This window comes from Lewinella sp. IMCC34183, assembly GCF_003390915.1.
Classification (GTDB): domain Bacteria; phylum Bacteroidota; class Bacteroidia; order Chitinophagales; family Saprospiraceae; genus Neolewinella.
In genome coordinates, this window is sequence record NZ_QMEM01000007.1 from 57672 (window position 1) to 288357 (window position 230686).

The 230686-nt window shown below is 62.8% G+C and carries 159 protein-coding genes and 1 pseudogene (1 of these 160 running past the window's edge); 84 read left to right on the top strand and 76 right to left on the bottom strand.

Annotation, left to right across the window (positions count from 1 at the left end; all coding sequences use genetic code 11):
• The 8 genes from DQG19_RS15270 to DQG19_RS15305 form a co-directional block, all read right to left on the bottom strand.
• Window positions 1-1021, bottom strand: the 5' end (the start) of a protein-coding gene (locus DQG19_RS15270) for a triple tyrosine motif-containing protein (protein WP_116127152.1). The gene continues 1673 nt to the left of window position 1, outside the view; 1021 of the gene's 2694 nt are visible here — the first part of the coding sequence; it begins with the start codon at window positions 1019-1021; its stop codon lies beyond the left edge, outside the window.
• 232 nt (window positions 1022-1253) lie between these two features.
• On the bottom strand, window positions 1254-2855 hold the full coding sequence (locus DQG19_RS15275; protein ID WP_116127153.1) for a RagB/SusD family nutrient uptake outer membrane protein: 1602 nt from the start codon (window positions 2853-2855) through the stop codon (window positions 1254-1256).
• A 6-nt stretch (window positions 2856-2861) separates the two neighbouring features.
• Complete coding sequence (locus DQG19_RS15280) at window positions 2862-5960, bottom strand: SusC/RagA family TonB-linked outer membrane protein (RefSeq protein ID WP_198661767.1); 3099 nt, start codon at window positions 5958-5960, stop codon at window positions 2862-2864.
• A gap of 365 nt (window positions 5961-6325) precedes the next feature.
• Window positions 6326-7894, bottom strand: a complete 1569-nt coding sequence (locus tag DQG19_RS15285) for a M20/M25/M40 family metallo-hydrolase (RefSeq protein WP_116127154.1) — start codon at window positions 7892-7894, stop codon at window positions 6326-6328.
• A 354-nt stretch (window positions 7895-8248) separates the two neighbouring features.
• Window positions 8249-8950 carry a DUF3823 domain-containing protein gene (locus DQG19_RS15290; RefSeq protein WP_116127155.1) on the bottom strand — a complete coding sequence of 234 codons (702 nt, stop codon included), beginning with the start codon at window positions 8948-8950 and terminating at the stop codon, window positions 8249-8251.
• Between the two features lie 22 nt (window positions 8951-8972).
• Entirely contained in the window at window positions 8973-10880 is a 1908-nt protein-coding gene (locus DQG19_RS15295; protein ID WP_116127156.1) for a RagB/SusD family nutrient uptake outer membrane protein, read from the bottom strand.
• A gap of 18 nt (window positions 10881-10898) precedes the next feature.
• Complete coding sequence (locus tag DQG19_RS15300; RefSeq protein WP_116127157.1) at window positions 10899-14081, bottom strand: SusC/RagA family TonB-linked outer membrane protein; 3183 nt, start codon at window positions 14079-14081, stop codon at window positions 10899-10901.
• 54 nt (window positions 14082-14135) lie between these two features.
• Entirely contained in the window at window positions 14136-16586 is a 2451-nt protein-coding gene (locus DQG19_RS15305; protein WP_116127158.1) for a glutaminase family protein, read from the bottom strand.
• Between the two features lie 676 nt (window positions 16587-17262).
• Between DQG19_RS15305 and DQG19_RS15310 the strand changes: the two genes are divergently transcribed.
• Complete coding sequence (locus DQG19_RS15310) at window positions 17263-18078, top strand: inositol oxygenase family protein (protein WP_116127159.1); 816 nt, start codon at window positions 17263-17265, stop codon at window positions 18076-18078.
• A gap of 16 nt (window positions 18079-18094) precedes the next feature.
• Here the strand turns inward: DQG19_RS15310 and DQG19_RS15315 are convergent, their stop codons facing one another.
• Together DQG19_RS15315 and DQG19_RS15320 are read right to left on the bottom strand one after the other, a co-directional pair.
• Window positions 18095-19324 (bottom strand): MFS transporter, encoded by a 1230-nt coding sequence (locus DQG19_RS15315; RefSeq protein ID WP_116127160.1) that lies wholly within the window; start codon window positions 19322-19324, stop codon window positions 18095-18097.
• An 84-nt stretch (window positions 19325-19408) separates the two neighbouring features.
• Entirely contained in the window at window positions 19409-22708 is a 3300-nt protein-coding gene (locus tag DQG19_RS15320) for a WD40/YVTN/BNR-like repeat-containing protein (protein ID WP_116127161.1), read from the bottom strand.
• Window positions 22709-22992: 284 nt separating this feature from the next.
• Between DQG19_RS15320 and DQG19_RS15325 the strand changes: the two genes are divergently transcribed.
• The gene (locus tag DQG19_RS15325) at window positions 22993-23544 is read left to right on the top strand and encodes a hypothetical protein (protein ID WP_116127162.1); all 552 of its coding nucleotides are present in this window, start codon (window positions 22993-22995) and stop codon (window positions 23542-23544) included.
• Between the two features lie 48 nt (window positions 23545-23592).
• Here DQG19_RS15325 and DQG19_RS15330 read toward each other — a convergent pair whose 3' ends face one another.
• A complete protein-coding gene (locus tag DQG19_RS15330) occupies window positions 23593-24207 on the bottom strand; it encodes a hypothetical protein (RefSeq protein ID WP_116127163.1) in 615 nt (204 codons plus the stop codon).
• A 553-nt stretch (window positions 24208-24760) separates the two neighbouring features.
• On the opposite strand from DQG19_RS15330, the gene DQG19_RS15335 reads away from it, so the two are divergent.
• The 7 genes from DQG19_RS15335 to DQG19_RS15365 all read left to right on the top strand — a co-directional run bounded on the left by DQG19_RS15335 (window position 24761) and on the right by DQG19_RS15365 (window position 31342).
• Window positions 24761-25951 (top strand): hypothetical protein, encoded by a 1191-nt coding sequence (locus DQG19_RS15335; RefSeq protein WP_116127164.1) that lies wholly within the window; start codon window positions 24761-24763, stop codon window positions 25949-25951.
• 76 nt (window positions 25952-26027) lie between these two features.
• A complete protein-coding gene (gene yidD, locus DQG19_RS15340) occupies window positions 26028-26258 on the top strand; it encodes a membrane protein insertion efficiency factor YidD (protein ID WP_116127165.1) in 231 nt (76 codons plus the stop codon).
• Between the two features lie 97 nt (window positions 26259-26355).
• Window positions 26356-27528, top strand: coding sequence for a thioredoxin family protein (locus DQG19_RS15345; RefSeq protein ID WP_157974538.1), 1173 nt, complete (start codon window positions 26356-26358; stop codon window positions 27526-27528).
• Between the two features lie 18 nt (window positions 27529-27546).
• Entirely contained in the window at window positions 27547-28719 is a 1173-nt protein-coding gene (locus DQG19_RS15350; RefSeq protein ID WP_116127167.1) for a prolipoprotein diacylglyceryl transferase, read from the top strand.
• A 62-nt stretch (window positions 28720-28781) separates the two neighbouring features.
• The gene (locus tag DQG19_RS15355; RefSeq protein WP_116127168.1) at window positions 28782-29786 is read left to right on the top strand and encodes a sugar kinase; all 1005 of its coding nucleotides are present in this window, start codon (window positions 28782-28784) and stop codon (window positions 29784-29786) included.
• Between the two features lie 229 nt (window positions 29787-30015).
• Window positions 30016-30723, top strand: a complete 708-nt coding sequence (gene purQ / locus DQG19_RS15360; RefSeq protein WP_116127169.1) for a phosphoribosylformylglycinamidine synthase subunit PurQ — start codon at window positions 30016-30018, stop codon at window positions 30721-30723.
• 7 nt (window positions 30724-30730) lie between these two features.
• On the top strand, window positions 30731-31342 hold the full coding sequence (locus tag DQG19_RS15365) for an HAD family hydrolase (protein ID WP_116127170.1): 612 nt from the start codon (window positions 30731-30733) through the stop codon (window positions 31340-31342).
• A gap of 1 nt (window position 31343) precedes the next feature.
• Here the strand turns inward: DQG19_RS15365 and lgt are convergent, their stop codons facing one another.
• Together lgt and lysS are read right to left on the bottom strand one after the other, a co-directional pair.
• Window positions 31344-32162 (bottom strand): prolipoprotein diacylglyceryl transferase, encoded by an 819-nt coding sequence (lgt, locus tag DQG19_RS15370; RefSeq protein WP_116127171.1) that lies wholly within the window; start codon window positions 32160-32162, stop codon window positions 31344-31346.
• A 182-nt stretch (window positions 32163-32344) separates the two neighbouring features.
• Window positions 32345-33868 (bottom strand): lysine--tRNA ligase, encoded by a 1524-nt coding sequence (gene lysS / locus DQG19_RS15375; RefSeq protein WP_116127172.1) that lies wholly within the window; start codon window positions 33866-33868, stop codon window positions 32345-32347.
• A gap of 107 nt (window positions 33869-33975) precedes the next feature.
• Between lysS and DQG19_RS15380 the strand changes: the two genes are divergently transcribed.
• Window positions 33976-35058: a serine hydrolase domain-containing protein gene (locus DQG19_RS15380; RefSeq protein ID WP_157974539.1), complete on the top strand. Its 1083-nt coding sequence runs from the start codon at window positions 33976-33978 to the stop codon at window positions 35056-35058.
• Between the two features lie 69 nt (window positions 35059-35127).
• Here the strand turns inward: DQG19_RS15380 and DQG19_RS15385 are convergent, their stop codons facing one another.
• Window positions 35128-35415: a twin-arginine translocase TatA/TatE family subunit gene (locus tag DQG19_RS15385; protein WP_116127174.1), complete on the bottom strand. Its 288-nt coding sequence runs from the start codon at window positions 35413-35415 to the stop codon at window positions 35128-35130.
• 425 nt (window positions 35416-35840) lie between these two features.
• Here DQG19_RS15385 and DQG19_RS21665 point away from each other — a divergent pair, with 425 nt between their 5' ends.
• The 5 genes from DQG19_RS21665 to DQG19_RS15410 all read left to right on the top strand — a co-directional run bounded on the left by DQG19_RS21665 (window position 35841) and on the right by DQG19_RS15410 (window position 48906).
• Window positions 35841-39281 carry a T9SS type A sorting domain-containing protein gene (locus DQG19_RS21665; RefSeq protein ID WP_116127175.1) on the top strand — a complete coding sequence of 1147 codons (3441 nt, stop codon included), beginning with the start codon at window positions 35841-35843 and terminating at the stop codon, window positions 39279-39281.
• Window positions 39282-39405: 124 nt separating this feature from the next.
• On the top strand, window positions 39406-40857 hold the full coding sequence (locus DQG19_RS15395; RefSeq protein WP_116127176.1) for a pyridoxal phosphate-dependent decarboxylase family protein: 1452 nt from the start codon (window positions 39406-39408) through the stop codon (window positions 40855-40857).
• A gap of 428 nt (window positions 40858-41285) precedes the next feature.
• On the top strand, window positions 41286-46631 hold the full coding sequence (locus tag DQG19_RS15400) for a LamG-like jellyroll fold domain-containing protein (protein ID WP_116127177.1): 5346 nt from the start codon (window positions 41286-41288) through the stop codon (window positions 46629-46631).
• Between the two features lie 189 nt (window positions 46632-46820).
• Window positions 46821-47507, top strand: a complete 687-nt coding sequence (locus DQG19_RS15405; RefSeq protein ID WP_116127178.1) for a hypothetical protein — start codon at window positions 46821-46823, stop codon at window positions 47505-47507.
• 55 nt (window positions 47508-47562) lie between these two features.
• Window positions 47563-48906: a Gfo/Idh/MocA family protein gene (locus DQG19_RS15410; protein ID WP_116127179.1), complete on the top strand. Its 1344-nt coding sequence runs from the start codon at window positions 47563-47565 to the stop codon at window positions 48904-48906.
• A 63-nt stretch (window positions 48907-48969) separates the two neighbouring features.
• Here the strand turns inward: DQG19_RS15410 and DQG19_RS15415 are convergent, their stop codons facing one another.
• On the bottom strand, window positions 48970-51330 hold the full coding sequence (locus DQG19_RS15415; protein WP_157974540.1) for a glycoside hydrolase family 127 protein: 2361 nt from the start codon (window positions 51328-51330) through the stop codon (window positions 48970-48972).
• A gap of 396 nt (window positions 51331-51726) precedes the next feature.
• On the opposite strand from DQG19_RS15415, the gene DQG19_RS15420 reads away from it, so the two are divergent.
• Entirely contained in the window at window positions 51727-52425 is a 699-nt protein-coding gene (locus tag DQG19_RS15420) for a hypothetical protein (protein WP_116127181.1), read from the top strand.
• Window positions 52426-52483: 58 nt separating this feature from the next.
• Window positions 52484-53170, top strand: a complete 687-nt coding sequence (locus DQG19_RS15425; protein WP_116127182.1) for a hypothetical protein — start codon at window positions 52484-52486, stop codon at window positions 53168-53170.
• 521 nt (window positions 53171-53691) lie between these two features.
• On the opposite strand, the gene DQG19_RS15435 is transcribed toward DQG19_RS15425, so the two are convergent.
• The gene (locus DQG19_RS15435) at window positions 53692-56091 is read right to left on the bottom strand and encodes a glycoside hydrolase family 127 protein (RefSeq protein ID WP_116127184.1); all 2400 of its coding nucleotides are present in this window, start codon (window positions 56089-56091) and stop codon (window positions 53692-53694) included.
• Window positions 56092-56384: 293 nt separating this feature from the next.
• On the opposite strand from DQG19_RS15435, the gene DQG19_RS15440 reads away from it, so the two are divergent.
• The 6 genes from DQG19_RS15440 (at window position 56385) to DQG19_RS15465 (ending at window position 66099) form a co-directional block, all read left to right on the top strand.
• A complete protein-coding gene (locus DQG19_RS15440; protein ID WP_232826535.1) occupies window positions 56385-59615 on the top strand; it encodes a S41 family peptidase in 3231 nt (1076 codons plus the stop codon).
• Between the two features lie 348 nt (window positions 59616-59963).
• Window positions 59964-61883, top strand: coding sequence for an endo-1,4-beta-xylanase (locus tag DQG19_RS15445; protein WP_116127186.1), 1920 nt, complete (start codon window positions 59964-59966; stop codon window positions 61881-61883).
• A 96-nt stretch (window positions 61884-61979) separates the two neighbouring features.
• Window positions 61980-62366: a hypothetical protein gene (locus DQG19_RS15450; protein ID WP_116127187.1), complete on the top strand. Its 387-nt coding sequence runs from the start codon at window positions 61980-61982 to the stop codon at window positions 62364-62366.
• Between the two features lie 72 nt (window positions 62367-62438).
• Complete coding sequence (locus tag DQG19_RS15455; RefSeq protein ID WP_116127188.1) at window positions 62439-63302, top strand: HAEPLYID family protein; 864 nt, start codon at window positions 62439-62441, stop codon at window positions 63300-63302.
• A gap of 70 nt (window positions 63303-63372) precedes the next feature.
• Entirely contained in the window at window positions 63373-64902 is a 1530-nt protein-coding gene (locus tag DQG19_RS15460; RefSeq protein ID WP_116127189.1) for a S10 family peptidase, read from the top strand.
• A 99-nt stretch (window positions 64903-65001) separates the two neighbouring features.
• A complete protein-coding gene (locus DQG19_RS15465; protein WP_116127190.1) occupies window positions 65002-66099 on the top strand; it encodes a tryptophan 2,3-dioxygenase family protein in 1098 nt (365 codons plus the stop codon).
• On the opposite strand, the gene DQG19_RS15470 is transcribed toward DQG19_RS15465, so the two are convergent.
• The 3 genes from DQG19_RS15470 to DQG19_RS15480 all read right to left on the bottom strand — a co-directional run bounded on the left by DQG19_RS15470 (window position 66100) and on the right by DQG19_RS15480 (window position 71661).
• Window positions 66100-69555: a ThuA domain-containing protein gene (locus tag DQG19_RS15470; protein WP_116127191.1), complete on the bottom strand. Its 3456-nt coding sequence runs from the start codon at window positions 69553-69555 to the stop codon at window positions 66100-66102.
• 81 nt (window positions 69556-69636) lie between these two features.
• The gene (locus DQG19_RS15475) at window positions 69637-70626 is read right to left on the bottom strand and encodes an aldo/keto reductase (RefSeq protein WP_116127192.1); all 990 of its coding nucleotides are present in this window, start codon (window positions 70624-70626) and stop codon (window positions 69637-69639) included.
• 129 nt (window positions 70627-70755) lie between these two features.
• Entirely contained in the window at window positions 70756-71661 is a 906-nt protein-coding gene (locus DQG19_RS15480) for a nucleoside hydrolase (RefSeq protein ID WP_157974541.1), read from the bottom strand.
• Window positions 71662-71779: 118 nt separating this feature from the next.
• On the opposite strand from DQG19_RS15480, the gene DQG19_RS15485 reads away from it, so the two are divergent.
• Window positions 71780-74206 (top strand): DUF5060 domain-containing protein, encoded by a 2427-nt coding sequence (locus DQG19_RS15485; RefSeq protein WP_198661768.1) that lies wholly within the window; start codon window positions 71780-71782, stop codon window positions 74204-74206.
• On the opposite strand, the gene DQG19_RS15490 is transcribed toward DQG19_RS15485, so the two are convergent.
• Window positions 74203-78480 carry a hybrid sensor histidine kinase/response regulator transcription factor gene (locus DQG19_RS15490; RefSeq protein ID WP_116127194.1) on the bottom strand — a complete coding sequence of 1426 codons (4278 nt, stop codon included), beginning with the start codon at window positions 78478-78480 and terminating at the stop codon, window positions 74203-74205. The two genes, DQG19_RS15485 and DQG19_RS15490, sit on opposite strands and share 4 nt — an antisense overlap.
• 513 nt (window positions 78481-78993) lie before the next feature.
• Here DQG19_RS15490 and DQG19_RS15495 point away from each other — a divergent pair.
• From DQG19_RS15495 to DQG19_RS15510, 4 genes are all read left to right on the top strand, one after another.
• Window positions 78994-82200, top strand: a complete 3207-nt coding sequence (locus DQG19_RS15495) for a SusC/RagA family TonB-linked outer membrane protein (protein ID WP_157974542.1) — start codon at window positions 78994-78996, stop codon at window positions 82198-82200.
• A 26-nt stretch (window positions 82201-82226) separates the two neighbouring features.
• Window positions 82227-83909, top strand: a complete 1683-nt coding sequence (locus DQG19_RS15500) for a RagB/SusD family nutrient uptake outer membrane protein (protein ID WP_116127196.1) — start codon at window positions 82227-82229, stop codon at window positions 83907-83909.
• Window positions 83910-83927: 18 nt separating this feature from the next.
• The gene (locus DQG19_RS15505; protein WP_116127197.1) at window positions 83928-85097 is read left to right on the top strand and encodes a glycan-binding surface protein; all 1170 of its coding nucleotides are present in this window, start codon (window positions 83928-83930) and stop codon (window positions 85095-85097) included.
• Between the two features lie 152 nt (window positions 85098-85249).
• Entirely contained in the window at window positions 85250-86812 is a 1563-nt protein-coding gene (locus tag DQG19_RS15510; RefSeq protein WP_116127198.1) for a hypothetical protein, read from the top strand.
• A 55-nt stretch (window positions 86813-86867) separates the two neighbouring features.
• Here DQG19_RS15510 and DQG19_RS15515 read toward each other — a convergent pair whose 3' ends face one another.
• On the bottom strand, window positions 86868-88166 hold the full coding sequence (locus DQG19_RS15515) for a cytochrome P450 (protein ID WP_116127199.1): 1299 nt from the start codon (window positions 88164-88166) through the stop codon (window positions 86868-86870).
• Between the two features lie 312 nt (window positions 88167-88478).
• Window positions 88479-89387, bottom strand: a complete 909-nt coding sequence (locus DQG19_RS15520; protein ID WP_116127200.1) for an NAD-dependent epimerase/dehydratase family protein — start codon at window positions 89385-89387, stop codon at window positions 88479-88481.
• Between the two features lie 156 nt (window positions 89388-89543).
• Here DQG19_RS15520 and DQG19_RS15525 point away from each other — a divergent pair, with 156 nt between their 5' ends.
• Window positions 89544-91979: a zinc-dependent metalloprotease gene (locus DQG19_RS15525; protein ID WP_116127201.1), complete on the top strand. Its 2436-nt coding sequence runs from the start codon at window positions 89544-89546 to the stop codon at window positions 91977-91979.
• Between the two features lie 43 nt (window positions 91980-92022).
• Here the strand turns inward: DQG19_RS15525 and DQG19_RS15530 are convergent, their stop codons facing one another.
• From DQG19_RS15530 to DQG19_RS15540, 3 genes are read right to left on the bottom strand one after another with little or no spacing between them, the layout of a single operon-like run.
• On the bottom strand, window positions 92023-93360 hold the full coding sequence (locus tag DQG19_RS15530) for a hypothetical protein (RefSeq protein ID WP_116127202.1): 1338 nt from the start codon (window positions 93358-93360) through the stop codon (window positions 92023-92025).
• Window positions 93308-93859 carry a hypothetical protein gene (locus DQG19_RS15535; RefSeq protein ID WP_116127203.1) on the bottom strand — a complete coding sequence of 184 codons (552 nt, stop codon included), beginning with the start codon at window positions 93857-93859 and terminating at the stop codon, window positions 93308-93310. The genes DQG19_RS15530 and DQG19_RS15535 overlap by 53 nt, the downstream gene beginning before the upstream one ends.
• A complete protein-coding gene (locus DQG19_RS15540) occupies window positions 93852-94400 on the bottom strand; it encodes an RNA polymerase sigma factor (protein ID WP_116127204.1) in 549 nt (182 codons plus the stop codon). Before DQG19_RS15540 ends, DQG19_RS15535 begins: the two co-directional genes overlap by 8 nt.
• A 220-nt stretch (window positions 94401-94620) precedes the next feature.
• Between DQG19_RS15540 and DQG19_RS15545 the strand changes: the two genes are divergently transcribed.
• Both DQG19_RS15545 and DQG19_RS20940 read left to right on the top strand, forming a co-directional pair.
• The gene (locus DQG19_RS15545; protein ID WP_116127205.1) at window positions 94621-97242 is read left to right on the top strand and encodes a DNA gyrase/topoisomerase IV subunit A; all 2622 of its coding nucleotides are present in this window, start codon (window positions 94621-94623) and stop codon (window positions 97240-97242) included.
• A gap of 24 nt (window positions 97243-97266) precedes the next feature.
• Window positions 97267-97434, top strand: coding sequence for a hypothetical protein (locus tag DQG19_RS20940; protein ID WP_157974543.1), 168 nt, complete (start codon window positions 97267-97269; stop codon window positions 97432-97434).
• A 670-nt stretch (window positions 97435-98104) separates the two neighbouring features.
• Here the strand turns inward: DQG19_RS20940 and DQG19_RS15550 are convergent.
• The gene (locus DQG19_RS15550) at window positions 98105-98698 is read right to left on the bottom strand and encodes a thymidine kinase (RefSeq protein ID WP_116127206.1); all 594 of its coding nucleotides are present in this window, start codon (window positions 98696-98698) and stop codon (window positions 98105-98107) included.
• Window positions 98699-98746: 48 nt separating this feature from the next.
• Between DQG19_RS15550 and DQG19_RS15555 the strand changes: the two genes are divergently transcribed.
• Window positions 98747-99508, top strand: a complete 762-nt coding sequence (locus tag DQG19_RS15555; RefSeq protein WP_116127207.1) for a hypothetical protein — start codon at window positions 98747-98749, stop codon at window positions 99506-99508.
• Window positions 99501-100961, top strand: a complete 1461-nt coding sequence (locus DQG19_RS15560; protein ID WP_116127208.1) for a DUF1499 domain-containing protein — start codon at window positions 99501-99503, stop codon at window positions 100959-100961. Before DQG19_RS15555 ends, DQG19_RS15560 begins: the two co-directional genes overlap by 8 nt.
• A gap of 176 nt (window positions 100962-101137) precedes the next feature.
• Here DQG19_RS15560 and DQG19_RS21390 read toward each other — a convergent pair whose 3' ends face one another.
• The 3 genes from DQG19_RS21390 to DQG19_RS15575 all read right to left on the bottom strand — a co-directional run bounded on the left by DQG19_RS21390 (window position 101138) and on the right by DQG19_RS15575 (window position 103632).
• Window positions 101138-101344: a GxxExxY protein gene (locus tag DQG19_RS21390; protein WP_317127878.1), complete on the bottom strand. Its 207-nt coding sequence runs from the start codon at window positions 101342-101344 to the stop codon at window positions 101138-101140.
• 362 nt (window positions 101345-101706) lie between these two features.
• Window positions 101707-102753, bottom strand: coding sequence for an AAA family ATPase (locus tag DQG19_RS15570; protein WP_198661769.1), 1047 nt, complete (start codon window positions 102751-102753; stop codon window positions 101707-101709).
• A gap of 51 nt (window positions 102754-102804) precedes the next feature.
• Window positions 102805-103632, bottom strand: coding sequence for a zinc-dependent peptidase (locus DQG19_RS15575; RefSeq protein ID WP_116127209.1), 828 nt, complete (start codon window positions 103630-103632; stop codon window positions 102805-102807).
• A gap of 138 nt (window positions 103633-103770) precedes the next feature.
• On the opposite strand from DQG19_RS15575, the gene DQG19_RS15580 reads away from it, so the two are divergent.
• The 3 genes from DQG19_RS15580 to DQG19_RS15590 all read left to right on the top strand — a co-directional run bounded on the left by DQG19_RS15580 (window position 103771) and on the right by DQG19_RS15590 (window position 108037).
• Complete coding sequence (locus DQG19_RS15580) at window positions 103771-104196, top strand: HPP family protein (protein ID WP_116127210.1); 426 nt, start codon at window positions 103771-103773, stop codon at window positions 104194-104196.
• 213 nt (window positions 104197-104409) lie between these two features.
• Entirely contained in the window at window positions 104410-106116 is a 1707-nt protein-coding gene (locus DQG19_RS15585; RefSeq protein ID WP_116127211.1) for an alpha/beta hydrolase-fold protein, read from the top strand.
• 172 nt (window positions 106117-106288) lie between these two features.
• Window positions 106289-108037, top strand: coding sequence for a phospho-sugar mutase (locus DQG19_RS15590; protein WP_116127212.1), 1749 nt, complete (start codon window positions 106289-106291; stop codon window positions 108035-108037).
• Between the two features lie 83 nt (window positions 108038-108120).
• On the opposite strand, the gene DQG19_RS15595 is transcribed toward DQG19_RS15590, so the two are convergent.
• Complete coding sequence (locus DQG19_RS15595; RefSeq protein WP_116127213.1) at window positions 108121-109386, bottom strand: aminotransferase class I/II-fold pyridoxal phosphate-dependent enzyme; 1266 nt, start codon at window positions 109384-109386, stop codon at window positions 108121-108123.
• A gap of 327 nt (window positions 109387-109713) precedes the next feature.
• On the opposite strand from DQG19_RS15595, the gene DQG19_RS15600 reads away from it, so the two are divergent.
• From DQG19_RS15600 to DQG19_RS15645, 9 genes are all read left to right on the top strand, one after another.
• The gene (locus tag DQG19_RS15600; protein ID WP_116127214.1) at window positions 109714-113724 is read left to right on the top strand and encodes an ATP-binding protein; all 4011 of its coding nucleotides are present in this window, start codon (window positions 109714-109716) and stop codon (window positions 113722-113724) included.
• A 551-nt stretch (window positions 113725-114275) separates the two neighbouring features.
• Entirely contained in the window at window positions 114276-117530 is a 3255-nt protein-coding gene (locus DQG19_RS15605) for a SusC/RagA family TonB-linked outer membrane protein (RefSeq protein WP_198661770.1), read from the top strand.
• Between the two features lie 19 nt (window positions 117531-117549).
• Window positions 117550-119508: a RagB/SusD family nutrient uptake outer membrane protein gene (locus DQG19_RS15610; protein WP_116127216.1), complete on the top strand. Its 1959-nt coding sequence runs from the start codon at window positions 117550-117552 to the stop codon at window positions 119506-119508.
• Window positions 119509-119520: 12 nt separating this feature from the next.
• A complete protein-coding gene (locus DQG19_RS15615; protein ID WP_116127217.1) occupies window positions 119521-120732 on the top strand; it encodes a DUF5000 domain-containing lipoprotein in 1212 nt (403 codons plus the stop codon).
• Between the two features lie 27 nt (window positions 120733-120759).
• Entirely contained in the window at window positions 120760-121968 is a 1209-nt protein-coding gene (locus tag DQG19_RS15620; RefSeq protein ID WP_116127218.1) for a DUF4998 domain-containing protein, read from the top strand.
• Between the two features lie 167 nt (window positions 121969-122135).
• A complete protein-coding gene (locus DQG19_RS15625; RefSeq protein ID WP_116127219.1) occupies window positions 122136-125612 on the top strand; it encodes a VCBS repeat-containing protein in 3477 nt (1158 codons plus the stop codon).
• Between the two features lie 59 nt (window positions 125613-125671).
• A complete protein-coding gene (locus DQG19_RS15630; protein WP_116127220.1) occupies window positions 125672-127255 on the top strand; it encodes a glycoside hydrolase family 30 protein in 1584 nt (527 codons plus the stop codon).
• 469 nt (window positions 127256-127724) lie between these two features.
• A complete protein-coding gene (locus DQG19_RS15640; protein WP_116127222.1) occupies window positions 127725-128084 on the top strand; it encodes a DUF805 domain-containing protein in 360 nt (119 codons plus the stop codon).
• 248 nt (window positions 128085-128332) lie between these two features.
• A complete protein-coding gene (locus DQG19_RS15645; RefSeq protein ID WP_116127223.1) occupies window positions 128333-131086 on the top strand; it encodes a MopE-related protein in 2754 nt (917 codons plus the stop codon).
• A gap of 19 nt (window positions 131087-131105) precedes the next feature.
• Here the strand turns inward: DQG19_RS15645 and DQG19_RS15650 are convergent, their stop codons facing one another.
• Window positions 131106-132986, bottom strand: coding sequence for a gliding motility-associated C-terminal domain-containing protein (locus DQG19_RS15650; protein ID WP_157974544.1), 1881 nt, complete (start codon window positions 132984-132986; stop codon window positions 131106-131108).
• A gap of 157 nt (window positions 132987-133143) precedes the next feature.
• Here DQG19_RS15650 and DQG19_RS15655 point away from each other — a divergent pair, with 157 nt between their 5' ends.
• The gene (locus DQG19_RS15655; RefSeq protein ID WP_116127225.1) at window positions 133144-133734 is read left to right on the top strand and encodes a DUF2911 domain-containing protein; all 591 of its coding nucleotides are present in this window, start codon (window positions 133144-133146) and stop codon (window positions 133732-133734) included.
• Here the strand turns inward: DQG19_RS15655 and DQG19_RS15660 are convergent.
• Together DQG19_RS15660 and DQG19_RS15665 are read right to left on the bottom strand one after the other, a co-directional pair.
• Window positions 133731-134579, bottom strand: a complete 849-nt coding sequence (locus DQG19_RS15660) for a S1/P1 nuclease (protein ID WP_116127226.1) — start codon at window positions 134577-134579, stop codon at window positions 133731-133733. The genes DQG19_RS15655 and DQG19_RS15660 overlap by 4 nt on opposite strands.
• A 133-nt stretch (window positions 134580-134712) precedes the next feature.
• Window positions 134713-135522, bottom strand: coding sequence for a hypothetical protein (locus tag DQG19_RS15665; RefSeq protein ID WP_116127227.1), 810 nt, complete (start codon window positions 135520-135522; stop codon window positions 134713-134715).
• A gap of 132 nt (window positions 135523-135654) precedes the next feature.
• Between DQG19_RS15665 and DQG19_RS15670 the strand changes: the two genes are divergently transcribed.
• Together DQG19_RS15670 and DQG19_RS15675 are read left to right on the top strand one after the other, a co-directional pair.
• Entirely contained in the window at window positions 135655-136815 is a 1161-nt protein-coding gene (locus DQG19_RS15670; protein ID WP_116127228.1) for a patatin-like phospholipase family protein, read from the top strand.
• Between the two features lie 246 nt (window positions 136816-137061).
• Window positions 137062-138525 (top strand): T9SS type A sorting domain-containing protein, encoded by a 1464-nt coding sequence (locus DQG19_RS15675; RefSeq protein ID WP_116127229.1) that lies wholly within the window; start codon window positions 137062-137064, stop codon window positions 138523-138525.
• Window positions 138526-138582: 57 nt separating this feature from the next.
• On the opposite strand, the gene DQG19_RS15680 is transcribed toward DQG19_RS15675, so the two are convergent.
• The gene (locus tag DQG19_RS15680; protein ID WP_116127230.1) at window positions 138583-138936 is read right to left on the bottom strand and encodes a hypothetical protein; all 354 of its coding nucleotides are present in this window, start codon (window positions 138934-138936) and stop codon (window positions 138583-138585) included.
• Window positions 138937-139048: 112 nt separating this feature from the next.
• Entirely contained in the window at window positions 139049-139267 is a 219-nt protein-coding gene (locus DQG19_RS15685) for a hypothetical protein (RefSeq protein WP_116127231.1), read from the bottom strand.
• 240 nt (window positions 139268-139507) lie between these two features.
• Here DQG19_RS15685 and DQG19_RS15690 point away from each other — a divergent pair, with 240 nt between their 5' ends.
• Window positions 139508-140059: a GNAT family N-acetyltransferase gene (locus DQG19_RS15690; protein ID WP_157974545.1), complete on the top strand. Its 552-nt coding sequence runs from the start codon at window positions 139508-139510 to the stop codon at window positions 140057-140059.
• Window positions 140060-140066: 7 nt separating this feature from the next.
• Here DQG19_RS15690 and DQG19_RS15695 read toward each other — a convergent pair whose 3' ends face one another.
• The 5 genes from DQG19_RS15695 to DQG19_RS20945 form a co-directional block, all read right to left on the bottom strand.
• Window positions 140067-141353, bottom strand: a complete 1287-nt coding sequence (locus tag DQG19_RS15695) for a serine hydrolase domain-containing protein (protein ID WP_116127233.1) — start codon at window positions 141351-141353, stop codon at window positions 140067-140069.
• 75 nt (window positions 141354-141428) lie between these two features.
• Window positions 141429-142634 (bottom strand): TlpA family protein disulfide reductase, encoded by a 1206-nt coding sequence (locus DQG19_RS15700; RefSeq protein WP_116127234.1) that lies wholly within the window; start codon window positions 142632-142634, stop codon window positions 141429-141431.
• 400 nt (window positions 142635-143034) lie between these two features.
• Window positions 143035-143403: a DMT family protein gene (locus tag DQG19_RS15705; protein ID WP_116127235.1), complete on the bottom strand. Its 369-nt coding sequence runs from the start codon at window positions 143401-143403 to the stop codon at window positions 143035-143037.
• 572 nt (window positions 143404-143975) lie between these two features.
• Window positions 143976-144587 carry a DUF4375 domain-containing protein gene (locus tag DQG19_RS15710; protein ID WP_116127236.1) on the bottom strand — a complete coding sequence of 204 codons (612 nt, stop codon included), beginning with the start codon at window positions 144585-144587 and terminating at the stop codon, window positions 143976-143978.
• A gap of 120 nt (window positions 144588-144707) precedes the next feature.
• The gene (locus DQG19_RS20945) at window positions 144708-145103 is read right to left on the bottom strand and encodes a hypothetical protein (protein ID WP_157974546.1); all 396 of its coding nucleotides are present in this window, start codon (window positions 145101-145103) and stop codon (window positions 144708-144710) included.
• Window positions 145104-145153: 50 nt separating this feature from the next.
• Here DQG19_RS20945 and DQG19_RS15715 point away from each other — a divergent pair, with 50 nt between their 5' ends.
• Entirely contained in the window at window positions 145154-145591 is a 438-nt protein-coding gene (locus DQG19_RS15715; protein ID WP_116127237.1) for a helix-turn-helix domain-containing protein, read from the top strand.
• Here DQG19_RS15715 and DQG19_RS15720 read toward each other — a convergent pair.
• On the bottom strand, window positions 145588-146427 hold the full coding sequence (locus DQG19_RS15720; RefSeq protein WP_116127238.1) for an IS3 family transposase: 840 nt from the start codon (window positions 146425-146427) through the stop codon (window positions 145588-145590). The genes DQG19_RS15715 and DQG19_RS15720 overlap by 4 nt on opposite strands.
• Entirely contained in the window at window positions 146424-146720 is a 297-nt protein-coding gene (gene tnpA / locus DQG19_RS15725; RefSeq protein WP_116127239.1) for an IS66 family insertion sequence element accessory protein TnpA, read from the bottom strand. The genes DQG19_RS15720 and tnpA overlap by 4 nt, the downstream gene beginning before the upstream one ends.
• A 650-nt stretch (window positions 146721-147370) precedes the next feature.
• Between tnpA and DQG19_RS15730 the strand changes: the two genes are divergently transcribed.
• The gene (locus tag DQG19_RS15730) at window positions 147371-148132 is read left to right on the top strand and encodes a creatininase family protein (RefSeq protein ID WP_116127329.1); all 762 of its coding nucleotides are present in this window, start codon (window positions 147371-147373) and stop codon (window positions 148130-148132) included.
• A gap of 91 nt (window positions 148133-148223) precedes the next feature.
• A complete protein-coding gene (locus tag DQG19_RS15735) occupies window positions 148224-148433 on the top strand; it encodes a hypothetical protein (RefSeq protein WP_116127240.1) in 210 nt (69 codons plus the stop codon).
• A 949-nt stretch (window positions 148434-149382) separates the two neighbouring features.
• Here the strand turns inward: DQG19_RS15735 and DQG19_RS15740 are convergent.
• Window positions 149383-150381: a family 43 glycosylhydrolase gene (locus DQG19_RS15740; protein WP_116127241.1), complete on the bottom strand. Its 999-nt coding sequence runs from the start codon at window positions 150379-150381 to the stop codon at window positions 149383-149385.
• Between the two features lie 54 nt (window positions 150382-150435).
• Window positions 150436-150930 carry a hypothetical protein gene (locus DQG19_RS15745; protein ID WP_116127242.1) on the bottom strand — a complete coding sequence of 165 codons (495 nt, stop codon included), beginning with the start codon at window positions 150928-150930 and terminating at the stop codon, window positions 150436-150438.
• 169 nt (window positions 150931-151099) lie between these two features.
• Between DQG19_RS15745 and DQG19_RS15750 the strand changes: the two genes are divergently transcribed.
• Window positions 151100-151561, top strand: coding sequence for a methyltransferase family protein (locus DQG19_RS15750; RefSeq protein ID WP_116127243.1), 462 nt, complete (start codon window positions 151100-151102; stop codon window positions 151559-151561).
• Here the strand turns inward: DQG19_RS15750 and DQG19_RS15755 are convergent.
• From DQG19_RS15755 to DQG19_RS15765, 3 genes are all read right to left on the bottom strand, one after another.
• The gene (locus DQG19_RS15755) at window positions 151548-152696 is read right to left on the bottom strand and encodes a M23 family metallopeptidase (RefSeq protein ID WP_116127244.1); all 1149 of its coding nucleotides are present in this window, start codon (window positions 152694-152696) and stop codon (window positions 151548-151550) included. The two genes, DQG19_RS15750 and DQG19_RS15755, sit on opposite strands and share 14 nt — an antisense overlap.
• Before the next feature lie 64 nt (window positions 152697-152760).
• Window positions 152761-155100 carry an alpha-L-rhamnosidase C-terminal domain-containing protein gene (locus tag DQG19_RS15760; RefSeq protein WP_116127245.1) on the bottom strand — a complete coding sequence of 780 codons (2340 nt, stop codon included), beginning with the start codon at window positions 155098-155100 and terminating at the stop codon, window positions 152761-152763.
• 69 nt (window positions 155101-155169) lie between these two features.
• Window positions 155170-155604: a DUF2141 domain-containing protein gene (locus DQG19_RS15765; RefSeq protein ID WP_157974547.1), complete on the bottom strand. Its 435-nt coding sequence runs from the start codon at window positions 155602-155604 to the stop codon at window positions 155170-155172.
• A gap of 180 nt (window positions 155605-155784) precedes the next feature.
• Between DQG19_RS15765 and DQG19_RS15770 the strand changes: the two genes are divergently transcribed.
• A complete protein-coding gene (locus tag DQG19_RS15770; protein ID WP_116127247.1) occupies window positions 155785-156750 on the top strand; it encodes an NAD(P)-dependent alcohol dehydrogenase in 966 nt (321 codons plus the stop codon).
• A 61-nt stretch (window positions 156751-156811) separates the two neighbouring features.
• On the opposite strand, the gene DQG19_RS15775 is transcribed toward DQG19_RS15770, so the two are convergent.
• Window positions 156812-157429 (bottom strand): protein-tyrosine-phosphatase, encoded by a 618-nt coding sequence (locus DQG19_RS15775; protein WP_116127248.1) that lies wholly within the window; start codon window positions 157427-157429, stop codon window positions 156812-156814.
• A gap of 135 nt (window positions 157430-157564) precedes the next feature.
• On the opposite strand from DQG19_RS15775, the gene DQG19_RS15780 reads away from it, so the two are divergent.
• The 5 genes from DQG19_RS15780 to DQG19_RS15800 all read left to right on the top strand — a co-directional run bounded on the left by DQG19_RS15780 (window position 157565) and on the right by DQG19_RS15800 (window position 161192).
• Window positions 157565-158080, top strand: a complete 516-nt coding sequence (locus tag DQG19_RS15780) for a hypothetical protein (RefSeq protein WP_116127249.1) — start codon at window positions 157565-157567, stop codon at window positions 158078-158080.
• 59 nt (window positions 158081-158139) lie between these two features.
• Window positions 158140-159141, top strand: a complete 1002-nt coding sequence (locus DQG19_RS15785) for an SRPBCC family protein (protein ID WP_116127250.1) — start codon at window positions 158140-158142, stop codon at window positions 159139-159141.
• 5 nt (window positions 159142-159146) lie between these two features.
• A complete protein-coding gene (locus DQG19_RS15790) occupies window positions 159147-159392 on the top strand; it encodes a Rho termination factor N-terminal domain-containing protein (protein ID WP_116127251.1) in 246 nt (81 codons plus the stop codon).
• A gap of 92 nt (window positions 159393-159484) precedes the next feature.
• Window positions 159485-159730 carry a 4a-hydroxytetrahydrobiopterin dehydratase gene (locus DQG19_RS15795; protein WP_116127252.1) on the top strand — a complete coding sequence of 82 codons (246 nt, stop codon included), beginning with the start codon at window positions 159485-159487 and terminating at the stop codon, window positions 159728-159730.
• Window positions 159723-161192 (top strand): tetratricopeptide repeat protein, encoded by a 1470-nt coding sequence (locus DQG19_RS15800; RefSeq protein WP_116127253.1) that lies wholly within the window; start codon window positions 159723-159725, stop codon window positions 161190-161192. The genes DQG19_RS15795 and DQG19_RS15800 overlap by 8 nt, the downstream gene beginning before the upstream one ends.
• Here the strand turns inward: DQG19_RS15800 and DQG19_RS15805 are convergent.
• The gene (locus DQG19_RS15805; protein ID WP_116127254.1) at window positions 161189-161860 is read right to left on the bottom strand and encodes a polysaccharide deacetylase family protein; all 672 of its coding nucleotides are present in this window, start codon (window positions 161858-161860) and stop codon (window positions 161189-161191) included. The genes DQG19_RS15800 and DQG19_RS15805 overlap by 4 nt on opposite strands.
• Window positions 161861-162108: 248 nt before the next feature.
• Here DQG19_RS15805 and gltX point away from each other — a divergent pair, with 248 nt between their 5' ends.
• On the top strand, window positions 162109-163638 hold the full coding sequence (gene gltX, locus DQG19_RS15810; protein WP_116127255.1) for a glutamate--tRNA ligase: 1530 nt from the start codon (window positions 162109-162111) through the stop codon (window positions 163636-163638).
• A 91-nt stretch (window positions 163639-163729) separates the two neighbouring features.
• On the opposite strand, the gene DQG19_RS15815 is transcribed toward gltX, so the two are convergent.
• Window positions 163730-164959: an HD domain-containing protein gene (locus DQG19_RS15815; protein WP_116127256.1), complete on the bottom strand. Its 1230-nt coding sequence runs from the start codon at window positions 164957-164959 to the stop codon at window positions 163730-163732.
• Between the two features lie 105 nt (window positions 164960-165064).
• On the opposite strand from DQG19_RS15815, the gene DQG19_RS15820 reads away from it, so the two are divergent.
• From DQG19_RS15820 to DQG19_RS15840, 5 genes are all read left to right on the top strand, one after another.
• On the top strand, window positions 165065-167446 hold the full coding sequence (locus tag DQG19_RS15820) for a TonB-dependent receptor (RefSeq protein ID WP_116127257.1): 2382 nt from the start codon (window positions 165065-165067) through the stop codon (window positions 167444-167446).
• Window positions 167447-167577: 131 nt separating this feature from the next.
• The gene (trkA, locus tag DQG19_RS15825; RefSeq protein ID WP_116127258.1) at window positions 167578-168918 is read left to right on the top strand and encodes a Trk system potassium transporter TrkA; all 1341 of its coding nucleotides are present in this window, start codon (window positions 167578-167580) and stop codon (window positions 168916-168918) included.
• A gap of 15 nt (window positions 168919-168933) precedes the next feature.
• The gene (locus tag DQG19_RS15830) at window positions 168934-170403 is read left to right on the top strand and encodes a TrkH family potassium uptake protein (protein WP_116127330.1); all 1470 of its coding nucleotides are present in this window, start codon (window positions 168934-168936) and stop codon (window positions 170401-170403) included.
• Between the two features lie 115 nt (window positions 170404-170518).
• Window positions 170519-171088, top strand: a complete 570-nt coding sequence (locus DQG19_RS15835) for a hypothetical protein (RefSeq protein ID WP_116127259.1) — start codon at window positions 170519-170521, stop codon at window positions 171086-171088.
• A gap of 57 nt (window positions 171089-171145) precedes the next feature.
• Window positions 171146-171724 carry a hypothetical protein gene (locus DQG19_RS15840; RefSeq protein ID WP_157974548.1) on the top strand — a complete coding sequence of 193 codons (579 nt, stop codon included), beginning with the start codon at window positions 171146-171148 and terminating at the stop codon, window positions 171722-171724.
• 6 nt (window positions 171725-171730) lie between these two features.
• Here the strand turns inward: DQG19_RS15840 and DQG19_RS15845 are convergent, their stop codons facing one another.
• Entirely contained in the window at window positions 171731-172174 is a 444-nt protein-coding gene (locus DQG19_RS15845; RefSeq protein ID WP_116127261.1) for a hypothetical protein, read from the bottom strand.
• A gap of 38 nt (window positions 172175-172212) precedes the next feature.
• Here DQG19_RS15845 and DQG19_RS15850 point away from each other — a divergent pair, with 38 nt between their 5' ends.
• The gene (locus DQG19_RS15850) at window positions 172213-173463 is read left to right on the top strand and encodes a M16 family metallopeptidase (protein ID WP_116127262.1); all 1251 of its coding nucleotides are present in this window, start codon (window positions 172213-172215) and stop codon (window positions 173461-173463) included.
• Here DQG19_RS15850 and DQG19_RS15855 read toward each other — a convergent pair.
• Window positions 173444-176041, bottom strand: a complete 2598-nt coding sequence (locus tag DQG19_RS15855; protein WP_157974549.1) for a choice-of-anchor L domain-containing protein — start codon at window positions 176039-176041, stop codon at window positions 173444-173446. The genes DQG19_RS15850 and DQG19_RS15855 overlap by 20 nt on opposite strands.
• A 220-nt stretch (window positions 176042-176261) precedes the next feature.
• Here DQG19_RS15855 and DQG19_RS15860 point away from each other — a divergent pair, with 220 nt between their 5' ends.
• Window positions 176262-176636, top strand: a complete 375-nt coding sequence (locus DQG19_RS15860; protein ID WP_232826538.1) for a hypothetical protein — start codon at window positions 176262-176264, stop codon at window positions 176634-176636.
• A gap of 166 nt (window positions 176637-176802) precedes the next feature.
• Here the strand turns inward: DQG19_RS15860 and DQG19_RS15865 are convergent, their stop codons facing one another.
• Genes DQG19_RS15865 through DQG19_RS15875 form a run of 3 tightly spaced genes read right to left on the bottom strand, consistent with a single transcriptional unit; the run spans window position 176803 to window position 179841 of the window.
• The gene (locus tag DQG19_RS15865) at window positions 176803-177510 is read right to left on the bottom strand and encodes a response regulator transcription factor (RefSeq protein WP_116127264.1); all 708 of its coding nucleotides are present in this window, start codon (window positions 177508-177510) and stop codon (window positions 176803-176805) included.
• A complete protein-coding gene (locus DQG19_RS15870) occupies window positions 177507-178808 on the bottom strand; it encodes a sensor histidine kinase (protein WP_116127265.1) in 1302 nt (433 codons plus the stop codon). The genes DQG19_RS15865 and DQG19_RS15870 overlap by 4 nt, the downstream gene beginning before the upstream one ends.
• Window positions 178809-178854: 46 nt before the next feature.
• Complete coding sequence (locus DQG19_RS15875; RefSeq protein ID WP_116127266.1) at window positions 178855-179841, bottom strand: PmoA family protein; 987 nt, start codon at window positions 179839-179841, stop codon at window positions 178855-178857.
• Window positions 179842-179879: 38 nt separating this feature from the next.
• On the opposite strand from DQG19_RS15875, the gene DQG19_RS15880 reads away from it, so the two are divergent.
• From DQG19_RS15880 to DQG19_RS15905, 6 genes are all read left to right on the top strand, one after another.
• Complete coding sequence (locus DQG19_RS15880; RefSeq protein ID WP_116127267.1) at window positions 179880-180233, top strand: rhodanese-like domain-containing protein; 354 nt, start codon at window positions 179880-179882, stop codon at window positions 180231-180233.
• On the top strand, window positions 180230-180652 hold the full coding sequence (locus tag DQG19_RS15885; protein WP_116127268.1) for a rhodanese-like domain-containing protein: 423 nt from the start codon (window positions 180230-180232) through the stop codon (window positions 180650-180652). Before DQG19_RS15880 ends, DQG19_RS15885 begins: the two co-directional genes overlap by 4 nt.
• Window positions 180653-180697: 45 nt before the next feature.
• The gene (locus DQG19_RS15890) at window positions 180698-181219 is read left to right on the top strand and encodes a DUF421 domain-containing protein (protein ID WP_116127269.1); all 522 of its coding nucleotides are present in this window, start codon (window positions 180698-180700) and stop codon (window positions 181217-181219) included.
• Between the two features lie 17 nt (window positions 181220-181236).
• Window positions 181237-182442 carry a hypothetical protein gene (locus DQG19_RS15895; protein ID WP_116127270.1) on the top strand — a complete coding sequence of 402 codons (1206 nt, stop codon included), beginning with the start codon at window positions 181237-181239 and terminating at the stop codon, window positions 182440-182442.
• Between the two features lie 165 nt (window positions 182443-182607).
• Window positions 182608-185478, top strand: a complete 2871-nt coding sequence (locus DQG19_RS15900; protein ID WP_116127271.1) for a replicative DNA helicase — start codon at window positions 182608-182610, stop codon at window positions 185476-185478.
• Window positions 185479-185646: 168 nt separating this feature from the next.
• A complete protein-coding gene (locus tag DQG19_RS15905; RefSeq protein WP_116127272.1) occupies window positions 185647-186756 on the top strand; it encodes a hypothetical protein in 1110 nt (369 codons plus the stop codon).
• A 7-nt stretch (window positions 186757-186763) separates the two neighbouring features.
• Here the strand turns inward: DQG19_RS15905 and DQG19_RS15910 are convergent, their stop codons facing one another.
• A complete protein-coding gene (locus DQG19_RS15910) occupies window positions 186764-191068 on the bottom strand; it encodes a gliding motility-associated C-terminal domain-containing protein (protein ID WP_198661771.1) in 4305 nt (1434 codons plus the stop codon).
• Between the two features lie 225 nt (window positions 191069-191293).
• The gene (locus DQG19_RS15915; protein WP_116127274.1) at window positions 191294-192046 is read right to left on the bottom strand and encodes a porin family protein; all 753 of its coding nucleotides are present in this window, start codon (window positions 192044-192046) and stop codon (window positions 191294-191296) included.
• A gap of 64 nt (window positions 192047-192110) precedes the next feature.
• Between DQG19_RS15915 and DQG19_RS15920 the strand changes: the two genes are divergently transcribed.
• A complete protein-coding gene (locus DQG19_RS15920; protein WP_116127275.1) occupies window positions 192111-193160 on the top strand; it encodes a hypothetical protein in 1050 nt (349 codons plus the stop codon).
• A 45-nt stretch (window positions 193161-193205) separates the two neighbouring features.
• Window positions 193206-194162, top strand: a complete 957-nt coding sequence (locus DQG19_RS15925) for an isopenicillin N synthase family dioxygenase (RefSeq protein ID WP_116127276.1) — start codon at window positions 193206-193208, stop codon at window positions 194160-194162.
• A gap of 229 nt (window positions 194163-194391) precedes the next feature.
• Here the strand turns inward: DQG19_RS15925 and DQG19_RS15930 are convergent, their stop codons facing one another.
• The 7 genes and pseudogenes from DQG19_RS15930 to DQG19_RS15960 all read right to left on the bottom strand — a co-directional run bounded on the left by DQG19_RS15930 (window position 194392) and on the right by DQG19_RS15960 (window position 203361).
• Window positions 194392-195921, bottom strand: coding sequence for an amidase (locus DQG19_RS15930; protein ID WP_116127277.1), 1530 nt, complete (start codon window positions 195919-195921; stop codon window positions 194392-194394).
• A 17-nt stretch (window positions 195922-195938) separates the two neighbouring features.
• The gene (locus DQG19_RS15935; RefSeq protein WP_116127278.1) at window positions 195939-197405 is read right to left on the bottom strand and encodes a deoxyribodipyrimidine photo-lyase; all 1467 of its coding nucleotides are present in this window, start codon (window positions 197403-197405) and stop codon (window positions 195939-195941) included.
• A gap of 34 nt (window positions 197406-197439) precedes the next feature.
• A complete protein-coding gene (locus tag DQG19_RS15940) occupies window positions 197440-198129 on the bottom strand; it encodes a hypothetical protein (protein ID WP_116127279.1) in 690 nt (229 codons plus the stop codon).
• Window positions 198130-198324: 195 nt separating this feature from the next.
• A complete protein-coding gene (locus tag DQG19_RS15945; protein WP_232826539.1) occupies window positions 198325-200940 on the bottom strand; it encodes an alpha-L-arabinofuranosidase C-terminal domain-containing protein in 2616 nt (871 codons plus the stop codon).
• Window positions 200941-201013: 73 nt separating this feature from the next.
• The gene (locus DQG19_RS15950) at window positions 201014-201397 is read right to left on the bottom strand and encodes a nuclear transport factor 2 family protein (RefSeq protein WP_116127281.1); all 384 of its coding nucleotides are present in this window, start codon (window positions 201395-201397) and stop codon (window positions 201014-201016) included.
• A 75-nt stretch (window positions 201398-201472) separates the two neighbouring features.
• Window positions 201473-201775, bottom strand: a pseudogene (locus DQG19_RS15955) (SRPBCC domain-containing protein); the annotation flags it as partial.
• 191 nt (window positions 201776-201966) lie between these two features.
• The gene (locus DQG19_RS15960) at window positions 201967-203361 is read right to left on the bottom strand and encodes a purple acid phosphatase family protein (protein ID WP_116127282.1); all 1395 of its coding nucleotides are present in this window, start codon (window positions 203359-203361) and stop codon (window positions 201967-201969) included.
• 156 nt (window positions 203362-203517) lie between these two features.
• Between DQG19_RS15960 and DQG19_RS15965 the strand changes: the two genes are divergently transcribed.
• The 6 genes from DQG19_RS15965 to DQG19_RS15990 are packed head-to-tail and all read left to right on the top strand — an operon-like array spanning window position 203518 to window position 214299.
• The gene (locus DQG19_RS15965) at window positions 203518-206622 is read left to right on the top strand and encodes a SusC/RagA family TonB-linked outer membrane protein (RefSeq protein ID WP_116127283.1); all 3105 of its coding nucleotides are present in this window, start codon (window positions 203518-203520) and stop codon (window positions 206620-206622) included.
• Between the two features lie 9 nt (window positions 206623-206631).
• Window positions 206632-208254, top strand: coding sequence for a RagB/SusD family nutrient uptake outer membrane protein (locus DQG19_RS15970; RefSeq protein WP_116127284.1), 1623 nt, complete (start codon window positions 206632-206634; stop codon window positions 208252-208254).
• Between the two features lie 38 nt (window positions 208255-208292).
• Window positions 208293-209417: a SusE domain-containing protein gene (locus DQG19_RS15975; protein WP_116127285.1), complete on the top strand. Its 1125-nt coding sequence runs from the start codon at window positions 208293-208295 to the stop codon at window positions 209415-209417.
• 23 nt (window positions 209418-209440) lie between these two features.
• Window positions 209441-210598, top strand: coding sequence for a glycoside hydrolase family 76 protein (locus DQG19_RS15980; RefSeq protein ID WP_116127286.1), 1158 nt, complete (start codon window positions 209441-209443; stop codon window positions 210596-210598).
• 51 nt (window positions 210599-210649) lie between these two features.
• Entirely contained in the window at window positions 210650-212074 is a 1425-nt protein-coding gene (locus tag DQG19_RS15985; protein ID WP_116127287.1) for a glycoside hydrolase family 125 protein, read from the top strand.
• 29 nt (window positions 212075-212103) lie between these two features.
• Complete coding sequence (locus DQG19_RS15990) at window positions 212104-214299, top strand: GH92 family glycosyl hydrolase (RefSeq protein ID WP_116127288.1); 2196 nt, start codon at window positions 212104-212106, stop codon at window positions 214297-214299.
• Window positions 214300-214302: 3 nt separating this feature from the next.
• On the opposite strand, the gene DQG19_RS15995 is transcribed toward DQG19_RS15990, so the two are convergent.
• From DQG19_RS15995 to DQG19_RS16015, 5 genes are all read right to left on the bottom strand, one after another.
• On the bottom strand, window positions 214303-216759 hold the full coding sequence (locus tag DQG19_RS15995; protein ID WP_116127289.1) for a glutaminase domain-containing protein: 2457 nt from the start codon (window positions 216757-216759) through the stop codon (window positions 214303-214305).
• Window positions 216760-216774: 15 nt separating this feature from the next.
• Complete coding sequence (locus tag DQG19_RS16000; RefSeq protein ID WP_116127290.1) at window positions 216775-217815, bottom strand: LacI family DNA-binding transcriptional regulator; 1041 nt, start codon at window positions 217813-217815, stop codon at window positions 216775-216777.
• 93 nt (window positions 217816-217908) lie between these two features.
• Window positions 217909-220209: a GH92 family glycosyl hydrolase gene (locus DQG19_RS16005; RefSeq protein WP_116127291.1), complete on the bottom strand. Its 2301-nt coding sequence runs from the start codon at window positions 220207-220209 to the stop codon at window positions 217909-217911.
• 50 nt (window positions 220210-220259) lie between these two features.
• A complete protein-coding gene (locus DQG19_RS16010; protein ID WP_157974550.1) occupies window positions 220260-220676 on the bottom strand; it encodes a hypothetical protein in 417 nt (138 codons plus the stop codon).
• Window positions 220677-220759: 83 nt separating this feature from the next.
• Complete coding sequence (locus DQG19_RS16015) at window positions 220760-221149, bottom strand: hypothetical protein (RefSeq protein WP_116127293.1); 390 nt, start codon at window positions 221147-221149, stop codon at window positions 220760-220762.
• Window positions 221150-221290: 141 nt separating this feature from the next.
• Here DQG19_RS16015 and DQG19_RS16020 point away from each other — a divergent pair, with 141 nt between their 5' ends.
• Both DQG19_RS16020 and DQG19_RS16025 read left to right on the top strand, forming a co-directional pair.
• Window positions 221291-222280 carry an endonuclease/exonuclease/phosphatase family protein gene (locus DQG19_RS16020; protein ID WP_116127294.1) on the top strand — a complete coding sequence of 330 codons (990 nt, stop codon included), beginning with the start codon at window positions 221291-221293 and terminating at the stop codon, window positions 222278-222280.
• 197 nt (window positions 222281-222477) lie between these two features.
• Complete coding sequence (locus DQG19_RS16025) at window positions 222478-224976, top strand: ATP-binding protein (RefSeq protein WP_116127295.1); 2499 nt, start codon at window positions 222478-222480, stop codon at window positions 224974-224976.
• Between the two features lie 6 nt (window positions 224977-224982).
• Here the strand turns inward: DQG19_RS16025 and DQG19_RS16030 are convergent, their stop codons facing one another.
• The 6 genes from DQG19_RS16030 to DQG19_RS16055 form a co-directional block, all read right to left on the bottom strand.
• A complete protein-coding gene (locus tag DQG19_RS16030; RefSeq protein ID WP_116127296.1) occupies window positions 224983-225528 on the bottom strand; it encodes a DUF421 domain-containing protein in 546 nt (181 codons plus the stop codon).
• A 121-nt stretch (window positions 225529-225649) separates the two neighbouring features.
• Window positions 225650-226237, bottom strand: coding sequence for a hypothetical protein (locus DQG19_RS16035; protein ID WP_116127297.1), 588 nt, complete (start codon window positions 226235-226237; stop codon window positions 225650-225652).
• Window positions 226238-226334: 97 nt separating this feature from the next.
• Complete coding sequence (locus tag DQG19_RS16040) at window positions 226335-226955, bottom strand: acyltransferase (RefSeq protein ID WP_157974551.1); 621 nt, start codon at window positions 226953-226955, stop codon at window positions 226335-226337.
• A gap of 952 nt (window positions 226956-227907) precedes the next feature.
• Complete coding sequence (locus DQG19_RS16045) at window positions 227908-228369, bottom strand: 3-oxoacyl-ACP synthase (RefSeq protein WP_116127299.1); 462 nt, start codon at window positions 228367-228369, stop codon at window positions 227908-227910.
• A 489-nt stretch (window positions 228370-228858) separates the two neighbouring features.
• Window positions 228859-229323, bottom strand: a complete 465-nt coding sequence (locus DQG19_RS16050; RefSeq protein WP_116127300.1) for a hypothetical protein — start codon at window positions 229321-229323, stop codon at window positions 228859-228861.
• A gap of 47 nt (window positions 229324-229370) precedes the next feature.
• Window positions 229371-230177: a helix-turn-helix domain-containing protein gene (locus tag DQG19_RS16055; RefSeq protein ID WP_116127301.1), complete on the bottom strand. Its 807-nt coding sequence runs from the start codon at window positions 230175-230177 to the stop codon at window positions 229371-229373.
• Between the two features lie 123 nt (window positions 230178-230300).
• On the opposite strand from DQG19_RS16055, the gene DQG19_RS16060 reads away from it, so the two are divergent.
• The gene (locus tag DQG19_RS16060) at window positions 230301-230477 is read left to right on the top strand and encodes a transposase (protein ID WP_157974552.1); all 177 of its coding nucleotides are present in this window, start codon (window positions 230301-230303) and stop codon (window positions 230475-230477) included.
• On the opposite strand, the gene DQG19_RS20950 is transcribed toward DQG19_RS16060, so the two are convergent.
• On the bottom strand, window positions 230474-230635 hold the full coding sequence (locus DQG19_RS20950; protein WP_157974553.1) for a hypothetical protein: 162 nt from the start codon (window positions 230633-230635) through the stop codon (window positions 230474-230476). The two genes, DQG19_RS16060 and DQG19_RS20950, sit on opposite strands and share 4 nt — an antisense overlap.
• Window positions 230636-230686 lie beyond the last annotated feature (51 nt).

The following is a 230686-nucleotide window of genomic DNA, read 5'->3' on the forward strand; positions in this document are numbered from 1 at the left end:
CCACCGCCGCGTAGGCGGCTCCTACGGGCCGGTCGCCGGACCGGTAAAAGCGTAAGGGTTCGCTGCGGACGATGAGGCCCAGGCCCCGGTCGAGGCCCGTCCACAGGTTGCCGCTCCGGTCTTCCAGCAGGGCCAGTACGGTATTGTTGCTCAGTCCGTTGCCAAACCCCACGCGGTAGCTGAGGGTGCCCGCCGCATCGAATACGTAGACGCCACTGACGATCGTTCCCACCGCCACGTCCCCGTTCCGCAGTACCGACAGGCGATTGATCTGCTGTCCGGCCAGCAGGCGGTCGGCAGCGGGCGACCAGCTCTCCAGCCCTTCGCCCCGGTAAACGTAGACCCGGTCCTCCGTAGCCACCAGCGGCCGGTCCGCGGGGCCGGCCACGCCAACGATCGCCCGCCCGCCGGGGTCGCTGTCGGGCAGCAGGACGGGTGCCGTATCCGCGGACTGCACCAGGATACCCTCGCCGGTCACCGGCAGCAACAGTTGCTTCCCCACGCCATGGGCGAACATGATCCTGCCGGGCTGTTCGGAGCGCAGGCTGTCGCCCACCAGCCAGTAGAGGCGGGCAAAGGACTGAAAGGCCACCGTACCGTCGGCCAGGGGTTCGATGTTCCAGATCTCCTCGCCGCGCTCGTCGGCGGGCAGGCGGGCGGAAAGGGACACGTAATCGCCCAGGCCACCCCCGCGTTGCCGGAAGTAGCCGAACTCCCCGTAGCCTCCGACGTAGAGCCGGTCGTCGGCCCAGGCTACCGCCCGCACGGTGGGCCGGGCGGGCAGCTGATGTACGCTCCAGCTGACACCGTCGAAGCGCAGCACGCCCCCGGAGTTGGCTACGTACAGTACCCCCTCGGGCGACTGCGTCAGGTCCCAGTTCTGGTTTTCGGCCCCGTAGTCGGCCTCGGTAAAGCTCCGGGTGCGGGGGTTGAGCTCCCCGTAGGCCCCCACTCCCGCCCGCTGCGCGCCTGCCGGAAGGCAGACGGCCAGGAGCGACAGTATGAGTACCCAGGGTTGCATCGACTAGAACGTGTGGCGGCCAAGGTAGCGCCTGACCGGCGTACCGCCGGGCGTGCTCAGGCACCCCGTCCGCCAGTTGTCACTTGCTTCCGCCGAGGTGGGCGCGGGCCGGGCCGGATACATAGTAGTTACACAATGCGCTTACCGGGGGTAGGTCCCCGAACGCAGCGTCCCGCCTACCTCCGGGGAGGTAGGCGGGACGCGCGCGGATTCGTACTGCGGGGTAGGTACCCTAGTAGTCCGGGTTCTGTACCAGCTCACCGTTACGCTGTAATTCCTGGTCGGGCAGCGGCAGCAGGAGGTGCTTCTCCTGGAAGGTGGAGCCCCAGGTGCTCTCGTGACCGATCAGGTCGGCGAAGTTGATCTCGCCGTTGCCCACGGCCTCGGGGTACTTGCGGGTGCGGATCATATCAAACCATATCTTGAAGTTAAGGGCCAGTTCGCGGTTGCGCTCGGCCCAGACCTCCTCGACAAACTCCTGAACCGAAAGTCCGGACAGGGAACCGCTGATCTCATCGGCGGTCTGCATCCAGTAGGCGCGGCTACGGACCTGGGTGAGGTAGCCCACGGCCTCGGCGGTTACGCCCTCCGATCGGGCGATGGCTTCGGCGGCGATGAGGAGTACCTCGGGGTAGGAGTAGGCCGCTACTTCGAGTTCGGAGTTGGCGGGGTTGGCGGTGCCGAAGAGCGCCCCATCGTCGTGCCACAGGTACGGCTGCCAGCGGAAGGTGGTCGTATCTCCGGTCTGGGGGTCGACAAAGGTCCGGTGCCAGAATTGCTTGTTCTGCATACGTAGGTCTTCCGACGCGTCGTACATGGCGATGAACTGGTCACGCGGCTCGTAGGCCTGGTTGGTGATGCTGTATTTGGTCTTGTTCGTAAGGGTTACCGGATAGGTGTAAGCCGCGTAACCCGAGCCGGCAATTGCGAGGGTAAACTCAATGGGGTAGACGAATTCCTGGGCAATGGCCTCCGGCGCCTGTTGACGGATCTTGTTGTAGGCACTGTTCGCCGGAATGAGCTGTCCGGTGGAAGTGACCGCGTTCTGGACCAGCGAATGCGCGTCGCTGTTGATCACTAGGCGCGCGGCCGTAGCCGCGGCGGCGTAGTTATCGTTCTGCTGCGGGAATCCGCTACGGGTCAGTTGCACGTCGGCCAGGAGGGCGGCGGCGGCGGGGCGCGAAACGCGGTAGCCATTGGTCACCATGTTCTGGTTGGCCAGGCCGGCCGAGTTAACGGCGAAGTCCAGGTCCTGCACGATCAGGGCGTAAATATCGTCGGCCGAGTTACGGGGCCGGTAGATGTCGGCGGTCGATTCGTAGGGCTCCGTGATCATTGGCACGTCGCCAAACATCCGCACGAGCACGAAGTAGGCCCAGGCACGGAAGAAGCGCGCTTCCCCGAGCAGCCGGTTGACCTGGGTGTCGCTAAGTCCTTCGGTCGTGGGAATGTACTTGATCGCGTTGTTCGCCCGGCTGATCTCGCGGTACATCTGCGACCAGTAGGTATTCAGGATCGAGTTGGAGTTGATGGCGTTGAGCTGCAACTGCTGGGCGAAGCCGATATAGGCATACTGTCCTTTATAGTTGTTTTCAAAGAAGCCCGAGAGGTAGGGGCCGTACATAATGTCACGGCCGTTGTACACGCCACCGTTTATCCACAGGCCGGGGGCCCCGTCACGGTAGAGCGCGTTCACGGCGTTCTCCGCGTGCGCGGGCTCGGTGAAAAACTGGTTCAGACTGGCTTCGCTACGGGGCTCTTCCTCGAGGAAGTCAGAGCAGGAGTAGCTCATACCGCCCAGTAGCAGGAGAGCTGCTAGTTTGATATAGTGCATGGTTGCTTAGAATTTGAGGTTTAGGCCGAAAGTGAAGGAACGGGGGCGGGGATACTGGAAGAAAAAGATGTTCTGGCCCCACTGGTTGCCGCCCCACGACGTAGCCTCGGGATCCATCCCCTGAAACTCGTCGGAGTTGACCACGAAGAGGTTCTGCGCGTTGACGTACAGCCGCAGGCTGCTCATGCCGATGCGGTCCAGGGCATTCCCGGCAACGTTGTAGCCGAGGGTGAAGGCGTTGCCGCGCAGGTAGGAGCCGTCCACGACCCAGTGGTCGTCCACCTCGCTGTTCTGACCGGCCCAGGCCTGGTGGCGGATCTGCTGCACCATGGTGTTCTGGTTTTCCGGCGTCCAGGCCTCGGTGAGAATGGTCCGCAGGCCGTTGGCGATACCGGAGCGGTCTTCGGTAGAGTGGTAGTACTGCTGCATGATGTCGGCACCGAGCGAGAATTGCAGGTCGACGGTCAGGTCGAAATTGCCCAGCGTGAAGTTGTTGATGAAGCTGCCGGTGACGTCGGGAAGCCCGTGGCCGATGATCTCCTTTTCGGTGGTCCGCTTGGCCTCTCCCGGGATCCGGCCGACCTCGGCGGCCGCGTCGGCCTCGCCGGTGTTCCAGGTGCCCAGGCGGCGGTAGCCCCAGAAGGAAGACAGCGGCTCACCCACGCGCAGGATGGTCTGGCTGCCCGATACCCAGAAGGGGCCGGACTCGATGTCCTCGTTGTTCTCGCCCAGCTTCTCGATGCGGTTCTTGTTGTAGTTGAAGTTCAGGTTAGTGCTCCAGGCAAACTGGGGCGTGGTGACGTTCTGGGTGGAGAGCAGCACCTCGATGCCGCGGTTGGAAACCGAGCCGATGTTGTCGAAGTACGAGCCGAAGCCGGTGGTCTGCGGCAGTGGACGTTCCAGTAGCAGGTCGGTGGTGAGCTTGTAGTAGTAGTCCATCTCCAGGTTCACCCGGTAATTGAACAGGGCCAGGTTGAAGCCCACGTCAAACTGCTGGGTCTTTTCCCACTGCAGGTCGGGGTTCGCCAGGCCATTGATCACGGTGCTGGTGACCCGCTGTGCGTTGATCAGGGTAGTACCCGAGACCACGGTAGCCAGCGACCGGTAGGAGCCGATCTCCGTATTACCCGTGATACCGAAGCTGGAGCGCAGTTTCAGCTGGCTGATGGTGGGGTTACCGGCGAGGAATTCCTCATTCGAAACTACCCAGCCCACGCCTACGGAGGGGAACCAGCCGTACTTGTTACCCGCACCGAAGCGGGAGGAGCCATCGACCCGGCCGGTCAGCGTCAGGAGGTAACGGTCGTCGTAGCTGTAACTGCCACGCAGGAAGTAGGAGTTCATCGTCCAGTCGCTGTAGCCGGAAGTGGGCGCCCCGGGCTGGCTGGCCGCGCCGAGGTTGTTGAAGCGGAAGAAGTCGTCGGCGAAGCCGCGGGCGGTGATGCCGTAGCTTTCGTCGGTACGCTTCTGGAAGCTGAAGCCGGCCACGCCGTTGATGCTGTGCTGGCCGAAGAGCTTGTTGTAGTTCAGGTAGTTCTCCTGCTGCCAGTAGACGACGTTCTGGGTGCTCTGACTGGCGGTACCCAGCGGATCGGAGATGTTGATCAGGTCGCGTGGGCTGTAAAACTGGAACAAGCGCTCGTGCTTGTCGAAACCGAACTGGGTGCGGAAGTTGAGCCCCTCGGCGATATTGAACACCAGGTAGGTGTTTCCGAAGAGCTGGGTGCGCTTGGCAAGGCGGTCCTGCGTTTCGAGCACGTGGACCGGGTTGGCCATGGCCTCGAGGTTGAAGTTGCCGACGAGGTCGCTGCTTTTGGAGTAGGTACCGTCGGGGTAGCGGACCGGGAAGATCGGGGGCATCTCGATCATGGTTCGGCGGGGCGACTGTCCGCCGCCGCCTTCCTCGAAGCTGTTTTCCTTCGTAACGTTGGTCAGGATGTTGAAGCCAAAGGTCAGCCAGTCCTTAGGGTTGCCCTCGTAGGCTACCTTACCGTACAGCCGGTTCAGGTAGTTGTTGAGCATGATCCCTTCCGTGCCGGTATAGTTGAGGAACACGCCGTAGGAGGAGTTGCCGGTGCGCTGTTGGACCGAGAGCTGATGGCTATGGCTGACCGCGGTACGGGTTGCCTCCTCCTGCCAGTCGGTGTCGTAGAGGGGATCACCGTTCTCGTCAAAGAACAGGGGGTTATCGAAGGCGATGCCGGGGTTTTTTCCGTTGGGGTACTTGGGAGCGTTCTCAATACCGCGTTGGACGACCTCCAACCACTCGTCGGCGTTGAGGACCTCCATTTTCTTGCGCAGGGTACCGGCCGAAACGTAACCGTCGTAGCCGACCACGATACCTTCCTGGTTGGGTCCGCGCTTGGTGGTCACCAGGATCACGCCGTTGGCGCCCCGGGAGCCGTAGATGGCGGTGGCCGAAGCGTCCTTCAGCACCTCCATGCTCTTGATGTCGTTGGGATTGAGGAACTGGATGTCCTCCATGACTACCCCGTCCACCACGTAGAGGGGGGAAGAGTTGGAGTTGATCGTTCCCAGGCCGCGAATAAGCACCCGCGGACTACCGGTGGGAGAACCGGAGTTCAGGAAGATATTTACGCCTGCTACCTTGCCCTGCAGGCCCTGCAGCGCGTTGGTTACCGGAGCCTTCAGCAGTTCTTCGGCGCTGACCACGCCGATGGCGCCGGTCACGTCCGATTTGCGCTGCGTACCGTAGCCGACCACGACCACCTCGGAGAGGGACTCGACGTCAGTGGACATGTTGATGACTACGTTGCTCTCGCTGGCGGGCACCGCAATCTCCTGTGTTGTGTAGCCGATCGAGGAAATAACCAGGGTGACTTCCCCGTCCGGAACGGTAATGGAGAAATTGCCATCGACGTCGGTGACCGTGCCGGAGGTGCCGTCCTTCACCCGAACGGTAGCTCCAATCAGGGTTTCCCCCGTACCGGCATCGACGATCTGCCCGGTGAGAACGCGTTCGACCGGAGGGTCGGCATAGAGCGGGGGGGAAGCGGACGGACCGCGGTCGGTAGGAGATATCGACGTACTCAGTTGCGTACCGTAAACCGGGCCACTGAGCAATATGATAACTAATCCCGCCAAACAGAAAGTAAATCTACTAGTGAGGTTGATCATACCTTGATAATTGGGAAAGGTGGGGAAATACAAAACATATACATGATATGTCTATCAAGGCAATATATAAGCGGTGTTCCCGCGCTGCAAATGTCAGGGCCCAAATCATCCGGAATTATTTATTACAACCGGTTTAAACACTAACCTAATTCGTTTTAGGAATGAATTTTGGATAAGATTCGCGTTGTAACGACCAGTTACACTATGCACACACTAGGTGATCGCAGGACGTTACAGTCATATCAATCGGCTCCCATTTTTCCGATATAAGATCCGACCCGCCCTGGAAATCAATTGTTAACCAATCTATGCTCATCCAGCACGGTGCAGTTCTACCATTCCTCCAGGGGTTCGGTAAGTACCGCCAGGCATTCCATGATGCCTTCCCGAAAATTGCCCAGCCGGATATTTTCGTCCGGCGCGTGAATACTATTGTCGGGGTTTGGGATACGGAGCGATACGGCGGGCAGGCCCAGCAGATTTACAAACGGCCCCATGGGCTGCGAACCCCCGGTGGTCCGCATCCGAATGGGCTCCCTGCCGGTCCCGCGCTGTACCGCCGCGGTGAGCCAGCGATCGATCGGCGTACCCAGGTCCGTACGGAAGGGAACCGAGCCGATACGGTACTCCATGGCGATCAGCTTGGGATAGGTATGGCGTTCCGCTTCGGTGGGCGCCCCGTCGACGAAGTGGTATCCTTGCTGCTCTACGAATTCACGCAACAGGCGGACCTGCCGCTCCCCGGGCGTTTCCGGGACGAGCCGCAGGTCCAGTTCGATCACCACCTCTTCGGGGATCAGGGTGCGTACTTCCGGGCCCGTCCAGCCGGCCTGCAACCCACGGACGTTGAGGCTGGGATACTGCAGGGCCTCCTGGTACGTATCTCCCAGCTTCTCCTCGGCGGCAATGCCCACCATCTCGCGGATGTCCGCGGAGTGCTCGGGTACGTTGCGCATGTCCTGCCGGTCCGCGTCCGACAGAACGACGCCGTCGTAGAAGCCGGGAATGAGTACCCGGCCATCCGCGTCCTTCATTGCCGCCAGCAGCCGGGCGGCACCGAAGACCGGATTGGGCGCGAAGTTGCCGTACTGTCCGCTGTGCAGCGGATACGCCGGTCCAAAGACCCGGAGGGTCACCGTCGCGATCCCTCGGGCGCCAAACGTCAGGGTGGGCAGGTTACTCACGTGGCGGGTACCGTCCATGATCACCAGGAAGTCGGCCGCGAACAACGCACGGTTTGCCTCTACGGCACCGGGCAGGTCGGGGCTACCCAGCTCCTCCTGAAAATCCATGATCACCTTGACGTTGTAGGCGGGCGCGTCCCCCTCCTGCTGCAGCACGTCCAGCGCGGTAAGGAAGGCTACGGCCGGCCCCTTCGAATCGGAGGCGGATCGGGCAAACAGATAAAGGTCGGGATCGTAGGGCGCGGACGCGGGTGCGGTGACCGTTACGAAATTCCCGTCCTCTCCCTTCCGTTTGTATACCGCCGCGTAGGGGTCGGGCTGCTGCCAGGCGGCGGCATCGACGGGCTGACCGTCAATCTGCAGGTAGAACAGGACAGTAGGTAGTGCAGCGTCGACCTTCCGTTCGGCGAAGAGGAGGGGCATACCCGGGGTTTCCACTCGCGTTACCTCGAATCCCAGGCCGGCAAACCGATCGTGGCACCATTGCAGGTTGGCCTCCACCTGCGCGGCGTCCTTCCCGTCGTTGGGCACGGCCAGGAAAGCGGTGAGCTCTTCGAGGGCGGCGGGAAGGCTTCGATCGGCTGCGGCGACGATGGCTTCACGTGAATGCTGGGCCACGACGCCGGCCGGCCAGCCGACCGCCCCGACCAGCAACACGACTATCGCACACTTTGAGTAGATCGATACCATTCTACTGATCTGCGCCGTCGCCTTCATGGTTGCTTGTTGAGTAGGTATTCCTTCAAAAATACGTGTAGGATCGCTCCATCCGAAGACTAAAACCACCGCTACCTGCTACCCATGCGTGTATGGTGGAAAATCGGAAGCGAGTCGGATTACTGCTAGTGGCCGGTCGACTAGTCGACCGGCCACTAGCAGTACGGACCAGTTCGCGATAATTAACCTACACTTAACCTCCGTCCACCCAGCGTAGACCCGCCGCTCCCCTACTCCATAGTTCCTCCGCGGGAAAGCTTTTTGTCCAGGACATCAATCACCAAATAAAGATGCTCGGTAGTAAGGTCTACTACCGGGCATATCATCCTTATCCGCTGGACCGCGCACCCGTGGCTAGAAGTCCAGCCGCTCGGTCGCCGAAAAGATCAGGTCGTCCACTCCAACGAATTTTACGCCTATGCTGGCAAAAACATAATTCTGGGTCGGCCGTATTTCGGGGATACCTACGCTCAGGCTGATGTTATTCATATCGGTGATATCACCGCCTGCTATACCGGCCGTCGCAATGTTGGTCTGAGTATTGGCAAAGGCGGTCTTGCTCACGTACAGGGTAGCACTTTCGACCTCCCGCGCCGAGTTGCCCGTGGCAATTTGTTCGAGTCCGAACGTACTGCTGACCCTCCCCTCTCCGGCATTTAACTGCGCGTCGCGGATGCGCCAGTACGGGGTGACCTCAATGTCGAGGTTTTGATTTCCCCGTAGGTCGATCATAATGGTGTCGGGCTGGTCGGAAGCGTTGCGCAGAGCGACGAACGGGCCCTGCCCCGGAGGGATGACCATCTTGTATTCCCCGTTGAACAGTTGATGGGAAAACTCGCCCTCAGGAGTGAAGGTGCTGCCGATCGGGCCGGTCTTGCCGAACCCGTCCTGGTACAGCTGGTAGCTCACGCGGTTATACTCGAGGTAGATAGGCTCTCCCTCGTACAGGAGACGCCCCGTCAGGTTGGCGCTGGGTGCATCGAAGTTGTCCTTTTCACAAGCCAGCAGTAGAGTTCCCGCCAGCAGGATCGTCAAAAATCTAAATGTGGTTTTCATGACCAATTTGCTTTAGGGTTAGTTACTGTAGCGGCTGGCGTAGCAGCGCGGGGTTATTTGCCAGGATGTCGTTGTTTATATTGCTGTAGTAGTTACCCAGCTGCCAGGTATCGGCCGCGGTGACGCGACTCGGCAGCACTTCGGTGTAGTACCACTTCCCGTCGTTGGGTGATCCCGGGTCGTATACCTTATACGGCCACAGCCCCCAGGGCTGGGTGCTCCGCTTGGTGGCACTGCCGAGGTTGGATTTCAGCCCCTCCAGGTCCATGGCCGCTCCGTCGAATACCTCGTGGGCAATGCGGAACCGCTTCAGGTCCATGTAGTACTGTCCCTCTAGGGCAAACTCTACCCGGCGCTCGTGGACGATACGGTCGAAGGTGATCTCGTCGGGGGTGAGGGGGATAGTGAAGCCGGCCCGTTCGCGTACCCGGTTCATGTAGTCCGCGGCAGTGGCGGGATCGCCCAGCTCGAAAGCGGCCTCGGCGGCAATGAGCAGGATCTCGCCGAAGCGATACTGAATACGCGAAACGTCGCTCTGGTTACCCCGCTGTCCGGAGCCCGGCGTCGGGTCCAGGTACTTGCGGACGTAGAAGCCCGTTACCGCGTTCTGCACCGTGCCCTCCAGCGGTCCGTCAAAGCCCACCACTTGCTGCGGGACGTTGCTGCCGGGCAACTCGCGCAACTGCCCCCGTTCGTTGCCGGTCACGATCTCACCGTCGGCGAGGCGCACGCCCGCCCAGATGTCTACCGGACGGCCCTTGAAGGTGCTGCCGGGCAAAATTATCGTTCCGCCCAGGCGTGCGTCGCGGTTGGCGAAAATGTCTTCCTGTTCGTCGTAGTAAATCGGGTTGCCGGCATCATCCACCGTGGGAAACGGCGCGAAGGTATTGTCGAGCAGTTCGAACGACTGTGCCAGGTTCAGCGAGGGGTTCATGGCCCCGCCCTCTTCCTCCTCGGCACCGAAGCGCGGCTGGTTCGAAACCGTGTAGCCGTGGGTCTTGAACTTGAGGAGGTACTCCTCCTGGTAAATGACCTCGGGGTTGGCATTCTTGTCGTAGAACAGCGCCGCGAAGTTCTCCGAAAGATTATTCGGATCCTTCAGGTACAGGCTGTAGTCACCTACCTCTCCGTCGATGATGCGTTGTGCCGCCTCCAGCGCCGTGGTGTAGTAACCCTCGGCCCGGCTTTCCGGGATGCCGATCACCCCGTCGCCGAGGGTGACGGAGGGAGTGGTGGCTCCATACCTGGCCAGGGAGCCGGCGTAGACGGCCGCCTGCGCCTTCATCGCCAGGGCGGCCCCGGCGGTTGCCCGGGATTTTCCGGAAGAATTGACGGGCAGCAGGGTAGCCAGCTCCGTGGCTTCCTGAATGACGAAGTCGTAGATCTCGGCCTCCGTAGACCGCGGTACCTGCAGGTAGGTAGGGTCGCCGCTGAAGTCGTAGGTGAGGGGCTCCAGGATGATGGGCACCCCGCCGAACAGTTTGGCCAGCTCGTAGTAGTACGCGGCGCGGAGGTACCGGGCCTCGGCGGTGTAGGTCCGGATCAGGTTTTCCGGTATGGTAGCCTGGGGCATCCGCTGGATGAACAGGTTCATTTCCCGGATGTACCCGTAATCCCAAGTTCCCCAGTAGCCGTTGGTACCGTTCCAGCCCCAGCTATTGTTGTTGTGCCAGTTATTCGTAGCCCCGTCGTTGGCCGCTACGTACACCTCGTTGAAGTCGGCAAAGGTTCCCCAGTCGTTCAACCGGACGATAGAAAACTGACGTGAGTAGAGGTTGGATAGAATCGACTCCACCTGCGCGGCGTCGCCCAGTGCCTGCTCGGTCGTCAGGGTCTGTGCCGGACTGCGGGTCAGGAAATCACTGTCTTTCTCACAGGCCCAACCACCACAGAACAGCAGCGCCAACAGGAGGTAATTAATCTTATTCATGGATTGTTGCTTGATCGGTTAGAAAGTGAGGTTGACCCCGGCGCTGACAACGCGCGACTGCGGGTAGTCCAATCCGTTGGAGGTGCTGACTTCCGGATCAATGTTGTAGCGCTTCACGTTATGGAGCGAGAATAAATTGAAGCCGTTGAGGTATACCCGCGCCCGCTGGATGTTGACCCGCGAGGTCAGAGAGGACGGCAGGCTGTAACCGAGCTGGAAGGTCCGGGCCCGAAAGGCGGTCACGTTTACGAGCCAGAAGTCAGACCGTTTATTGACCGAGCTCAGCCCCCCCTGGTCGAAACGGTTGGGCGGGAAATAGCCCGGGATCCACTCGCTGTTCACGTCGTAGGGGTCCTCCCGGTGCCAGGCGTCGCGCAGGTGGGTGGCAATGTTGCCCCCGTTGGCCCGGAAGGCCCGCCGCAGCTCATCGTTGGCGGTGAACGAATACCCGGAGGCCAGGGAAAAGTCGAGGGCCAGGTCAAAGCCCTTCCAGTTGGCGGTAATGCTCAATCCACCGTTGAGCAGCGGCAGGCTGCTGCCGTAGCCGATGGGGCGCTCGTCGTACCCGTCGATCTTCCCGTCGCCGTTGACGTCCTTATAAATCAGGTCGCCCGGGAGCAGCGTATTGTTACCCTGCCCGTCTACGTTTACTTCGTAATTATTGATCTGCTCCTGACTTTCGAACTGACCGATGACCTGGTAGCCCCACGTGATCCCGTTGTACCGGCCTTCTCCGGAATAGCGGTATTCATCCCAGGAGTTGAAGAATACGGGATTGTAGGAAGAGAGGAACTGGCTGCGCGCAAAGGACAGGTTCGTGGATACCGAGAACGTCAGGGTATTGATGCTGCCGTTGTAGGCGATCAGTCCTTCGGCGCCGAATACGCGGTCGCTGGATACGTTCTCGTCGGGCAGCCCGTAGCCCAGCTCACTGGGCAGCAATACGTCGTACTTGCGGCCCCGCAGTCCGTCCCGCTTCCGGTTGAATACGTCGATCTGGCCGGTGATCCTCCCGCCGAACAGGCTGTAGTCCGCGCCGATGTTGAGGATCTCACTCGTGAACCAGGTAATGTTGGTAATGGGTTGCCCGTTGTCCTGCGTACCCACGATCGGATTGCCGTTGAGTACGGCGATCCCCCGGTTGTAGGAGTAGCCTTCCAGGTACAGGAACGGATCGATGACGTTGTCATCCCCAACGACGGCGTAGGAAGCACGCAGCTTCAGGTTGGTCAGCACCTTGGATTCCCCCAGCAGGTTCTGCAGGAAGGGTTCTTCGGTTATGCGCCACCCGATCGACCCCCCGGGGAAGTAGCCGATGCGGCGGTCCGGTGCGAAGCGCCACGACCCGTCGCGGCGGCCCGACACCTCGACGTAGTAGCGGTTGGCAAAGTTGTAGTTGAGCCGCGCGACGTAGCCGAGGCGGGCCACTTCGCTCTGGCCGTCCGAAAACTGATCGATATCGTTGAAGTAGATCAGCGGCAGCACGTTCGTCTGCGGTTGCGCCCGCGTAAACGTGTTTTTGAATTTCTGCTCGTACCGTTCGGAAAGGAACAGCGCACCGACCTCGTGCCGCCCGAATATTTTCGCGTAGTTCAGACCGATCTGGGTATTCAGTACCTGTACGTGGTTGACCTGCCGCTCCCGGTAGGGGTTGGTACTTCCCCCCGTTCTGCGGTATTCCTCTTCGGATTCTTCCGTCGCCGGGAAGTAGGTGTACGTATCGTAGGTGTATTCGTGTACGTCAAGCTGCCGTTCTTCCGCGTGGTAGGAGGCCAGTCCCTGCACCGACAGGCCCGACAGGAAAGGCACCTTGTAATTCAGGGTACCGTTGACCTGGCCGAACTTGCGGTTGTCGCGGAGGTAGCCCCCGTTTTCGAAGTTGTTGTACGCCCAGTTCGTTTCGTTGTGCCCGATATCGTTGATATACTCCGGGTTGTCGTTGGCATAGGGGCGCTGCCAGGGCTTGTTGCGCAGGATGGCGTAGCGGGGCAGCCAGTAATCGTCGTAGCCCGGGATGCCCGGGTTCTCCGTGGTTTCGGAATACCCGTTAATACCGACACCCACCTTTAGCCGGTCGGTAATGTTGACGTCGACGTTGCTGATGATATTGGTCCGGCCGTAGTCGAATTCGTCGCCGAGCACCGAGTTGCTGTAGTTCCGGTTGATGGCGGCGTAATAGTTGATCCGCTCGGATCCCCCCGAGGTATTCAGGTTGATCTGGGATATGGGAGAATTCTTTTTGAGGATAAAATTCGCCCAGTCGAAGCTCTGGAAACCCCGCTCGGTCCCCACGCGGTAACGCTCCAGGTCCTCCGGCGTAATGTTGGTGGTTCCGAAGCCGTTGACGTCCGCCTGTATCTTCTCCAGCGCCCAGATGTAGGAGCTGTTGGTGACCGTGGGGAAGTTGACCCAGTTCTGTACCCCGTAGTTGGCATCGAAGTTGACGGAAGCCCGCTCGCCGCGATTACCCCGCTTGGTCGTTACCAGCACCACACCGTTAGCGGCGCGAAAACCATAAATGGCGGCGGCCCCGTCCTTCAGGATGGAGATGCTCTCGATGTCGGCCGGCGCCAGGCGGTTGAACTGGAACCCGTCCTGCTGAATACCGTCGATTACGTACAGGGGCTCTCCCATATTACGGATCTGCACGTTGGCGGAGGAGTTTGGGCGCCCGTCCGCCTGCCGAAAGGAAACGCCGGGGATCTTGCCGGCCAGGCCGGTACTCGCGGAGGTTCCGGAGTTCTTCACCCGGCCGATCTCGTCGCTGCCAATGGTCGCGATGGCACCGGTGATGGACTCCCGTTTCTGGGTACCGTAGCCCGTCACGACGATCTCCTCCAGCGACTGCACGTCTTCGGCCAGTGCCAGGTCGATCACGCTCCGGTTATTCACGGGAACCACCTGCGGCGTGTAGCCTATGTAGGAAAACACCAGGGTGTCGTTTGTCCCGGCCCGGATGGCGTACCGGCCATCCATATCGGTTGCCGTTCCGCCGGAGGCTTCTCCCCTGACCAGGACGCTGACCCCTATCAGGGCCTCATTCCCCTGTAGATCGGTGATCTGACCGGTGACTTCGATCGTCCCCGGGGGTTGGGCGGCGGTTTGCTGCGCGGTCGCGACAATCGAGCCTCCCAGCACGAGCAACAGCGGGTAAATGAAGCGCGTGAGGTGCGCCTGGTACGAAAAGGTAAAATCCGACATAACTAGTGATTTAAAAGATACGTGATGGGTGCCGACACGAAATTCTAGGCTTGCTTACCTGGCGGATGCCCACTTATCGGCCATTAACTTGATGAAGTAGCCCCCCACCACGCTACGGGCCTTGAAGCCGCGCTGGTCTCCGCTGCTGGTCCAGTGCCAGTCGCTCATGGGTACCCGGTCCTTGGTCTCCAGGGCGAACTTGTAGACGGGGTCGGCAAACTCCCTGAAGTCTTCCTGTGAATCGGTCAGCGTGGCCGTCCAGAGGATCCAGTCCGACTTGCTATAGTCGGAGCGGTTGTCCAGCGGCAGTCCGTAGGCATTATTCTTCGTCGCGTAGTAGGCCAGCTCGGTATCGTAGACCTGTTGTGGAAACAGGTCCAGGCCGATGAGCTTGTCCCATACAAGGTTGTACTTCTGGCTCCAGGTATCCGGGTTGTCAAAGGCCAGCACGTAATGGTCGCCCGCGTCGGCCAGTTCCATCCACTGCCGGGCCATGGTCCGCGCCCGTTCGGTGTAGGTACGGGCCACGTCATCCTTCCCGAGCTGGGCGGCCAGGTAGCCGTAGCCCCCTACCCCCACGATCGCCTTCACCGACAGGTTGGCGTTGCGGGCCAGGTGCCCCGAGAAGTCGTCGGTCGATAGCTGGTTGGCCGGGTCAAGCCCCTCCTCAGCGAGGTAGTCTGCCCACTGCGTCAGGCTTTCCCAGTGTTTGGCCGCGTAGTCGGCGTTCCCTTCCGCCTTCGCGATCGCCGCGGTGAGGACTACCATATTGCCGGCCTCCTCGATGGGCATATCCTCGCCGTAGGTCTGCCCCGTGGCGATCGGGTAGGTGCCCAGGTCGTGGGCGGGGAAGGGTTTTTTCCACTTGCCGCTTTCGCTGTAGTAAAAGATGCCGTTGAGCATCCCCTTCAGAAGATCGGGGTTGTAGGCCAGGAAGAGGGGAGCGGAAGGATACGTGACGTCCACCGTATTGATGGAGCCGTTGCTGTTGTTTTCCTTGGAAAGGAAGAGCAGTTCTCCGGCAGGGCTTTCCACCAGTTTGTGGGCGGCGATCGACTGCCGGTAGCCGATCTCCAGCAGTTCGGCGTAGGCGGCGCCCCCGGCTGCCTCTCCGTCCTGCCGAAGTTGCGCGTCAAAGGCCTCGCACCTTTCTACTACCGTAGCGTAATCCCGGTACGCCTGCTCCAGTTCCCCCGGCAGCGAGTTGTTGCCGTCCTTATTCCACCACGGCCGCAGCTGCTCCCCGAAAAAGTTGATGGAATAACGATCGTCGTATCCCAGGAGAATGAGGTATTCCTTTTCCTTCCGCACCCGTTCTTCCGGGAAGACCGTGGTCAGCATCAGCTGTTTGCCCGTCCGCTCGGAAGCACCGCGCTTCCCGACTATGAAGTTACCCACGACTTGTTCGCCGGATACCACCCGCTGTTTGGCCCCGGCCGCTTTGGGCGTAGCCACGTACAGGTAGCCCCAATCGATGCCCAGTATGTCGCCTTTCTTCTCCAGTACCGGCTGCTCCCGCGTACCGACTTTCAGGTAGCCCAACTCCCCGGCCGCACCCGCTTCCGCCACCATTTCCTGCCCGGCGTCGTGCGTCGCGATCTGCGACGAAGCTCCGAACCAAACCTGCACCCGGTGGTCCCGGTCGTCGTTGGCGGACGCCTTTACGGAAAGGTAGGATACGGGCCGGGAGAGCAGGTCCAGGTCGTCCAGCAACAGCGGGGACGTGAACGTGAGGGTTAGGTCTACCCCGCCACAGGTAAGGTCGTAGCTGGTTTGGGTAGCGGTAAGGTTCAAGGCGGTCTGCCGGGCCGGTTCGGGCGCGGCCGCAGGTTTGACGAGGTCCACGATACCGGCGTTCAGCCACTGGCCTCCCCGATTGTTCCTGACGTGGACCGCCAGTACGTTACCCCGCTTTTGTAGCGTTTTCAGGGCCTCCTCGGGAATGCGGAAGTACTTGAATTTGTCGGGATCGGTCCAGCACTCCTCGCATTCGTACAAGAGCTGCCCGTTTAGATAGGCCTTTACGTCATCGTCGTGGGAGAGTTTGAGATAGGGCTCCTCGAGGGCCCGCGCGGGCAGGTCAAAGGTTTTCCGAAACCATATATCGTCCGTAGTCCAGGTAGTCTTTGCTCTCCCCGCGTCACCGAAGGGGGCCGTAGCCGTCCGCCAACTGCCGTCGTCGAAGTCCGCAGCCTGCCAACCGTCGCCGGGGTTCGTCTCGCTGAACCGGCCGGTTTCCGAACTGGGAACTACATCACGGTAGGTGACGGCCTCCTTTCCCAGAAACCGGTAGGGAATTCCGTCTACCTTGATTAGCCCCAGCAGTCCGTGCGGCGCACCGGTCCAGTGAGCGGTGGACGACGCGGTAATATCATCGTCCATTGCCCAGATACTGAAGTACGGATCGTGTACGACCAACGGATAGGCAGGAGCCTGCCGGCGGTTCTGGGCCGCGCTATCCAGCAGTGTACAGGTGGCCAGGATCAGGAGTAAAAAGTATCTCATACAAATACCGAAGTTTATTGAGTAGAAGATTAAAAGATCCGCCCCAAGCATACCGCGCATGGTCCCGATATCTTATACGGGGTCAGCGGGCGGGCGATCGGGTCGCATCCAGGGTGCCGCCCCGTCGGTTGGGGATATAAAGCACAGGCCCGGCGAGTGGGATTCGCACGGTAAGTGGTTAAAGTGGGGTATAGCGAAGGCCGGGCAGCCGGGGTGGGCTACCTAGGAGAGGAGGGTAAAACCATACTGAGGATTGGTTTTAGGCTGATCGATTAGTTACGAAACATAGTGTCTTTCTGAAGTCAATACCAATATATACGTTTGCAACTAGCCTACCAAACCACCGTTAGTTTTTACCATTACGAATTTTAAGATATGATCGGCGGTAACTAAATGCATTTAGTTAAATTCTTTGCCAAACCCTTGTTCTGTCTGGATTTTGACCCCATTCCGGCGATTGACAAACCGGTAACAATCAGGAAAAAAATTTCTCAACTTTTTTAACGGACCTCCCCCTCCTCACCTGTCGTGTATTAAAAGCACACCCCGCGCGGGTAGTGGGAGGGGGGGTAAACGGGTATGGAATTCGGATTATCTCGGGATGGTCCTATCGCTTTTGCTTATCTTCCACGTGGCAACGTATATCCCGAACACCCCCGTCATTATCCCCCATACCATGGCCGATGCTAGCGTATTCAGAAATTACGACGCCCCCGACGTATCGGTGGCCGTGAAGGAGCATTACCGGAAAATGCGCCAAAACCAGACCGTTGCTTACGTGCGCCGCATGCAGGCGAACTACCTCACCTTCGACAAGCCCCTGGACCTCTGGGAGGCGATGCGCCACCTCAATCGCCTGATCGACGTCAGCGACCCCGATCTGGACCTGCCCAACGTGCAGCACCTCATCCAGAGCGCCGAAGCCATCCGCGCCGACGGCCGCCCCGACTGGATGCAGCTTACCGGACTGATCCACGACCTCGGCAAGGTTATGTTCCTGTGGGGAAGCGATGCGGACGGGACCAGCCAGGCCGAACAGTGGGGCATGGTGGGCGACGTCTTCGTGGTCGGTTGCGCCCTGCCCGCTTCTTGCGTGTACCCCGAATTCAACAAGCTGAATCCCGACATGCAGGACGACCGCTACAATACTCCCCTCGGTATCTACGAAATGAGTTGCGGGATAGACAACGTAGACCTGGCCTGGGGCCACGATGAGTACCTCTACCAGGTACTCCGGAATCATAAGACCAACACCCTACCGGAGGCGGCCATGATCATGATCCGCTACCACTCGTTCTACCCCTGGCATTCGGGCGGGGCCTACCGGGAATTGCAAAACGACCGGGATACCGAATACCTCGAGATCATCCGGGACTTTAACCGCTATGACCTCTACACCAAGAGCCAGCGGGTCTATGACCTGGAAGAGGTGCTAGATTACTACCGGCCCATCGCGGAAAAGTACCTGGGTACGGGACCGATCTACTGGTAACCGGTGCTGCCCGCCTCTACTTTCCCCGCCACTCCTCCAACGCCAGCGCTACGCAGAAGACCCCGTACGCGATGAGGAAGTACAACCAGGTTTCCACGCCCCAGCCGAGCCCGTAGCTGAACAGGATGGGGGCCGCGGCCGATGCCACCACGACGAATAGCCGTACCGTACTCTTTATGCTGCCCAGGTAGCGGGGGCCGTAGCGGTCGGCCCAGAGTGCCGGGGTATTGACCGAATCCATGCCGCCACTTACCGCCATCAGGGCAAAGAAGACCGGTACCGACCAGCTGGCCTCAACGGTCAGCAGCACCAGTAGTCCGGCGATGACCGGAAGCAGCACGTACCGCAGGAGATAGGCCGGTCCGATGCGGTCGACCAGGTCGCCCCCGAACAGCAGAAAAACGACACGCACGAGCCCGTACGCACTCAACCCGTAAGCCATCGTTTCGGCCGTATAGCCACGTTGCTCCGCGATTACGGATTGATTGAACACGAGTCCGGTGAAAACGAAGGGAACAAACAGGACGATCGGTAGCACCAGCCGGAACCTGCGATCCCTCAGCACCTGCGTCCGCGTCCAGGATTCCGCCGTTTCGGCCTCCGGGTCCCGGCGCTGCTGGGCATCGGCGACGGTCTCGGCCTTCTGAAAGTCGTCGTTGCGTCGCACCAGCAGCCACACGAGCGGTACGAAGACCGCCGCTACCGCGCAGGCCGCCATCAGCCAGACCGCCCGGTACCCGCTGCTGAGCATAAGGTAGGTAGCCACCGGCGGCAGGATGACCTCCGCGGCCGAAATGCCGATGATGGACAGCGCCAGCGCCCGCCCCCGCCGCCGGTCGAAGAACCGCCCGATGGTCGTGGAGCCGATCAGCGGCATTACGCCCTGCCCGCCCAGCCGCACGATGAACAGGCCCGCCACGATGAGCGCGATGTGCTGGGAGAAGGCGAGCAGCAGGGTACCTACGATCAGGCAGGCGGCCGTAACCGTACTGACGTAGCGCACCTTGAGGCGATCCACCTGCTTGCCGATGACGGGCAATACGAAGGCTGCCACCAGGGTGACCCCCGAATAGAGTGCGGCAAAGGTGTTGTCGGCCCACTCCATCCGCTCCGTCATCCGCGCCACGAAGAGGCTGATGAAGAAGGTCTGGCCCACAAAACTGAAGAAAAAGTGCAGGAAGCCGAAACCCAGGTAGCGGCCGTTGGCGCGCGTAAGGATACCCGGACGGGGTTGCGTGTCCGTCATTACTGTATGGTTTGTATCGACTTCAAGACTCTGCTTCGCCGCGCCGCAGGCGGGCTACCGGCCGGAAGCAATTCCATCCGGCGTCTAGTCCTCTACCGGGTCTAACTCGCCAAACAGACTAAGGTTGGCCTGCTGCACCTCATCGCGGAACTCCCGCAGGTCGCCGGAAAGGAATTCATTCACCTGCCGGATGAAGTCGTTGCCCTTCTCCTCGAACTGCTCGAGCATCAGGACTGCCATCTGGTTGGGCTCACCCTCTATCTGACCGATGTAGTTGCGGGCGCCGTACATGACCGACTGCAGGTTCGTCGGATTGCGTTGGATACCTTTCAGGTCGGCGGGCTCCGTGACGATCTCCTCCAGCACGTCGATACGCTTGAGCAGGTCCTTGCGGTGGGTATCCAGCGAGTCCTTCACGGCCTTGGGGGCGGTGGCGGTACTCTCTTCCACCCGCTTGAGGCTTTTGCGGGCCTCCTGCAGGCGGTCCCAGGCGGCGGTCACGCGGGTCATCCCCGCTTCCAGTTGCTCGTACATGGCGTTGCGGCGGGCGTAGCGGCCGCTGCCCTGGTAGCGGTCGCGCGGGTCGGCCTGCAGCGTCACGATCGTCTCGTCGGTATGGTCGCCGTAGGTCATCAGGATGCGGTAGGTGCCCGGCGTAACGCCGATACCGTTCGGCGTGTCCGCATCATCGCGGCGTTCGCGGCGGCTGGGCGTCTCCACGCCGTCGCGGCGCAGGTTCCAGCTGGTCCGGTTGAAGCCCCAGCGGGGACGTTCGGTGTAGGTACGAATGGTGTCGCCCGTCTGCACATCGATCACCTGGAACTTGACCTTCTCCTTAGGGGCGGGGATGGATTCGATCTCGTCGTCCTGGTTGGCGAAAGCCTGCTCGGGACTGCCGGTTTCCCGGACGGGAATATCCTCCTTGATCTCGGGGTCGATCACCGAGAACCGCGTCAGCTGGCTCACGTCCACGGAGTCCGGGTTGACCAGTTCGCTGGGGCCGCCGGGGCGTACCCAGTAGGTGAGCATGGCGCCGCCGCGGCGGTCGTCGCCCTGGAACTGCCCCTGGGCGTAGAAGCGGGTACCCTGGTAGGAGCGGTAATTCCAGTCGTAGGCGTCGGGTGCCTGGAAGACGTGGAACGAGTCCTGCAGAATGCCGGCTCCCTCCCGGGCCATTTCCCGGAACGGACGAATGTCGTCGAGGATCCAGAGCGCGCGCCCGAAGGTGGCGATGATCAGGTCGTGCTCGCGGGGATGGATCTTGAGGTCGCGGGTGGAAACGTGCGGGAAGCCGGCGTCGAAGCGGGTCCAGCTGTCGCCGTAGTCGAGGCTGTACCACAGTCCCTGGTCGGTACCGAGGAAGAGCAGGTTGTCCTGTACCGGGTCCTGGACGATGGCCTGGGCGTGGCCGCTCACCTTGTCCTCGTCGACGATCTGCGTAAAGGTATCGCCGTAGTTCGTGGTGTGGAAGACCATGGGACGGGTGTCGCCGCGGCGGTAGTCGTTGACCACTACGAAGGCTTCGCCGGGATTGCTGGGCGACGACTCGATGTAGGGGATCCAGCTACCGGCGCGTACGCCGGGGAGCCGATTGCTCAGGTCGGTCCAGCTACGGCCGCCGTTGCGGGTGAGGTTTAGGCGCCCGTCGTCGCTGCCGACCCAGATGACGCTGTCGCCCATCGCGAATCCGGTCGACTCCGGCACGATCGTCAGCAGGGTGGTGTGGTTTTCGGCCTGGGTGGCGTCGATGGTGAGGCCGCCGCTGACGTCCTGCCGCTGCTTGGTGCTGTCGTCGGTGGTCAGGTCGGGGCTGATGATCTCCCAGCCCTGGCCGGCGTTGGTGCTCTTGTGGACGTACTGGCTGCCCATGTAGATGGTGTTGGCGTCGCGGGGCGATTGCGCGATCGGGGCGTTCCAGTTGAAGCGGAGGAACTCGCCGTCGGGATGCACGGGCTTGATGAAGGTGGTCTTGCCGGTCGTGCGGTCGACCCGTCCGAGGGCACCGCCCTGGCTGGCGGCGTAGACCACGTCCTGCTGGTCGGGCTTGAAGATCATGTCGAAGCCGTCGCCGAAGTACACTTCTTGCCAGTCGGCGTCGGTGATGCCGCCGCTCTTCAGTCCCTGGCTGGGGCCTACCCAGCTGCCGTTGTCCTGCATGCCGCCGCCGATCAGGTAGGGGTAGCTCATGTCGTAGTTGACGTGGTAGAATTGCCCCACCGGCAGGTTAGCGACGAAGCGCCACGTTTCGCCGCCGTCGCGGCTGATGTTGAGGCCGCCGTCGTTGCCCTCGATCAGGTAGTCGGGGTTCTGGGGGTCGACCCAGAAGGAGTGGTTGTCGGGGTGCACGTTGTTGCCGTAGTTGGCGATCTCATTGAAGGTGCGGCCGCCATCTTCCGACATGCTGATGTAGGTGGCGATGTGGTAGACGCGGTTGGGGTTCTGCGGGTCTACGTAGATCTCGGCGTAGTAAAAGGGCCGGTCGCCCACGTTTTTGGTGGTGACTAGGCTGAAGGTTTCGCCGCCGTCGGTGCTCTTGTACAGGCCGTTCTCCTTGGCTTCCACGAGGGCGTACACGATTTCGGGGTTGCTGGCGGAGATGGCCAGGCCGATGCGGCCCAGGTTGCCCTTGGGCAGGCCGTCGCGAGCGGTGCGGCGTTCCCAGCTGTCGCCGCCGTCGTTGCTGACCCAGATGCCCGAGCCCGGCCCGCCGGAATTGAAGAAGTCGGGATCGCGGTCGAAGGTCCAGGTGGCGGCGATCAGCTTTTCGGGGTTGGTGGGGTCCATGACCAGCTCGGCGATGCCGGTGCCCTCGTCGATGTAGAGGACCCGTTCCCAGCTCTGTCCGCCGTCGGTCGTGCGGTACACGCCGCGCTCCTCGTTGGGTGCCCACATGTTGCCGAGGGCACCGGCGTAGACCACGTCGGGGTTGGTGGGGTGCGGCAGTACGCGGTGGATGGCGCGGGTGGCTTCCAGGCCCATCATGTCCCAGGTGGCGCCGCCGTCGAGGCTGCGGTAGATGCCGCCGCCGTAGTTAGCCGAGTTGCGGGGGTTGCCCTCACCGGTACCGGCCCAGATGATGTTGGGGTTGGCGTCGCTGACGGCCAGCGCGCCGATGCTGAGGTACTTCTGCTCGTCGAACAGCGGCGTGAAGCTGACGCCGCCGTTGGTGCTCTTCCACAGGCCGCCCGAGGCGGAGCCCACGTAGATCAGGTCACCGTCTTCGGGGTGCACGTCGATGGCGGTGATACGGCCGGACATGCCCGCCGGCCCCAGGGAGCGGGGCGCGAGGGCCTTCCAGTAGTCTTCGTTGAGGTCCTGCGCGGCCAGCAGGGCGGGGACGCAGGTGCAGAGAGCTAGGGTGAAGAGACGGTAGAGATGGTTCATAGGTCGGAGCTAAGCGGGAAAGATACAGCAGCCCGCCCGCACATCGGATGTGCCGCACATCCGATGTGCAGCTTAAATGGTAGGTTTTCGTGGCTTGGCGGCTCCCGCACATCGGATGTGGTAGCGAGAAAATCCGGGAATCACGGGCGTTATACTACGAATTTGGCGCCCCCGCCCCGCACATCGGATGTGAATCACATCCGATGTGCGGGGCGGGGGCGCAGATTTAACGTAAGTCCACCCTGCGTGGACTGCGTGTAAATAATTTGCGCCAAAATTCAATAATGATCCCGATCCGTTTTCTCGACCAATTTCCCGTTTTCCACCTCTACAACCGCAGCAATGACCGGCAAACGCTCTTCAGCGATCACCGGGAGTATATGTGGTTTATCGACCGCGTGCGCAAGTATTTCCCGCCCGTCGCCTCCATTCTTGGGTACTGCATCATGCCGAATCACTTTCATCTTTTACTTACCCCGAAACAGGCGATTCGTGAGGAGATTATCCGGACGGGCAAGCCCCTGTCCGCCATGCCTAGCCCCGAAATAAGCGAAGCGGTACGCCGCACCCTGATGGGCTTCACGAAAAAGCGAAACTACGCGTACGACCACACCGGCTCCCGCTTTCAGCAACGGACCCGCTGCAAGTTTCACTCCCGGGGGCTGGCACACGGCCTGGAGTATGTACACCAGAATCCCGTCAGGGCGGAATTCGTCGGCCACCCCAGCGAGTGGGGCTACAGTTCTTATAATGAATACTTCTTTCGCACCCGTCCGGAAGACTGCCTCAGTGATGTCCTGCTGGGGCGGCGGCTGCTGACCTCCACCGCCGCCTAGCCTGGCGCGTTTGCACATCGGATGTCCCGCGCATCCGATGTGCGGCCGCTACTCCGGGCATTTCATGACCACGGAGATGGAGGGGCTGATATCCTGCCGGAGCCACCGGCCATCCGCGTGGCGGCGGTACCCCTTGTACTTCTTCTTGGGGCTGGCTTCCAGCATAATGACTGCGTCGCTATGATCGTCAAGCATCATAACGGATGCTATAAAAGGACCGTCGATGAAGAGGTTCCTTTTCTCCAGCGGTACCTGGAATGATGAATTTGCATCCGCCCCCCTAATGGTGGCAAAAATGCGCTCCCGCTGTAGCGGCTCGCCGACGGAGCCGCCTGCGTAGGCGTACAGATTGAATTCCACGCGGAATGAATCAATATTCACATTGCTGACGAACAGGTTAATGTCCCGCAGCCGGCAACGTTCGTCGTTAGCGATGGCCACCCCCCGCTCGGAGCCCCGACCGGAATGGTTGTATCCGGTTCGGCTAAAGCGGCCCGGGGGAGGAACACCGAGCGTTTTAGTGTTGAAATCGATCTTTTCCGCGCGTACCTCTACTCCCGTTAAGTCGTACGGAGTCGGCCGCAGGGTGACGGTGCAACCGGCCCCGGCCCTGACCTCCCCAACGGTGGATTCAAGCGGAGCGTAGTTCAGGCTGGAAAACACGATCCGGGCACTATCCGCAAAGTCCGCCCAGGATAAGGAGAACCGGCCGGCTTCGTCGGTGAGCGTACCCCGCTGTACCGTGGGTTAAAGACACGTGGGCGTAGGGCACCGGTTTTCCGTCGCTGCCGGCGAGCCGGCAGGTGTCTTGCCCGCTGGCAGGATGGGCGATAAATAGCAGGCCACCGATCACCAGGCATATATGGTACTTCATGGTTTAATATACTTACATCAACCGATCCTACCAACGGTTGCGGTGCCCGGTATCCGTACGAAATCACCGGTCTGACTCTGACCATTCGCTACTCCTGCAGGGAAAGCTGCACCAGGCGCTACGTAAAAATCAACGATTGACGCCGGTTGCGCGTGCCCCCGTCGCTGACTGGTACCTTGCGAACGCAGCACCTGCGACCCCGCCAAACAAGGCAGTACCGAACGCTAGTGCACATCGGATGTGTACCACATCCGATGTGCGATTACCAGACAAGGCAGTTCCGAAGCGTTGGTGCACATCCGATGTGCGGTACATCCGATGTGGCAGGCTTATATTGGAGATATGCACCCCACCAAACCAGTCCTGCTGCTTTTGCCCCTCTTTTTCTGCACCTGCGGTCCCGCCCCGCAGGAGGATACGCCCGACAACTACGCGACCGAATGGCTGCTGACGGAGGGAAAGCCCCTGGCTTACTACTCGAGCGACGGCAATTACAAAGGCTTCCGATTGCGTCTTGCAGCGGATTCTGCGCGCTTACATCATCCCATAACGGGCATCAGCGAAAAATACCGCGCCTACCCCGCCACGGCCGGCAGCCCCCCCGATTCGGTTTACCTCACCTACGCGCTGTCTGCGGACAGTACGCTGGACGTCAGGATCCACGCCGGGGGCGAGGTACACGCGCATACCTACCGCCCTACGCCCCCGCTCGGCGCCCACCCCCTTACCGCGCGGGTAATGGACGAAACCTACCGGTTCGAACTGGGCAGTCAGCCCTACCTGCTCACCTTCACCACCGTACCGGTAGGTAAGGAAGAAGAAGGAAGGGTCGCCAGGCTTCACCCCCTGGATACGGCCTTCGCCCGGCGGATCCAGGAAAACCGGGACAACTTCGGTGGCCTCGTACGGCAGGACGGCACCGTCGGCCTGTACGCCGCCTACCGCGACCCCGTATACGGTACGGGAGGCCCAGTAAGCTTGCTGGTATCGACCGACGCCACGGGGGAACTGCAACTCCACCGGAACCTCCGGGCGACCCCCGAAGACCCGGCGCCCGTTCGCATAGTGCCGCAGGTATACCCCGGCCAGCTGCCGCCCGGTTACGACCCGTCCGAGCTCGCGGACCTGCTCAACCGCGGCCGAATCTCGGTGAGGAACCTGACCGCGGAACCCGATTCCTTCCGCATTCAGTATGCCTATCCCGAGGACTTCGAGCGGCGGGGGGGCATCACCACGGAGGAGCTGGACCGGCTCGATTTCGAGTTCGCCGCCGACGGCAGTTTTCACGCCTTCGCGGGGGACCGGCTCATTACGGAGGGGGAGTGGTCCATCTCTCCGGACCGTAACTTCATCCAATTGCCCGGAAACGAAACCGGTCGCGACCGGCCGATCCTGATTCAACACTACGACGGGGAGAGCATGGTCTTCCTCCTTCCCCTAAAGGTGCAGACCCGCATGCCCCGCGGCGAACAGCTGCTCTCTTACTATGATGCGCAGGTGATGCTACAGTTCGAGAAAGCGGGCAGTAGGTAGCATGTAGCCGGCGGACAACTTTGATTTTCCGGCGCACGTTAATCAGGACCACCGCCCACCGTACCACCGTACTGAAATGCGCAAGCTCTTCATCCTCCCCATCCGCTTCTACCAGGTCGCGATCTCGCCAATGCTGGGCGCGCGCTGCCGTTACCAGCCGACGTGCAGCCACTACGCCGTGGGGGCGATCACGGAGTGGGGCGTGCTGAAGGGAAGCTGGCTGGCCCTGAAGCGGATCGGCCGCTGCCACCCGTGGGGCGGCTTCGGCCCGGACCCGGTACCGAAGAACCCGGACCACCGGCAGTAAGGTCGCCACGGCGTTAAGGCGGGGTTAAACCGTGGCGCCCGTTCATCGCTTCCCTATCTTATACGCTTACGATAGACCGTAAAATCTCCTTCCCGTGATGCTCCGCCTGCTCGTTCTGCTCTGCTTCTCCACCGCCCTGACCGCCCAGGGCATCAACTTCTTCACGGGCAGCTGGGAGGAAGCCCTCGCCCAGGCCGCGGCCGAGGACAAGCTCATCTTCGTCGACGCTTACGCCGAGTGGTGCGGCCCCTGCAAGATGATGGCGGCCAACGTCTTCCCGGACGAGGGGGTCGGCGACTTCTTCAACGCCAACTTCATTAATCTGCAACTGGATATGGAGAAGCCCGAATCGGAAACCTTCCGGCAAGTCCACCGCGCGCCGGCCTTTCCCACCCTGCTGTTCATCGACCCCGACAACGAGCCGGTCCACCGCGTGATCGGTGCCCGGCAGGCCGGCCAGCTGCTGCGCGACGGCCGCACGGCCCTCGAACGGGTGGACGACGTGGACGCCCTGCAACGCGCCTACGAAGCCGGGCAGGAAGGTGCCGCCTACAAACTGGTCCGGGCCCTGGTCCGCCGCGGCGAGCCCCACCTGAAGATCGCCAACGACTACCTGCGCACGCCGGGCCTCGACTTCACCGCACCCGCGAACCTCCGCCTGATCTTCGTAGCCACGACGGAAGCCGACAGCCGGCTCTTCGAGCTGCTGCGCGAGTACGAAGACGGTATCGTAGCCATCGAGGGCCGCGCGGCCTACAACGAGCGGGTGGCCCGCGCCGTGCGTACCTCCTTCGACAAGGCCCTCGAGTACAACAGCGAACGCCTGATGGAATCGCTCGTCGAGCGTACCGCCCGCTACGATAAGGACGCATCGAAGCGGCTGGAGTCGGAGGGTGAATTCGCCTTCGCCCTGCAGGGCCACGACGCCGACGCCGTGTACAAAACCGCCAAAAGCTACCTCAAGAAGGGGGCCGCCGGCGACGAGCGCCGCCTGCGGAACCTCTTCGGCCAGCTCGAGAACTCCGAATTCATCGATCGCACCGTCATCATCGATCTCGCCGCCGACGCCCTCGCCGGGGCCGCCGAGCTGGCCGAGGAGGGCTGGCGCGACTACTATAACTTGGGCCGGTTCCTGCAGAAACGCCGCCGTTACGACCAGGCGCTGAAGGCCGCCGAGCAGTCGCTGACTGCCCTGGGGCCCGACGGAAAGGACAATTACCGCCGTGCCATCCAGGATCTGGTCGATCAGCTGCGGGCGCAGACTAAATAGTCGCGTAGCTTTGCAGCTATGTATCCGGATCTCTCCTACCTGCTGCACGACCTGCTCGGCACCGCCCGCGACAACGCCTTTAGTATTGTTAAGACTTTCGGGCTCTTCCTGCTGCTGGCCTTCATCGTGGCCGCGCGGCTGCTGAAGTGGGAAATGCAGCGCCGTGAGGGCCTCGGCCAGCTCCGGCCGGAGCGTACCCTGCGGGTGCCCGGGCAGACCGTCACCACCGCCGACTACGTCACCAACGGTATCCTGGGTTTCATCCTGGGCTACAAGATCCCCTACGCCATCGCCAATTTCGCCGCCTGGCAGCGCGATCCTTCGGGCGTCCTGCTGTCTACCGACGGCTACTTCCTCACCGGCCTGCTCGGTGCGGCGCTGTTCTTCGGCTACTACTACAACATCGGCCGCAAGCAGGGCGCGCTGCCCGAGCCACAGCCGGTAGACGTGTACTCCAGCGATCGGGTCGGCCCCATCACCATGGCCGCAGCCGTGGGCGGACTGCTCGGCGCCAAGTTCTTTGCGGTGATCGAGTACTGGGACCGCTTCCTCCAGGATCCCATCGGCGAGCTCCTCAGCGGCGGGGGCCTGGCGATCTACGGCGGCCTCATCGGCGGGGGCGTGGCGGTGTACCTCTACCTGCGCCGCCACCGTATCCCCACGCTGCCCATCATGGACGCGGTGGCTCCGGCCCTCATCGTGGCCTACGGCGTGGGCCGCATCGGCTGCCAGCTCAGCGGCGACGGCGACTGGGGCACGGCGATCGCGGCCATCCCCGACGGCTGGTTCCTGCCCGACTGGCTTTACGGTTACGACTATCCCCACAACGTGCTCAACCGCGGCGTACCCATCGCGGGCTGTACCGTCGACTACTGCAACGTGCTGCCCGAGCTGCACTACCCCACGCCGGTCTACGAGACGCTGATGGCCTTCGCGATCGGCGGCATCCTGTGGGCGATGCGCAAGCCGCTGACCGTGTGGCCGGGTATGCTCTTCGCGCTTTACCTGTTTCTCAACGGCGTGGAGCGCTTCTTCATCGAGTACGTGCGCCTCAACGACCAGTACGACTTCCTCGGCATGCAGCTGACGCAGGCGCAGATCATCGCGCTGGGCTTCATGCTGGCGGGAATCCTGATGGGAACCTGGGTCTGGCGGCGCGGCCGGCGGGTGCCGGGTTCGGATGTAGGGTAGGGACCGTTGGTTTCGGACGACAGCCAGAAAAAATTACCTTGTATACTTCCCAAGCCCCCTTCATGCCGCACGCCAGAGTAGCCACCTTCGGAGAAATCATGCTTCGCCTCAGTCCCCCCGGTCACCAGCGCTTCCGGCAGGCGCACGATTTTCGCGTGGAGTACGGCGGCGGGGAAAGCAACGTGGCGGTATCGCTGGCCAACTTCGGGCTCGACGTGCGCTTTGTCACCCGCCTGCCCGCCAATGACATCGGCGACTGTGCCCTCTACGCGCTGCGGGGGGCGGGTATCGATACGTCGCACGTGGTGCGGGGTGGCAAGCGGCTCGGCATCTACTTCCTGGAGAAGGGGGCCGTGCAGCGCGGGTCGAAGGTGGTATACGACCGGGAGGACTCCGGCATGGCGACCCTGCGGCCGGGGCAGATTGACTGGGACCGGGCCTTCGACGGCGTCACCTGGTTTCACTGGACGGGCATCACCCCCGCCCTCAGCCAGTCGGCCGCCGACGCCTGCCGGGAAGCCTGCCGGGAGGCCAGTGCGCGGGGCATCACCATCAGCGTCGACCTCAACCACCGGGAGAAGCTCTGGCAGTACGGCAAGTCGCCCCGCGAGGTCATGCCCGAGCTGATCGAGTACTGCGACCTGATCGTGGGCGGCGCGCGCGAGGCGGCGAGCTACTTCGATATTCAGGGTGAGGACTTTGCCGACGTAGCGAGGCAGTTACAGCAGCGGTTTCCGAAAGCGAGGCGGATCGCGACCACCCTGCGGGAAACCCTGTCGGCCAGCCACAACACGTACAGCGGGCTACTCTGGGACGGCGAGGAGCTCCACGCGGCCCCGGTATATCAGCTTACCCACATCGTGGACCGGGTCGGTGGGGGCGACAGTTTTATGGGTGGCCTCATCTACGGCCTCATCACCTGGCCGGAGGAGCCGGCGACGGCCCTGCGGTTCGCTACGGCGGCCTCCGCGCTGAAGCACACCATCATCGGCGACGTCAACCTGGTCACGGTGGAAGAGGTGGTCAACCTGATGGAGGGAGACGCCAGCGGGCGGGTGAGCCGGTAGCGTCTGGTGCTGCACATCGGATGTGGTACACATCCGATGTCCGAATGGGTGGTAAATCGCTTTTGGACGCCATGCACATCCGATGTGGTCGACCGAAATCGATCAGATCAGGGGATCAACCCAATTTCTGCGGTTACGAACAGCCCACGCCACTGCACATCGGATGTGGTGCACATCCGATGTGCGGATGTGCCGCGACGCCCTATCTTCGCCCCTTAAAGCATCAGCAATGAAATTCGGCGTAATCACCTTTCCCGGCAGCAACTGTGACGACGACATGGTCCACGTGCTCGGTACCGTCATGGGCCGGGAGGTCGTGCGGCTCTGGCACAAGGAAGAAAGCCTTGACGACCTGACCACCGACGACTGCATCATCGTCCCCGGCGGCTTCAGCTACGGCGACTACGTCCGTGCCGGTGCCGTGGCCCGCTTCTCGCCGATCATGAAGTCGGTCATCGACTTCGCCAACCGGGGTGGATACGTCTTCGGCATCTGCAACGGCTTCCAGATCCTGTGCGAGGCCCACCTACTGCCCGGGGCATTGCTCCGCAACCGCGAGCAGAAATTTATCGCCAAGAACGTCTTCATCCGCGCCGAAACCGACAACGCCCCCACCAACCACCGCCTCTCCCCGGGGCAGGTACTCCGCATTCCCATCGCTCACGCCGAGGGCCGGTACTACGCCGACGAGGATACCATCTACCGCCTCAACGAGAACGACCAGATCCTCTTCCGCTACTGCGACGGCTACGGAGAGGTGAACCTCGACAGCAACCACAACGGATCGGTCGGCAACATCGCCGGCATCTGCAACGAAGGGCGCAACGTTTTCGGCATGATGCCCCATCCCGAGCGGGCCAGCGAGGAGCTGCTCGGCAACCGTGACGGGTACACGATCTTCCAGGGCCTGGTCGAAGCCGTGGCCGCCGCCGAATAAGCTCCCCATGATCCACACCATCATCTTCGACCTGGGCAACGTCCTCATAGGCTGGCAGCCGCGCGCGCTGTTCGAAAAGGTCTTCGACACCCCCGAGGAGGTCGATCACTTCCTCCAGAACGTGGCCACCCTCGAGTGGAACGAAAAGCAGGATGCCGGCCGGACGATCGAGGAAGGTACGCGCGAGCTGATTGAGCAGCACCCCGACTTCGAACGGGAGATCCGCATCTACTACGACCGCTGGACGGAGACCATCACCGGCCCCATTGAGGGTACTGTCGAGCTTTTAAAAAAGCTTAAGGCCTCCGGCGACTACCGCCTGCTGGCCCTCACCAACTGGTCGCACGAGCTCTTCCCGTGGGCGCGGGAAACCTTCCCCTTCCTGGAGCTCTTCGAAGCCATCATGGTATCCGGGGAGGTACAACTCCAAAAGCCGGACCCGGCCATCTACCGTCTGCTGCATGAGACCTACGACCTGCAGGGGTACGGCGGCTGCGTCTTTATTGACGACAGCCTGCGTAACGTGGAGGCCGCACGGAAGGAGGGGTTAGACACGATCCGGTTCGAGAACCCCGACCAGCTGCAGCGCGAGCTTGCCGCGCGCGGCGTGGAGATCTGAATCAAGCGGCGACCACGGTCGTTTCCTTCGGCGGCCGCGACCGGCTCCACAGCACCAGTGCAATCCCGAACAGCACGCAGGGTACGCTCAGCCACTGTCCCGTAGTGAGTGCCTGCCCGAAGCCGCCCTGGTCGCTCTTAAAATACTCCCAGACGAAGCGAAAGCCGAAGATCAGCGCGAACCACAGTCCCGTCAGGAAACCGGGATACTTGCGGGCGTCGGTCTTCCAGTACAGTCCCAGCAGCAGAGCAAAGGTGAAGAGGTAGCTGATGCTCTCGTAGATCTGCACGGGATGCCGGGCTACTTCGGCCAGCTCCCGCGGTACCGCCTTCACGAACAGGAAGGCCCACGGTGCATCGCTCGCCGTGCCCACGATCTCGCTGTTCATCAGGTTACCGAAGCGGATCATTGCTCCCACCAGCGCGATGGGGGCCGCCACCTTATCGCTGATCCAGAAGAACGATTTCTTGCTCACGAATCTGCTAAAGAGCCACAGCGCGGTCACCACCCCGATCACGCCGCCGTGGCTGGCCAGGCCACCCTCCCACACTTTCAGGATATCGCCCGGGTGCTGGCTGTAGTAATCCCACTGGTAGAACAGGATGTGTCCCAGCCGCGCACCAAGCACCGTACCGGCAATAAGAAAGTAGAAGCAGTAGTCGAGCCATGCCTCCGGAGCCCCGTCCCGCAGGAACATGCGCCGCACCATGATGAAGCCCAGCAGGAAGCCGGCCGCAAACATCATCCCGTACCACCGCAGGGTGATCGGGCCGATCGTGAAGATTTCGGGGGAGGCGTCCCAGGTGATGTAGGCTAGCATAGTTCGGTAGTACTGTAGTCTTTTAGTTCGGTAGTCGGGTAGTTTGGTGGACTCTTAGTCATGCTCAGTATTTAGAATGAGCCTTGCTGATTTTCGCAAGCGTTCGGAACGGGCGCGAGCGAAGCGAGCGGCAAGACTACAGAACTACCGAACTATCCGACTACCAGTGAGCGCAGCGAGCGTCACTTCTCCGGTTTCATCTGCGGAAAGAACAGCACTTCCTGAATGCTCTTCTGTCCCGTCAGCAGCATTACCAGCCGGTCGATACCGATGCCGATGCCGGCCGTGGGGGGCATACCGTACTCGAGGGCGCGGAGGAAGTCCTCGTCCAGGGCCATGGCTTCCTCGTCGCCGCGCTTGCCGAGCTCGAGCTGCTCCTCGAAGCGTTCCCGCTGGTCGATCGGGTCGTTGAGCTCGGAGTAGGCGTTGGCCAGTTCCTTGCCGTTGACGATCAGCTCGAAACGCTCCACGAGCCCTTCCTTGCTGCGGTGCTTCTTGGTAAGGGGTGACATCTCCACCGGATAATCGGTGATGAAGGTGGGCTGGATCAGCTTGGCCTCCACGGTCTCACCGAAGATCTCATCGATCAGCTTGCCGCGCCCCATGGTTTTATCCACGGGTACGTGCAGCCGCCCGGCAATGGCCCGCAGTTCGTCCTCGTCGGCGCCGTCGATATTCTCTCCGGTGTATTCCCGGATGGCGTCGGCCATGGACAGGCGGCGGTACGGCCCCCCGAAGTCCACGTCGTTTTCACCGATGCGCACTACCGTTGAGGCATCGCCGTTCACCGCCTTTACGGCGTGCTCCAGCAATTGCTCGGTAGTATCCATCATCCAGTTGTAGTCCTTATAGGCCACGTAGAATTCCACCATGGTGAATTCCGGGTTGTGGGTCCGGTCCATTCCCTCGTTGCGAAAGATCTTGGCGAACTCATACACTCCGTCGAAACCACCGATGATCAGGCGCTTCAGGTAAAGCTCGTTGGCGATGCGCAGGTACATCGGTACGTCGAGCGTGTTGTGGTGCGTCTTGAAGGGGCGCGCCGCCGCACCGCCGTGGATGGGCTGCAGCACGGGCGTTTCTACCTCCATCAGGTCCAGATCATCAAGGAATTGCCGCATAGCGGTGATGAGGCGACTGCGTTTACGGAAGGTTTCCTTGATTTTAGGGTTGACGGTCAAGTCCACGTAACGCATCCGGTGGCGTAATTCCGGATCCTTGAATTCATCGTAGACGTGCCCCTCATCGTCGCGCTTCGGGGTGGGCAACGGACGCAGCGATTTGCCCAGGAACGTCAGCTCCTTGACATGCACGCTGGTCTCCCCGGTCTTGGTCTTGAAGACGAAACCCTTGACGCCGATGAAGTCGCCCAGGTCGAGAAGTTTCTTGAAGACGGTATTGTACATCGTCTTATCCTCCCCCGGGGCAATGTCGTCGCGGCTCACGTACAGCTGAATACGCCCGCTGCTGTCCTGCAGGTTAGCAAAAGCAGCCTTGCCCATGATGCGCTGCGACATGATGCGACCGGCCAGGGTCACCTCTTTGAAGTTAGTGACGTTGCCCTCAGCATCCGTCTCGACACCGGACAAGATATCGGTAGCCAGGTGGCTGACGGGGAAGAGGGCGGCGGGGAAGGGCTCAATGCCCAGTTCACGAAGCTTGGTGAGATTTTCGCGACGGGTTTTTTCCTGGTCGGTGAGTTGCATGCGTAATGGTTGCGGAATGGGGCGCGAAGGTACGGCAGGCGGCGCATGCCGCACATCGGATGTGCGATACGGCCCTGCTCTCCGTAATTTGGTGTAAAATAACTCCCATGGCGTACCGCTACCCACTGCTTCTATCTGTCCTCTTCGGATGGCTGGCGCTACCCGCGCAAGGCGATACCCTGGTCGATGCACAGGATCCCCAGCAGCTTACGGTAGCGGACCGCGCCGTACTCTACGAGCTCCTGCGGAATTTCCCCGCCGGCGGAGAGGCCGCCGTAGCACGCATCGACGGCGACACGACGATCTATTACGGCGTCCGGCGCGGGGAAGGTCGCCTCATCAGCGTCGACAATGCCGATCGTGCCTTCGGTATCGGGTCCGTGACCAAGGTTTTTACCGCTACCCTGCTGGCTACCCTGGTCGACGCCGGTGAGCTATCGCTCGATGATGCGGTCAATGACGCCTACCCCTTCCCCTTCGCGGACAGTACTATAATTACCTACCGTCAGTTGGCCACCCATACCAGCGGACTGCCGCGTCTGCCATCCAATATGGCGGGCCTGTTTCTCTCGCCTACAGATCCCTACGCCACCTATACGGCCGCCGACCTGGAAACCTACCTCCGTGAGAAGTTGACACTCAGCACGGACGGACAAAGCAGCTACTCAAACCTGGGCTTCGGCCTGCTGGGCTATACGCTTTCTCACCGGATAGCCACGGCGGGCTATGCCGCTACGCTGCGCGACCGTGTGCTCGACCCGCTCGGAATGACGGCTACGTCCTACGGACCGGACAGCAACCGGGCTGAGCTGGTGGTCGGGGTGGGACCGGAAGATCAGCCCGCTCCCTACTGGCACTTTACCGACGCCATGGGCGGGGCCGGCGCGCTAGTGTCTACCCCCCGTGACATGGCGCGATTCCTGCGGGCCCAGCTCGATACCACCCGGACGGCTCTCGCGCTGACCCGGGAAGCGCACTTCGTAGTGGACGACCGGCAGTCCGTGGGGCTGGGCTGGCAGATCCTGCAGCAGGCCCCCGAGCGCGTGATCTACTGGCACAACGGGGCGGTAGGTGGCTACCGGGCGTTCGTGGCGCTGGACGTGGAGCGGCAACAGGGTATCGTACTGCTCACTAATTCCCTGTTGATGAACGATGCCGTGGACCGGGCGGGCATGCGTCTGCTGCACTGACCCCTAAACACAAAGCCCCTCCGCCGGGGGCGGAGGGGCTTTGTCACCGGCGGGTGCCGCAGGTGGCGGTTAGTCGTTGTTGCGGGTGATGAAGGACTCTTCGCGCTGGCGACGGGCTTCGCGTTCGCGCAGCTCACGCAGCTCGCGGGCGTCCTTTTCGCGCTGTTCTTCTTCCTTCATACCGTCCTGGAGCTCCTTTTCGAGGGACCCCTTCGCGGTGTTGAATTCACGGATTCCCTTCCCGATGCCACGCATCAGTTCGGGTATTTTCTTGCCGCCGAACAGCAGCAGAATAGCAAAGAAGACCAGGATCATCTCCGGGCCAATGGCATTGAGGAAAAGCAGCGTGGTATTCATCTTCGGGTAATTGAAAGCGTCACCAAAGGTAGCGCATATTTTACACTAACGTGCGGGCCCGTGGTTGAGTTGTCCGGGGGAAGTACATATACGGTGAAGGGCACCAGTTGGTTTGCAACCCCCCGTTTTCTGCCGCTAGCAACCCGTCACCTTTAGGGAGAGGTAACCCGGAGCGGACCTGATTTCGCCCGCTAGCCCGCCTTTCCGACCATATACCAACCCTAGCGGGAAAGCTCGGGACCAAACGTCCAAAACCAGCAAATAGTCTGATTTGAGATAAAAATCACCATAAATAGGGGGAATAGAGGTCTCCAGTGAAGAATAGTTTGCCGAACGGCGGAGGTTACAAATATGGCTGAGCCGGTATTAAGTCCTGACACCGCCGCGGAACTACCGGCCATTTAGACACTTCACAACACAAGACCATGTCGCACATTCCTTACTCTTTTTCACCCCGGCTGGCCCGATCAGGACCGGCCACCCGCAGTCCCCTGGCACTGTTCTCTCTCGCTTTCCTGTTCCTGCTTTTCGCATCTTCCGCCCTCCAGGCTACCCACTTCCGCTTCGGCTCCATCAGCTGGCGGCACCTGGGCGGTACAACGGTGGAGTTCAAGATCAAGCAGTCGTGGCGAACCGCCTACGGCCCCTTCGGAATCACCGGGACGCCGGCGTTAGGCAGCCAAACCCCGACCTTCGTGGACAACCTCCGCTTTGGAGACGGTACCAACCAGGATTTCCGGCTCACCGTCACCGCCGTTAACCCCGTCGAGGGCTGGTTTTTCGGCGAAACCACCATTGTCCACACCTATCCGTCTGCGGCAGAGTTTACCGCCTTCTTCTCAGCCTGCTGCCGGATCGGCGGCATCTCCAACGCCCCGGAGGGCGACTGGTACGTGGAAACCAACGTCGACCTCTCCGGCAATAACTTCGGCAACGACTCGCCGACGATCAACGTCCCCCCCATCGTTAACCTCGTAGCGGGAGCTAATAGCAGTTTCCTCGTACGCGCCGTCGATCCGGACAACGATAACCTGCGTTTTCGTTCCCCCACGTCACGCGAGTACCGCTCCGGCAACCTATCCCGGCAAACGGTCTCCGCCGGGGGCCAGGTCACCCTCAATACCAGCGGCGCAGCGATTGGCAACCTGTTTACGGCCATCGTTGTCGTGGAAGACCTGGACCAGAACGGCAACCCCAAGTCAAAGTCCATGGTCGACTTCCTGGTCCGCATCGTCGATTCGTCGACACCCCCCCAGTTCGATTACACCGTAACGCCGCCCGACAGCAGCATCTTCGACGTGCGGCCCGGCCAGCCAATAAACTTCACCGTCCGGGCCACCGATATCGATCCCGGCAGCAACGTAACCCTTAACGCGGTCGGTGCGCCTCCCGGAAGCTCCTTCACACCCGAACTGCCCAGCCAGGGCAATCCCGTGATCGCAGACTTTAACTGGACTCCCACGGTGACCGACATTGGCAGCAGCGTGATCACCATCACCGCTACCGATGACGGGGGTACCCAGACCATCACCAACGTTTCCATCCTGGTCAGCCAACGTCCCACCTTCGACGTACCGCCCACCCCCGCCACCAGCGACCACAACGTCGTGGCCCCCGGCGAAACCCTGCAATTCACCGTACAAGCCTCGGACCTCGACCCCAGCGACCCGGTATCCATCACCCAGGCCAAACACAAGATGTCGGGCGTGGACTTTATCGCCCTCGGCGCCACCTTTACCCCCGCCTTGCCGACTCCGCCATCCAACCCCACCGCTACGCTCTTTTCCTGGACGCCCACGCCGGCCCAGTGGGGACACCAGCACGTGATCTTTACCGCCGAGGACAGCTATACGGAGACGACCACCCATGAGGTGTCCATCCTGGTCAACACGACCCCGACCTTTACCAGCACCCCCGTGACCATGGCCACGGTCGGCCAGCCATATACCTACGCCATTACCGCCGAGGACCCGGACATTCCCTTCGGTGACATGCTGGAGATCATCGGACTGAACCTGCCCGGTTGGCTCACGCTGACCGACAACGGTGACGGTACCGCCACGCTCAGTGGCACCCCCGCAACGGGAGACATAGGCACTTATGACCTCACCGTGGAAGCCCACGATATCAACCACCACCAGAACGTGCCCGGTATACCACGACAGATCTTCCAGATCGAAGTGACCGGCGGCGGCACCGGCGGACCGCTTATGTCATCCTTCTGGCTGGAAGCCGAGTGTGCTATGGTCGGAGCCGACTGGCGCAGCGCAAGCGATAACGGTGCTTCCAACCAATCCTACGTCTTCGCCCCGGACATGCGGTCCACCTCGGTACCGCCCGCTGATGTCCCCGATACCCGGGTGCGCTTCACGGTCGACCAGGCCGAAAGTGGTACCTACACCATGATGGTCCGGCTCTTCGCTCCCCGGGCCGACCGCGATTCCTACTGGGTACGGGTCAATAACGGCAGCTGGTTTAAGTGGAACAACATCAAGTGCGGCCAGGACTTTACCTGGGTCACCTACCCCCAAACCCTCAGCCTCAACGAGGGACTGAACACCGTGGATTTTGCTTTCCGGGAGGGCGGCACCTGGCTGGACAAGATCCATATCGACAAGACCGGCGGCATGCCTACCGGATTCGGTGACCCGGCCACCAATTGCACGGCCCCCGTCAACCAGGCACCGGTAGCCTCCATCAGCGCCTCCACCTACACGGGTGTCGCTCCGCTGGCCGTTACCCTCGGGGGCGGCGGCAGCTACGACCCGGACGGCACCGTTGTAACCTACGACTGGACCTGGAACGGTGGCTCAGCCACGGGCCCGGACCTTACGCTGAACCTTTCCCCCGGGATGTATGACGTCACCCTTACGGTCACCGACGATGACGGAGCCACGGCTTTCGACGTCGTCAGCCTACGGGTACTCGATCCGCTGGCAGATTCCGACGGCGACGGTATTCTGGACGGTGCCGACAACTGCGTCGATATGCCTAACCCCGGACAGGAAGACTACGACGGCGACGGCGAGGGGGATGCCTGCGATAACGTGACCGCACCACCACCGCCCTTCTTCTTCGAGGCCGAATGCGCCCAGCGCAGCAAGCTGTGGCGGCTGTACCAGGACGCCGACGCCAGCGAAGGGATGTTCATTGCCTTCACGGGGTGCCGGTGTACCGATGCCCCCCCGGCCAGCACTTCGGAGTACCTCCTGAGCTACAACGTGAACATCACTGACCCGGCTACCTACTACCTCTTCCTCCGCCTCAGCACGCCGGACCCGGGCCGCAACTCCTTCTGGGTGCGGGTCGACGGCGGCGACTGGATCAAGATGTGGAAGGAAACCGACGGCACCCAACTGATGACCAGTGGCTTCGAGTGGCGCAAGGTCAACGACGACGGAGAGGCCGTATCCTTCGATCTCGATCCGGGTAAGCACACGATCGTCGTTGCCCCCCGCGAACCCGGCACCAAACTGGACAAGGTAGCCCTGAGCCCGCACGACATGGCTCCCACCGGACTCGGCGCACCGGCCGGCAACTGCGAACTGAGCAAGTCACAGGACCTGGCCAGCATGCAGCAGCAGGCGGAGATCTACGACGACGCCCTCTTTGTCACCGAGGAGATCGCCGTGTTCCCCAATCCCACCGCAGATCAACTCACCCTCGAGCTCAATGACGGCTACGTGGGCGAGGTGAATATCACCGTCACCGACATGATGGGCCGCACCGTCAAGCAGGTACGGCAGGCCAAGGACGACCGCTACCTCCGAACCGATCTTTCGGTACGTGAACTGCCCAATGGCCCGTACTTCCTGCGGATACAGCAGGGAGACTGCCAATCCGTGCGACGCTTTATCCGCATGTAGACCGGCAGACCACTTGGCACCTCCGGGGCCGGCACCGTTTGGTGTCGGCCCCTTTTTGTTGCGCCGCCGCGCGGGTGCGGTGAAGGTCGTAAATGAGTAATATTAGCGGGCCCAAACCGATCCGATGTCCTTCGACCTTACTCCCGACCAGCGGCGACACCTCCTCAGCGAACTCCTGCCCCAGTTGGAGGACTACTACGCTCATACCCGGAAACTGCGGGTAGCCCCCCACCTCGATCCGGAAACCGTACGGGCCGCGGCACGGGACTTCGACTTCAGCACGCCGGTCGAGCCTGCCACCGCCGTGCGGGTGGTCCTGGACAACCTGCGCAAGTTCCAGGTCCACGTTCCACATCCGATGTACTACGGACTGTACAACCCGCGGGCGAGCTTCCCCTCCATCCTGGCCGACATGATTGCCGCCTACTTCAACCCCCAGCTGGCCGCCTGGAGTCACTCCCCCTTCGCGGCGGAGGTGGAGCGGTACCTCGTATCGGCCTACGGCACTCGCTTCGGCTTCCCCGGAGAATTGACGGATGGCACGTTCACCAGCGGCGGGGCCGAGGCTAATCTGACGGCGGTGTGCTGCGCCATCAATCACCGGTTTTCGGATTACTCCCGCCGTGGCTTCCGGGCATTCGGAGGTGACCCCGTGGTGTACTGTTCGGATCAGGCACACCATTCGGTCGTCAAGGCGGCCCGCACGGTCGGCCTTGGCCTGGACGCCGTAGCGGAGATAGCGGCGGATGAGCAACTGCGCATGTCCGTCCCCAAACTCCGGCAACGGATCGTGGCGGACCGTGAAGCGGGCAAAATTCCCGTGCTCGTGGTCGCGACCGCCGGCACCACGGGTACCGCGGCGATTGACCGCCTGGCGGAGATCGCCGATGTTTGCCGGGAATACGACGTATGGCTGCACGTGGATGCGGCCTTCGGGGGAGCGGCGGTCCTCAACGATGAGTACCGCGATTGGTTGCACGGCATCGAACGGGCCGATTCCATCAGCACCGATATCCACAAGTGGCTCAGCGTGCCGATGGGTACGGGCATGTTCCTCACCCGCCACCCGGCGATCATGGAGAAAAGCTTCGGCACCGCCGCGGCCTACATGCCCCGCGAAGGGAAGGAATACAAGCCGGTAGACCCGTACAGTCATACCCTGCAGTGGTCGCGCCGCTTCCTGGGGCTGCGCTGGTACCTCTCCCTGCTCGTTTTTGGCTGGGAGGGGTACGCGGACACGATCCGCCACCACGTCGAACTTGGCCGCTACCTGCGCAAGCGCCTGAAGAAACGCGGGTGGACCATCGAGAACGATACGCCCCTGCCGGTGGTGTGCTTCTCCCGCTCGGGCCTTTCCGACCCCGGCGCCTACGCCCACGGGATCTGTGCACGGATCGTCGCCTCTGGCGAAGCCTGGCTGAGCATATACCCCGTTCGGGGCGTGGATGTCCTTCGGGCGGGTATCACCAACTACGCCACTACCCGCGCCGACGTGGACCGCCTGGTCGAACTGCTGGAGCGGATCCGGGAAGAAATGGACGCGGCACCGGGACCCGGGTACGCTGGTACGACCTGATCGACTCCCCGATCCGTTCCCGAGAGTACTCTGCTCTCCTGCAGCAACGGGCGGGGGCGGGGGGTGCAGAAATACATCACAACGCACAGCCCGCTGAACGCAGATCGCTATCAAATCTCCGAAACCGGACCGCCGTCAGTACCTACCTGACCCGGGAGAACGGCCCCACCTCTCCGCTGCACCCGCGCGCCGCCGCAATGAGTAACACGAAGGACTGAGAACAACGGAGAAGGCTGATGATGCTCAATACTTCACCGTTGAATAAAACAGAATATTTACTAACAATAAGGTTACGAAGCAGAACAATCGATTGTGTACACATTCTTTTTGGGGGACAAGTAATTTGACGGATAATATTGTGTCACATTGACATTTATTTTATTCCTTAGGAGAAACCAATACCCATTTACACCTAAAGTCGATACTTCATGCAGAGATTTTTACCGGAGCGCGACCGCGTCGTCGCCTCCCTGACCCTCCTTTTGTGCCTGGTGACCGGATTCCAGGTCACGGCCCAAGCGCCCGGTTTACCGATCCGGGCATCCCTGGACCAACCGCTACTTTCACAAACCACCTTCACCGGCAGTGACGGCGTGGATACGGTGATGGTCCCCCACACCCTCGGAGATGCCTACTCCCTGAATGTGGTCGCGGCCGTTACCGCCGCCGAGGGGCGCGGGCTGGACATCGAGGCCCGCGACGGCGGCGGCTCCGGCTTCCGGCTCAGCCTCGACGAAGCTACCCTGAACTGGACCGCTGACCTGTCCGATCCTACCTCCCTGTCACTCGCCCCGGCCGGGAACGAACAGGAGATCCGGGTGGCCGTCAGCGACGGACAGGCGCACATCTACCGCAATGGCCGCTACCTGGCCAGCCGCCCGCTCGCCGCCATTTCCAACCTGATAGACGGCAACGCTACCGGCGACTCCGGCGCCGTTCCCTACGGCCCGAACCTGATCGCCGACTGGGCCGGTACGGCCACCGATCGCGACGGCACCCCGGCCGACTACGGCTGGTCGATGAATACTACCACGGTCAATCTCTTCAATACCGCCAACTCGGGAAGCGGAGTACGGTTTATGGACTTCGGTACCAACGACGGATATATATATGATGGATCCGCCTACACCGGCCGCCTGATGTACATCCGGTGGGACGGAGACCCCGTTCAGTCCGCTACCTACGCTTACCCGGTGGAACTGGCGGCGAATACGACCTATCAGTTTTCCCTGCTGCAGGGGTACCTGACCAACGCCAGGGGGGCGAGGTCCATCAGCGTGGGCATCGGCCCCACCGACCTCGCTACCGACCGGACGTCCGAGACCACCTTCTTCCAGGGGGCATCCCAGGAGCTCGAGCGCGGCACCTTCACCTTTCGCAGCGGCGAGGCCGGTACCTACTACCTGACCATTACCGGCAGCTGGGGCCTCTACACCATTGGTGAGCTCAGCCTCCAGACGGCCGACCTGATGCCCCGCTTCCTGTTCGGCAAGAACTACCCCGACGGCGCGGTAGATATGGAGATTATCTCCGCCACCTACGCTCCCGACGCCTACGCTCCCGAGCCCCCCACCACGGGCAACCGGGAAACCATCACGGTGACCGCCGAGGACGCCAGCTTCCCGACCAGCTACGACACCGATTTCGTGGTACCGGGCAAGACGGATCTTCACTTCACGGGTGAGTCGGTGCCATTCGTGAACAGCACGGTGGACCTGCAATCGTCGGATTCCTGGCTGTTCTTCGATAACGTCAAGCCGTCGGAGGTCGCCGAGGAATACCTTCAGTACGTTACCCTAAACGGTGCCCCCGCCGACCTCGGAACCAACGTGCGCCTGTCGATCTACGTCAACGGTGCCGTCGTGATCCCCTACGGGGCCGACACCTACAGCCACGCCCTGGAGGCCTACGCCGCAGAAAATCTGGACGGCGAAATGACCCCCTTCGAGCTATCAACCTTCCACAACGACCTGGGTACGCTGGACGACAACGTGGCCTCCTTCAAACTGCACCGCGGCTTCATGGCTACCCTGGCCAGCAACCCCGACGGCAGCGGGTTCAGCCGCGTGTTCATCGCCAACGATGAAGACCTGATCGTGAATACCCTGCCCGAAGGACTGGACGGTACCGTAAGCTACATCCGCGTTTTCCGCTGGGACTGGCCCAGTAAGAAGGGCAAAGCCGGCTGGAGCCCCGACCAGATCGGCGCCACCTGGTACTACGACTGGAACATCGGCGGCACCGCCGGGCTCAACTGGGAATACGTCGCCATTCGCCAGAACTGCTGCTGGCCGTCCTGGGATGCCATCAACAACAAGTCCGGCATCAATCACCTGCTGGGCTTCAACGAACCGGACCGTCCCGACCAGTCGGACATGACCATCGACGAGATCATGGAGATCTGGCCGGAGTTCATGCAGTCCGGCTACCGCCTCGGTTCCCCGGCACCGGCGGACCCCTTCAACAGCGTCCTGCCCGAATTCATCCGGCGGGCGGAAGAGAAAAACTACCGCGTCGACTACCTCGTCATCCACGCCTACTGGGGCGGCCTCTCACCGCAGGACTGGTACAACCGGCTCAAAAATCTCTACGACCGCTACCAGCGCCCGATCTGGATCACGGAGTGGAACAACGGCGCCAACTGGACCAATGAGTACTGGCCCGAGGACCAGGACGAACAGTTTGCCAAGCAACGCCGCGAACTGGAAGCCATCCTGGAGGTCCTCGATACCACCCCCTTCGTGGAGCGCTACGCTATTTACGACTGGGTGGAGGACAAGCGGGCCTTGGTACTGGGCGACACCCTGACGCCGGCCGGTAAGATGTTCTACGCGAAAAAGTCCGAGATGGCCTTTAATCCCGCGTACGAATTCATCCACACCTGGCAACTCGCCATGCCCGATCTGGTGGCCACCGTCGACGACGACGATTACTTCCTGGCCACGCTCACCTGGGAAGACCTCAACGGCGAACTCGGATCGAGATATGAGCTGGAGCGGAAATTTCCCGACGACGACGATTGGACGACCGTAGCCACCTACGAAGACTACGAGGCGGGAAGTACGCTGACCTACCAAGACAGCATCTACTCCTCCGCCAGCTACCGGGTCAAGGCATTCGGGCCGGACGGCAGCGAGTTTCTCTACTCCAATATCCTCGACATCGACCGGGACGCGGATCCCCAGGCTCCGGCCCTGCTTACCGCCGCCGTACGTTCCTCCGAGGAAGTATACCTCAGCTGGACCGAATCGGAAGCGGCGCGTTCCTATACCCTCAAGCGGAGCATGAGCGCGGGCGGGCCCTTCGAGACCATAGCGGCCCGGACCACCCTGCGCGAATACACGGATACCGGACTCACGCCCGGCACAACGTACTACTACGTGGTCACGGCCCTGAACAGCGCGGGCGAAAGTGAAAACAGCCGCGTCGTTACGGCCACCACGCCGGAACTCGCCGTGCCGAACAGCCCCCTCAATCCGCGGATCGCCGCCGGCGACGAACGGGTGACGCTCAGCTGGGATTTCCAGTACGACGCGGTGTATCAGGTGCAGCGCGCGGACTCCAAAGCGGGGCCCTACGTGACCCTGGCCTCCGACGTCGACGCCCTGGAGTACGTAGACGTGAACGTAACGAACGGTACGACCTATTACTACCGCGTCGTTGCTTCCAACGAAATAGGTGAGAGTGAAGCTTCCATGATTCTGGAAGCCACCCCCACGGATGGACGCTACGTATACCTCCCCTTCAATGAGCCTACCGGCACCTTTGCCGAGGACGTCTGGGGTGGCCAGCACGCTACCCTGGTAGGTGACGCCGGGCGCGAAGCCGGCTACGTGCGGGGGGGAGCGCTCTCCCTTAGCGGCGGTCACACCTACCTGCCGGCAGGTGTCGTCAGCACCCTGCAGGACTTTACCATCGCCACCTGGATCGAGCTGGACGAGCTGAGCACCTGGGCGCGCGTCTTCGACTTCGGTACGGGGACCACCACCAATATGTTCCTCACGCCCCGGGCGGGCGGATCACCAGCCGATTCGACCATCATGCGCTACGCGATTCGTAACGGGGACGGTGAGATGGCCGTCAGCTATACGACGGTGCTCCAACCGGACACCTGGACGCACGTGGCCGTCAGCCAGCACGCGGATACGGTACGCCTGTTCATCGGTGGTGAAATGGTGGCCATGATGGCCGGAGTGACGCTGTCCCCCGCCGACCTGGGACAGACCACCCAGAACTACATCGGAAAGTCGCAGTACCCCGACCCCCCGCTGCGCGGCGCGGTCGACGAGTTCAAGATATACAACTACGCCCTCAGCGAGGCGGAGCTGCAGGAGGCCATGGCCCCCACCGATGAGGAACTCGAGCTGGCTATTGAAGGCTTGAAAGCCAACGCTTCGGACGGTCGGGTAACGCTGACCTGGGTGCGCAGCTTTGACGGCATGTTCGGGGTATTACGCTCCGACACCGAAACCGGCACCTACGACACGCTTGCCGTCGATATCACGGGGAACCAGTACACGGATACCTCCGTCATGAACGGCAATATGTACTACTACCGGGTATTCGTCTACAACGACGCCGGCGCCAGCGATAAGTCGAAAACCGTGATGGCCATGCCCGTGAAGGGACGCCACGTGCACATTGACTTCAACGAAGGGTCGGGGCAGATCGCCAAGGACCAGTGGGCCGGCTACGACGCCACGCTCTACTCCACGGCTTCGTGGACCGTTGGCCGCCGTGATTCGGAACTGGCCGTACGCCTGGACCGGCTGCAGGCCGCCTACCTGGATCTCGACGACGGCGTGGTCAGCGACCTGGACAGCATGACCCTCGCAACCTGGGTATGGATCCCCGCCGACATCGGGAACAACTCCCGCATCTTCGACTTCGGCACCTCGACCGGTAACTACATGATGCTATCGCCGAATTCCGGCGGGCAGATCCGGTTCAAGATGACCACGCCCGACCGCGGGGGCTACGACCAGTTCATCAACTACCAGCTGCCCAAGGAGGAATGGACCTACGTAGCCGTTACGCTGCAGGATTCGGTCTTCAGCCTCTACGTTGATGGTCGCCTGCAGTACTCCGACAGTACCCTCACCCTAACCCCCGCCGACATCGGTATGACGACCAACAACTACCTCGGTAGGTCCCAGTGGTCGAGCGACCCCTACACCGATCTGCGCTTCGACGATCTGAAGATCTTTACCTACGCGCTGAACGAGGAGGAGTTGCTGGAGAACATGAAGCTCACGCAGGTCATCACCTTCGAGGAGATCGAACCCCGCTTCGTGGGTGACGAAAACTTCTACCTGGAAGCATCGGTAAGCAGTGGCCTGGACCTCACGTACGAAAGCTCCGACTCCAGTGTAGCGATCGTGGATATGAACGGCCTGGTGAGCCTCATCGGCGCAGGCTCCACTACCATTACGGTGAGCCAGGCCGGTACCGAGGAGTACGCCGCGGCCAGCGCGAGCCGGGTGCTTTACGTGGACACCGATTCCGGCACCGGATTTGACGATCCCCAGGCCGCGGGTACGCTGGTCAGGTTGTTCCCCAACCCGGTAACGGCCCACCTGCTGATCCAAATGGAAACCCAGGTGCAGAAAGGCGCGACCATCACCGTGGTCGCCACCAACGGCCGTACCGTGCTGCAGCGGACCCTGTCCGGCGAGCGGCAGACGCTCGACGTACGCGCGCTGCCGCGGGGCGTCTACATCGCGGTCATCCGTAATGGCTCATCCCTCTACTACCACAAGTTGGTGAAGCAATAATTCATCAGTTCAATTTTTAGGCGCTGCCGCTCACGATCCCGTGGGCGGCTGCTTTTTTTTGGTTGACCCCGCGCCGAAGGGCAAAAATCCGCCCGCTCCGCTATAAAAGCCGGCAAAGCATCGTACTTTAGGAAATGCTCGCTCCGCTCCGGCGGCGCGCACCGTGTGTTGTCTAACGTCTCTCATCGAATGTCCCTACAACCCTCCCTCAACATCCTGTTGGCCCAGCGTCTGCTGCCCGGCTTCGATAGCCGCCTCCTTGTCACCTGGGCCGCGGATGCCCTGTCAGATGGATACGGGGGCGAAGGCCTGGTGCGACTGGCCCGGATGGAACGATCTACCCCTGCGGCCCGAATGGCCTGCTTTTCGGCGTGCGTAGCGGATCTGGGGCTCTCCACTTGCGCCGAGCCGCACAGCCTGCTGCAGCATTACGCGTTCTACCTCGCCCGCCGCGTGGTCCGGCGCAAAATTGACGGATTTGAAGGGCTCGAGAAACTGAAGAGTATCTACGTCGCCAGCGACTACGACAGCCGGTACCAGGCTTTTTATCTCCTGGCGGAAGACCTGGCGGCCCTGCGTGCGGGGGGCGTGGTCTTCCTTACCAAGGACCTTTCCGCCGATAACGGCGAGGAGCTGGTGCTGCGCACCTGCACCGAGTTTCTGTCCTGGGAATCGGTAAACATCAATCCCCACCGCTGGGGGGCCGTCTACTGCTTTTCCTGCCACCACGTCGATGCCCCGGTGGAAAGCGGTACCTGGTTGAGTACCAAGACCAGTCGCCCCCAGTGCCGCCTCTGCGGCTCGCGGGCCGTCGGCAGCTTTTCCGAGGAGGCGGACCGAAGCCGGATACTCGCGGCGGCCGCACGCGGGGAATAGGCCGGGCGGGGTCAATGCGGGAAAAAGGATAGCTTACCCGTCAGAATCCTCGTTCATGCCCGTCCATTCCCGCCGCCTTTTTCTCCGCCAGCTCTCCACCGGCCTGCTGGCCGCACCGCTCCTCTCGATGCGCGCTGCCGGCCCTAACGACCGCATCAACCTGGCGTGCATCGGCCTCGGCATCCAGGGCTTCAACGACCTGGCCGCGGCACTGCAGCATCCGAACGTCCAACTCGTGGCCGCCTGCGACCTCTACACCGGCCACCTGGAGCGCGCCCGGGAGGTGTACGGTACCGACCTCTTCCTCACCCGCGACTACCGGGAGATACTGGCCCGCCCGGACGTGGACGCCGTGATCGTGGCTACGCCCGACCACTGGCACGATACCATCACCATCGCGGCGCTCGACGCCGGCAAGCACGTCTACTGCGAAAAGCCCCTGGTGCAGCAACTTGACGAAGGCCGGGCGGTACTGGACGCCGCGGCCCGCAATCCGGGCGTGCTGATCGTGGGCAGCCAGCGGGTGAGTTCCATCCTCACCGAGCAGGCGCGGGAGATCTACCGACGCGGCGACCTCGGCCAGCTGGTCCTGGTAGAAACCTTCAACGACCGCTTCAGCGCCCTGGGCGCGTGGCAGTACTCGATCCCGCGGGATGCCTCCCCCGAGACCATAGACTGGGAAACCTTCCTCAAGGATACCCCGGACCTCCCCTTCGACGCCAAGCGCTTTTTCCGCTGGCGCAACTACCAGGCCTACGGAACGGGGGTGGCCGGCGATCTTTTCGTCCACCTGTTCTCCGCCAGCCACCGCATTCTCGACTCGCTGGGGCCGGAACGCATCTTCTCCACCGGTGGCCTGCGCTACTGGAAGGACGGCCGCGACGTTCCCGACGTCTTCGTCGCCAGCTGCGACTACGGGGAGCAGGCTGGACACCCGGCCTTCAATATGCAACTGCGGGTTAACTTCGTCGACGGCGGGGGCGGCGGGTCGCGCACCCGCTTCGTCGGTACGGAGGGGAGCCTCGACGTAACCGGCAATCAGCTGACCCTACGCCGAAAGACGCTGCCCGCCGCTCCCGGATACGGGGGGTGGGATACCTACACCACCTTCCCCCAGGCTACCCGCGAGCAGTTTGAATCCTGGTACAACACCGAGTACCCCCCGCTGCCGCCGAACGTCGTCGGGCCCGATGAGTGGACCTACCGTAGCCCGGAGGGCTACTCCGACCACGTCCACCACTTCGGCAACTGGTTCGAGGCCATTCGCAACGGAGGAAAGGTGGTAGAAGACGGCGCCTTCGGTTTCCGTGCCGCCGCCCCCTCCCTCGCCGCCAACCTCAGTTACTTCGAGCGGCGGGTGGTGGACTGGGACCCGAAAGCGATGACCCTCCGGGGCTAGCCTCCGTACAACGCTGCCTCCGGCAGCACAGTGGGATGCGCTCTCCGAGCGCGCGGGAGGCGCTTATTCGGTAACCGTACGCGCAAAAAAGAACGGCCCCGCCCGGTGCCCCACGTGCGGCTGCAGCTTCACGGTGACCTCCTCCTTCCCGGCGGTCAGTGCGGCGGGAATGGCGTAGCGCACGTCAATGAACTTACCGTCGGCCTTGCCCGAGATATTTTCCGTGGCGATCCGCTCGCCGTCCACCAGGATGTCGAAGGTCTTGGAACCGGTATAGCCGCCCCAGTACTCGAGCACGAGCGCCATCGGCGCGTCGGCCTTGGTCTTCATCGTGAAGGATAGCCAGCCGCCCCGCTCCGAGCCCCGCGCCTTACGCCCGCGGAAGTCCGCTTCCAGGTTCAGGCTGTCGCCGGTGAAGTGGTGGTCGCGCTCGGGCTGCATTTCCCCGGGCTGGAAGCGGTCGAAGGTGATGGCCTCCAGCTGCCGTTTCCGCTCCTGCTCGGCTTCGTACGCGGCCTGCCGTTCCGCCCACTGGACCTCATTAAAGAGGTCGAGGTAGACGGTGTACGTCCGGTCGTTCACCCGGTAGAGAGGGCGCAGTTTCACGTCACGCGGCGCTCCGATGCCCTGGGTGCGGAAGGTGCTTGTTTCCCCTGGAACGGCCTCCAGCCAGGTCGCCGGATCACGGCTTTCCGACATCAGTACGGGTACGTAGTTGCGCTGCTCCGACCGGGGATCGTCCACCGGCCCGAGGTCGGCGGCCAGCACCAGGGGGCCGTGCAGTACCGCCACCCGGCTCGCGTCGTCGGGCATGGCCTCCAGCCGAAGGGTGAAGGGCATTTCCAGGCCCACCACGTCGCCGTCGGTCCACTCCCGGCTTAACTCGATGAAACTGCCCGGCTCGCTGCTGCTCTCCAGCTGTTCGCCGTTGAGGGTTACCAGCGCCCCGGCAGTCGCCCAGGCGGGATGGCGAAGGTAGAGGGTGAAGGTCTGTGGCGCGTCGAGGGCCAGGGTGAGCTCTGTCGCTTCTTCCGCGGGGTAGCGGGTCCGCTGGGTCACGGTGACGCCGCGCTCCGCCCAGTCGAGGGTGGAGGCGATGTACTGCGTCACGTAAAGCGCGTCGTCGTTGTGGTAGTAGATATTGGCCCCGTACTTGCTGTGGTTCTCCATGCCGGTGCCGATGCAGCAGGTGAACCATTCGGGATCCTGAAAGGCCTTGTGGCCGCCCATCTCCAGGGACTGGTTATACACCACCCGTCCGTCGGCGGGGTCCTGGGAGGAGAGGATCTGATTGAAGAGCGCCCGCTCGTAGTAGTCGGCCACCTCCGCCCGCGGCTCCCACAGGAAAAGATGCCGCGAAAGCTTGAGCATATTGTAGACGTTGCAGGTCTCGGTGGTTCCTTCGCTCAGCCGGTGGGTCAGCCGGTCCGGTGCCCCGAAGTACTCCCAGTTGCCGTGGCCGCCGGTGACGTAGGAATGGTGGTGCACGACGCGGTCCCAGAAGAATTCCGCGGGTTTGCGGTCCTGCTTCTCGCCCGTGATCTCGTATAAGCGCGAGGAGGCGATGAGTTTCGGGATCTGGGTATTGCCGTGCTTGCCGGGCAGGATGTCCTCGCCCATGGCGAGGCTGTCGATGATCGACTCGTCGTGGAACACCCGGGCGATCCGGAGGTATTTCTCCTCGCCCGTGTCCGCGTAGAGGTCGGCCAGCGTCTCCTGCACGCCGCCGAATTCGCAGTCGAGCATATCCTGCACTTCCTCGTTGGTCAAACCGAGCACGATACCGCCGATCCAGTCCGCGAAGTTCTTTTCCACCTCCAGGGCCCGCTGGTTGCCCAACAGCTGGTAAGCGTCGCGCAGGCCGGCCATCACCTTGTGGTGGGTGTAGAAGGGCGCCCAGATGCCGTTGAGGTCGAAACCCTGCGAGCGGATCTCCCCCTTCGCCACCTCGTTCTCGAAGATCGCCTTGCCGTTGTCGAAGGCGCCGAGGTACTGCCCCCCGTTGGCCCGCTGCACCTCGGCCAGTTCGTCTACGATGTAGTCGGCCCGCCGCTTGAAGGTATCGCGCCCCGTGGTCTGGTACATCAGGGCGAGCGCGCTCAGGTGGTGGCCCAGGCTGTGGCCGGCCAGCGATTCGCCTTCCCAGCCGCCGTAGGCCTCGGCCCGCGGCTCCAGCCCGGCCTGGATGCGGAAGCGGGCGAGCAGCCGGTCGGGGTCGTAAGCGAGCAGAGAGGCTTCGTTGAGCTCGGTGGCGTGCTGGAAGGGGCCGTCCAACAGGCGTACGTCGGTTAGTGCAAAGGGCATTACGACTCCTGTGACGGCTTCCTGCGCTTTCGGCGCAGCCGACTGACCGCCCAGTTCGTTCACGGAGGCGAGTACGACGACCGCCAGCCACAGTAGGGAAAAGCAAGGGGAAGATTTCATACCCCAAGTTAAGCATAGATCGGGCAGCCCTTCGGAGGCGGCGCGCGGGTGCAGGGCCCTTGCGGGAACGGCCCCGGAGACAGGCTTTCGGTTCATTTCTTACCACCAGCGTTCGACAGCTACCACAGACTCGCTGTTGGTGCTGGCCTTTCCCCTCGATTTTTGGGATAAAGTGATACGACGGACAACTCTATAAAACGCGGCATAGGGCCCGGAACCAGCAAATCAATACAAGAGAGCGGGGAAACACGATACAGCTTATAACATAAATTCTGCCAAAACACGTTTTATAAATTTTTTGATCTGCTTAAATTAGTTTTTATAATTTAAGACACATTCCCTTTAAATAAACGTATACTTTTTATATTGCCAACGCACCTAAAAAACACCTTTCCCATGAGACTCCTTACCAGGACTATCCCCCTTCTTGTATTAGTGGCAGTGACCGCGGCCTGCACGCCCGAAGCGCCTTCGGTCGCCCCCGCCCCCGACAGTCTGACCGCCAGGAATGCGCGGATTGTCCTCGCCCAGCAGACCGTTGCGCAAATCATGGACCTCTACCGGGCCACGATTGTCCGTCCTGACTATTCCTACTCCCCCGACACCTACGCCGCGAAAATAGCTGCCGGATACCGGGGGACCCACTTCGACATCCGGGAGAATGAAATCGTTGTGCCAGTTACCAAGGCCGTCTATACGCGCCGAAACCGACTCACCGATCTGGTGGAGGCCGCCAATAGCCTCCCGGATGCAATAGAACAGGTTGAGAGGGATTCGGACGTGCAAATAGCGGACTTCCGTGCGTCCGGATCAGCGGAAGCGATCGAGCGGCTGGTTGAAAATTTATACTTCAGGGAAACGCTTCAAATACTCGCGCTAAAGCTTTCTCCAGGTGGCATTAGTCATGCTAAGTGGAGCTGGAAATGCGCGGCTGGCGTTGTTGGGGCTGCCCTAGGGGGCGGGTTAGCCGGCTGCCGGACCGGTGCCTTTATCGGAAGCTTTGGCGGCCCCGCTTCTGCCGGGGGCGGATGCGCCGCAGGAGCGGCGCTGGGGGCCATCGGTGGTGCACTGGCGGGTTCGTCCAGGTACTGCTAGTGTCCCGCCGGCCTCCTTAAACCAATAGTCACAATCACTCGTAAAATTCAACCGCTCTATGCGTACCCCTTACCCTTTTACCCTTTTTCTTTTCCTGCTGCTTCTCACCGCCTGTTCCGAGCGCGACGGGATACTTCCCGGCGGTGAAACCGAAACCCACGGCAGAGTAGCAATGGCCGACGAAACCTTGCACACCATTCGTGACGTCGGATCCTATATGCACGATGCACTCCAGACCCTGGAGACGCCCAGTACGCCTGCTTACGTTTCCGCAATGCTCCACTCTTTCAGCCGGAGTCCCTATTTGCTCATGCGGAACCAAATTAACGTTAAGCCCGCCGCGATTCCAGATCGGGGCAACCACCTGACGGCCCTGGTTGATCAGGCAAACAGTATGCAGGAATTAATTAGCCTGGTGCAGTCCCGGATCGCCGCCTACCGCGACGACTATATCCTGCAGGGCTCCCAAGAGGCGTACGTCAGGCTCGTAGAAGCAGCCTACTTTCACGAAGTACTTGTGCTGAGCCGGTCCAGGGAATTGAGTGGTGCGATCTACCCGAAATTATCCTGGAAGTGCTTCGGAGCGGTAGCGGGCGGCGCAATAGCGGGAGGACTATCTGGATGTATGGCCGGTGGCAAGGCAGGTGTAGCCATGGGTGCGCAGGGAGCGGCCGGCGGTTGTGCTATCGGAGGCGTCATCGGGGGGATCTCCGGTGGCCTGCTGGGCTACGCCGAAGCCTGCTAACGCAGCAGCCGGTCTCGCCGGGCAACAGACACGCGCGGCTATCTACATTTATGTATCCAAACCCGTTTCGTATGCAAGAAAATTCCCCGCGTAGTCGGTTCGCTAGCCTGGCCGACCGGCTTTCGAGAAACGTACTCGGAGATGTCATACCGATTGCGGTAATGCTCGTGATTGCGGGGTATCTCAGCTACCTGCTCGTAGTAGGACAACTGCCTGCCGGAAGCCGGTATGCAGCTCTCCAGCGGCTCGTTATGTTGACCGTGGTGGTCGGGGTCTCGTGGTTACTCTTCGCATCCATAGTGCTGGTCCGCAACGGCAACAAGTCTTGCTGATCACGGTGCTACCCCCGAACGGTCGGGGGCCGGACCGGGAAACTACACGCCCCGCCAGCGGGTTGATCCCGAACATGTTGCATCGCCACGCTCGCCCGTTGAGGCAACAGCATGCCGGACATCGTCTCTGAGCATCGCGACTGCAGCGTGCGCGGCTATACCCGGCATCCACTCGGTACGGTTGTCCTACTACTCCACGATCACCTCGTACAGTCCGGTCGCGTACTCCTCCGGCAGCTCGACCAGTAGCCGGATCCCGTCAGTCTGGACGGTAGAGAAAGACACGGTGTTGAGCTCGTCCTTCGCTATGGGGTAGCCGTCGCCGTCCGGCACCACCGCCGCCCATCCGTCGCCGGTCCGGTATTCGATGGTCCAATCCGCGGGAATGCGGCAGCCGCCTTCGGGGCCGTCGTCGAACCAGTAGACGCTGACCTTCGAGACATTTGCGAGGGCCGGCAGGTCCAGCTGTACCCATTCGGTGGTGTCCTTGTGCGGCCACCAGTGGAAGTAGGGGATGGAGTGGTCGTTGGAGTTTTCCGGCAGGAGCTGGTCGCGCAGGGCCAGGGTGTTTGCCGCTGCGCCCAGGGAGGTAGTGATCGTGCTTGAGTGCGTCAGGGTGGGCGCGGGGGCGGGTTGGGCCGCCTCCGGAGTGGTGGCCAGCCAGACGGCCATTTCTCCCGGTCCGCGGTTGTTCCAGAGGTGGTAGGGGATCAGGGTCAGGTCGTGGGGGGCGGAGGTGGTCAGGCTGCCGTCCAGTTCCCGGGACACGGTGCGGGCCCGTCCGTGCAGGGCGTAGATGCCGCCCAGGCTGTCCGACGGGGCCGCCGTTACCGGAGCGGACGGGTCTACCACCAGGTCGAGCACCCGCTCGCCGGGGTTGTCGGCCCACTCGGCCGCGTAGAGTAGGGGGCCTCGCTCGTAGGCTACCCGCCCGGCGTCGGCCGTGACTTCATCGCGGGCCAGCACGGCGTGTACCTCCAGCGGAAAGTCCACTTCCACGCGGTCGCCCGGCTGCCACGTACGGTCGAGGGTGAGGTAGCCCCCGTCGTCTACCGCGACCGGCACGATAGCGTCATTGACCGTCACCGTGAAGGCCGATCGTTCGGGATCGATGTAGCGGTACAGCTCCCCGGGTACCGGAAGGTTACGGACGTAGCCGGGCACCCGCAACCGAAGCCGTGCCTTCAGCGCCCGCGCCGGATCGACCTGCAGCCGCACGCTGCCCTCCCACGGGAAGCCGCTCTGCTGCGTGAGGTGCAGCGGAGTACCGTCCACCTCGAAGTCCGTTTCGCTCGACACGTACAGGTTCACGAAGACCTCATCGTCGCGGTGGGCGTAGATGTACTCCGGCATGGAGGGCAGGGTACGCGCCACGTTGGGCGGACAGCAGGCGCAGCCAAACCATTCGCGCCGCGCGTGCTGCCCCATGGAGGCCAGGGGGTTGGGGTAAAAGAAGTGATCCCCGGCCAGGGAGACGCCGTCCAGCACGTTGTTGTACAGCGAGCGCTCCAGTACGTCGATGTATTTGCTCTCGCCCGTCATGAGAAACAGCCGGTGGTTCCAGCGTACGACGCCCACGCCCGCGCAGGTCTCGGCGTAGGCCGACATATTTGGCAGCTCGTAGGCTGCGCCGAAGGCTTCCCCGCTGCCCGTGGCCCCGATGCCGCCGTTGAGATAGTACTTGGAGTCGGCGATGTCGTGCCAGATCCGCTCGATGGCGCGGCGGTAGGCGGAGTCGCCCGTGATGGCGGCGATGTCGGCCATGGCGGTCCACATATACGCACCGCGGACGGCGTGGCCCACGGCCTCGGACTGCTCGGTCACCGGCAGGTGTGACTGGTCGTACTCCTTGGGGTTGCCGACGCCGGAGCGGCCGCGCACGTCGAGGAAAAACTTCGCCAGGTCCAGGTAGCGCGGCTCGCCGGTGACGCGGTAGAGCTTGACGAGGCCGATCTCCACCTCCTGGTGGCCGGGGTAGTCGCGGAGCTTCTGCTCGCCGAAGGTGGCGTCGACCAGGTCGGCGCTCTTGATCGCAACGTCCAGCAGGCTGCGCTTTTCGGTAGCGCGGTAGTGGGCCACGGCCGCTTCGTAGAGGTGCCCCAGGTTGTAGAGTTCGTGGCTGAGCTCATGTACCAGTTCCCACCGCTTGCTGCCGGCCCAGGGGTGGACGTTCTTGCCAATGGTACGGGTAGTATAGAGGTAGCCGTCGGGCTCCTGGGCAGCGGCCACCACTTCGATGAGGCTGTCTACCTGACGTTCCAGCGCCGCATCCGGGTAGGTCTGCAGCGAATAGCTGGCCGCCTCGATGATCTTGTAGATGTCGGAGTCGTCGAAGGGGTACTCGGTGCAGAACTGTCCCTCCATCTGCCGGGCAGCGATCCGGAAGTTGTCGATCCGCCCACTCTCCCGGCTCTTCTGGATGGCGATCGGGATGGTGACCTCGTGGTTGATCTTGATTTTTGGCGCCCAGAATTCGTCCTGGATGGTCACCTCCGAGAAGGAAACGGGGGTGATGGGGTAGTCTTGCTGAGCGGCAACGGCGGAGACGCAGGGCAGGGTGAACAGCAAGAGTAAGGATCGGTACAGCATAGGTAGCCGCAGGGCAGCGGGTATCGGGTGAAATCGGAAGATAGGAAATTGCCGCAGCGCAGTAAAACGCGGTCTCCGACCGCGCAGTACAACGCTGCCTCCGGCCGCGAAGCAGAATGCGTTCTCCGACCGCAAAGTCAAACCGCTACCTGATCCAGCACCAACCGATCATTCTAAAACTTTCCCACTCCCCCCGCACCCGCGCCCCGCCGCCAAGTCCCAAGGTAGGCCGCAGCGGGCCGCAATTATTGTCGGATATTTACGGGAGCCTTTACCAACTACCTCCCCCGCCAGTGAAACTACTTCTGCTCTTCCTAACCCTTTCTCTCAGCCTCACCGCCCAGGACGCCCCCAACTGGCTGCGTCATTCCGCCATCTCGCCCGACGGTACCCGCATCGCCTTCACCTACCTCGGCGACCTCTACACGGTACCCGCCACCGGCGGCGACGCCACCCGGCTCACCTACCACGACGCCCACGACTATATGGCCACCTGGAGCGCCGACGGAGAGCGGATCGCCTTCGCCTCCAACCGCTACGGCAACTTCGACGTCTTCGTGATGCCTGCCACGGGGGGCACGGCCACCCGCATCACCTACCACAGCACCGATGAAGTACCCTACGCCTTCGGCGCGGGCGACAGCACCGTAATCTTTGGTGGACAGCGGCAGGACGACGTGCGCCACCGGCAGTTTCCCACCGGCTCGCAGCCGGAACTCTACACCGTACCGGCCGACGGCGGACGGGTAGCCCAGCTGCTCACCGTGCCCGCGGAGTACGCCCGGCTGAGCCCCGACGGCACCACCCTGCTGTACCACGACAAAAAGGGAGGGGAGAACGAGTACCGCAAGCACCATACCTCGGCCATCACCCGCGACATCTGGGCCTACAACCTGGCCGACTCGACCCACCGGCAACTCACGGAGAGCCCCGCCGAGGACCGGCAGCCGGTCTTCACCGATGATGGCACGGGCTTCTACTACCTGAGCGAGCGCAGCGGCACCTTCAACGTGCACAAGCGGAAACTGGACGACGCGGACAGCGATGAGCAGCTGACGGACATGGGTCCTAACCCCGTCCGCTTCCTCAGCCGCGGCGGCGACCTGCTCAGCTTCGGCTACGACGGGGAGCTCTACACCCTGCGGGAGGGGGAAGCCCCCCAAAAGGTGGAGGTCAACATCGTGATCCAGGACGGCGACAACAACGACCGGTTCATTTCCGTCAACAGCGACATCGAGGAGATGGCCGTTTCGCCCGACGGCAAGGAGATCGCCTTCGTAGCCCGCGGGGAGGTGTTCGTCACTTCGGTGGACGAAAGCTTCACCAAGCGGATCACCAACACGCCGGAGCGGGAACGCTTCGTGACTTGGGGTCCGGAAGGCAAGTCGGTCGTCTACGCCAGCGAGCGCGACGGCCACTGGAGCACCTACCAGACCGAAAAGGTGCGGGAGGAAGAGCCCTTCTTCTACGCCTCCACCCTGCTGAAGGAAACGCCCGTGCTCGAGAACGGCAAGGACAACTACCTGCTGCAGTACGCCCCCGACGGCAAGCGGATGGCCTGGGTCGAGGACCGGCGCACCCTGAAGGTCCGCAACCTCAGCACCGGCACCGACACCGTACTGCTGGGCGCGGACGAGCTCTTCCACATGCGTGACGGCGACAAGTACTTCACCTGGAGCCCCGACAGCAAGTGGCTGCTGGTAGAGCACGACGTGCTGCTTAACAACAGCGAAGTACTGCTGATGAAGGCCGACGGCTCCAAGCGCGTCAACCTGACCCGCAGCGGCTACTACGACAGCCGCCCCAAGTGGGTCGACGACGGCAAGGCGATGATCTGGTTCAGCAACCGCGACGGCCTGAAGTCCTACGCCACCAGTGGGCAGTCGGAGCAGGACGTCTACGCCCTCTTCTTCACCCAGGAGGCCTGGGACGAGTTCAACCTCAGCGAGGAAGACTACAAACTGCAGCAGGCCGTGGAAAAGGCCAACAAAGCAGACGACGATGACGACAAGAAGAAGGAAAAAGAAAAAGAGACCAAGAAAGACAGCACCCAGGTCGAGGACCTCACCTTCGACTGGGACGGCATCCACGACCGCACCAAGCGGCTGACCATCCATTCCTCCCGCCTCGGCGACGCGGTGCTGTCGAAGGACGGCGAGAAACTCTACTACCTGAGCCGCTTCGAGGACAAGCTCAACCTCTGGGTCACCAACCTGCGCACCCGCGAGACCAAGATGGAGCTCGAACTGGAGACCACCAACGGATCGCTGGAGTGGGACAAGCAGCAGAAGAATCTCTACCTGCTCAGCAGCGGTAAGATCACGAAACTCGACCTCGAGAAGGACAAAAAGACCCCCGTCAAGCTGCAGGGCGAAATGACCTTCGACCAGGAGGCCGAACGGCGCGCCATTTTCGACCATGTATGGCAGCGGACGGACGCCGTCTTCTACCGTTCCGACTTTCACGGCGTGGACTGGGACTCGCTGCGCGTGGTCTACGAAAAGCACCTGCCCTCCATCGGCAATGCCTTCGAACTGACCGAGCTGCTCTCCGAGATGCTCGGCGAACTGAACGTGTCCCACGCGGGGGCACGCTACCGGGGCCCCGACATGGAGAACCCAGACAATACCGCCAGCCTCGGCATCTTTATGGATTACGACCATACGGGCGACGGCATCCGCATCGCGGAGGTCCTCGACGGGGGGCCGCTCGACCGGGCCGCCTTCGACGTCCGGCCGGGCATGACCATCGAGCGGATCAACGGGGAAGTAGTCTCCGCCGACCGCGACGTGGCCGCCTACCTGAACCGCCTGGAGGACGACTTTACCCTGCTGGAACTGGTAGACCCCACAACCGACAAGCGCACCACCATCACGGTGAAGCCGATCAGCCAGTCGGAGGAGAATCGCCTGCTCTACCGGCGTTGGGTGCGGCAGAACGAGGCGGAGGTCGACTCGCTAAGCAACGGCCAACTCGGGTACGTACACATCCCCGGCATGAGCGACGAGCCCTACCGCAGCATCTACCAGGATATGATGGGCAAGTACTTCGAGCGGAAGGGCATGATCGTCGATACCCGCTTCAACGGCGGGGGCGACTTGGTGGCCGACCTGGCCATGTTCTTCACCGGCGTACCCTTCATCAGCTACGCCACCGAGGCCAAGGTGGTCGGCGGCGAGCCCACCTCCCGCTGGACCAAGCCCACGCTCGCCCTGATCAACGAGGCGCAGTACAGCGACGGCCACTGCTTCGCCGCCGGCTACACCGACCTGAAAATCGGCAAGACGGTGGGCATGCCTACCCCCGGCACCTGCAGTTTCGCCGGCTGGGAACGGCTGCCGAACGGCATCGTGTGGGGCGTGGTGCCCGTTAGCGCCCGCGACATCGACGGCGACTGGATGGAGAACAACCAGACCGAGCCGCAGATCCGGGTCAAGAATATGCCGGCCGTCATCGCGGCCGGCCGCGACCAGCAGCTGGAACGCGCCGTCCGGGAGATGCTGGCGGACATCGGCAGCCGGTAGGCGGGGGCGGCGGGGCGCAGGTGCGGGGATCGTTCCGGACGATACGTTTCTGGCACAACCATCAGGTACCGGAAGCAAGTACAAGGTCCCCACCGGCGGGGAAGGTTAATCTGGTAGGGCAACCCAAGAATGCTGATCACTGCGGAGGGTCAGCCGTAGCCCCTTTTGTCATTGCGCGCCGGCTGATGGCCGGCACGACACTGCTGGGCATCCAGGACTACATATATGGTAAAATAAAATACAGCCCATTTTCCAGATTTTGGAACAATCGATTGCGTATGTGAATATACTTACCTAGATTAGGCACCCCGCCGGGTATTTCCCCGGCGTCATCTTTAACCTCGATCCATGCAACAGTTTTACTCCAGGATTGCGATCCTCGCATTCCTATTACTTCCGGCGGGCTTGCTGCTCTCCCAAAACCTCATCCTCAACCCCGGCTTCGAAGAGGGCGGTGAGGGAAATGAATTCACCAACTGGACCAAACTCAACGGTGCCGAATACATGACGGCCGTGCGGGGGGAGGACCAGGTACACAGTGGCAACCGCGCCCTGCGGGTGTCCAGCCCCGGCTTCGAGAGCCAACCCTGGCAGGTTCAGTTGCTGAGCGACGCCGTACCGACGTTCCCCGGCAACTCCTACACCTTCACCATCTGGGCGCGGGCCGAGGAAGCGGGGGGAAGGATGCGCTTCTCCACCCAACCAAACGCCCTGTACGGGGGGAACATCGAGATACCCACCGAGTGGACCCAGATCTCCTACACCTTCACCGCCAACGTGGAAATGACCTCCATCGCCATGGATATGGGATACGACGACGTGACCCTGTATTTCGACGACGCCGAGATGCTCGCTCCCGAAAACCCCTGCATGGATACGTACGACGCGCCGGAAGATCAGGAGCCCATTGCTACCGGCAAGGGCAAGTTCATCGGCTCGGTGTACGGCGGCAACCAGATCGATGATTTCGAACAGTACTTCAACCAGGTTACTCCGGAAAACGCCGGCAAGTGGGGCAGCGTAGAGGGTACGCGCGACACCTTCAACTGGGCGCAGCTCGATCCCATCCGTGCCTTCGCCGCGCGTAATAATTTCCCCTTCCGTTTCCACGTCATGTTGTGGGGCGCGCAGCAGCCGACCTGGCTCAAGCCGCTTTCCGACGAGGAGAAGCTGGTGGAAATCCGTGAGTGGTTCCAGGCCGTCTCCGACCACTACGACGGCAGCAGCGATGCCCGTGCCACCCTCGAATACCTCGAGGTGGTGAATGAGTTCCACAACCAACCCCCCGACAACGAGGGGCAGAACGCCGATGACGCCGGCAGCGGCGACTACATCCGCGCCCTTCGCCTGCTCAACGACACCCTAAATACCGCCCCCGGTGAGTACGACTGGATCGTCAACGCCTTCAAACTTGCCCGGGAGTACTTCCCCTGTGAGGAGACCAAGCTCATGCTCAATGAGTACCACGTGATCGCCGGCTTCAACAACACGACCGAGGTCTACACCGAAGTAGCCCAGCTACTCAAGGATGAAGGCCTCGTCGACGTACTGGGCTTTCAGGGACATGCCTTCTCGACCCGGGTCTACGGCGGTCCTTACACCCAGGAACGCTTCGACGAGGTAACCGCTGCCCTGACGGCGAACCTCGACCGCGTAGCGGCCGTGGGGCTGCCGATGATGGTTACCGAACTCGACATCGACGGCAACACCGACGATACGTACACCCCCACCACCGACCAGGCAGTACGGGACTCCTTCCAACTGGCCGAATACCAGCGCGTTTTCGGACTGCTCTGGAACCACCCCTCAGTTATCGGTATCACCCTCTGGGGGTACCGCAGCGGCCTGTGGCGCAGCGATCAGGCGGCGTACCTCATCGACCCCTGTACCGACGCGCCGCGGCCGGCCCTCGCTGAATACCTCAACGACTCCATCCGGCGTGCCGACGCGCCGCCGCTGACCGACTTCGACTACGCCTGCCCCACCACTAGCATCTTCGGCGGGCCCGGCGAGCTGGCTACGACCATGGAATTGTTCCCCAACCCTACCCGGGGTGGCGTGACCATCCGCTTTGGCGCCCCGTTGAACGATGCCGAGCTGCGCCTGTACGACCCGATCGGCAAGGAACTGCTGCGTCAGACCATTGCTCCCTACCAACTGCAGGTCGACCTGGACCTGGCCCGTCGGGATCTGGCACCGGGCATTTATGCGGTTACCGTACGCTCCGGCTCGCTGCAACGCACCCTTCGCCTGGTCATCGCCCGTTAATTAGGCATACCCCCTCACAACGTTCCGGGCGGTTACACCGTTACGGCATTCATACACCCCGCGCAGCGATTGCGCGGGGTGTACTTACGTTGTACCATGATCCACCTCATCCGAAATAGTGCCTGCCTGCCGCTCCTCTGGAGTTGTATGGCCGCCTTTCTGCTCAACCTGAGCGTGGATGCCCCGGATCCGTTCCCACGCCACGTAGCCGAGGACCTGTCGCACAACGACCAAGAAAGCATCGTAGAGTGGGTAGTAGAAACCCTGCTGGGGTACGAGGCCGCGTTTGCGGAATTCGACGACGACGACAGCGACGAGCGCAGCATTAACCTCACGCTCGAGCTGAACGCTACCCTGTTACCGGTCCCGGCCTTCGGTTCGGTTCCGCCCCCGGCACGGGAGCGGTCCGCCGACTTCCCCCCCTACCTCCGCTGGGGTGCCCCCGGCCACCGCGACATCGACGCCCCGCCCCCCCGAGTCTGATCTGTTTTCTCTCCCACTTCCCGTACCGGTTCCCACGAACCGGCGGCTTCCTTATTCCCCAAACAGACTCAGATGCAATTCAAATTCATCCTCTGCTCGGCCCTCGCGTTGAGCCTCTCTCCCTTTGTTTATGCCCAAACCGAAGATTCCCGTACCGACAGCCTCTACATTCAGGAGGTGGAGCAGGACCTCCCCCCCAAGGTGCTCCACGCCGAACCCCTGTACATCGACCTGATCCGCGACCTCGGCGCCCGCCAGGGCGAGCGCGAGTGGAACCTAGGGTTCGGGCTCACCGACAATCAGGACTTCGACGCCTACGAGGCCCTCGTTGAGTACGAGTGGGCCCCGATCAACCGCCTCGGCCTGGAGGTGGAATTACCCTTCACCTTTTACAGCCCCGTGAACGGAACGGAGGGCGAACTCGTCCCCGCCAACCGACTCCAAAGCCTGAAAGTGGCCGCCCAGTGGTCGTTTTTCGTCAACGAGCGCATGGCTACCTCGGCGGCCATCGGCTACATCAACGAGTTTGAGCTCGGCGACTTTTCCCAGTTTGGGCGCCCGCTCATCACCGGCAACGTGTACAACCCCTTTCTGATCGTGGCCAAGCGCTGGGGGAGCAACTGGCATACCCTGGTCTATACCGGCCCCCAGGTAAGCCACCACTACACCACCGACGCCTGGCATACGGTCTACGAGATCAACAGCAACCTGCACTACATGATCCCGGGCACGCGCAACTTCATCGGCGTGGAGTTCAACAAGGTGCTCGATCACGGCGACTTCGATATGACGATCCGGCCGCAGATGCGCGTCGGGGTTACCGAAAACCTGATGGTCGGCATCGTAGCCGGTATTCCGGTATCGCGGGAGAACGAGCGCTTCAGCTCCTTCCTGCGCCTGATCTACGAGCCGGGCGCCGCCGGTCCGGGTAAGTAGCCTGCCGGGTTGCGGGTGGGGGTCGCGATGGAGTATTGCTTATTTTGGCTGCATAAGCCTCCCAAGTCCTATGATCCGTCGCTGCCTCCCCCTGCTTCTCTGCCTTGTCCTGACGTCCGGAATCTCCGCCCAGCGGGATTCCGCCCAGCGTGTAGACCCTCCCGCCCGCACCTTCTCCTCCGAACAGGAGGTACGTTTCGGAAACCGGACGGTAACGCTGGACGCCACCACCGGCACGCTGCGCCTGCGCGACGAGAACGATAAGCCCATCGCCAATTTCGGCTTCACCAGTTACCTGGCGCAGGGTGGGGACCCGGCCCGGCCACGGCCCATCGTGTTCGCTTACAACGGCGGACCACTCTCGGCTTCCTTCTGGTTGCACATTGGCATACTCGGTCCCAAACGGATCGAGACCGAAGACCTGGCCTTCAACACTTCCCCCCCGTTTACGCTGATCAATAACGACTACTCCCTCCTCGAGGTCGCCGACCTGGTCATGATCGACCCCGTCGGAGTAGGCTTCAGCGAGCCGGTGGGCGAGGCCAAGTGGAGCGACTTCTGGGGTACTGACCAGGACATCCGTACCATCGGGCTGTTCATCAAGCAGTTCCTGATCGAGCACGACCGCATGAATGCCCCGAAATTTCTGCTCGGGGAGAGCTACGGCACCTTCCGGAACGCCGGTCTTGTTCGGCACCTGCAGGATCAGGGCGTTCCCATGAACGGGGTGATCATGGTTTCGGCTACGCTCGACATCCACGACCTGTTCTTCGGGGCCGGCCACGACCAGAGCTACGTCGTCTTCCTGCCCACGTACGCGGCGGCGGGCTGGTTTCACGGCTTGGTCCCCGACCGGCCCGAGCGACTGGAGGATTTTCTGACGGAGGTACGCACCTTCACGGAAGAGGAATACGCGCCCGCCCTGCTGCGCGGCGACCGCCTGAGCGCGTCCGAGCGGCAACATATGGCCGACCGACTGGCCCGCTATACCGGCATCGATAGCGATACCTGGCTGCGGGCCAATCTCCACCTCACCGACGGCGAGTTCTTTCAGCAGCTCAAGCGCGAAAGCCCCGCCACCACCGGCCGGCTGGACGCGCGCTTTACCGCCATCAACCAGGATCCCCTGACCCAGTCGCCCGACCGGGGCGACCCCTTCAGCGAAGCGGTGCAGGGAGCCTATCTCACCGCCTTCCGCGACTACCTCTACCGCGATCTCGGCGCCGACAAATCACTGACCTACACCCCCAGCAGCGGCGGACGCAAGGGCTTCAAGTGGGACTGGACCCACGCCGGCAACATGGGCTGGGGCACCCAGGCCGCGGTCAGTACCGCCGCGGACCTCGCCGCCGCCATGTCCGGTAATCCCAACCTGGACGTGCTCATCCTGCAGGGGTACTACGACGCCGCTACCCCCTTCTACGGCATCGAGCACACCGTCAATCACCTGGGGCTCGATCCGGCGATCCGCGACAACGTCACCCTCGAGTACTTCGAGGCGGGGCACATGATGTACGTGGAGGAGGCCTCCCGCAAGAAGTGGAAGCAGGTGGTCGACCGCTTCATCGAGGAGCATTCCGGCGCCGCTGCCCGCCGCTAGGGGGCGATCCGACGGGCACATTTTCCCAACGGGCGCAAATCACGCTGCCCGTCCTTTGCGGATTGCAGGCGGTCCTTTCCTGCACTACCTTCCCATCCTATGTCCGAGAAATACACCACGATCCACTACCACGATTACCTGAAGCTAGACGCGCTCCTGTCCCTCCAGCAGGAACGGAGCCACGCGCTGGGCGAGGGCGGTCACGACGAGACGCTCTTCATCATCATGCATCAAGTGTGCGAACTGTGGTTCAAGCAGATACTCACCGAGCTGGACTCCGTCCTGCTGCTGTTCCGGGAGGAGCGCGTGCGGGAAGACAACATGCATACCGTACTACTGCGCCTGCGCCGCGTCAACGTCATCATCGACCTGCTGATCGAGCAGGTGAAAACGATGGAAACCATGACGCCGCTGGACTTCCTGGATTTCCGTGACTTCCTTTTCCCGGCCTCCGGCTTTCAGAGCGTGCAGTTCCGCATGATTGAATCCACCCTGGGCCTCCGCGAAGCGGACCGGCTGACCTACCACGGCAAGTCCTACAAGATCGTCTTTACGGAGCAGCAGCAGGAGCGCCTCACCGCCATCGAGCGGGGCGGAAGCCTGTTCGAGCTGGTGGAGGGATGGCTCGAACGGACGCCCTTCCTCCAGTTCGAAGGCTTCGACTTCCTGTCGGCCTACAAGGCGGCGGTAGACCGTATGATCGAGCGCGACCAGGGGCATATGCGCAACAGCGACCTGAGCCCGAAGATGAAGGAGATGCGGCTGCGGGTGCTCGGGGATACCACCACCTACTTCCACCACGTGCTCGACCGTACGGAACACGAGCGCATGATCGAGGCCGGGGAGGCGCGGCTGAGCTACGATGCCACCGTCGCAGCGCTGCTCATCAACCTGTACCGCGACCAGCCCATCCTGAACATTCCGTTCCAGTTGCTCACCGAGCTGATGGTCATCGACGAGTCACTGACCACTTGGCGCTACCGGCACGCCCAGATGGTGATGCGCATGATCGGTAACAAGATCGGCACGGGCGGTTCCTCGGGCCACGACTACCTCGCCCGCACGGCCGAGCGGCACAAGATCTTCCGCGACCTGCACAACATCAGCTCGCTTCTGATCCCGCGCTCCGCGCTGCCCCGGCTTCCGAAGGAATTGGAGCGGAGCCTGGGCTTCTATTTCACCGACGCGCCGTCCTGATCAGCGGCTGAGGCCCCGTCCGGCCAGCCGAAACTGCGTACCGACCACTATCATCAGGTTGCCGGATGGCGCGTCCTCGTTCAGGAAGACCAGGTAAAGGTCGCGGGGTGCATCCGTACCGTCGGCGGGCGATTTGATCGCGATGTCGAGCTCGTTCGGTTGCATGGACATTCCTTCTGACGGCTCCAGCATTTCCGAGCCTCCCAGGAGGGGGCCGTCGGGGCTGTCCAGGTGCAGCTCTACCCGCCCCCCCATGGCCTCAAGTCGGGGCTTTGGGGCCATAGCCTGGACGGTCAGTCCGGCCAAATTGCTCAGGTCGACGGATTTCAGCATCAGGTAGGCGCCCGACTGTCCGATGATGACCAGTTTGTTGCCGCCGAACTCCACGGGCGTGATGTGCTCACCGCCGTCGTAGTCCTGCACGCCAACATTGGCGCTGCGCAGGGTCACCACGTCTTCCGAGCGCAGTGCGGGCAGCCCCTCCCCGCCCTTGTCGGTGTAGCCGGCGCGGATGAACAGCCGGCCCGCGCCGGGATCGTTCTCGGGCAGTTCCGGTACGTAGTCACCCGCCAGCGGGGGGCGGTTCTCGTCCGACTGCCGGGCCAGGCCCAGAATGTAATCGACCATCATCCGGGCCTGCCCTTCCGGTAGATCGGGGTGGGCCGACATGACGTTCTCCCCCCATACGCCCCCGCCGCCGGAGATGATCTTGCCAACCAGGTAATCGCGGGCGCCGGCCTTCCCGGCGTAGCGGGCGGCAACGGCGCGGTAGGTGGGCCCCACGGATTCCTTCTCGATGGCGTGACAGCTTACGCAGTCGTTCTCCTGGATAAGGCTTTCCCCCTGTCCGGCCACCGCGCCCGCGTCGGCCTGCCGGTGGCCACGGGCGATCTCGACCTGGTCGAAGCCCTCGGCGAGGTAATCCATAGTCAGGGCTACCTGCTGCTCGTCGATACCCGCACCTACGGTGCCGTCCTCCGCATCCTCGATCTCCACTGCGTAGGCAATGGGCTGACCGGGCACAAAGAAACTGCGGTTTCCGCCGGGCAGGTCGAGCCGGACCCGCGGTACGGCGTTACCGGCGGAAATGGCGACGGAGGAGGAGGTCTGCCCGCCCTTTCCGTCGTCGACCGTCAGGGCGGCCTCGTAGCTACCGGCCTCCTCAAGCGTGAGTTCGGCTTCTTCCCCTTCGAGGGTCCGCTCAAAGCCGTTGTCTCCGGTGACGGTCCATTGGTAGGACAATTCGTCCTCATCGGGATCCTTGACATCGACGGCCGACAGCTTCACCGTCAGGGGCAGCTTGCCACCGGCCTTGTCGACCGTGGCGACGGCCTCCGGCAGGCGGTTACCGGCGTTGAATTCGATACGCGACAGGCGGGCGTCGCGGTTCTGGGTGAACCACCCCTTGCCGTATTCGAGAAGGTAAAGGTCACCGTTATCGGCGAACTGCATATCCATCGGGTTGCTGAACTCGGCGTCGGGCAGGAAGCGCTCCATCCGGACGAAGTCACCTTCCTCGTTCATCGTGACGGCCATGATCCAGCCGCGCATCCAGTCGTAGGCGAAAAACTTGCCGTCGTAGTAGGCGGGCCAGGCGCGCTCCGCACCCGCGAAGTCCTCACGGTAGAAGACCGGGCCGGCCATCGCGTTGCGGCCGCCGTTGCCTACCAGGGGGAATTCCGGGGAGTTGCCGTAGGGGTACCAGATGAAGGCCTCCCGCGCCGGGGGCAGCTGCTCAAGGCCCGTATTGTTGGGAGAAGTATTGGCGGGGGATTCGGCGTCCCAGGCGGGACCGGAGGTTTCCGTGGCGAAGTCGTACTTCCGGTACGCCTTGTTGTCGCCTACGAAGTGGGGCCAACCGTAGTTGCCGGGCCCGCGGGCCTGCCCTACCTCGTCGTGGCCGGCCGGTCCGCGGAGGCTGTCGGGGTCGCCGGCGTCGGGTCCCACCTCACCCCAGTAGAGGTAGCCGGTGTGGGGATCGACGGAGATCCGGTAGGGGTTGCGGTGGCCCATGGTATAGATCTCGGGCCGGGTCTTGTCCGTGCCTTCGGGAAAGAGATTCCCCTCCGGGATGGTGTAGGTACCGTCGGGCTGCGGGGTGATGCGCAGGATCTTGCCGCGCAAGTCGTTGGTATTGGCCGAGCCGCGCTGGGCGTCCCAGGCCGAGCGACCGGGCCGCTCGTCGGTCGGGCTGTAGCCGTTGGAGGCGAAGGGGTTGGTATTGTCACCGGTGGAGAGGAAGAGGTTGCCGTTGCCGTCCCAGGCGATGGAGCCGCCGGTGTGGCAGCATTCCTGCCGCTGGGTGGCGACGAAGAGCAACTGCTTCTCGGAGTCCAGCAGCAGTTCGTCGCCATCCATCGTGAAGCGCGACAGCACGTTGGCGCTGGTATCGGGGTGGGAGTAGTACATGTAGATGTACTGGTTCTCCGCGAAGTTCGGATCCTTGTTGAGGCCGAGCAGGCCGTCCTCGGCGCGCGAGTTGGCGGGGTCCTCGTCGGTAGTGTAGGTCGTGCTAACGGGCAGGTTAGCGATGGTCTCCAGCTGGCCGGTACTGTTTTTGTACAGCTTGACGGCCCCGTGGCGCTCGACGAAGAGGATGCGGTCGTCGTCCAGGACCGTCAGCTCGGTGGGCTCGTCGAGGTTGCTGGCCAGCACCACCTTGGTGAACCGGTTCTCCTCGGGGCGGGAGGCGGCGTAGTCCAGTTTCTGGGGGTCGTCCCCGCCCATAGCGTAGTGGATGCCGGCGTAGAGGTGGTCCAGGAACATTTGGTCGGAGAAGGCGGAGGGTACGTGCCCGAGAGCGGTGTAGAAGGCGCGGCCACCGTCGAATTCCTGGTACCAGCTCATGGGGTGGAAGTCAGGATTCTTGCCGCCCTGGTAGCTGCTCTCGTCGATCGCCAGGACTGGATGAATGTTATCGGAGATGTTGCGGAAGTTGTAGAACTCGTCCGTCCAGTCGAATTCTGCGGGCAGCATTTCCGCGGCCCAGCTGTCGGCGTCGGTCACCTCGAAGTGGCCCTCCTGCACGTTGCTGGGGTCGCTGGGGTGATCGAGGAAGTAGGCCCCCGCCAGTTCGCCGTACCAGGGCCAGTCGTACTCGGTGTCGGTAGCGGAGTGGACGCCCACGTAGCCGCCGCCGGCCTGGATATAGCGCTCGAAGGCGCGCTGTTGCGCGTCGTCGAGCACGTCGCCGGTAGTATTCAGGAATACCACGGCTCCGTACTGCCGGAGGTTGTCCTCGGTGAAGGCCGCGGCGTCCTCGGTCACGTCCACCCGGAAATCTTTCTCCTTGGCCATCTTCTCCAGGGCCGCCTTACCCGCCTCGATTGATTCGTGGCGGAAGCCGGCGGTTTTGCTGAAGACCAGCAGGGCAGGTTCCGGCCGTTCGGAACAGGCCGTGAACAGGCAGAGCCACAGGCAGAGGCATACGTACAGTAGAGAAGAGCGGTTGGGCATGGCACGATCGTTGGGACCGCTAAATGTACGCGACCGCCGCCGCCCTACCAAGGGACTACCACCACGCAATCGACCGCGGGCTTACAGACCGGTCGCCTTTTCCATTTCCTCGGAGTAGCGGTCGCCTACGATATCGATGCGGCGGGTAGCTTCCCCGATTTCTTCCAGCTCGGCGGGCGTCAGTTCCAGGTCCGCGGCACCAATGTTTTCCTTCACCCGGCCGAGCTTCGTCGTACCGGGTATGGGTACGATCCACGGTTTGCGGGCCAGTACCCACGCCAGGGCCACCTGGGCGGGCGTGGCCTCCTTCTCGTGGGCGTACCGCTGCAGCAGCTCTACCAGGGCCCGGTTCGCCCGCAGGGCCTCCTCCCGGAAGCGGGGCAGGTTGCGCCGGATGTCGCCCTCCCCGAATACGGCCGCCTCGTCGAGCGTGCCGGTGAGGAAACCCCGGCCCAGCGGACTGAAGGCGACCAGCCCGATGCCCAGCTCCTCGATGGTGGGTATGATCTCGGCCTCGTGCTGACGCGTCCACAGCGAGTACTCGCTCTGCAGGGCCGTCACCGGCTGTTCGGCGTGGGCGCGGCGGATGGTGTCCGCGCCGGCTTCCGACAGCCCGAAGTGCTTCACCTTGCCCTCCCGGATCAGGTCGCCTACGGTACCGGCCACCTCCTCGATCGGCACGTCCGGGTCCACGCGGTGCTGGTAGAAGAGGTCGATGGCGTCGCGGCGGAGACGGCGCAGCGATGCCTCGGCTACCGCGCGGATGTGACGGGGGCGGCTGTCGACGCCGTCGATCTTGCCCCGGCCATCCTCGAAGGTGAAGCCGAACTTAGTGGCGACGACGATCCCGTCCCGGTAGGAGGACAGGGCCTCGCCGATCAGTTCCTCGTTGGTGAAGGGGCCATAGGCCTCGGCGGTATCGAAGAAAGTCACGCCGGCCTCCACCGCGCCCTGCAGTACGGCGATCATTTCCTGCTTGTCCTTGGCGGGGCCGTAGCCGTAGCTCATACCCATGCAGCCCAGGCCGACGGCGGATACGGTGAGGGAGTCTCCCAGGGTACGGGTATTCATGATAGTGGTTTACCGGGTAAAACAGCCCCGGCGGGGGAATGATCGCGGGCTTCTGCGCTGCCGGAGGCAGCATTGTACTATCGCTGCCGGAGGCAGCATCTTACTATCGCTGCCAGAGGCAGCATTGTACTACGGGCGGTTCAGCAGGCGCTTCCAGAAGTCGCTTGCCATGGCGGCTTCGTCGATGTCTGTGTAGATCCATACGTCCCGCGGGATATTCTCCGGCGGGGTGGTGACCTTCCGTTTGGAGGCCCATTCCGGGTGCAGGAAGGCCTGCAGCAGGGCCACGTCCCACATGGTCCACACCTCTGCGTCGGGTCCGTGGTCGATCCAGCGTTGCTTAAGGTAGTCCCCGATGGGGCCGGCTTGGTCGAGGCGGGCGAAGGTGGTATCCCGTTGCCACCGGTACTGCCCGGCCGTGGAGGTAGGCATGACGTGCAGTTCCAGGCCCTCCAGGTTCAGGAGGTAGTTGGCGGCGTTGAGGTCGCGGCGGATATTGAACTCGTCCTTGTTCCAGATTCCCCGGTCGGCATCGTACTGAAAGCCAAGCACGTAGGCCCGGATACTATGCTTGATGTCGGGGGCCAGCGCCAGAGCCGAGGCGAGGTTGGTCCCCGCCCCGATGCACATGACCACCAGCTTCTCCGCACCTGCGTCCGCGCGCCTGGCCTGCTCAATGATGAACCGGGCGGCGGGGCTGTTGCGCGGCTCGTAGCCGCCCCAGGGCATACCCATGATACTGTCGGCCCCCACGGGGTGCGGCAGGTCCGTGCGGCCGGCCAGCGCGAGCAGTTCTTCGTTGAGGCGCTGGCTTTGGTAGACGGTACTGTCGCCGGAGTACTGGTGAAACCACTGGGCGGAGGTGAGGCCGCGCCAGTCGATCGCCTCCTCGCCCAGCAGGTAGGCAATGGCGTAGAGGTCGTCGATCTCGTTGGCGGTGTCGGCGTCGAGGATGAGGGGTACACGGCCGGCCGGCTGGGCGGCAAGCGGCAGCGCCCCCGCGGCGAGGAGAAACAGGAAGATCGGACGAAGCATAATCGAAGATACGCCGGCGGCGACGGGCATGTTACGGAATCCCCCGCCGGCGGTTACGCACGGGGGCGGCGATGCCCTGCGCGCCCGGTTACCTTGTCCCTCCCTCAGCCGACCCGCCATGCGCCAGTTCGTTACCTTTCTGCTTCTCCTGACTCTCTGCCCGCTGCTCCCCCTCTCCTCCCAGTCCGGCCCGGCGATCGATTCCGTCGTTGCAGCGACCGTCCTGGTCGACCGTCACGGCAAGTTCGAGGCCGCCGTGTACACCCCTGCACGCTACGCCAACCCCTTTGATTACGACGAAGTGCGGGTGCGGGCGACCTTTTCGGGCCCCTCCGGGCAGGTGGTGGAAGTAGATGGCTACTACTACCAGCCCTTCGCGCTCGACCCCCGGACCGGCACGCTCACCTCCACCGCCGCTACCGGCAACTTCGGGGTCCGGTTTTCCCCGAACGCGACGGGACGGTGGACGTACGCGGTCACGCTGACGGACGCCACCGGATCGAGCCCGCCCGTCGCGGGCGCCTTTGAGTGCCGCCGCAGCGCGGACCCCCGCAACCGGGGCTTCGTCCGCCGCAACGAAACCAACTACCTGAACTTTGACGACGGGCGGCAGTACATCCCCATCGGGGAGAACATCGCCTGGCCGCAGGCCAAGGTGGTACCCGACTACCGCAAGTGGATCGACGGGGTCACCGACAACGGCGGGAACTTCCTGCGCCTCTGGAACGCCTACTGGGGCCTCGGCCTGGAGTGGCTGGCCGGCTACGACGGCTTCGGCGGCCTGCGGCGGTACAAGCAGGCCAACGCCCGCTACCAGGACTGGCTGTACGACTACGCCGCCGAGCGCGGCCTCTACGTGATGCTGTGCCTGCAGTACCACGGACAGGTATCCACACAGGTCAACCCAGCCTGGGCCACCAATCCCTACAACGCCGCCAACGGCGGCCCCCTGGGGACCACCCGGGAGTTCTTCACCGACTCTACGGCCATCGCCCATACCAAGAACCGCTTCCGCTACATCGTGGCCCGCTGGGGCTACTCCCGCAATATCATGGCCTGGGAGCTCTTCAACGAGGTCGGTTGGACGGACGGCTACGAGGAAATCCAGGACGACGTAGCCGCGTGGCACGCCGAAATGGCCCGGTACCTAAAGGAGATCGACCCCTACGGCCACCTCGTGACGACCAGCTTCGCGGACGAGAGCCACGGTGCCGCCGAATGGGCGGACCCCAACATCGACCTGACGCAGACCCACTTCTACGTCAACAACGGCAACATCGAGCGGGCCCTCGTCGGCGGCGTACGGCGCTACCTCGACGACTACGGCCGGCCCACCCTGGTGGGGGAGTTCGGACTGGGGGCCGAACGCGACCTGGTGGCGACCGACCCCGAGGGCGTCTACGTGCACAACAGCCTGTGGGCGGGGCTCTTCGGTGGTGGCGCGGGCACGGCGATGAGCTGGTGGTGGGACAACTACGTACACCCCCGCAATCTCTACCGCTACTTCCGCGGCATTGCCGCCGTCTCGGCGTCCATCCCCTTCCTGGAGGGCGATATGGCGCCCACCCCGACCTACGTGGCGGGCGCTCCGGGTGACCTTATCCTCACCCCCACGCTGGGCTGGGCCTCGGTGGCCGACGATACGGTACGCGTGGCGCCCGACCGGCAGATCACTCCCCGCCTCAGCTACTTCCTGTACGGGACCACGTACAATACGGCCTACCGTTCCCCGCCCACCTTCGTGACCGACTTCCCCGTAGCGGCCGACGTTACGGTGACGACCGGCGGGGAGTCGGGCACGTTTCCGCGCCTGTCCATCTCCGTCGATGGCGAGGAACGGCTCCGGTCCGCGGCCCTGCCCAATACTGCCTACACCGTGAGGGTACCCGCCGGCCGCCACCGGATCACGGTCGATAATCCCGGTACCGACTGGATCAGCATCCGGTCGTACACCATTGGTGGCGTCGGATCGCGGGTCGATGCCTACATTCTCTCGACCATCGACGGGCGTACCGCCGCCGGGTGGGTATTCAACCACCGCTACAACCACGAATTCCTGGCGGAGAACGGCGGCCCCCCGGACCCGGTAGCCGGGAGCGTGGTGGTCGTGCCGAACATGCTACCCGGCAGCTACCTGGTGAACTGGTACGACTGCCTGACCGGGCAGGTCGTCGATTCCGCACCGGCCGTAGCCGACGCCGGCGGACTGGTCTTTTCGGTGCCCGACTTCACCTGGGACCTGGCCTTCCGGATCTCCGCCAGCCCCGCCACCGCGGTCAGCGCCGCCCGGCCCGCCGGCCCCTACGCGGTCCGTTTCTACCCCAACCCCGCCGCCCCGGCCGGGCTGGTACGCCTGGAGCTGCCCCCTCCCGACCGGGCCGAAGTGCGGCTCTACGACCGGGCGGGCCGGCTACAGGCGTACTACCGCGACGTGACCGGCGACCGGGGCTTTCGCCTGCCCCAGACGCTGCTGCCGGGTACCTACTGGGTCAGCGTAGAGCAGAGCGGGATGCGGGTCACCGCGCCCCTGCAGGTGAACCGCTAATTCGCGTCGGGGAAGTGGGAGGGGCTCACGCCGAATTTCTTCTTGAACTGCGAGCGGAACGATTTCAGGTCGTTGTAGCCGACCATATAGGTCACGTCGGAGACGTTGTACTGCCGGGAGCGGAGCAACTGGGCGGCGCGTTCCAGACGAAAACTGCGGATGAGCTGGTTCGGCGTCTCGTCGGTCAGCGCCTTGATTTTCCGGTAGAGTTGCATCCGGCTCATGAAAACGGCGTCGGCCAGCTGTTCCACGCCGAAGGCACTGTCGTCGATGTGCTTTTCTACGGATTCCTGGACCTGGCGGAGGAAATCTTCGTCCAGGGTATTCAGCACCACCCCCTTAGGGCTGAGGGTGATGTTCTTCCCGAAGTGCTCCCGTAGTCGCTTCCGGTTACCAACGAGGCTTACGATCCGGGCCCGGAGAAGCTGCAGGTTAAAGGGTTTGGTGACGTAGTCGTCGGCCCCGGTCTGCAGGCCGTCGAGCTTGAACAGGAGGGAGGTGCGGGCGGTGAGGAGGATGACCGGTACGTGGCAGGTATGTATGCTGGACTTGAGCCTGCGGCACAGCTCGATACCGGTCATTTCCGGCATGGTAATGTCGGCCAGCACCACGTCGGGGAGCTCAGTTTCGGCCAGTTGCAGCCCCGCCACCCCGTTCTCGGCCTCGTATATGGTGTACTCCTTGCCCAGGTTCTCCCGCAGGTAGGCGCGGATGTCGGCGTTGTCTTCCACCACCAACACCTTCGTCGGGTTGCCCTCCACCGCCGGGGCCGCTTCCCGCTCGGCGTCGGTGGCGACGAGTTCGAGGTAGCGACTGATCTCTTCGCTGTCCCGGAAGTTCTGAATTTTTTGCTCCTCGTGGAAGTGCCCGTCGCCCCGGGGCAGAAAGACCGTGACCCGGGTCCCCTTCCCCGGTGTACTGCTCACCCCGATGGTACCGTGGTGGGCCTCGGTGATGGCCTTGGCCAGGGCGAGGCCGATGCCGGTGCCCCCGTCGGCCCCGTAGTCTTCCTCCGCCTGGTAGAAGCGGTCGAAAACGAAGGGCAGTTGCTCGGCGGGGATGCCCCGGCCCGTGTCGGTGACCGTAATGGCCGCGCAATCACGTCCGTCGGGGGAGGCCTCGGCGAGCGTTACGTCCACCGCGCCGCCGGCGGGGGTGAATTTCAGGCTGTTGGAGAGGACGTTATAGAAGACTTTTTCCAGTTGGTCGCGGTCATAGGTCACGGGGAGGCGCGCGACGGCCGGGCGGTAGCTGAGCGCCACCCCCTTCTCCTGGGCCAGGCCATCGAAGGACAGCACGATCTCCTCCAGGAACCGGACGAGGTTGCCCTCCGCCACGCGCAGGCGGAGCAGGCCCGCGTCGTTCTTCTGCACGTCAAGTAGCTGGTTGATCATGTGGTGCAGCCGCCCCGCGTTGCGGTACATGCGGGTATACATCCGGTAGATGCGCCCGTTGGTACGCTCCTCGCGCAGCAGTTGCTCGAGGGGGCTCAGGATGAGGGTCAGCGGCGTGCGCAACTCGTGACTGATGTTGGTGAAGAAGCGCACCTTTAGCTCGTTGAGCTCTTCGGCCTTTTCCCGCTCCACCCGGGCCAGCTGCAGGCGGTGGCGCAGGCCGGCCCGCATCTGTACGATGCGGATGACGAGCAGGAGCAGGCCGCCGGCCGCGAGCGCGTAGAGCAGGTAGGCCCAGCCGGTCTGCCAGAAGGGGGGGCGGATCTCCAGGTCCAGGCGCACGGGGTCGCTCCACACGCCGTCGTTATTGGCGGCCCTGACGGCGAAGGTGTAGCGTCCGGGTTGCAGGTTGGTGTAGTGGGCGACGCGCTCGTCGCTGTCGGTATAGATCCAGTCGTGAAAGCCCCCGAGGCGATAGGCGTAGCGGAGCAGCTGGCTCTCCCCGATCTTGAGGCCCACGAATTCGATGGAGATCATATTGTCCCGATGGCTCAGTTCCACGCGCCGGGTTTCGCCGATGGTTTTCGTCAGCAGGGTCCGGCCGTCGGCCATCTCCCCTACCGGTACCGACTGGTTGGCTAGGCGCAGGTCCCGGATGGCCACCTGTGGGGCGACCGTATCGGTGAGCAGCTCGGGTACCCGCAGGTAGCTGAGGCCGAGCGAGCCGCCGAAGGCAAGCTGTCCCCCCGGAAGCTCCCGGGCGGCGTCGTCGTAGAAGAAGAGGTCCTGCAGTCCGCTGTTCGTCCCAAAATTCTTTACGGCGTAGCCCCGGGCGGTCGCCTGCACCCGCGAGATTCCCTGACGGGTGCTCAGCCAGAGGTCGCCGTTGCGGTCCTGGGTGACGGCCTGTACGAAGGCGTTGTCCAGGCCGTCGCTGCCGTCGAGGTGGTCAAAGCCACCGTCGTCGCGCAGGCGGTTGAGGCCGTTTTCGGTAGCTACCCAGAGCGCACCTTCCGCATCGACGAACAGGGCGTTGATGAAGTTGCTGCTCAGGCTGCTGCCCGCCGCCTCTCCGTAGCGGTAGTGAGCGACCAGGTCCAGTGCCCCCTCCTGCCGGTCGTGGCGCAGCTTCAGCAGTCCGTCCCCGCGGGTACCCACGTACAGGTACTCGGTGCCGGCTTCGGTCCGCAGCAACAGGTGAACGTTATTGCTGGCCCCGAGGTCGAGGTTGCGGTCGCGCGTCATCCGGTAGTTGACCAGCTGGTTGCTGTCTGGGTCGTAGTGGAAGAGCCCGCGGTCCCAGCCCCCCACCCACAGGTCGCCGGCGGCCCCCTCGGCCACCGACATCAGGTACAGCCCCTGGCTGCCGTCGGCGGCGGGGACCGGGGTGGCCAACAGCTCCTGCAGGCGATCGCCCCGCCGCACGCGCCCGATCAGGTCTGCTTCGCGGAAACCGAGCAGCCCCGTGCCCTGGGTGGCGATCCAGAGCGTGCCGGCCTGGTCTACCAGGGTGCTCGACGCGAACCCGGCCTTGCCGCCGCCGTCGCGGATCCGCAGGCGAAAGGTGGTGGCCGGCCGGTGGCGACCGGTCTCCGGGTCGAAGGGCTGGTAGTGCAGTCCGTCCCCGCGGGTGGCGAGCCACAGTGCGTTCTCCCCGGTGGCGGTGGTCAGGGCGGCAATTTTCCGGTCGTTGGTTCGCTCCGTGGCGGTGGGGTTGATGGTGGCGAACAGGCGGGGCCGCCGGTCGATCCAGCTCAGGCCTCCCTCGGTACCGATCCAGAGGCGGCCGCCGGAGCCGCCGTAAAGCGAGGAGACCACGTTGTCGTTGAGGTGGCCGGGCTGGGCGGGGTAGGCCAGCAGGCGCTGGAAGGTGCCCGCCCCGACGTCCATGCGGTTCAGCCCGTTCTCGGTCGCTACCCACAGCTCGTCGGGGCGGTCCTGCCAAATGTGGGCGACCTCGTCGGTCGTCAGGCTTCGGGGGTCGTCCGCGCGGTGGTGGTAGCGCGTGAGGGTGAATCCGCCGGCGGCGCCGGTATCGGGCCGGAAGCGCTGCAGCCCCTGTTTGGTGCCCAGCCACAGGTGACCCGGGGCACCCATTACCCCCTCGATGCTGAGGATGAAGTTTTGCTGCAGCCGCCCGGCCCCGCCCTCGGCCAGCTCCGTCGGGGCCTGCGTCAGGTCGTACTGCACGAAGTAGTCCGGGCGGCCGTCCGGGCGGCGAACCAGCCGGCTGAGGCCGGACTCGGTCCCGATCCAGAGCGTGCCGTCCGGCGCTTCGTACAGGGTATTGACGAAGCTGTCGCTGATGGTGCGGCGATCGTTCGGAGCGTGCAGGTAGTGTACGAAGTCCCCGGTCTCGGGATCGAATCGGTTGAGGCCGTGCTCGGTGGCGAGCCACAGGTACCCGTAGCGGTCCTGTACAATGGACCAGACGTTGTCGTTGCTGAGGCTATTGGCCCGGCCGGGGTCGCGGCGGTAGGGTACGAGGCGATCCCGGGCGGGATCGTACCGGTAAAACCCGCCGTTGTGGGTGCCGACCCAGAGGCGGCGCTGCCGGTCTTCGAACAGGGTGGTGATCTTATTGGTGGCCAGCCCCCGGTCCGCCGTCCGCCCCTGCTGGTAGTGGCTGATGGTGTGCCCGTCGTAACGGAGCAACCCCGACCAGGTGCCCACCCACAGGTGGCCGCTGTGGTCCTCGAGCAGACTGGTGATGGAGCTGCGCGACAGTACGTTATCCACCGGGAAGCTCGAAATGAAGGGCGCCTCCTCCCCCTGGGCCCCGGCCGTGCCCGCGAACAGCAGGGCGACCGTCAGAAGCAGGAGGCCGGCGGGACGGAAATGGCAAAGGCAGTAGTGGGGCAAACGGATAAATGGGATCAAACGAACGGTGGGTTAAGCCACCGAATATACGCTTCGGCGCCCCGATCCTTTGTCGGCAGGGAGCCAGCCGAGCCAGGAAAACCGGGCCGTGCAACGAATACCCCCCCTTTTCGTTACGCGCCCCCCTGCTGGGCGGCGGGCACATTGGGGATATTTGAGCTCTTGCCCGGTGAAGGGGGTCCGGCTAGGTCCGTCGTACGCTACCGGTGCCCTTTTTATCCTGGATGTACTGTACGCAACCGACGATCATGCACGGACAATACCTTTCCCCGGCCCGGGTACTTCCCGGGTGCCTTTGCACCCGCGCTCCGCGCCCGGAGGGAGATCAACCGGAGGGTTACGCCAGGAGTCGGAAGACCGCGGTCGTACGTCTTTCGGGATCCTTGCTACGGTGCGCTGGCGTCCGGAAACGGGTCAAGACGCCGATCCATGATCCCTTGGGGTAAACCCTCACCACCCCCGACCGCGCTAGGCGGTCGCTGTACATTTCCGCCAGAGAAACTTACGATGTATATGAAGATTCCTATTTGTGCTTCCCCGTCCCCCGGTCGCCGCCACTTCTCCCTCAGTCTGGTCCTCTTGTTTGCCAGCCTGTGCATTGGTGCGAACTTGTCTGCCCAGCGGACCGTCGTCATCGGAACCGTGACCGACGAAACCGGCACTTCGCTGCCGGGGGTCACGATAATGGTCGAGGGTACCACGAGCGGTTCTACGACCGACCTGGACGGAAACTACCAGATCACCACTACCTCGGACGGACAGCTCACCTTTTCCTACCTGGGATACCAGCGCCAAACGCTGGAGGTGAACGGCAGATCGCGGATCGACGTGACGATGAGCGAGGCGATCTCGCAGCTGGATGAGGTGGTCGTCACCGGCTACGCCACGATCAAACGATCCGACCTGGTTACGGCCCATACCTCACTGGATGCCGAGGACTTGGAGCGGACCGTCAACCCGACCCTGGAACAGGCCCTGCAGGGCCGGGCCGCGGGGGTTCAGGTAACCCAGAATACCGGTCAGCCCGGTGGTGGCATTTCCGTTAACATCAGGGGCATCAGTACAATCAACGGCAACACCCAACCGCTCTACGTAGTGGACGGTGTGCAAATCCAGGTCGACCAGATACAGCTCGGCGCCCAGAGCGCCGCCAACCCCCTGGCGGGCATCAACCCCTCGGACATCGCCTCGATTGAGGTGCTGACCGGGCCGGTGGCGGCCTCCCTCTACGGCTCGCGGGCCACGAACGGCGTGGTGGTAATCACCACCAAGAGCGGGCAGGCGGGCCGCACGAACATCAAGTATGACTTCGCCTTCAGCCAGCAGGCCCGGCCGGAGTACCTGGACGTCATGGACCTCAGCGAATACGCCGCCATGGCAAAGGAGTACGTCGCGATCGAGGGGGGAACCCTCCCGGGGGAGTTTGAGGATCCCTCCCTTCTGGGGGCGGGAACCAACTGGCAGGAAGAACTCTTCAACGACGCCAGTATGTTCAAGCACAACCTGAGCGTCAGCGGAGGAAACGATAAGACGACCTACTACATCTCCGGCGAAGTGTTCGACCAGGAAGGGGTGGCGGTCGGCTCTGGCTTCCAGCGGTACAGCGGGCTCGTGAAGGTGGACAACCAACTGACGGACCGGCTGAAGCTGAGCTCGAAAGTGAACCTCAGCCAGACGGAAACGCGGCTAATTACCGGACAGGAAAACATCGTTTCCACCGCGCTGCAGATGACATCCAATATTCCCGTGCGGGACTTCGACGGCACGTTCGGGGGCGGGGACACGGAGACGTCGGCCTCCCAGCAATTCCTCCCCCCCAACCCGATCGGTCTGGCCGAAATCACCACGAACAACCTGATGAAACGGCAAGCCCTGCTGGGGCTCAATGCCAGCTACGACCTCGGGCGCGGCCTGACGCTATCCGCTGCGGTAAACGCCGATATTTCCAATTCCGAGGCCCGGTATTTCCAGCCCCAGTACAAATTCGGCTTTCAGGAAAGAACGACCGCTACCCTGGCCGAGCGGTCCCAAAGCAGTACGTACTGGAACTTTCAGCAGATCCTGTCGTACTACAAGCAATTCGGTACCCGGCATACCCTCAACGTGATGGGCGTGCACGAAGCCCAGCGCAGCAATTGGCGTAACCTGGCGGGCGGAATCTCCGATTTCGTCTCCGAGGAAGTCATCGACCTGAACCTGGGCAATACCGAAACGGCAACGGTCGACGGCGGTCGGGGCTCGTGGGCGCAGGAATCCTGGCTGGGCCGGTTGAATTACAACTTCGCGGAACGCTACTACGTGATGGCTACCGCCCGCGCAGACGGGTCCTCTAATTTCGGCGCCAACAATAAGTGGGGGATCTTTCCGTCCGCTTCCTTGGCCTGGAGGATTTCCAACGAGCCGTTCTTCACCATCGGAGCCATCAGCGAATTGCGGTTGCGCTTCGAAACCGGCCTTACCGGCAACCAGGGCGGCGGGGGCTTCATCTACGGCACGCTCGGGGCGTGGACGACGCCCTGGGGTACCGGCTTTGCCCTGAATCGCTACGCCAACCCCAACCTGCAGTGGGAAGCCACCCAGACGAATAATTTCGGGCTCGACCTGGCCTTCCTGGAAGACCGTATTCAGCTGGAATTCGATTACTACACCAGAAACACGGACGAGCTGTTGACCGAGGCCGCCAACCCCGACTACCTCGGCGTAACCGGGAGCGGAAGCATTGCCAACCCGTTCGTAAACGCGGGCTCGCTCCGAAACGAGGGCTGGACGGTGCGGCTACAAACCAGGAACATCAACACCCCCAACTTCACCTGGTCTACGGATTTCAACTTTTCCGTAGTCGACTCCAAAATCCTGTCGCTCAATACCTCTTCCGGGTTTTTCGACCGTACCTCGTGGTGGATGGACAACTGGACCCAGCGGTCCGCGATCGGGCAAGCCCCCTGGCTGTTCTACGGGTTCGAGGCGGACGGCCTGTACGAATCGCTGGAGGACATCAACAACAGCCCCCTGCCGGTGGACAACGACGGCAATCCGCTGCCCGTATCCCCCGATGGCATCTGGGTTGGCGACGTTAAGTACCGTGACATCAGCGGCCCGGACGGGGAGCCCGACGGGGTCATCGACTCCTACGACCAGACCTACATCGGCAACCCGAACGCCCGACAGTCGCTGGGACTGACGAATACATTCACCTACAAGTCAGTTGATCTGAGCGTACTGTTCACCGGCTCCTTCAACTACGACGTCTACAACTACACCGCCTACGCGGCGACCAACCCCAACAACATCAACCTGAGCCGGAACCTGCTCAACCGGGCGTACGATTTTGCGCGGGTAGCGCTGGATGCGGAAGAACAGCCCTACATCGTCAACGCCGGTACCGACGTTCCCAGGATCAACGCCACCGATCTGAACGGTAACTACTCCCGCCATTCCAGCCGTTTCGTAGAGGATGGCTCCTTCCTGCGCCTGAAGAACGTGACCCTGGCCTACAATCTGCCCGCAGCCACCGTATCCCGTCTCGGATTCATTCAATCCTTGCGGGTCGCAGTTTCCGCCCAGAACCTGGCGACCTTCACCAACTACACCGGCTACGATCCGGAAATCGGAGCGTACGTGGGCCGCAACTCCGACGCCGGCAACCAGGCGGTCGGGGTCGACAACGGAAGGTATCCTTCCGTTCCCCTGTACACCGTGAGCGTTGGCGTACAATTTTGATCACGCAGCTGTAAACGATAGAAACTATGCACGCTATACTAAGAACGACGCTGGCCCTCGGTCTGCTTTCCGGACTAACGTTCAGTTGCTCCGAGGAATTTCTCAACGTTCCACCGGAAGACAGCCTGACCGACGGTTCGTTCTACACCAATGACGCCCAGCTAATGTCCGCTACGGCCACGCTGTACAATCTGGTGTGGTTCGACTACAACGATAAAGCCTCCTACAACATCGGAGACTTCCGGGGCGGTACCACCCTGGACGCCTGGAATGACCGGGACAACGTGGAGTTCAAAACGACGGAAAGCACCATCGATAACGGAGTGGCGTGGCGAGCCTTCTTCAACGTTATCGGGCAGGCCAACACGACCATGCTGAATATTCGCCAGAGCGAATCGGCGGAACTGTCGGAGGAAGCACGCCGGATCGCCATCGCCGAATGCCGCTTTATGCGGGCGGCGGCCTACGAGCACCTGGTCATGAACTGGGGCCCCGTTCCGATCATCACCAACAACATCGATTTGCTGGAAGATCCGCTGTCGATCCGCCGCCATACCGTTGAATCGGTGTGGAGGTTCATTACCCAGGATTACCTGGCCGCGGTCCGGGACCTGCCCGAATCACGTTCCCAGGAAGGCCGGGTGACGAGTTGGTCGGCGGAGGGCATGCTTTCCCGAACCTACCTGACCCGTGCCGGGGTAGTCGGAGCAGCCGGAAACCGGGACCAAACCTACCTGGACAGCGCTAAGTACTACGCACAGCGGGTGATCGAATCCAGCGGCGCTTCCCTCCTGCCCGATTATGCGGACCTCTTCACCGTACCTTACGATAACAACGCAGAATCCCTGTTCTCCCTACAGTGGGCCTTCGCTTCCGGTGAGTGGGGCAGCAACAACAGCGTACCGGCTTACCTTACCCCGGTTAATGAACTCGGCAACGGCGATGGCTGGGGCGGAGCCAAAGGCGCCACCTTCTGGCTGCTGGGCCTGTACGACGGCTTCGAGCAAATTGACGATATAACCCTGCAGGGCAGAACGGTGGACACCCGGCTGCACGCTACGTTCATGCTGCCCGGAGCGTACTATCCGGAATTGCCCTACGCTGACGGCAACGGCGATATCGCCGTGGGCTACACCGTCCCCGAGCTAGGTGGAGATCTGGCTACGACCGTGGATTTTGCCGCCTACAAGAAGTACGTCGTCGGTCGCCTGACCCCGACCCAGGCTATCTCCCAGCACTACAGTCACGACACCTATATGCTGCGGCTGGCGGAGGTGTACCTGAACTACGTAGACGCCGCCATCGGTAGCGATGACGTTACGACCGATCCCGTGGCCATCGACTACTTCAATGCGGTCCACGAGCGGGCTACCAACCAAACGGTTGAGGATGAGGTCTCTCAATTAGACCTGCTTGAAGAACGGGCCAAGGAATTCGCGGGCGAGTCACGCTTCTGGTATGACCTGGTACGCATTCACTATTACGATCCGGAATTTGCCTACGAGGTGATCAGCAATCAGGACCGCGGGCTGTATTCTATCGAACCGGACAACCCCACCGATCCTACCCAGTGGACCATCCAGCAAATCAGCTGGGACGCAAACCGCTTCTTCAATGCTTCCTCGGCCAACTTCCGGTTGCCCCTACCCATCAACGAGATCAGTTCGGCCCCCAATTTGCTGGAGGAGCCGGTGGACTACGAATTCTAAGCGACAAAAGATCAGAACATGAAGTTCCTTCCCAACAGGACACTAATTTTAGTAGCTGCCTTTCTATCGGTTGCCGTATTTCTGGGCTGCGAAAAAGACGATCTCATCGACGGAGGTCGGCCCAGTATTGATTACGTACGGGTCACTACTCCCGAAGCGTCGGATTCTCTGCTGGTTTCCGCCTTTCAGGGCAGCCTGATCGCCATCGTGGGCAACAACCTGGGCGGTACCGTGGAAATATGGTTCAACGACCTTATGGCGGACCTCAACCCCGTGTACGTCACCGACCAGTCCATTCTCGTTTCCGTACCCAGTGACGTGCCCACGGAGGTCAACAATCAGATCCGGCTCGAATTCGCCAACGGGGACAATCTGACCTACGCTTTCGAGGTGGACATCTCCGAGCCCGAAATCAATTCGATGAAGTCCGAATACGTTTTCGACGGCGAGGTGGCCACGATCTACGGCAACTACTTCTACGAGCCCGTTACCGTCACCTTTTCGGGTGGCCTGGATGGGGAGGTCCTGCCCGCAACTTCGGAGGACGGGCAAACCCTCCGGGTGGTCGTACCCGAAGGCGCGCAGGCCGGGCCCATCACCGTTTCCACTAATTTCGGGACGACCGAATCCGACTTCTGGTTCCGCGACGACCGGAACATCATCCTGAGCAGCGATCCCTTTACGGGATGGTGGAACGTCGACTACGTAGTGGAACCATCCGAGGTAGGTCCCGGTGACCCCGCCTCCATCAACGGCAATTACATCCGGGTAAATAAGATGATCGGCGCCTGGGAGTGGACCGAAGTCGCCGGCGGCGCAGCAGATGCCGTGGGAGAGGTGTCCCGTAATTTTCCGGACGATGCTATTCAGAACCCCCGGGACTACTACCTCAAATTCGAGGTAAATACGATTAAGCCGTACAACAACAATACCGTGCGCTTCAACTTCGGCCTGCCATCCGAGGTCAACGAGGCGTACTTCTGGCAGCCCCCCTACGATAGTGAGGGGGAGTGGGAAACGGTCGCGATTCCCCTGGAGCAGGTGTTCAAGGCCTATTCCGATCAGGGCGTCACCCCCGTGGTGATTGACCAAGGATACTGGACCCGTATTCTCATCTTCGGCGGGAATGCGCTGGATGCTGACATCTCGTTCGATAATTTCCGCATCGTACCCAAAACGCTGGATTAGGGCTCCGGCTAAGCCATCACAATCGGCCCGTACCCGGCAACGGCTATACCCCGCGCTGGCTACCCCCGACTTACCCAACTACCGCTGCTTTTCGATCCGCCTCCGGGACGTGATGCAGATGGCAACCCTCCTCAACCGAAGCTTAACGCGCTATGTCTAGATTAACCAACCCACTTCTCCTGGCGATCATCACCCTGACCCTGACGGGGATCCTGTCGTGTGAGGACGATGGAGTGATGCAGAGCACGGAGACGACCCTGATCAGCTTCGGTCCTTCGGGCGCGATGCACGGAGACTCGATCCTGATCATCGGGGAAAACCTGATGCGCGTGAATGCGGTGGAGTTCGCCCCGGCGGAAATGGTCCCGGAAAGCGAGTTCCTGATGCGGACAGACGACCGCTTTATGGTGATCGTACCACCGACCGCAGAAGCCGGACCGATCAAACTACATACCGACGACGAGGTAATCGAGTCCAAGACCCAATTGAACTTCTCGGTGGCCTATTCCATCACGAACGTTACGGATGAAGCCCGGCCGGGTTCTGAGATCACCATTACCGGCAACTTCCTGAACTGGATCGAATCCATCACCTTCAGCGACAATCTGGTAGTAACGGAGTTCGTCAGCCAGACGCAGACCGAAATCACAGTGATGGTCCCCCGGGAAGCCAGCACGGGTCCCCTCGTATTTCAGGGGGGAGGCTTCGAGCCGCTTACCGTGGAGACCGAGGAAAGCCTGACGGTGACGCTTCCGGCCGTCACGTCCGTCACGCCCCGATCGGTCCGCCATACGGAGGAGATTACCCTGACGGGTACCGACCTCGATCTCGTTAAGGAGATCATCTTTCCCGATGGCTCGGTGGTCCCCAGCCGGGATTCTCTATCCGAGGCCAACCAAACTACCATTGTAGTTGATGTTCCCGCTACGGCGGTAGCTGGACAGATCATTCTGGTGGCCTATTCCGACGTTCAAGTTACCGTGGAGGAGCCGATCTCCATCATCCTCCCCGTGGAAACTTCGCTTGCTCCCACGCCGGTTCCCGTAGGGGAAGAACTGACCATCACCGGCAGTGACCTGGACTTGGTGGGGAGCCTGGTATTTCCCGGTGTGGCGGACCCCGTAACGGAATTCGTGAGTCAGTCGGCGACGGAGATAAAAGTCGTGGTTCCGGAAGGCGCCATTTCCGGCTTCATGAAATTTATCACCATTCACGGCTACACGGTGAATCTTGCCACATCCCTGAAATTACCGGGTGAGGGCCCTGCTCCCCTGGCCCTGACCATCTTCAACGATACGTTCGAAAACGGCTGGGAGAACTGGGGATGGGTACAGGTAGATGCGGCGAGCGGCGAGCAGGTCTTCGACGGCTCCGCCTCGCTGAAGCTGCTATTCAGCTCGACCGGCGGCGCCTGGGAAGGGATGCAGATGGGCAACGGTACGCCGGTGGATGTCTCCGGGTACACGAATCTGGTGCTTTACGTGTACGGAGGCCCAGGATCGAATGGCAGTCAGGTGATGATCAAGGTCAATGACGCCGGCAACGACCCCGCGCAGACCATCAACGTGGTGGAGGGCAAATGGACCGAATACAGCTTTCCCGTCAGCGAACTGAACGCGAATTCCGGCACCGGTACCACCTGGAACCTGATACTCCTGCAGGAGGTGGACCAAGCCGGCGGAGACGTGTACATCGACTACGTGGGCTTCCAGTAGCGGACTTCGCCGCACCCGCGTCCGCGCCCCGGCCCTGCTCGATGATGCGCGCGCCTCACTGCTCGCTGCGGAGCCGCACCGGCACGATCCGGTCCTGGTGCAGCGTGATGAACGGCTTGGGTATCGGTTCCGGTAGTTCCCCCACGCTTTCCAGCCGGTAGGTATCGATCAGGTGGCGCAGCAGCAGCTGCATTTCCAGCATCGCGAAATGGTTGCCGATACACTGCCGGGGCCCGCCGCCGAAGGGCAAAAAACTGAAGGGGTGCCGCTCCCGTTTGCGGTCGGGGTGCATGCGGTCGGGGCGGAAGGTCTCCGGGTCGTCGTAGTAGGCCGGGTTGTGGTGGATGCCGTAGATGAACAGCCCCATTGTCATACCCTCGTCGATAGTAAAGCCGCCGGCCTCGTCGGGACCGAGGGCCATGCGATCCGTGATCCACGCGGGCGGGTAGAGGCGCATGCTCTCCTCGATCACCTGAATGAGGTAGGTGGGATCTGGGCTATCGCGGAGTTTGCGGAGCTCTTCCGGGTGCTTGAGCAGGAGCCAGAGTGTCCAAGCCAGGGCGTTGGCACTGGTCTCGTACCCGGCGGCAAAGAGGATGAGCACCTCGTCAATGAGCTGCTCGTCGTCCATCGGCTCGCCCGTGTCTTCGTAGCGGGTGTCCACCAGCATTTGCAGCAGGTCGTCGGGGGCGGGTCCGCGGGTGCCGCGCCGTTCTTGCAATTGGACGCGGACCAGGTTCCGGGCCTCATGCGCCAGTTTCAGGTGGCGGCCTTCCTGGCCGGTCCAGCGCAGGGGTCCCCGCAGGAAGGGCAGGCGAATGGGGTAGATCACGAAGGCCTGCAGCTCGTCCAGAATGTAGTGCAGCCGTTTGGTATCCGCCGTGCCGAACCCCCTCGTAAAAATGGCCCGCACGATGATGCGGAACGCTACCTCGCGGGTGAAGCGGAAGAGGTCGAAGGAGGGCTGCTCCGCCGCGCCGGCGCATTCGTCATCGATCACGGCCTGCATTTCCGCCTGCAGCGCCTCGATGCGCCGGCGGTGGAATCCGGGCTGGATCAGCCGGCGTTGCCGCAGCCAGCTGTCGCCGGCGTTCGTCAGCAGGCCGCGGCCGAGGTACTTGCCCATCTCGCCGGTCTGGATCTCGCTCTTCTCGTAGTTGCGGTGGTTGCGTTGCAGCACGTGGCGGGCCACCTCGGCGTCGCGGGTGAAGTGGGTCACCCGGGCTTCGCTGATCGACAGAATGAAGTTGTCCCCGTAGCGGTCGAGGTACTCCGTAAACACCGGGATCGGCCGGCGCGCGAGACGGAACAGGTTGCGCAGGGTCACGGAGCGGGGGATGCGGGGGGCGTGCACGGTAGGGCGTTGGGGTGGCTGATGAAGGTACGGCTTGGGGGCACACCCGAGCGCAGCGAGGGGTAAACGCCTGCGGGCAAACCCAACAACCCCTCAACCCAAGAACCCACAGCCCCACGCACCGCGGATTGTACGGATTCGTTCTCGCGGGTCAGGCACGGATTTTCTACACGCCCCCCCCGCTGGCCGCGCTTGCGTAGGATCGGACCGGAGGTCCTCAACCCGGGCCCTTCCCGTTTGCGGGCACACCCGAGCGCAGCGAGGGGTAAATGCCTGCGGGTAAACCCAACAACCCAACAACCCAACAATCCCCTAAGCATACGGTGGCGAAACATACTTCTTCCAATTATGCCGTTCCTCGAAGCCAAGCACCCGCCGGATCTTTAGGTTGGAGTACAGCCCCTCGTCAGCTTCCAGCTCGCGGGTGAACGGGACGCCGGGGAAGAAGCGCTCCGCCAGTTCCCGGCTGCTGATATCGGGGGCGTTGCCGTTGTTGGCGGCATTGAAGATTTCAAACCCAAGTCCGTCCTTGCCGATGCACAGGTCTACCATCTGCCCCAGGTCGCGGGCGTCGACGTAGTTGAAGGTATTTCGGCGGCGTACCTCGGGGTGTTTGATGAAGTCCGGGAACAGCTCGGCATATTCGTGGGGCTCGATCACGTTCCCGATGCGCAGGGCGTAGATATCGGCGCCCGACCGCCGCTGAAAACTGCGGGCCGTTCGTTCGTTGATCACCTTCGACATGCCGTAGGAGTCCATGGGGTCCACGTCGTAATCTTCCTCGAGGGGTAAGCAGTGCGGATCGGCCTGACCGTCGGCGAAACAGGTTCCGTAGGTCGTCTCCGAGGAAGCGATGATGATCTTCCGGACGCCCAGTTTGACCGCTGCTTCGAGTACGTTGTAGGTACCTATCGTATTGATGCGGAAGGTTTCATTGTCCGGCTTGATCAGTATCCGGGGGATGGCGGCAAAATGCACCACGGCGTCGAACGGGAGTACCCCGGTGCCCGCCTCCAGTTCATCCAGGCCGGCGTACGAGCTCATGGCGTTGAATACCTGTCCGGAGTCGGTGACGTCGGTGATCAGGTTGTCTACGCCCGGGTGGTCGAGGGGTTTTAGGTCGACGTTCAACACCCGGTGGCCCTGGTCTAGCAGATAGGGGATCACATGCTTGCCGGCCTTGCCGGTCCCGCCCGTAAAGAGTATTCGCTTGTTCTTCATTATTGGTTTACTGTTTTAGTTCCGCGCCGCGGATGCCCATTTAGTCAGGTAAGTGATGCATAAAGCTACCGTAACAGGGTCCTGCGCCGGTTTGTGCCACCCGGAATAATCGCCCCGGGCTTTGTCCTATCTTGCGAGTCATAAGCTACCGTACCTATGCGCCCACTACTCTGCCTGCTGTTCGTCCTCTTCTTACTGCCCCTCTCCGCCCAGGACGACGCCAAGAAAAAGACCCCCTCCATCGCCGACAAGACCGAGGATATGGAACTGACCGAAGGCTACTTCGACTACTACTGGAGCGACGAGGAGGGCAAAGTCTACCTGGCTATCGACCGCTGGAACGAAGACTTCCTCTACGTCAACAGCCTCGCCGCCGGCCTGGGCAGCAACGACATCGGCCTGGACCGCAACCAGCTCGGCGATACCCGCGTGGTCTTCTTCCGCCGCGTGGGGCCCAAGGTCATGCTACAGCAGCGCAACCTCGACTACCGCGCCGTCTCCGACAACCCCGCCGAGGCCGCCAGCGTGGAGGAGGCCTTCGCGCAGTCGGTACTTGCCGGCTTCAAGGTGGTCGCGAAGACCGACGACCGCGTACTAATCGACCTCAGCGACCTGCTGCTCAGCGACGCCCACGGCGTGGCGGCCCGCCTCAAGCGCGCCAAGGAGGGCGCCTATAAGGTGGATGCCGAGCGCAGCGCCGTCTACCCCGAAAACACGAAGAACTTCCCGAAGAACACCGAATTCGAGGCCACCATCACCTTCACCGGCGAGCCGAGCGGCCGCAACGTCCGCAGCGTAGCCCCCAACGCCGAAAGCTTCACCCTGCGGATGCACCACAGCTTCGTAGAGCTGCCCGACGATAACTACGAGCCGCGGGAATTCGATCCCCGCAGCGGTTACTACGCGACTTCCTACGCCGACTACGCCACCCCCATCGACCAGCCGCTCACAAAGCGCTTCATCACCCGCCACCGCCTGGAGAAGAAGAATCCCGGCGCGGCCATGAGCGAGCCCGTCGAGCCGATCATCTACTACCTCGACCGCGGCGCGCCGGAACCCGTGAAGACGGCCCTCATCGAGGGCGCCCGCTGGTGGAACCAGGCCTACGAGGCCGCCGGCTACACCAATGCCTTCCGCGTGGAGGTGCTGCCCGAGGACGCCGACCCGCTCGACGTCCGGTACAACGTCATCAACTGGGTCCACCGCAGCACCCGCGGCTGGAGCTACGGCAGCTCGGTCACCGATCCCCGTACCGGGGAGATCATCAAGGGGCACGTACTGCTCGGCAGCCTGCGCGTGCGGCAGGACTTCCTCATCGCCCAGGGACTGGTCGAGGCCTACGGCGCCGACGGCACCACGCCCGATCCCCGCCTGGAAGAACTCGCCCTGGACCGCCTGCGGCAGCTCAGCGCCCACGAAGTCGGCCACACCCTCGGACTGGCCCACAACTTCGCCGCCTCCACCAACGACCGGGCCTCGGTGATGGACTATCCCGCCCCCTACGTCACCCTCAGCAACGACGGCACCGTGGACTTCAGCGAAGCCTACGATACCGGCATCGGCGAGTGGGACAAACAGGCGATCCGCTACGGCTACACCGACTTCGCCCCCGGCACGGACGAGCATGAGGCCCTGCAGGAGATTCTCGCCGAGAACGAAGAGATGGGCCTGCACTACATCAGCGACCCCGACGCCCGCCCCCAGGGCAGCAGCCAGCCCGCGGGGCACCTCTGGGATAACGGCAGCGAGCCCGTAGCGGAGATGGACCGCCTGCTCAAGCTGCGGCGTGCGGCGCTGAACCGCTTCAGCGAGAAGAACATCCCCGTCGGCATGCCGCTCTCCGAACTGGAGAGCGTACTGGTACCCGTCTACCTCATGCACCGCTACCAGGTGGAGGCGGTGGCCAAGGTGATCGGCGGCTACGCATACGACTACGGCGTGCGGCAGGCGGGCGTGACGCCCGATTACCAGCCCGTGGCGGCGGACCGCCAGAAACGCGCGCGGGAAGCCCTCCTGGCCACCCTCAACCCGACTACCCTCCGCCTCCCCGAAAACATCTACTCCCTCATCCCGCCGCCCGCCATGGGCTACGGCCGCAACCGCGAGCTGTTCACCACCCAGAACGGCGGGGGGCTGGATCCGCTGGCGATGGCCCAGTCGGCAGCCGACAATTCGCTCTCCTTCCTGCTCAACCCGGACCGGCTCGCGCGGGTAGTCGAGCAGCACGCGCTCTTTGGCGAGGATATGCCCACCCTCAAGGACTACCTCGACGAAGTAAGGAACACCATCTCCCAACCGGTGCGCGGCGGCAACCGGTCGGACTACGGGGAAGAAATCGCCCGCATGGTCGAGCGCCGGCTGGTGCACCACCTCATCGGCTTGGCGGCGGATAAGGACATCAGCGAAGCCGTCAGTGCCGGTGCCCTGGCGCAGGCCATGAAGTACCGCGCACTCAGCGATACCTACGTCGACCTGGACGAGCACAAGCTCTACCTGAGCCAACTGGTGAACGGCTACCTCGCCAACCCCGAAAACTACGAACCCGCCCCGGTACCCGATCTGCCGGACGGCTCGCCGATCGGAGGCCGGTAGCCGTCGGACGGTTTTAAATCGTCCGACGGCTGACCTGGCCAGACTACCTGATCCGCAGCGACGCGTTGCTGCCGCTAACTTCGATGAGAGGGCTGGCCTCCGTAGCGTTTTTGGTCAGGTAGTACTTTTCGATTTGGCTGTTCCTTTCCTCGTCCACCCGTACGGTCATGCCGTCCGGTACTTCGACCTTTCCGAACGTCAGCTTAGCCCGGGCCCGGAAGGGGACCGCATCCGCCAGCCGGAGATCCACGTCGAAGAAGCTTCCCTCGACCCGGATGCCGGTAAAGGACGGGGCCAGCCGATCAACCTGCAGCTCACCGTTCGTGAGGCGCAGGTCGGCGCTGCCCGTCAGCTCGTCTACCCTGACGTCGGTGAAGCTCCCCTGGCCCCGCACCTCGCCCAGGCGGTCGGCCCGGTAGGTGCAGTTGGCGTTACCTTCTAGGACTAGGCTGGTCGCTTCACCGAAGGTGATGTTGGTGAAGCGGCCGTTGACGGTGTAGTCCCCGCCGCGCTCCACGGTGTAGTCGCCGTTCGTGCTGGTGATGTCGGCCCGGCCGGTTGTCCCCAGCCGGTAGCGGCCGAAGCGCTCGTTCAGCTGCAGGTGGCCCCGCACGGTATCAATGGCTACCTTATCGTTGGTGGAGACGAGGTCTACGTTCCGCATCGGTCCGAGTTCAAGTTCGGAGAAGCGGGTGTTGAGGCGCAGGTCGCCGCCGCCCCGCCGCAGTTCCAGGCGGTTATTGGTCATTTCACCCGTAATACTGCCGGCGGCGCTCACCAGCTGAATGCTGCCGAAGAGGGCGTTGACGTGCAGGTTACCCCCCACCGCGCCACCGTACAGTTTGGTGTTGTTCAGTTCGAGGCGCAGGTCGGTCAGATCGACCTGGTGGTCGATGGCGACGTCGCTGAAGCGCATCGCCAGTTCCAACGACCGGGTAGGCGGCACATACAGTACGGCCCGAACGTCGAAGTTGCGCACCCCCCGTATCCGCTCGCCGTCGGCAAATTTGACTTCCGACCGGTTGCCGGTGGTCTTCCAGGAGGTTACCCGGTTCAGGTCCAGGCGCAGCTGCAGCAGGGTGGAAGAGGCCGTAGCCCGCAGGTCCATACGCTCCAGGAAGCGCCGCGCGTCCGCCTCCTCGCTGGCATCGATGCTGATGTGGGCTACGAAGCGGATCTGACCGTCCGTAGCGGGCCGCACCTCGAGGTGGCCGTTGTCCTGCGCAAAGATCACCACCGGTACGGCGGCAAAGGTTCGGTCGATCGTTTTGGTGTACGGATCGGCCGCCCGCAGGGTAGTGGCTGCGAGTAGGAGCAGGAGCAGCGGACTAAATAGACTGATCCTGCCGCTGCCGGCGCTTCTGTTGTTCGTGTAGTTCATCTTCGAGACGTTCGAGTAGTTGAAGTTTGATGTGGTAGTAGCGGATCAGGGCCCGTAGCGAGCGGTCGTTGACCCCCACTTGCGGCAGCCCTTCCAGGTCGCTGCGCTGCAGGGAGTCGATAAGGCGCAGTTCCTCCAGGAAGGGGGCAAAAAGGGTGGTATCTACCCGCTCCAGGTCCAGGCCCGCCTGCTTTTCCTCGATGCTGGCCAGGTACCGTCTTTCCTCGGCGTAGAGTTCCGGGGCGTAATCGCTGACGAGGGGCGAATTCTCCAACCCACCGCTACCCGGTTTCGTCGCGGTCCACCACCAGGATGCGGCCACCAGCAGGAGCAAACTCGCTACGGCCCCCAGACTCCAGCGCAACCTCCGTACCCGGGTTTCCGCCCGCCGCTTCCCGAGCTGGGTCTGCAGGGAAGCCCAGCCCCGGTCGGCGTTCGGTGATTCCACTGTATCGAGGGCGCTGCGGTGTTCGCCGATCAGGCGTTCGAGGTCATCCATTGGCGTAGCGTTTGTCGTGGAGCGCCGCCCGTAGCAGTTGCTTGGCGCGCCAGAGCTGTGATTTAGAGGTGGATACCGATATGCCCAGGTGTTCGGCCACCTCGGCGTGGGGGTAGCCCTCCAGCAGGTGCAGGGTCAGCACCAGGCGGCAGCCCTGCGGCAGGGCGGCGATCGCCGCGTGCAGGGCGGGTGGGTCAATCCCTTCGGTGGGCAGGGGCCGCGGGTCGGGTGCCAGGTGTTGCTCTTCGACGGGCACGATCGGCAACCGCTGCTGCCGCTTCAGGTGGTGCATCGTCAGGTTAATGGCGATGCGTTTGATCCAGGTGCGCAAACCGGCCTCCCCCCGGAAGGTGTGCAGTTGGGTAAACACCCGCAGGAAACACTCCTGGGTCAGGTCCTCACTGTCGGCCGGGTCGCCCGTTAGCCGCAGAATGAGGTTGTACGTGGGGGGCAGCTCCCGCCGGTACAGTTCCCGTTGCGCATCCGCCCGCCCCCGGAGGCAGCGGCGGATCAGTTCCTTCTCGTCGGCGCGGTGAGACATACGGTGAACGTGGGTGCTACTGGCTTAGAGCCCCCGTATTCCCGAAGGTTGGAAAATGCTTCGATTATTTCCGGAAAGTATGGTGGTGATAATCAAACATTTTGTTTCTTTATTAAAATTCATTACCTTCGTGCGCGGTTCCGGCGGAGGTATGCGGCGGGGCGCGGGTGCCGGGCTCGTACAATAACCGTTGCGGCCCCTGGTTTTAGCAAGACAGCAGATGGAGAATCAACACGGAATCGAGACCAACGGAGACGCGGCCGGCTTGAAGGGCATGTATGAGGACTACTTCCTCGACTACGCCAGCTACGTAATTCTGGAGCGGGCGGTACCCGCCATCGAGGACGGCCTCAAGCCGGTGCAGCGGCGCATCCTGCACGCCCTCAAGGAAATGGACGACGGCCGCTACCACAAGGTGGCCAACGTGATCGGGCAGACCATGCAGTACCACCCCCACGGCGACGCCGCCATCGGGGACGCCCTCGTCAACCTCGGTCAGAAGGAGCTGATGATCGACCCCCAGGGCAACTGGGGCAATACCCTTACCGGCGACTCCGCCGCCGCCAGCCGCTACATCGAGGCACGCCTGACCAAATTCGCCCTCGACGTGGTCTTCAACCCCCAGACTACCGACTGGCAACTCAGCTACGACGGCCGCAAGCGGGAGCCCGTCAACCTGCCCATGAAGTTCCCCATGCTGCTCGCCCAGGGCGCGGAGGGTATCGCGGTCGGCCTGAGTACCAAAATCATGCCCCACAACTTCATCGAGCTCTGCAAGGCCAGCATCAAGATCCTCGAGGGCAAGAAAGTAAAGATCTACCCCGACTTCCCCACCGGCGGTACCGTCGACGTCAGCGACTACCAGCAGGGCAAGCGCGGGGGCCGGATCAAGATCCGGGCCACGATCGAGAAGATCGACAACAAGTTCATCGCCATCAGGGAGATCCCCTACGGCATGACGACGCAAACCCTGATCGACAGCATTATCAAGGCCAACGATAAGGGGAAGATCAAGATCAAAAAGGTCACCGACAACACCGCCGCCGAGGTGGAGCTGCTGATCGAACTGGCACCGGGGATCAGCCCCGACGTCACCATCGACGCCCTCTACGCCTTCACGAACTGTGAGCTGTCGGTTTCGCCCAACGCCTGCGTGATCATCGAGGGTGACAAGCCCCACTTCGTCACCGTCGAGGACATCCTGCAGTTCAACACCGTTCAGACGAAGGACCTGCTACGGCAGGAGCTGAAGATCCGGGAAGGTGAATTGGAGGAAAAAATCCATTTCGCGAGCCTGGAGAAGATCTTCATCGAGCAGCGCATCTACCGCGACATCGAGGAGGCCGAAAGCTTCGAGGAAGTGCTGGAGCTCATCCGTAAGGGCCTGAGTAAGTACGTCCGTGAGCCGGAAGAACAGAAGAAGCGCAACGACGATCGCCTGCTGCTCTACCGCCCGGTGAGCGACGACGACATCACCAAGCTTACCGAGATCCGCATCAAGCGCATCTCCAAGTACAACAGCTTCAAGGCCGACGAACTGATGGCCAAGCTGGAAGAGGAACTGAAGCAGGTACGCCACGACCTGGAGCACCTCACCGAATACGCCATCGCCTGGTACCAGGGCCTGCTCGACAAGTACGGCAAGGGCCGCGAGCGAAAGACCACCATCGGTACCTTCGAAAAGGTAGAAGTGTCGGCCGTAGCCGCCAACAACACCAAGCTATACGTAGACCGCAAGGAAGGCTTCGTCGGCCAGGGCCTGAAGAAGGAAGAGTTCGTCTGCGACTGCTCCGACGTTGACGACATCATCGTCTTCCGGCGCGACGGCGTGATGACCGTTACCCGCATCGACGACAAGACCTTCGTCGGTAAGGACATCATCCACGTCAACGTGTGGAAAAAGGGCGACGAGCGAACCACCTACAACCTGGTCTATCTCGACGGCAAGACCGGCCGTGCCATGGCCAAACGCTTCAACGTCACCGCCATCACCCGCGACCGGGAGTATAACCTGACCAAGGGCAACAAGGGATCCAAGCTGCTCTACTTCAGCGCCAACCCCAACGGGGAGGCCGAGGTGATCACCGCCCAGCTCAGCCAGTCGTCGAAGGCCCGGCAAAAGAACTTCGATTTCGACTTCGCCGACCTGGCCATCAAGAGCCGGGGCGCCGCCGGAAACATCATGACGCGCTACCCCGTCCGCAAGGTCACCCTCAAGGAAGTGGGCAAGAGTACCCTCGGGGCCATGAAGGTGTGGATGGATACGGTCAGCGGCCGGCTCAACCTCGACGAGCGCGGGCAGTTCCTCGGTGGCTTCGATACCGGCGATCTGATCCTCGCCGTGTACAAGGACGGCAGCTACGAGCGCGAGGAACTCGACCTGACCCGCCGCTACGACCCGGACAATCTTTACTTCATCGGCAAGTACGCGGACGATATGGTCGTCAGCGCCATCTACTACGAGGGCGAGCGCGGCGTTACCCTGGTCAAGCGATTCCACATCGAGACCAGCTCACCCGGTCAGGCCTTCAGCTTCATCTCCGATCACAAGCAGAGCAAACTGTACATCGCCAGCGTCCACCCCAATCCGGAGATCCGCTACGGCTGGCGCGAAAAGCGCGAGAAAAAGGAGGATACCGTACTGCTGGCCGACTTCATCGATGTGAAGGGATGGAAAGCACTGGGCAACAAGCTCCACGACGGCAAACTGATCAGCATCAAGGAACTCAACGCCCCCTTCCTGCCCACCGACAAGCAGTCCAGGGCGGACAAAGCCAAGGCTAACGGCAAAGCGGAGGAGGACGGTATCAAGCCGGGTGACACCATCGAGCTCGACTTCTAGTCCCTCTGCCCGTACCTTTAGACCATGGGAAGACAGTCCACCCGCCATCGCTACCGCACCCGCCGGGAGAAGAACCAGTCCGTCTGGCGGGCGGTACGCATCATCTCCGGAATGCTGCTCGTCCTGTTCATCTTCCTGCTGATCAAGAACTGGCGGGAGTGGTGGAACTACTGGAAGTTTTATTTCTACTAAGGCACCCCCGGGTTGAAGGCCTTCGGCCTGATAGGTAATCATCGGGCTGCAAGCCCTCAACCCATGCCTAAACCCCCGGGCTGAGGGCCTCTGGCCCGATTGCCTATTTAGATATAAGGCGCTCCGCTCAGGTAATCATCAGGCTGCAAGCCCTCAACCAAAGCCAGACCCCCGGGTTGAGGGCCTCCGGCCCGATTGCTTACTTAGATATCACGCGCTTCGTTCAGATAGTTATCGGGCTGCAAGCCCTCAACCCATGCCTAAACCCCCGGGTTGAGGGCCTCCGGCCCGATTGCTTATTTAGATATCAGGCGCTGCGCTCAGGTAATCATCGGGCTGTAAGCCCTCAACCCATGCCTAAACCCCCGGGCTGAGGGCCTCCGGCCCGATTGCCTATTTAGATATCAGGCGCTCCGCTCAGGTAATCATCGGACTGCAAGCCCTCAACCCATGCCTAAACCCCCGGGTTGTGGGCCTCCGGCCCGATTGCTTATTTAGATATCAGGCGCTCCGCTCAGGTAATCATCGGGCTGCAAGCCCTCAACCCATGCCTAAACCCCCGGGCTGAGGCCCCCGGCCCGATTGCTTACGTTCATTCCGCTCGCGTGATTATCGGGCTGGAAGCCCTCAACCCATACCTGAACCCTCAGATTGAGCACCTCCGGGGCGGTCACTTCGCAGGCCTCAGCGCCAGCATATTCCCCATCCGGAAGCAGGTCCGGCAGCGGGCTTCGTACAGGTCTTTCTCACCCAGCACCACGGTATCCTGGTCGGGGGTGAGGCGGTAGGAGTGGGTGGCCAGGTTGCCGCAGTGGGAGCAGATGGCGTGCACCTTGGTGATGTACTCCGCTACGGCGAGCAGGTCGCCCATCGGGCCGAAGGGCTTGCCGCGGAAGTCCATGTCCAGTCCGGCGATGATGACGCGTTTGCCGCGGTGGGCCAGGTCCTGAGTGAAGCGAACGATGTCGGCATCGAAGAACTGCGCCTCGTCGAGGCCGACCACCGTGACGTCGTCCGGCACGTGCTGCAACTCCGCCGAGCGGGTCAGCGGACGGGCCACGAAGGAGTTGCTGTCGTGGGAGACCACGTTGGCCTCCGCGTAACGGGTATCGATGGCGGGCTTAAAGACGGTGACCTCCTGACCGGCGATCCGGGCGCGCTTGAGGCGGCGGATAAGCTCTTCGGTCTTACCCGAAAACATCGAACCGCAAATAACTTCCAGCCAGCCACTGCGTTGACCGCTGAAGTGAGGTTCTAAAAACATAAGCGCCGCCGTATTTTGGCGGCCGAAGGTATCAAAAATCCAGCACCCATGTCCCAGACCAAGGCCGACAAACTCCTCAGCCGCATCACTGCCCTGCACCGCAGCTTGCAGTTGGACGACGAAGACGACGCGCCCTCCCGCCTGGAGCGCGACCTGATGCTCGGGTACCTGCGCGACCTGTACGCCGTCTACCTGGACGCGGGCACCGACGCCCCGCGCAAGCCGACGCCCGCCGAGCTTCCCGATCCGAAGCCCGCCCCGCCATCGCCCAAGCCCGCACCGACCCACCCGTCGCCGGCGCCCGAAGTGCCCGCGCCGAAGCCGGAACCACCGGCCCCTGCCCCCCGCCCGGAGGCCCCCGCACCCGCGTCCCCGCCCGAGGCTCCCGACGTACCGGTGCCCCCGCCGCCTGCTCCCCCCGTGGCTGAGCATACCGCGAAGATCAACCCCGAATTCAAGCGCCCGGCCCCCAATCCGCCCCAGCCGTCGCCCGCTCCGAACACCGGCCCGGGCGTGCAGAAGCTCTTTCAGGATACCGACGACGGCGGACTCGCCAACCGCCTGATGCGGCAGCGGGTCACTGACCTGACCCGCTCCCTGAGCATCAACAACCGGGTGCTCTTTTCCAAGAAATTATTCCGCGACAACGAGGAACTCAACGCCGCCCTGAAGGAGCTCAACCTGCGGGGTAGCTTCGACAACGCCAAGCCCCTGCTGGTCGACCTGGCCCAGGAGCACCGCTGGGCGGAGGAGGAGCGGGAGGAAACCGCCAAAGAGTTTATTGACCTGGTACGGCGGCGGTATGCGTAAGAAACGCTTCCTGCTGACGGGGCTGCTGGCCTCCGTTTTTCTGATCTACCTCTGCGCGAAAGCCTATACCTCGTGGCGCCCCCCGGTGTCCACCGATCAGCGCAGCCTGGAAGTGGCGGACCGCGGCGTCACGATCGCCTTCGGCAGTTGCAACCGCGAGGACGAGGACCAAACCTACTGGAATACCATCGCCCGACACCATCCGGCGGCCTGGCTCTGGCTCGGTGACAACGTCTACGCCGATACCGACGATATGGAGGAAATGGCCCGCGCCTTCTCCCGCCAACAGCGCGCGCCAGAATACGCGGCCTTCGTCCGGCAAACCCCCGTCGTCTACGGGACCTGGGACGATCACGACTACGGCCGCAACGACGCTGGCCAAGAATGGCCGGTGAAGGATGCGGCAAAGGCCCTGCTACTTGACTTTCTGCGGGTACCGGACGCCGCCGACGTGCGCAACCGCGACGGCGTATACCAGGCGTACCGCGTGGGTGATGTGAAGGTCATTCTCCTCGATACCCGTTATTTCCGGGATGCGCTGCCCCCCGGCTCCCGCCCCGGTGACCGGTACGGCGCCAACCCGACCGGGGACATCCTGGGCGAAGCGCAGTGGGCCTGGCTGCGCGATGAACTGACCGACAGCGACGCCGCCGCCCACCTCATAGCAAGCAGCATTCAGGTACTGCCAACGGACCACGGGTACGAGAAGTGGGCCAACTTCCCCGCCGCCCGCACCCGGCTGCTAAACCTCCTGGCCGAAACCCGCCCCGCCCTTCCCCTGCTGTTGAGCGGCGACCGTCACCTGGCGGAGTTCATGTCGGATACGGTGGATGGCTACCGGATCTACGAAATGACCTCGAGCGGCCTTACCCACGCCTATTCGGGCAGCGACGAGCCCAACGATAAGCGCCTCGGGCCTCTGGTCACCGAGCGCAATTACGGCCTGCTGCATTTCCTCCCCGACGAAGCCGGGAACCTGCAGTTACTGGCGGAAATACGGGGCCTGCCCGGTGGTAGCGTCCGGAGCAGCCTGGCGCTGCCCGCCCCGGCCACGAACAAAGCAGCGCTGCGGGCGCTTGTCTACCCAAACGACACCATGACGCGCCAGCTGAAACCCTGCCCCGAATCTCCCAACTGCGTCAGTACCCAAAGTACCCAGGCGAAGAAGAAGCGCGATCCACTGCCCTTCACCGGCAGCCCGGAGCAAGCCCTGGAGAAACTCAAGCGGACCATCGCGGACATGTCCCGGACCACCCTCATCGAGGAGGACGGCTACTACCTGCATTACACCTTTCAGACCTGGCCGATCCCCTACATTGACGACGTGGAGTTCATCCTCGACCCCGAGGCCCAGGTGATCCACTACCGCAGCGCCAGCCGGGTGGGCCACAGCGACCTGGGCGTGAATAGCCGGCGAATGAAGAAGATCGCGGCGGCCTTCGCCGGGGAGTGATTGGCAATGTAGAGTCGGAGCGCTAAAATTTGGGGTTGACCGCGGATGTAGGGGTTTCACCACGGAGGCACAGCGGGGTACGGAGTCGACCTCGCTGCGCTCGGTCAGAGAATGTACCGGCGAATTCCGTCCTTCATTTCGGCGACATTGAAGTTCATCAGTAGCCCCAATCCGATTTAGCTCAATTTCATGTATGTCAGCAGCTGAGCTGCGTCGGTAGGTGTCAGTTGTTTAGCGGCTTTAAGCTCAACGATCAGCCGGTTATCAACTACCAAATCCAGCAGATAGCCGATCTTCAGGTCAATTCCATCGTAATGAACAGGAAGTACTCTTTGTCGCTCTACGTGCATTCCTTGCTTTGTCAATTCGCGGGCCAGACATATCTCCTATACAGATTCGAAAAGCCCGGGCCCCAAGAGGCTATGCACTCGAAAAGCTGCACCGCGGACGCGGTACGTGAGGTCATTCAATTCCATTTCTCTAAGCGGTTACAACACCAAAGAAATGCAAAGTTTTTTTAAACAACAAATTGTTTTATATTCAGACTACGCAGCACTCTATCCTCTGTGCTTCTCTGTGGTCCAATTAGCTAAAACTGCGAAGCAGTCCCCCTCTGTGCTTCTCCGTGCCTCTGTGGTCAAATTGAATCCAAGACTGCGAAGCAGGCGAAGTAAGTGATCCCCAGTGCCTCCATGTTTAACAAAAAGCGAGGACGGCGAAGCACTCAAACCACAAGCCCGGTAGCCTACCGGGGGATCTCGATCGCCTTGAGTATTTCGCCGATCACGTCCGCCGCGGCGTGTCCCTCCATTTCCCGCTCCGGGGTGAGGATGATGCGGTGGTTCAGGGCGGGGTAGGCGACCAGCTGAATATCGTCGGGGGTCACGAAGTCGCGGCCCTCCAGCGCGGCTACGGCCTTGGAAAGTCGGAGAATAGCCAGCGAGGCACGCGGACTGGCCCCCAGGTACAGGTCGGGGTGCGTACGCGTACGGTGGACCAGGTCGGCGATGTAGTCGAGGAGCTCGTCCCGGATGTGCACGCTCTCCACGACGGCGCGGTATTCGGCTACCTGGTCGCGCGTGAGTACGGGCCGCACGTCCTCCAGCTGCCGCTGGCGAAAATCATTGCGGAACCGGTAAAGGATATCGCGTTCCTCCTGCTGGTTGGGGTAGTCGACCACCACGCGCAGCAGAAAACGGTCGAGCTGGGCCTCCGGCAGGCGGTAGGTTCCCTCCTGCTCGATGGGGTTCTGGGTCGCGATCACGAAGAAGGGATCGGGCAGGGAGTGGGTGACGCCGTCCACCGTCACCTGCTGTTCGGCCATCACCTCGAAGAGGGCGGCCTGCGTCTTGGCCGGCGCGCGGTTGATCTCGTCGATCAGCACCACGTTGCCGAAGATCGGGCCCGGATGAAAGTCGAAGCGGCCGGCCGTGGCGTTGAGCACGGTAGTACCCGTGACGTCACTGGGCATCAGGTCGGGGGTGAACTGAATGCGGCTGTAGCTGGCGTCCACGGTGCGGGCCACCAGCCGCGCCGTGAGGGTCTTGGCAATCCCCGGAACCCCCTCCACCAGTACGTGGCCGCCGGCGAGCAGGGAGACGATGAGCAGGTCGACCAGTTCGCGCTGCCCCACGATAAGCTTACCTACCTCACGACGGATTTCCTCGGCGGCGGCGTGCAGCTGCGCCAGGGCGGGCCGTTCCTGGGGCATATCCTGCGATAGCTCCCCGAGGGAAGGTTGCGAAACAGGGTCGTTTTCGGGGGCGGGGTCGCGGGTGCTGGGGTCTTCCATAGGGTAATGACCAAAGGTAACGGTCGACGGGCGTACGGCGGTTCCGCGTGCCTACCCCACCGCGGGCAGCCGCAATGGGAACAGGGCCAGGATCGCCGCGAACCGCTCGGGGTGATGGGCGGCGAAGGTGGGGGCGTGACTGTGGAACACCGTGAGGGTGATGGCTGCCGGATCCAGGTCCTCCAGTCCGATGAAGCCCTGTAGTGCCGTTTCCGAAAACCCGGTGAGCCGGTATACCTCATCGGGGGAAAGCAGGTGGTCTTCCAGGGCCCTGCGCACGGCGGGGTCGGCGTGGAAAAGGGCGCGGCCGTACTCGTAAAAGCCCAGCTGAAGGTACTTGTCGGGTTCCACCACGGAGCGGACGAAGTAGGTCAGCGTCCAGATGATGACGCCATCCTCGGGGTACATCTCCGAGGCGTGCAGCACCTCGTGTTCGGGGGTCGGAAAGAGGTGGGGGTAGAAGATCACGTTCTCGAAGGCCGGCACCAGGAACTCTTCCCGGTAGAAGGTGACGGTAGCCGCGGAGGCCGCCACCATCAGGCGCACATCGGCGGGGATGGTTTCGATGGCCATGCCCTGAAAATCGGTGGCCTCCCGGATCAGGAAGGTGCGACGGCGGAAGTCGCGCTTGCCCTCCAGGTCGAGGGCACGGTAGAGGGGAAAGCGATCCAGCAGCGGGGCCAGCTCCACGGGCAGGTCGGGGGGGTTCTTCTTCCAGTACCACCAGCGCAGCTGGGGGGCCAGGGTATAGGCACCGGCCGCCGCGATGAGGGGCAGCAGCAACAGCTCGGACTGGACGTCGCCCGTCTGCCAGGTAAGGACCGCCCCGAGGAGGATCAGACAGAGGGCGGCAAGGTAGATAGCGCGGACGGGGTCCATGGATGGGGTAGGCGGAGGAGTTACCGAAGGTACGCAAGCGCCGGCGGGAAAGTTGGCGGTTGCGGGAGGGTAAGTTGCGGCAAAAATCCCGTACCTTATACATCCGATAGCCCCGAGAAGCCGCAAACGCCAATTCCCATGATGAATGAAGCCGTGCGGACGATCATGACCACGGAGGTCGTAACCGCCTACCCCGAACAAACCGTTGGTGACGTGGCCCGCCTCCTGCTTCGCGAGCAGCTGCAGCAACTGCCCGTCGTCGATGCGACCGGCAAGCTCGTCGGCCTCATTACGTCCTACGATCTCTGGCGCGACTGCCGCGAGAACCCCGGCAGCGAATCCCGCCCGGTAGCGGAGGTCATGAATACCCACGTGGTCAAGCTGGCCCCCACCGACAAAGTCGGTACCGCCGCCGAGCTCTTCATGGACAAACGGTTCAAGACTATTCCGGTCGTCAACCGGGACGGCCTCCTGCGGGGGGTAATCACGGCCTTCGACGTGATCCGCTATACCCTGCGCAAGGAGTACCGGGAGCCCATCCTCTACCGCGAGGAACTGCTGTAGGAGGCTGCCTCCGGCAGCGGAAGTACACTGCGCCCTCCGAGCGCGCAGGGGGCGGTCACACGGGTCGCCCGCGGCACAGGCGCGGCCGGCCACAGAGCGGATACGTAATTCGCGGATGTAGCCAGCCCCCCGGTCCGGCCCCCCGTGGTGAACCTGTCCGGCTATATCCCGGGCATTCCCGTAGCTTGGCTACCCTAAGCCACGCTTCCTGCCATGCGAACCCGCCTGCTCTTCGTCCTCGTCGTTGCCCTCTGCACCTGCGTCCGCGCCCAGACTGCCTTCTCCGTCCTGCTGCCGGAAAGCCTCGCCGATAGCGCCCTCGATGGCAGGCTTATGGTGATGCTGTCCACGGACACGAGCGCCGAGCCCCGCTTCCAGATCTCCGACGGGCCGGAAACGCAGTTACTTTTCGCCCAGAACGCGGACGGTTGGCAACCCGGCAGCCGGGTGACCGTCGACGCCGCCACCGCCTACGGCTATCCCGTCGCCTCCCTGGCCGACCTGCCCAACGGGACCTATCAGGCCCAGGCCCTGCTGCACCGCTACGAAACCTTCCGGCGCGCCGACGGCCACACGGTCAAATTGCCCATGGACCGCGGCGAGGGGCAGCAATGGAACCTGGCACCCGGCAATCTGCTGAGTACCCCGGTGCAGGTGACGATCACCGACGGGCGCGCCGGGCCGATCGAACTGACCCTTGACCACGCCATTCCGGAGATCGAGCAACCGGAGGATACGGAGTACGTCAAGCACATTCGTATCCGCTCGGAACTCCTGAGTGAATTCTGGGGCCGCGATATGTACCTCGGCGCCCACGTGTTGCTGCCGGAAGGCTGGGCCGACCACCCCAACGTGGCGTATCCCCTGGCGATCATGCACGGCCACTTTCCGAGCGACTTCGGCGGCTGGCGCACCACCCCGCCCGACACGACGCAGCCCTGCGTCTACAGTGCCCGCTTCGGACTCGACTGCTACAACCGCACCGTGGAGCAGGAGGCATACGATTTTTACCGGCTGTGGACGGGCCCCGACTTCCCCCGCGTCATCGCCGTCGAGATCCAGCACGCCAATCCCTACTACGACGACAGCTACGCCGTCAACTCCGAGAACCTGGGGCCCTACGGGGACGCCATCACCTACGAGCTGATCCCCGAGATCGAGCGGCGCTTCCGCGGCATCGGTGAGGGCTGGGCGCGCTTCGTCTACGGCGGCAGTACCGGCGGCTGGGAGGCGCTGGCCGTGCAGGTAAAGTACCCCGACGAATACGGCACCTGCTACGCCGCCTGCCCCGACCCCATCGACTTCCGGGCCTACACCGTCGTCAACCTCTACGAGGACGCCAACGCCTACTACCTCGACAGCCGCTTTAAGCACACCGAGCGGCCGGGCCACCGCGACAGCCTGGGCCACGTGTCGAGCAGCCTGCGCGAGATGAACCAGCGGGAGCTGGTCCTCGGCGACCGCAGCCGCAGCGGACAGCAGTGGGATATCTGGGAGGCGGTCTACAGTCCAGTGGGGCCAGACGGCTACCCGCGGCGGATCTGGGACAAGGTCTCCGGGCAGATCGACCCTGAAGTAGCCGAATACTGGCGGGAGAACTACGACCTCACCCACATCCTCCAGCGCGACTGGGCCGAACTGGGTCCGAAGCTCCGCGGCAAGCTTAACATCTACGTGGGCGACATGGACAACTACTACCTCAACAACGCCGTCTACCTGGCCGAGGACTTCCTCCGCCGCGTCGACTTCGGCGGGGAGATCACCTACGGCGACCGCGCCGAGCACTGCTGGAACGGCGATCCCACGCAGCCCAACGCGATCAGCCGGCTGCGGTACCACCGGATGTTCATTCCGAAGTGGGCGGGTAAGGTATCGGAGCTGGCGCCGGCGGGGGCGGACCTCACTTCCTGGCGGTACTGATCAGGTATTACCGACGACGGCCGGCAGGGCTGGCGGCTATTGCGGTAGAAACCCTATTTTCGCCAACCCTGGAAGTCAGGTTACCGTACCGGGTACGCCGGGACTCACTCCGAAGCATTCGTTTACGTAAGAACGAATCCCAACCATCCTACTCGCTTTAAACCACGCACGCATGAATCTTGACCCGAAAATAAAGAGTAAAGTAAACAACTGGCTGGAAGGCGATTACGATGAACAGACGAAATCTACCCTCCGGGAACTCGTAGCGCAGGAGAAAACGAACGAACTGACCGATGCCTTTTACAAGGACCTCGAATTCGGTACGGGCGGTCTCCGCGGCATCATGGGCGTCGGCTCCAACCGCATCAACAAGTACACCATCGGCTCGGCCACCCAGGGCCTGAGCAACTACCTGAAAAAGCAGTTTCCCGACGAGCAGATCAAGGTAGCCATCGCCCACGACAACCGGAACAACGCGGAATTCTTTGCCCAGACCGCGGCGGATATCTTCTCCGCAAACGGTATTCACGTCTATTTCTTCGAAGGCCTTCGCCCTACGCCCGAGCTCTCTTTCGCGATCCGGGAACTGGGCTGCCAAAGCGGCATTATGCTTACTGCCTCCCACAATCCGAAGGAATACAGTGGCTATAAGGTGTACTGGTCCGACGGCGGCCAGGTAGTGACCCCCCACGACAAGGGCATCATCGCCGAGGTAAATGCCATCCAGTCGAACGACGCCATCAAGTTTGAAGGGAATCCCGGGTTGATCGAAAGTATCGGCGAGAAGATCGATAAGCTGTTTATAGAAAGCGTCCTGGCGGCGAGCATCAATCCCGGGGTGGTCAAGCAGGAGAAGGACCTGAAAATCGTCTATTCGCCCATCCACGGCGCCGGTGTCGACCTGGTGCCCCGGGCGCTGAAGGAGCTGGGCTTCACCAACGTAAGCCTGGTCAAGGAGCAATTGGTCACGAGCGGTGATTTCCCGACAGTGGTTTACCCCAATCCGGAAGAGAAGGAGGCCCTTACCCTGGCCCTGAAACTAGCCAAGGAAAAGGACGCCGATCTCGTGATGGCCACCGATCCCGACGCCGACCGGGTAGGCATTGCCGTAAAGAACAACGAGGGCGAGCACGTACTCCTCAACGGAAACCAGACCGGTACCCTCATCTTCAATTACCTGATCGGGCAGTGGAAGGAGCAGGGAAAACTTGACGGTAACGAGTACATCGCCAAGACCATCGTAACGACCAACCTCATCGACGAGATCGCCGAGGCCAACGGGGTAACCTGCTACAACCTGCTGACCGGCTTCAAGTACATCGGTGCCCTCATGACCAAACTCGAAGGAAAGGAGACCTACATCGCGGGGGCCGAGGAAAGCTACGGCTACCTGATCGGCGACCACGTACGCGACAAGGACGCGGTAGTGGCCTGTAACATCATCGCCGAGATGGCGGCTTACTACAAGCACGAGGGCAAAACCCTCTACCAGACCCTCCAGGAGATCTACGTCAAGTACGGATTCTACAAGGAAGAACTGATCTCACTGACGAAGGGCGGCAAAAAGGGAGCCGAGGAAATCAGCGAGCTGATGCAGGGCTACCGGGAAAATCCCCCGCAGGAGCTCGGCGGCAAGAAAATCGTCCGGGTCAAGGACTACCAGACTTCCAAGGCCTACTCCTTCGACGGGAAAGCGGAAACCACCATTGACCTGCCCAAGTCGAACGTGATGCAATTCCTTACCGAGGAAGGCTACGTCATCACCGCCCGGCCGTCGGGCACCGAGCCGAAGATCAAGTACTACATCAGCGTCAATACGGAACTGGACAGTGTGGACAACTTCGTCGCCAAGGACGCCGAACTGAATGCTTTGATCGACGATCTCAGCAAGAGCCTGCTGGGGTCTGACGACCCGGGCTAAAGGAAGGCGTAACCGCTAAAAGAGAGAAGGGGTCCCGTGGCAAACGCCGCGGGACCCCTTCTTCGTAGGTCGAAATTGCTGACTTACACCACGTTGATCTCCCCGGCCCGGAACATCTCCCCCATCTTGTCATACGTACCGTCCTCCAGCTTGGAGCGGACGGCCTTGAAGGCGTCGATGGTGGTCTGGATGTCCTCCTCCGAGTGCTCGGCGGTGGGGATGAGGCGCAGGATCAGCTGGCCCTTCGGGATGACGGGCGGCAGCACCACGGAGCAGAAGATGCCGTAGGTCTCGCGCATGTCATAGATCAGCGCGCCGGCCTCGTAGGGCGAGCCCTTCATGAAGACGGGCGTCACGCAGGCACCGGTGTTGCCGATGTCGAAGCCGGCCTCGCGGAGGCCGTTCTGCAGGTGGTGGACGTTCTTCCACAGTTTCTCGCGCAGTTCGGGCTGCTCACGCAGGAGCTTGAGGCGGGCCAGGGCACCCTTCACCATCGGCATGCAGAGGCTCTTGGCGAAGACCTGGCTGCGCAGGTTGTAGCGCATGAACTCGATGATGTCACGGTCGGCGCTCACGAAGGCGCCGAAGCCGGACATGGCTTTGGCGAAGGTCGAGAAGTAGACGTCGATCTGGTCCTGTACGCCCTGCTCCTCGCCGGCGCCGGCGCCGGTGGCGCCCATGGTACCGAAGCCGTGGGCGTCGTCGACCAGCAGGCGGAAGCCGTACTTCTCCTTGTACTGGCAGATCTCCTTCAGGATGCCCTGCTCGCCGCGCATACCGAAGACACCCTCGGTGATGACGAGGATGCCGGAATTGCGCTTCTCCGCCTCCTTCTTGGCCTGCTCCATGCGGACCAGGAAGTGGTCGATATCGTTGTGGGTGAAGGCGTACTTGGGGCCCAGGTGCATCCGGATACCGTCCATGATGCAGGCGTGGTCGTCGCGGTCGTAGACCACCACGTCGTGGCGGGTCAGCAGCGCGTCGACGATCGACATGATGCCCTGGTAGCCAAAGTTGAGCAGCAGCGCCGCTTCCTTCTGGGTAAACTCGGCGAGCTCCTCCTCCAGCTGGATGTGGGCGTCGGTCTCGCCGCTCATGATACGCGCACCCATTGGGTAGGCCATGCCGTACTCGGCGGCGGCCTCGGCGTCGGCCTTGCGTACGTCGGGGTGGTTGGTGATGCCGAGGTAGGAGTTGATGCTCCAGATGATGCACTCCTTGCCGCGGAAGGTCATACGGGGACCCAGCTCACCTTCCAGTTTGGGGAAGGAGAAGTAGCCGTGGGCCACGTCCTGGTACTGGCCAAGGGGGCCCTTGAATTCGCGGAACTTGTCGAAAAGATCTTTCATGGTGGCGAGTTTCGGGGGGCAAAGATACGGTACTTCTCATTTGGTGCGGTAGCGCACTCTTTTCTGCTATCCGGGAAATTTCCGACGCTACGCAATCGATTTTCCAGCAATCAGAGTGACAAAAAATAAAGGTCAAAACGACAATTTTTAATTTACGCGCCGTATTTTCCCTATCGTTGTCAGGTCACCTGTACCGTTGTACATGGTTACCAGGCGATTTAACCCGCTTTTATACACTCACCGCAACATGTTTTACGCCGCCCTGCCGCCAGCCTTAGTTGTCCCCCGTTGCCGTCCGTGTTTGCTCGCCGGTGTCAGCTTCGGGGCATGAACGTAAGCCACTCCCTCCTTACCGTCGTAGTGTACCTGTGTCTGCAGACTGCCCTCAGCGGTCAGGACCTCTTTACGCAACGCCGCTTCCACCGGCTTGCGGGTGAGCAGGGCTTTCCCACCATTCCGGTGTCCGACTTCCTGCAGGACAGCCTGGGGCAAATTTGGGTGGGCACCACCGAGGGGGTCTACCGGTACCAGGGAGACGAATTTGAAAGCTTCGCCCGCGGACAGGGAGGCAACCGGTACCTGCCGAATACCTTCGTTGACGATCTCTACCTGGATGCCGAAAACCAGGTCTGGATCATCACCGATGGCGGAGTAAGTTACTACAGCTACGCCACCGACCGCATCGTGGAATATCGCCCGGACGAGCTTACCGGCAGCATCAGTTCGATGGCCGTAAGCGCTACGGGTACCCGGTACTTTGCTACCTACAAGAATGGTATCCTCAAAGTGGAGGGGGACAGCCTGTCGCTCCTACAGCTCTTTTCCGCGGGCGACAGCCGCGGCGGCGGGCAGCAGCCCATCTACGACATCGTAATTGCCGGTCGCTACCTCTGGGGGTCGCTGGGAAACCTAGGGGTCTTACGCTACGACCTGGAAGACGGGGAAACGGATTACCTGAGTGCTGAGGCCATCTGCGGGGAATCTTCCCTGGCCGTCCTCGACCTCTACGTGGTAGACGAAGACAGCGCCTGGATCGCCACGAGCAAAGGGGTGTATCACCTCGCCTTCGACGGCAGCGGCGGCAAGCGGGTCGACGCAAGTGTCAACCGGCTCCTTCCGCCCGACGGTTACCTGGCGGTAATTCCGGACGCCAATGGTGAACTCTGGATCGGTTCCCGGGCGAACGGCCTGTTTCAAGTGACCGACACCGGCGAGGGTTACCGGCTGGTGAACCACTTCCCTTCGAGTGAGGACGTATACGGTCCGTCGGACCATACGGTGAGTAACCTATTTCAGGACCGCAACCGCCAAATCTGGGTAGGCACCCACCGGGGAGGAGTCAACGTCTTCGACCCGGCCGGAGAAACCGTGCGCACCATCATCGAACGCTCCGTTCTCGCCGCCAATTCGCTGAATTACCCGATCGCCTGGGGACTGGAAACCGCCAGCACCACCGACCTTTGGGTAGGGACCGACGGCGGGGGGCTGAGCCGGCTGGACGTGAGTACCGGTCGGGTGACCAACAACGCGATACCGGAACTTGACGGCCAGGCCATACTCTGTATCACCAATACGTCTACCGGCCTCTGGTTCGGCACCTACAGCGCGGGACTCTTTCACCGCGATACCGTAAGGGGAACGACCCGGCAATACGCCGTAGGATCTGCAGGATCGGAGCTGGTGGTGAACGACATCCGCTGCATTTTCGAGGCACCCGACCGAACGGTGTATTTCGGCACCAACCGCGGGGGCCTCTACCGCTACGATGCCCCTACCGAAACCGTTCGCCGGGTGGATGCCATCACCGACATTGATATTCGCGCCATCCGGTCGGGCGACGGCGGTGTCCTGTGGATGGGCACCTACGGGGAGGGGCTCCTGAAATTCAACCCGGCAGCGAACCGCCTGGAAGAGTCGCCGTGGAGCCGGGACCCCGCCCACCGGGACGACGTGATCCACGATTTGCTGCAGCGGGGCGATACCCTCTGGGTAGCTTCCCGCAACCACGGGGTGGTCCCCTTCAATACCCGTACCGGTACTTTCCTACCTGACCCCGTCCTGGCCCGGATGAGCGACCGATCCATTTCCGCCGTAACGATGGACGGGGCGCACAACCTCTGGATCACCACCAACCAAAACGTCATCCACTACGACAGGTCCACCAACCGCCTGCAATCGTTCGGGACCGAGGACGGTATCCTGGAAGGGCCCCACAATTTCGGCTCCGCGATCTACGTGCCCGGGCTGGATTACGTGGCCATTGGCGGGATGAACGGACTCAGCCTCTTCCCGCCCGGCCCACTAGCGGAGCCGCCCGCCGTGCGGCCCATCATCATCAACCAGCTCACCGTGCTGGGCGAGGCGGTGTACCCGGATAGCTCCGGAATATTGCCGGAGGGAGAAAGCATCTATACCGCCGGGGAGGTCCGGCTGACCCATAACCAGGACATCTTTTCCCTCCGGTTCTCCCGCCCCGGATATACGCGCACCAACTTTAGCGGTATCGAATACCGCCTGGCGGGCTACGAGGATGACTGGCAGCTGGCCGGGCCGCTGAATACCGCCGTCTACCGCAAGGTACCGCCGGGCCGCTACGTATTTCAGGTACGGCGGGCGGGCGGCGGCGCGGAACGGCGGTTGCCCATTATTATCAGTCCGCCCCTGTGGAAGACGTGGCCGGCCTACCTGCTCTACACCGCCCTGATTCTGCTGGTCGGCTGGCGGCTGATCCGCGCCAATAACAACCGCATTGCCCTCCGCCAAAAACTGCAGTACGAACAGGAGACGAGCCAGCGAGAGCGGGAGCTCGCGGACGAGAAACTCCGCTTCTACACCAACTTCTCCCACGAGCTCAAGACCCCCCTTACCCTGATTCGTGGCCCGGTCCAGGATTTACTGCTGCTCGCGGACGACCCCACGGAGCGCCAACTGCTCCAGCTCGTGCGCAGGAATACGGATATTCTTACGAAGTTCATCGAGCGCATGCTCCAGTTCCGTCGCACGGAACTCAACAAAATGCCGCTGAACGCGGAAAAGCTCGACCTAGGCAGGGTGGGCCGGGAAGCCGTCGACCGATTCCGCTACCTGGCCGCCGACCGCGAAGTGACCCTTACGCTAACCTGTGCGGGCGACCTGCACGTCTGGGCCGACCGCGAACAACTACAGATCGTTATCGACAACCTCCTGTCCAACGCGCTCAAATTTACCCCGCGGACGCAGGGGGTGGAGATCATATTGCAAGAAGCGGAGACCGAGGTCGTGGTAGCGATCAGCGACCGGGGAGTGGGAATCGCCGCCGAAGAGATCGAGAATATCTTTCAGCCCTTCTTCCAGGCCAGCAATTCGGTGGCCACGGGCGGCACGGGCATCGGCCTTTCCCTGTCAAAGAGCTTCGTCGAACTCCACGAGGGAACGATTTCGGTCCGGAGCGAAGCGGGCCACGGCACCACCTTCACCTTCCGGCTCCCGCGGGGCAGGGCGCACCTGGAACGCCTCCCCTACGTACGCTTCGTGGAATCACGCCCGGAGATAGCAGACGCCGAAGCGCAGGTGCCAAGGGATGCTCCCGGCAAAGTAACCCTAGATGGTAGCGAACCCCTGCTCCTCGTAATCGACGACCAGGTGGACATCTGCGACTACCTGGCGGGGCTCTTCTCCCCCGATTTCGAAGTGCTGACGGCCCACAACGGAGCCTCCGGCTACGCCCTGGCCGTGGCCAACGCTCCGGACATCATCATCTCGGACGTCATGATGCCCGGGATGGATGGTCGGGAGTTCTGCACCCGCATCAAGACCCAGCCTTCTACCAGCCACATTCCGGTGATTATGCTCACGGCACTAGACTCCCAGGCCAACGAGATAGAGGGCTACGAGGTCGGCGCCGATGCCTACCTGACCAAGCCATTCGACCCGGATGTCCTGCGGGCCCGGGTACACAACCTGCTCGCCAACCGCGCCCGGTTGCAACCCCCCGGGGAAGAGGACGACTGCCTGGAAGACCGGGAACGGGAGCACCCCCGTGAAGCGGCCTTCCTGCGGGAGGCGGAGGCCAAACTGCTGGAACTGACCGAGCAGTCCGCTTTCTCCGTGCCGGACCTGTGCCGGGAACTGGGCATGAGCCAGAGCGTGCTCTACCGTAAGCTCAAACTGCTTACCGATGAGTCCATTCAGGCCTTTGCCAAACGGGTGCGCCTGCAGGCGGCCGCGCGCCAGCTGATCGACACCGACCGCACCATCACCGAGATCGCCTACACCTACGGCTTCACCGACCTGAAGTACTTCCGGAAATGCTTCCGGGACCGGTTCGAAACCACCCCCTCCAGCTACCGGAAACGGTGAGCGCGGGAAGACTGAATGACCGGTATTCAGCGCCCACTCACGCATTGGCAGCGATCAATGCGGCTGCGGGAAGCAAGAGAGGGTTTAAACACGGAAATAAAATATAATACTTACCTAATACACTGATAATTAGCACGTTGGTGAATCAACCCCCTCTTTTTGACGAATTTTACCCCCATCATGCCACGCGCTTATATCGTCATTGTGAATCTATTCGGAAGGAAACGGGCTGCGGCTCGCCTTCTCTCTTTTCTCCCCGGCGGAGGTTTTGTGCCCCGTCCGGATCATGCAAAATCAGTCTCATGCAAATTCTCTACTCCCTGACGCCGCCCCCCCCCGGGCGAGCGGGCACCTCGCCCCCCGAAGCGGTCCGACCAGCGGCCGGCACCGGGAGCTGATGCCCCACCGGCTTCTACCCCCCGGCCTGCTGCTCTTGACGCCTCGCTGACGCACTGCTACTAGCGGGTGCGCTACCCCTAATCTCTATCCCGTCCGGGAGAGGGACTGCGACAGCTATGTCCACGGTCGGCCGGCCACCCTACACTCCACATATGAAATCTCAACTCCCCCAATTGAAATCCATGGGACTATTAAAATTACGCGCTTTCCCGGCACCTGCGGGTACCCGCCTCACGGTACTCCTGCTGTTGTGTGCGCTGCTGAGCGGCACCGGATTGTACGCCGCGAAAACCGCTTTCCAACAAACTCCCGCCGCCCGCACCGTGACCGGTGTCATCAAGGACGGTACCGGAATGCCGCTGATCGGAGCGACCGTCCTGGCGAATAAGTCGCAGGAAGGAACGATCACCAACGTCGACGGCGAATTCACCCTGCCGGTAACCCCGGCCGATGATAGCCTGTACGTCACCTATATTGGTTACGAACCCACCCGGCTTGCTCTCTCTAACAAGTCTGTCTTCACGGTCATCATGAACGAGAGCGCCAACGCCCTCGAGGAGGTGGTCGTGGTCGGCTTCGGCACTCAGAAGAAGGAAAGCCTGGTGAGTTCCATCACCTCCATCGCGCCGGACGAGATCAAGGGGCCTACCGGCAACCTGACCAATATGATGGCGGGCCGCGTGTCGGGTATGATCGCCTTCCAGCGCAGCGGGGAGCCCGGGGCAAACAATTCGGACTTTTTCATCCGGGGACTGAGCTCTTTCGGATCCGGCAAGGTGAACCCGCTGATCCTGATCGACGGCGTGGAGTCCACCACCACGGATATGGCCCGTCTGCAGCCGGACGATATCGCCAGCTTCTCGGTACTTAAGGATGCGGCGGCTTCGGCGGTCTACGGTGCTCGGGGTGCCAACGGGGTAGTACTGATCAAGACCAAGATGGGCCGCGCCGGGGAAACCAAGTTTCACTACCGCCTGGAGACGAACCTGTCGGCCAACACCCAAAATTTTGCCCTGGCCGACAACATCACGTACATGCAGCTGGCCAACGAGGCCGCGCTGACGCGCAACCCCAATGCCGTCCTGCCCTACAGCCAGAACAAGATCGACCGCACGGCGGCCGGGGGCGATCCGCTGCTCTACCCCAGCAATAACTGGATCGACGACCTGGTCAAGGACTACGCCGTCAACTTCCGGAACAACCTGGCCGCCAGCGGCGGCGGGGAAAAAGTGACCTACCACCTTTCCGGCACCTACAACGTGGACAACGGCGTGCTGGACGTGGACGGCATCAACAACTTCAACAACAACATCAAACTGCGCAACTACTCCCTGCGCAGCAACGTAGAGCTGAACCTGACCCCTTCCACGGAGGCAATTGTGCGCGTCTACGGGCAGTTTGACGACTACAACGGACCGGTCGGCGGCGGCGGCAGGATCTTCAACTACGCGCTCTGGAGCAATCCGGTACAGTTTCCGGCCGTCTACCCCACCGAAAGCCTGCCCTTCATCGAGCACCCGCTTTTCGGCGGCGCACCGGCGGCGGGCGGCCGTACCCTCCTCGTCAATCCCTACGCCCAGATGGTGCGGGGCTACCAGGACAACAAGGCCTCTACGGTGCAGGCCCAGGTGCAGCTGACGCAGGACCTCAGTTCCATCACGGAGGGCCTGAGTCTGCGGTCCATGGGTTACGTCCGGCGCTATTCCTACTACGAGGTGTCGCGGCGGTACAATCCATTTTACTACCAGGGCGCCCTCAGCCCGATCGACAACAGCCTGGGCCTGAACGTGCTCAATGGCGGCTTTGAGGGCAGCATCGGTCTGCCCGGGCAGGAGTTCCTCAACTACAACGAGGGGCAGAAAAATCTGGACTCGCGCATCTACAACGAAACCGCGCTGAACTACAACCGCACCTTCGGTCGTCACGCCGTTTCGGGTATGCTGCTTAACCTCATCTCCAGCTTCGAGACGGGCAACTCCGGTACCGTCCAGAGTTCGCTACCGACCCGAAACCACGGCATCTCCGGCCGCTTTACCTACGGCTTCGACAACCGCTACCTCCTGGAGCTCAACTTCGGCTATAACGGCTCCGAGCGTTTCGCCTTGGGCAACCGCTACGGCTTTTTCCCCTCCTTCGGGCTGGGCTACCGCATCTCCAACGAACGCTTCTGGGAGCCCCTGGCCCAGGTCGTATCCAACCTCAAACTGCGGCTCACGTACGGTCTGGTGGGCAACGACCAGATCGGCGACGTGGACGATCGGTTCTTCTACCTGTCCAACGTCAACCTGAATGACCTTGGCTACGGAGCAAACTTCGGCCTGGACTTCGGCTACGGCCGGCCCGGCATCTTCAACGCCCGCTACGCCAACTACAACATCGGCTGGGAAACCTCCGAGCAGATCAACGTGGGCTTCGACCTGGAGCTGTTCAACTCGCTCGGCATCATCGTGGACGTGTTCCGGCAGCGGCGCGAAAATATCCTCCAGGAACGTACCAATATCGGATCCACCGTGGGCCTGACGGCCATTCCGTCTACGAACTTCGGCAAGGTGGAGAGCAGCGGATTCGACGGTTCAGCCACGTACAATAAACAACTGGGTCGCAACTGGTACACGCAGCTGCGGGGCAACTTCACCTATGCCACCAACAAAATCCTGGAGTACGATGAGGTGTCCTACCCGAGCGAGTTGTCCTACCGCTCCGTGATCGGGCAGAACGTAAGCCAGCAGTACGGCTACATCGCGGAGCGCCTCTTCGTCGACCACGAGGAGACCCTGAACTCCCCCCAGCAGATTGGCGAATACACCGGTGGCGACATCAAGTACCGCGACGTGAACGGCGACGGACGCATCAACCAGAACGATATGGTCCCCATCGGCCACCCCACCGTGCCGGAGATCGTCTACGGCTTTGGCGGTACCGTCGGTTTCAAAAACTTCGACTTCAGCCTCTTTTTCCAGGGCGTAGCCCGCACGTCGATCTTCATCAGCCCCTGGAACATTGCGCCCTTCGTCACGAACGTGATCGATCAACTGGATAACAACACCCTGAGTGCGCAGAACGGACTGCTGCAGATCGTGGCCGACGACTACTGGTCGGAAGCCGACCGCGACTCCTACGCTTTCTGGCCCCGACTCAGCGACCAGTTCGTGGAAAACAACAACCAAAATTCCACCTGGTGGATGCGCGATGGGGCCTTCCTGCGCCTCAAGTCCATCGAGGCGGGCTACAACCTGCCGGACGGCCTGCTGTCGCGGATCGGCATCGAATCCATGCGGGTGTACGGCAGTGCCTTCAATCTCGGCGTGTGGAGCCGCTTCAAGCTCTGGGACCCGGAAATGGGCGGCAACGGACTGGGCTACCCCATCCAGGTCGCCTATAACCTCGGCATCAGCACCAATTTCTAAGACAATTCCCCCTCAGATCATGATAAATCATACTAACCCTACCTACCGCCGGCGGGTACGCAGGTACCTGAAGTTGCTGGTGGTCTTGCCGGTTCTTCTGGTCCTGGCATCCTGCGAAAAGACCCTACTCGACGTGGTCCCCGATAACGTGGCTACCCTCGACCGTGCCTTTTCGCTACGCAACGAGGCGGAGAAGTACCTTTTCACCTGCTATTCCTACCTGCCCGAAAACGGGAATCCGGAGTTCAACATCGCCATGTTGAGCGGCGACGAGATCTGGATCCCGCCGCAGGATGCCTCCTTCAACAGCTTCGGCTTCGACATCGCGCGCGGACTGCAGCGCGACTTCGATACCTACCTCGACGCCTGGGAGGGACGCTACCAGGGCGGCGGGCCGGGCGACCGGTATCCGATGTGGGACGGTATCCGGCACTGCAACATCTTTCTGGAGAACATCTCCGACGAGGGTAAGGTCCCGGACCTCTCCGCCGCGGAGCGGCTGCGCTGGATCGCGGAGGTCAAATTCCTCAAGGCCTACTACCATTACTACCTGATGCGGATGTACGGCCCCGTACCGATTATGGACCGCGCCATCCCGGTGGACGCGCCGGAGGAGGAGCTGCTGGTCTCCCGCCAGCCGGTGGACGAGGTGGTGGAGTACGTGGTCGGCCTGCTCGATGAGGCCTTCGAGAATTTACCCCAGGTGATCACCGAGAACCAGACCGAACTGGGGCGGATCAACAAATCCATCGCCGCGGCCGTCAAGGCCGAGGTGCTGCTGACCGCCGCCAGCCCTTTGTTCAACGGGAACACCGACTTTGCCGGCTTCCGCACCCCGGAGGGCACCCCCTTCTTCAACCAGACGGTGCAACCCGAGAAGTGGCAGCGGGCCGCGGAAGCGGCACTGGCCGCCATCGAAACGGCCGAAGCGAGCGGCCACGGCCTCTATACTTTCAACGCGGGAGCCTTCGACATCAGCGATACCACGCGCACCAAGCTTTCGGTATCCCAGGCACTGACCGACCGCACCAGCGAGGAGGTCATCTGGCGGAATACGCAGAGTACGACCGACTACCTGCAGCGGCTGGCCGGCTGGCCGATCCGGGCGGAGCACGGCCACGGGGACGGCCGTAAGTCGCTTTCCCCCCCGCTAGAAATGGCTAAGCTTTTCTACACCAAGAATGGCGTACCGATCACGGAGGACAAGACGCTGGACTTCTCCGATATCGACAAGCTACGCATCGCGGACGAAGACGACCGCTACCTCATCGCCGAGGGATTCCGCACCGCCCGCCTGAACTTCGACCGGGAACCCCGCTTCTACGCCAACCTAGGTTTCGACGGGGCCATCGTGTACCTGGAAAGCAGCGGAGCGAACGAGACCCAGTACACCATCCGCGCCAAATTCAGCGACTTTGCCGGCAGCAGCGACGTCTTCAACTACAACGTGACCGGCTACTACCTCAAGAAGCTGGTCGACTACCGCTACAACTACACCACCTTCATGACGATCCGGAACTACGCCTGGCCGGAAATCCGCCTCGCGGAGCTCTACCTCGCCTACGCCGAAGCCCTCAACGAGTGGCAGGGGCCGACGGATGAAGTACTTGCCTACCTGGACCCGATCCGGGAGCGGGCCGGCCTGGATGGCGTACAGGCATCCTGGGACAACTACTCCGTCAATCCCCTGAAGTACACCACCAAGGAAGGCATGCGGGAGATCATCCGCCAGGAGCGAAAGATCGAGCTGGCCTTCGAGGCCAAGCGGTACTGGGACATCCGCCGCTGGAAAGAGGCCACCCGGGAATTCAACGAGCCCATACAGGGCTGGAACGTCTTCGGCGACGACGACGACAGTTACTACCAGATCGTCACCCTGTTCCAGCAACGCTTCTCGGCCCCCCGCGATTACTTCTGGCCCCTCAGCGAAGGTACCCGTCTTCAGAACCCCAACCTGGTACAAAACCCCGGCTGGTAAACATAAAGAATCATGAAATCACTAGCAATTTTCCGACTGGCGGTACTGCTTCTTCTGTCAGCGGTGATCCTATCCTGCGAACCCGAAGAAGGCCCGATGCCGCTGACCGCGGATCCGACGCCCCCGGGCCCGATCACCAACGTGGAAGTAAACAATATGCCCGGGCGGGTGGAGCTGCGTTATACCCTACCGAGCAGTGAGAACCTGCTCTACGTACGTGCGAACTACACCCTGGAGAGCGGCAGGGAAATGGAAGTGAAGGCTTCCTACTACAACAATTCAATGGTGCTGGAAGGCTTCCGCGGCGGCGAACAGGCGGTGCCGGTGCAGGTAAGCACCGTCAACCGCAGCGAAGTGGCCTCGGAGCCAATCGAAGTCATGGTGTCGCCGGCCCCGGCGCCGATCTTCGACGTCAAGGAATCCCTCTCCCTTACGCCGGACTTCGGAGGCCTGCGCGTACAGGCTGAGAACCCTACGGGAACCGACGTGGCTATCCTGATCATGATCCGCGACGACGCAGGCGACTGGGAACCCATCCCCAATAGCATTTACACCAGCCAGGACACCGTCAACCAAGCCATCCGGGGGTACGACACGACGGCACTCGATCTGGCCATCGTGGTGCGGGACCGGTGGCTGAACAACACCGATACGCTGTTTCAGACCATACAGCCCCTGTTCGAGACGCTCATCCCGACCAGCGGCTACCGACCCATCAAGCTGGCCAACGACCCGCCACCCTTCTCCTACCACCAGATCGAGGACCTGTGGGACGGCCTGCTCACCTGGCCCGACGTGTACCTCACCCTGCGGGACAACCCCGCCGAAAACCATACGGTGACCATGGATATGGGCACCGTAGCGAAGCTGAGCCGGGTCAAGATGTGGCAGTTCCCGGAGCCCATCGGGGGCATCCAGACCTACTATTACCTCGGCGTAATGAAGCACTTCAAGATCTGGGGCCGGACCGACCAGCCAGACCCTTCAGGATCGTGGGACGGCTGGATCGAGCTCGGCGAGTACATCGTGGAGAAGCCCTCCGGGCTGCCCTACGGACAGCAGAGCAACGAGGACGTACTGAAGGGGCAGTCAGGGGAAGACTTCCAGATCCCCCTGGATGCCCCGCCGGTCCGCTTCATCCGTATTCAGAACCTCGAGAATTGGGCTGGCCGCGAGTCGCTCGCCATTTCCGAAATGCTGCTCTACGGCGACCCCAACCAATAACTGACCCTGTCAACAAGAATAGCGACTATGAAAAATTTCCTCTACCACCCCCTTACCTGGCTCTTCGCCCTGGTCATTTTCGGGTGCTCTCAGGACAGCGAATACTACAAGACCTTCGTCGACGGGGGCGAGATACCCTATACCGGCAAGATTGACTCGGTAGAGGTCTTCTCGGGCCTCAATCGGGTACGCGTACACGGGATCATCGATTCGGATCCGAAGGTCGAGGAACTGAGGATCTACTGGAACCTGCGCAACGATTCCGTTTCGGTACCCGTCGCCAGGAACTCGGGTACGAATACCATATCTGTTATGATCGACGACCTGCCCGAAAATATTTACACCTTCGAATTCGTGACCTTCGACGGAAAGGGTAACCCCTCGGTATCCCAGTCGGTCACGACCGAAGTCTACGGAGAGCGGTACACCAGCACCCTGTTCAACCGGCCGCTGTCCGGCAATGACCTTACGGAGGATACCCTCACGGTGACCTTCGCCAACATGGACCGCAGTACCGGAGTGATCGGCACCGAGATTGCCTACACCAGTACCGCGGGCACCGAGGAGACGACCTTTGTGGACATCGACGACGAGCAAGTGGTCATCACGAACTTCGAAAGCGGCAGTACCTACCGCTACCGCACCGCCTTCGTGCCGAACGCAACGGCCATCGATACCGCCTATACCGCGTACCAGTCGGTAACCCCGATCGCCGTACCCAAACTCGGTAACGCCGAGATTCCCTTCGTGGCCGCCGCGACCGACGGGGGCCGGTGGGGCAACCTCGCCGAGCCCTGGAAAACCAACCAGGCCGCCCAGAACCACAATGGCTACGGCGGCTGGGACGGCGGCTGCTGCGGGGTGCCGGCTCCGAACTTCAATATCGAATCGGGGTGGGGTGCGCCTGCGGTCGTGGACGGTAAAATCTACCAGAGCGTGGATGCTCCCCCCGCTACCTACGAGCTGATCGTCGACGTGATCGACACCAACCACAGCCTCGACGACGAAGGCGGTGCCTATTTCGTGGTGACGACGAGTGATACCCTGCCTAACGTAAGCGACCTTGCCACCTCGCCGGACGTACTAAACTTCAGCCGTATCAACGGGGTACGCCTCTACGTGGTGCAGTTTACGCTGGAGGAAATGTCTAACATCACGGTGGGTCAGCTGACCACCCAGGGTGATCAGGGTCGCTTTGCCAATATCCGTTCCTTCGAGCTGGAGATCGTAGACTGATTTAGCGCCCGCAAGTAGGGCGTACCTACAGTATCTGATGTCAGCGGGGCGGTAGGGATATCCTGTCGCCCCGTTCTTTGTACTCCCGCCGGGACCGGCACTCCTTCGGTGGTATTCTCCGCACCTGCGGCCGCGCCCCGGCCGGAACACTAAATTTTTTGCCACCTATGCTGTTCATGCACCGCCAGTATGGAGGTCCTCCGGCGCTTCGCGCCCCGGGACCCGGGGGGGCCGTGGTGGCTACGCTCCTCCTGTGCACCCTGGGGCTGGTCGGGTGTGGCGACAGTAGCCCGCGATTTACGTCCCTGCCCGCATCCCGGACGGGTATCGGCTTCACCAACCAAATAGAGGAAACCAACGACAACAACCTCTTTACCTACCAGTACATGTATAACGGGGCCGGCGTGGGATTGGGCGACTTGGACGGCGACGGTAGCACGGATGTGTTTCTGGTGGGCAGTACCGTAGCCAACGGGCTGTACCTGAACCGGGGCAACTGGGAGTTTGAAGACGTGGCCGGGGCCGCGGGCGTGCGGGGCCGCGCCGGAGACTGGCGGACCGGGGTAGCCCTGGCCGACTTCAACGGCGACGGGCGGCTGGACATTTACCTCTGCTATTCGGGCAACACGGCGGGCGAGGGGGTCGGTGTGCCCGTACAGGAGGACCGGCCGGAGCGGGCCAACGAACTGTACGTGAACAACGGCCCCGGCCCGGACGGCATCCCCACCTTTACCGAACGGGCCGCGGAGCTCGGACTGGACGCCCGCGGTACCTTTTCTTCCCAGGCGTACGTATTCGATTACGATCGCGACGGCGACCTCGACCTGTTCCTGGTCAACCACGCGAATATGTTCAACGCCCCCTCCTTTAACCTGTCCACCCTACGCAACCAGCGCCACCCCTACTTCGGCAACCGCCTGTACCGTAACGACGGGGGGCGGTTTACGGACGTGAGCGACGCGGCGGGCATCCACGGCAGCGCCCTGAACTACGGGCTCAGCGCGAGCATCACCGATTTTGACGGGGACGGTTGGCCGGACGTGTTCGTCACCAACGACTACGACGAGCAGGATTTCCTCTACCTCAACCGGGGAGACGGGACCTTCCGGGAAGTTTCCCACACCTCCTTCGGTCACTTGTCCAAGAACTCGATGGGCTCGGACGTAGCCGATATCAATAACGACGGGCGACCGGACCTCTTCGTGGCGGATATGCTGCCCGCGGACAACCGACGCCAAAAATTGCTGCGGGGGCCCGATAAGTACGACAAGTACCAGCTGGCGGTCGACAGTGGCTTCCACCACCAGAACATGCGCAACGTGCTCCAGCTCAACGAAGGCACGGGGCCGGACGGACTGCCGCGCTTCCGGGAGATAGGGCAGCTTGCCGGGGTGGCCACGACGGACTGGAGCTGGGCAACCCTGTTTGCCGACTTTGACAACGATACCCGGCTCGATCTCTACGTTACGAACGGTTACCTGCGCGATTACACCAACATGGACTTCCTGCGCTACGCACAGGACCGAATGGGGCAGCCCATATCCTCGAGCCAGGAGAGTAGGAATAAACTCATCAATCTTGTGAGGGAGATGCCGGAAACGCGGCTAGCGAACTACCTCTTCACCGGGACCGAAGGCCCGGGCTTTACCAACCGGACGAAAGAGTGGCAGCTGGACGAAAAAACGGTTTCCAACGGCGCGGCCTACGGCGACCTCGACGGCGACGGCGACCTCGACCTGGTCGTCAACAACCTCAACCAACCGGTTTCCGTCTGGCGCAACGACCTGGGGAACGCCGGCCGCCACCACCTGCGGGTGAAGCTGGAGGGGCGCTTTCCTAACTCCGGTGCGGTCGGAACGGTAGCCGAGGCGGCGGTAGGGGGCACCACGCTGCGCCGGGAGGCCTACTACGTACGCGGCTATCAGTCCTCAGTGGAGCCCGTGCTTACCTTCGGGCTGGGCGAGGCGGAGCAAGTGGACGAGCTGCGGATCACGTGGCCGGATCAAACCGTGACGGTGCTGACCGACGTCGCCGTCGACCAGACCCTGACCGTAACACAGGAGGAGGCCACCACCTCGCCTCCCCCGCCTTCCGTGGCCGCGGCAGCGCCGGAATTCGAGGCGATCGGGCCCGCGCGGGGCATCGACTTCGTCCACCGCGAGAACGACTTCATCGATTTCAAGGTGCAGCGGTTGATCCCCTACCAGCCCTCGCGGCTGGGTGGAACGACCGCCGCCGCCGACGTGAACGGCGACGGCCGCGACGACATCTACTTCGGGGGCGCCCTGCGGCAGGCCGGAAGGCTTTATCTCTCGACGGGGGCGGAAGGCTACCGTCCGGCGGCAGCAGCCACGTGGGAAGCGGATGCGCAGTACGAGGATATGGGCTCCACCTTCTTCGACGCGGACGGCGACGGTGATCTCGACCTATACGTGGTGAGCGGCGGTAACGAGCGCGCGCCGCAGAGCAAAAAGTACCAGGACCGGCTGTACCTCAACGACGGGACGGGGGAATTCCGGAAAACGGAAGGTGTCTTGCCAACGGGGGAGACCGGCAGCGGAGGGCGGGTGATCGCGACCGACTACGACCGCGATGGCGATACGGACCTCTTCGTAGCGGGTCGGGTGGAGCCGCAGACCTACCCCCTGCCGCCCCGGAGCTACCTGCTGCGCAACGAGAGCGGCCCCGGGGGGCCACACTTCGTGGACGTCGCTGCGGAAGCGGCCCCCGGCCTGTCGCGAGGGGGTATGGTAACCGACGCCACCTGGACGGACCTGAACGGCGACGGCTGGGAAGATCTCCTGCTGGTGGGGGAATGGATGCCGGTCACGGTATACCTGAACGACGGGGGCGGGGGGTTCCGGGACGCTACGGAAGCGTATGGCTTGGCGGATTCGTTCGGCTGGTGGAGTTCGCTTGCCGCTACGGACGTCGACGGAGACGGCGATACCGACTACTTGCTGGGAAACGCGGGAACGAACCACCAGTACGCGGCCAGCCGGGAAGAACCGCTGGAGTATTTCATTCAGGACCTGAACGGCGACGCGTACCCCGACCCCGTCATGAGCTACTACCTCCAGGGTAAGCGATATCCGGTGCCCAGTTACGATGAGATGGCCGACCAGATGGCCTCCTTCCGCAAACGGTTTGGGACCTATACCTCCTACGCGGAAGCCGGCACCGACGAAGTACTCGCCCTCGGGGGGGACGTACCATTCGTCCGCTACCGCATCAACGAACTGCGTTCCGGTTGGCTGGAACGGTCCGGGGATTCCCTGCTGTTTCACCCTTTGCCCGCCGCGGCCCAGGTTTCCGTGATCAACGCCTTTCCGGTGGCCGATTTCGACGGGGACGGGCGGGAAGAAATTCTCGCCGTGGGAAATTTTTATCCCTACCGCGTCGAGTGGGGCCCGTCCGATGCCCTGCGTGGTGCGTTCTTTACTTTCCGTGACGGCCAGCTTGTTACCAGTCCGGTCGAATCCCCACTTCCGTTCTCGGGAGATATTCGGGACGCCCGGATACTGGACCCGGACAGTGCTTATCCAACCCTCCTGGTCACCCGCAACGACGGGCCCGCAGCTCTCTACGGATTCCGCCGGAAGGTGGGCGCGTCGGATGGCGCTGCCGAAACTCCGGGCCGGTGACCAGTAAATCATCCTGCACCCGTGTCGGTCATCTACCGAAAAACCTAGCATTTTATTCCATGAATTTCCGCTTCGCCTTCTGCTTCCTTATAGCCGCCTCCTGGCTGGCGGGCTGCACTTCCGCCAGTTTCGGTAGCGAACGCACCGACGACGCCACCGACGCGATCGCCTACACCGTCGATCCCGCCACCCGCTACCAGACCGTCCACAACTTCGGCGCCTCCGACGCCTGGACGATCCAGTACGTGGGTGCGAACTGGCCCCTGGAGCAGCGCAACGCGATCGCCGATCTCCTCTTCAGTACCGAAAGCGACGCCACGGGCAATCCGCGGGGCATCGGCCTTTCGGCGTGGCGCTTCAACATCGGGGCGGGCAGCGCCGCCCAGGGCGACAGCAGCGGCATCAGGAGCGATTGGCGGCGCGCCGAATCCTTCGGTAACCCCGACGGCACCTACGACTGGTCGCGTCACGCCGGCCAGCGGTGGATGCTGCAGGCCGCCCGGGACCGGGGCGTGGAGACCTTCATCGGTTTCGTCAACAGTCCGCCGGTGTGGATGACCCGCAACGGCAAGGCCTGGTCGGCGGACGGGAAGGAATCCAACCTGAAGCCGGAGCACTACGGGGACTACGCCGACTACCTGGTAGAGGTTGTGCAGGGGGTGGAGCGCACCACCGGCATCCGCTTCGACGTGCTGAGCCCCTTCAACGAGCCGCAGTGGGAATGGATGTGCTGCAAGCAGGAAGGCACCCCCTACGACAACGACGAATTGGCCGCAGCTACCCGGGCCATCAATAGCGCCTTTGCGGAATCGGGGGTGGAAGAGGTCGAAATCGGGATCCCGGAAACCGCACAGGTCGACTACCTCTACAACCCCGAAAAGGGACCCCGGCAGCGGGCCGGCCAGCTGGAGGCGTTCTTTACGCCGGAATCGGAACTGTACCTGGGTGATCTGGAACACCTGGCCGAGGAAGTATCCGTCCACGACTACTTCTCCACCTGGCCGGTGGAAAACCTGATCGCTACCCGTAAGCGGGCCTGGGAGAAGATCCAGTCCATCGACCCCGACCTGGAGTACATGGCCAGCGAGTACTGCCTGCTGGAGGACAACGCGGAGGTCAAGGGGCCGGGCCGGGACCTCGGCATCGACCCCGCTCTGTACCTGGCCCGGGTGATGCAGGCCGACTTCCTCTTCGCCAACTCCAGCTCGTGGCAGTGGTGGCTCGGCGTGAGCAATGGCGACTACAAGGACGGCCTGGTCTACACCGACGACAACCAACAGACCGGACAGGTCTACGACTCCAAGCTGCTCTGGGTGGTGGGCAACTTCTCCCGCTTCGTACGTCCCGGCGCTACCCGCATTTCTATCGAGCGGACCGACGGGACCGCCGCCGAGGAGGGCTTTGCCGCCGGGACCATCGCCTCCGCCTTTGAAAACGGGGACGGGAGCCGGGTGATGGTCTTCGTCAATCAGGGCGAAGCGCCGCAGGCGGTACAGGTGAACGGCCTGTCCGGCGGGGAAGTCAACGCCTACGTCACCAGCGGCAAGGAGGGGGACGATCTGCGCCCGGCCAAACGCTTTGCCGCCCGGGAGCCGTATACCCTGCCGGCCCGTTCGGTAGTGACTTTCGTTGTTGGCCCGTAGTCCTCCGGACGGCTTGTCCCTCAGGAGGCTGTGCCGTGCGCGTGCTTTTTCCGGTACGGTACTTTATGTGGACAAAACCCTACTTGCCGAGTATGAGACTCCTCCCGATCGGTTGTAGCCAGACCTCCCAATGGTGGGCTTCCACGGGGAATTGGAACGATGATACCGTTGCCACCCGAAGGGTGATCCACCTCGAGTTTACCGATTGGCCGCTCCCGCCGGGCTTGGCGTGGGCGGAAAGCATCGCACCTGCGTCCGCGCCGAGCGCCTAGGAATCGCCGGAGTCATGTACTGCCCGTCGGGGAAATGTTGGACACCTTCCGGAGGTGGGTGCCGCCGAGGTAGATCCGCCAGCGTAGAGGAGCTTTGGGTAACTGTTAAGGGGGCAATCAGCCCGGCGGGGCGGGGGTTTTACTTCAGGCTACCGGAAAGTATTCGGTAATACCTTTTCACCCCACACTCACCCTGTATGTTCCAGAATCCTTTCTCCCTCACGGGACGCATCCGCCGCCTCGAGTACGGCCTCACGCAAATCATCATCTTTGTCGGCCAGATTATTATCGGGGTGATGGCCGAGTTGGTGCCCGAAAGCTTTGTCATCCCGATCCTGGTCGTACCGTACATCGGCCTTTCCGTACTCGGTATCTTTCAGGGAGCGAAACGGTGCCACGACCGCGGCCACAGCGGCTGGTACCAGCTGATCCCCTTCTACGTATTCTGGATGCTGTTCGCGGACGGTGAACCCGGTGCCAATGCCTACGGACCGAACCCCAAAACGGGGAGCCTGGCTACCGACGAATCAATCCTCGACGGCGGCGAATTCGTGTAGCCGGACAGCACGGAGGCCGGTTCATCCCCCCGGCACCCGCGCTCCCGCCCCGAAAAAGCAGGTCCGCTACTTAAGCGCCTTTATCTGAAATATTGGAACTGCGGGCTCCGTTATACATTGACTTCTAAGTGTTTACCGGAGCGCCACCTGTGTCGGAGCCGTGGTTGGAGTGATTTTTCGCCCAGCCCGTCGCCTCCAGACCCCCGCCGGCCCCGCCCATCCAATACTTTCATTCGATCCATCTATTGATGAAGCGTTACCTGCTGCCCCTAACCTTCCTGCTGCCGCTATTCCTGGCCGCGCAGGCCATTCCCCATACCGTCGACCTGCTGGATGTACAACCCGAGGGCGAAGACAAGGCTATTCTGGAACTGGCCGCCTTCGCCGGCAAGCTGTACTGGGCGGCCGAGGGCGACATCAACTACTTCTCCGCCGGCACGGTGGAGTCCACCATCAGCTTCCCCGGCGGGGTGGGCATGCGCAACGGCCTTGAGGAGCTCGGCAGTGTTGGCCACCTCCACTACTTCTTTTACCCCCATAACGGTAAGGGCTACTACATCGAGGCGGACACCCGCCTGCCCGCGCCCCGCCTGCTGGAGTTCCCCCTCGCCAACGCGGCCGGCTTTACCTACTCCAATCCGGTCATGATCGACGGGAAGATCTACCTGCTCCGCGAATCCCGGACCACCGCTCCGGCCCGGCACGTCGTGCAGGTCGTGGAACTGACGCCGGCGGACGAAAGCGGGGCCTTAGTGTACCGCGATACCCTCGCCGCCGTTGACCGGCCCCTGTCGGGTACCGTCGCCGCCCACGACGGCCGCCTGTTCTTCAGCCACTTCCAGGGCGGCGGCTCCGGCCCGGCGGTCTACGACCCGGCCAGCGGAGCGGTCACCGCACTCGGAGCTCTCTCCTCCTCGGGATCCATCGATTACCACAGCACCGGCGATCACCTGCTGATCCGCTACCTCGCTCCCAATGAGCAGCCGGTCAGCCGCTTTCTTACCGACGCCGGCTACGGACCCGAGCACGGGGCCGCCGTGGAGGCCGCCGATGCAGCGGAACTCAGCGCGGGACTGGTCGCCCGGGGCCACGACGGAGACTTGTACCGCATTGACTACGCCAACGGCGCAGCCACCCACCTGGTCAGCGGCGGCGGTACCGGCGCGGGGCTATTCCAAGTGAACGGCACCGACGTGCTCTACAGCCGGCCCGACGGGGCGGGCAACTGGTGGCTGGGCCGTACGGACGGCACCGTGGCCGGCACCCGCGACGTGGCGACCATCCCCGCGGCCGGTGCCCACGGCCCGGAGGAGTTTGCCCGCTTCGGCGGCTACGTGGCCTTCCAGGCCGCCCACAAGCCGCTGTACCTCTTCGACCTGGTCGGTGAGGCGCTGCAGGAGGTGGGCGCCGACCGCTCGACGTCCGCCGCCGCCCCGGGCCTGGCCACCATCGGTGACCGGCTGTACTTCGCGGCCGCCGATGCGAGCGCCGGGCGGGAGATCCACTACGTCACCGTAGACGGGCAGACCACCGTCTCCGGCCTGGCCTTCCTCGACGCCAACGGCAACGGTGCGCAGGACCCCGGAGAAAAGCCCGCCATCAATATCGCGGTCGACATCACCGGAGGCGAAGACCGCCGTGTCTACACCGACGCGCTGGGTGCCTTCCGCTTCGTGGCCGAAGACGGGGCCGACTATACCGTGACCACCGCCCCCGACTGCTACACGCGCTCGACCGCCCCGGCTACCTACTCCTTCACCTACCACATGGCCAGTCCGCCGGACCTCCGGTTCGGGTTCCAGCCCACCGGCAACGCGGCCAGCCTGCGCACCCACCTCAATGCCGGCCGCGTCCGGTGCAATACCGACGCCCCCTACTGGCTGACGGTGCAGAACGACGGCTGCTTGCCGGTCAGGGGTACGGCTACCGTGACCCTGCCCGCCGGCGTCACCCTGACCGAGGCCAGCCCCGCCACCACCACGCAGTCGGGACAGGAGCTGACCTTCGCCTTCGATACGCTGCAGTCCGGCGAGAGCTTTTACGTCCTCCTCGACCTGGCCATGCCCGACGAAACCTTCGCCGGTACCGAGATCGCCGTGACGGCCGCAGCTACCGCCCGTACCGCCGACGCCACGCCCGCCTCCGACGATACCACCTACGCCACCGAACTGCGCTGCGCCGTGGACCCCAACGACCTCCAGGTGAGCCCCTACCGCGAAGATCCTACCCTGAGCAACTACACCCAGCTCGACGAAACGCTCCGGTACACCATCCGCTTCCAGAATACCGGCAACGACACCGCCTTCGACGTGCGGCTGGAGGACGACCTCAGCCCCCTGCTGGACCTGAACACCTTCACCCCCGTGGCGGCCAGCCACCCCTACACCGTGCGGATGCGCGAGGGCGGCCAACTGGTCTACCGCTTCGATGACATCTTCCTGCCCGACAGCAACGTGAACGTGGCCGGCAGCCAGGGCTTCGTGACCTTCGAGATCCGTGCCCACCAGCACCTGGCCGACTTCACCGTCGTGGAGAACACCGCCGGCATCTACTTCGACTTCAACAAGCCGGTGATCACCAACACCGTACGGTCCACCTTCGTATCGGACCTCGACAAGGACGACGACGGCTACCACTTCTACCTCGACTGCGACGACCTGAACCCCGCCATCCACCCCGGCGCGAAGGAGCATACCAACAGCGGTACCGACGAAAATTGCGACGGGATCCAGGCCACTACGTCCGTAGCGGAAGCGCTCGGTGGCACCCTATCGGTATACCCCAATCCCGCCGGCCACTGGCTGCGGGTGGACCACTCCGGCGGCAAGTCGCTGCGGGCCGAGCTCCGGGACGCCACCGGTCGCCTGCTGCGGGCTACCCGCTTCACGGGGACGCTCACCCTGCCGACGGAGGGCTACCCGGCCGGCGTGTACCAGCTACGGGTGTCCGATCCGGCTACCGGTGCCGCTACCGTGCGGCGGGTCGTACTCGGACCGCGTTAGCCGGGCGCCGGTTTAGCTCCTAGTGCAGCAGGGTAAGGCTGCCGCTGTACCGCTGCCGTACGCCGTCCAGGAAGACCACCTCGGCCACGTACACGTAGGTACCGGCCGGAACGGCCCGCCCCCCCCGGGTACCGTCCCAGCCGCTCTCGCTGGCGTTGGCGGCCAGGTCGGTGGCGGTGAAGACCTCGCCGCCCCACCGGTCGTAGATCCGCAGACTGGCGATTCCCTGTACATTGGGTTCGCTGCCGTACACCAGGAACCGGTCGTTGGTTCCGTCTCCGTTGGGCGAGAAAGCACTGGGTATATAGACCAGCCGATCCGTCAGGACATCGATCCGTACCGAATCCGCGGCCGCACAGCCCGCCTCGGAGGTTGCCAAAACTCGGACGGTCGTCGACCGCGGCAGCAACAGGTCGACCGTGGTGCAGGCGGAATCGCAGGCCACGCTCCCGGCGGGGAGCCAGTCGTAGCTCGCGACGGGGGCGGAAGCCCGCACGGACAGGGTCGTCGCGTCACCCAACGTGATCACCTGGTCGGGCCCGAGATCGATCGTGAACGGAAATGGGCTCTGCAGACGCAGGGTATCGGCCTGGGCACAGCCGTAGCGGTCCGTAATCCGGTAAAAGTAGACCCCCTCGCCCAGCGGGGTGATGGGGGAGCCGATCGCCTGCTCCGCGTTCCCGAAGCGGAAGTCGTAGGGAGCCCGACCGCCGGCCACGCTGTCGAGTACCACGCTCCCGTCGGTCAAATAGGAGCAACTGGGGTCGCGGACCGTAAAGGCACCCGCCAGTCCGGGATCGGCCACTACCTCCAGCTCCAGGCGGACGATGCTGTCGCAGCCCAGGGACGACACCAGCGAATCCACGTAGCTGCCGGAGCGGGTATAGTCCGAGTCGCCAATGGTGTAGGTGAGGCCCGCGCAGATGGTATCGATCAGGATGACCTCCTTGGGGATCACGTTCACCACTTTGGGGTTGGAGACGATCCGGCACTTGCTGTTGGCCACGTTGCCCGGGCTGTTGGCCAGCAGGTAGCGGTAGGTGTAGGTGCCGGCCGCCAGGGCGGCATGGACGTAGCTGCGCCCCGTTTCCCCGGGCAGGTCTGCCCAGGTGTTGCCGCCGTCGTCGCTGCGCTGCCACTGTACGGCGGGAGTAGGATACTGGTCACCGTTGATGGTAGCGGTCAGGGTTATGGGCGCGCCGTCCTCGCAGATGTTGGCGGCGATCTCCGGCAGGATGAGGGCCTGGGGGCCGCAGGCGCGAAAGCTGATGTTGTCCAGGGCGATGTCGTTGCCTAGTCCCCCGGGGGCGTTATTCCGCAGCGCCAGCGTGACGGAAGTCTGCCCGGGTTGGGTGGTGAAAGTGAAGCCGAAAGTCTTCCAGGTCCCGTCTTCGGGAATGAAACCGGTGTTGATGTACTCCGTATTGTCCAGCAGGAAAGATACATTAGGCAGCAGCTGGTTGGCGTTGGGCTTGACGACGTTGATGACGTCGGCGGAGAATTGGTAGAGGGTATTTTCACAGAGCCCGTCCACCCGCTGCTCGTAGAACAGGCCGGGGGCGTAGCTGGCGTTGACCAGCATCATGTAGCCGTTGGGATCGCTGCTGTTGTCGCCGAAGAGCCGCCAAGTGTCGTAGATCGTAGCCCAGCGCCCGGTATTGTTCGTGATGGTGTAGAAGCCGTCGTTAGGCGGCGGGGTGGTTACGTACTGAAAGCCGGGGGCAATGCGGGGATCGGGGGTGAGGATATTGGCCGCCCCGCTGCCGAAGTCGCCCTCCGTAAAGATGTTCTCGCCCAGGTTACCGGTACACTGCTGCCCGACGGCGATCGTCCCGGAGAAAAACAGTAGGAGCAGACAGCAGAGCGCGCGCAGGCACGGGGTGGCGGGGAGAAAACGCATCCGCACCAAGGTAACGGTTACCGCCGGCGGGGCCGCGGGTGCGGTGATTTTTCTTTGTCGCCGGCCGCGCCTCCGCGGGCTGCGGCCCGCCCGCCACGTATTTGGCTTACCTTGGGATGGCATTACGCTGCTTTTTTCACCCTCTTCCGATCCCTCCATGCGCCTCCTCCCCCCATCCCTCTGTACCGCTCTCCTGCTGCTGTTCACGCTGACGTTCTCCTCCACTGCCTACGCCCAGGCCGACCAGGTACGCGCCAGCCCGATGGCCACCACCAGCCAACGGGTGGGCCTCGACACCGACGTAACCATCACCTACAGCCGGCCCGCCGTGAAGGGACGCGAAGTGTGGGGCGGACTGGTACCCTGGGGCATGGCCGAGGGCAACAAGTACTCCGATAACAAGCCCTTCCCCTGGCGCGCCGGAGCCAACGAAAACACCACCGTAACCTTCAGCAAGGACGTGACGGTCGCGGGCGAAGCCCTCCCCGCCGGCACCTACGGCCTGCACATGATCCCCGCCCAGGACGACGCCTGGACCCTCATCTTCAACAAGGTGAGCAACATCTGGGGCAGTTACCAGTACGACGAGACGCAGGATGCGCTCCGGGTATCGGTCACCCCCGAAGAAGCACCCATGCAGGAATGGCTGACCTACGGCTTCGACCCCGTGACCCCCACTTCCACGGAGGCATACCTGCACTGGGAAAAGCTGAAGGTGCCGTTCGAGATCGCCGCCGCCGGCAACTAGCCGAAAATGGCGTTCAGCACCGCCGCGGCCCGGTACCCGGCCGCTCCGAGCCGGTCCTCGACGATCGGCAGGTAGTCGTGCTGGTAGTCGTAGCCGAAGTCCGGCAGGCCCGACTCCCGGTCGGTGCGGTCGTACAGGGTATTGTAGATCAGTTCGCGCAGGTCCACCGACTCGCGCATCCACTCCTGCGGGGGTGCGGCGGCCCAGTCGGCCTTCCGGTCGCGGGTGTGCATGCTTACGAAGGCGGCAAACTCGGTGAAGCTCAGGCGCTCCTGCTCGATGATTTGCGTGTCCCACACCGAGTGCAGGTTGTAGCGGTCGCCGAAGTAGAGGACCGTGATCCGGTTACCGCCGAGGTCGCGGTTCTTGCCAACGTGCAGGGGCATATGTACGTCGGCGATGAAGTGAACGAGGAAGGCCAGGGCGGTGGCGTCGAGCGAGCCCGCCAAGGGGTCGGCGCCGTTCTTTTCCATCAGTTCGGTGAGGCGGGTGCGGGCAGCTTCGTCCCCGCGCAGCACCGACGACATAAAGGCGATGGCCTCCTGTACGTCGAAGATACCCGGATCGGCCGCGGTCTCGTGGACCACGTCGGCTACGGTCTGCCCGGGCTGTACGGTCATGTAGTGCCAGGGGCTGGCGAAGTCCCAGCCGGATTCGGCGCGGACGTAGTCGGGCCAAGTGCTCACCTGGGCGAGGTAGTTATCGCCCAGGGCGGCATCGACCCGCTCACGGGCCGTGGGGTTGAGGTTATCGTAGCAGATCTGGGCCACGATGCGGTGGCCGTTGGCGCCCCAGGCGAATACGAACTGGGGCAGGAAGAGGAGAAAAGCAGGGATCAAGCGCATGGGGCAAAGGTAGCACGGACAGCGTACCCGCGACGTTCCCCCCGCACCTGCGCGCCGCCGCCCGATTTCCCCGATCGCGCTCACTCGCACCCGCCGTTTGCCTGCCGAGGCCTGCGTTTCTCAACCGTTCACCCTATCCGTCTTCGGGTAGGAGCCGAAGGTTGTGGGAGTCGAAGAATTCGTGGAGACCCACGTAGGCGTCGGATTCTGGATCTATTTTCCACCGGGCAAGGTTGTTCTCGCCGAACAGGTCCAGCAACGCCAGCCCCTCCGCCATCTGGGGAAGGACGGCCGCCGTGGGTTGAAAGGCCTCAAGCACGATGGCACCTTCCCGGACCAGGAAAGCATGCAGGTAAACCCGTTGAATGGTTTGCCCCGCGGTTGCCCGCTCCCCGAATGTTTTGGGGTCGTCTATGCGGTAGGTATGGGCGGCGAGAATCAGGCGTACCGGTTGCCCGTTGAATGTTTGCCGTTCGTTGTCCAGAATGGTGACTTCCCCGGGTAGGTGGGTCACCCCCCGCCAGATACCGTACGTGTCGTGGTGGGTATTTTGCTTGTAAAAGTAGTCGGTTTCGGCGTTGTAGTCGGTAGCACCGAGCAGGTCGAGAACGTCCTCGAAGGACGGATGCGGCTCGCGTTCCAGCCAGTGCATGATGACGACGCCGCGGGCCCGTCCGCCGTTCATGGACCCTCCACTCGTGAAGTGGTGAATAACCTCGTTGACCGGTAGCTGGGAGGGTACCCCGTACGGCGGTCTGCGGGGGACATCCAGCGCATACGCTCGCGTTTCACTCACCGACTGATCGGTGCGGGGCGGCCGTTCGGAGGTACCGGCGATGGTCGGCAGCCTGATCTCGGGTACGCGACAACTGGCGCAGCCGGTCGTCAGCAGTACCGCAAGCAAGGAGAAAATGAGGGGGAGGGTGTGCTGGTAAAAGAGCATAGCGGTGGGTAAGCAAGAGAATTGTGTTATCACACTTAAGGTAGTGGAACTCGTGGCTGATTTGCAAGCCCGTTCCGGCGTTCCCCCCGCTCCCCTTCCGCACCGTACCTTGAAGCGGAGAAACGCCTGAACATGAAAAAAACAGCCCTCGTCCTCTCCGGTGGCGGCTTTAAGGGTGCCTTCCAGGTGGGGGCGCTCGCCTACCTCCGCGACAACTGGGACCAACTCGGTACCGGCCGGCCGCCCTTGAGCTTCGACATCGTGGCCGGCGTGTCGGTAGGTTCGCTCAACGGACTGCTGGTGGCCCTCAACCAGTTCGACCAGCTGGAGCAACTCTGGGAAGACGTGGCCACCAACGGCGTGGGGGAGATCTATACCTCCGACTTTATCGACACCACGGCCGCTACAGGCGACGCCGATCCCGACCTCAAACTGACGCTGACGTGGGATACGATCCGCGAGCACTTCCCCCGGACGACCCGCAACGTCTTTCTCCGGGTTATCTTCAACCGGCAGCGGATCCTGCAGGACTTCCGCCAGGAATTTCAGGCCTTCCGGGCCGTGGCTGACAATACCCCCCTGCGTAACAAGCTGCTCCGGCTGGCGAAGCGCGACGCGATCCGGGATACGGCCTACCTGTGCGGCTTCGTCTCGCTGCGCGACGGACGGTACTACTCCGTGCGCCAGGACCAATTCCGGTCCGACGAGGATTTCGCCGACGGCGTCCTGGCCTCCACCGCGATGCCCATCGTGTGGAGCCCGGTCAAGGGAGTGGATACCACCAAGGGATCGCCGGAAAGCCTGGTGGACGGCGGAATCCGCGACGTATCGCCCCTCGGCGACGTGATCGACGAGATCAGCCGGCGAGACGACGCCGACGACTACACCATCGTCGTGATCAACTGCAGCTCCGGCAAGGTCACCGAGGAGCCTTTCCAGGACAAGAACATCGTACAGATCGCCCTGCGCGCCCTGGTAGACATCGCCATCACGGAGATCTTCAACAACGACATCCGCGAGTTTCTGGACAAGAACTTCATCCTTGAGCAGATCCGCCGCCGCCTGCCGAAGGAGGACATCTACGACTACGACCTGGAATCCGACGGGCCCGGCAATAAACTCAAGTTCTTCAACGCGCTGATCATTCAGCCCGAAGCCAACATTCTCGGCGATACCCTCACCGCCAGCCGCGCCCAGATCGATTACCGCATCCGGCACGGCCGGGCCCGGGCGGAGATCGCCCTGCGCAGGCACCTGAACAAGACCGGCGGAGACAAGATGACGGTGGTATAACACGCACACCGTTACGAAAGGATGCATGGTAAATATTCTATTTTTATATAATATGCTAATATTCAATTAGTTAGCAACATCATAAAGCTTGGCATGGAGAAACTAACTCCCCCACAGTCACCGTTTTCTGGGCATTCCCCCGGGATCAACTTCGGCCGCCGGGCTCAGTTGACGGGTTTTTGGTGACGCCCCGGGCATCCGGTAGCTAGTGCTACGCGATGCCCCCAGCGCGTCCAAGCTTTTTCTATGCGCTATTATTACCGTTTACTTTTCTTCATCTCCGTCAGCCCTGCCGTGCACGGCCTGACCGCCCAGACTACGGGCTCCGTGACCAAGACCACGAGCGCCACCTACCGGTACCTGCTCGATCCCGACGCCGACGGGTTCATCACGGAAAGTGGGGCCGCGTTCACCAGCGGCACTACCGAGATCAGCGAATTCGAGGTCATTCCGGGAAGCGTACGGGGGTGGAGCGAGATGGCGGACGTAGACGAGACGGGCTCGGACGTGACCCCGAAATGCGGTAACGTGGATCTGGTAGCCGACGACGACGGCGGGGGCTACGGCTACTACAACATCGTCGATCCTACGCCCGGTACCCCTACGAGCGGAGACGAGTACCTGCTTCTCCGGTTCCGCATCGGTTCCGACCCCGGGACCGCCAACTACGGCTACAACTTCCTCATCGACAACGACGCCCGGTTCGGCGGCGCGGACCCCAATACCACCTGCGGCAACCAGGGTTTCGAGCGCGAGATCATCTACTCTACGGGCGGCGGCACGGCGGGCGTAAGCGTGTACGACGTAGACGGCACGACGGGCCGCAACAGTACCACCTGTAACCGCTGCCTCACCAAAAACGACGTACAGTACGCGCGGGCCGGCTCGGCGGGTGGCTGCACGACCAGTACCCCGACCTTCATCACGATACCGGTGCCGCTGGCCCCCCTGGGTATCGCTTCGAATCTGGCCGCCGCCGACTTTTACATCACCATGGCTACCTCCAGCGCCGGCAACGGCACCACGATCCTCGGGGGCGGCAATACCAAGGACTACGGGGGCATCAACCAGTCCGGCTCCCTATGCAACTGCACGACCGGCTCGGCCTGCGAGATCTTCGACTGCCGGACCCAGTGCATCAATGCCCGCTTTACCGGTATCCTGCCCGTCGACCTGACGTACTTCAACGCGGAAGCCACGGCGCGGGACGTGCGCGTCCGCTGGGCCACGAGCGCTGAGAACAATAACGACTTTTTCGAAGTGGAGCACAGCCGCGACGGGCTCCGGTTCCTGCCCCTTGCCCGCCTGTCTTCCACCGGAAACGCCGACACCCCGTCGGAATACGACTACGTACACGCGGACCCGGCCCCGGGCATCCACTACTACCGCCTGCGGCAGGTGGACTACGATGGTAGCGTCACCCGCAGCGCGGTCGCGGTGGTGGCCTTCGGCGGGACAGCCCCGTTCGACTTCGCCCTGACGCCTACGGTACTCCGGGGCGGCGAGCTGCGGCTGGAGCGATTCGGTACGAAGTGGTCGTCCCGGGCGCGGGTACTGATCTTCGACGCTATGGGCCGCCGCGTATTCGACCGGGCCGCGCTACCGGGCCGCACCCTGCGACTGCCGGTGGCGGAGCTGCGGCCCGGCAACTACATCGTGCAACTGCGCGACGGGGTCCACGCCAGGGCGCGGCGGTTCGTGAAGCAGTAGGGAGCCCACGCTCTCGCGGCGCATCACGGGGGCGCGCGGACGCAGGTGCGGCGAACGCTAGGAATAGGCGGCGGCGACGGCACTATAAAAGTCGCCCGGCGGGCCCCCCGGTGCCGGCTCCACCAGCCAGCCCAGGCGCGTACCCGCGGAATCGTAGAGCCCGAAGCGGTCGAACAGCAGGGAGGACCTCCTTTTCACCCGGACTGGCATCCATGCTCGCTTGCCCGCGGGATCACGCTCCTGCAACAGCCGTAGCCGGTGATGGAGGGCTTCTCCCTTTGCGTAGAAATGCAGGTTGGTTCGATCCTCGGCGGCGTAGCAGTAGTTCGCCGACCAGGATGCCGTGGCAAACACCCGGGCATCAAATTCGTCGGGCAAGCTTCTGGCCTTGTGACGGATAAACAGGATCATATTACTTCTTAACTTATCGATTGATGGGTAGTGGCTTCCCCGCAGAAGGGCGGGGGCGAACGCAGAAGGGTAGACGGGACCTGGCCGTAGCCTCGCTCCGTTCCCGTTCCTGCTATCGTTCGCGCTCCGGTTGGCGGTTCCGTCGCTCGCGGTCCTGTTGCTCCTGGCGTTGCCGTTCCGCTTCGGCTATGCGGTCCCGGGCGGCCTGCTGCGCTTCCTCCCGCCGTCGCTCCGCCTCCCGGTCACGGCGTAGTAGTTCGTCAACGGCCTGGGTACCGGCCGGTGGTACGTAGCCGGGAGTGGGTTGGTAGGGGCTGTTTGGGTTGTTCATACCCTGTAAATTAAGGCCAAGTACGTTATAACACACGTTTTTGCGCCCCCGTTTTTTGCTTTCTGGATGTCGGGCCACGAGCCGTCACCTAATGGAAGTGTGACGAAGGGAGAGCGAACACGTCTTAAGCCGGTTGCCAGCACCCCTGCGCTTTTTGCCGCCTGCACCGCACCCGCGCCCGCGCATGAAACGGGCATCCCTTTTCAACTGCTAGATTTGGCAGGTCCAACTCCGCCCTTCATGATCACACCGCCCGTCACCTACCGCTCCGCCACCCCCTTCGACGCGCCCCGGATCGCGGAACTGCACGCCAGCAGCTGGCAGGAGAACTACCGCGGGGCGATGTCCGACCACTACCTCGATGCGGAAGCCCCGGCCGAGCGGCTGTCGGTGTGGACCGGCCGCTTTTCCGCCGAGGACAAATCCCTGCGGGTATGGCTGGCCGAGGAAGAGGACATCCTGGCCGGCTTCTGCTGCGTGGTCCTCGGCGAGAGCGAGCGCGACGGTACCCTGCTGGATAACCTCCACGTCCGCGCCGGCTACCGCGGCACCGGTATCGGCCGCTATCTGCTCAACTGGGCCGCCGAGGAGGTGCTTGCGTACGACCCCGCCGGCAAGCTGTACCTGTGGGTCCTCGAGCAGAATACCTCCGCCATGGACGTCTACCGCCACCTCGGCGGCACCCCCGGCCGCCGCGAGCTGCGTCACCTCAGCGGCATGGCGCCGGAGGGGGTAGGGGCCATCGCCGTGCACTTTGATCCCGGAGATCTACAGCGGCGGACCGCCGGATAATCGGGGCCTAATCGTCTACCGCCTGCCCGACCAGGATCCGGAACTTCCAGGCGGTCTGGTCCCGCTGGGTGCCCTGGGTCTGCTTCAGCAGGATTCCGATCAGCTCCTCCCCGGGGTCGGCGAAGTACTGGGTGTTGAAGTACCCGCCCCAGGTGAAGGTGCCCGCGCTGCCGCTGCCGCCGCGCCCCTGCCCCGCCGCGTCGATCACGCTGAAGGCCAGGCCGTGGTAGGAGCCGGGGGGCATGATGTCCCCGATCTGATTGGCCATAATGGCCTGTACCGTGGTACGGCTCAGGAGCCGGACGCCGTTCAGCTCGCCCCCATTAAGGTATAACTGGAGGAAGGTGGCGTAGTCCCTGGCGGTACTCGACAGTCCCGCGCCGCCGGAGAAGAAGCTACGGGCGCCCTTGACGGGGTAGTCGGGATCGTAGAAGGTGACGGGGTAGTTCTCCCAGCCGTCGTCGGTGGGCCGCTGGATGGACACCAGGCGGTCGTCCTTGCCTTCCGGCAGATAAAACCAGGTATCCTCCATACCGAGGGGCTCGAAAATGTGCCGGCGGAAGTATTCGTCGAGTGGCATGCCCGACATGACCTCGATGAAGTAGCCCAGCACGTCCAGCCCCTCGCTGTAGGTGAACCGCTGACCGGGATCGTGGTGCAGGGGCAAGGTGGCGAGCTTCTTTACGCTCTCTTCGATGGTGACGTTTCCGGTGGTAAACAGGTCGGTCACCCCGGCCTCCTCGTACATCCGCTGGAAACGCGGATCACCGTCGATCTTGCCGTAGCCGAGCCCGGAGGTGTGGGTCAGCAGGTGGCGGATGGTGATGGGCGTCTTCACGGGGCGGGTTTCGAAGGTGCCGTCCGCGTAGAGCGTATCGAGCACTCCGGTTTCGGCGAACACGGGCAGGTAGTTCGCGATGGGGTCGTCGAGCTGAAAGAGCCCCTGCTCCCACAGCATCATCACGGCGGTGGAGGTGATGGCCTTGGTCTGGGAGGCGATGCGGAAGATGGCGTCGGGCGTCATTTCGCGCCCGTCGGCGGAGGCTTCGCCGAAAGCCTTCTGGTAGACGATCTTTCCGCGCCGGGCCACCAGGGCTACGGCGCCGGGTACCTGATCGTCCGCGATGGCGGCCGTCAGCATCTTATCGATGCGGGCCAGGCGCTCGGCCGACATACCCACCGCGGCGGGTTCGGCCTCGGTCAGCGGGGGAGATTGCTGGGCGGAGGGCGTCTGGGCCGACAGGTCCAGGAAGATCAGCAGAATTAGCGAGGCAAATAGCACGCGGTACGGCATGGGTAGCGATTTGGGGGGGAGAGAAGGTACTCCCTTTTGTTTGCTTCCCGGGATACTACCGGACGGCACCCCTACTCACTCCTTGTAGTAGTCCCGGACGAAGGCTTCCAGCTCCGCCCCCCGGATGTTCCTGGCCAGGATCGTAGGTCCATTCGTATCGATCAGGTAGGAGGTGGGCAGCCCGTCGATCTTGTAGGTGGAATACACCGGCGAGGCGGTACCCAGGAGGTCGGAGACGTTGGTCCAGTCCAGTCCGTCCTTCTCGATTGCTGCCACCCACTTTTCCCGGTCGTCGTCCATGGACACGCCGTAGACCGCGAAGCCCCGATCTTTGTAGGCCGCGTAAAGCGGCTTTACCGTGACCCGGTTTTCGTAGCGGCACGGCGCGCACCAGGAGGCCCAGAAATCGACCAGGACCAGGTTACCGGGGAGCTGCCGCAGGGCGATTGTATCCCCGTTAGGGTCGGCCAGGCGCAGGGGCGGTGCCTCGCTGCCGGCCGGAAGGACGAACTTGGTAGCGTGAATGTCCGCGTTCAGTTCCGTGAGGTAGGGGTGGCCGGCGTAGGATTCGGCGAGTTGCCGGCTCATGCGCTCGTAGACCGGCAGGTTATCCTCCATGCTCATCTCGTAATCGTAGAGGAGGCTGCCGATGACCTTGTCGTAGATACTGCCGGACGCCTCCATCGCCGCCAGCAGGACCTCATTGTTTTCCTCCGACACCTCCACCAGTTCCGCGATGGCGGCGCCCTGCAGGGAGTCGACGTCCTTGCCCTCTAGGAACGCCGGATCGGTAAATTGGGCATTGAGCCGGTCACCAAGGGTGTAGACGGGTTCCCGCAGCTTGCGGATGTCCGCGTAGGTCCAGTTGCCCGGCGCGCCATCCATCCGGAACGACTTCGTGAATTGATTGGCCTCCCCCGTGATCCGGACGGTCTGTCCGGGCATCAGTTCGAAGAGGGCGTAGTTTTCCTTGCTGGTCCCGCCGAAGATGATCGGTCCGGTGCTGCCCGCGGGTCGTACGTCGATCCGGTACAGGCACTGCGCGCAGGAAAGCTCCGCGAGTTGGAAGTGAAAGTTCCCGTAGCCGTCCACCCGGGCCGTATCTACGTGGTAGCGGTTCGTGGAGGAGAACACGTCTGCGTAGTCCGTGATGGCGAGCAGGTAGACCGTGTCCTGAAAGCCGTCCAGCGTACTGAGGTGGCCCGCGATGGTGGTCGCCTGGGCGCGCAGGCAACCGGTTGCCGCCAGCAGGCTGATCAATAGGGATAATCTGATCATCATACGGTATAGGGTAGCGGCGGGTGGGTGCCGGCCGGGTGTTGGGGTCGGGGAAAACGGAAGTCCGTAGGACAAGGTAGGCGTTGGGGACCACTTGTACGGGTCCGATTACGGGTGGGGGCTTGCCTTTTCGTGGTGGCGGATTGTACGGCTGCGGGGAAGAGCTTTCGGTCCGAGCTGGTGCAGGGGTTGTGGTGAGGGGGCGCGTCGGTTTGGCACCTGGCTCCCGGGGCGGTCCTTGCATACCTGGGCTGTCGGGTTGCAATTCTTCCACCTAGGTTTTGCCGAGGTCTTCCGGACTTCAACAGGCGCTTCACCACCACTTATCTCTGCTGAATAAGGCCGTGACCCGCCATCCGCCCGGCGTCAGGCCCCTGTGGCAACAACCTTCAAAGCACCACCGCTACTTTTTGAACATGAAGTAAACGGCCAGCACCAGGAAACTGAAGGATATGATGTGGTTCCACCGGAAGGTCTCCGTCTTGAATACGAGCAGCGTGAAAGCGGCAAACACCAGCAGGGTGATTACTTCCTGGATCACCTTCAGTTGGATCAGCGTGAAGGGTCCGCCGTTTTCCACGTAGCCAATCCGGTTGGCGGGTACCTGAAAGAGGTACTCAAACAGTGCGATCCCCCAGCTGATCAGGATGATGGAGACGAGTCCTAACTTGTGAAACCAGCTCCACGAGGCAAACTTCAGGTGCCCGTACCAGGCAACGATCATGAAGGAGTTGCTCAGTACCAACAGTCCGATGGTCAATAGGGCTTTCATGCTTGGGGCGGGGGGGATAATGGTGTTGGGGTTGGAAGGGGGTTACCGGGCGGGTTCTGGAGGGCCGGCAGATGGTTTGGAAGATGCCGCTACGGATTGCCCGGTTGGCTGGTGGATTGTGGGGAGCAAGGTAGATGCTTTCTTCGATCCTGTGCTAGCATGGATACCGTTCACGCGGGGTATTTAAAGTTATGCCTTGGCTGACGTTTGCGGGATGCTACCGTTGTTTATGGCTCTCTCCTTTCAGCTTCAAAGCATAGCCCAGGGTGCTTCATTAATTAACCCTGCGATGTCCTAATGAGAACCGATATCAATGTGGCTGATTAGCAGGAGCGATACGTTGCCGAACCTAGCTGTCGCTCCGCACTCTAGTGGACTACCCAGGCAGTAGGTCACGGCACGGGCCGCCTCACGGCCGGGCGGGGGTGCTATGCCCTACAGTTACTTTCCAGCATGATTGGCCGCAATAGCCGCCCAAGACCAATTGAGGCTAAGTCTTCAGTATGGCAAATAATGCCTTGTGTTAATGAAGTTGAGGCGATGCTGGGCGAATATTATTCATTTTGGACATATTATTCTTGAACAAATAGGCTAGCGTTCGTACGAATGAAATTGGCCTGATAATTTATCAATCCATTTTTCTCATTTAAATCGTAAAACCTTTTGTCAAGGCCGTTTAGCGGATTGTCTTCGTATGATTTACTAAATCCTTCCAGTGTACCGTTTTGGTGTCTAGTGATAGACTGTATGTTTTTTGCATATAAAATATTGCTTCTTACCATCAATTCTGCAAAAGAATTGGCACCAATGTTAAGAAGTAAATCGGGAAGAATAGCGGCGTACTGTCCGCTTGGATTAGCATAGAATTGATTAAATCCTCCATTATTGATCTCGCCTTCCCACAACCAGGTGATGTAGATTGCCCTTTGTCCCTCATTTAGATCCTGCATTATATACTGACTCTGCTTAGTATAATCCTCAGGAAGTTCGTTGAATATTTTGTTGAAAATCAAATACACTAGATCGAATGGATCTGAATTAGCTATCAATTCAGGACTAAGTACTGTGTCATTTACTTGAAGATTGTAGTCGTCAATTGAGTTTGATATTTCATCAAATGAGATATCACTCTTTGCATTTTTAAAGCCCACATTTCGGAGTATTTTGGTCCATATCGCTTTCATATCTCTAGAGCATTAAAATAAGACAGTTCATAATTCTATAATCTTTTGCTCTTCCAATCTATAAAATAGTATGGATCATTGGTTAGCAAGAGAAAAGGTAAAAGAGTTCCACACTTTCACTTAGGTTATAGATTCTATCAACTCTTTACGGTAGATGTCATGAAGAATTTTTAAAGCACATACGCCAATTATAATAATTGACAGTAGCACCCCTGCCCAGTATAAAACAAGTGTACTAGAATCGGCTGTATGTTTACCTTTAGTCATGCGCCTAATCAGTAATTGTGTTCCAGGTCCTATGAAATAAAATATATTTGCGAGCAATAAAGTAAAAGCAGTAAATCTAAGCACATATCCTATATTATACGCAGTGACACTGAACCCTATTAATAGGTATATTATTAAGAATTCGCTGGCAATAATTAGGTTATATTGTAATCTTCTGATATTCCACCACTTAATAATATCACCAGTATCGACTGGTTTTACCTGCTTATGATCAAGTATGTCTTTCATAACTATACCGGTAGCGAAGTGATTTGGGCTTGAAGCCGTATTTTTTGGCCGTGGATTACCAGTTGAGCGAGCAAGACTATCAAAAGCTACGGCAGCTTCAGAAGAATACGAAGCTGAGCCGTCGCCGTTACCGCAAGGTCACAGTACTGGTTATGTTACACCAGGGGTTTAGCGTCAGTATGGTACAGGCAGCTCTGGGATTGGACGACAATACGGTGCGCCGCTACTGGGACGGTTACCAGGACAAGGGCATCGACACCTATCTGGCCGACCACTACGTGCCTTACACGGGTAAGCTGATCGAAGAGCAGGAAGAAGGGCTGGCTGGGCACCTGGATGAGAACCTCTATCTGGACGTCAAGCCCATCATCGCTTATGTAAAAGAGCGGTACGGCGTGCTGTATTCGGAGTCGGGGATGCGTGATCTGCTGCACCGCATTGGCTTCACCTATAAGCAAACCAAAGCCGTACCTGTACGCTTCCCCTAAGCCGCAACCACTCTAAAGTAGAAATTCTCGTTGGCAATTTCGTAGGATTCCGGGCTCTGGTAACCCAGGCTCCGGTGGGGTCGATCGTAGTTGTAGGTCAGTGACCACTGCTGGAGCTGGTCGTTGAGCTCATCCAGACTAGCGAACCAGCACTGATTCAAGCACTCAACCCGCAGCGTCTTGTTAAGGCGCTCGATCAGCCCGTTCTGGCTTGGCTTGCCGGGTTGGATGTGTTTGAGTTCGATAGCGTGGTCTGCGGCCCACTGCCGTAATTGATGACTGATGAACTCCGGGCCGTTGTCACACCGTATGTAAGCGGGGCACCCGCGGACTCCCAGTAATTGATCCAGTACTTCGATCAGCTTACGCGCCGAGATACTGGGATAAGCCTCCGTCCACAGCGCCTTGCGGGAACCTTCGTCCATCACGTTGATGATCCGCACCGGCTGTTGCTGCGGACCGACCACCCAATCGCTGACAAAATCCATCGCCCAGCCCTCGTTGATCCCGTCGGGAGGCAACAGTTCCCGGTATTCCAGCCGGATCCGGGCGCGCTTGGGTGGTAAGCGTAGGTGAAGTCCCGATGCGGTCCAGATCCGGTAGACCCGTTTATGATTGATGACGTGGCCCTGATTACGCAGGTAGTAAAAGATCATCCAGAAGCCCCAGGCCAGGAAGCGTTGGGCGGTACGCTCCAGTAAATCCTGCAACTCCCAGTCCCGCTCTTCGAAGCGAAAGCCCAGGCGGCGGTGATGGTAGGTCTGGCGGCGAAAGCCCAGGACGCGGCAGTTGCGGCGCACACTTTGCCGACGCTGCTGCCTGATCTGATCGATCATTGCTTCTTGGCGTCCTGGGCTTGCCACTTTTTTAGCATGGCATAACCATCTGACAGGATGCCGTGATCAATACTGAGTTCGGCGTACATCTTCTTCAGCCGGGCGTTCTCCGCCTCCAGCTGCTTGAGCCGGCGCTTCGTCTCATCGGCCTCCTCGGCCTGTTCCTTCTTCCACTTGTAGAAGGTAGCCGCGCTGATCTGATGCTGGCGACAGAGATCGGCTACGCTGGTCCCGGCGTCGTGCCGGGCCAAGATCTCAAGCCTCTGGGTGGGGGTAAACTTACTTTTCCGCATGGTAAAACCACTTTTGACGGGTGAACTAATTTAGGGTTAGTTCTACTTTTGGATGGTTGCTCTTTTGGGGAAGCGTACACGCCATCGTCAAGCCGGCGGTGAGCCTTTTCGGTGTCGAAGGCAGCTTTTTAAATTGTTCTACTGTTGGTCGAGGTATAAATGTTGGCTGGTAAGCCGGCCTGCGGTGGCGCACCCAATAGGCGCGCAATTAATTAACCGATGCGCAGCACCATTCCGCACAAAGTACGCACCATCTCCACGTGCGCCTTTTCCCTATCCGCACCATTGAACGGTTGCAACAATAGGTGGGTGACGGGTACCCACCGAGTTGACGGGTACACGCACCCCGTCCGTGCGTATGCGCAACTGGACGGCACGCCTGGTACCAAGTCAACGGGTTCGGTCAGCCCGAAAGGCAACCGAAGGTAAGAACATGAAACCACTACATGCGATGCGCCTCCTACCGCTGACAAGACCTAGCAGCGGATCCGGGAAACCGAATAATTCCCCTATACTTCAACCAGCAACCAACAACTCGTAACCAGCAACTCGTAACCAGCAACCAACAGCCAGCAACCAACGCCCATTCCCCACCACGATTAACCCCTGCACCCGCGCACCCGCCCTATACTTACCCGACCATGTCAAACATCCGCCCCTACCTATTAGCCGAAACCAACTGGAAGCACCTGAAGGACGAGACCATCGACCTGGCCGTGCTGCCGTGGGGGGCCACCGAGGCCCACAACTACCACCTGCCGTACGGCACCGACAACTTCGAGGCCGACGGCCTGGCCACCGAGGCCGCCCGCCTGGCTTGGGAGCGGGGCAGCAAGGTGATCGTGCTGCCGGCCATCCCCTTCGGGATCAATACCGGACAGACGGACATTTACCTCGACATCAACCTGAACCCCTCCACCCAGCTGGCGATCTTGCGGGACGTGATCCGTACCCTCGACCGGCAGGGCATCAAGAAGCTGCTCGTCTTCAACAGCCACGGGGGCAATAGCTTCAAGGTGCTGCTGAAGGAACTCGGCCTGGAGTTCCCGGAGATGTTCCTGTGTACCTCCAACTGGTTTCAGTCGGTGGACAAGACGGAGTACTTCGCGGAGGCCGGCGACCACGCCGATGAGATGGAGACCAGCCTGGTGATGCACCTGCGGCCGGAACTGGTGCTGCCCCTGGGGGAGGCAGGCCCGGGAACCGAAAAGAAGCACGTGATCAAGGCCTTCGAAGAGGGATGGGTCGCCCACGAGCGGCGGTGGTCGCAGGTGACCGACGACACCGGGATCGGCGATCCACGGCAGGCGAGCGCGGCGAAGGGGGAGCGGTTTTTCCACGACGTGGCGGGTAAATTCGCCGACCTCTTCGTGGAACTGGCCTCGCTGGACGTAAATACTATGTATCGCTAGCTGGGATTCAGGGTGGTATGGTGCAGGGCGGATATTGATATAGACCATTACATTTGCGATTCCTGTTGCCTTTGCTTTAGACTACCCTCTCATGACTATCAAACGAATCTCTCAGTGCCTGTGCCTTTTGGGCGGCCTCCTCGAGCTACTCTCTGCTTTTCTGGAATTCAGTTCTACCGATAACCTAGTGCTGGGTAGCTACCTTTCGTGCGTGGCCCTGTTGGCTCTGGTGGCGGGGTTCTCCGGCTTCTTTCTTGACTTCCGCCGCGAATTTTTTGAGCGTCGGTCTGCCCGCTCGTGATGGGTTGGGGGCTTTGGGACTATATCTTTTGGGTTTCGGTGGGGTAGGTTTCACACAGATCTACTACTGCGACGCAGAGGCGCTGCGCTTCAGTACAGATTTTCGCGGTACTAATGCATATGCGCGCGGCACGATCTTCTGATCCATTTCTATCCAGGGAAAAGAACGAAGAGCGGTGGGACAGTTTTACCGCAGATAGCCTGCGGCACACACGGATTCGCTGCGCTCGGTCGCGGATTAACGCAGATTTTCCCGCATGCCGGTAGCATAGTAATAAGATGGCTGTCGCTGCGCAATACAGCACAACGCGCGAAAATCTGTGGGAATCCGCGCCTTGAATCCGCGAAAATCTATGTTAACCTTTACGAGCCGCAGGCGAGCAAAAGCCCCCGCGCATCTGAAACAAAGTTTAACACAGAGCGCCTGCGGCGGCACAGAGGCGCTGCGCTTCAGTATAGATCTTCGCAGATTCCCGCAGGGCTGATGCAGGATTACGCAGAGCGGGCCCGACCTACGGTGTGGCCACGGGAACTGTTGTCGTCGACTTACTTGATACTGCGAGTAGTACCAATTGGTACGCGTCAACACAGGCAGACAAGGGGTCGGAGCAACCGCCCTTGCGAACGCCCGGGAGCCGGGCCGCGAACCGGCGTGAAGAAACCTACACTGTCTGAGCCGGTATGAATAATGAGGTCCCCAATGTTCATCAGTCGAGAACGTGTATCATCGGAGGGTATACCGCCAACGCGAGTTTGTAGGTTTTAGCCGGTTCGGGGTTCGGAGCCCGATCAGGCGGGCGCAGAGGCTTGATCTTTTGGTTCTTTTCTATCAAGAGAAAAGAACGAAGGGGACGGGTTTCCGGTGAAGTAGGTTTCACCCAGAGCGCCTGCGGCTGACACGTATTCGCTGCGCCCGGACACACCGATCAACGCAGATTTTCCCGCACCGCCTATTCAGCGGGCGCAACGGACGGATAGGGAAGCAACACCCCATCCGCTACCGGCACGCCGAACCGGGGGATATTATTCTCCCAGAAGAAGGGCTGCATCTTGACGTAGCGGGCCGACCAGCCGCCGCCGGGCGCGGGCACGGCGTGGTAGACGATCCAGTTCTGCCCGCCAATACGGGTGAAGGAGCAGTGGCCGGGACTGACTACGCCTTCCGTGCCCTCGAAGACGGGGTCGGGTGCCTTGGTCCACGCCGCCGCGTCGAGGGGGTCGTCGCCGGTAAGCGTAAGCCGGCCGAGGCAGTAGTAATCGGACCAACTGCCGCTGGCCGAATAAATGATGTGGGTAGTACCGTCGCGCTGGAGGATTTGCGGCCCCTCGTTGATGGTGGGCAGCTCGGCGGAGGAGCCACGCTTTTCCCACGCCCGGTCGGGACGGGAAATGAGTACGCGCTCCGAGGCGATCGCCGTGGGGGAAGACATCTCCGCGATGTAGATATTCTGACTGACGTTGGCGTCGCCCGCCCATCCCGACCAGACAAAGTACCGCTTGCCGCCGTGCTCCAGGACGGTGCCGTCGATGGCCCACTTGTCAGAGGGGTCGCTGACCTTGCCCGCGTAGCGGAAAGGTCCGGCCAGGGAATCCGCGGCGGAGACCAACACGTGCATCCGGTGGGTGGCGTTATTGCCGTCGTCGGCGGCTACATAGACGTACCAGCGGTCGTCGATATGGTGCAGCTCGGGCGCCCACAGCTCGTGGCTATAGGCGGTACCCTCCGGGGGCGTCCAGAGCCTGGTGGCGGGCGCACCGGCCAACTCGCGCACGTCGGTGGCGGAACGCACCCAGATGGATCCCCCGCGGGAGTAGCAGTAGTGGTACTGGTCACCGTCCTGGACGATCCAGGGATCGGCCCCCTTTTCCAGCAGGGGGTTGGCGAAGCTGCCGGGCGGCTGGGCCGGAAGGAGAGAAGCGGCGAATAAGAGTAAGAGCAGAAGCGGCATTGCGGACAAAGGACGGTGGGAGGGGAAGGTAGGGGTCTCCGGCCGTCCGTCACCCTACCAGCTCAAAAAGTGGTGCTGAATGCCCTCGGCGCGCAGCCAGGTGCCGCGGACGCGGTACAGGTGGAAAACGTAGGGAAACAGTATCAGCAGCTCGGGGCGGAACCCGGCGGCCGGCGCGGCGGGCAGGATGCCGTTGCCGCTCATTACCAGCAGACAGATCACGATGCCGAACAGGCCGTCCAGCAGGGCCACGTCCATTCCCCAGGTCTCCTCGTTGTAGAGACCGAAGGCGGCTATCCCCTTCAGAAAGAACAGGCCCAGCACCAGCAGGGCACCCGGATGGTACAGGGTTTCCTGCCCCCCGACGCCGTAGAGCGACAGCGGTACCGACACCCCGTGGGCATGCAGGAACAAGAGCGCCGGCGCTAGTAGTCCGGCAAAGAGGAAGCAGTAGGTAAAGGCGCGTACGTAAGCGGGCAACAGGTCCCAGCGGCGGTCGGGTGCGGTCTCCGGCGGGGCCGGATAGCGGGCGGTAGAGAAAAGGGGCACGGGAAAAGAGTTATGGGTGGTGTAATTCTTAGACAGGAGGGTAACGGGCCAACGACAACGAATAACCCGCACCTACCGTTTTTTAACAAAGGTTGTTTCGGTTTTTCCGCACTATTCGATACATAGTAAACCCGATATATCGACGGGGAATGCCCCTATCTTGGGCTCCATGAAGTGGCTCATTCCCCCCGTTCTCTGCGTCGGTTGCCTGGCGGGCATGGTGGTGCTCGATCGCTGGCTGCCCCTGGCCCGCCCCCTGGCGGTCCTTCGGTGGCTCGGCCTGGCACTACTGGTGGCCGGGGTACTGCTCATCGTGACGGTAGGCCTGCTGCTGCTCCGCTACCGGACGGAAATTCACACCTTCGGCGAGCCGCGGAGGCTGGTCACGGGAGGCCCGTTTCGCTTTTCCCGCAATCCGATCTACCTCGGCTTCGTCGTGAGCCTGCTGGGGGCCTGGTGCTACCTGGGCAGCGTGTCGCCCCTGCTCGGCGTGGTCGCCTTCTTTCTGGCCGCCAATTACTGGTACATACCCTTCGAGGAGGAGCGGCTGCTGGAGGCTTTCGGGGAGGCGTACCGTACGTACCAGCGCCGCGTGGCCCGCTGGCTGGGCCCGGGAATCAGTCGAAGTTGACATAGCCCGTCTCGCCCCGCCCGGTGCGGATGCGGTAGAAACGGCCGGTAGCCCCCAGCACGGTGACCGGCTCGGTATTCTCGAGTTGCCGGATCACCACCTCCCGGCGGCTCTCCGGGCGCACGCGCAGGTAGTGGCGCCCGCGGGCCGGCACGGCATCGGGCACGGCGGCGGAGGTGATAGGGTACACGGCGGGCGCGGGTGCGGCGTCCGGCCGTAGGAGGTAAGGCCACGGGTCGCGGGCCCCGTTGCGGTAAATACCGAAGTGTAGATGGGCGGGGGTCGTCCGGGCGTTGCCGGTGTTGCCGACCAGGCCGATGGTGTCGCCCCGGCTGACGTTTTGCCCGTCCCGTACGAGCTGCCGGTCGAGGTGGGCGTAGTAGTACGAGAGATTGCGCCCCTCGGCGTCCAGCAGCCAGATCGTCTTGCCGCCCAGGCCGCCATCCCTGACGGAGGACACCCGCCCGTCCGCTACCGCCACCAGCGGCGTGCCCCGCGGCGCGAAGATGTCGTTGCCCTCGTGCCGGCGCCCCCCGGAGCGGGCGTCGCCCCAGAAGGACTGCACGTCGCCCTGGTCGTGACCGGCCACGGGGAAGGTAAGGATAGGATCGGTACGCAGCTCCACAGTGTAGGTACCTCCGTCGGCGGGGCCGGACTGAAGCAACAATAGCAATTCTTCCCCCTGCGGCAACTCGGTTTCGTAGTAGAGCCCCGTTTCCCGCATATCCCACCGCAGGATGGCGTCGTCCGGATCGATACGGCCGGTGTCCGGTACGGTGAAGAGTTCCCCGAAGACCGGTGCCGGACCACCGTCAACCTGCACCGTCAGTCGCCGGCCGGGCGGCAGCAGGAGACGGTAGGAGAGGGCGGTCAGTGACGCATCCGGCGCGTAGCGAACGACCTCCCGATAGGGCAGAGAAACGGACAGGCTATCGTCCAGCGCGCTCCGGTAGGCGGCCTCCCAGGAAGCGCACAGGTCCTCCGCCGCCCGCCCCTCGAAGCGGTTCCGCGCGAAGGTTTCCCGCGGCGTACGAGGCACGACGATGTCCTCCACCCGGTCGACCACGCCGCGGAACGTCCGCTTACAGGACGCTACGCTAAGCAGGATCAGCAGGGGTAAAAGGTATCGGATCATACCCCGCAAACAAGCGACCGGCAGCGGGGATGCTACTTAAGGCTTTTTTAACCGGGGAACACGGCTACTTGCCGGGAATACGCAGCACCTGCGTTCCCGCTCCCAGTTCTGCCTCGGTGTCGCCCAGCGTGAAGCTACCGGTGACGCCCTCGGGTAGGGTAACGGTGTAACTTCTCGCCCCCCCGGCCACGTCGTGCGCGACCACTACCGGTCCGTGGGGCGTCGGCACGGTGGCCGAGAAAGGAAAGTCCGGCACGTCGGCGGGCCGTACGCTGACCTCCCGGAAGCCCGGTGCCGCGGGACGCACCCCGGCGACCAGCGCCGGCAGGTGGTAATTGGGACTGCTGCTCCAGGCGTGACAGTCGGAGCGCGTTTCCCCCGGTTGCTCGGGCCAGGTGGTGAAGCCCTGGTCGAGGTAGCCGCGCCACTGGTCCAGGAAGGCGGGATACAGATCGCCCCGCCCCGCCGCGTACAGTGCCTCGGCCAGGTAGAAGTCGAAGTAGGAGGAGGAGGGCGTGAGCGTGGTATCGCTCAGCACCCGGTCGAGCACCTGGCCCGTGGGCACGGGCAGTCCGCCGTTCAGGATGCCGATGATGTTGGCGTGCTGGCTGAAGGAGGTACCACCAGGCGTATCGGCGAGTAAGCCACGGCCGGGGTCCCAGCATTGGTCGACGATGGTCGCCGTAAGGGTATCGGCCCGCCGCCGGTAGGTGTCGGCTTCCGCCTCACGGCCGCCGTAGGCAAAGAGCTCCGCCGCCGCGTTGAGCGCCTGTACGTACTGGCCGGTGATCACCGAGCTGCCGCCCTGCTGCGGGGGCTCGCCGCCCTTGCGGGTGCCGTCGTTCCAGCTGAAACCGCGCGGCGTCCAGTCCACGAAGTTCCAGTAGGGGGTAGAGCCGATCAGTCCGTTGGCCAGCTCCTGCCGGCGGTACCAGTCGAGCACCGCGGCCACCCCGTCCAGCTGGTCGCGGATAAAGGCCGGCTCGTCCACGTGCATCGCGTAGTCGTACACCATCAGGATCCACATGAGGGAGTAGGGCGGGATGATCTGCCCGGCGTTGTCGGGGGCGCGGCTGAGGGTGAGCCCCTCCGCGATGCGGCTGTCCTGGAATAGCTGGATGGCCTTGCGCATCAGCCGCGCGTCGCCGCTGGCGTAGAGACTGATCAACGCCTGGATACGGGTATCGCCGGGGTACTGCAGCTGCTCGTAGTAGGGGCAGTCGACGTAGGTCTCCTGGGCGCACAGCCGGGCAGTGCGCCAGCCTACCCCGATGATCTCGTCGATGCGGCGTTCCGGCTGGGAAGCGGTAAAGTCGCCGTTCTCCACGAAGGGGTAGGCCAGCTCGGTCACGTCCAGACCCGTGAGGCGCAGGGGCTCGTCACCGGTTTCGAATTCCACTTGCAGGTAGCGGGCCGTCCGGAACCAGAGGGTGGTGAAGGTGCGCGGCCGCCCGTCAAGCAGGAACTCATCGTAGGCACCCAGGATGTGCTTGCCGGCGATGCTGTCGCGGTGGCCCTTGCGTCCGTCCGCGTCGAAGAGGCTTTCGGCGTAAGTGACGCGGATGCGGGCCCCGCTGCCCCCCTCCGTCTGCCAGTCGAAGAAGGCGTTCGTGAGGTGGCCCATGTCGAGCAGGAAGCTGTCGCGGGTGTTGGCCGGCAGCAGGGTGTCGACGAAGCGGCCCGCGCGGCGGTCGTCCCGGATGACCAGGGGCGGCGGCAGGGGGCGCAGCTCCATATCGGGGATCTGCTGCGGCACCAGCGGCCAGAGCATTTCGGTATCGGTACCGCGCGGCAGGGCGCGGGTGATGTAGTTGGCACGTTCGGGGAAGTCGCTGCTGTCGCGCGGCAACTTACCGGCGTCGATGCGCAGCTGCGGGCCCACCACGAAGTAGGCGCGCAGCCGCTCGCGAGCGTCGGTGATGGGGGCATAAGCTTCGCTGCAGCGGGCCGACCAGTTGCCGTCGCTGCGGAGTTCCGCGAAGGCTTCCGTGCGCGGCTGGAAGACGAAAGCCGTCCGCAGGCTCTCCTGCCAGCGGGGCCGGTCGATACCGTAGTTCCAGACGGTAGCCGTGATGCGGTTCTCGCCGTTGGTCAGGTAGGGCGCCAGGTCGTAGGTGGCGTAGCGCCAGTGCATTCGGTCGGCGCGGGAGGGACCCATACCTACCAGCTCGCCGTTGACGTATAATCGATAGCGGTTGTCGGCCGAGACCATCACCGGCAGGGAGTCGGGCAGGGCGGTGACCGTAAAGGTGCGGCTGAAGTCGACTACGGCAAAGGTCGTGGCGGGCGCGCAGGGTGCGGTGATCCAGGCGGCCTCCCAGGGCCTGTCCTGCCACCCATCCTGGCCGGAGAGGCCGGATCCGGAAGCTAACAGGCAAGCAAGGAGAAGAAGGCGTGGGTGCATGATCGGGCGAATGAGGGACTCCAATATAACATTCCCCTCCCACGCCCGTCGGGCCGTAGCGAGGCCCGCCTAGAGGTAGCGGAACTTCGTCTCGACGACCTTCTTGCCGGCCTTCAGCTCGAAGGAGAAGTCGGAAAACACCGGCCGCGACAGCCCGCTGAGGTAGTAATCGGAGAAGCCGAAACCTTCCTTCGGCATGCCCAGCCAGTTGTAGTCCATGTCCCCGTTGTCGTCCTCGTCGTCGACCAGCGCCAGGCCGTAGGTGCCCGCCGGCAGGCTGATCTCCGAAGTGAGTCGCCCGTTCTTCAGCTTTCCCCGTTTCGGGATGCGAATGGTCTCCACCGGGTCTCCGGCCTTGAAGCCCCGCTGGTCCCGGAAGACGGACACCAGGACGCTCCCGTCCTCGTTTCTCAGGTTGCTGACCTCGAGGGTAAAGGTGAGCTCGTCCTGGGCGGAAAGGGGATCGCAGACGAGCAGGAGCAGGAGACCGAGTATGGCTTTCATGGGGATACGTTTTCTGATGGCCGGAAAGTCCTCGAAGGTAGGCCCGGGCGGGACACGGCGTGATCGTATGCCCGACATTCACTCCGTAGCTCGTCGGTAGGGGGCCGGCACCGGTCGAAAGGAGGTGCACGCCGGCGGGCGGGGGCCGTAGTTGGCTTTCATTACCCAACGACCCACACCATGCAAGCCGCCTGCCGCCACGAATACGGCCCTCCTGATACAATCGCCCTCGAAACCGTGCCGCGCCCGGTCCCCCAGGACAACGAGCTACTCGTACGCGTGCACTGCACCACCGTGAACCGCACCGACTGCGCCAACCTGACCGGCCGGCCGCTGGTCATGCACCTCGTGCTGGGCCTCCGCCGCCCGCGACGGGCCCGCATCGGGACCGACTTCGCCGGCGAGGTAGTGGCCACCGGGCCCGGGGTGAGAAATTACCGGGTGGGCGACCGTGTCTGCGGCTTCCGGGATACCGGTCTGGGCGGGCACGCGGAGTACGTCTGTCTGCCGGAGGACGGCCCGCTGCTGCCGGTCCCCGAGGGGGTCGACCTTCCCACCGCGGTGGCGGCGCTGGAGGGCGGCCACTACGCCTACACCTTCCTGCGACGCACGGAGCTTCGCCCCGGAGAGCGCTTACTGATCAACGGAGCTACCCGTGCCATCGGATCGGCCCTGCTGCAATTTGTCGCCCACCGCGGCGCGCACATCACCGCTACCTGCCGGCCCGAACACCGCGGACGCGTGCTTGCGCTGGGCGCGGATCGGGTCATCGACTATACGCGGGAAGACTTCACACGCGGCGGCGAGACCTACGACCACGTCCTGGACGCCGTGGGCAAAAGTACCTTCGGGCGGTGCCGCCCCCTACTTTCCGCCCGGGGCACGTACACCTCCTCCGAGCCCGGCCCGTGGTGGCAGAACCCCGTGCTGGCCCTCCTCACACCGCTGGGCCGGGGGCGACAGGTAGGCTTCCCGGTGCCCTTCAGCTACCGCGAATCCTTTCCCTACCTCCGCAAGTGCCTGGAGCGCGGTACTTACCGGCCGCTGATCGACCTGACGTTCCCGCTGCGGGAAATTGCCGAGGCGTACCGCTACGTGCTTTCCGGGCAGAAAGTGGGCAGCGTCATATTGACGGTCCATTCGTAGCCCCGGCCGGGCATGGCGCGCAACGGGCCCCGTTGCCGGCGCCGGCACCCTGCCCGCCGCACTACCCTACCCCGGCCACCAGCGCCATGGCGTAAAACATCTCCCGCCCGATCTCCCGCAACCGCGCGTCGTAGGCGGCCGCCTGTGCGGCCGTCCCGTCGCTGACCTTCGGGTCGGCGAAGGGCAGGGCCACCCGCAGCGCGGCACCCGCCACCACCGGGCAGCCGGCATCCGCCGCGTCGCATACGAGCAGGGCGGCGAAGTCGCGGGTGGGATTGGGCGGCGCGGCGTAGTGCTTGGAGAATACCCGGCAGACCGCGCCCCGCCCCCCCCAGCCGACGCGGTATTCCGGATTCGCCGCCGGGCCCGCCACCGCCTCCACGGAGAAGCCGAAGCGGCGCAGGGCCTCCGTCGCGGCGGGGTAGAGTGCCGTAGCTTCCGTACCGCCGGAGTAGGTCTCCACGCCCGTCACGCCGTAATGGTCGGCCGCCAGGGCCAGCATCAGCTGGGCGAAGTGGGAGCGCCGGGAGTTGTGGGTGCAGATGGCGACGACGCGGGCCGGGTGGCCGGCATCGAGCCGCCGGCGCACGTAGTCGGCCAGCGCGGACAACCGTGACCGCCGGGGGGCCGGCAGATCGCCCCATGCGTCCGTCAGGGTAGCGAGATCAGATACGGTCATGCCGCAAGATAGGGTACCGGCCGACCGCTCTACGCAAGCATACTGTTGTGCGATTTGATTTAAATCGTATTTTAGCATAGGCTATTCCGCTCACCGGCAGCGGTGCCGCACTATTGAACGATACACCCACACCACATGTACGCTTCGCCCCGTGACCCCGTCAACGGTACCCTCGGTCGTGCTGTCTCCATCGGCACGACTCCCCAGATTCGCTCCCCCGCCGAAGAAGTAGCGGACGTATTCCACCGCAGCCTTCCGGGGCACGCGCGCCGGCGGGCGGCGGCGGCCCACTTCGCGGCGGGGCGCCTCCGGGCGGCGGCGGCGAGCCTCGACGCGGAACTCGTGGAAGCCGAAGTCGACGCCTTGCTCGCCCAGTGGGAAATGCTCCGCGACCGCCGCCCGATACTCCGGATCCGTCTTGCGGTGCGGGCGCGGGACTTCCTGCTGCTGGCCCTGCTGGCCGCCGTCGACGAGACGCTGCCGGACCGGGCCGACCGCGCCACCGAGTTCTTCGAAGCCTCCCTCCGGGCCAGTCCGGCACCGGGAACGCTCCGGCTCTACGCCAACTTCTGCCGGCGCCACGGCCGTCCCGTCACGGCCCGTGAGCTGTACGGGCGGGCGGCAACGATCGGCGGGGGCGGCAAGAAATAATCCGGCCCCGGAGTACCTTCTTGCGGTCGATCATCGTCCTACTACTACCGATTCGCCGTATGCCACTAGCTCTGCCCGCTGACGCCCTGGCCCGACGCGCCGTAGCGATCCTGACCACCCTGCCCGTAGCGGGCGCTCTCACGGCCTGGGGTATCTACGGGCTCGGTAGTTACGGCCTGGCCCTCTTTGCCCTGACGCCCCTGCTCATCGGCTTCCTGGCGGCGGTGGTGAACGGCTACGGGCGGACGGCGACGCGGGTCGAAGCCACCGTCACGGCCTTCCTGGCCCTGGGCCTCTTTACCGCGGGGCTTGTCCTGTTTGCCGTGGAGGGGCTCATCTGCATAGCCATGGCGGCCCCGCTGGCGGTACTCTTCACCTGGCTGGGGGCCGTGGCCGGGCACGCTGCCGCAGATCGCCACCGTGGCGGCTCGCTCCTCACCGTAGGGGTGCTGCTGGTGGCTATCCCCCTGCTTTCTTCGGCCGAACGGGGCAGTCCGCCCCCCGCGGAGCCCGTGACCACCCGGGTGGTGGTAGCCGCACCGCCGGAGCGGGTCTGGCGGGAGGTCGTTGCCTTTTCTCCCCTGCCGGAGCCCGACGAGTGGCTGTTCCGGCTGGGCATCGCGTACCCCATCGACGCGACCATCGCCGGCACGGGCGTGGGGGCCGTGCGCCACTGCAACTTCAATACCGGCAGTTTTGTGGAGCCGGTCACGGTCTGGGATCCGCCGCACCGGCTGGCGTTCGACGTGCGGCAGCAGCCCGTACCGCTGCGGGAGATCAGCTTCTGGGACGTGGATGCCCCCCACCTGCACGACTTCTTCGTCTCGCGCCGCGGGGAATTTCGCCTCACCGCCCGGGAAGACGGTACCACCCTGCTGGAGGGCACTACTTGGTACTACCACGACCTGCGCCCCGCCTTCTACTGGCGGTGGTGGAGCAACGCCATCGTGCACGCCATCCACGCGCGGGTACTGAACCACGTCCGCTCGGAGGCGGAAAAATCCCCCGCACCCGCGTCCGCGCCCAAACACGGCCCCCGGGATTCCGGTTTTTCCCAATAAAAGCCATGGCCAAGGACCGACCCAGCGTCAAGAACGACGAGCAGTACGAAGCCCTCCGCGACGAGGGAATGAGCAAACATAAAGCTGCCCGTATCGCCAATACCCCCGACGCGGGCAAGAAGGGCGGAGAAGCCGAGAACTACGAAGACCGCACCAAGGATGAGCTGTACGAGCAGGCCAAAAAGGTAGGTATCGAAGGCCGCTCCAAGATGAGCAAGGAGGAGCTCATCGAGGCCCTGCGCAACAGCTAGCCGCGGCGCGGACGCAGGTGCCGGGGCCGGCGGGTCGGCGAACAATTCCGGTTGGCCCCGGTACCAATGACTCAACCCCAACGCCCTGCCCCATGCCCTGGACCGAACGAGACAACGCCCTGCACCACGAATTCAAATTTGAAAACTTCCGGCGGGCCTTCGCCTTCATGACCGAGGTGGCCTTCGCCGCGGAGAAGATGGACCACCACCCCGACTGGTCGAACGTATACGACACCGTGCAGATCAAGCTCAACAGCCACGACGCCGGCAATACGGTGACCGACCGCGACCGCAAGCTCGCGGAGCGAATAGACGGTATCTTCGCGCGCTATGCGTAACACCCTTCTGTTGCTATTGCTGCACGGGGCCTTCACCCTCTCCGCCGCGGAATATTACTACGCCTTCAATGCGGAAGCGCGGGCGATCTACGCCGACGCGATGCGCCTGGAGCTGGACCTGGCCGAGGCGGGCATCCGGCAGCTGCGCGGCACCGAGCCGCGCAACCTGGCGGCCGAGCACCTGGAGAGCTACGTGGACTTCTTCCGCCTCTACCTCTCCGGCGACGAGCAGCTGGACGGCCCCCTGCTGGAACGCTACGACCGCCGCATCGCCCGCCTGGAGCAGGGGGATACCGGATCACCCTACTACCAGTACGCGCTGGCGGAGGTGCGCCTGCACCGCAGCCTCATCGACCTGCGCTTCGAGCGCCACCTGGCCGCCTTCCGCAACCTGAACCGGGCCTACAAGCACCTGCGCGACAACGTAGAACGCTTCCCGGGCTTTCTGCCTACCTACAAGGACCTCGGGCTGGTGCACGCCGCCGTGGGATCCATACCGCCGCAGGTGAAGTGGGGCGTGGAGCTGTTCACCTCCCTCACGGGCACCATCGCCCAGGGGCGGCGGGAGCTGCAGCGGGCGCTGCGGGACACCGATAGTCCCTTCCGGCTGGAAACGCAGGTGCTCTACGCCTTCTTCGAGCAGCACCTAGCCGACGAACCCGAACGCGCCTACCGCTACGTGCGTACCCTGCCCCTGCACCCCGAGACCAACAACCTCCACGCCTTCGTGCGGGCCACGCTGGCCATGCGCAACGACAAGAACGAGGAGGCCCTGCAGCTGCTCGAAAAGCAGAACCGGGGCGGTACCGAGGCCGACTTTCCCTACCTCGACTTTCTGCTCGGGCAGGCCAAACTGCGCAACCTCAATCCCAAGGCCCGCATCCACTTCCAGTCGTTCTTGCTGCGCTACCCGGGCCGCCACTACCGCGAGGAAGCGCTGCAGAAGATCGCCTGGTCGTACCTCCTGGAGGGCCGGCCGCGGGAGTACCACCGCACGATGGCACAAATCGACGGGGGCAGCCGGGCCGGGGGCGACGAGAGCGCGGCCCTCGAAGCGGCCCAGTCCACGGCACCCAACCTGCACCTGCTGCGCGCGCGCCTGCTGTTCGACGGCGGCTACTTCACGCGGGCGCGGGCGGAACTGGACGGGATGGACGTACGGGCACTGCCCGTCGAGGAGCAGCTGGAGCACCGCTACCGGACGGGGCGGGTGCTGGACGGGCTCGGTGACGCTACGGGCGCCTTATCGTTCTATGAGCGTACCATAAGTATGGGGCGGGATAATCCGGCCTACTACGCGTGCAATGCCGCCCTGCAGGCGGGTTTGCTGGAGGAAGACCGCGGCAACCCCGCGGCGGCGGCGCGCTACTTCCGTACGTGCCTGGAGATCGCTCCGGCGGAATACCGGATCGGGCTGCACATGATGGCCAAGGCGGGCCTGGACCGGGTGGGGAACCCTTAGGCAGTACGCAGCTGGGCGTCGGCGGCGGACTGCCGGTCGAGCAGCAGCTCGGGGGTGAGGCTTGCGAAGGAATATCCGAGGGCACTGTAGTGCTCCAGGAGGCGGGGCAGGATGTTGCGCAGGTTCTCCTCGGACTTCAGGCTGTCGTGGAGCACGACGATGCTGCCGGGGCCGGCGTTGTCCACTACGTTGTCGTAGCAGTCTTCCGGGGTGAGCTCGGGATCGAAATCGCCGCTGAGCACGTCCCACATTACTATCTCGTAGTGCCGCTGCAGGAACTGCACCTGGCTGGGCTTGAGCCGGCCGTAGGGGGGGCGGAAGAGGGTGGTCTTGAGTTGGACGGCGCAGTGGCGCACGTCGTGGAAGTAGGGGACGTTATCGGTCTTCCAGCCATCGAGGTGATGGGTGGTGTGGTTCCCGACCACGTGACCGGCGTCCAGCGTCTGCCGCAGTACCTCGGGGTGGCGGCGCACGTTGTTGCCTACACAGAAAAAGGTGGCCTTAGCATCATATTTGGCAAGCTGCTCCAGTACCCACGGGGTTACCTGGGGGATCGGCCCGTCGTCGAAGGTAAGGTAGAGAGTAGGAGAATCGCCGGGCTGATCTACCCGCCAGTGAAAGGTGGGAAAAAGCCGCTGAATTACCCTTGGTGTCTTGATCAGGTACATGGTAAATAGGAGGATTGGGAGGAATATAACGAAGTAGCGAAAACGAAAGACAAAACCAGGGTATAGGAGGCCCGGATGACGCGAATGAATTCGGGGGTGAGTGTCCTTGCGGCGGGCGTAGGTTTAACTACCTTTGCCGGGGAATCATCCGCCTGCCGGGGCGATTTGACTTTTAAACGTTTCAGTGGCGTCTTTGGCTGCTTACGTAATAAAATTTTAACCTCAGCGGGTAAAGTAAACACAATGTTATGGCTGACGTACGCGTACGCTTCGCTCCCTCCCCTACCGGCGCCCTCCACATCGGCGGACTGCGCACGGCCCTCTATAACTACCTGTTTGCCCGGAAGTCCGGGGGCACCTTCGTGCTGCGCATCGAGGATACGGACCAGAAGCGCTTCGTCCCCGGCGCCGAGGACTACATCCTCGAATCGCTCGAATGGTCGGGCATCCGACCCGACGAGGGCCCCGGACTCGGCGGCGACTTCGGCCCCTACCGGCAGAGCGAGCGGCGGGAGATCTACGCCCGCTATACCCAGCACCTGCTCGACGGGGGCCACGCCTATTACGCCTTCGATACCGAAGAAGAGCTGGACGCCCGCCGCGAGGAAGAAAAAGCGGCCGGCAACCACAGCTTCCGCTACGACGCCGCCACCCGCACCGGCATGCGCAACAGCCTGGTGCTGACCCGGGAGGAGACGGACGCGCTGCTCGACGCCGGCACACCTTACGTGGTGCGGCTGCGGGTGGAGCCGGGGCAGATGGTCCACGTCCAGGACCTCGTCCGCGGCGACGTGGCCTTCCGCAGCGAGGAGGTCGACGACAAGGTGCTCATGAAGGCCGACGGCCTGCCCACCTACCACCTGGCCAACGTGGTCGACGATCACCTGATGGAGATCACCCACGTCATCCGCGGGGAGGAATGGCTGCCGAGTACGGCCCTGCACGTGCTGCTGTACCGCGCCTTCGGCTGGGAGAAATCGATGCCCGCCTTCGCGCACCTGCCGCTGCTGCTGAAGCCCAACGGCAAGGGTAAACTGAGCAAGCGCGACGGGCAGCAGCTCGGCTTCCCGGTCTTCCCCCTCGACTGGACCTCCGGCGACGAGACGCTCAGCGGCTTTCGCGAGGCCGGCTTCCTGCCCGCCGCCACCGTCAACTTCCTGGCCTTCCTCGGCTGGAACCCCGGCACCGAGCAGGAGATGTTCACCCTGCGCGAACTCGTGGAGGCGTTCGACCTGGAGCGGATCAACAAATCTGGGGCACAGTACGACTTCGAGAAGGCCCGCTGGTACAACCAGCAGTACCTGATCGCCGCCGACGACGAGCGGCTCGGCGACCGCGTCGGCCAGGTGTTCGCCGACCACCACCATCCGATCAGTACCGAACAGGCCACCACCATCGCCGGACTACTGAAGGAGCGCGTGCATACGCTGCCGGAATTTTACGAGCAGGGACTCTACTTCGTCACCCGCGTGGGCATCACCGACGAGAAGATGGCCCGCAAAAAGTGGAAGCCCGACCAGCGCCCCCGCTTCGAAGCCCTCCGCAAGGAACTCGCCGGCGTCGACCCCTGGACCGCCCCGCGGATCAAGGAAACCACCGTCGCCTTCATGAAGGCCAACGACCTGGGCTTCGGTCAGGTACTGCCCATCCTGCGCCTGGCCGTCAGCGGTACCGTCAACGGACCGGACGCCTTCGCCATCCTCGAGGCCGTGGGGCAGGAGGAGACGCTGGCGCGGCTGTCGGAAGGATATAACCTGATGGACCGGCTGCAATCGTAGCATGTAGCAATCGTAGCGGGTAGCATGTAGCTGGTAGGGCTGCGTGGCATTAGCCCCGCCCTACACGCCACCCGCTACATGCTACTAGCTACTAGCTACCACCCCCCACCTCTTTCGGGTAGCACAGGAAGAACTTCGTATACGACCGCGGCGCGATCCCGAAGTCGCTGATGCTCGACATGGGGACCACCCCCTGCTGCTTGGTGGCCACCATGATCTCTTCCTTGGTAAGGGTGTAGGCGCTGTTGGTTTCCTGTCCCTGGATCACCAGGTGCCCGGCGGCGTGGGCGGGAAAGGCGTCGCTCTCCCGGATGGTGCGCCGGATTGTCTCTACGTAGTCGGGATCGAAGGGGTCGTTGCTGAATTCCAGGCGGAACAGGCGGCGGTTGACGAGGCCGTAGCTGAGGTAGGAGAGCAGCGGATCCGGGTGGCGCTGCCACGTCTTGACCGCGGCGCTCACGTCGGTATCGTCGAGAGCGGCGAAGCAATCCAGCAGCTCGTTGCGGCGGGCGCGGAAGTCGGCGGCGCCCACCGCGTGGTTGAGGAAGTACTCCAGGGCGGGCGGGGCCCAGGGGGGCTGTCCGCGCTCGGCCAGTTCGCGGGCGCGGCGCAGGGTCAGGCGCAGCATCTGCTCGGCCGCCACTACCGTCTTGTGGAGGTAGACCTGCCAGTACATGATGCGCCGGCTGGTCAGGAAACGCTCGACGCTGTAGATGCCCTTCTGCTCGACGACGAGGCGGTCGTCGACCACGTTGAGCATCTTGATGATGCGGTCGTAGCCGATCACGCCCTCCGCCACCCCGGTGAAGTAGCTGTCGCGGTTGAGGTAGTCGAGGCGGTCCATGTCCAGTTGCCCGCTCACCAGCTGGTGGAGATAGTGCTTGGGGTAGCGGCCGATGAACACCTCGATCGCGAGCGAAAGCTTGCCCCGGAATTCGTCGTTGAGCCGCTCCATGAAGAGCAGGCTCAGGTCCTCGTGGGTGACCCCGATCAGCGTATGCTCCAGCGTATGCGAGAAGGGGCCGTGGCCGATATCGTGCAGCAAAATAGCGATCATGACCGCCTCGGCCTCCTCCGGCGCGATGTCGACCCCCTTGGCGCGCAGGCTCGTCACGGCCTGCTGCATGAGGTGAAGGGCACCGAGGGCGTGGTGGAAGCGGGTGTGCAGGGCCCCGGGATAGACGTAGTGCGTCAGGCTGACCTGCTTGATGTTGCGCAGGCGCTGGAAGAAGGGATGCTCCACCAGGTCGAACAGGATACCGTAGGGAATGCTGACGAAGCCGTATACGGGGTCGTTGAGAATCTTGGTCTTTTTCTCCATCGTGGTATACGGGGGAAGGCCGAATCCGGTTTTTTGTTCGGTGAACGCAGGTGCCAGGCGGTAACCTTCTGGATGTGTTCGCGTTAGACGAGAAATCCCCGCCCCATGTCCCGAGCGCTGCTCATCGCCGGTTTTCTGCTTCCCCTGGCCCTCTTCGGTCAGCAGGAGCGCCTCCCCCTGACCGGGGTGCTGCTCCAGGACGCTACCGGCGAACCGCTCGGCTTTGCCACGGCGGTGGCCTACGGCGCGACCGACAGCACCATAGTCGCCAACGCCACCACCGCCGATGACGGCTCCTTCACCCTCAACATGCCCCCGGGGGCCTACTACCTGGTCGTACAGTTTCTCGGCTACGACAACCTCACCGTTCCCGACGTGAACGTAGCGGCGGGCGGCGGCCCGGTCGACCTGGGTACCCTGCGCATGGGCCAGAGCGGGGTGGCCCTGGAGACCGTGGAGGTGACCACCGAGCGCAGCCAGCTGGTCATGAAGCTCGACAAGCGCGTCTTCAACGTCGGCAAGGACCTCACCGGCGCCGGCAACACGGCCGCCGACATCCTCAACAACGTGCCCTCCGTCAACGTCGACCCCGAGGGTAATATCAGCCTGCGCGGCAGCAACGGGGTGCGTATCCTGGTCGACGGCAAGCCCTCGGCCATGCTCAACTCCGGCGACCTCGACGCGATGCGCCGCATGCAGGGCGATATCATCGAAAGCGTGGAGGTGATCACCAACCCCTCGGCCCGCTACGAGGCGGAGGGGGAGGCCGGTATCATCAACATCATCCTGAAGAAGGACAAGCAGCGGGGCATCAATGGCTCCTTCGGGGCCACCGTGGGCTACCCCGAGAACTTCGGTGCCAGCTACAGCCTCAACTACCGCCGCAACCGCTTCAACTTATTTTCCAATTTCGGGCTCAGCTACCAGCGCTCGCCCGGCGGCGGCAGCAGCGAGCAGCGCTTCTTTAACCCCGACGGCAGCCTGCGCGCCCGCTACGACAGCGAAACCGACCAGAACCGCGGCGGCATCGGCGGCAACTTCCAGCTCGGGACCGACTGGTTCATCAACGACCGCAACCAGCTCACCGGCTCCCTGCTCTACCGCCGCTCCAGCGACAACAATACGGCCCTCGTCACCTACCGCGACTACGCCGCCGACGGCGAACGGCTGGCCACCACCGTGCGGGATACCGAGGAGGAATCGGGCAACGAGAACCTCGAAGCCTCCCTGGCCTACAAGCGGACCTTCGCCGACAACGAGGAGCATGTCTGGACGGTCGACGCCCAGTACATCCTCGACGACGACCTCGAACTCTCCGACATCACCCAGCGCAGCACCGACCGGTCCGACCCCCTGCTGCAACGGGCCAGCAATACCGAATACGAAACCAACCTGCTGCTGCAGACCGACTACGTCCACCCCTTCCGCGACAGCCTCAAGCTGGAGGGCGGACTGCGCTCCACCTTCCGCACCGTGCGCAACGCCTTCAGCGTGGAGGAGCAGGGATTGGGCGGGGAATTCGCCGTCCTGCCCGCCTTCGACGACGAACTGAACTACACCGAGAACATCGGGGCGGCCTACCTGATCGGCAGCGGCGAGTGGGGAGCCATCGGAGTACAGCTGGGCCTGCGCGGGGAGCTCTCCGACGTGCGCGCCGCCCTGCTGAAGTCGGGCGTGAATAACGAACAGTACTACTTCAACCTCTTTCCCAGTGCCTCGGTCAGCTACCAGGTCAGCGAGGTGGACCAGCTCCAGCTGAGCTACAGCCGCCGCCTCAGCCGGCCCTACTTCCGCCTGCTGCTGCCTTTCTCCAACTTCAACAACCCGCGCAACAACTCTGTGGGCAACCCGACCCTGCGCCCCGAGTATACCGACTCCTACGAGGCCGGGCTGCTCCGCTACCTGAGCCGCGGCTCGGTGCTGGCCAGCCTCTACTACCGCTACACCACCGGCGTGATCCAGCGGCTCATCCTGCCGTCCGACGACGGTACCACCATCCAGTACCCCGTCAACCTCGGTACCCGCAATGCCTACGGCGTGGAGCTCAACGTGAACTACGAACTGCTGGACTGGTGGCGGCTCACCACCGACCTCAACGTCTACACCGCCAAGCTGTCGGGCAGCTACGAAGGCACCGACTACAGCGCCGACATCACCAGCTGGAACGGGCGGCTCAACAACGTCGTGGACGTGACCGATCGGCTGCAGGCCCAGATCACCTTCGACTACAACGCCCCCCAGAATACGACCCAGGGCCGGGAACTCGCCACCTACGCCCTCGACGTGGGGGCCAGTCACGACGTGCTCGACGGCAAGGGAACCCTGACGCTGAGCGGTCGCGACCTCTTCAATACCCGCGTACAACGCACCATCGTCGATCAGGCGAACTACCGCTCGACCTCCGACTTCCAGTGGCGACAGGCCCGGCAGGTGGTCCTCAGCTTTGTGTACCGGCTGAACCAGGCGACCCCAAAAGCCGTACGGTAATCGCGTGTGGATACCCGCCACTACACCTATCGGGCCCGTCGGTTGTTACAGCTCTCTGCACCCGCGCGGCGCGACCGGTGGCAATCTGCCCGGAATGCCGACCTTTACGGGCGCTTAACCCCAAGCACAAGATGAATATAGTAATTGCCGGTGCCGGCGACGTAGGCTTTCACCTGGCCGAACTGCTGGTCACCGAGAACCAGAATATCGTCCTGATCGACAACGACCAGGACGTGCTGGACTACGCCGGTTCCCACCTGGACGTGCTGACGGTGCGGGGGGACGCTACCAGCCTCGCCACCCTAGCCAGCGCCCGCGCGGGCAGCGCCGACCTGGTGCTGGCCGTGACCACGAGCGAACAGACCAACATGATGACGGCTATCCTGGCCAAGAAGATGGGCGCCGGCCGCGTGATCGCCCGCGTCGATAACGAGGAGTACCTGGAAAGCGAAAACCAGCAGACCGTCTGCTCCCTCGGCATCGACCAGCTCATCAGCCCCCGGCAGCTGGCCGCCCTCGAGATCGAGCGGCTGGTCAAGAAGTGCTCCTTCACCGATATCTACGAGTTCGAGGACGGAAAGCTTTCCCTGGTCGGCATCACCCTCGACAGCAACTCGCCCCTGGTCGGCGCCAAACTCAGCGAGATCGAAGGCCTCAGCGAGCGCGACCAGCTGCAGCTCATCGCCATCCTGCGCGGGCACCAGACGCTGATTCCCCGCGGGCAGACCGAGCTGAAGCGCAACGACCACATCTACTTCATCACGCGCCCCGAGCACACGAGCAAGGTGGAGAAATTCGTGGGCAAGCAGCCCGTCAAGGTGACCAACGCCATGATCATGGGCGGCACGGACCTGGCCATCGCCACCGCCCGCCGCCTGCAGAAGCACTACCAGGTCACGATCGTCGAGAACGACAAGGAACGCTGCAAGCTCATCACCGAGATACTCGACAACGTGCTGGTCATCAAGGGAGACTACACCAACTTCGACCTCCTGGAGGAGGAAGGGCTCTCGCGCATGGACGCCTTCATGGCCCTGACCGAAAACAGCGAGACCAACATCATCGCCTGCCTCACCGCCCACAACCACGGCGTGTACAAGACCATCGCGCAGGTGGAGAACAAGGAGTACGTCCACATCAGCCAGAATATCGGCGTGGACACCCTCATCAACAAGAAACTGCTCGCCGCCAACGACATCTTCCGCTACGTGCGCAAGGGCAACGTGGAGGCGATCACGAGCCTGCAGGGCGTGGACGCCGAAGTGATCGAATTCGTGATCCGGAAGAGCAACCAGCTCACGCGCAAGCCCCTGCGCGACCTACACTTCCCGGACACCGCCCTCATCGGCGGCATCATCCGCGGGGAGGAGACGATCATCCCCAACGGCTCGTCGCAGTTGCAGCTCGACGACCGCGTGATCGTCTTCGCCAAGCCGCAGGCCATCCGGCGGCTCGAAGAACTATTCCGCTAGCCCATGACGCGTACCCTGATCAATTTCCGGCCCATCCTGCGCGTCATCAGCGTCCTGCTGCTCATCATCGGCGTGCTCATGTGGACCGGCATCCCCTTCAGCCTCTACTACGACGAATCGCCCCTGCCGCTGGCCTACGCCGGCCTGACTACCGTGGTGGTGGCCGCCCTGTTCTGGTTCGTGCCGCGGGCCCGCACGCCGGACATGCCCGACCGCACGGACCTTACGATCCGTAAGCGGGAGGGGTACCTGATCGTCGCCCTCAGCTGGACGGCCATGGTGACCTTCGGCATGCTGCCCTACCTCTACAGCGGCATGCTGCCGAGCGTGCCGGACGCCCTCTTCGAGACGGTGTCCGGCATGACCACCACCGGGGCTTCTACCCTCACCGACATCGAGGTGCAGCCGCGCGGCCTCCTGTACTGGCGCAGCCTCACCCAGTGGATCGGGGGTATGGGCATCATCGTACTGACGGTGGCCATCTTCCCCCTGCTGGGCATCGGCGGCATCGAGCTCTTCGCGGCCGAGGCACCGGGGCCCACCTCCGACAAGCTTCATCCCCGCATCAGCGAGACGGCCAAGCGGCTCTGGCTGATCTACGTGGGCCTCACGGTGCTCCTGGGCGTGCTGCTGGTCGTCTTCGGCCTGACCCCCTACGAGGCGATCAACCACGCCATGACGACCATGGCCACCGGGGGCTTCAGCACGCGCAACGCGAGCGCGGCGGCGTTCTCGCCGGCCATCCAGTACCTGCTCGTGATCTTCATGTTCCTGGCGGGCGTGAACTATACCGTGCTCTACCTGAGCCTCAAGCGGCGGTGGTCGGAGGTGTGGCTGAGCGACGAGTTGAAGGCTTACGTCGGCCTGATCATAGCGGTAAGCCTGTTTCTCACCGGGCGCGTCTGGTACCTGACCGGCCTGCCGCTGGAGGAGAGTTTCCGTGACAGCGTCTTCCAGACTGTGAGTTTAGTCACGACCACGGGCTTCGTGACGGCCGACTACACCAGCTGGGCGCCCAGCCTCACCATGCTCTGTTTCGTCCTGCTCTTCCTGGGGGCCTGCGCCGGCTCCACCTCGGGGGGCATCAAGATCATCCGCAACCTGGTCTTCCTCAAGAACAGCTACCTGGAGTTCGGTCGCATCGTGCACCCCCAGGCCATTATCCCGCTGCGGCTCAACGGGCAGATCGTACCGGGGCGCATCATTACCCACATCTTCAATTTCCTGCTGCTCTACCTCATCCTGTTCGTGTTCGGCTCCTTCGTGCTGAGCGTGCTGGGGCTCGATTTCCTGACCGCCATCGGGGCCATGGCCACCAGCCTGGGCAACGTGGGGCCGGGCATCGGCGGCGTGGGACCGGTGGATAACTTCGCCTGGCTGTCCGACCCCGTCAAGCTGTTCCTGAGCTTCATGATGATCGTAGGGCGCCTGGAGCTGTTCACGGTACTGGTACTGTTCACGCCCTACTTCTGGCGGTTGAACTAGCGGGAGTCGGGACCAGGTCCGGGGGATGCCCGCAGGCCCCCTGTGCTTCGGAGCGAACCGACTTTTTCGCGTTACATTCGTCTGCGGCGCGGCGCGCGGGTGCAAGGCATAGCGGATGAACGACACAGAGCTGGTTTTCACTGAATTCGACGCGTCGCGGATGGTACACTTCGCGCCGGTCCGCAACCCCCTGCTCGAGGTACGGTTGTTCGGTTTCCTGCGCGGCGATGCCTACGTCAACCCCTTTCACGACCTGCTTTACGCCCTGTCCCGCTCCTCGCGGCCGGAAAAGACCGCCGAGCAGGAACCTGGACTCCGGCGGGTGCAATTCGCCGATACCGGACTGTCGGTAAGCTTCCCCAACGCAACGGAGCGAACCTACCCGTACGCGTCGCTGCAGACCCTGATCCTCAGCTACGCGCCCACCTTCACCGGTGAGCCCGCCCAATTTGGTTTCCAGTACGGAACCTACCTCATGCAGCTGACCTTCACCGCCGGCGACGAATCATTCGGGCTTCCACTCAAGACAAGCCGCGTGCGCTTCGTGGAATTGCTCGATTTTCTTTACGCACGCCGCGTGAAGTTTCGGGAATTCACCCATGACATGCGCTCCTTCCGGATGGACGTCAACCTTTCCTACCGCCAGGTACAGGAGTTCAAGGCGAAGTACGACGTAGAATGGTAGTGATCGGACGCCTGGAAAACAGGGCGGCACCGCACGGCGAAAGCAGTATTTTCGGGTATGGCAAGACCTGCGGCGACCGTGCATACTTTCAGGCTGATCGATCGGTCGTGCATCCGGTACGACCTGCCTGAGCGTTCCCCCCTCTTGGAGGTCCGCCTGCTGGGCTTCCTGCGGGGCGACGCCTACGTCAATCCGCTGCACGATCTGCTGTACGCCCTGTCGCGCACCTCACTTCCCCACGTGCCCGGATACCGCGGGGGCCGTATCGGTACCGTAACCTTCGATGCCCGGGGTATCACTGTTCAGGAGGGCAAGGAGCCGGCTCCGCTTTTCGCCTACGACACCCTGGTCCAGCTGCACCTCGACTACCAGACGCTCCCCGGCCCCGGGTCCCCGTATGCCCGCAACCGCGTCAACCCCTACTACCTCCACCTGTACCTCTCCGAACCGGAGCGGGTGCTGGAATTTGACGTGGCCGCCTCCCGGAAAAGTGTCACCCGACTACTGCAATTTCTGTACGACCACCGGGTGCGCTTCCGGGAATTTCGTGACGGGCTGCGGTCGTACCTGCTCGAAACCGACATCCGCTACCAGCAGGTACAGGAGCTCAAGGCCCGCTACGGCCTGGACTGGTAACGGGGCTCAGTTGCTCACCAGCCAGGCCCGGCGCAGCATGCGGCAGGAGCGCTCGCTGACCGCATCGTCAACCGCCAGCTGCATCCGGTCGATGGCCGTGGTCATGGCGGCGTTGAGCAGCATGGTATCACCGCAGGCACACTGCCACTCCCGGTCGCTGCGGGCGGAGTAGTACGCCAGGGAGAAGCCGGTGGCGGTATCGCGGTCGCAGTGGGCGGCGGCCCGGGCCAGGGCGCGCAGGTCGAAGGTGCGCGGCGGGTAGTCGAGGTGGTGGAGAGGAAACTGCCGGTGGCGCAGGGAGCCGCTGCCGTCGCCGTGGATGCTGAGCCGCCAGCCGTCGTTGCCCCGCAGCTCGGCGGCATCCAGGGGGTACGGGTAGGGCTGTACGGCGGGGGGTCCGCACGCGGCGAAGAGCAGGAACAGGCCGTAGAGCGCGCGGACGTAGGGCATGGCAACTATCCTGATGCGGCGCGGTTTCTTTTTGGCGTATGATCGACTTTGAAAGTTACACCCTCGGCAACGGCCTCACCGTCCTGCTGCACCACGACCCCCAGCGTACGGTAGCCACCGTTAACGTCCTCTACAAGGTCGGCAGCCGCAACGATCCGCCCCACCGTACCGGCTTCGCTCACCTCTTCGAGCACCTCATGTTTGCCGGCTCCGAGAACGTACCCAACTTCGACGACGCCCTCCAGCTGGCCGGCGGGGAGAACAACGCCGTCACCAGCAGCGACTACACCCTCTACTACGATACCCTGCCCGCGGAGAACCTCGAGACCGCCCTCTGGCTGGAAAGCGACCGCATGCGCAAGCTGCGCTTCAGCGAGCGCAGCCTGGCGAACGAGAAGCGGGTCGTGATCGAGGAGTTCCGCGAGACCTGCCTGGAGCAACCCTACGGCGACCTCTACCACCACCTCAACGGCCTCATCTACCGCGAGCACCCCTACCGCTGGCCGGTGATCGGACAGGACATCAGCCACATCCGCGGCGCCAAGCTGGACGAGGTGAAGGACTTCTACTATCGCTACTACCGTCCCGACAATGCGATCCTCTGTATCGCCGGCCGCTTCGACCCGGCGACCATCCGCGACAGTATCGCGCACTGGTTCGGCAGCATCCCTCCTTCGGATACTACCCTCCCACGGCCGGCCATCGCGCCCGAGCCGCCGCAGGAGGCCGCCCGCCACCTCCGCGTGACCGGCGAGGTGCCCAGTCCGGTGATCTACCTCCATTACCGCACCGTGGACCGGCTGCACCCGGATTTTCCGGCTACCGACATTCTGAGCTTTCTGCTCGGGGGCGGCCGTTCTTCCCTGCTGTACCGTCGGCTGGTGCGCGACACCGAGCTCTTTGCCGAGGTCGGCGCCGGCATCAACGACAACCTGGAGGCCGGCGGGATTCTCGTCGAGGCCCGGCCGAGCGAAGACGTAGACTACGCCACCGCACGCAGTGCCCTCCACGCCGCCATCGCGGAGATGGTGGAGCGGGGCATCTCCCAGGAGGAGCTGGATAAGGTGGTCAACCGCCTGGAACAACGCAACCACTACCGCGAGGCCAACATCGGCAGCCGCGCCAACGAGCTGGTCCTCTTTGCCCTGCTCGGTCAGCCCGACCTGATCAATACGGAACTGGAGCGCTACCTCAGCCTGACGGTGGAGGATCTCAACCGGGTGGCACGCCGCTACCTGCGGCCCGCCCTCAGCGTAGAACTGGAATACCTCAGCGACGCAGCAGAATAGTCGTGCCGGTCTCCTGGACCGTTTCGCCGTCGTACAATCGGTACGTGACCGCCCACAGGTACGCGCCGCTGTTGGCGATTCGCCCCTGCTTGTACCCGTCCCAGCCGCGCCGTGCACTGTTGGGTGGAAAGTCATTCTCCGAATACACCAACTCGCCCCAGCGCGTAAAAATTTGGAAGGTCACGATCTCGGATACCAGGTCAGGGTTGGCGTAGATCGACATGTTGTCGTTGGCCCCGTCGCCGTCGGGGCTGAAGGCATTGGGTACGAAGAGGGGGGAACTGCCGTCTACGGCGATCATGGTACCGACGCTGTCCACACACCCGAAAATATCCCGGATCTCGAGCGTCAGGTTCTCGGTGTAGGGGGCCGTGACCGTAGGGTCGGGGCAGGTGGCGCAGTCGAACAATTCCTCGGGCGACCAGCGGTAACTGGCGATCTGCTGGGGCGGCAGGAAGTAGAGCGGGGATACCTTTACGCTGCCGCCCACTTTCTGGTTGTAGAAATTGTTAAGGCGCACCCACTGCCGGTTGGCGGCGGGGAAGTAAAACTGGGGCTGCTGCTGTTCACAGCCCGCGGCGTCGCGGGTGGTGAGCGAGTAGGTATCGCCGTCGCGGAGCGTCGACCAGATATCCTCCAGGAAGTTCTCCCCGTCCACGCTGTAGGTATACGGGGCCTGTCCGCCGGCCGCGGTGAGGCGCAGCGGCTGCTGCCGCAGGTCTTTACAGGAATAGGTGACGGGGCGCAGCGCCGGGGGATCGAACAGCTCCATCCGCGTGGAGTCCTGACAGCCGATGGCATCCGTCACCGTGATCAAGTAGGATCCGGCGGGCAGGTCGTCGGTTCCCGGCCCGTCGAGTAACCGGTCGTCGATCTGGTATTGGTAGGGCCCCCGCGTCGGCAGGTGGTCGATCGAGAGGCTCCCGTCGGAAAAGCCGTTACAGCCGGGGTCGGTAAAATCCACGGTCACCGCCGGCTTGTAGAGGTTCAGCTCGGTCAGTTGATTGACCTCGGAGGCACAGGCCCGGTCGCGCACGTTGATCACCTGGTAGGTGCCGCTACGGGAGTCGCTCCACGTGGCTGAGCTATCGCTGAGCTCCACGACTTCCCGGGGTCCGCCGTTGACCCGGTAGGTGAGGGTGAACGGCCCGACGCCGGTAAGCTCGGTCGGGATGGCCAGGGTCTCGCCCCAGCAGGCGACCAGGTCCGCCGCGGGGAGCCGGAGGGTGGGCGGGGCGCTGGCCTGGGTGGCGGCCGTACGCGCCAGCGTGGCACCGCAGGCATCGGTAACCTGCAGGCCGATCGTGTCCGGCAAGGCTCCCCGAAACTCCGGCCGCGCCTCCGTGCTGCCAAAACTCCAGCGGTAACTGTAGGGCGGTACGCCACCGGTGACGTCGGCCGTGAGTACCGTGCCCTCGGCGGGGCAGTACAGGAAGGGATCGCCGAGGCCGAGCGAGAGGGTATCGACCTCCCGGATGATGACTTCCACGCTATCGGTGAAGCAGGCACAGGGTACGTCCAGCAGGATCCAGGCGCGCTCGTCGCCCTCGCTGAGGGTATCCACGAAAGCGCGGATCGGCACTTCCGCGAAGGCGGCGCCGGCGGGAATGGTTACCGATCCCGTCCCGGCCGAGAAGTCGAGGCTGTCGGAAGCCTCCGAGTCGGCCGCTACGCGGTAGGTGATCACCTGATCGCGCTCCGGGTCGCTGTCAGGGCCGCGGACGACCCGCATCACGGCGGGGGAGCAGCCTTCGTAGGCAATGATGGGCGCATCGCCGCCCTCCTCGCTTTCTAGGCTGACGCTTGATCCCAGGTCAAAGCTGCCGGCCTCCAGGAATACCGCGGAATCCAGGTCGGAATCTTTTACATCGGCCACCAGCAGGCGGATGTGATAGGTCGCGCAGGGTTCTACCTGGAGGGTAGCGGTAAGGATGACGGTCTGCCCGTCGTATTCGATACTCTCGAAGCGCGGGCCTTCCTCGGTGCCGCCCCCGCAGTTGGCTTCCTGCCGGGTCTGGGGCGATTCGTTGTCGAGGTAGAATTCGCGGTTGCGGCGGTAATTGACGTCGTTGATCGTCACGGGCTTGCCGGTACCGGGTACCAGGGCCACGTTGACCGCGCCGTTGCTGTAGGGGCCGTTGAAGCCCGGTCCGCTGATGAAGAAACCGAAGATGTCGTTAAAGGCGGCCCCCACGAATTCGCAGTACTCCTCGGAGGCGAACACGTAGCGGAAGGTGATCTGTGATTCCAGCGGGACGAAGTCAAACTCGATACCACTGCGGTCGAAAATACGGCCGCCCACCACAAGATCGAGGTCGGGGTCGGGCGTAGGGCCCGAAAGCTTGGACCCGGTGTTCGTGGCCCGGTTCGGGCCGGAGGCGTCCTTCACCTTTCCGGTAGACAGCAGGATCCCCCGCTGAAAACCCACGGCCTCCTCCGCTCCGCTGAAGTACCCGATGCCGTCGGGGTTGTCACCGATCTGCCGCACGTTGAAGATCGTCTCGCAACGGTCGTTGGCAAAGACCTCCCGCACCAGCCGTTCGGCCGAGTAGTCGGGGTCTACCTCGATAGGGGACACGGGGGCCTGGGCGCGCACGCCTGCCAAAGCTCCAGCTACCAACAGTAAAAGCAAAATTCTAAGCACCATTTGGTTAGGGTCAAGTCGGTCAACCTAGTCAATGGGCTTCAGGCGTATCGGGTATGTAAGTCCGTAAGGCACGGGCGAAGTTCGCCCCGCAAAGATTTATATTTGTCCGGTGGCCGGCCCCGGGAAGGAAACTTTTTCTACCCCCCCCGTATTGTCCGTTAGTAACCGCGGATGCGCCCGGCGTCGGTCCGCCATCCGCTACCCCCGCCCCGCCCCGGCTATGTTCGTACTGCTCGTCACCATCGTCATCGTTCTCTTTCTCGCGATGCTGTTCGTCAACCTGTACTTCCGGGCTAAGGTACTGCGGGCCTACCGCGACCTGGTACGTACCGACGTTGATTTTTCCGCCGCCCAGATCCTCAGCGAACGGCGCATGGAGGAAGAAGTCGTTTCCGCCTATCCCCTGCACGCCGCCGCCATCCGGGCCTTCGGCAATAACCTGCGGCGCAGCATCCGGATGGCTACCGTGCTCCTGGTACTGATCACGCTGTTCGGGGGAATTTTGATGTGGTACCGGAACGGGTGATGAACTTGCGTAATTGTTTTTTTACCACAGATCGCCTGCGGCGTCACGGATCGCTGCGCGGGTTCACAGATTAGCACGGATTCACTGCGTTACTGATCCCCGGTTTCCGCAGCCCAGCTGCAAAATCCGTGACCAAAATCCGTGAATCCGTGGTGAAAAACCCCACCTACTCCCCCACCGTAAGCGTGAAGCCCACCCCGTGAATGTTCTCGATCCTGATCCGGGGGTCCTGCCGCAGGTACTTGCGCAGGCGGCTGACGAACACGTCCAAGCTACGGCCCAGAAAGTAGTCGTTCTCCCCCCAGATCTGCTCCAGGATGTCGCCCCGTTCGAGCACCTTTTCGCGGTTGCGGCTGAGGAGCTGCAACAGTTCGGCCTCCCGGCGCGTCAGGCGGCGGCTCTCCCCGCTCTCCAGGTGGGTGAGCTGGAGTTGGGCGGCCTCGAAGCGGTAGCCCGCCAGCCGGTCCGGGTCGAAGGAGGGACCGGCGGGCCGGATGCGGTTGCGGCGCAGGAACACCTCGATCTTCAGGATCAGCTCCTCGATGCTGAAGGGCTTGGTGATATAGTCGTCGCCCCCCAGCCGCAGGCCCTGCAGGCGGTCCTCCTTGAGGCTCTTGGCGGTGAGGAAGAGGATGGGCACATCGCGGTTGACCTCCCGGATGCGCCGGGCCAGGGTGAAGCCGTCGACGCCGGGTAGCATCACGTCCAGCAGACACAGGTCGTAGTTCAGCTCCCCCCGCTCCACGCACTCGGCGGCCCGCTGTCCGCTGCTCAGGTGGTCGACCCGGTACCCGTGTTGCTCGAGATTGTCCCGGGTGACGAAGCCCAGGCTTTCGTCGTCTTCCACGTAAAGGAGGCTAGCCTTGCTGATCATACCGGGGCGGTTACGGGTGAGGGGTGCAGCGGCAGGCGCAGGTGCAGGGTCGTACCCCGGCCGGGGCGGCTCTCTACCCGCAGGTCCCAGCTGTGGGCGCGGCAGATCTGGTGCACGTAGTACAGCCCCAGCCCGAAGCCCTTGACGTCGTGCACGTCGCCCGTAGGCACCCGGTAGAACTTCTCGAACAGGCGGGCCTGGTGCTCCGGCGCGATGCCGGGCCCATCGTCGCTGACGGCCAGGTGGAGGGTCTCCCGCGCCACGCGCCCGATGACCGCGATGCGGGGGGCGGGGCCGCCGTACTTGATGGCGTTGTCGAGCAGGTTGTAGAGAATGTTGGTCAGGTGCAGAGGATCGGCAAAGAGGGGCAGGGGCCGTCCCGGAAGTTGCCAGGTCAGGTGACCGTTTTGCTCCTCGGTACGGGCGCGGATACTGCTGAGCAGCGGGGGCAGCAGCTCCTGAAGGTCGGTTCGCTCCCGTTGGATGCGGAAGTCGCCCTGCTCTATACTGGCGATCTGCAGGACTTTCTCCACCTGCCCGTTCAGGCGCTCGTACTGCTCGTGGATCAGGCGGGCGTAGCGCGACAGGCGGGCGTCGCCGGCGACGCGGGAGTCCCGGGCGAATACGTTGGCCGCGATGCGGATGGTCGACAGCGGCGTCTTGAACTCGTGCGTCATGTTGTCGATGAACTCCTTCTGCATCGTGGCCAGCCGCCGCTGCCGCAGGATAACGACGAGGGAGTAAGCGAAGAAGGCAACCGTGAGCAGCAGGATGACCGTCAGGAATACCACCAGCTGCATTTTCTGCCAGATGTATCCGATGCGGGTGGGGAACTTGACGCCGAAGTAGTACAGCAGGTTCTCGTCGGGGGGCAGGTAGCTGCCGGCGGCCGGCCCGTCGTTGGCCAGCTGCTCGGTGTCGGCATGACAGTAACCCCCGTAGGCCATCTCGTTGGTTGAGCAGTCGAAAATGGCGTACTCGAAGTCGATGTTGAGGCGCAGCCGCTGCAGTTCCTGCTGCATGAGGTATTCCAGGCGCTGGGCGTCGATCTCGCTCTCGGTGTTGACGATGAAGTAGTTGCTGCTGCGCTGCCGCACGATATCGCGCTTCGGCAGGTCGGCCTTGTTCTCGGCGGCCAGCTGCCGCGCCACGCCGTAGAGGGCCAGCTGGGCCTTCTGGCTGAACTCGGTGTCGTTGAGATTCCAGGTAGTGGCCACCCAGTAGCTCTGCATGCCGACGATGCCAAGGATGGCCACGGTGCCGAGAAAAATGACCCTCCTTATGCTCTGTTCGTGCATATGTTCTGGTAACAACGCCGGGAGCCGGTCGGTCGTACGTGGCGCCCTACCGCGGCGGAAAGGCCGACCAGCCGTAGCGCGACAGGTCGATCCCCGCCGGTTCGCCGTCGAAGAGGACGAAGCGGTAGCGGGCTACGAAAGTCTCCCCCGGCGGAAGGGAAAAGCCTTCCTCCACCACCGGGGTCACTGAAAGGTAGGGCATATCCGGGTGTACGCGCACGAACTCCGGCGCGCGGAAGTTTTCGGGGTGCGGGAACACCGCCAGGCCGGCCGTGCCCTCGCTGCGGATCCCGGACGTTTCACCGTACATGGCTACCCACTCCGGCCGGGTGTGGTTGGCGGCCGCGCGGAAGTCGCCGGCACTGGTGAGAAACTTGGCCGGGGCCCGGAAGCGCAGGCTGTCCACCTGGTTCCAGTCGGCGCTGCCGCGGACGCCGAGGCCGCCGTAGTCGTACCGGTTGAGGTAGAGCGTATCCCCGGTCACGTTGGTCTGGGCGGTGCGCAGGTCCCAGACGTAGGGTTCCGCCGTATCGTAAACCCGTACGCGCCAGTCCTCGCTGAGTATCGGACCGTACTGGAGGCTCACCTGTTCCAGCCGCACCCGGAAGCCCGCCACCCCCGCCGAATCGTAGATTTCCAGCAGCTCGGCGTGGCGCGCGGTGCCGGTCTCGTGGTGCTGGTTCCAGAAATCAAGGTGCTCGCCCCGGAAGGTGGCGCTGGTCCAGGCCGTAAAGATGCCGTGGTGGTGGGTATGGCCGGCCGGGAAGGCGTCGGTGAGCAGGTGGCCCTCCGGGCTGTACACCGAATCGATGTAGCCGCTGCGGCGGTAGTAGCCGGGCAGGGTATCGGACGGCAGCCGCTCCTCCATCGCGTACTCCAGTACGGGGCGGCCGCTAACGGTAATGCGCACCGCCGCCCCGTCGGTCTCGACGGCGGGGCCCCGGTCCCCCGACGGGGGCACATCCCCGGAGCCCGGCGCGCAGCCCCCCAGAAGTATCATCGCCGCCACTGCCAACCCAAGCCCTGCTTTCATCCGTTATCTTTACAATCGTCCACCAAAATACGCTGGCCATGCAAGACGCTCCCTCTTCCTGTCCGATTCCCCGCTGGCAATTGCTCAAGCAGGAGCTGACCAACGTGGGCCCGGAGGAATTCGACCGCCTGCGCGCCGCCGCCGCGCCCGGCACGGTCCTCGACGTCCGCAACGAGCAGGAGTTCGCGGATTATCACCTCCCCGAGGCCCGCAACCTCAACTACCTCGGCGAAGGCTTCCTGGAAGAGATCGAGGCGCTCGATCCCCAACGAACCTACCTGGTCTACTGCCGCAGTGGCCGCCGCAGCGTACGCGCCTGTACCCTGATGAAGAACGCCGGACTAAAGAACCTTGTCCACCTCGACGGTGGCATCAACGCCTACGACCGATGAAGTACTGCTTTACCGCCCTCCTCTTTCTGAGCCTGCTGGCCTGCGGATCCGAACCCGACGCGGCCGGCCTTTCCGGACCCGGCCCCGCACCCGCGCCCGCCGCCGATGAACTGTCCACGCCCTACCAAAACCTCACCCCGGAGGAGTTCGCCGCGAAGATGCAGGACGAGGACGTGGTCGTCCTCGACGTGCGCACTCCCGCTGAAGTGGCCGCGGGAAAGATTGAAGGCGCCGTGGAGCTGGACTTCCGCGACCCCGCCTTCGCTACGAAGGTGAAGGCCCTCGATCCGGACGCTACCTACCTGGTATACTGTGCCGTCGGCGGCCGCAGCAGCCAGGCCTGCGCGCAGATGCAGGAGGCCGGTTTCGACCGGGTATATAACCTGGACGGAGGATATACGGCCTGGAAGGAACAATAGGCGGAACAAAGCCGGCCACCGCGCGATAAGCTAATAAAAGAATATATGGAAGACTGGCTTACCGCGCCCTGGGACGTACTGCTGAAAACGGCCGTCACCGTACTCGCGGTCTTTACGATTATCGTGATTTACGTCCGCATCGCCGGTCTGCGGACCTTTGCTAAAATGTCGAGCTTCGATTTTGCGTCCACCATCGCCATCGGCTCCATCCTGGCGAGCGTGGTGATGGGCACGGAGACCTCCATACTGAAGGCCGCGGTGGCGCTGGCGACCATTCTCGTCTTCCAGCAACTCTATACCGGCCTGAAACTGAAGAGCGACGCCTTCGAGGACTTCGCCGAGAACAATCCGATCCTGCTGATGGACGGCTCGGAGATCCTCTACGAGAATCTGAAGCGTACCAACGTAAGCAAGTCCGACCTGATCGCCAAGCTGCGGGAGGCCAACGTCATCCGCATGAGCCAGGTCATGGCCGTCGTGTTGGAAACCACGGGAGACATTTCCGTGCTCCACCAGGAGGGGACCGAGGCGATCGACGATGTCCTGCTGGAGGACGTGGAGCGCTAGTTGCTACCTTTGCGCCCATGGCGGAGTACCGGATAGCAGCAAACGACAACTGGCAGGAGTGGCACGCGGTGCTCGATACCGTATACGCCGGCAATCCCCAGTACGTTTATCCGCTACGCAGCGACATCGAGGGCATCCTGAGCGAGAAGAACGGCGCCTACACCGGCGATAACCTGCGCCGGTGGGTGGTCACGGACGGTACACGACCGGTAGGTCGCGTTGCCGCTTTCGTGGACGAGGAGCGTAACCGTCAACTGGACCTGCCCGCGGGCGGCATCGGTTTCTTCGAGTCGATCCCGGACGGGGCCGTGGCCGACCTGTTGTTTGCCGCCGCAGAGGACTGGCTCCGTGAGCGGGGCATGCAGGCGGTGGACGGGCCGATCAACTTCGGGGAGCGCGACAAATTCTGGGGCCTGCTGGTGCGCGGCTGGTACCGGCCGATCTACCAGGAGACGTATAATCCGCCTTACTACCAGGCGTTCTTCGAGAACCGGGGCTACGTGCCCCACGAGCAGTGCCTCACCATGCGGGGCGTGGTGGCCGAATTTCCCGGCGAGCGGCTGGGCAAGCTGGCCGCGCGGGTACGCGAGCGCTACGGCCTCTACACCGAGCAGATCCAGGCAAACGACCTGCGCCGCGGGGCCGACGACTTTGCCGAGGCGTACAATGCCGCCTTCAACCACTGGCCCTACTTCAAGCCACTGACCGGCGACGACATCTACCCCACCTTCCAGCAGATGAAGCCGATCATGGACTCCCACCTGACGTGCATCGCCTACAATAAGGAAGGCCGGCCGATCGGCCTGGCGGGGCTGATCCCCGACATCAATTGCTTTCTGGGCGGCGTCAACGGGAAACTGAACTGGCTGGGGCTGCCCAAATTCCTCTACCGGCTCAAGTTTCAGAAGCAACCACGCAATTGCAAGGGCATCGCCTTTGGCATCGCGCAGGATTACCAGCGGCAGGGCGTGTACCCGCTGATGGTCGACGCCATGTTCCAGAGCGGCGACCGCCATACGAGCCGTACCTACCGCTACGTGGACATGGCGACGATCCGCGGCCACAACAAACTGATGGTCGACACCTGCCGGCAAATGAACACCGATATCCACAGGGTACACGTCGCCTATCGCCGTGCCCTCACCCCGGAGGCACGCTGGGAACCCTTCGACATGCTGGAGGTAAGCGGCGTGGATCCGGGAGAATACGGTGCAAAACCCTGAGGGAACGGTAGGTAGCGGCCGGCCGGACTACCGGGCACGCGGATGACCGCGAAAAAGAAACATTTTCTACTGTGAATAATCAACAGGGTTATCCACAGGGTAAAAAACTTCTGCACATCCTTTTCCACAACAATTTGTTTATAAAAGGAATACCTTTGAGATACGATGGCGAAGGACAAGCAATACGACCGCAGGAGTAATGGAAACGGCAGCGCGGGGCTGGCGTACAGCAACCGCAACCGGCTGGAAGAAGCCAACCTGCCCGCCTACAGCAAGCTGCCGCCGCAGGCGCCGGACCTGGAGGAGGCCATTCTCTCCGCGATCCTGATCGAGCGGGAGGCGATGACCAAGGTGCTGGACATCATTTCCCCGGAATCCTTCTACAAGCCCGCCCACCAGGCGATCTACCGCAGCATGCGCCGCCTCTTCGAGCGCAGCCAGCCGATCGACCTGCTCATGGTGATGGAGGACCTCCGCAAGCACGAGGAACTGGAAGTCGTGGGTGGCCCCGCCTACCTGGCCCAGCTGACGAGCAAAGTGACCAGTTCGGCCAACATCGAGTACCACGCGCGGATCGTGACGGAGAAGTTTATCCAGCGCGAGCTCATCCGCACCAGTTCGGAGATCATCAAGGACGCCTACGAGGACGGTACCGACGTACTCGACCTGCTGGACAAGGCCGGCAACTTCGTCTTCGAGATCACGGAGCGCAATATGGGCAAGCAGGTGGCCGACATGGGCATGCTGGCCAACCAGTTGCTGGATCAGCTGACGATGCTGCGGGAGAAGGAAGACGGCATGACCGGCATCCCCACCGGCTTTACGGAGCTCGACCGGCTTACCTCCGGCCTGCAGCCCTCCGACCTCATCATCGTGGCCGCCCGCCCGGCCATGGGCAAGACGAGTTTCGTGCTTTCCATGGCCCGCAACGCCGCCGCCGAGTACGGCCACGGCGTAGCGCTGTTCAGCCTGGAGATGAGCGCCGCCCAGCTGGCGGGCCGCATCTTCAGCCAGGACGCGGAAGTCAACGGTCAGAAGATGCGTAACGGCAAGTTCACCGACGACGAGTGGACGCGCCTGGTCAACGCCATGAACCACATCGGCGAGGCGCCGATCTACATCGACGATACGCCGGGCATCAACGTCTTCGAGCTGCGCGCCAAATGCCGCCGCCTGAAGCTCGAAAAGGGCATCAGCCTGGTCATCATCGACTACCTGCAGCTGATGTCGGGCGCCGGCGAGGCCAACAAGGGCGGCAACCGCGAACAGGAAGTATCGGCGATCAGCCGGGGCCTCAAGGGGCTCGCCAAGGAACTGGAAGTACCGGTGATCGCCCTGTCGCAGCTGAGCCGGGCCGTAGAAACGCGCGGGGGAGATAAACGCCCGCAGCTCAGTGACTTGCGCGAATCTGGCTGTCTGACGGGCGATACGCTGGTGTCACTGGCCGAGGATGGCCGCCGGGTTCCCATTCGGGAACTGGTACACAAGTATCCCCGGGGTGGATTCCAGGTCTGGGCCACCGACGATACGTATAATCTGGTGCCAAGGATGGTGAGTGCCGCTTTTTCCACGGGAACGAAGCAGACCTACCGACTGACCACGCGCCTGGGCCGTACGATTCGGGCCACCTCCAACCACAAATTCTATACCGTCGACGGCTGGAAACGGCTCGACGCTCTTCGCACCGGGGAGCTGCTGGCAACCCCCCGCCGGATCCCCGAATCCGAGCACTGCGGTACCCGGATGTCCGATAGCCAGCTGGCCCTGCTCGGTCACCTGATCGGCGACGGCTGCACGCTCCCGAACCACGCTATTCAGTACACCACCCGCGAGCTAGACCTCGCGGAGCGGGTAGCTGAATTGGCTACGGAGTCGTTCGGTGCGGAGATCGCCCTGCGCATTAAGCGGGAAGGATCGCAAAAGACCGGGTCCAGCTGGTTCCAGGTGTACCTGAGTTCCACGCGGAAGCATACGCACGGCGTGCGCAGTGCCATCGCCGAATGGCTCGAAGCACTGGGCTGCTGGGGTCTGCGGTCCCAGGAGAAGTTCGTGCCGGATGAAGTGTTCCGTGCCGATACCCGGCAGGTAGGGCTCTTTCTGCGTCACTTATGGTCTACGGACGGATGCGTGCGCCTTACGGGCGGTAAAAGTCCCTATCCTGCCGTCTATTATGCTTCGAGTAGCCAGCGGCTGGCCAGGGACGTTCAGCACCTGTTGCTGATGCTGGATATCCGGTCCCGACTCACCCGGGTACCACAAACCGGAAAGGGAAGGGACCAGTACCACGTGACGGTAACGGGGAAGTCCGATATTCTCGGTTTCTGCGATCTAGTAGGCTCCGTGGGGGCTTACAAGCAGACTGCGCAGGTCGAGATCGAAACGTACCTCGGTGAACGAACGGAAAATACCAACCGCGACGTGGTGCCGAAAGAGGCGTGGCACACGTTGGTAAAGCCGGCGATCGCTCACCTCGGCATGACCACCCGGGCCATGCAGGCAGCGCTGGAGGTGAGTTACTGCGGCACCGCCCTGTATAATTCCAACCTCAGCCGCGAGCGTGCGCTCAACGTAGCCGGGGTAGTGGATTGTCCCGACCTGGCGGAACTCGCCCGGAGTGACATTTACTGGGACCGGATCGAGTCGATCGAGCTCGCGGAGGTAGAAGAGGTTTACGACCTGACCGTCCCCGGACTTCATAATTTCGTTGCCGACGACCTGGTGGTCCACAACTCGATCGAGCAGGACGCAGATATGGTCATGTTCCTCTACCGGCCGGAGTACTACAAGATCACGGAGGACGAGCAGGGCAACAGCCTCGCCGGCATCGCCGAGATCATCGTGGGCAAGAACCGCCACGGCGAGGCCCGCGACATCCGCCTGCGCTTCGACAGCGACTTTGCCCGCTTCAGTGACCTGGACGACCCCGACTTCGACCTGCTGCCCTCCAACGCCATCACCGGCGGCCAACCCCAGCAGCCCTACGGCGGGGGTACCCTGCCCAGTAAGATGAATACCGACGACGACATTCCGTTCTAGGTCCATACGGTAAAAGGCTGCCTCCGGCAGCGGAAGTATAAGGCTGCCTCCGGCAGCGCAGTCCGACGCGCAAGTACCGCGGGAGTGCCGGCGGTCATTCGATCAGGGAGACTTCTGGATGGATATAGTGACCGAACCCTATCTTTCCGAAGCACCATCCCGTGATCCATGGATCTCTACTACGAATTCGTCGACTACCTGGCGACCCTGCCCACCCCGTACCTCCTGATTTTCGCGATCCTCGGGCTGCTGCTCTTTACGCTCGGGCTGTTGCTGGGCTGGCTGATCCAGCGAGCCAAAACGGGACGCTACCGCAAGCGGGCCAATCAGCTCGACCGGGAGAAGGAAGACCTGCGCCAGCAACTCGCTACGGCCGACGAGGAACAGAAAAAGCTGGCCCGTGAACTCGTTAACCTGACCACCGAAAAGGACGACAGCCTCGTCCAGCAGCGCGAGGTGCGCAAGAACCTGGAGTCCATCACTACCGACCTGCGGCGGCTGCAGGCCGGCAATGAGCAACTCAACGCAACCAACCAGAGCTACGCCACCACGATCGAGGACCTCAACGACCAGATCATCGGGCTCAAGACCCGCAACGAGCAACTGCTGCACGGGGGCACGAACGACGCTTCGCTCACCAGCAATCCGGAAGCGAACCCCGGCACGGCCGCCCTGGAACAGCGCCTCCGGGCCCTCGAAGCGCGGATGGAGCGACTCCACCCGGACACGCCCGAACCCACGCCCAGCCTGAACCGGGCCCGCCACGAAGTGCGCATCGGTGAAAGCTTCGACGAGGTGAAAGCCGAGCAGCGCGACGACCTCACGCGCATACACACCATCGGCCCCTTCAACCAGCGCAAACTCTACACCGCGGGCATCTATACCTACGAGCAGATCGCGGGCTGGTCGGACGGGGACCTGGAGGACTACGCCGCCCGTATCGGTTACGTCGCCGAACTGATGCGCGAGGAAGACTGGATCGGACAGGCCCGCCGGCTTACGGAGATGTCCCCCGACGAGCGTAGCGCGGAAAAAGCCCAAAAGCCGGGGCTGCAGGTAATCGAGGGCATCACCCCGGAAATCGAGGTCACCCTGCGGGAGGCCGGGGTCCGCGACCTGCCCACGCTCGCTTCTACCCCCGTCGAGGAGCTGGAGGCCATGCTTTCCCAGGCGGGAGACCACCTTGCCCTCCACGACCCGGGCAACTGGCCACAACAGGCCGCCCTGGCCGCCGCCGGCGACTGGAAAGAGCTGGCCCGCGTACAGCAGGCGCGGTAGGCTGGCGCTAGCGCACTACGGAGATATCGCCCCGGTACAGCAGACTGACGTTATCGAGGAAGACCACTTCCACTACGTAGACGTATACGCCCGTGCCCACCGACTTGCCATCCGGCGTCATGCCGTCCCACAGCAACGTGCCGTCGAGGCAGTTGGCCGGAATCTCGCTGTCCTCGTAGACCAGGCCACCCCAGCGGTTGTAAATCTGGACGCTGGACACCCCGATCACTCCCTGGCAGGCGTAGACCCGGAAGTCGTCGTTGCGCCCGTCGCGGTTGGGGCTGAAGGCATTCGGGATGTAGACGTTGCGGTTGGCGTCTACTTCCACGAAAATGTTCTCCTCCGCCTCACAGCCGTTCGGATTGGTGACCGTCAGCGTGTAGTTCTCGCTTCCCCGGGGGAAGACATAGGGATTGCGGATGCTGTCCGAGGAAAGGAAATTATCCGGCGTCCACAGGTAGGTGTAGTTGTCCGGAGGGGTGACGATGGGGTCAAGCTGCTGAAGGCTGTCGCCGAGGTCGACGATCAGGCGGTCGTCCAGGTCGATCTGAATTTCCTCGGGCTGATTCACGGTGACCGTCTGGTCGGTACGGCAGCCCGCCGCGTCGAATACGCTAACCACGACCTCGCCGGCGAAGGTGCTGCCGGGCTGGTCCACGGGCAGCAGGAAGCCATCGTTATTGAGCGTGTAGCTGTAGTCACTCAGTGACGTACCCTGCCCGCCGAAAACCGTATCGAGGGTCACCGGTGTCATCTGGCCGAAGCACAGCGGTTCCGGAATGGGATCCACGCTGAAGGTGATCGGCTGGGGATCTACAATGGTGTACTGCAGGCTGTCCTGGCAGCCCCGGTTGTCGGTGACCGTCACGGAATAGGTATCGGGATTCAGGTTGACGGCCACGTTATCGTCGCGGTCGTCTACGTTCTGCGACCAGCTGTAGGGACTGTCGGCCAGGGGGTTGTTGTTGGTGCTGCTGACGAAGACCGCCAGTACGCCGTTGGAGTCTCCGGCACAGGTGACCGACGGGGTCGTGAGGGCCTCGTTGATCGACAGTACCAGCTCGTCGGGTTCCAGGACCTCCGCTTGCAGGGTATCGGCAACACAGCCCCGGCTGTCGGTGACCACCAGGGGATAGCTGCCGGCGTCGAGGCTGTCGAGGGAGGGGCCGGTTTCGGTGCGGCCGATCCACTCGAAGGTGTACCCGGGGGTAGCGCCGGTCACGTCGACGGACAGGCTGCCGTCGGCGGCGTCGAAGCAGCTGACGTCCACGGTAGTGGGGGTAATAACGAAGTCCTCGGGGCTGGCGATCGTATCGGTAAAGACCTGCGGGCAGAGTCCGTCGGTGACCGTCACGCTGAAGGCGCCCCGGGTAAGGTTATCTACCGTGGAGCTGGCCTGTTGCAGGATGGTATCACCGCTCGACCAGTAAAAGTCAAAGAGGCCGGTCGAGTCGTTGCTGAACCTGGCCGAGAAGGTGGCCGCCCCGTCGGCGGTGGTAGAATCCGGGCAGCTTACGCCCTGCAGGTTGGTGAACGAGCCGGTAATGCCGACGGGCTCCTCCAGCACGAAGGTGGTATCGAAGGGAGGCTGGCAGTTGTTGGCGTCGGTGATGGTTACGCTGTAGGTGCCGGCGGTGAGGTTGGTCAGCGTCGGGGAGCTGCTGCTGCCGTTGTCCGCGGACCAGTCGTAGCGGTACGGCCCGGTGCCGCCGCTGGGGTAGACGGTGATGCTGCCGTTGGCGTCGCCGAGACAGACCGGCGGTACCAGGGCCACGCTATCGAGGGCGACCAGTCCGGGACTGGCCACCTCCCCGATGGCCTGGGAAACGCATTCGTTGGACAGGGTGGCCTCAAAGAGGTAGAAGCCGACGCTGAGGTCCGCCGTCGTGCGCAGGCCGATGTCCACCTGCTCCCCGATGGTGCCGTCGTTGTTCAGGCGGTACCAGGCGGTATTGGTGACGGTTTCACCCTGCGGCGGGGTGACTTCGGCGACCAGCTGCCCGTCCTGGCTGTCGGTACAGGAGACGAAGTCGGTAGCGATGGGCGCGATGGCGGCGCGGGGCGGGGAAGAGATCCGGAAGGTGGTGGAGTCAATACAGCCGTTGGCGTCGGTGACGATGACCACGTAGTTGGTGTCGGGCTGCAGGTCGCCGATGAAGTTGGTGTCGACCACCAGGCTGTCGAAGGTCATCAGCGTATCGATGGGGTCGGGCAGACTGTCGTTCTTGAAGCGGTAGGTGTAGGGAGCGGTGCCGCCGGTGACATCAACCGCGGCGGTGCCGAACTCGTCGGGGCAGCCGAAGTCGGTGACGTTGACCGTATCGATCTCCAGCAGAGCGGGCTCGACCACGGTAACGATCCGCGAGATCTCACATCCATCGGAATCCTGGTCGCGAAGGCTCACGCGGTAGGTCCCGGGGCCGAGGTTGTCGAACACCACGGGGGTACGGCCCTGGTCGGGAACCGTACGGTAGGGGAATACCTGGTTGCCGTCATTGTCCAGCAGGGCCGCTTCGAAGGGATAGTCCGGCGTGGCTCCGGTATTGTCGAAGCTGCCGGTCACACTGATGCTGCCGTCGCCGTCACCGAAGCAGCTGATGTCGGTGACGTCGGAGTTGACGATCAGCGTTTTCACGGCGGCGATGGTGAAGTTGGTCGAGTCCTGGCAACCGTTCACGTCGGTGACGGTCACCGAATAGGCGTTAGGTAGGAGGTCGGTGCGGGCGATTCTGCTGCCGTTGGTGGTCACGCCGTCGGACCAGCCGATCGCGTACTCCCCGTTTGCATCCTGGGTTCCGCCACTGATGGGAATATTCACCGTACCGTCGCTGACGCCGCTACAGGTCGCCGCGTCGCTGTTGAGGGAGCTGTTGTTGATGAGCAGCCGGTTGGGGGCCCGGAAGTTTTCGGAGTCGGTGGTCGCGCATCCCGTTGCCGTATTCGTGGCCGTCACGGCGTAGGTACCGGGCGACAGGTCCGTGATTGTCTGGGTCGTCTCCCCGTTGCTCCACAGGAAGGTGTAACCCGTGGCCGCAATGGGATTATTGCCGTCGAAGATGACGGCCTCCAGGGTACCACCCTGGGCGTCGTCGAAGCAGTCGAAGCCGTCGGCTACCTCGATGCCCACGGAAACATTGCCCGCTTCAATTTCTATGTTACTCGTGGCGGTGGCACCATTCGCGTCCGTGACGGTGACGGTGTACTGTCCGCCGGGCAGTTCGTTGAAGTCCAGGGGCTCGCCGTCGGCCACGGTGCTACCGTTATCGGTGATTGGCGGCGTGGCGGGGTTGGTGCGGGTGATGGTGAATACGTAGGTGGGCGTGCCGCCGGTGGCCGCTACGGTAAGTTCGCCGTCCTGCTCACCCGCGCAGCTGATCGGGGTGGGGGTCACGTCTAGCGTTACGTTACTGACGGGTGCGCAGGCGGTGACGGCATGGGTAACGGTAGTGTTGCCCGCGCAGCTTACCGCGTCTTCGACGTTGATGGTGTAGTCGCCGGGACCGGGGACCGTATAGGAAACCACGTCTCCGTGACGGGCCGGCCCGGAGGTGACGGTGCCAAGCTGCCCGGTGGTCGAGCGGATAGTAATGGCGTAATCCGCTGTGTTGCGCAGTTCACTGACTCCGCCCATGACGGTAAAGCTGCCGCTGCAGTCGGAGCCACTCTGGCTGGGGTTGTCTACGCGAATGGGATTGAGGTAGGCAACGGCAAAGGTTTGGTTTACTCCTACCAGTGTACAGCCTTCGTTTCCGTTGAAGCCGGACTCGTCCCGGAACGTTCCCTCCGTCAAATCCAGAGAGTCGATCGTTACGGGCGCCACGTAAAGCACCACCGGCCCACCAAAAATTTCCGCCGCGGAAGGGGTATCCTGGTTGTCGACAATCAGGTCGTAGTTCGGGGTTGCCCCGAAGTAATTGGCGGGGGGAAAAATGTTGAGTGTACCGTCAAGGTTGGGGTACAGGGGATTGTTTGGGTCAGCGTGGCAGGGATCCTGATTGACATCGGCGACGGTCGTACCCGTCACCGTGGGCGGGCAATCGTATACGGCATAGGCAATACCCGGTCGGGTATCAGGGTTAGGATCACCGGAGAGGTCCTCGGACCCGTTCAAAAAATCGACCGTAAAGGCATCGTTGCGGCAGAGAAAGATGGTGTCCGGGCGGGCGGCAAACGCTACGGTGGACCCCGCGACGGGCCGGCCGAAGCTGTTGCTTTCCATGTTTAAGTCCTTGAAGCCGGTAATGGTGCCGACGTCGCTGGTACAGACGGCCTTGGGGCCGAGAGTATTGACCTTCGAAGTAGACGCCTGCATGGGCAAGACACGCCCGATCTGCGCCTGCAAACCACCGGTTCCACACAACAAAAGCAGTAGAAAAGCAAGTGCGCGGAATACGGGGCGAGGCAACATAGTTGTGTAGTTCATAAGCACGAAAAGCGAGCCCCCACCGGATGCAACTGGCGGGGACGGCCACTGGCGAACGTCGCTTCCGGTACTTTCATTGCACCCGCGACCCCGGCAGACGGCAAATGTCGGATACTAGAACATTATGCCCAGCATGATGGTGAGGGAGTTGACGCGGCCCTTGCTATTATCTTCCGCGGGACCGCGGCCCTGCCGCAGGAGCTGGGTGTCGCCGTCGCTGGTCAGGTCGAAGATGCCCGACTGGAAGGCCAGGCCACCGATGAGCGACGAACTGGTAGAGATGGCGTACTCGATGCCGCCGCCCAGGCCCCACGAAAGGTTGAGGGCGTTGACCTCGGAGCTGATCTTGAAGTTCTCGTCGGAGTCGATGAAGCTGGCGTTGCGGATGCTGCCGCGGCTGCCGCTCAGGATGCCCAGCGTGAAGGCCGGCTGTACAAAGTAGCGGATGTAGCCGAACTCCCGCGTGCGCAGGGTGAGGCCCAGGGGGATCTCCACGAACTGGAGGTTGTAGTCGAAGGTCTTGCCGCTCAGCTGGGCGGGGGTGGGCCGGGTGGTGAGGGTTTCGGCCAGGGACTCGCCCCAGATGTCGACCTCGGTAAACTGCTCGTCGTAGCGCAGGGCGCCGCCGGAATTGAAATGCACGTTCAGTCCGGTGTGGATGCTGTAGTTATCCTGGAAGTAGTACTCGGCGATGAGGCCCAGCTTCAGGCCCAGGTTGGTACCGTCGCTTTCGATCAGGTTGTTGTCGGTCCCCATCCAGCTGAAGGAGGGGCTCAGCTGGAGGCCGAACTGGATGGGGTTGTACTGCGCGGTGGCGGTCAGGGAGGTGAGCAGGCAGGCGACTAGGAGGGGGAGGGTAGGCTTCATTCGGTAATAATTGGGTTTGACGGTCGTTGTCAAACGAGCCGGTCCGGCCGGTGTTTAGCCCGCAATGAAAGTTAGCAGACACATACTCCTCCCCCTACTGCCCTTCGCCTTCGTCCTGGTCGCGTGTTCCGATACGCCGCCGCCCCCCGACGTGAGCGACATCCCGGTGGAGCTGACGGTGCTGCGCTTCGACCGCGCCCTCGCCGCGGTGGACACGGCCGACCTCGCCGGGGAGCTGGCGGAGCTCGACGACCGCTTCGGCAGCTTCACCGACGCCTTCTTTACCCACCTGGTGCCCCTGCGGCGGGGCGATCTCAGCCCCGCTGAGGGGCAGAACGTGCTGCGGGCCTACCTGGACTTTCCGCTTACCGGGGTGGTCGACTCCACGGTGGAGGCGCGCTTTCCCGGCGGCGGGGCGCGGGTGCAGGGGATGGTGGACCAATTCGAGCAGGGCCTGCGGTACTACCGCCATTACCTGCCGGATGCCCCCGTGCCGGATACGCTGGTGACCTTCGACACCCACTTCGAGCTGGCGGCCTTCCTGTACGGCGACGGTGAGATCGCCGCCGGGCTGGAGTTCTTCCTCGGCCCCGACTTCGACTACACCCAGGTCAACCCCGAGGAGCCGATCTTCTCGAGCTACCTGGCCCGCAGCTACACCCCGGAGCACTTCTCCGCCAAGCTGCTGCGGGTACTGCTGGAGGACTACTTCCCCGCCCCCCGGACCGGCCGGCTGCTCGACTACCTGCTCTACGAGGGCAAGAAGCTCTACCTCCTGGAGCTGCTGCAGCCGGAGACGCCCCCCCACGTCGTGTACGAAGTGAGCGAGGAGCAGCTGGCGTGGCTGCGCGACAACGAGACGCAGATCTACGCCTACCTGCAGCGGGAGGACATCCTCTACGCCACCGACGTCAGCCTGATCAACAAGTACACCCGCCCGGCCCCCTATACGCCCGGCATGCCGGCGGAGTCGCCCGGCGGGGCCGTCAACTACCTCGGCCGGCAGATCGTGGCGGCCTACCTGGAGGCCCACCCCGAGACCACCCTGCCGGAGCTGCTGGCGATCTCCGACGGGCAGGAGCTGCTGCGCGGGGCCCGCTACAAACCGCGGTAGCGTTTGGGATGTTAGCCTAGCATAACCTACCAATTATCTCCCGCTATGGCCGTTTCCGCCCCCCGTACCATCCCCCTCGTCGACTTGTCCACCTTCGAAACCGGCGACGGTGCCCAGCGCCAGGCCTTCATCGATCAGCTCGGCGACGCCTTCCACAGTATCGGATTCGTGGGGGTGACCGGTCACGGTATCCCGAAGGACCTCATCGACGACTTCTACGTAGCCGCCAAGAAGTTCTTCGCCCTGCCGGTAGACGTAAAGCGGAAGTACGAAGTGGCCGGTGCCGCCGGGCAGCGGGGCTACACCTCCTTCGGCAAGGAGCACGCCAAGCAGTCCCAGGTCGCCGACCTGAAGGAGTTCTTCCAGATCGGCCAGGAACTCCAGGATACCGACAACAATGCCTACCAGCGCAACCCCGACGTAGAAGAGGTACCCGAGTTCATGGACCTCGGCCGCCAGCTCTACCGCGCCTTCGAGAAGAGCGGTGCCAGCCTGCTGCGCGCCATCGCCCTGTACCTGGGGCTGGATAAGGGATACTTCGACCAGTTCACCAACGACGGCATGAGCATCCTGCGGGCCATCCACTACCCGCCCATCACCCAGGAGCCGAAGAGCGCCATCCGCGCCGAGCAGCACGAGGACATCAACCTCATCACCCTGCTCGTGGGCGCCAGCGCCGGGGGCCTGCAGCTGCAGAACACCGCGGGCGAGTGGCAGGAGATCGTACCCGAGAACGACGAGATCGTCATCAACGTGGGCGATATGCTGCAGCGCCTCACCAACAATTACCTGAAGTCGACCACCCACCGCGTCGTCAACCCGCCCCGCGAGCAGTGGCACGAACCGCGGCTGTCGATCCCCTTCTTCCTCCACCCCCGCTCGGAGATGAAGCTCGACGTGCTGCCCAGCACCGTTACCGCCGACCGTCCGCAGGCCTACGACCCCATCACCGCCGGCGAGTACCTGGACGAGCGGCTGCGGGAGATCGGGCTGAAGAAGTAGGGTGGCACTCCGTCTGGCATTCCTTTACCGCAGATTGGGACAGATTTGAGTCGCGGATTTGCGCGGATTGTACTCGTGCGAATACGCTGCGGGGAAATCCGTGGCCATCTGTGTGCTAGCGAAGCGGAATCCGTGTCGCCGTAGGCGATCTGTGGGAAACCTTTGCTAAGGGCGATACCTGGCTCAAGTCCTTCTACCGCAACTTATTCCGGATTTATTCAGCCGCGATTTACTTAAGTAAAGGCTCCCGCCGGTGCCGCGTCCCCCGCTCGTAGGCGTAAGTCAGCTTAATCAGGGTGGGCTCGGCGTACATCCGGCCCAGGAACTGCAGGCCCGCGGGCAGGCCGCTGCTCACAAATCCCATCGGTACGGTGAAGCCGGGCTGCCCGGTATGCGGGGAGATGATCTGGCTGTTGTCGCCGCGGTAGCCGGCCCGGAAGTCGTCGATGCGGGCGGCGGGGTGGTTCCAGCTGGGAAAGACGAGGGCGTCCAGGCGCAGCGAGTCCATGGTCGCCTCGATGGCTTCCCGGAAGGCGACGCGGCGGGGATCGGTATAGGCATCGCCGCAGGGTTCCGGGCTATCGCCGTAGCGGCCGGTGTCGGTCAGGGCCTCGGCCAGGTTCTCGCGGGCGTAGTCGCTCCGCGTGCCGACCCGGATCACGTCCTCCAGGGTGGCGAGCGTATCGTTCTGCACGTAGGTGGCCAGGAAGTCTTCCAGGTCGGTCCGGAACTCCGCGCACCACTGGTTGCGGCGCAGATTTGCAAAGTCGGGTACGTCCACGGGATCCACTACGGTGGCCCCCAGCCGTTCCAGGTCTGCCAGGGCAGCGGTGAACAGGCCGGCGATCTCCGGGGCGGGGTCCGCGTCGCTGAGTTCCCGTAGCACCCCGATACGGGCGCCCCGCAGTCCGTCGGCGTCGAGGTAGGATAGGTAATCCGCCGCCACGTGACCCTCCCCGTAGGCGGTAAGCGGATCGGCGGGGTCCGGACCGGCCATGGCTTGCAGCACGCGGGTGGCGTCCGCGACGGTGCGGCACATCGGGCCCACGACGTCGTTGCGCAGGTAGAGCGGCACGATGCCTTCCCGGCTGATGAGTCCCAGCGTGGTACGGAAGCCAACCAGGGCATTGTGGGAGGAGGGACCGCGGATCGAATTGCCGGTGTCGGTGCCCAAGCCTACCGTGGCCAGGTTGGCCGCCACCGCCGCGGCGGTGCCCCCACTGGAGCCGGCGGGTACGTGATCGAGGGCGTACGGATTGTGGGTGGTGCCCGCGGTCGAGCTTTCGGTGTGCATCGCGCTGAAGGCCCACTCGGCCATATTCGTCTTGGCGATGAAGATGGCGCCGGCGTCGCGTAGTTTCCGGATGATGGTAGCGTCCGCTTCGGGCACGAAATCCTGGAGGGCGAGCGCGCCCGCCGTGGTCGGCGTACCGGCCACGTTGATGTTGTCCTTGACGAGCAGCGGAATGCCGTGCAGGGGCCGCAATGTGCCGGTGCGGGCGAATTCGGCATCCAGGCGGCGGGCGTCGGCCAGGGCGTCGGGATTGCGGTAGGTAATGGCGTTGAGGGGGCCGTCGAGGCTGTCCATCCGCGCGAAGTAGGCCGTCACCAGTTCTTCGGCGGTAAAGCCGCCGGCCGCGTAGGCGGCGTGAATATCCGCGATGGTCAGTTCGGTAAGCTCCGGCAGGCGGGCGTCGTCGCGGGGCGGCGTGGCGCAGCAGAGGCAGCACAGCAGGAGCAGATAGGAGTAGGGGCGCATGAAGGACAAGGTACGCTTCAGCCGTAGCGCAGCAGAAGATCGTCGAGGTCCGTGGGGACCGCGATATCCGGTACCGGTCGTGCGGCCTGCTCCGCCAGCCACTCCGGCACGCCCTCCCGCCGCCGCAGGGCGGCGTCGCCGCGGCCGGACACCCATCCGTACACGGGCAGCTCGCGGTACCCCCGCTTGTCCTCCCCGAATCCCCAGCGGAGATTGCCGTAGGTGGAGGCGTCGCGGCCGTCGAGGCTGAAGCGGTCGTTGAGGTAGCAGGCTACGGCAAAGGCCTCCCGGGGGTCGGGGCGCCACTTGATCAGCTGCTTGACCCAGTACATCCGCAGGTTATTGTTCATCCAGCCGTCCAGCGCGAAGGCTTTCTGGGCGGCGTTCCAGGTTTCGTCGTCGGTTTCTCCCCGGATCAGAGCCTCCAGTCCGTACACCCGCGGGCGCGAATCCCCGGCGTGCGCCAGCAGGGTAGCACGGGCCGCCTCCGGCAGTCCGGCCCACCGCGAGTAGTCGGGGTTGAAGCGGCAGCGGTGGTGGAAGTATTCCCGCCAGGTGAGCAGCTCGTCGAAAAACTTGTAGCGCGCCGCCGGGTGTACCCTTCCCGCTTCCTCGGCTTCGCGCACCGCGGCGGCTACCTCCCGCGGCGAGAGGACGCCGAAGTGGAGCCACGGCGACAGGTGGCTGCTGTCGTCGGTCAGGGCGGGGTTGTTGCGGGTCCACTTGTAGCGAGGCAGCACCTCCCGCACGGCGTAGTCGAGCCGTTCCAACGCGGCGGACCGCCCGCCCGAGAAGCCGGCCGTCGGCACGCTCATGTCGACGCCGCATTCCCCGATCAGGGCGTCGATGCCGTCGGCCGTCAGCTCCGCCGCGCCCGATCCGCCCGGATCGAGGGGGCCGTCGTACATCGGGTACCGGGGGGTCTGCTCCAGGTCGGTGGTCAGGTGAAGGTCCCGTAGCGGCTGGTGGGCGGCGCGATATTTTTTCGTCGTACCGAGGTCTTCGGGAAAGGCCCGCATCGGCACCCCGCAGCAGGCATCGACGCCCCATACCGCGCCGGAGAAGCGTTTTGCCAGCGCGTCGGCGTATTCCCGGGTGACGAAGGTGGGTACATCGTCAACGATGACGGCCGCGGCGTCCTCCGCCAGGCGGGCGACGACATCGACCTCGCTCTCCCCCGACCGCCGCACCCAGCGCACGAAGCGGATGTCCCGCTCTTTCAGGCCCGCCTCCAGGTCGAGGCTGGCCTCCAGGATGAAGCGGTGCAGGCGGTGGGAGGCGTAGGGATAGCGGTTCTCCAGGGCGTGCACCACCACCACCGGGATGCCCTCGGCGTTGCCCAGCAGGATGGCCACGTCGAGCGCGGGGTTCTCGCGGGCCCGCAGGGCCTGCATCAGCCAGCACAGTACGTAGGGGCGGTCCCTGGCCGGGGGGGCAGGCGTAAGGGCCCGGGTACGGAGCTTGAGGATCTCGTGGACGGTCATCGGTCGGATTCAGGGGGATGAACTTCCCCACCCTCTAAACCGAGACCCCCGCAGTTGTTTCGGCTTCCCGCAGCCGTACGTGCCCGGCGGCCGCACCGCGGCAGGCATACAAGGCACCGGACCCGTCGCGGGCCCTCAGGAAAGGATCGACGAGACGGGGGCGCAGCACTTCCTGCTCCTCCATACAGGTCGGCCAGTCCCAGCGGTTGACGTAGAAGAGCGCCTGCAGGTGGCGACAAAAGGTATGCAGGGCCTCTCCTTCCAGGATAAGGTAGTCGCAGGGCGCGCCGTACAGGGCCATGGTAAGCTTATCCAGTAAGCTCACCGGCCGCGGACGGAGCCCGAAACGCGCGCCCTCCCCAGCGAGGGCAGAGAAGGTAGTCGTGTCCCGTCCGTTTCTCCCGCGGTAAAAGCGGAGCAACTCCTGCCAGTTGCGGTCGGCGGAGGGCTGTTCGCTTTCCGGTATGGCGCCAATCAGTTCCCGGAAGTACAGGCGATAGTAAGCGTCCAGCACCTTCCAGTCCTTGCGGGGGAGCAAATTGTAGTCCAGCCCGAAGGTCCCAAGCCGTTCCAGGGTGGCCGGCGTGAAGAGCCGCCGGTCCGTGGCGTTGGCCTCGCTTCCGTCGAGCCAGGCGGTCAGGTTGGCGATCCCGGTACCGGGGTCGCGGGCTTCTTGCCGAAACCGGTCGGGGTCGAACGAGTAAAAGGTCCAGGTACTTGACATGCGGGCGGGTGGGTTCGGTAGATCTTGCTGGGGCGGTATACGCCGCGCAACGATCGGAAACGGAGGTATGGGGTGCCGGCGGCCCAATAGGGTACCCGACGGGTACAGAACGTGGTGCCCCGGCCGGAATGGTACTTCCGCGGGCAGTTTTTTCCATCATTGTCCGAAACCCCCAACGCCCCACCCGCTGGGTGATTACCGTTTAGCCGTACCGACCCGGATCACCGTGAATGAATACGCCGGCATCTCGTAGGCCACCTCGCCCGAGAGGTTCATCGTCGACTCCACCGGCCGCGCGTCCCGGTCGTCGGGTTCTCCCTGCAGCACGGTCACCGTGGCCTCGCCCCGCAGGTCCAGGCCGGCCGGGTTGATGGTGGCGGATACCGCTACGGGCAGCAGGTTGGCCAGCTTCAGGATCAGGTCGCCGGTGGCTTCGTCGCGGACGACGGATACCCCCACCCGTTCGCGCACGTCCCTGTCGCCGTCGGACAGACTCACCTTGCTGGGGATGTACAGGTTGCCGGCATTTTGTCCGTACAGTTGCTGCACGTAGTAGTCGACGGTGGTTTTCACCTCGGTGTTGTTAAAGTAGATCAGGTCGGGGTTCCAGTTGGTGTTTCCCTCCTTGGCCAGCAGGGGCGCGAAGGAGGTCATCTCCACCACGTCGCCGTTGCGCTCCACGGCGGTGAGGTACAGCGCCTCGCTCAGGGCGGTTTCCACGTTCATGGGTCGGCCGGGCAGGTGGGCGGCGTACTCCCCCAGGTAGACCTTGGTGCCGTCGCGGTCGTACTTGTCGTAGAAGTCCTGATTATTGATGAACCAGCCCGGCGGCTGGTAGTAGTGCTCGTCGACCAGGGGGATGTCGAGTTCCCGGGCCAGCTCCCAACCCTCTTTGTAGTCGGTACCCATATAAAAGGGTCCGACGGTACCGATGACCTCGATATCCGGGTAGCGTTCCGTCACGGCTTCGTAAATGATGCGGAAGCGCTCCTCGAAGACGTCGGTAATCAGGTCCTCGTTGCCCACGCCCAGGTACTTCAGGTTAAAGGGCTCCGGGTGACCGGCCTCCGCCCGCTTGCGGCCCCACTCGGTGGTGGCGTCGCCATTGGCGTACTCGATCAGGTTAAGGATGCTCTGGGTGTAGGCGTCCATATCTTCCAGCGGGATACCGCACTGCTGCCCGTGACCACCGACCGCCGAATTCTGGCAGGGTACGCCGGCGGGAACCACCGGGATCGGCAGGGCGTCCAGGTCTTCGCAGAACAGGAAGTATTCGTAGTAGCCCAAGCCCGCCGACTGGTGGTAGTTCCAGATGTTGCGCTGCGGCACGCGGCTCTCCAGGGGGCCGATGGTGTTCTCCCAGCGGTACATGTTGCCGAGGCCGTCACCGTGGGCCACGCAGCCGCCGGGAAAGCGGACGAACTTCGGGTTAAGGGCCGCGATGGTCTCGGCCAGGTCCTTGCGCAGGCCGTTCTTGCGGCCCCGGAAGGTGTTGCGGGGGAAGAGGGACACCATATCGAGGTCCGTACGGCCGGTGCGGTCGGGCACTACCTCAAGGTGGGCGTCGTCCACGGTCTCTTCCGCGGTGATCTCGGTGTTCAGTTTTTTCCAGTTGCGGCCCAGGCCACGGACCCGGCCCTCGCCCAGCACCTTGCCGTCGGGGCCGACCAGGCGCAGGGTCACCGCACCCCGCCCACGAACAAACAGGGAAGCGTCGTACACTTCACCGGCGCGTACGGGGATACCCGTCCAGCCTTCGTTGGCCATTGCCGCCCCCTTTTTCGTGACGGTCAGCGCCGCGTAGTGGGGGTTGTTCTCGTGGATGGGATCATCGGTTCGAATTTTCACGGCGGCGTCGCCGGTGACCGACCAGGCGGTTTGGGCGTTCCAGTTCGGGTCGTTGTATTTCTTGTCGGCGGGGTCGTACTCGAAGTCGCGGTTTTGCACCAGCTCGGCGTAGAGGCCACCGTCGGCCGCGTAGCTGATGTCCTCGAAGAAGATACCGATCAGGTTCTCGCTGATGGGCTTGCTGTCGTCCGGCTGCAGATAGATATTAGCTTCGAGGGGCTGCAGGCCGGCGAAGCGGACCGGATCCTCCGCCATGGTCTCGGCGCGCTCGGCGTTGTGGAACCGCATCCACTCGTAGTGCTTGATCAGGTCGTCGACCAGTTCCCAGGCTACCCGGTGCACGGTACCGAAGTACTCGGTACCGTCGATCTGTACCGTTTCCCGGTCGTTCTTGCGTACGTCGCGGTCCGCGGGTGCGGTGGTCGAGAAGTCCCGAAAGTTGTCGGTTTCCAGCTGGTAGACACCCTCCTCACCCGCGCCGTCACTGCGCCACGAAACCAGAAAGGCGCGACCGCTCAGCGTTACCTCGGGGGAAAGCACGTTGCCCGGGGCGTCCATCACCACCGGGTAGGACTGCCGGTCCCACTCGTACAGGTTGTCGGAGGCGGCGTGGGCGACCTGCTGAATGGTATCGTTCAGGCTCCACACGCAGTGCCAGCGGCCATTCTCCTCCTGGTACAGGTAGGGGTCGAACATCCGTTTCTGCGCGCCCCAGGCTCCGAAGTCCGAGGCCAGGAAGCGAAACCCGTCGCCGATGGAGTACCACTGTTCCCGATCCACGCTCCAGGCGATGTTGAGGCCGCTGCGCCCTTCCTCATCCTGGGCGTAGCCGAACAGGTAAACCGAATCCGGCAGCACCGCGGTACGCGCCGAAAGCGTGAGACCGCCGATTACGAAGAGGAGAAGGAGAAGGACCCGGTGTCCGCGGGCGGAGAAATAGAACGACATATGGTCAGATTGCATGAGCGGCCTGAATATACGAAATCTAGAATTGCCATAATGACAATTAAAGACATATCGGATTCGGCCGCCCGGCTCAGATCATACCGTTTCCGTGGGCCATCTCTCCGGGTACCTGCTGGAGGGCATCCCAGTGCTCCACGATCTTGCCCGCGTCGTCAAAGCGGAAAAAATCCATGGTAACGTACTGCTCGTTACCGGGCCACACCTGGTGCGTGTGCAGGGCGACGAGATTCCCTTCCGCCACTGCACGCAGGATTTTGATTGACTTTTCCGGGTATTCGCGGTGCATGCGCTCGAAGTAGGCGATAAAGCCCTCCTTGCCGTCGGACACCTGAGGATTGTGTTGGATATAGCGATCGCCGACGTACGATTCCACCGCCCCCCTCGGGTCACCGGCAAAGGCCGTCTGGTAGAAGGTGAACGCCCGCTGCTTCAGGTCATCGGTTTTGCTGTTCATGACGGATAATTTACGGCACAACCTGATTGCTACGGGTCCGCACAAAGCCCGGCACTCGCGCCCCCGCCGTCACCTTCAGCCCCGTTGCTCGGCGTAGCGACAGAAATTATTGAGGATGGCCTGCCAACCGTCGCGCTGCACGTCGGCCGGGTTGTGCTGCTCGGCCTCAAAGGAGATCGTGACGCGGGATTTGCCGTCTTCCTCGTCAAACTCGACCACGGAGCGGCGACCGTCGTCCATCCGGTAGGCGATCATCTCGCCGGGGGTCACGTCGGTGTAGGTGCCTTTGAGGTCGAATCCCAGGCGCCCGTCCTTGGATTCCATGCGCCAGTTGAAATCGCCGCCCTCCCGCAGGTCGTTGGTCGCCGAGGGGCAGTACCATTCGGAGGTCGCGAAGTTTCACTGTACGATGTGCTCGGGTCCGGTGTACAGCTCCCAGACGCGGTCGAGGGGTTGCCGGATCAGCGTAGTGATGGTAAGGGGAGTGCCAGAGGGAGCATTCATCGATTGCGGTCTTTACTGTAAACCTTGTGCTCAACGAATAGCCGGCATCGTGGTTCGTGCATCGCTCAATCGGGACCGCCGCCCCGCTTGCGGGTCCGGTAAGCCTCGAAGCGGTTGCGGTATTCCTCACGTTGCTCGTCGGAGTAGTTGCGCTCGTAGCGGGGAGGGAGGTCGAGCCGCTCGGGCGTCTCCTCAGGCGCGCGGTCCACGTACACGTTGGGCCCGCCGCCGGGCTGCCGGTAGAGACTGAAGGCGTCGTAGCGCTCCCCGGTGACGGTGTAGGCGGTGTATTCCAGGCTATCCCCGCTCACCGAAACGAGCTGGTAGAGTTGGGTATTGGAGGCGGCACGGTCCATCCAGTCGGCGAGGCCGGCGTCGTACATCTTGGGGCCGCTCACGCTGACCACGTAAATGGGGCCGTCGACGGTCGGCCGGGTGCCCTCGCCCACGTTCAGGTTGGTGCCGCGCCCGTAAGTATGGTCGTGGCCCTGCAGCACCAAGTCGACGCCGTAGCGCACGAAGAGCGGCTCCAGCCGGGTGCGCAGCTCCTCGTTGTCGCGGCCCAGCTTGCTGGAGAAAACGGGGTGGTGCATGAATACGATGGTCCAGGGGTTGGGATTTTCGGCGAGGAGGCCCTCCAGCCAGGCGACCTGGGCGTCGGCGGCGGTGGAATCGTAGAGGAAGGCGGGGCTGTCTAGCGAGATGATGCGGGCCCCCTGGTAGTCGATGGAGTAGGCGGTCTCGGCGAAGCCTGCGGGGCCGTTCTCCGGCAGGGCGAAGGTGGGCCGCCAGTGGGGGGAAAGCTCGGGAATCCCGGCGGTGTCGCGCCCGTACTCGTGGTTGCCGGGCGTGGCGATGGCGGGCGTGACGGCGTGGATCCACCCGCCGGCGTAGAACCACTCCCCCCACTCGTGGTCGCGGGTCGAACGGTTGATCAGGTCGCCGGCGTGGAGCAGGAAATCGGCATCGGGCATCCTGGCGTAGGCGCCGCGGATGGCCCGCGACCACAGGCTCTTGAGGTCGTTCTGGGCGTCGCCGAAGTAGAGAAAGCTGAAGGGGGCCGCGTCCATCGCGGCGGTGGTGAAGTGGTTCCACTCGCTCCAGTGGGTGCTGTCGCCCACCCGGTAGGCGTACTGGGTGGCGGGGCGCAGGCTATCCATCACCGCGCTGTGGAAGCGGGCGCCGTTAAGGTCGGTGAGTAAGGTCTTGCTGGTTCCCGCGATTGTACGGGCGTTTTCTTCCAGATCGGGGGAGGGATCGGCCAGGGCCACCTGCACCAGCGAGCGGGCCACCACGGGGGAGGTACGCCAGGAAACGGCCACGCGCTCCGCCGGCCGCTCCGTGAGGTTGAGGATGATGCGGTCGGGGACGGGCGCGGGCGGGAAATAATCCCGGCCGGGATCCTGGGCCATAAGGGAAGTCGACAATACGAAAAGCGGGAGCAACGGGCGTAACAGCATGCTGAAAAATAGGGCGTATTCCGCACTATGGGTGGGCGCCAATAAGTGGCGGATCAGCGACAAATTTCTGCGATAGGATGAAAATTATTTGGAACTTGCTAAAACGATTTAGTATATTCACTTGCCCTAGCGGCTTCGCTACTAACCTTAAAGTCGATGACACCTACACTTTTCTCACCCCCCCGGCGGTGGTGGACCCCCCTTCCGCCCTGCGCCCCGCTCTTGCTGGTCCTGTTCGGCCTTTGTTTTACGCTGTCCCCGACCCTGTCGGGACAGGATACACCGGGTACGGCCGTCAGCGGTACGGTGATCGACGCGGACGGCCTCGGGCTGCCGGGCGTAACGGTCCTCGAAACGGGGACCACCAACGGTACCCAAACCGACCTTGACGGAAACTACCTCCTGAACGTCGCTTCCCCCTCGGCCACCCTGCGTTTCACCTTTATCGGCATGGAGCCGGTGGAGCGAACGCTCGACGGGCGTACCACGCTCGACGTGACCATGACCGAGAACGTTTCCACCCTCGACGAGGTGGTCGTGGTCGGGTACGGTACCCAGTCGCGCTCGCGGGTAGTGAGTGCCGTGGACCAGATCTCCGAAGATGCCTTCGATGGCCGCCCGGCGGTGAATGCCACGCAGGCCCTGCAGGGCAAGAGTGCCAGCCTGGTCATCCAGCAGCGCAACTCCGAGCCCGGCGCCGGCGTAAACATCAACATCCGGGGCGTGAGCACGCTCGGCAACAACTCCCCGCTGATCGTGATCGACGGTATCGTGGGGGGCGACATCAACTCGCTCAACCCGGCGGACATCGCGAGCGTCTCGATCCTCAAGGACGCGGGAAGCGCGGCCATCTACGGCTCGCGGGCCAGCAACGGCGTCGTGCTGATCACGACGAAGAAGGGACGGAACAACCGCGCCCTCACCGTGCAGTACAACGGCCTGGCGGGCATCAACCGCCCGCAGTTCTTTACCGAACCGGTTTCGGCCCTCGAGAACGCCGTGCTGCGTAACGAGGCGGCCTTCAACAGCAACCAGAGCGCCGCAGTATACTCCCCCCAGCAGCTCCGCGACATCGCGGCTCGCGGCAGCCAGCAGTGGTTCGCCGAGGAGATCGTCCAGGACGCCCTGCAGCAGAACCACAACCTCTCGGTCTCGGGGGGCAACGAAAACTCGACCTACCTGGTCTCCGCGGGCTACCTGGACCAGGAGAGCAACTACGTGGGCCCCGACCGGGGCGTGCAGCGCTATAACCTGCGGGTCAACCTGAGCACCTCCACCGACCGCTTCAACCTGACCTCCACCCTGGCCTACGCGAAGCAGCGGATCCGCGACCACTCCTTCAACACCGCGACGCTGATGGTGGACGCCTTCCGCGTCCCCCTCTACTACGACCAGAAGGACAGCAGCGGCCGCTATCTTACCAACGACGTGCTCCAGCAGTTCAATCCGCTCGGCATCCTCGAGGAGGGCGGCTTCCGGCAGTACGACAACGACGACCTCTTCGGCACCCTGTCGGGTGAGTTCGAGGTCCTTCCCGGCTGGAAGGTGCGCGGTGTCTTCGGCGGCCGACTCTACATCAACAGCCAGTTCGCGCGCACCCTGCGGGTCGACTTCTTCCCCAAGGGCGTCTACGGCGAGGACCGCAATACCAACGACGAGTTCCGCCGCAACCTCGACCTCAACACCCAGCTGATCAGTGAGTACGCCCGCAGCTTCGGGGGCGGTCACGACCTGAACCTGCTGGTGGGCATATCGAACGAAAACCACCAGGACCGCGGCATCGGCATCTTCAAGCGGTACACCGACCCGGACCTGGGCACCCCGATCACCGATACCGAGATCGCCGAGAACAGCTACAACTCCAACCAGAGCTCTTCCCGGAACAGCCTCAACTCCATCTTCGGCCGTCTGTCCTACTCCTTCGCCGACAAGTACTTCACCGAATTCAGCTTCCGCTACGACGGCTCTTCCAAGTTTACCGAGTACCTGCGCTGGGGCCTCTTCCCCTCCGTATCCGTGGGCTACAACCTGACGAACGAGCCCTTCATGGCCAACTACCTGGAGCGCTTCGGCAACGTCAAGCTGCGGGCCTCCTACGGCGTGCTGGGCAACCAGAACGTCGGTAACTACCAGTACCAGACCACCTACTTCACCTTCCAGAACGCCTACGCCTTCAACAACTCGGGCGTAAGCGGGGCGGGCTACAACTTCGCCAACCCCAACCTGCAGTGGGAGCGGGCCGCTACCCTGAACCTGGGGGCCGACCTCAGCTTCTTCCAGGGGGCCCTGAGCGTCTCGGCCGACTACTTCGACAAGATCACCTCCGATATCCTTGTGCCGCCCGCGGTACCCGGCGTATACGGTACCGGGCTGCCCGACTTCAACGCCGGCAAGGTGCAGTCGCGCGGCTGGGAAGTAAGCACTACCTACCGCCACTACGGCGACCTGTTCTCCCACACCCTGCAGTTCAACCTGGGCGATACCCGCAACACGGTACTCGACTTCCAGGGCAACGAGCGCCTCACCGGCGTGGAAGAATTGCAGACCATCCTGCGGGAGGGGCTTCCCTTCAACTCCTACGTGGGCCTGAAGCGCGACGGCTACTTCCAGAACATGCAGGAGATCGAAGGCGCGGCCGTTCCGGAGGGCCTCACGCCCGTACCCGGCGACAACCGCTACGTTGACCTCAACGAGGACGGCGTGATCAACGACCAGGACAAGTTCGTCTTCGGTAACCCCTTCCCCCGGCTGACCTTCGGCCTGACCTACGGGATGAACGTGAAGGGTTTTGACCTCAGCGTATTCGTGCAGGGCGTCGGCAAGCGTACCATGATGATCCGCGGCGAGCAGGTGGAGCCCTTCCACTTCAACTACGGCGCGACCATGTACACCCACCAACTCGACTACTGGACCCCCTTCAACACCGACGCGCGGTACCCGCGCCTGGCCAATAACGGCACCCAGTCCATCACCAACAACTACCGGCGGGGCTCGGATATGTACCTCTTCAACGGAGCCTACGCCCGCCTCAAGAACGTCCAGGTCGGCTACACCCTGCCGCAGCGGCTCACCGAGGTGATCGGTCTGCAGCAGTTCCGGGTGTACCTGTCGGGCCAGAACCTGGCCACCCTCTCCAAGGTGGGTTTTGTGGACCCCGAGCTCTCCGAATTTGACAACAACCTGCGCAGTGGCGGCGCCAACAGCGGCCGTGCCTATCCTACCCTGGTCTACTACGGCGTAGGCGTAGACGCCACCTTTTAATCCACCGTCATGACAAAGCAACTAACCCGACTGCCCCTTCACCTGCTGGCCCTGCTGCTGGCGGTCACGGGCTGCGAACGGCTGGACCTGATCCCGGAAAATACCTTTACCGACGCGAGCTACTGGACCAGCACCGACAAGGCGCTGACCTTCCTCAGCACCGCGTATTCCCAGCTCTACTCCAGCAATCACTTCTTCTACAACGAGGCCCTGTCCGACAACGCCTACAACGGGCGCGGCGACAACGCCGGTGCGGCCTCCATCGCCTCCGGCACCTACGACGCCTCCCTGGGGCGCATCCAGAGCGAGTGGGACAGCCGCTACGCCGGCATCAAAACGACCAATCTCTTCCTGGAGAACGTCGACCGGGTGCCCGACATGGACGAAGGCCTGCGCGAGCGCATCAAGGCCGAGGCCCGCTTCCTGCGCGCCTGGCAACACTTCGTCCTCATGACCTGGTTCGGCGACGTGCCCCTGCTCGACTCCGACCCGACCATCGAGGAAGCACAAACCCTGACCCGCACCCCCCGGAGCGAGGTACTCGCCTTCGTGGTGTCGGAACTCCGTGCCGCGGCCGACGTCCTGCCCACGAAGTCGGAGTACGGCGAGGGCGACCGCGGCCGGGCCACCCGGGGAGCGGCCCTCGCCTTACTGGCCCGCGTCCACCTCTACGAAGGCAACTGGAGCGAAGTGGTGGGATACACCGAGCGGATCATGGACGGCGAGGCCGGTAACTATGCCCTGTTCCCCTCCTACTCCGGACTCTTCCTGCCGCAGAACGAGTACAGCGTAGAGGACATCTTCAGCCTGCAGTACGTGCCCGAGTTCCGCACCTGGGGCGAGTTCTTCGATATGGCCCCACTTTCGGCCGGCGCCCGCCTGAATGCCCTTGCGCCCACGCAGGAGCTGGTCGACAGCTACCTCACGCTTAACGGTCGCCGGATCGATGACCCCGCCGCCAATTACGACGAGAACGACCCCTACGAAAACCGCGATCCGCGACTGACCGCCACCATCGTGTACGACGGCTACGAGTGGACCGACCGCGACGGCACCCACACGATCTACATCGAGCCGGGCTCGGACCCCGACAACCCCCTCGACGAATACGCGCCCGGCTCTTCGGCCAGTCCGACCGGCTACTACACCCGCAAGTACTTCGACCCGACCTACCAGTCGGGCCTCAGCTCGGGGCTCAACCTGATGCTCATCCGCTACGCCGACGTGCTGCTGATGTACGCCGAGGCCAAGCTGGAGCTCGGTGAGTTCGACGAAGCGGTATGGAACCGGACGATCCGGCCCCTCCGGGAACGGGCGGGCTTCACCGACGCCTCGGCCCTGAACTACGACGGCTCCCTCGACCAGATCCAGCTGCGCGACCTGATCCGCAACGAACGGCGCGTGGAACTGGCCATGGAGGGCCGCCGCATCTTCGATATCCGTCGCTGGCGCATTGCCGAGGATGTCCTCAACGGGTGGGCCCACGGCGCCCGCTTCGGCCCCTCGTCCACGGACGACGGATACATCCGCGCCGACCTGCGCACCTTCGATCCCTCCCGGCACTACCTGTGGCCCATTCCGCGCGACGAGCGACTGATCAACCCAAACCTTAGCCAAAACCCCGGCTGGTAAGCCCCCGCAGCACTGCCGGACCATCCCAATTAAATAGCATGAAATCGATCATCCCCCACCTGTTGTTTTTCCTCGCCCTCTTCCTCTGTACGGGCTGTGAAGAGGAGGAAACCCTGACCATCGCGGAGGTGTCCCCCGTCGAGGCCCTGTACGCCCCCGAAGATAACCGCTACTTCAACCTGGGCGCCCAGGGGTCGGCGCTGTTCCAGTGGCAGGCCGCCCGGGCCGCCGACAACGGCGTCGTGCTCTACGAAGTAGCCTTCGATATGGAGGGCGGCGACTTCTCCGACCCGCTTTACGTAGTGGCCTCCGACGGCCGCGGGTTTGAGAACCAACTCTCGCTGTCCTTCACCGAGCTCAACCAGGTAGCTACCCTGGCGGGCATCCAGCCCGAAAGCACTGGCAAGTTGCTGTGGACGGTCCGCAGTACCAAGGGCCTCAACATCCGGCAGGCCGAGGAGGTCCGCACCATCGAGGTCGAACGCCCCGGCGGATTCCCGACCCCCGACGAGCTCTTCCTGACCGGCTCCGCTACCGAAGGAGGTACCGACCCCGCCAACGCCATCCCCCTGGTGAAGACCGGCGCCGACACCTACGAGGTGTACACCTCCCTGCAGCCCGGTACCTACCACTTCCTGACGCGGACCTCCGGCACCCCGGAAGTCTTCTCGATCGAGGGCAGCGACCTGCGCGCCGACGGCGAGACCACCGTCACCGGCGAGGAGCAGGTCTACCGCATCCGGGTCGACTTCAGCGACGGCTCGGTCAGCATGGCCACCGTCGATAAGGTCGAGCTCTGGTTCCCGCCGCGCGGGGAGTATTCCTTCGCCTTCGACTACGTCGGCAACGGAACCTGGGAGGCCGCCGACGAGACCATCGAGTTCAAGCAGGAATCCTGGGGCCGCGACGAGCGCTACAAGTTCAAATTTACCGTCACCCAGGACGGCAACACCACCGAAGAGTGGTACGGCAGCACCAACGGCGACAACCAGCGCCCCGACGCCAACACCGGCGAGGAGTACTGGTACGTGGTGCCCGTGACCGACGACTACTGGGCCAACAGCTTCAAGTATCCCTCCGAGGCCGACCTGGCCGCCGTGGATATGCGCATCATTTTCAACGCCGAAGTGCCCGAATACACCCATACGATTACCGTCCAGTAATTGCCCCAACCAATAAAACTTCTATGCCTCTCACTATTCCCAAAATACTTGCCGCCAGCCTGCTGTTGCTGCTCCTCGCTTCCTGTGAACTGGAGGAGGGCGTCCCGCTGCGGGCCCCTTCCGGAGCCACCCCGGACGCGGAGATCGATTGGTCGGCGACCGCCGACTCCATGCAGGAGGCCTTTTACACCACCTACCTGGGGGCCAACGGCACCTTCGTCCAAGACAACCGGGGCACCGCCACCTTTCATTACTGGCCCAACGCCCACGCGCTGCACGTCCTCGTTGACGGTTACGAGCGCACCGGAGACCCCGCCTACCTGCCCCGTATGCTCGAGTTGCTGCGCGGCATCCGCACGATGCACGGCGGCAGCTACTCCAACGTCTTCAACGACGACATGCTCTGGCTGGGCAACGCCAGCGTACGGGCCTACAATGCTACCGGCAACGAGGAGTACCGGGAAGTGGCGGAGTTTCTCTGGGAGGACATCATCATGAGTTACAGCGACATCTTCGGCGGCGGCATCAGCTGGAAGAAGGATACCCCCTACTCCAAGAACGCCGTATCCAACGGCCCGGCCATCGTACTGGCCATGCGGCTGTACGCCCTCGATCAGGACTCCACCTACCTACAGTGGGCCCGCGACCTCTACGAATGGCAGAACGCCAATCTCGTAGACCCGGCCACCGGCCTGGTCTGGGACAACATTTCCGAGGAGAACGGTACGGTGAGCGTGCAGAAAGACTGGGTATTCACCTACAACCAGGGCACCTGGATCGGCGCCGGCAACTGGCTTTACGAAGCCACCGGCGAGGAAGGCTACCTCAACAATTCCCTGCGCACGGCGCGCAGCCTGATGACCAGCCCGAAGGTGACCACCGACGGCATCCTCCGCGACGAGGGGCAGGGCGACGGCGGCCTCTTCAAGGGTATCCTGGTGCGCTACCTCACGGAGCTGATCCTGCAGCCGGACATCAACGACTCCGACCGCCAAAAGCTGGTCGATTTCATGCAGTACAACGGCGAAACCTTTTACCAAGACGGGCTGCTGCGTCCGGAGATGCTGGCCGGCCCCAACTGGGCCCGGCAACCCACGGACCGTACCGACCTCACCACCCAGCTCAGCGGTCTGATGCTCGTGGAGGCCATGGCCAAGCTACAGGCAGCCGACCTGCTGTAGGCGGGGGTTGCCCCGGCGACTTACCTTACCCGTAAAACCAAAGAAACCGTGATGAACCGAAGAAACTTCGTGCGGCAGACCGCCCTGCTTGGCGGCGCCGTGGCGCTTAACCCCCTGCGCGGCTACGCCGGAGGGTATACCAAGGACTTTCCCGTTGTCCGCGTGGCCGCCGCGGAACGCAACTTCTCCAGCCGGGCCGTGGAGGCCGCCATCCGGGAGTTCCGCGCCAACGTAGCCGACGAAGAGCTGGCCTGGCTGTTCAATAACTGCTTTCCCAACACCATCGATACCACGGTGACCTACACCGAACCCAATGGCCGGCCGGACACCTACGTCATCACGGGCGACATCGACGCCATGTGGCTGCGCGACAGCTCGGCCCAGGTTTGGCCCTATCTCCAGCTGGCCGACCAGGACGACCAGCTCAAAAAGCTCATCGCGGGTGTCATAAACCGGCAGACCCGCTACGTATTGAAGGACCCCTACGCCAATGCCTTCTACGACGACCCCAATAAACGGGGCGAGTGGGCCTCGGACTACACCGATATGCAGCCCGGCGTCCACGAGCGCAAATACGAGATCGACTCCCTGTGCTATCCTATCCGCCTCGCCTATCACTACTGGAAGACGACCGGCGATACCGCCCCCTTCGACGGAGACTGGCAGAACGCCGTCAAGACTACCCTCCAGACCTTCCGTGACCAACAGCAGAAGGATGGCACCAACCCCTACAGTTTCATGCGGACCACCCCCCACGCCACGGACACCCGTCCGCTGCGGGGTGCCGGCTACCCGGTCAACCCGGTGGGCCTGATCTGCAGCGCCTTCCGGCCCAGCGACGACGCCACTGTCTTCAGCTTCCTGGTCCCTTCGAACTTCTTCGCCGTGGTCAGCCTCGGACAGGCCGCCGAAATGATGGAAACCCTGGCCGGTGACACCGCCACCGCCGGCGAACTGCGGGCGCTGGCCGAAGAGGTAAGCGCCGCCCTGCAGGAGCACGCCGTGGTCGAGCACGAGAAGTACGGGAATATCTACGCCTTCGAGATCGACGGCTTCGGCAACCGCCTGATGATGGACGACTCCAACGTACCCAGCCTGCTGTCCCTGCCCTACCTGGGCGCCGTGGCCGACGACGACCCGGTCTACCAGAATACCCGCGCCTTCGTCCTCTCCACCGACAACCCCTTCTTCTTCCGCGGGACGGCCGCCGAGGGCATCGGCGGGCCCCACGTGGGGATGGACTACATCTGGCCCATGGCCATCACAATGCGCGGCCTCACCAGCAACGACGACGCCGAGATCAGGAACTGCATCCAGACCCTCAAGGCTACCCACGCCGGCACGGGCTTCATGCACGAGGGCTTCCACAAGGACGACCCCGCCGACTTCACCCGCTCGTGGTTCGCCTGGGCAAATACCCTCTTCGGAGAATTCCTCTGGAAGACCTACCAGAACAATCCCGACCTGCTGACCTAGTCCGCCGGTCCCAAACACGCCTCCCCACCATGAACAGATTCGTAAGCATTTACCTGAGTCTCGCGCTGCTGTGCGTGGCGGGGACGCAGGTGGGGTGCCGTTCCGGTAACGCTCCCCAAACCGGCTCCGCAACCGACGGCTACGTCAGCGACCCCGTCACCTACGTCAACCCCTTCCTAGGTACGGCCCCGCTCACGGATCCCGCCTTCATCGGCTACACCCCGCCGGAGGGCTGGCGCGTCTGGGCCGGCCTCACCTTCCCGGGTTCCGCCCTCCCCAACGCGATGGTGCAGCTCAGCCCTATCACCGAGTACGGCAGCGGGGCGGGCTACGAATACGAGGACGACGCCATCATCGGCTTTGCCCACACCAATAAGGGGCACTGGAACCTGTGCAACATCCCCGTGCTCCCCCTCTCGGCCACGGCAACGGCACCGTTCTCCTCCGGCTTCACCAAAGACAGCGAATCGGCCTCCCCGGCCCACTACGCGGTGAAACTGGCCGACTACGGGGTTGCCGTGCGGCTCACCTCCACCCTGCGGGCCGGATTTCACGAGTACACCTACGACGACCCGCAGCACCGCCGCATCCTCTTCGACCTCGGTCGCTCCAACAACCGCATCAACGACTGGGCGATCGAGCAGCCCGCCCCCAACCGCGTCGAAGGCTACCAGCGGATGGGCCGGGAAACGGTCTACTTCTCCGCCCGGCTCAGCGACGAGGTGGAAGACGTGCGCACCGTCGAGCCCGGGCAGTCGCGGGGCTACGCCCTGCTCGACCTGGGCGCCGGTGATAACCGGGTCACCATGAAGGTCGGCCTTTCCTTCGTCAGCACCGCCAACGCCCGGGAGAACCTGGAGACGGAGATCGGCGACCGCGACTTCGAGACCGTCCACCGCGCCGGCGTAGGCACCTGGTCCGACCTGCTCTCCCACGTCCGGGTAAGCGGCGGCTCGGAACGGGAGAAAACCCTCTTTTACTCTTCTCTCTACCGGTCCTTCCTCTGGCCGGCCCTGCGCAGCGACGGCAACGGCGAATTCACCGACGAATCCGGTACCGTGCGCAGCGAGGGCTTCTCCTTTTACACCAACCCTTCTCTTTGGGATACCTACCGCAACAAGCTGGTCCTGCTGGGCATGCTGCGGCCTGAGGTGACCGGCGACGTCATTCAGAGTATGATCGTCCGCGGGGAAGAAACCGGCTTCATGCCCACCTTTTTCCACGGCGACCACGCCGCGGTGTTCGTAGCCAACGCCCACGCCCAGGGCATCACCAACTTCGACCTCGACCGCGCCTACGCGCTGCTGCTCAACAACGCCTATAGCACGGGCGGCACCCGGCCCCGCATCGACCAGTACATCGCGCTGGGCTACGTACCGGAGCCCGTAGTGGAAAACCCGGAAGTGGAGACCGTGGCGGCCGCCGGCGTATCCAAGACGCTGGAGTACGCTCTCGACGACTATTCCCTCGCCCAGCTCGCGCGGGCGACGGGCGACAGCGCCCACTACCGCGAACTGATGGACCGCGGCCAGAACTACCATAATGTCTTCGACCCCGAAACCCGCTTCATGCGCGGGCGGCTCGCCAGCGGCGACTGGGTCTCCCCCTTCAACCCCCGCTTCCCCTACTACGAATATATGTACCGGGAGGCCAACGGCTGGCAGCTCTCCTTCTACGCCCCCCACGATATGCCGGGACTGGTCGCCGCCTACGGGGGCCCGGATATCTTCGAGGCCAAGCTCGACTCCCTCTTCACCGTCCCCTGGAACCCCGAGTACATCGCCCGCAACATCTCGAGCTTTATCGGGCAGTACTGCCACGGCAATCAGCCCGACCACGAGGCCCCCTACGCCTACTACGCCATCGGCAAGCCCGAAAAATCACAGGCCATCCTCGACCGCATTACGGATGAATTCTACGGGGTGGGTGAGCACGGTCTGGCGCTCTCGGGTATGGACGACGCCGGCGAGATGAGCGCCTGGTACGTCTTCGCCGCGGCGGGCCTTTACCCCCTCTCCCCGGCCGACAACGAGTACCTGGTCAGCCTGCCCGTTTTCGACCGGGTGGCCTGGAAGCTGGGCGACCGGGACTTCGTCATCCAGTCCGATGGCCGCTCGCGTAATCTGGAGTCCGCCAGCTACGACGGCCAGCCCCTCGACGGCTTTTACCTTTCCTACCGCGACCTGCGCCAGGGGGGTACTCTCGAGCTGATCACGCGCAAGTAGTCCCTACCGCTTCCGCTCCTTCAGCAACTTGATGAAGTAGCCCCCGACCACCGACCGCGCCTTGAAGCCAATACGGCGGGCGTCGACGGTATCGTGCCAGTCGGTGAGCGGTACGCGGTCCGGCGTCTGGTCGGCAAAGGCCCGGACGGGTTCCATCAGGGCCTTAAAGTCATTCGGTAAGGGGGCCAGGGTGGCCGTCCAGAGGATCCAGTCGGATTTGGTGTAAGTATCCCGGCTGTCGAGGGGTAGCCCGAATTCATTCTGCCGGGTGAGGTAGTAGGCGATCTCGGTCTCGACCACCTCCGGCGGAAAGACGCCCAGATCCAGCAAATCATCCCACACCAGGTTGTATTTCTGGCTCCAGGTGCCGGGATTCTCAAAGGTTAGGCTGTAGTGGTCGCCGTCGTCGGCCAGTTCCATCCACTGCCGGGCCATCCCCTCGGCCGCGGTGGTGTATACGGTGGCGACGGAGTCCGCGCCGAGCATCCCCGCGAGCTTGCCGTAGGCGGCCAGGGCGATGATGGCCTTCACCGACAGGTTGGCGTTGCGCGCCAGGTGGCCGGAGAAGTCGTCGGTCGACAGCTGGTTCTCGGGGTCGAAGCCGCTCTCCAGCAAAAATTCGGCCCAGGTAGTGAGCGTACTCCAGTGTTGGCTGGCGTAGTCGGCATTCCCCTCCCGCTCGGCGATGGCCGCGGTCAGGGTGATCATATTGCCGGCTTCCTCCACGGGCATATCCTCGCCGTAGGTCTGTCCGGTGGCGATGGGGTAGGTGCCCAGGTCGTGGGCGGGGAAAGGCTTTTGCCACTTTCCACTCTCGCTATAGTAGAAGATGCCGTTCAGCATGCCCTTCAGCAGATCCGGATTGTACAGCAGGAAGAGGGGAGCCGAGGGATAGGTCACGTCTACGGTGTTGATCGAGCCGTTGCTGTTATTTTCCTTGGAAAGGAAGAGCAATTCCCCCTCCGGCGACTCCACGAGCGTGTGCGCGGCGATGGCTTGCCGGTAGGCGAGTACGCAGAGGTCCGCGTAGTCCGGGCCACCGGCCGCCGTGGCTTCGGCGTAGAGCTCGCGATCGAAGGCTTGTACCCACCTGATGATTTCGTCGTGCTCCTCCCAGGCGGTCACGAGCAGTTCGGAGAAGGTTTCGGCCTCTTTCTTGTGCCAGGGGGCCAGGGGCGTGCCGAAGTAGTTGATGGATGTTTCCTCGTCGTAGCCCACCAGAAAGGTGCGCGACACGGGCGCACCGACCACGCCGAGATCGGCCGCGGTACTCAGCATGGCGTGGTTACCGGAATAGGGGCCGGTTCGGGGGCGTGCCCGGCGCAGGAAGACCGGCCAGGAATCCTCCGTTTCGCCCGGGTACTGCAGCACCTCTTCCTGGCTGCCGGCTACGTAAAGGTGGCCCCAGTCGATGCGCAGGTCATCGCCCTTCTTGCCGAGCACCGGCTGCCCGGTGGTGCCCGCCCGCAGGTACGACAGGCCACCGGCCGTGTGACGACTCGCCTTGATCTCCTGACCGGGCGTATTGCGGGCGATGTCGCCCGATACGCCGAAGTACAGGTCGACGTCGTGATCGGCCCCGTCGTTCGGGGTAACCGTAACGTCCACGTAGCTGATCGGCCGGGCGTAGACGGTCAGGTCCTCGATGAGCAGCGGCGAGGTGAAGGTGACGGACAGGTCCACCCCGCCGCAGGCGAAGGCGTAGCTTGTCTGGTTCGCGGTAAGCGTCACGTCCGTTTGCCGCGCCACGGTGATCTCTTCCTCCTCGGGCCGATGCACCCGGCGGACCAGCCCCGCATCCAGCCACTGACCGCCCGCGGTGTTGCGGATGTGAATGGCCAGCACGTTGCCGGCGCGGCGCAGGTTCGCTACTGCGGCGTCGGGTACGGGCAGGTACTTGTAGCTGTGCTGCCAGCCGTTCACCGTGTAGATCTGCTCGCCGTTCAGCCACACGGTGACGTTGTCGTCGTGCCGCAGTTTGAGCAGCAGATCTTCCAGGTTGGTGGAATCCAGGTCGAACGTCCGGCGGTACCACAGGTCGTCGCTCGTCCACGCGGTGGCTGCCAGGGTATCGTCGGCGAAGGGGGGGCTGCCGGTCCGCCAGTCCGTATCGTCGAAGCCGGGTTCGGCCCAGTTTCGTGCGGGGGCGGTTTCGGTGTAGCGAACGGGGGTGTCCGCCTCGTCGGCCGCGGGCAGCACGGTTGCGTACAGCGTCGGTTCCATACCGAGGAAGCGGTAGGCTTTGCCGTCCACCCGCAGCAGTCCGAGCAGGTCGTGGTCGGTTTCCGTCCAGTGCCTGGTCGGTGACCCGGCCAGCGAATCGCCCATCGACCAGATGCTGAAGTTGGGATTGTGGGTAATGAGCGGGTAGGCGGGCGCGCGCAGCGTAGCCTGTCCGTATACCGCACCCGTCAGCGACAGCAGCAGGAAGTACAGGCAAAAACGTGGGATGGCTGGCATGGCAGTAGTATTTTGTTACGCCGGGGCATTCACCTTGGCGAGCGACGATCCGCGGGGGATCAACCTGGCCTTCAGGGTCACCTTGAAGGTTTCCGCGGTCTTCTCGCGGTTCTTCAGCAGGTGCAGCATGATGCGCATCAGCTCCTGGGCAATTTCCTCCTGCGGCTGTGCCACCGCGGAGATCGAGGGCGTATTAATTCGGAACAGTTCGTTGTCGTCGAAGGTGACGATGCCCAGGGCCTCGATGGAGGTGACGTTGGTCTCCTTGATCATCTCCAGCCCGCTCTGGGTAAGGTAGTTGGTAGAGAAGAATACGGCGTCCACGTCGTGCCGCTCGGTAAAGAAGTCGCGCAGCTGATCCCGCCCGCGCCGCGAGTCGGTATCGCCGAAGGGCACGCGCAGTACAGTAGCGGGCAGCCCGGCGGCGGCTACGGCTTCCTCGTAGCCGCACAGGCGGTCGTTCATCTGCACCTGGTCGACGTCGGTGGTGACGAAGGCGATGTCGCGGTAGCCGTTGCCAATGAGGTGCCGCGTGGCGTTGTAGGACGCGTCGTAGTTGTCGATGACCACGTAATGCGTGTCCAGGTCGGGGAAGAAGCGATCAAAGAGGACCACCGGGATGTCGTTCTTGATCAGTTCGGCCACGTCCTCCCGGATGCCCGAAGATGGGATGATGATGAAGCCGTCCACCTGCCGCTCGAAGAAAAGGTTCAGCAGGTCGCGCGAGCGCTCGTCCTTGTTCTCGTTGCTGCAGAACAGCACGCGGTAGCCCTTGGCGTAGGCGATATCCTCGATGATCCGGGCGATCTTGGCGAAGAAGTGGTTGCTGATGTCCTCGACCATTACCACCAGGATCTTGGTCTTGCCCGTCCGCAGGCTGCGCGCCAGCAGGTTGGGCTTGTAGTTGATCTCCTTGGTGTAGGTCAGCACCCGCTGGATCACTTCATCGGAGATCTTTTTCTCCTTGCCCTTTCCGTTGAGAACGAAGGAAACCGTGGTGGGCGATACGTTCAGTTGTTTAGCGATGTCCTTGATAGAATGTCTCTTGCTTCTCATTTTGCTGGTGGCGGGTATCCCGATTACGGGACTGGGCGACGAAAATTGTAGTGAATTAAAATAAGCAAATTTTGCACGGCGGAAAGGCCCGCCTCACCGGCTGCTCTCGCGCGAAAGCGAATAGGGGTAAGCATCGGAAGTCGTGCCCCGCGTCCGGTTGGGCGCGGGGCCCATCTCAAACTCCAGGGTGCCGCCCTCCAGCAGGGCCGCGTGGCTGACCCAGTTCTTGTCGTAGGTCTTTCCGTTCCAGCGCACCGACTGCACGTAGCGGTTGGTATCGCTGTTGTCGGGGGCGGAAATGACCAGGGTTTTGCCGTTCGGCATCTCCAGGGTGATCTTCCGGAAGAGGGGCGCGCCCAGCACGTACTGGTCGGTGGCCGGCGCTACCGGGTAAAAGCCGAGGGCCGAGAATACGTACCAGGCCGACGTTTGCCCGTTGTCCTCGTCGCCCGCGTACCCGTCGGGGCCGGAGTGGTACATCCGGTTCATCGTTTCGCGTACCCAGTACTGCGTCTTCCAGGGTTCGCCGGCGTAGTTGTACAGGTAGATCATGTGCTGGATCGGCTGGTTACCGTGGGCGTACTGCCCCATGTCGGCAATCTGCATCTCCCGGATCTCGTGGATCACGCCGCCGTAGTAGCTGTCGTCGAAGTCGGGCGGCAGGGAGAAGACGCTGTCCAGCTTGGCGGTGAAGGCTTCCTCGCCCCCCATCAGGTCGATCAGGCCCTGCACGTCGTGGAAGACCGACCAGCTGTAGTGCCAGCTGTTGCCCTCCGTGAAGGCATCGCCCCACTTCAGCGGGTTGAAGGGTCCCATAAAGGTGCCATCCTCGTTCTTGCCGCGCATCAGCCCCGTTTCGGGGTCGAAGAGCTTGCGGTAGTTGAGGCTGCGCTGCCGGTACTTCTCGATCTCCGCGGCGGGCTTGCCCAGGGCCTTGCCCAGCTGGTAGATGGCGAAGTCGTCGTAGGCGTACTCCAGGGTCCGCGCGGCGCTCTCGTTGATGCCCACGTCGTAGGGTACGTAGCCCAGGTCGGTGTAGTATTCGGCTCCCGCCCGCCCAACGGCGGTCAGCGGGCCAGCGTTGTTGGCGCCGTGGATGAGGGCTTCGTAGAGGTTCTCGATGTCGTAGTCGTAGGCCTCCCCGCTTTTGAGGTAGGCCTCGGCCACCACGGAGGCGGAGTTGTTGCCCACCATCACGTTGCGCAGGCCCGGGCTGCCCCACTCCGGCAACCAGCCGCTCTCCGTGTACGCGTTGGAGAGCCCCTCCTGGATGTGGCCGTTCAGCTCGGGGTACATGAGGTTGAGGAAGGGGAAGAGCGCCCGGAAGGTGTCCCAGAAGCCGGTGTCGGTAAACATGTAACCCGGCAGTACTTCCCCGTTGTAGGGACTGTAGTGGACCACCTGCCCGTCGGCGTCGTACTCGTAGAACTTGCGGGGAAACAGCAGCGAGCGGTACAGGCAGCTGTAGAAGGTGGCTACCTGGTCCGGCGTGCCGCCCTCCACGGCGATCCGGCCTAGCTCACGGTTCCAGATCTCCCGCCCCTCGGCGCGCACGGTCGCGAAGTCGGCGGTCACCTCCTCCAGGTTCCGCTCGGCCTGCTCCGCGCTGATGAAGGAGGAGGCTACGCGGGCGTTCACCGTCTCCCCCTCCGCAGTGCGGAAACCGACGATCGCTCCGGCGTGGTCGGTTTCGGCCTCCAGGGCATCCGTAAGCACCGAATCGCGGAAGGTGCGCGTCAGGTCGAAGTCCCGGTCGAAAACGACCACGAAGTAGTTCTTGAAGTTGTCCGGCACGCCGCCGCTGTTGCGGGTGGTGTAGCCGATCACCTTACGCTCGCCGGGGATGATCTTCACGTAGGAGCCCCGGTCGAAGGCGTCGATGACCACGAAGCTGCTGTCGCTCTCCGGGAAGGTGAAGCGGAAACGGGCCGCCCGGTCCGTCGGGGTGATCTCCGTGGTAATGTCGTGGTCGGCCAGGTACACCCGGTAGTAGTTGGGCTGCACCGTCTCGGCCTTGTGACTGAACCAGCTCTGCCGCTCCTCCTCCGCGAAGCGCGGGGTGCCGGTGGCGGGCATAAGGGAGAACTGACCGTAGTCGTTCATCCAGGGCGATGGCTGGTGCGTCTGCTTGAAGCCCCGGATGCGGTAGGCGTCGTAGGTGTAGGCCCAGCCGTTGCCCATCTCGCCGGTCTGCGGCGTCCAGAAGTTCATGCCCCAGGGACGGGCAATGGCCGGGTACACGTTGCCGTTGCTTAGGCGGTACTCCGAATCGGTGCCCATCAGCGGGCTGGCGTAATCGACGGGTTCCGCGACCTGGTCTACCAAGTGGTGATCCTGTCCGAATACGGTCGCAGACAGGAAAATAAGGGCAATGAGGGGCAGAACAGGACGCATAGGCTAAATTGGGTAGGCGCCCAATTTAATCGATTTAGTCCGCTCCTGCCCTACTTTTCTTTTCGAAAGGTTTCGTAGAGAGTTATTTCCTCCGCTTCCCCGGCCGGAAAGTGGGCTCCACGCTGCTCCGCCGGCACGGTACGGCGCAGCAGTAGCACGTCCTCGCCCAACCATTCCATGGCGTAGGTCCAGGTTTCCTGCTCCAAATCCAGCCGGTGCGTCAGGCGCAGGGTGGTCCCGTCCACCGACCAGCTGCCGGTATAGTAGTTGTAGTAGAAGCCGTCCTCCCGTAGGCCCAGATGGGTAGTATTGTTCGTGTGGTCTTCCCACAGCACCGCTCCGTCGGGGCCGATCGCCCGCTCACCGATCTGTCGGTAGTAGCCGACCAGCTCGCCCGGCGAAAACCGCTCCTTGGTGCAGGACGATAGTCCCGCTAGCAGCAGCAAACTGATTATTCCTGTTCTCATAATCCGTAAGACGGTACCGGGCATCCCAGCCGTTGGTCTCTTCCCGAAGAAATCCGGCGGCGGGGCGCGGGTGCGGGGCAGCGCTAGCCCAGCCGCGCCTCCAGGTAGTAGAGCAGGGTAGCCAGCAGGGCGCTGCTCAGCAGGGCCAGGAGCAGCAGCCGGTAGGCCACGTCCCACCGCCCGAGCAGGGGCAGGGTGCCAGTGACCGCGTCGAACTCGTGAAGAAAGCTGAAGGTATCGTCCCGGGGGCGGGTATCGACGGCCACGCCCAGCTCCTCCAGCAGGGCGGCCGCGGGGGCGAAGTCGTCCGCCCGCACCTCCACCTGCGCACCGCGGTTGCCGGTCAGGTAGGCCCCGGCCTGCAGCGCCTGCTCGAAGTGCACGCGGTAGGGGATGCCGGCCCGGTCGAGGCTCAACTTGAGCAGGGTAAGCGTTTGCAGATCGATAATTTCGGCGAGGTAGCGGTAGGCCAAGGGGGGCGGTAGCATTGCCCCCTGTAAACGGATTTTTGGCTCCGCGGGTCGAATGCCCGGATCTTTTGCCCCTACTCCACCCCCGCCGCACCCGCGCGCCGCCGCGCTAAACATCGGCTCCGCCGCTCCGTTCAAGCCGGCATGAAAACCCTGCGCAGCATCCTGCTCTACTTCGTCATCGCCGTAGCTACGGTGGTGGTCGTACTCAGCCTGCTGTCGCTGGTCTACGACGTTTCGTACTGGTATACCAAGGTGCTCGATTTCCCCCGCACCCAGTACCTCATCGTGGCCGTGGCCTGCCTGCTCCTGCTGGTGCCCCTGATGCGGCGGTGGAACGCAGCGGCCACTGCCCTGATGCTGGGCCTGACGGCCACCGTGCTCATCCAGGGCTGGGACGTGGCGCCCTACCTCATCGGCCCGCGGGAGGTACCCGACGCCGAGGCCGGCGGGGACAACGCCGTCAGCATCATGCTGGCCAACGTACTGATCACCAACCGGCAGTCGGACGCCTTCCTGAACATCGTGAGCAACACCGCCCCCGACCTGCTGCTCGTGATGGAGAACGACCGCTGGTGGGAAGAGCAACTAACCGTTCTCGACCGCACCTACCCCCACTCGGTCAAGTACCCGGCCGGCAACGGTTACGGCATGACGCTCTTCTCGCGGCTGCCGCTGGCGGACAATGAAACCTTGTTCTTCAACCAGGACAGCGTGCCCTCCTTCCACGTCCGGGTGACGCTCCCCTCCGGCGCCGCCTTCACCTTCCACGCGATGCACCCGGTGGCCCCGGTGCCCAGCAAGGAATACCCCGACAACAAGGGCGAGAAAGAGGTGGCCTTCGGTAAGCTTGCCGACCTGCTCGCCCGGGACTCCCTGCCCGTCATCGTGGCCGGCGACTTCAACGACGTCTCCTGGTCGCATACGTCGCGCCTGTTCCAGGACGCGGGCAACCTGAGCAACGTCCGCCTCGGGCGGGGCCTGTACAACTCCTTCGACGCCACCTCGTGGTACATGCGCTGGCCCCTGGACCACTACTTCGTCAGCGGGCAGTGGGGCGTCGCCCGACTCGAGCGGCTGCCGGCCTTCGGCTCGGATCACTTTCCGATGTACGCCGAGTTCGTGCTGCGCTGAGCGCCTTCTCCCGTTTTTGCTGGTGCGGGTACCGGGCAATCCGGTCCTTCGCCGGGCATTCGGGGATATAGATGTAGGAACGAACATTCCGGCAGCAACCGTCTTGTAGATGGGATGGCCTTCCACGAGCATCGTAGCCGCGGATACACCCTACAGTGCCGTCATTGGGTGCCGGCGGGGAATTTTCACAATCACATATGCAGCAGGGGCGCGACAGGGTAACCGACGATTTCGAGACCGTCTTTATGGGGGCTCCCGATCTTTACCTGTTGCTCAGGCCCGACCGCCCCCGCTACACCATCGTCCGCGCCAACCGGGCCTACGCGGCCTCGACCCGTTCGGACCCCGGCGCCCTCCCCGGAATGGGCCTCTTCGAAGCTTTCCCCTTCGACGCAGGCAACAGCGGTGCGGCGGGAAACCGGCAGCTGCGGCAGTCGCTGGATCACCTGCTGCGGGAGCGGGAATCCCATGTTATGCCCCTGCAGAAGTACGACCTCCCGAGCCCCACGGCGGAGGGCGAGGTACTGGAGGAGCACTACTGGAGGGCCCTGAATACCCCGCTCTTCGACGAGCGGGGTACGCTCACCTACATCCTTCACCGCGTGGAAGACATCACCGAGCAGGTGGTGATGGAGCGGGATCGCAATCGCTTCGCCGACGTCACTTCCGATATCCTGGCCAAGGTGAGCTTCGACGGCTACTTCCGGGAGGTCAACTCCAGCTTTGAGGAGACCCTGGGCTGGACGCCCGGGCAGATTCACGGCCGGCCGTGGATCGACTTGGTCCACCCCGCCGACGTGGAGATTACCCTGAAGGTACTCGCCCGGGTGAAGGACGGGCAAGGCTGCGGACACTTCGAGAACCGTTACCGCTGCCGGGACGGCAACTACCGCTGGCTGAGCTGGAATACGCAGCCCTTCCCGGAAGAACGAATGATCTACTGCGCCATCAGCGACGTGACCGCCTCGCGTCACCTGCGGGACATCGCCGAGGGCCAGAAACAGGCCCTGGAAATGTCGGTGCACGGCGCGCCCCTGCCCGTCATCCTGGAGCGCCTGGCGCTGACCATCGAGGAGAACACCGGCACCGGCGTACGCTCCTCCATCCTGCTGCTCAGCGACGACGGGCAGCACCTCCTCACCGGTGCGGCGCCAAGCTTGCCGGAGGCCTACAATTCGGCCATCCACGGGATGCGGACCGGCATCGGCGAGGGATCCTGCGGGACCGTAGCCGCCACCGGGCGCATGTATATGGCCAGCGACATCGCCAGCGATCCGCACTGGGTCGATTACCGGGCCCTCGCCCTGCACCACGGCCTGCTGGCGTGCTGGTCCACGCCCGTACTGTCGAGTACCGGCGAGGTCTTCGGCACCTTCGCCCTCTACTACGACCGCCCCAAACAGCCCTCCGCCGAAGAGATGCAGCTGGTGGAGATCATCTCGCGGACGGCGGGCATCGTGATTGAGCGCGAACGCAACCTCGCCGCTAAGCGATACTTCGAAGCCGACCTGATCCAGGCTCGCAACGCGGCCGAGGCCGCCAGCGTCGCCAAATCGGAATTCCTGGCCAATATGAGCCACGAGATCCGCACGCCGATGAACGTCATCATCGGGATCGCCAACATCCTGCGGGACCACGAAGACCTCACCGCCCCGCAGAACGAATTGATGAGTACCCTGCAGCATTCCGCGGGCTCCCTCATGGAACTCATCAACAACCTGCTGGACATTTCCAAAATCGAGGCGCACAGCCTGCAGCTGGAGCGCGTAGCCTTCAACCTGGCCGAACTCGTCAGCGACATCGCCGGTATGATGGGCATCCGCGCCCGCCAGAAGGGGCTCACCTTCGTGGCCTCCGGCCACCAAACCTGCCACGACGTGTTCCTCGGCGATCCCTCCCGAATACGGCAAATTATCCTCAACCTGTGCAGCAACGCCCTCAAATTTACCGACGCGGGGGAGGTGACCCTCACGCTGCTCTGCCGGCTCGAAGCCGGGGCCGACGTCGCCTTCGTAACCATCGCCGTCACCGACACCGGTATTGGCATCGAGGAAGAAAAGCTCACCTCGATCTTTCAGAAATTCACCCAGGCCGATAGCAGCATCAACCGGAAGTTCGGCGGCACCGGCCTCGGCCTGTCCATCACCAAACAGCTGGTAGAGGAAATGGGCGGCAGCATCCGCGTGAAGAGCAAGCCGGGCACCGGCTCCACCTTCACGATCGAACTGCCGATCTCCGTCGACCCCGACCAGGTACCCTCACCCCTCCCGGGGGCGGACACCGCGGCGCCCGACCCTACGGATGCATCCACCGACCGTATCCTTCTCGTCGAGGACTTCGAACCCAACGCCATCATCGCCGGCCACTACCTGAAGACGTTCGGGTACCCCTACGAAGTGGCCACCAATGGCCTGGAGGCCGTACGGATGGTGAAGGCGACGCCCTACGCGGCCGTCCTCATGGATGTACAGATGCCAGTCCTGGATGGCCTGGCGGCCACCCGCCGCATCCGCGAATACGAACGCGCCACCGGCCGCCGCCGCACGCCGATCATTGCCATGACCGCCCACGCCATGACCGGCGACCGCGAGCGTTGCCTTGCCGCCGACATGGACGACTACCTGCCCAAGCCCTTCAACGCTCCGGAGCTGGAGGAGACCCTGCGGGAACTGATCGGGGGCGCCGGGGAGGCCTAGGCCGGATCAGGAATCGACGGGCAGGTTCTCGTCGTCGTTGCCGTCGTCTTCTTCGTCCTGATCCGGCTTGTCTTTCTTGACGATCACCGAGAAACCGCCGTCGGACTCCAGGATGATCAAATCTATCTCGCTGAGGTTGCGGTGGCCGTGGGAGCGGGCGACGGCCTCCAGCTCCCGCCGGGTCAGTCGCGCGTCGCGGATGGCCTGCGGCAGGATCTCGCCGTCGCGGACCAGCAGGACCGGCTCCGAGCGGACCAGCTTTGCGAAGCGTTTCGACCGTACCGAAAAGTAGGCCAGCACGAACTGCCAGAAACAGAGCAGGCTAATGGCCACGATCCCTTCCAGGAGGGCTACCCCCTCAGATAGCAGCATCGAGGCGAACACCGAGCCGAAGGCAACCGATACCGCCAGATCGAAGGCATTGAGCTTGGAGAGGGTGCGGTTGCCCGAGATGCGTAACGCGAAGACCATGAACGCGTAGCCGAAGGATCCTACGATAACGGTCCGCAGGAGCCCGGCCCAGTCCTGGTAAAACATGTTCCAGACTTCCATAAGGCAGGCATTTGGTTGGTGGCGTAACGCGGCGTGGGAGGGCGTGTTCCGCCTGTTTCGGGGGATCAAGCCCACATTTCGGGCGTGTACGTGGATACGGGCGGCCGCACGGCCGATCGCGTCAGCCGTAGGCCTCGGCCAGGCGGTCGAGTGGCCGGCGCAGGAGCAGCTCCATCGTCAGGAAGTGAGCGATAAACACCACGGCGCAAAGTCCGCCGTAGATTCTGGCATAGGAATGCTCGTTCAGGTGGCTGAGCGTATAGGTTGGCACCGCCACCAGGAAGGCCAGGAAAAAGACCGTAAAGACGGTATACAGCAGGCTGTGGTTGGCGGAAAAGTGCCCTCGCCAGATAGTAAAACTCCTGAAGAGGGTCTCCTGCCCCAGTTCTTCCCGCAGCTGCTTCTCGTAATCGGCCGTGATGATCATGTAGTAATTGACCAGCGAGAGCTTCAGCATATCGCGGAAGGAAATGATGGCCACCAGGGACAGCAGCACGATGGATAGCAGCAGGCACATTTCGGGCGTGATGGAGAGGCTTTCCTCCGCCTCATTGGCCGTCAGGTAACTGATGAACGCGGTGAGGACGGGTACCGCCACTCCGAGTAGTTTGAAGTCTGCGAAGGAGCTATCCGCCAGCGCGTCGATCCGGGCGTGGAGCCGAACGTATTCCGCGTAGACGATTTCCACCGATTTTTCCTCCGTAAGCATGGGCGAGCCGTCCTGATCAGGTTGACGTTGGGCAACCTGAATATAGGCCCCCCGGGCCGCGCGGCGCGCAGGAAATCACCCGAATCCTGCCGGGTGGCTACTTCCAGGACATATTTTCCCGGATGGTCTTGGCCGGCACGCCGGCGGCGATGACGTTCTCTCCGATCTTTCCGGTCACCAGCGACATGGCGCCCACGATCGTACCATCGCCGACGTGGGATCCTTTGAGGATGGTAACCATCCGGCAGATCCATACGTGTTTGCCGATGTAGATGTCCTCGTCCGGATTGATTCGCTTGCCGTCCGCGTTCATGATGGTGTGATTGTCCGTGGTACGCAGGACAATTTGGGTGGAAAAGAGGCTTCCTTCCCCGATCTCTACCCGGGTACCATTGTGGATGATCAGTTCGGCGCCGTTGATGCGCGTGTCCTTGCCGATGATGAGTTCGTTGCCGTCGCCGACGAGCTCGATCTTACCGGACATATAGACGCCCTCCCCCAGCACCACGCGGTTGTTATTGCCGCGGATCTCTATGGTGGCGTTGCGGATGCGGCAGCCCTCGGGAATAGTGAGTTCGGAGTTGCCCCCGACCTTCACCTGGGTGTTCAGCAGGTTGCCTCCGATGGTCACTTTACTCTTGGCGTCCTTGCGAATGGAATTGGAGGCGCCCCAGCGGTTGCGGGCCTGAATGAGGGTATGCTTGAGTTTCTCTTTCATAGTATGTGCGGGTGAGTGGGGGGCCGCTGCGTATCGGGTTGCCCTTCCGGCCATTGGACCGTAAAGGGTGGTCGGTGGAGCGGCGTCACCGGGACCAAAGTTACTACTTTATTGGGAGGCTGCTGTGGCAGCTTATTGCTTCCGGCGGGTTGAAGGTGCTGGCCCAGGGTAAGATTAGCGGAGTAGCTGAGTTAACTGCGGCGGGATGCTGGATGGTGACCTTGATCTTTTGGTTCTTTTCTATCAAGGGAAAAGAACGGAGGGTGGTGGATTACCGGCGGGATAGGGTTTCTCACAGATCGCCTGCGGCGACACGGGGCGCCTTAAAGTGGGAAAGTTTTAACACAGATCGCCTGCGGCGACACGGAGGCGCTGCGCTTAGGCACAGAGTTTCACAGATTCGCGCAGGGCTGATGCGAGGGGCTGACGCGGAATTCCACGGAGGGGGCCGGACCTGCGGTCCAGCCGCGGTACTGACGCGCAGTACTGAAATCGACCGCCACTGGGTTTCCGGCCAGCAGCCACCACACGGATAGAAGCCACGGCTGGTCAGTGGGAAACGCCCTTGCGACCGCCCGGGGACCGCGCCGCGAACCGGCGTGAAGAAACCTACACTGTATGAGCCGGAGGATTCAACGCGGGAGGCTTGCTGGCAACAGTCGGCCGCGGACACCATCGGAGCGGGAGGGGCCAACGCGAGTTTGTAGGTTTTAGCCGGTTTGGGGTGCGGGCACCGGTCAGGCGGGCGCACAGGCTTGATCTTTTGGTTCTTTTCTATCAAGGGAAAAGAACGGAGGGTGGTGGATTAACGGCGGGATAGGGTTTCTCACAGATCGCCTGCGGCGACACGGAGGCGCTGCGCTTAGGCACAGAGTTTCACAGATTCGCGCAGGGCTGATGCGAGGGGCTGACGCGGAATTCCACGGAGGGGGCCGGACCTGCGGTCTAGCCGCTAGTAGACGGCCACGATCGTCAGCCGCTTGCCGTTGAATTCGGCCGTCTCCCCTACCCCACGGTTCAGCAGCACTTGCCCGATCGGCGAGCTGACGGACACGCAGTAGTACAGCTGCCCGTCGAGATGGACCTTGCCCAGTCCCACGGCCAGATAGTAGCTTCCCCGGTCCGTAATCACCAGGCTGCCCTTCGTAGCCCGGCCGGAGGTGCGCTCCGGGCCGATACCGTCCAGCTCCTGCCGCGACTCCACTGCCTGCTGTAACTGCGCGTGGGCGCGCGCCTCCTCGCCCTGCAGCATGGCCCGGCCGGTCTCGTACTTGTCGCCGACGCTGCTCTTCGTTTCGCTCTCCCGCGACGCCGCGATGCCGGCCAGGATGTCCCGGACCGTAGCGATCCGCCGGTCTACGTCGGCCACACAGGCTTGGTGCAGTTGCTGCTTGATGTCGTCGGGGTCGTTCACGAAGGGGAGTGTGGGGCTAAAGTTAACGGGCGCGTGGGGGTTAAGTAAGCAGTAGTCTGTTGCTCATGCGGGGTGCCGTGCAATAATGTACACTGACCAGGATGCCCACAAAGGCTGCTTTGGCGGGTGTGGACAGCGGGGGCCGAAAAGCCGTTGGTTTCCCGCTTATTCACCACCTACTGGTCTGTCAATCAGCAAGTAAGCCGGTTATCCACACCCTCGTCCGGCCTGTGGAAAACCTGCCCCCAATCCCAATTTTCAGTTGACTCCACCGCCGGCCAGACCGCAGATCACCCTCCCTACCCTCCGCATCTGCCCCCCACGCGCCTCCGTGAGGACGCAGTTTCTCTGCGTTGATCCCATCCCACCACCGCCATGAACCAGTCCGCAGGTAGCTCTCCCTTTGGAGGCTTACACGGCACCTGCGCTCCGCCGCCCGTCGGTGCCTAGGCGCTTGTTTGTCCCGCTTTTCTTTACGTAGGCTACCGCTCAGCCGGGGACGGCCGTTTTTCCAAGCTTCTGGCCGGAAAGCTTCATTCCGGCGCGGGCATTGAGCACGATCAGCGTGAGGTTGGTGGCTCCGAACAGCAATTCGAGCACCTGGAAAAATAGGAAGGTGCCATCGATAGAGTAGTGCACCGCTCGGAAGTAGAGGTAGATGGCCAGGCCAATCAGGATACAGCCGTTGAACGCGACAACTTTCATGCGCCGCATTTTCGTCAGCACGAGCGGGTGGGTTGACTTGCCCGCCAGTTTACTGCCGGTCACGCCGAGGGTCGGCATGGCGATCAGCAGGACGGGTACGCCGTAGAGGATGCCGGTCTTTACCTGCCGAATGAATGCGTGGTCGCCGATGAGCTCGGCCAGGAGGGAGAGGGTGAAGAAGGATCCGATGGTCAGCAGGGCCACGGCGGTGGCGGCGATGTGGGAGCGGAGGATGGCTTTGCGGGTCATAGTAGGGTGGATAATTTGCTGCGGCAAACTTCCCACCGGCGGACGAGCTAAAATTGTAGGAATCGGAAACTGGTAAGTTGCTTCCTGATACGGTGCGGATGGGTACCGATGATTTTCTTGACGGTATGGGTGAAGTGAGCCTGATCGGCGAAGTTCTGGTCGTAGGAGACCGCCGTCAGGGAATCGGAAGAGTACCGCATCTGGTAGACCGACTGCCGTAGCTTGACCAGCAAGCTGTATTCCTTCGGTGAACACCCGACGGTCCTGTAGAAGTGGTTCCGCAGCGTCCGGGGGGAGGTACCGACTTGCGCGGCGACCGCCGCCACGGTGATGCTTCCCCCGTGCCGCTCGATGAGGTCGATGGCGCCCTTGACTACTTCCAGGTTTTTGCTTTCCGCCGCCGCCTTTAAGGTTGCTTCCAACGCGGCAAACATCCCTTCCGGCGTAGCGCTGTCGTCTATTGCCCGGCGTAGCCTTACGGCATGTTCCTGCAGCAGGTCATCTGCGGCGATGAGCCAGGGCAGAGCGGATACGTCCGTCTCGGTCAGCAACGCCAGCGCGAAGGGCTTCAGGTGGGCACCGACGATCTTTACCCGATCCGTAAGCGGCTTTACCGACAGCTGGTGGCTTGCTATCCTGGAAAAGACCATATCGGCCCTGCGGGTTTCCCCGCTAGAGTGATTGGTTACGGCGAACGGATGGTCGAAGAAATACCCGAAGGTTATGCGTGGGAAGGGGAAGACTTGTTCTTCGGCGAGCAACAGGTCAGCAACGGGGATATCCAGGTAGAAGTAAGTATCCACCCACTCCCTGAGCTGCGTATCCGATGGTCTTGCGAAGGTAAAGTCGTTCACTGTCGTGATGGTAGCATGGCCGTAGGACCAGGAGCGTGTATAGACGCAGGATTTGAGGTAAGGCTGCCCGTGGTGTCCTGAAAGTTGCCAAATCCTTCAAACTCGACCCAGCAATGTGCTCGGTTGACCGACCGACAGGGGGACCAAGGTAATCCCTTTCTACTGATCCAGCGCCAACGCAAGGATAGCCTCCGTGGCGTCTTTGATGCCGTGCGGCGACTGACCCGCACGGAAGGCCAGTGGCGTAACCTTAACCGTAAGTTTCCACCCTGGAAGGTGGTGGATTACCGCTTCAACTAATGGTCACGCGGCTGTACGCGATCAACGACGTACTCAACCGGGGGGCGGGGAAGGTAGTACCGGAGGGGGGAGTCCACGCCGAGGTAGCGGGCGATGTCGGTGGCCTTGCGACCAACCCCGTTATCCCTGAGCACTTCGGTGAATTGTGTCTTCTTCACCCGTCCAAAGCTTACAGTTTTGAACTGTCCGAATTAAGCGGAAGGCTGTGA

What these genes read in the sequence shown, in the direction of transcription:
- gltX (WP_116127255.1), top strand. Translation starts at nt 162,109, where the DNA reads ATGGCTGACGTACGCGTACGCTTCGCTCCCTCCCCTACCGGCGCCCTC.
- DQG19_RS16020 (WP_116127294.1), top strand. Translation starts at nt 221,291, where the DNA reads ATGAAAACCCTGCGCAGCATCCTGCTCTACTTCGTCATCGCCGTAGCT.
- DQG19_RS15755 (WP_116127244.1), bottom strand. Translation starts at nt 152,696, where the DNA reads ATGATCCGATACCTTTTACCCCTGCTGATCCTGCTTAGCGTAGCGTCC.
- DQG19_RS15320 (WP_116127161.1), bottom strand. Translation starts at nt 22,708, where the DNA reads ATGAACCATCTCTACCGTCTCTTCACCCTAGCTCTCTGCACCTGCGTC.
- DQG19_RS15480 (WP_157974541.1), bottom strand. Translation starts at nt 71,661, where the DNA reads ATGCTTCGTCCGATCTTCCTGTTTCTCCTCGCCGCGGGGGCGCTGCCG.
- DQG19_RS15885 (WP_116127268.1), top strand. Translation starts at nt 180,230, where the DNA reads ATGAAGTACTGCTTTACCGCCCTCCTCTTTCTGAGCCTGCTGGCCTGC.
- DQG19_RS15990 (WP_116127288.1), top strand. Translation starts at nt 212,104, where the DNA reads ATGAACAGATTCGTAAGCATTTACCTGAGTCTCGCGCTGCTGTGCGTG.
- DQG19_RS15615 (WP_116127217.1), top strand. Translation starts at nt 119,521, where the DNA reads ATGAAATCACTAGCAATTTTCCGACTGGCGGTACTGCTTCTTCTGTCA.
- DQG19_RS15540 (WP_116127204.1), bottom strand. Translation starts at nt 94,400, where the DNA reads ATGTCTCACCGCGCCGACGAGAAGGAACTGATCCGCCGCTGCCTCCGG.
- DQG19_RS15880 (WP_116127267.1), top strand. Translation starts at nt 179,880, where the DNA reads ATGCAAGACGCTCCCTCTTCCTGTCCGATTCCCCGCTGGCAATTGCTC.
- DQG19_RS15450 (WP_116127187.1), top strand. Translation starts at nt 61,980, where the DNA reads ATGATCCACCTCATCCGAAATAGTGCCTGCCTGCCGCTCCTCTGGAGT.
- DQG19_RS15950 (WP_116127281.1), bottom strand. Translation starts at nt 201,397, where the DNA reads ATGAACAGCAAAACCGATGACCTGAAGCAGCGGGCGTTCACCTTCTAC.
- DQG19_RS21665 (WP_116127175.1), top strand. Translation starts at nt 35,841, where the DNA reads ATGTCGCACATTCCTTACTCTTTTTCACCCCGGCTGGCCCGATCAGGA.
- DQG19_RS15530 (WP_116127202.1), bottom strand. Translation starts at nt 93,360, where the DNA reads ATGAACTACACGAACAACAGAAGCGCCGGCAGCGGCAGGATCAGTCTA.
- DQG19_RS15935 (WP_116127278.1), bottom strand. Translation starts at nt 197,405, where the DNA reads ATGACCGTCCACGAGATCCTCAAGCTCCGTACCCGGGCCCTTACGCCT.
- DQG19_RS15910 (WP_198661771.1), bottom strand. Translation starts at nt 191,068, where the DNA reads ATGCAGGCGTCTACTTCGAAGGTCAATACTCTCGGCCCCAAGGCCGTC.
- DQG19_RS15560 (WP_116127208.1), top strand. Translation starts at nt 99,501, where the DNA reads ATGCGTAAGAAACGCTTCCTGCTGACGGGGCTGCTGGCCTCCGTTTTT.
- DQG19_RS15595 (WP_116127213.1), bottom strand. Translation starts at nt 109,386, where the DNA reads ATGAAAGATCTTTTCGACAAGTTCCGCGAATTCAAGGGCCCCCTTGGC.
- DQG19_RS15605 (WP_198661770.1), top strand. Translation starts at nt 114,276, where the DNA reads ATGAAATCTCAACTCCCCCAATTGAAATCCATGGGACTATTAAAATTA.
- DQG19_RS15750 (WP_116127243.1), top strand. Translation starts at nt 151,100, where the DNA reads ATGAAGTGGCTCATTCCCCCCGTTCTCTGCGTCGGTTGCCTGGCGGGC.
- yidD (WP_116127165.1), top strand. Translation starts at nt 26,028, where the DNA reads ATGCGCAAGCTCTTCATCCTCCCCATCCGCTTCTACCAGGTCGCGATC.
- DQG19_RS15535 (WP_116127203.1), bottom strand. Translation starts at nt 93,859, where the DNA reads ATGGATGACCTCGAACGCCTGATCGGCGAACACCGCAGCGCCCTCGAT.
- DQG19_RS15915 (WP_116127274.1), bottom strand. Translation starts at nt 192,046, where the DNA reads ATGAAGCCTACCCTCCCCCTCCTAGTCGCCTGCCTGCTCACCTCCCTG.
- tnpA (WP_116127239.1), bottom strand. Translation starts at nt 146,720, where the DNA reads ATGCGGAAAAGTAAGTTTACCCCCACCCAGAGGCTTGAGATCTTGGCC.
- DQG19_RS15350 (WP_116127167.1), top strand. Translation starts at nt 27,547, where the DNA reads ATGTATCCGGATCTCTCCTACCTGCTGCACGACCTGCTCGGCACCGCC.
- DQG19_RS15435 (WP_116127184.1), bottom strand. Translation starts at nt 56,091, where the DNA reads ATGCTGTACCGATCCTTACTCTTGCTGTTCACCCTGCCCTGCGTCTCC.
- DQG19_RS15995 (WP_116127289.1), bottom strand. Translation starts at nt 216,759, where the DNA reads ATGCCAGCCATCCCACGTTTTTGCCTGTACTTCCTGCTGCTGTCGCTG.
- DQG19_RS15870 (WP_116127265.1), bottom strand. Translation starts at nt 178,808, where the DNA reads ATGCACGAACAGAGCATAAGGAGGGTCATTTTTCTCGGCACCGTGGCC.
- DQG19_RS15775 (WP_116127248.1), bottom strand. Translation starts at nt 157,429, where the DNA reads ATGACCGTATCTGATCTCGCTACCCTGACGGACGCATGGGGCGATCTG.
- DQG19_RS15520 (WP_116127200.1), bottom strand. Translation starts at nt 89,387, where the DNA reads ATGAAGAACAAGCGAATACTCTTTACGGGCGGGACCGGCAAGGCCGGC.
- DQG19_RS15705 (WP_116127235.1), bottom strand. Translation starts at nt 143,403, where the DNA reads ATGAAAGCCCTATTGACCATCGGACTGTTGGTACTGAGCAACTCCTTC.
- DQG19_RS16050 (WP_116127300.1), bottom strand. Translation starts at nt 229,323, where the DNA reads ATGACCCGCAAAGCCATCCTCCGCTCCCACATCGCCGCCACCGCCGTG.
- DQG19_RS15735 (WP_116127240.1), top strand. Translation starts at nt 148,224, where the DNA reads ATGACTATCAAACGAATCTCTCAGTGCCTGTGCCTTTTGGGCGGCCTC.
- DQG19_RS15470 (WP_116127191.1), bottom strand. Translation starts at nt 69,555, where the DNA reads ATGCCCAACCGCTCTTCTCTACTGTACGTATGCCTCTGCCTGTGGCTC.
- DQG19_RS15945 (WP_232826539.1), bottom strand. Translation starts at nt 200,940, where the DNA reads ATGCAATCTGACCATATGTCGTTCTATTTCTCCGCCCGCGGACACCGG.
- DQG19_RS16035 (WP_116127297.1), bottom strand. Translation starts at nt 226,237, where the DNA reads ATGCTTACGGAGGAAAAATCGGTGGAAATCGTCTACGCGGAATACGTT.
- DQG19_RS15425 (WP_116127182.1), top strand. Translation starts at nt 52,484, where the DNA reads ATGCGTACCCCTTACCCTTTTACCCTTTTTCTTTTCCTGCTGCTTCTC.
- DQG19_RS15495 (WP_157974542.1), top strand. Translation starts at nt 78,994, where the DNA reads ATGAAGATTCCTATTTGTGCTTCCCCGTCCCCCGGTCGCCGCCACTTC.
- DQG19_RS15345 (WP_157974538.1), top strand. Translation starts at nt 26,356, where the DNA reads ATGCTCCGCCTGCTCGTTCTGCTCTGCTTCTCCACCGCCCTGACCGCC.
- DQG19_RS15510 (WP_116127198.1), top strand. Translation starts at nt 85,250, where the DNA reads ATGTCTAGATTAACCAACCCACTTCTCCTGGCGATCATCACCCTGACC.
- DQG19_RS16030 (WP_116127296.1), bottom strand. Translation starts at nt 225,528, where the DNA reads ATGGAAGTCTGGAACATGTTTTACCAGGACTGGGCCGGGCTCCTGCGG.
- DQG19_RS15525 (WP_116127201.1), top strand. Translation starts at nt 89,544, where the DNA reads ATGCGCCCACTACTCTGCCTGCTGTTCGTCCTCTTCTTACTGCCCCTC.
- DQG19_RS15680 (WP_116127230.1), bottom strand. Translation starts at nt 138,936, where the DNA reads ATGATCCTGTTTATCCGTCACAAGGCCAGAAGCTTGCCCGACGAATTT.
- DQG19_RS16040 (WP_157974551.1), bottom strand. Translation starts at nt 226,955, where the DNA reads ATGAAAGAGAAACTCAAGCATACCCTCATTCAGGCCCGCAACCGCTGG.
- DQG19_RS15690 (WP_157974545.1), top strand. Translation starts at nt 139,508, where the DNA reads ATGATCACACCGCCCGTCACCTACCGCTCCGCCACCCCCTTCGACGCG.
- DQG19_RS15405 (WP_116127178.1), top strand. Translation starts at nt 46,821, where the DNA reads ATGTCCCTACAACCCTCCCTCAACATCCTGTTGGCCCAGCGTCTGCTG.
- DQG19_RS15980 (WP_116127286.1), top strand. Translation starts at nt 209,441, where the DNA reads ATGCCTCTCACTATTCCCAAAATACTTGCCGCCAGCCTGCTGTTGCTG.
- DQG19_RS15865 (WP_116127264.1), bottom strand. Translation starts at nt 177,510, where the DNA reads ATGATCAGCAAGGCTAGCCTCCTTTACGTGGAAGACGACGAAAGCCTG.
- DQG19_RS15835 (WP_116127259.1), top strand. Translation starts at nt 170,519, where the DNA reads ATGAACGACACAGAGCTGGTTTTCACTGAATTCGACGCGTCGCGGATG.
- DQG19_RS15905 (WP_116127272.1), top strand. Translation starts at nt 185,647, where the DNA reads ATGGATCTCTACTACGAATTCGTCGACTACCTGGCGACCCTGCCCACC.
- DQG19_RS15785 (WP_116127250.1), top strand. Translation starts at nt 158,140, where the DNA reads ATGCCACTAGCTCTGCCCGCTGACGCCCTGGCCCGACGCGCCGTAGCG.
- DQG19_RS15760 (WP_116127245.1), bottom strand. Translation starts at nt 155,100, where the DNA reads ATGCACCCACGCCTTCTTCTCCTTGCTTGCCTGTTAGCTTCCGGATCC.
- DQG19_RS15285 (WP_116127154.1), bottom strand. Translation starts at nt 7,894, where the DNA reads ATGAAGGCGACGGCGCAGATCAGTAGAATGGTATCGATCTACTCAAAG.
- DQG19_RS15620 (WP_116127218.1), top strand. Translation starts at nt 120,760, where the DNA reads ATGAAAAATTTCCTCTACCACCCCCTTACCTGGCTCTTCGCCCTGGTC.
- DQG19_RS15665 (WP_116127227.1), bottom strand. Translation starts at nt 135,522, where the DNA reads ATGCTCTTTTACCAGCACACCCTCCCCCTCATTTTCTCCTTGCTTGCG.
- DQG19_RS15395 (WP_116127176.1), top strand. Translation starts at nt 39,406, where the DNA reads ATGTCCTTCGACCTTACTCCCGACCAGCGGCGACACCTCCTCAGCGAA.
- DQG19_RS15970 (WP_116127284.1), top strand. Translation starts at nt 206,632, where the DNA reads ATGACAAAGCAACTAACCCGACTGCCCCTTCACCTGCTGGCCCTGCTG.
- DQG19_RS15465 (WP_116127190.1), top strand. Translation starts at nt 65,002, where the DNA reads ATGTCCGAGAAATACACCACGATCCACTACCACGATTACCTGAAGCTA.
- DQG19_RS15415 (WP_157974540.1), bottom strand. Translation starts at nt 51,330, where the DNA reads ATGAAATCTTCCCCTTGCTTTTCCCTACTGTGGCTGGCGGTCGTCGTA.
- DQG19_RS15900 (WP_116127271.1), top strand. Translation starts at nt 182,608, where the DNA reads ATGGCGAAGGACAAGCAATACGACCGCAGGAGTAATGGAAACGGCAGC.
- DQG19_RS15890 (WP_116127269.1), top strand. Translation starts at nt 180,698, where the DNA reads ATGGAAGACTGGCTTACCGCGCCCTGGGACGTACTGCTGAAAACGGCC.
- DQG19_RS15355 (WP_116127168.1), top strand. Translation starts at nt 28,782, where the DNA reads ATGCCGCACGCCAGAGTAGCCACCTTCGGAGAAATCATGCTTCGCCTC.
- DQG19_RS15795 (WP_116127252.1), top strand. Translation starts at nt 159,485, where the DNA reads ATGCCCTGGACCGAACGAGACAACGCCCTGCACCACGAATTCAAATTT.
- DQG19_RS15315 (WP_116127160.1), bottom strand. Translation starts at nt 19,324, where the DNA reads ATGACGGACACGCAACCCCGTCCGGGTATCCTTACGCGCGCCAACGGC.
- DQG19_RS15275 (WP_116127153.1), bottom strand. Translation starts at nt 2,855, where the DNA reads ATGCACTATATCAAACTAGCAGCTCTCCTGCTACTGGGCGGTATGAGC.
- DQG19_RS15610 (WP_116127216.1), top strand. Translation starts at nt 117,550, where the DNA reads ATGATAAATCATACTAACCCTACCTACCGCCGGCGGGTACGCAGGTAC.
- DQG19_RS15385 (WP_116127174.1), bottom strand. Translation starts at nt 35,415, where the DNA reads ATGAATACCACGCTGCTTTTCCTCAATGCCATTGGCCCGGAGATGATC.
- DQG19_RS15590 (WP_116127212.1), top strand. Translation starts at nt 106,289, where the DNA reads ATGAATCTTGACCCGAAAATAAAGAGTAAAGTAAACAACTGGCTGGAA.
- DQG19_RS15505 (WP_116127197.1), top strand. Translation starts at nt 83,928, where the DNA reads ATGAAGTTCCTTCCCAACAGGACACTAATTTTAGTAGCTGCCTTTCTA.
- DQG19_RS15585 (WP_116127211.1), top strand. Translation starts at nt 104,410, where the DNA reads ATGCGAACCCGCCTGCTCTTCGTCCTCGTCGTTGCCCTCTGCACCTGC.
- DQG19_RS15875 (WP_116127266.1), bottom strand. Translation starts at nt 179,841, where the DNA reads ATGAAAGCAGGGCTTGGGTTGGCAGTGGCGGCGATGATACTTCTGGGG.
- DQG19_RS15695 (WP_116127233.1), bottom strand. Translation starts at nt 141,353, where the DNA reads ATGCCGTACCGCGTGCTATTTGCCTCGCTAATTCTGCTGATCTTCCTG.
- DQG19_RS15920 (WP_116127275.1), top strand. Translation starts at nt 192,111, where the DNA reads ATGAAAGTTAGCAGACACATACTCCTCCCCCTACTGCCCTTCGCCTTC.
- DQG19_RS15765 (WP_157974547.1), bottom strand. Translation starts at nt 155,604, where the DNA reads ATGAAAGCCATACTCGGTCTCCTGCTCCTGCTCGTCTGCGATCCCCTT.
- DQG19_RS15780 (WP_116127249.1), top strand. Translation starts at nt 157,565, where the DNA reads ATGTACGCTTCGCCCCGTGACCCCGTCAACGGTACCCTCGGTCGTGCT.
- DQG19_RS15815 (WP_116127256.1), bottom strand. Translation starts at nt 164,959, where the DNA reads ATGGAGAAAAAGACCAAGATTCTCAACGACCCCGTATACGGCTTCGTC.
- DQG19_RS15820 (WP_116127257.1), top strand. Translation starts at nt 165,065, where the DNA reads ATGTCCCGAGCGCTGCTCATCGCCGGTTTTCTGCTTCCCCTGGCCCTC.
- DQG19_RS15625 (WP_116127219.1), top strand. Translation starts at nt 122,136, where the DNA reads ATGCTGTTCATGCACCGCCAGTATGGAGGTCCTCCGGCGCTTCGCGCC.
- DQG19_RS16000 (WP_116127290.1), bottom strand. Translation starts at nt 217,815, where the DNA reads ATGAGAAGCAAGAGACATTCTATCAAGGACATCGCTAAACAACTGAAC.
- DQG19_RS15420 (WP_116127181.1), top strand. Translation starts at nt 51,727, where the DNA reads ATGAGACTCCTTACCAGGACTATCCCCCTTCTTGTATTAGTGGCAGTG.
- DQG19_RS15570 (WP_198661769.1), bottom strand. Translation starts at nt 102,753, where the DNA reads ATGGAAGACCCCAGCACCCGCGACCCCGCCCCCGAAAACGACCCTGTT.
- DQG19_RS15720 (WP_116127238.1), bottom strand. Translation starts at nt 146,427, where the DNA reads ATGATCGATCAGATCAGGCAGCAGCGTCGGCAAAGTGTGCGCCGCAAC.
- DQG19_RS15290 (WP_116127155.1), bottom strand. Translation starts at nt 8,950, where the DNA reads ATGAAAACCACATTTAGATTTTTGACGATCCTGCTGGCGGGAACTCTA.
- DQG19_RS15800 (WP_116127253.1), top strand. Translation starts at nt 159,723, where the DNA reads ATGCGTAACACCCTTCTGTTGCTATTGCTGCACGGGGCCTTCACCCTC.
- DQG19_RS15365 (WP_116127170.1), top strand. Translation starts at nt 30,731, where the DNA reads ATGATCCACACCATCATCTTCGACCTGGGCAACGTCCTCATAGGCTGG.
- DQG19_RS15580 (WP_116127210.1), top strand. Translation starts at nt 103,771, where the DNA reads ATGATGAATGAAGCCGTGCGGACGATCATGACCACGGAGGTCGTAACC.
- DQG19_RS15550 (WP_116127206.1), bottom strand. Translation starts at nt 98,698, where the DNA reads ATGTTTTTAGAACCTCACTTCAGCGGTCAACGCAGTGGCTGGCTGGAA.
- DQG19_RS20940 (WP_157974543.1), top strand. Translation starts at nt 97,267, where the DNA reads ATGGGAAGACAGTCCACCCGCCATCGCTACCGCACCCGCCGGGAGAAG.
- DQG19_RS15455 (WP_116127188.1), top strand. Translation starts at nt 62,439, where the DNA reads ATGCAATTCAAATTCATCCTCTGCTCGGCCCTCGCGTTGAGCCTCTCT.
- purQ (WP_116127169.1), top strand. Translation starts at nt 30,016, where the DNA reads ATGAAATTCGGCGTAATCACCTTTCCCGGCAGCAACTGTGACGACGAC.
- DQG19_RS15805 (WP_116127254.1), bottom strand. Translation starts at nt 161,860, where the DNA reads ATGTACCTGATCAAGACACCAAGGGTAATTCAGCGGCTTTTTCCCACC.
- DQG19_RS15895 (WP_116127270.1), top strand. Translation starts at nt 181,237, where the DNA reads ATGGCGGAGTACCGGATAGCAGCAAACGACAACTGGCAGGAGTGGCAC.
- DQG19_RS15845 (WP_116127261.1), bottom strand. Translation starts at nt 172,174, where the DNA reads ATGCCCTACGTCCGCGCGCTCTACGGCCTGTTCCTGCTCTTCGCCGCG.
- DQG19_RS15500 (WP_116127196.1), top strand. Translation starts at nt 82,227, where the DNA reads ATGCACGCTATACTAAGAACGACGCTGGCCCTCGGTCTGCTTTCCGGA.
- DQG19_RS15640 (WP_116127222.1), top strand. Translation starts at nt 127,725, where the DNA reads ATGTTCCAGAATCCTTTCTCCCTCACGGGACGCATCCGCCGCCTCGAG.
- DQG19_RS15630 (WP_116127220.1), top strand. Translation starts at nt 125,672, where the DNA reads ATGAATTTCCGCTTCGCCTTCTGCTTCCTTATAGCCGCCTCCTGGCTG.
- DQG19_RS15655 (WP_116127225.1), top strand. Translation starts at nt 133,144, where the DNA reads ATGCGCCTCCTCCCCCCATCCCTCTGTACCGCTCTCCTGCTGCTGTTC.
- DQG19_RS15770 (WP_116127247.1), top strand. Translation starts at nt 155,785, where the DNA reads ATGCAAGCCGCCTGCCGCCACGAATACGGCCCTCCTGATACAATCGCC.
- DQG19_RS15445 (WP_116127186.1), top strand. Translation starts at nt 59,964, where the DNA reads ATGCAACAGTTTTACTCCAGGATTGCGATCCTCGCATTCCTATTACTT.
- DQG19_RS15790 (WP_116127251.1), top strand. Translation starts at nt 159,147, where the DNA reads ATGGCCAAGGACCGACCCAGCGTCAAGAACGACGAGCAGTACGAAGCC.
- DQG19_RS15650 (WP_157974544.1), bottom strand. Translation starts at nt 132,986, where the DNA reads ATGCGTTTTCTCCCCGCCACCCCGTGCCTGCGCGCGCTCTGCTGTCTG.
- DQG19_RS20945 (WP_157974546.1), bottom strand. Translation starts at nt 145,103, where the DNA reads ATGAAAGACATACTTGATCATAAGCAGGTAAAACCAGTCGATACTGGT.
- DQG19_RS15600 (WP_116127214.1), top strand. Translation starts at nt 109,714, where the DNA reads ATGAACGTAAGCCACTCCCTCCTTACCGTCGTAGTGTACCTGTGTCTG.
- DQG19_RS15960 (WP_116127282.1), bottom strand. Translation starts at nt 203,361, where the DNA reads ATGCTGTTACGCCCGTTGCTCCCGCTTTTCGTATTGTCGACTTCCCTT.
- DQG19_RS15700 (WP_116127234.1), bottom strand. Translation starts at nt 142,634, where the DNA reads ATGATGATCAGATTATCCCTATTGATCAGCCTGCTGGCGGCAACCGGT.
- DQG19_RS15685 (WP_116127231.1), bottom strand. Translation starts at nt 139,267, where the DNA reads ATGAACAACCCAAACAGCCCCTACCAACCCACTCCCGGCTACGTACCA.
- DQG19_RS15740 (WP_116127241.1), bottom strand. Translation starts at nt 150,381, where the DNA reads ATGCCGCTTCTGCTCTTACTCTTATTCGCCGCTTCTCTCCTTCCGGCC.
- DQG19_RS15380 (WP_157974539.1), top strand. Translation starts at nt 33,976, where the DNA reads ATGGCGTACCGCTACCCACTGCTTCTATCTGTCCTCTTCGGATGGCTG.
- DQG19_RS15485 (WP_198661768.1), top strand. Translation starts at nt 71,780, where the DNA reads ATGCGCCAGTTCGTTACCTTTCTGCTTCTCCTGACTCTCTGCCCGCTG.
- DQG19_RS15555 (WP_116127207.1), top strand. Translation starts at nt 98,747, where the DNA reads ATGTCCCAGACCAAGGCCGACAAACTCCTCAGCCGCATCACTGCCCTG.
- DQG19_RS15305 (WP_116127158.1), bottom strand. Translation starts at nt 16,586, where the DNA reads ATGAGATACTTTTTACTCCTGATCCTGGCCACCTGTACACTGCTGGAT.
- DQG19_RS15660 (WP_116127226.1), bottom strand. Translation starts at nt 134,579, where the DNA reads ATGCGCTTGATCCCTGCTTTTCTCCTCTTCCTGCCCCAGTTCGTATTC.
- DQG19_RS15930 (WP_116127277.1), bottom strand. Translation starts at nt 195,921, where the DNA reads ATGCGCCCCTACTCCTATCTGCTCCTGCTGTGCTGCCTCTGCTGCGCC.
- DQG19_RS15300 (WP_116127157.1), bottom strand. Translation starts at nt 14,081, where the DNA reads ATGTCGGATTTTACCTTTTCGTACCAGGCGCACCTCACGCGCTTCATT.
- DQG19_RS16005 (WP_116127291.1), bottom strand. Translation starts at nt 220,209, where the DNA reads ATGCGTCCTGTTCTGCCCCTCATTGCCCTTATTTTCCTGTCTGCGACC.
- DQG19_RS15545 (WP_116127205.1), top strand. Translation starts at nt 94,621, where the DNA reads ATGGAGAATCAACACGGAATCGAGACCAACGGAGACGCGGCCGGCTTG.
- DQG19_RS15840 (WP_157974548.1), top strand. Translation starts at nt 171,146, where the DNA reads ATGGCAAGACCTGCGGCGACCGTGCATACTTTCAGGCTGATCGATCGG.
- DQG19_RS15850 (WP_116127262.1), top strand. Translation starts at nt 172,213, where the DNA reads ATGATCGACTTTGAAAGTTACACCCTCGGCAACGGCCTCACCGTCCTG.
- DQG19_RS15460 (WP_116127189.1), top strand. Translation starts at nt 63,373, where the DNA reads ATGATCCGTCGCTGCCTCCCCCTGCTTCTCTGCCTTGTCCTGACGTCC.
- lysS (WP_116127172.1), bottom strand. Translation starts at nt 33,868, where the DNA reads ATGCAACTCACCGACCAGGAAAAAACCCGTCGCGAAAATCTCACCAAG.
- trkA (WP_116127258.1), top strand. Translation starts at nt 167,578, where the DNA reads ATGAATATAGTAATTGCCGGTGCCGGCGACGTAGGCTTTCACCTGGCC.
- DQG19_RS15710 (WP_116127236.1), bottom strand. Translation starts at nt 144,587, where the DNA reads ATGAAAGCGATATGGACCAAAATACTCCGAAATGTGGGCTTTAAAAAT.
- DQG19_RS15675 (WP_116127229.1), top strand. Translation starts at nt 137,062, where the DNA reads ATGCGCTATTATTACCGTTTACTTTTCTTCATCTCCGTCAGCCCTGCC.
- DQG19_RS15310 (WP_116127159.1), top strand. Translation starts at nt 17,263, where the DNA reads ATGGCCGATGCTAGCGTATTCAGAAATTACGACGCCCCCGACGTATCG.
- DQG19_RS15940 (WP_116127279.1), bottom strand. Translation starts at nt 198,129, where the DNA reads ATGTCAAGTACCTGGACCTTTTACTCGTTCGACCCCGACCGGTTTCGG.
- DQG19_RS15985 (WP_116127287.1), top strand. Translation starts at nt 210,650, where the DNA reads ATGAACCGAAGAAACTTCGTGCGGCAGACCGCCCTGCTTGGCGGCGCC.
- DQG19_RS15645 (WP_116127223.1), top strand. Translation starts at nt 128,333, where the DNA reads ATGAAGCGTTACCTGCTGCCCCTAACCTTCCTGCTGCCGCTATTCCTG.
- DQG19_RS15965 (WP_116127283.1), top strand. Translation starts at nt 203,518, where the DNA reads ATGACACCTACACTTTTCTCACCCCCCCGGCGGTGGTGGACCCCCCTT.
- DQG19_RS15475 (WP_116127192.1), bottom strand. Translation starts at nt 70,626, where the DNA reads ATGAATACCCGTACCCTGGGAGACTCCCTCACCGTATCCGCCGTCGGC.
- DQG19_RS15325 (WP_116127162.1), top strand. Translation starts at nt 22,993, where the DNA reads ATGATCCCGATCCGTTTTCTCGACCAATTTCCCGTTTTCCACCTCTAC.
- DQG19_RS15410 (WP_116127179.1), top strand. Translation starts at nt 47,563, where the DNA reads ATGCCCGTCCATTCCCGCCGCCTTTTTCTCCGCCAGCTCTCCACCGGC.
- DQG19_RS15670 (WP_116127228.1), top strand. Translation starts at nt 135,655, where the DNA reads ATGAAAAAAACAGCCCTCGTCCTCTCCGGTGGCGGCTTTAAGGGTGCC.
- DQG19_RS15925 (WP_116127276.1), top strand. Translation starts at nt 193,206, where the DNA reads ATGGCCGTTTCCGCCCCCCGTACCATCCCCCTCGTCGACTTGTCCACC.
- DQG19_RS15975 (WP_116127285.1), top strand. Translation starts at nt 208,293, where the DNA reads ATGAAATCGATCATCCCCCACCTGTTGTTTTTCCTCGCCCTCTTCCTC.
- DQG19_RS16010 (WP_157974550.1), bottom strand. Translation starts at nt 220,676, where the DNA reads ATGAGAACAGGAATAATCAGTTTGCTGCTGCTAGCGGGACTATCGTCC.
- DQG19_RS15400 (WP_116127177.1), top strand. Translation starts at nt 41,286, where the DNA reads ATGCAGAGATTTTTACCGGAGCGCGACCGCGTCGTCGCCTCCCTGACC.
- lgt (WP_116127171.1), bottom strand. Translation starts at nt 32,162, where the DNA reads ATGCTAGCCTACATCACCTGGGACGCCTCCCCCGAAATCTTCACGATC.
- DQG19_RS15295 (WP_116127156.1), bottom strand. Translation starts at nt 10,880, where the DNA reads ATGAATAAGATTAATTACCTCCTGTTGGCGCTGCTGTTCTGTGGTGGT.
- DQG19_RS15335 (WP_116127164.1), top strand. Translation starts at nt 24,761, where the DNA reads ATGCACCCCACCAAACCAGTCCTGCTGCTTTTGCCCCTCTTTTTCTGC.
- DQG19_RS16025 (WP_116127295.1), top strand. Translation starts at nt 222,478, where the DNA reads ATGCAGCAGGGGCGCGACAGGGTAACCGACGATTTCGAGACCGTCTTT.
- DQG19_RS15575 (WP_116127209.1), bottom strand. Translation starts at nt 103,632, where the DNA reads ATGGACCCCGTCCGCGCTATCTACCTTGCCGCCCTCTGTCTGATCCTC.